Source organism: Meiothermus sp. Pnk-1 (assembly GCF_003226535.1).
Lineage (GTDB): Bacteria > Deinococcota > Deinococci > Deinococcales > Thermaceae > Allomeiothermus.
Window position 1 is genome coordinate 165,256 of the sequence record NZ_QKOB01000003.1, and the last position, 225,691, is coordinate 390,946.

General features: G+C 64.1%; 212 protein-coding genes and 1 riboswitch (2 of these 213 running past the window's edge). Of the genes, 97 read left to right on the top strand and 115 right to left on the bottom strand.

Annotated features, from left to right (window positions below):
- The 24 genes from DNA98_RS05615 to ruvC form a co-directional block, all read left to right on the top strand.
- A protein-coding gene (locus DNA98_RS05615) for a Mu-like prophage major head subunit gpT family protein (RefSeq protein WP_129865615.1) crosses the window boundary here: on the top strand, window positions 1–737 show its 3' portion. Its footprint begins 178 nt before the window's first position; the window shows 737 of its 915 coding nt (coding positions 179–915); its start codon lies off the left edge, out of view; the stop codon is at window positions 735–737.
- Window positions 738–766: 29 nt separating this feature from the next.
- A complete protein-coding gene (locus DNA98_RS05620; RefSeq protein WP_110527444.1) occupies window positions 767–1,231 on the top strand; it encodes a gp436 family protein in 465 nt (154 codons plus the stop codon).
- Entirely contained in the window at window positions 1,231–1,743 is a 513-nt protein-coding gene (locus tag DNA98_RS05625) for a phage virion morphogenesis protein (protein ID WP_110527447.1), read from the top strand. The genes DNA98_RS05620 and DNA98_RS05625 overlap by 1 nt, the downstream gene beginning before the upstream one ends.
- A complete protein-coding gene (locus tag DNA98_RS05630) occupies window positions 1,740–2,246 on the top strand; it encodes a hypothetical protein (protein WP_110527450.1) in 507 nt (168 codons plus the stop codon). Before DNA98_RS05625 ends, DNA98_RS05630 begins: the two co-directional genes overlap by 4 nt.
- The gene (locus DNA98_RS05635; RefSeq protein ID WP_110527453.1) at window positions 2,236–2,439 is read left to right on the top strand and encodes a hypothetical protein; all 204 of its coding nucleotides are present in this window, start codon (window positions 2,236–2,238) and stop codon (window positions 2,437–2,439) included. Before DNA98_RS05630 ends, DNA98_RS05635 begins: the two co-directional genes overlap by 11 nt.
- The gene (locus tag DNA98_RS05640; RefSeq protein WP_110527456.1) at window positions 2,439–3,857 is read left to right on the top strand and encodes a DUF2586 family protein; all 1,419 of its coding nucleotides are present in this window, start codon (window positions 2,439–2,441) and stop codon (window positions 3,855–3,857) included. Before DNA98_RS05635 ends, DNA98_RS05640 begins: the two co-directional genes overlap by 1 nt.
- Before the next feature lie 8 nt (window positions 3,858–3,865).
- A complete protein-coding gene (locus tag DNA98_RS05645; protein WP_110527459.1) occupies window positions 3,866–4,297 on the top strand; it encodes a hypothetical protein in 432 nt (143 codons plus the stop codon).
- 13 nt (window positions 4,298–4,310) lie between these two features.
- Window positions 4,311–4,565, top strand: coding sequence for a hypothetical protein (locus DNA98_RS05650; RefSeq protein ID WP_110527462.1), 255 nt, complete (start codon window positions 4,311–4,313; stop codon window positions 4,563–4,565).
- A 1,311-nt stretch (window positions 4,566–5,876) separates the two neighbouring features.
- Entirely contained in the window at window positions 5,877–6,311 is a 435-nt protein-coding gene (mraZ, locus tag DNA98_RS05655) for a division/cell wall cluster transcriptional repressor MraZ (RefSeq protein WP_110527465.1), read from the top strand.
- 3 nt (window positions 6,312–6,314) lie between these two features.
- Window positions 6,315–7,199 carry a 16S rRNA (cytosine(1402)-N(4))-methyltransferase RsmH gene (gene rsmH, locus DNA98_RS05660; protein ID WP_110527468.1) on the top strand — a complete coding sequence of 295 codons (885 nt, stop codon included), beginning with the start codon at window positions 6,315–6,317 and terminating at the stop codon, window positions 7,197–7,199.
- Window positions 7,196–7,474, top strand: a complete 279-nt coding sequence (locus tag DNA98_RS05665; protein ID WP_174719993.1) for a hypothetical protein — start codon at window positions 7,196–7,198, stop codon at window positions 7,472–7,474. Before rsmH ends, DNA98_RS05665 begins: the two co-directional genes overlap by 4 nt.
- Window positions 7,471–8,838 carry a penicillin-binding protein 2 gene (locus tag DNA98_RS05670; protein WP_110527471.1) on the top strand — a complete coding sequence of 456 codons (1,368 nt, stop codon included), beginning with the start codon at window positions 7,471–7,473 and terminating at the stop codon, window positions 8,836–8,838. Before DNA98_RS05665 ends, DNA98_RS05670 begins: the two co-directional genes overlap by 4 nt.
- A 22-nt stretch (window positions 8,839–8,860) precedes the next feature.
- Complete coding sequence (murF, locus tag DNA98_RS05675; protein WP_174719992.1) at window positions 8,861–10,138, top strand: UDP-N-acetylmuramoyl-tripeptide--D-alanyl-D-alanine ligase; 1,278 nt, start codon at window positions 8,861–8,863, stop codon at window positions 10,136–10,138.
- Window positions 10,139–10,178: 40 nt separating this feature from the next.
- On the top strand, window positions 10,179–10,946 hold the full coding sequence (locus tag DNA98_RS05680) for a hypothetical protein (RefSeq protein WP_110527478.1): 768 nt from the start codon (window positions 10,179–10,181) through the stop codon (window positions 10,944–10,946).
- Window positions 10,943–11,812: a phospho-N-acetylmuramoyl-pentapeptide-transferase gene (locus DNA98_RS05685; protein ID WP_110527481.1), complete on the top strand. Its 870-nt coding sequence runs from the start codon at window positions 10,943–10,945 to the stop codon at window positions 11,810–11,812. The genes DNA98_RS05680 and DNA98_RS05685 overlap by 4 nt, the downstream gene beginning before the upstream one ends.
- On the top strand, window positions 11,809–13,080 hold the full coding sequence (murD, locus tag DNA98_RS05690) for a UDP-N-acetylmuramoyl-L-alanine--D-glutamate ligase (RefSeq protein WP_110527484.1): 1,272 nt from the start codon (window positions 11,809–11,811) through the stop codon (window positions 13,078–13,080). The genes DNA98_RS05685 and murD overlap by 4 nt, the downstream gene beginning before the upstream one ends.
- Window positions 13,077–14,141 (top strand): FtsW/RodA/SpoVE family cell cycle protein, encoded by a 1,065-nt coding sequence (locus DNA98_RS05695; RefSeq protein WP_110527487.1) that lies wholly within the window; start codon window positions 13,077–13,079, stop codon window positions 14,139–14,141. Before murD ends, DNA98_RS05695 begins: the two co-directional genes overlap by 4 nt.
- Window positions 14,138–15,211, top strand: coding sequence for a glycosyltransferase (locus DNA98_RS05700; protein ID WP_110527490.1), 1,074 nt, complete (start codon window positions 14,138–14,140; stop codon window positions 15,209–15,211). Before DNA98_RS05695 ends, DNA98_RS05700 begins: the two co-directional genes overlap by 4 nt.
- Window positions 15,208–16,590 carry a UDP-N-acetylmuramate--L-alanine ligase gene (gene murC / locus DNA98_RS05705; protein WP_255418279.1) on the top strand — a complete coding sequence of 461 codons (1,383 nt, stop codon included), beginning with the start codon at window positions 15,208–15,210 and terminating at the stop codon, window positions 16,588–16,590. Before DNA98_RS05700 ends, murC begins: the two co-directional genes overlap by 4 nt.
- Before the next feature lie 30 nt (window positions 16,591–16,620).
- Window positions 16,621–17,445: a UDP-N-acetylmuramate dehydrogenase gene (locus tag DNA98_RS05710; RefSeq protein ID WP_110527493.1), complete on the top strand. Its 825-nt coding sequence runs from the start codon at window positions 16,621–16,623 to the stop codon at window positions 17,443–17,445.
- Between the two features lie 44 nt (window positions 17,446–17,489).
- The gene (locus tag DNA98_RS05715) at window positions 17,490–18,119 is read left to right on the top strand and encodes a cell division protein FtsQ/DivIB (protein WP_110527496.1); all 630 of its coding nucleotides are present in this window, start codon (window positions 17,490–17,492) and stop codon (window positions 18,117–18,119) included.
- Entirely contained in the window at window positions 18,116–19,360 is a 1,245-nt protein-coding gene (gene ftsA / locus DNA98_RS05720) for a cell division protein FtsA (RefSeq protein ID WP_110528290.1), read from the top strand. The genes DNA98_RS05715 and ftsA overlap by 4 nt, the downstream gene beginning before the upstream one ends.
- Before the next feature lie 18 nt (window positions 19,361–19,378).
- A complete protein-coding gene (ftsZ, locus tag DNA98_RS05725; protein WP_110527499.1) occupies window positions 19,379–20,443 on the top strand; it encodes a cell division protein FtsZ in 1,065 nt (354 codons plus the stop codon).
- 56 nt (window positions 20,444–20,499) lie between these two features.
- Window positions 20,500–20,991, top strand: coding sequence for a crossover junction endodeoxyribonuclease RuvC (ruvC, locus tag DNA98_RS05730; protein ID WP_110528292.1), 492 nt, complete (start codon window positions 20,500–20,502; stop codon window positions 20,989–20,991).
- 100 nt (window positions 20,992–21,091) lie between these two features.
- Here ruvC and lpdA read toward each other — a convergent pair whose 3' ends face one another.
- The 4 genes from lpdA to DNA98_RS05750 form a co-directional block, all read right to left on the bottom strand.
- Window positions 21,092–22,471 carry a dihydrolipoyl dehydrogenase gene (gene lpdA / locus DNA98_RS05735; RefSeq protein ID WP_110527502.1) on the bottom strand — a complete coding sequence of 460 codons (1,380 nt, stop codon included), beginning with the start codon at window positions 22,469–22,471 and terminating at the stop codon, window positions 21,092–21,094.
- A 42-nt stretch (window positions 22,472–22,513) separates the two neighbouring features.
- Window positions 22,514–23,758, bottom strand: coding sequence for a 2-oxoglutarate dehydrogenase complex dihydrolipoyllysine-residue succinyltransferase (gene odhB / locus DNA98_RS05740; RefSeq protein WP_110527505.1), 1,245 nt, complete (start codon window positions 23,756–23,758; stop codon window positions 22,514–22,516).
- 130 nt (window positions 23,759–23,888) lie between these two features.
- Entirely contained in the window at window positions 23,889–26,627 is a 2,739-nt protein-coding gene (locus DNA98_RS05745; RefSeq protein WP_110527508.1) for a 2-oxoglutarate dehydrogenase E1 component, read from the bottom strand.
- A 55-nt stretch (window positions 26,628–26,682) separates the two neighbouring features.
- On the bottom strand, window positions 26,683–26,979 hold the full coding sequence (locus DNA98_RS05750; RefSeq protein ID WP_110527511.1) for a 4a-hydroxytetrahydrobiopterin dehydratase: 297 nt from the start codon (window positions 26,977–26,979) through the stop codon (window positions 26,683–26,685).
- Window positions 26,980–27,133: 154 nt separating this feature from the next.
- Between DNA98_RS05750 and rplM the strand changes: the two genes are divergently transcribed.
- Both rplM and rpsI read left to right on the top strand, forming a co-directional pair.
- A complete protein-coding gene (gene rplM / locus DNA98_RS05755; protein WP_110527514.1) occupies window positions 27,134–27,562 on the top strand; it encodes a 50S ribosomal protein L13 in 429 nt (142 codons plus the stop codon).
- Complete coding sequence (rpsI, locus tag DNA98_RS05760; protein WP_110527517.1) at window positions 27,562–27,951, top strand: 30S ribosomal protein S9; 390 nt, start codon at window positions 27,562–27,564, stop codon at window positions 27,949–27,951. The genes rplM and rpsI overlap by 1 nt, the downstream gene beginning before the upstream one ends.
- 60 nt (window positions 27,952–28,011) lie before the next feature.
- On the opposite strand, the gene DNA98_RS05765 is transcribed toward rpsI, so the two are convergent.
- Together DNA98_RS05765 and DNA98_RS05770 are read right to left on the bottom strand one after the other, a co-directional pair.
- Window positions 28,012–28,734 carry a hypothetical protein gene (locus DNA98_RS05765; RefSeq protein ID WP_110527520.1) on the bottom strand — a complete coding sequence of 241 codons (723 nt, stop codon included), beginning with the start codon at window positions 28,732–28,734 and terminating at the stop codon, window positions 28,012–28,014.
- 151 nt (window positions 28,735–28,885) lie between these two features.
- Entirely contained in the window at window positions 28,886–31,045 is a 2,160-nt protein-coding gene (locus DNA98_RS05770) for an ATP-dependent helicase (RefSeq protein WP_110527523.1), read from the bottom strand.
- Window positions 31,046–31,168: 123 nt separating this feature from the next.
- Here DNA98_RS05770 and DNA98_RS05775 point away from each other — a divergent pair, with 123 nt between their 5' ends.
- Genes DNA98_RS05775 through DNA98_RS05795 form a run of 5 tightly spaced genes read left to right on the top strand, consistent with a single transcriptional unit; the run spans window position 31,169 to window position 35,271 of the window.
- Window positions 31,169–32,560 carry a phosphoglucomutase/phosphomannomutase family protein gene (locus tag DNA98_RS05775; protein WP_110527526.1) on the top strand — a complete coding sequence of 464 codons (1,392 nt, stop codon included), beginning with the start codon at window positions 31,169–31,171 and terminating at the stop codon, window positions 32,558–32,560.
- Between the two features lie 11 nt (window positions 32,561–32,571).
- The gene (locus tag DNA98_RS05780) at window positions 32,572–32,853 is read left to right on the top strand and encodes a hypothetical protein (RefSeq protein WP_110527529.1); all 282 of its coding nucleotides are present in this window, start codon (window positions 32,572–32,574) and stop codon (window positions 32,851–32,853) included.
- Between the two features lie 18 nt (window positions 32,854–32,871).
- On the top strand, window positions 32,872–33,657 hold the full coding sequence (locus tag DNA98_RS05785) for a nitroreductase family protein (protein ID WP_110527532.1): 786 nt from the start codon (window positions 32,872–32,874) through the stop codon (window positions 33,655–33,657).
- Entirely contained in the window at window positions 33,650–34,753 is a 1,104-nt protein-coding gene (locus DNA98_RS05790) for a type III polyketide synthase (protein WP_110527535.1), read from the top strand. Before DNA98_RS05785 ends, DNA98_RS05790 begins: the two co-directional genes overlap by 8 nt.
- Window positions 34,750–35,271, top strand: a complete 522-nt coding sequence (locus DNA98_RS05795; protein WP_174719991.1) for an isoprenylcysteine carboxyl methyltransferase family protein — start codon at window positions 34,750–34,752, stop codon at window positions 35,269–35,271. Before DNA98_RS05790 ends, DNA98_RS05795 begins: the two co-directional genes overlap by 4 nt.
- Here DNA98_RS05795 and DNA98_RS05800 read toward each other — a convergent pair.
- The 3 genes from DNA98_RS05800 to DNA98_RS05810 all read right to left on the bottom strand — a co-directional run bounded on the left by DNA98_RS05800 (window position 35,253) and on the right by DNA98_RS05810 (window position 37,819).
- Window positions 35,253–36,278 (bottom strand): lipocalin family protein, encoded by a 1,026-nt coding sequence (locus DNA98_RS05800; protein WP_110527541.1) that lies wholly within the window; start codon window positions 36,276–36,278, stop codon window positions 35,253–35,255. The genes DNA98_RS05795 and DNA98_RS05800 overlap by 19 nt on opposite strands.
- Before the next feature lie 330 nt (window positions 36,279–36,608).
- A complete protein-coding gene (locus DNA98_RS05805) occupies window positions 36,609–37,151 on the bottom strand; it encodes a phosphoribosyltransferase family protein (protein WP_110527543.1) in 543 nt (180 codons plus the stop codon).
- A 131-nt stretch (window positions 37,152–37,282) separates the two neighbouring features.
- Window positions 37,283–37,819 carry a phosphoribosyltransferase family protein gene (locus DNA98_RS05810; protein ID WP_110527546.1) on the bottom strand — a complete coding sequence of 179 codons (537 nt, stop codon included), beginning with the start codon at window positions 37,817–37,819 and terminating at the stop codon, window positions 37,283–37,285.
- A 157-nt stretch (window positions 37,820–37,976) separates the two neighbouring features.
- On the opposite strand from DNA98_RS05810, the gene DNA98_RS05815 reads away from it, so the two are divergent.
- Together DNA98_RS05815 and DNA98_RS05820 are read left to right on the top strand one after the other, a co-directional pair.
- Entirely contained in the window at window positions 37,977–38,405 is a 429-nt protein-coding gene (locus DNA98_RS05815) for a bifunctional nuclease family protein (RefSeq protein WP_110528295.1), read from the top strand.
- A 21-nt stretch (window positions 38,406–38,426) separates the two neighbouring features.
- The gene (locus DNA98_RS05820; protein ID WP_110527549.1) at window positions 38,427–39,182 is read left to right on the top strand and encodes a metallophosphoesterase; all 756 of its coding nucleotides are present in this window, start codon (window positions 38,427–38,429) and stop codon (window positions 39,180–39,182) included.
- 26 nt (window positions 39,183–39,208) lie between these two features.
- On the opposite strand, the gene DNA98_RS05825 is transcribed toward DNA98_RS05820, so the two are convergent.
- Window positions 39,209–40,573: a MiaB/RimO family radical SAM methylthiotransferase gene (locus DNA98_RS05825; protein WP_233493105.1), complete on the bottom strand. Its 1,365-nt coding sequence runs from the start codon at window positions 40,571–40,573 to the stop codon at window positions 39,209–39,211.
- Between the two features lie 6 nt (window positions 40,574–40,579).
- Between DNA98_RS05825 and DNA98_RS05830 the strand changes: the two genes are divergently transcribed.
- Window positions 40,580–41,494, top strand: a complete 915-nt coding sequence (locus tag DNA98_RS05830; protein ID WP_110527552.1) for a threonine/serine dehydratase — start codon at window positions 40,580–40,582, stop codon at window positions 41,492–41,494.
- Window positions 41,495–41,513: 19 nt separating this feature from the next.
- Here the strand turns inward: DNA98_RS05830 and DNA98_RS05835 are convergent, their stop codons facing one another.
- Window positions 41,514–42,029, bottom strand: coding sequence for a DinB family protein (locus tag DNA98_RS05835; protein ID WP_110527555.1), 516 nt, complete (start codon window positions 42,027–42,029; stop codon window positions 41,514–41,516).
- A 42-nt stretch (window positions 42,030–42,071) separates the two neighbouring features.
- Between DNA98_RS05835 and DNA98_RS05840 the strand changes: the two genes are divergently transcribed.
- Entirely contained in the window at window positions 42,072–43,175 is a 1,104-nt protein-coding gene (locus DNA98_RS05840) for a DUF418 domain-containing protein (RefSeq protein ID WP_110527558.1), read from the top strand.
- 12 nt (window positions 43,176–43,187) lie between these two features.
- Here the strand turns inward: DNA98_RS05840 and carA are convergent, their stop codons facing one another.
- The 6 genes from carA to DNA98_RS05870 all read right to left on the bottom strand — a co-directional run bounded on the left by carA (window position 43,188) and on the right by DNA98_RS05870 (window position 49,255).
- The gene (gene carA, locus DNA98_RS05845) at window positions 43,188–44,354 is read right to left on the bottom strand and encodes a glutamine-hydrolyzing carbamoyl-phosphate synthase small subunit (RefSeq protein WP_110528302.1); all 1,167 of its coding nucleotides are present in this window, start codon (window positions 44,352–44,354) and stop codon (window positions 43,188–43,190) included.
- A 96-nt stretch (window positions 44,355–44,450) separates the two neighbouring features.
- Window positions 44,451–45,569 carry a type II toxin-antitoxin system HicB family antitoxin gene (locus DNA98_RS05850; RefSeq protein WP_110527561.1) on the bottom strand — a complete coding sequence of 373 codons (1,119 nt, stop codon included), beginning with the start codon at window positions 45,567–45,569 and terminating at the stop codon, window positions 44,451–44,453.
- 32 nt (window positions 45,570–45,601) lie between these two features.
- Window positions 45,602–46,150 (bottom strand): N-acetyltransferase, encoded by a 549-nt coding sequence (locus tag DNA98_RS05855; protein WP_110527564.1) that lies wholly within the window; start codon window positions 46,148–46,150, stop codon window positions 45,602–45,604.
- A gap of 13 nt (window positions 46,151–46,163) precedes the next feature.
- Complete coding sequence (gene argH / locus DNA98_RS05860; RefSeq protein ID WP_110527567.1) at window positions 46,164–47,558, bottom strand: argininosuccinate lyase; 1,395 nt, start codon at window positions 47,556–47,558, stop codon at window positions 46,164–46,166.
- Complete coding sequence (locus tag DNA98_RS05865; RefSeq protein ID WP_110527570.1) at window positions 47,555–48,037, bottom strand: GNAT family N-acetyltransferase; 483 nt, start codon at window positions 48,035–48,037, stop codon at window positions 47,555–47,557. Before DNA98_RS05865 ends, argH begins: the two co-directional genes overlap by 4 nt.
- Window positions 48,038–48,061: 24 nt before the next feature.
- Window positions 48,062–49,255 (bottom strand): argininosuccinate synthase, encoded by a 1,194-nt coding sequence (locus tag DNA98_RS05870; protein ID WP_110527573.1) that lies wholly within the window; start codon window positions 49,253–49,255, stop codon window positions 48,062–48,064.
- 179 nt (window positions 49,256–49,434) lie between these two features.
- Between DNA98_RS05870 and DNA98_RS05875 the strand changes: the two genes are divergently transcribed.
- Window positions 49,435–49,986, top strand: a complete 552-nt coding sequence (locus DNA98_RS05875) for a glycerol-3-phosphate acyltransferase (RefSeq protein WP_110527576.1) — start codon at window positions 49,435–49,437, stop codon at window positions 49,984–49,986.
- A gap of 16 nt (window positions 49,987–50,002) precedes the next feature.
- On the opposite strand, the gene DNA98_RS05880 is transcribed toward DNA98_RS05875, so the two are convergent.
- The 3 genes from DNA98_RS05880 to DNA98_RS05890 form a co-directional block, all read right to left on the bottom strand.
- The gene (locus tag DNA98_RS05880) at window positions 50,003–51,058 is read right to left on the bottom strand and encodes a diguanylate cyclase (RefSeq protein ID WP_158531611.1); all 1,056 of its coding nucleotides are present in this window, start codon (window positions 51,056–51,058) and stop codon (window positions 50,003–50,005) included.
- Window positions 51,059–51,126: 68 nt separating this feature from the next.
- Window positions 51,127–52,371 (bottom strand): histidinol dehydrogenase, encoded by a 1,245-nt coding sequence (hisD, locus tag DNA98_RS05885; RefSeq protein WP_110527582.1) that lies wholly within the window; start codon window positions 52,369–52,371, stop codon window positions 51,127–51,129.
- A gap of 45 nt (window positions 52,372–52,416) precedes the next feature.
- Window positions 52,417–53,085, bottom strand: coding sequence for a DUF3108 domain-containing protein (locus tag DNA98_RS05890; RefSeq protein WP_110527585.1), 669 nt, complete (start codon window positions 53,083–53,085; stop codon window positions 52,417–52,419).
- Between the two features lie 126 nt (window positions 53,086–53,211).
- Between DNA98_RS05890 and DNA98_RS05895 the strand changes: the two genes are divergently transcribed.
- The 11 genes from DNA98_RS05895 to DNA98_RS05945 all read left to right on the top strand — a co-directional run bounded on the left by DNA98_RS05895 (window position 53,212) and on the right by DNA98_RS05945 (window position 66,308).
- On the top strand, window positions 53,212–57,291 hold the full coding sequence (locus tag DNA98_RS05895; protein WP_110527588.1) for a DUF4900 domain-containing protein: 4,080 nt from the start codon (window positions 53,212–53,214) through the stop codon (window positions 57,289–57,291).
- A gap of 2 nt (window positions 57,292–57,293) precedes the next feature.
- Window positions 57,294–57,752, top strand: coding sequence for a GspH/FimT family pseudopilin (locus tag DNA98_RS05900; protein WP_110527591.1), 459 nt, complete (start codon window positions 57,294–57,296; stop codon window positions 57,750–57,752).
- Window positions 57,749–58,195, top strand: a complete 447-nt coding sequence (locus DNA98_RS05905) for a prepilin-type N-terminal cleavage/methylation domain-containing protein (protein WP_110527594.1) — start codon at window positions 57,749–57,751, stop codon at window positions 58,193–58,195. The genes DNA98_RS05900 and DNA98_RS05905 overlap by 4 nt, the downstream gene beginning before the upstream one ends.
- A gap of 7 nt (window positions 58,196–58,202) precedes the next feature.
- Window positions 58,203–58,988, top strand: coding sequence for a PilW family protein (locus tag DNA98_RS05910; RefSeq protein WP_158531612.1), 786 nt, complete (start codon window positions 58,203–58,205; stop codon window positions 58,986–58,988).
- A gap of 12 nt (window positions 58,989–59,000) precedes the next feature.
- A complete protein-coding gene (gene lepA / locus DNA98_RS05915; protein WP_110527600.1) occupies window positions 59,001–60,815 on the top strand; it encodes a translation elongation factor 4 in 1,815 nt (604 codons plus the stop codon).
- Between the two features lie 57 nt (window positions 60,816–60,872).
- Window positions 60,873–61,862: a sensor histidine kinase KdpD gene (locus DNA98_RS05920; protein ID WP_165363921.1), complete on the top strand. Its 990-nt coding sequence runs from the start codon at window positions 60,873–60,875 to the stop codon at window positions 61,860–61,862.
- Between the two features lie 8 nt (window positions 61,863–61,870).
- Complete coding sequence (locus tag DNA98_RS05925) at window positions 61,871–62,449, top strand: response regulator transcription factor (RefSeq protein WP_110527605.1); 579 nt, start codon at window positions 61,871–61,873, stop codon at window positions 62,447–62,449.
- A 24-nt stretch (window positions 62,450–62,473) separates the two neighbouring features.
- Window positions 62,474–62,803 carry a cyclic-di-AMP receptor gene (locus tag DNA98_RS05930; protein ID WP_110527608.1) on the top strand — a complete coding sequence of 110 codons (330 nt, stop codon included), beginning with the start codon at window positions 62,474–62,476 and terminating at the stop codon, window positions 62,801–62,803.
- 86 nt (window positions 62,804–62,889) lie between these two features.
- Window positions 62,890–63,786: a DsbA family protein gene (locus DNA98_RS05935; RefSeq protein ID WP_110527611.1), complete on the top strand. Its 897-nt coding sequence runs from the start codon at window positions 62,890–62,892 to the stop codon at window positions 63,784–63,786.
- Between the two features lie 47 nt (window positions 63,787–63,833).
- Window positions 63,834–64,607, top strand: a complete 774-nt coding sequence (locus tag DNA98_RS05940) for a tRNA (adenine-N1)-methyltransferase (RefSeq protein WP_110527614.1) — start codon at window positions 63,834–63,836, stop codon at window positions 64,605–64,607.
- Between the two features lie 162 nt (window positions 64,608–64,769).
- Window positions 64,770–66,308 (top strand): NFACT family protein, encoded by a 1,539-nt coding sequence (locus DNA98_RS05945; protein WP_110527616.1) that lies wholly within the window; start codon window positions 64,770–64,772, stop codon window positions 66,306–66,308.
- Window positions 66,309–66,315: 7 nt separating this feature from the next.
- Here the strand turns inward: DNA98_RS05945 and DNA98_RS05950 are convergent, their stop codons facing one another.
- The 12 genes from DNA98_RS05950 to DNA98_RS06005 all read right to left on the bottom strand — a co-directional run bounded on the left by DNA98_RS05950 (window position 66,316) and on the right by DNA98_RS06005 (window position 79,088).
- Window positions 66,316–67,137 (bottom strand): carbohydrate ABC transporter permease, encoded by an 822-nt coding sequence (locus DNA98_RS05950; protein ID WP_110527619.1) that lies wholly within the window; start codon window positions 67,135–67,137, stop codon window positions 66,316–66,318.
- Window positions 67,134–68,258, bottom strand: a complete 1,125-nt coding sequence (locus DNA98_RS05955) for a carbohydrate ABC transporter permease (protein ID WP_110527622.1) — start codon at window positions 68,256–68,258, stop codon at window positions 67,134–67,136. The genes DNA98_RS05950 and DNA98_RS05955 overlap by 4 nt, the downstream gene beginning before the upstream one ends.
- Before the next feature lie 78 nt (window positions 68,259–68,336).
- Complete coding sequence (locus DNA98_RS05960; protein ID WP_110527625.1) at window positions 68,337–69,584, bottom strand: ABC transporter substrate-binding protein; 1,248 nt, start codon at window positions 69,582–69,584, stop codon at window positions 68,337–68,339.
- Window positions 69,585–69,598: 14 nt separating this feature from the next.
- Window positions 69,599–70,801, bottom strand: coding sequence for an ROK family transcriptional regulator (locus tag DNA98_RS05965; RefSeq protein WP_110527628.1), 1,203 nt, complete (start codon window positions 70,799–70,801; stop codon window positions 69,599–69,601).
- Between the two features lie 150 nt (window positions 70,802–70,951).
- On the bottom strand, window positions 70,952–71,416 hold the full coding sequence (gene dtd / locus DNA98_RS05970) for a D-aminoacyl-tRNA deacylase (RefSeq protein ID WP_110527631.1): 465 nt from the start codon (window positions 71,414–71,416) through the stop codon (window positions 70,952–70,954).
- A gap of 26 nt (window positions 71,417–71,442) precedes the next feature.
- A complete protein-coding gene (locus DNA98_RS05975) occupies window positions 71,443–72,279 on the bottom strand; it encodes a DegV family protein (protein WP_110527634.1) in 837 nt (278 codons plus the stop codon).
- On the bottom strand, window positions 72,276–73,115 hold the full coding sequence (locus DNA98_RS05980; protein ID WP_110527637.1) for a DegV family protein: 840 nt from the start codon (window positions 73,113–73,115) through the stop codon (window positions 72,276–72,278). Before DNA98_RS05980 ends, DNA98_RS05975 begins: the two co-directional genes overlap by 4 nt.
- A gap of 91 nt (window positions 73,116–73,206) precedes the next feature.
- Window positions 73,207–73,839: a response regulator gene (locus DNA98_RS05985; protein ID WP_233493135.1), complete on the bottom strand. Its 633-nt coding sequence runs from the start codon at window positions 73,837–73,839 to the stop codon at window positions 73,207–73,209.
- Window positions 73,809–75,140 carry a sensor histidine kinase gene (locus tag DNA98_RS17635; RefSeq protein ID WP_129865613.1) on the bottom strand — a complete coding sequence of 444 codons (1,332 nt, stop codon included), beginning with the start codon at window positions 75,138–75,140 and terminating at the stop codon, window positions 73,809–73,811. The genes DNA98_RS05985 and DNA98_RS17635 overlap by 31 nt, the downstream gene beginning before the upstream one ends.
- Before the next feature lie 18 nt (window positions 75,141–75,158).
- Entirely contained in the window at window positions 75,159–76,253 is a 1,095-nt protein-coding gene (locus DNA98_RS05995) for an ABC transporter ATP-binding protein (protein WP_233493107.1), read from the bottom strand.
- Between the two features lie 47 nt (window positions 76,254–76,300).
- The gene (locus tag DNA98_RS06000) at window positions 76,301–77,998 is read right to left on the bottom strand and encodes an iron ABC transporter permease (protein WP_110527646.1); all 1,698 of its coding nucleotides are present in this window, start codon (window positions 77,996–77,998) and stop codon (window positions 76,301–76,303) included.
- 10 nt (window positions 77,999–78,008) lie between these two features.
- Window positions 78,009–79,088 (bottom strand): ABC transporter substrate-binding protein, encoded by a 1,080-nt coding sequence (locus tag DNA98_RS06005; protein WP_110527649.1) that lies wholly within the window; start codon window positions 79,086–79,088, stop codon window positions 78,009–78,011.
- A 146-nt stretch (window positions 79,089–79,234) separates the two neighbouring features.
- Between DNA98_RS06005 and serA the strand changes: the two genes are divergently transcribed.
- Window positions 79,235–80,800, top strand: a complete 1,566-nt coding sequence (serA, locus tag DNA98_RS06010; protein ID WP_110527651.1) for a phosphoglycerate dehydrogenase — start codon at window positions 79,235–79,237, stop codon at window positions 80,798–80,800.
- Between the two features lie 24 nt (window positions 80,801–80,824).
- Window positions 80,825–81,892, top strand: a complete 1,068-nt coding sequence (locus tag DNA98_RS06015; RefSeq protein WP_110527654.1) for an alanine--glyoxylate aminotransferase family protein — start codon at window positions 80,825–80,827, stop codon at window positions 81,890–81,892.
- Between the two features lie 24 nt (window positions 81,893–81,916).
- On the opposite strand, the gene mqnP is transcribed toward DNA98_RS06015, so the two are convergent.
- Window positions 81,917–82,768 (bottom strand): menaquinone biosynthesis prenyltransferase MqnP, encoded by an 852-nt coding sequence (gene mqnP / locus DNA98_RS06020; protein ID WP_110527658.1) that lies wholly within the window; start codon window positions 82,766–82,768, stop codon window positions 81,917–81,919.
- Between the two features lie 101 nt (window positions 82,769–82,869).
- Between mqnP and DNA98_RS06025 the strand changes: the two genes are divergently transcribed.
- The 8 genes from DNA98_RS06025 (at window position 82,870) to galK (ending at window position 92,248) form a co-directional block, all read left to right on the top strand.
- Window positions 82,870–83,646, top strand: a complete 777-nt coding sequence (locus tag DNA98_RS06025; RefSeq protein ID WP_110527661.1) for a DeoR/GlpR family DNA-binding transcription regulator — start codon at window positions 82,870–82,872, stop codon at window positions 83,644–83,646.
- Between the two features lie 172 nt (window positions 83,647–83,818).
- A complete protein-coding gene (locus DNA98_RS06030; protein WP_110527664.1) occupies window positions 83,819–85,087 on the top strand; it encodes an ABC transporter substrate-binding protein in 1,269 nt (422 codons plus the stop codon).
- A 73-nt stretch (window positions 85,088–85,160) separates the two neighbouring features.
- On the top strand, window positions 85,161–86,117 hold the full coding sequence (locus DNA98_RS06035; RefSeq protein ID WP_110527667.1) for a carbohydrate ABC transporter permease: 957 nt from the start codon (window positions 85,161–85,163) through the stop codon (window positions 86,115–86,117).
- A complete protein-coding gene (locus tag DNA98_RS06040; protein ID WP_110527670.1) occupies window positions 86,114–86,983 on the top strand; it encodes a carbohydrate ABC transporter permease in 870 nt (289 codons plus the stop codon). The genes DNA98_RS06035 and DNA98_RS06040 overlap by 4 nt, the downstream gene beginning before the upstream one ends.
- Window positions 86,984–87,126: 143 nt before the next feature.
- Window positions 87,127–89,064, top strand: a complete 1,938-nt coding sequence (locus DNA98_RS06045; protein ID WP_110527673.1) for a beta-galactosidase — start codon at window positions 87,127–87,129, stop codon at window positions 89,062–89,064.
- Window positions 89,065–89,104: 40 nt separating this feature from the next.
- Complete coding sequence (gene galT, locus DNA98_RS06050; RefSeq protein WP_110527676.1) at window positions 89,105–90,148, top strand: galactose-1-phosphate uridylyltransferase; 1,044 nt, start codon at window positions 89,105–89,107, stop codon at window positions 90,146–90,148.
- Between the two features lie 31 nt (window positions 90,149–90,179).
- Window positions 90,180–91,190, top strand: coding sequence for a Xaa-Pro peptidase family protein (locus tag DNA98_RS06055; RefSeq protein ID WP_110527679.1), 1,011 nt, complete (start codon window positions 90,180–90,182; stop codon window positions 91,188–91,190).
- Between the two features lie 8 nt (window positions 91,191–91,198).
- A complete protein-coding gene (gene galK / locus DNA98_RS06060) occupies window positions 91,199–92,248 on the top strand; it encodes a galactokinase (RefSeq protein WP_110527682.1) in 1,050 nt (349 codons plus the stop codon).
- Here galK and hslO read toward each other — a convergent pair.
- Window positions 92,245–93,279 (bottom strand): Hsp33 family molecular chaperone HslO, encoded by a 1,035-nt coding sequence (gene hslO, locus DNA98_RS06065; RefSeq protein ID WP_110527685.1) that lies wholly within the window; start codon window positions 93,277–93,279, stop codon window positions 92,245–92,247. The genes galK and hslO overlap by 4 nt on opposite strands.
- Before the next feature lie 229 nt (window positions 93,280–93,508).
- Here hslO and gabT point away from each other — a divergent pair, with 229 nt between their 5' ends.
- The 10 genes from gabT (at window position 93,509) to DNA98_RS06115 (ending at window position 105,826) form a co-directional block, all read left to right on the top strand.
- Complete coding sequence (gabT, locus tag DNA98_RS06070) at window positions 93,509–94,801, top strand: 4-aminobutyrate--2-oxoglutarate transaminase (RefSeq protein WP_110527688.1); 1,293 nt, start codon at window positions 93,509–93,511, stop codon at window positions 94,799–94,801.
- 55 nt (window positions 94,802–94,856) lie between these two features.
- Entirely contained in the window at window positions 94,857–95,924 is a 1,068-nt protein-coding gene (locus tag DNA98_RS06075) for an ABC transporter ATP-binding protein (protein WP_110527691.1), read from the top strand.
- Window positions 95,925–96,002: 78 nt separating this feature from the next.
- Window positions 96,003–96,908: an ABC transporter permease gene (locus DNA98_RS06080; protein WP_110527695.1), complete on the top strand. Its 906-nt coding sequence runs from the start codon at window positions 96,003–96,005 to the stop codon at window positions 96,906–96,908.
- A 121-nt stretch (window positions 96,909–97,029) separates the two neighbouring features.
- Window positions 97,030–97,824 (top strand): ABC transporter permease, encoded by a 795-nt coding sequence (locus DNA98_RS06085; protein ID WP_110527698.1) that lies wholly within the window; start codon window positions 97,030–97,032, stop codon window positions 97,822–97,824.
- A 59-nt stretch (window positions 97,825–97,883) separates the two neighbouring features.
- The gene (locus DNA98_RS06090) at window positions 97,884–98,876 is read left to right on the top strand and encodes a spermidine/putrescine ABC transporter substrate-binding protein (RefSeq protein WP_110528308.1); all 993 of its coding nucleotides are present in this window, start codon (window positions 97,884–97,886) and stop codon (window positions 98,874–98,876) included.
- 178 nt (window positions 98,877–99,054) lie between these two features.
- Complete coding sequence (locus DNA98_RS06095; RefSeq protein WP_110527701.1) at window positions 99,055–100,407, top strand: aspartate aminotransferase family protein; 1,353 nt, start codon at window positions 99,055–99,057, stop codon at window positions 100,405–100,407.
- 147 nt (window positions 100,408–100,554) lie between these two features.
- A complete protein-coding gene (locus DNA98_RS06100; RefSeq protein WP_110527704.1) occupies window positions 100,555–101,211 on the top strand; it encodes a GNAT family N-acetyltransferase in 657 nt (218 codons plus the stop codon).
- A gap of 114 nt (window positions 101,212–101,325) precedes the next feature.
- Complete coding sequence (locus tag DNA98_RS06105; protein ID WP_174719990.1) at window positions 101,326–102,858, top strand: amidohydrolase; 1,533 nt, start codon at window positions 101,326–101,328, stop codon at window positions 102,856–102,858.
- Window positions 102,859–102,961: 103 nt separating this feature from the next.
- Window positions 102,962–104,320, top strand: coding sequence for an aspartate aminotransferase family protein (locus DNA98_RS06110; protein WP_110528314.1), 1,359 nt, complete (start codon window positions 102,962–102,964; stop codon window positions 104,318–104,320).
- 126 nt (window positions 104,321–104,446) lie between these two features.
- The gene (locus DNA98_RS06115) at window positions 104,447–105,826 is read left to right on the top strand and encodes an FAD-binding oxidoreductase (RefSeq protein ID WP_110527707.1); all 1,380 of its coding nucleotides are present in this window, start codon (window positions 104,447–104,449) and stop codon (window positions 105,824–105,826) included.
- 5 nt (window positions 105,827–105,831) lie between these two features.
- Here DNA98_RS06115 and DNA98_RS06120 read toward each other — a convergent pair whose 3' ends face one another.
- From DNA98_RS06120 to DNA98_RS06145, 6 genes are all read right to left on the bottom strand, one after another.
- Entirely contained in the window at window positions 105,832–107,277 is a 1,446-nt protein-coding gene (locus tag DNA98_RS06120) for a gamma-aminobutyraldehyde dehydrogenase (protein WP_110527709.1), read from the bottom strand.
- Between the two features lie 46 nt (window positions 107,278–107,323).
- Window positions 107,324–108,085, bottom strand: a complete 762-nt coding sequence (locus DNA98_RS06125) for an ABC transporter permease (RefSeq protein WP_165363915.1) — start codon at window positions 108,083–108,085, stop codon at window positions 107,324–107,326.
- Between the two features lie 101 nt (window positions 108,086–108,186).
- Complete coding sequence (locus DNA98_RS06130) at window positions 108,187–109,113, bottom strand: ABC transporter permease (RefSeq protein WP_110527715.1); 927 nt, start codon at window positions 109,111–109,113, stop codon at window positions 108,187–108,189.
- 25 nt (window positions 109,114–109,138) lie between these two features.
- On the bottom strand, window positions 109,139–110,152 hold the full coding sequence (locus DNA98_RS06135) for an ABC transporter ATP-binding protein (RefSeq protein ID WP_110528317.1): 1,014 nt from the start codon (window positions 110,150–110,152) through the stop codon (window positions 109,139–109,141).
- A gap of 61 nt (window positions 110,153–110,213) precedes the next feature.
- Window positions 110,214–111,374, bottom strand: a complete 1,161-nt coding sequence (locus DNA98_RS06140) for an ABC transporter substrate-binding protein (protein WP_110527718.1) — start codon at window positions 111,372–111,374, stop codon at window positions 110,214–110,216.
- A 156-nt stretch (window positions 111,375–111,530) separates the two neighbouring features.
- Entirely contained in the window at window positions 111,531–112,451 is a 921-nt protein-coding gene (locus DNA98_RS06145; protein WP_110527720.1) for a LysR family transcriptional regulator, read from the bottom strand.
- Window positions 112,452–112,593: 142 nt separating this feature from the next.
- Here DNA98_RS06145 and DNA98_RS06150 point away from each other — a divergent pair, with 142 nt between their 5' ends.
- Window positions 112,594–112,875, top strand: a complete 282-nt coding sequence (locus DNA98_RS06150) for a DUF427 domain-containing protein (protein WP_110527723.1) — start codon at window positions 112,594–112,596, stop codon at window positions 112,873–112,875.
- A 57-nt stretch (window positions 112,876–112,932) separates the two neighbouring features.
- Entirely contained in the window at window positions 112,933–113,343 is a 411-nt protein-coding gene (locus DNA98_RS06155) for a DUF3197 domain-containing protein (protein ID WP_110527726.1), read from the top strand.
- Window positions 113,344–113,487: 144 nt separating this feature from the next.
- On the opposite strand, the gene DNA98_RS06160 is transcribed toward DNA98_RS06155, so the two are convergent.
- Genes DNA98_RS06160 through DNA98_RS06170 form a run of 3 tightly spaced genes read right to left on the bottom strand, consistent with a single transcriptional unit; the run spans window position 113,488 to window position 117,856 of the window.
- Complete coding sequence (locus tag DNA98_RS06160; protein WP_110527729.1) at window positions 113,488–113,817, bottom strand: metal-sulfur cluster assembly factor; 330 nt, start codon at window positions 113,815–113,817, stop codon at window positions 113,488–113,490.
- Between the two features lie 40 nt (window positions 113,818–113,857).
- The gene (locus DNA98_RS06165; RefSeq protein WP_110527732.1) at window positions 113,858–116,512 is read right to left on the bottom strand and encodes a PD40 domain-containing protein; all 2,655 of its coding nucleotides are present in this window, start codon (window positions 116,510–116,512) and stop codon (window positions 113,858–113,860) included.
- Between the two features lie 18 nt (window positions 116,513–116,530).
- The gene (locus DNA98_RS06170) at window positions 116,531–117,856 is read right to left on the bottom strand and encodes an N-acetylmuramoyl-L-alanine amidase (protein ID WP_110527735.1); all 1,326 of its coding nucleotides are present in this window, start codon (window positions 117,854–117,856) and stop codon (window positions 116,531–116,533) included.
- Between the two features lie 133 nt (window positions 117,857–117,989).
- On the opposite strand from DNA98_RS06170, the gene DNA98_RS06175 reads away from it, so the two are divergent.
- On the top strand, window positions 117,990–118,559 hold the full coding sequence (locus tag DNA98_RS06175) for a hypothetical protein (RefSeq protein WP_110527738.1): 570 nt from the start codon (window positions 117,990–117,992) through the stop codon (window positions 118,557–118,559).
- A gap of 84 nt (window positions 118,560–118,643) precedes the next feature.
- Here the strand turns inward: DNA98_RS06175 and DNA98_RS06180 are convergent, their stop codons facing one another.
- From DNA98_RS06180 to DNA98_RS06190, 3 genes are all read right to left on the bottom strand, one after another.
- Entirely contained in the window at window positions 118,644–119,021 is a 378-nt protein-coding gene (locus DNA98_RS06180; RefSeq protein WP_110527741.1) for a lysozyme inhibitor LprI family protein, read from the bottom strand.
- 224 nt (window positions 119,022–119,245) lie between these two features.
- Complete coding sequence (locus DNA98_RS06185; RefSeq protein WP_110527744.1) at window positions 119,246–120,187, bottom strand: VWA domain-containing protein; 942 nt, start codon at window positions 120,185–120,187, stop codon at window positions 119,246–119,248.
- A gap of 77 nt (window positions 120,188–120,264) precedes the next feature.
- Window positions 120,265–122,304 (bottom strand): (Fe-S)-binding protein, encoded by a 2,040-nt coding sequence (locus DNA98_RS06190; protein WP_110527746.1) that lies wholly within the window; start codon window positions 122,302–122,304, stop codon window positions 120,265–120,267.
- A 224-nt stretch (window positions 122,305–122,528) separates the two neighbouring features.
- Here DNA98_RS06190 and DNA98_RS06195 point away from each other — a divergent pair, with 224 nt between their 5' ends.
- Window positions 122,529–122,771: a hypothetical protein gene (locus DNA98_RS06195; RefSeq protein ID WP_110527749.1), complete on the top strand. Its 243-nt coding sequence runs from the start codon at window positions 122,529–122,531 to the stop codon at window positions 122,769–122,771.
- A 23-nt stretch (window positions 122,772–122,794) separates the two neighbouring features.
- On the opposite strand, the gene DNA98_RS06200 is transcribed toward DNA98_RS06195, so the two are convergent.
- The 13 genes from DNA98_RS06200 to DNA98_RS06265 form a co-directional block, all read right to left on the bottom strand.
- Complete coding sequence (locus tag DNA98_RS06200; protein WP_110527752.1) at window positions 122,795–123,268, bottom strand: CAP domain-containing protein; 474 nt, start codon at window positions 123,266–123,268, stop codon at window positions 122,795–122,797.
- A 113-nt stretch (window positions 123,269–123,381) separates the two neighbouring features.
- Window positions 123,382–123,831 (bottom strand): divergent PAP2 family protein, encoded by a 450-nt coding sequence (locus DNA98_RS06205; RefSeq protein ID WP_013158832.1) that lies wholly within the window; start codon window positions 123,829–123,831, stop codon window positions 123,382–123,384.
- A 126-nt stretch (window positions 123,832–123,957) separates the two neighbouring features.
- Entirely contained in the window at window positions 123,958–124,809 is an 852-nt protein-coding gene (locus DNA98_RS06210) for a bifunctional methylenetetrahydrofolate dehydrogenase/methenyltetrahydrofolate cyclohydrolase (protein ID WP_110527755.1), read from the bottom strand.
- Window positions 124,810–124,874: 65 nt separating this feature from the next.
- Window positions 124,875–125,345: a transcription antitermination factor NusB gene (gene nusB, locus DNA98_RS06215; RefSeq protein ID WP_110528320.1), complete on the bottom strand. Its 471-nt coding sequence runs from the start codon at window positions 125,343–125,345 to the stop codon at window positions 124,875–124,877.
- Between the two features lie 116 nt (window positions 125,346–125,461).
- Window positions 125,462–125,797: an Asp23/Gls24 family envelope stress response protein gene (locus tag DNA98_RS06220; protein WP_110527758.1), complete on the bottom strand. Its 336-nt coding sequence runs from the start codon at window positions 125,795–125,797 to the stop codon at window positions 125,462–125,464.
- Between the two features lie 29 nt (window positions 125,798–125,826).
- On the bottom strand, window positions 125,827–126,897 hold the full coding sequence (locus tag DNA98_RS06225; RefSeq protein ID WP_110527761.1) for a branched-chain amino acid ABC transporter permease: 1,071 nt from the start codon (window positions 126,895–126,897) through the stop codon (window positions 125,827–125,829).
- Between the two features lie 115 nt (window positions 126,898–127,012).
- Window positions 127,013–128,923 (bottom strand): AMP-binding protein, encoded by a 1,911-nt coding sequence (locus DNA98_RS06230; protein WP_110527764.1) that lies wholly within the window; start codon window positions 128,921–128,923, stop codon window positions 127,013–127,015.
- Window positions 128,924–128,977: 54 nt separating this feature from the next.
- The gene (locus DNA98_RS06235) at window positions 128,978–129,730 is read right to left on the bottom strand and encodes an ABC transporter ATP-binding protein (RefSeq protein ID WP_110528323.1); all 753 of its coding nucleotides are present in this window, start codon (window positions 129,728–129,730) and stop codon (window positions 128,978–128,980) included.
- A 61-nt stretch (window positions 129,731–129,791) separates the two neighbouring features.
- Entirely contained in the window at window positions 129,792–130,577 is a 786-nt protein-coding gene (locus tag DNA98_RS06240; protein WP_110527767.1) for an ABC transporter ATP-binding protein, read from the bottom strand.
- A gap of 10 nt (window positions 130,578–130,587) precedes the next feature.
- Entirely contained in the window at window positions 130,588–131,502 is a 915-nt protein-coding gene (locus DNA98_RS06245) for a branched-chain amino acid ABC transporter permease (protein ID WP_110527770.1), read from the bottom strand.
- Between the two features lie 24 nt (window positions 131,503–131,526).
- A complete protein-coding gene (locus tag DNA98_RS06250) occupies window positions 131,527–132,720 on the bottom strand; it encodes an ABC transporter substrate-binding protein (RefSeq protein ID WP_110528326.1) in 1,194 nt (397 codons plus the stop codon).
- A 665-nt stretch (window positions 132,721–133,385) separates the two neighbouring features.
- The gene (locus tag DNA98_RS06260; RefSeq protein WP_110528329.1) at window positions 133,386–136,166 is read right to left on the bottom strand and encodes a tetratricopeptide repeat protein; all 2,781 of its coding nucleotides are present in this window, start codon (window positions 136,164–136,166) and stop codon (window positions 133,386–133,388) included.
- A gap of 171 nt (window positions 136,167–136,337) precedes the next feature.
- Window positions 136,338–137,315, bottom strand: a complete 978-nt coding sequence (locus DNA98_RS06265) for a deoxyhypusine synthase family protein (protein ID WP_110527776.1) — start codon at window positions 137,313–137,315, stop codon at window positions 136,338–136,340.
- A gap of 342 nt (window positions 137,316–137,657) precedes the next feature.
- Between DNA98_RS06265 and DNA98_RS06270 the strand changes: the two genes are divergently transcribed.
- Entirely contained in the window at window positions 137,658–138,788 is a 1,131-nt protein-coding gene (locus tag DNA98_RS06270; RefSeq protein ID WP_110528331.1) for a BMP family protein, read from the top strand.
- Window positions 138,789–138,869: 81 nt separating this feature from the next.
- Window positions 138,870–140,414 carry an ABC transporter ATP-binding protein gene (locus DNA98_RS06275; RefSeq protein ID WP_110527778.1) on the top strand — a complete coding sequence of 515 codons (1,545 nt, stop codon included), beginning with the start codon at window positions 138,870–138,872 and terminating at the stop codon, window positions 140,412–140,414.
- Window positions 140,415–140,790: 376 nt separating this feature from the next.
- On the opposite strand, the gene DNA98_RS06280 is transcribed toward DNA98_RS06275, so the two are convergent.
- Complete coding sequence (locus tag DNA98_RS06280; protein ID WP_110527780.1) at window positions 140,791–142,041, bottom strand: LCP family protein; 1,251 nt, start codon at window positions 142,039–142,041, stop codon at window positions 140,791–140,793.
- A gap of 76 nt (window positions 142,042–142,117) precedes the next feature.
- Entirely contained in the window at window positions 142,118–142,957 is an 840-nt protein-coding gene (gene pheA, locus DNA98_RS06285) for a prephenate dehydratase (protein WP_110528334.1), read from the bottom strand.
- Between the two features lie 97 nt (window positions 142,958–143,054).
- Here pheA and DNA98_RS06290 point away from each other — a divergent pair, with 97 nt between their 5' ends.
- From DNA98_RS06290 to DNA98_RS06310, 5 genes are all read left to right on the top strand, one after another.
- Complete coding sequence (locus DNA98_RS06290; RefSeq protein WP_158531613.1) at window positions 143,055–143,951, top strand: response regulator; 897 nt, start codon at window positions 143,055–143,057, stop codon at window positions 143,949–143,951.
- 35 nt (window positions 143,952–143,986) lie between these two features.
- Window positions 143,987–145,015, top strand: a complete 1,029-nt coding sequence (locus DNA98_RS06295; protein WP_370444433.1) for a lipid II:glycine glycyltransferase FemX — start codon at window positions 143,987–143,989, stop codon at window positions 145,013–145,015.
- A gap of 160 nt (window positions 145,016–145,175) precedes the next feature.
- Window positions 145,176–145,748 carry a hypothetical protein gene (locus DNA98_RS06300; protein ID WP_110527789.1) on the top strand — a complete coding sequence of 191 codons (573 nt, stop codon included), beginning with the start codon at window positions 145,176–145,178 and terminating at the stop codon, window positions 145,746–145,748.
- A 1-nt stretch (window position 145,749) separates the two neighbouring features.
- Window positions 145,750–146,640 carry an LptA/OstA family protein gene (locus tag DNA98_RS06305; RefSeq protein ID WP_110527792.1) on the top strand — a complete coding sequence of 297 codons (891 nt, stop codon included), beginning with the start codon at window positions 145,750–145,752 and terminating at the stop codon, window positions 146,638–146,640.
- Window positions 146,641–146,650: 10 nt separating this feature from the next.
- Window positions 146,651–147,649, top strand: coding sequence for a hypothetical protein (locus tag DNA98_RS06310; protein ID WP_110527795.1), 999 nt, complete (start codon window positions 146,651–146,653; stop codon window positions 147,647–147,649).
- Window positions 147,650–147,670: 21 nt separating this feature from the next.
- Here DNA98_RS06310 and DNA98_RS06315 read toward each other — a convergent pair whose 3' ends face one another.
- The 12 genes from DNA98_RS06315 to DNA98_RS06370 form a co-directional block, all read right to left on the bottom strand.
- Window positions 147,671–148,300, bottom strand: coding sequence for a CBS and ACT domain-containing protein (locus DNA98_RS06315; RefSeq protein WP_110527798.1), 630 nt, complete (start codon window positions 148,298–148,300; stop codon window positions 147,671–147,673).
- A gap of 162 nt (window positions 148,301–148,462) precedes the next feature.
- A complete protein-coding gene (locus DNA98_RS06320; protein ID WP_110527801.1) occupies window positions 148,463–149,548 on the bottom strand; it encodes an ABC transporter substrate-binding protein in 1,086 nt (361 codons plus the stop codon).
- Window positions 149,549–149,605: 57 nt separating this feature from the next.
- Entirely contained in the window at window positions 149,606–150,598 is a 993-nt protein-coding gene (locus DNA98_RS06325; RefSeq protein ID WP_110527804.1) for an ABC transporter permease, read from the bottom strand.
- The gene (locus DNA98_RS06330) at window positions 150,586–151,449 is read right to left on the bottom strand and encodes an ABC transporter permease (RefSeq protein WP_110527807.1); all 864 of its coding nucleotides are present in this window, start codon (window positions 151,447–151,449) and stop codon (window positions 150,586–150,588) included. Before DNA98_RS06330 ends, DNA98_RS06325 begins: the two co-directional genes overlap by 13 nt.
- A 6-nt stretch (window positions 151,450–151,455) precedes the next feature.
- Window positions 151,456–152,439: an ABC transporter substrate-binding protein gene (locus tag DNA98_RS06335; RefSeq protein WP_110527810.1), complete on the bottom strand. Its 984-nt coding sequence runs from the start codon at window positions 152,437–152,439 to the stop codon at window positions 151,456–151,458.
- Between the two features lie 34 nt (window positions 152,440–152,473).
- A complete protein-coding gene (locus DNA98_RS06340; protein WP_110527813.1) occupies window positions 152,474–153,277 on the bottom strand; it encodes an ABC transporter permease in 804 nt (267 codons plus the stop codon).
- Between the two features lie 3 nt (window positions 153,278–153,280).
- Window positions 153,281–154,558, bottom strand: coding sequence for a cytosine deaminase (locus DNA98_RS06345; RefSeq protein WP_110527816.1), 1,278 nt, complete (start codon window positions 154,556–154,558; stop codon window positions 153,281–153,283).
- 11 nt (window positions 154,559–154,569) lie between these two features.
- Window positions 154,570–155,385, bottom strand: coding sequence for an ABC transporter ATP-binding protein (locus DNA98_RS06350; protein WP_233493110.1), 816 nt, complete (start codon window positions 155,383–155,385; stop codon window positions 154,570–154,572).
- A 7-nt stretch (window positions 155,386–155,392) separates the two neighbouring features.
- A complete protein-coding gene (gene hydA, locus DNA98_RS06355; protein WP_110527822.1) occupies window positions 155,393–156,772 on the bottom strand; it encodes a dihydropyrimidinase in 1,380 nt (459 codons plus the stop codon).
- Between the two features lie 12 nt (window positions 156,773–156,784).
- Window positions 156,785–157,360, bottom strand: coding sequence for a Uma2 family endonuclease (locus tag DNA98_RS06360; protein WP_110527825.1), 576 nt, complete (start codon window positions 157,358–157,360; stop codon window positions 156,785–156,787).
- Between the two features lie 9 nt (window positions 157,361–157,369).
- Window positions 157,370–158,755, bottom strand: coding sequence for an NAD-dependent dihydropyrimidine dehydrogenase subunit PreA (gene preA, locus DNA98_RS06365; protein WP_110527827.1), 1,386 nt, complete (start codon window positions 158,753–158,755; stop codon window positions 157,370–157,372).
- A 55-nt stretch (window positions 158,756–158,810) separates the two neighbouring features.
- On the bottom strand, window positions 158,811–160,148 hold the full coding sequence (locus DNA98_RS06370; RefSeq protein WP_174720017.1) for an NAD(P)-dependent oxidoreductase: 1,338 nt from the start codon (window positions 160,146–160,148) through the stop codon (window positions 158,811–158,813).
- A gap of 739 nt (window positions 160,149–160,887) precedes the next feature.
- On the opposite strand from DNA98_RS06370, the gene lon reads away from it, so the two are divergent.
- Window positions 160,888–163,269 (top strand): endopeptidase La, encoded by a 2,382-nt coding sequence (gene lon / locus DNA98_RS06375; protein ID WP_110527830.1) that lies wholly within the window; start codon window positions 160,888–160,890, stop codon window positions 163,267–163,269.
- A gap of 136 nt (window positions 163,270–163,405) precedes the next feature.
- On the opposite strand, the gene DNA98_RS06380 is transcribed toward lon, so the two are convergent.
- From DNA98_RS06380 to DNA98_RS06400, 5 genes are all read right to left on the bottom strand, one after another.
- Window positions 163,406–163,615, bottom strand: a complete 210-nt coding sequence (locus DNA98_RS06380; RefSeq protein ID WP_110527833.1) for a heavy-metal-associated domain-containing protein — start codon at window positions 163,613–163,615, stop codon at window positions 163,406–163,408.
- 39 nt (window positions 163,616–163,654) lie between these two features.
- On the bottom strand, window positions 163,655–164,107 hold the full coding sequence (locus DNA98_RS06385; RefSeq protein WP_110527836.1) for a DUF1999 domain-containing protein: 453 nt from the start codon (window positions 164,105–164,107) through the stop codon (window positions 163,655–163,657).
- Between the two features lie 9 nt (window positions 164,108–164,116).
- Entirely contained in the window at window positions 164,117–165,523 is a 1,407-nt protein-coding gene (locus DNA98_RS06390) for a VWA domain-containing protein (protein WP_110527839.1), read from the bottom strand.
- 14 nt (window positions 165,524–165,537) lie between these two features.
- Entirely contained in the window at window positions 165,538–166,971 is a 1,434-nt protein-coding gene (locus DNA98_RS06395; protein ID WP_110527843.1) for a hypothetical protein, read from the bottom strand.
- A gap of 66 nt (window positions 166,972–167,037) precedes the next feature.
- A complete protein-coding gene (locus DNA98_RS06400; RefSeq protein ID WP_110527846.1) occupies window positions 167,038–169,014 on the bottom strand; it encodes a translation factor GTPase family protein in 1,977 nt (658 codons plus the stop codon).
- 131 nt (window positions 169,015–169,145) lie between these two features.
- Here DNA98_RS06400 and DNA98_RS06405 point away from each other — a divergent pair, with 131 nt between their 5' ends.
- Both DNA98_RS06405 and DNA98_RS06410 read left to right on the top strand, forming a co-directional pair.
- Window positions 169,146–169,865: a DUF2461 domain-containing protein gene (locus DNA98_RS06405; RefSeq protein WP_110527848.1), complete on the top strand. Its 720-nt coding sequence runs from the start codon at window positions 169,146–169,148 to the stop codon at window positions 169,863–169,865.
- A gap of 82 nt (window positions 169,866–169,947) precedes the next feature.
- A complete protein-coding gene (locus DNA98_RS06410) occupies window positions 169,948–170,334 on the top strand; it encodes a Mov34/MPN/PAD-1 family protein (protein WP_110527851.1) in 387 nt (128 codons plus the stop codon).
- Window positions 170,335–170,612: 278 nt separating this feature from the next.
- On the opposite strand, the gene DNA98_RS06415 is transcribed toward DNA98_RS06410, so the two are convergent.
- Together DNA98_RS06415 and coaE are read right to left on the bottom strand one after the other, a co-directional pair.
- Window positions 170,613–171,407 (bottom strand): helical backbone metal receptor, encoded by a 795-nt coding sequence (locus tag DNA98_RS06415; protein ID WP_110527854.1) that lies wholly within the window; start codon window positions 171,405–171,407, stop codon window positions 170,613–170,615.
- Window positions 171,408–171,440: 33 nt separating this feature from the next.
- Window positions 171,441–172,064 (bottom strand): dephospho-CoA kinase, encoded by a 624-nt coding sequence (gene coaE, locus DNA98_RS06420; RefSeq protein ID WP_110527856.1) that lies wholly within the window; start codon window positions 172,062–172,064, stop codon window positions 171,441–171,443.
- Here coaE and DNA98_RS06425 point away from each other — a divergent pair.
- Complete coding sequence (locus DNA98_RS06425) at window positions 172,038–173,336, top strand: CCA tRNA nucleotidyltransferase (RefSeq protein WP_165363979.1); 1,299 nt, start codon at window positions 172,038–172,040, stop codon at window positions 173,334–173,336. The genes coaE and DNA98_RS06425 overlap by 27 nt on opposite strands.
- 107 nt (window positions 173,337–173,443) lie before the next feature.
- Complete coding sequence (locus DNA98_RS06430; RefSeq protein WP_110527859.1) at window positions 173,444–174,733, top strand: sorbosone dehydrogenase family protein; 1,290 nt, start codon at window positions 173,444–173,446, stop codon at window positions 174,731–174,733.
- 51 nt (window positions 174,734–174,784) lie between these two features.
- Here DNA98_RS06430 and rnr read toward each other — a convergent pair whose 3' ends face one another.
- The 4 genes from rnr to DNA98_RS06450 form a co-directional block, all read right to left on the bottom strand.
- Window positions 174,785–177,244: a ribonuclease R gene (rnr, locus tag DNA98_RS06435; protein ID WP_110527862.1), complete on the bottom strand. Its 2,460-nt coding sequence runs from the start codon at window positions 177,242–177,244 to the stop codon at window positions 174,785–174,787.
- Window positions 177,245–177,484: 240 nt separating this feature from the next.
- Complete coding sequence (locus DNA98_RS06440; RefSeq protein ID WP_110527865.1) at window positions 177,485–178,720, bottom strand: aspartate aminotransferase family protein; 1,236 nt, start codon at window positions 178,718–178,720, stop codon at window positions 177,485–177,487.
- Window positions 178,721–178,961: 241 nt separating this feature from the next.
- Window positions 178,962–180,788, bottom strand: coding sequence for a PKD domain-containing protein (locus DNA98_RS06445; RefSeq protein ID WP_110527868.1), 1,827 nt, complete (start codon window positions 180,786–180,788; stop codon window positions 178,962–178,964).
- A gap of 27 nt (window positions 180,789–180,815) precedes the next feature.
- Window positions 180,816–181,274: a carbon monoxide dehydrogenase subunit G gene (locus DNA98_RS06450; RefSeq protein ID WP_110527871.1), complete on the bottom strand. Its 459-nt coding sequence runs from the start codon at window positions 181,272–181,274 to the stop codon at window positions 180,816–180,818.
- A 218-nt stretch (window positions 181,275–181,492) separates the two neighbouring features.
- Between DNA98_RS06450 and DNA98_RS06455 the strand changes: the two genes are divergently transcribed.
- The 6 genes from DNA98_RS06455 (at window position 181,493) to DNA98_RS06480 (ending at window position 187,946) form a co-directional block, all read left to right on the top strand.
- Window positions 181,493–182,737, top strand: coding sequence for a polysaccharide deacetylase family protein (locus DNA98_RS06455; RefSeq protein ID WP_199489360.1), 1,245 nt, complete (start codon window positions 181,493–181,495; stop codon window positions 182,735–182,737).
- A gap of 79 nt (window positions 182,738–182,816) precedes the next feature.
- Window positions 182,817–183,968 (top strand): acyltransferase family protein, encoded by a 1,152-nt coding sequence (locus DNA98_RS06460; RefSeq protein WP_110527877.1) that lies wholly within the window; start codon window positions 182,817–182,819, stop codon window positions 183,966–183,968.
- Window positions 183,969–184,041: 73 nt separating this feature from the next.
- A complete protein-coding gene (locus tag DNA98_RS06465; protein ID WP_110527880.1) occupies window positions 184,042–184,269 on the top strand; it encodes a hypothetical protein in 228 nt (75 codons plus the stop codon).
- 94 nt (window positions 184,270–184,363) lie between these two features.
- Entirely contained in the window at window positions 184,364–185,023 is a 660-nt protein-coding gene (locus DNA98_RS06470) for a response regulator transcription factor (protein WP_110527883.1), read from the top strand.
- Window positions 185,024–185,170: 147 nt separating this feature from the next.
- Window positions 185,171–186,412: a HAMP domain-containing sensor histidine kinase gene (locus DNA98_RS06475; protein ID WP_110527886.1), complete on the top strand. Its 1,242-nt coding sequence runs from the start codon at window positions 185,171–185,173 to the stop codon at window positions 186,410–186,412.
- Window positions 186,413–186,467: 55 nt separating this feature from the next.
- Window positions 186,468–187,946, top strand: a complete 1,479-nt coding sequence (locus tag DNA98_RS06480; protein WP_174720016.1) for an ABC transporter permease subunit — start codon at window positions 186,468–186,470, stop codon at window positions 187,944–187,946.
- 81 nt (window positions 187,947–188,027) lie between these two features.
- Here DNA98_RS06480 and DNA98_RS06485 read toward each other — a convergent pair whose 3' ends face one another.
- Complete coding sequence (locus DNA98_RS06485) at window positions 188,028–188,498, bottom strand: SWIM zinc finger domain-containing protein (protein ID WP_233493112.1); 471 nt, start codon at window positions 188,496–188,498, stop codon at window positions 188,028–188,030.
- A 37-nt stretch (window positions 188,499–188,535) separates the two neighbouring features.
- A riboswitch (FMN riboswitch) is annotated at window positions 188,536–188,669 on the top strand.
- Window positions 188,670–188,815: 146 nt separating this feature from the next.
- On the opposite strand from DNA98_RS06485, the gene DNA98_RS06490 reads away from it, so the two are divergent.
- Window positions 188,816–189,781: an ABC transporter substrate-binding protein gene (locus tag DNA98_RS06490; RefSeq protein ID WP_110527892.1), complete on the top strand. Its 966-nt coding sequence runs from the start codon at window positions 188,816–188,818 to the stop codon at window positions 189,779–189,781.
- On the opposite strand, the gene DNA98_RS06495 is transcribed toward DNA98_RS06490, so the two are convergent.
- A complete protein-coding gene (locus DNA98_RS06495; protein WP_110527895.1) occupies window positions 189,778–190,731 on the bottom strand; it encodes a PIG-L deacetylase family protein in 954 nt (317 codons plus the stop codon). The two genes, DNA98_RS06490 and DNA98_RS06495, sit on opposite strands and share 4 nt — an antisense overlap.
- Window positions 190,732–190,789: 58 nt before the next feature.
- Here DNA98_RS06495 and DNA98_RS06500 point away from each other — a divergent pair, with 58 nt between their 5' ends.
- Entirely contained in the window at window positions 190,790–191,437 is a 648-nt protein-coding gene (locus DNA98_RS06500; RefSeq protein WP_233493114.1) for a GNAT family N-acetyltransferase, read from the top strand.
- Between the two features lie 47 nt (window positions 191,438–191,484).
- On the opposite strand, the gene DNA98_RS06505 is transcribed toward DNA98_RS06500, so the two are convergent.
- The 6 genes from DNA98_RS06505 to glgC all read right to left on the bottom strand — a co-directional run bounded on the left by DNA98_RS06505 (window position 191,485) and on the right by glgC (window position 197,473).
- Entirely contained in the window at window positions 191,485–192,192 is a 708-nt protein-coding gene (locus DNA98_RS06505) for a tetratricopeptide repeat protein (protein WP_110527901.1), read from the bottom strand.
- The gene (locus DNA98_RS06510; protein ID WP_110527903.1) at window positions 192,185–193,531 is read right to left on the bottom strand and encodes a glycogen synthase; all 1,347 of its coding nucleotides are present in this window, start codon (window positions 193,529–193,531) and stop codon (window positions 192,185–192,187) included. The genes DNA98_RS06505 and DNA98_RS06510 overlap by 8 nt, the downstream gene beginning before the upstream one ends.
- A gap of 77 nt (window positions 193,532–193,608) precedes the next feature.
- Entirely contained in the window at window positions 193,609–194,760 is a 1,152-nt protein-coding gene (locus tag DNA98_RS06515; RefSeq protein ID WP_110527906.1) for a branched-chain amino acid ABC transporter substrate-binding protein, read from the bottom strand.
- Between the two features lie 131 nt (window positions 194,761–194,891).
- A complete protein-coding gene (locus DNA98_RS06520) occupies window positions 194,892–195,323 on the bottom strand; it encodes a gamma-glutamylcyclotransferase (RefSeq protein WP_110527909.1) in 432 nt (143 codons plus the stop codon).
- A 53-nt stretch (window positions 195,324–195,376) separates the two neighbouring features.
- On the bottom strand, window positions 195,377–196,066 hold the full coding sequence (locus DNA98_RS06525) for a SagB/ThcOx family dehydrogenase (protein ID WP_110527912.1): 690 nt from the start codon (window positions 196,064–196,066) through the stop codon (window positions 195,377–195,379).
- A gap of 165 nt (window positions 196,067–196,231) precedes the next feature.
- The gene (glgC, locus tag DNA98_RS06530; RefSeq protein WP_110527915.1) at window positions 196,232–197,473 is read right to left on the bottom strand and encodes a glucose-1-phosphate adenylyltransferase; all 1,242 of its coding nucleotides are present in this window, start codon (window positions 197,471–197,473) and stop codon (window positions 196,232–196,234) included.
- A 232-nt stretch (window positions 197,474–197,705) separates the two neighbouring features.
- Between glgC and DNA98_RS06535 the strand changes: the two genes are divergently transcribed.
- On the top strand, window positions 197,706–199,895 hold the full coding sequence (locus DNA98_RS06535; protein WP_110527918.1) for an AAA family ATPase: 2,190 nt from the start codon (window positions 197,706–197,708) through the stop codon (window positions 199,893–199,895).
- A 28-nt stretch (window positions 199,896–199,923) separates the two neighbouring features.
- Complete coding sequence (locus tag DNA98_RS06540; RefSeq protein WP_110527920.1) at window positions 199,924–200,847, top strand: aldo/keto reductase; 924 nt, start codon at window positions 199,924–199,926, stop codon at window positions 200,845–200,847.
- 89 nt (window positions 200,848–200,936) lie between these two features.
- Here the strand turns inward: DNA98_RS06540 and DNA98_RS06545 are convergent, their stop codons facing one another.
- The 16 genes from DNA98_RS06545 to DNA98_RS06620 all read right to left on the bottom strand — a co-directional run bounded on the left by DNA98_RS06545 (window position 200,937) and on the right by DNA98_RS06620 (window position 215,654).
- Entirely contained in the window at window positions 200,937–202,145 is a 1,209-nt protein-coding gene (locus DNA98_RS06545) for an ABC transporter permease (RefSeq protein WP_110527923.1), read from the bottom strand.
- The gene (locus tag DNA98_RS06550) at window positions 202,142–202,843 is read right to left on the bottom strand and encodes an ABC transporter ATP-binding protein (protein ID WP_110527926.1); all 702 of its coding nucleotides are present in this window, start codon (window positions 202,841–202,843) and stop codon (window positions 202,142–202,144) included. Before DNA98_RS06550 ends, DNA98_RS06545 begins: the two co-directional genes overlap by 4 nt.
- Window positions 202,844–202,853: 10 nt before the next feature.
- Window positions 202,854–204,083 (bottom strand): efflux RND transporter periplasmic adaptor subunit, encoded by a 1,230-nt coding sequence (locus DNA98_RS06555; protein WP_110527929.1) that lies wholly within the window; start codon window positions 204,081–204,083, stop codon window positions 202,854–202,856.
- Window positions 204,083–205,045, bottom strand: coding sequence for a TolC family protein (locus DNA98_RS06560; protein WP_110527932.1), 963 nt, complete (start codon window positions 205,043–205,045; stop codon window positions 204,083–204,085). The genes DNA98_RS06555 and DNA98_RS06560 overlap by 1 nt, the downstream gene beginning before the upstream one ends.
- Window positions 205,046–205,086: 41 nt before the next feature.
- Window positions 205,087–206,331 carry a TolC family protein gene (locus tag DNA98_RS06565; RefSeq protein WP_158531614.1) on the bottom strand — a complete coding sequence of 415 codons (1,245 nt, stop codon included), beginning with the start codon at window positions 206,329–206,331 and terminating at the stop codon, window positions 205,087–205,089.
- A complete protein-coding gene (locus DNA98_RS06570) occupies window positions 206,328–206,927 on the bottom strand; it encodes a YIP1 family protein (RefSeq protein WP_110527938.1) in 600 nt (199 codons plus the stop codon). The genes DNA98_RS06565 and DNA98_RS06570 overlap by 4 nt, the downstream gene beginning before the upstream one ends.
- Before the next feature lie 233 nt (window positions 206,928–207,160).
- Entirely contained in the window at window positions 207,161–207,640 is a 480-nt protein-coding gene (locus tag DNA98_RS06575) for a hypothetical protein (protein WP_110527941.1), read from the bottom strand.
- Window positions 207,637–208,398: a hypothetical protein gene (locus tag DNA98_RS06580; protein ID WP_110527944.1), complete on the bottom strand. Its 762-nt coding sequence runs from the start codon at window positions 208,396–208,398 to the stop codon at window positions 207,637–207,639. Before DNA98_RS06580 ends, DNA98_RS06575 begins: the two co-directional genes overlap by 4 nt.
- A complete protein-coding gene (locus DNA98_RS06585; RefSeq protein WP_174720015.1) occupies window positions 208,395–209,087 on the bottom strand; it encodes an ABC transporter ATP-binding protein in 693 nt (230 codons plus the stop codon). The genes DNA98_RS06580 and DNA98_RS06585 overlap by 4 nt, the downstream gene beginning before the upstream one ends.
- Window positions 209,077–209,448 carry a GntR family transcriptional regulator gene (locus DNA98_RS06590; RefSeq protein ID WP_233493116.1) on the bottom strand — a complete coding sequence of 124 codons (372 nt, stop codon included), beginning with the start codon at window positions 209,446–209,448 and terminating at the stop codon, window positions 209,077–209,079. The genes DNA98_RS06585 and DNA98_RS06590 overlap by 11 nt, the downstream gene beginning before the upstream one ends.
- Before the next feature lie 4 nt (window positions 209,449–209,452).
- Window positions 209,453–210,187 carry a hypothetical protein gene (locus tag DNA98_RS06595; RefSeq protein ID WP_110527947.1) on the bottom strand — a complete coding sequence of 245 codons (735 nt, stop codon included), beginning with the start codon at window positions 210,185–210,187 and terminating at the stop codon, window positions 209,453–209,455.
- On the bottom strand, window positions 210,184–211,116 hold the full coding sequence (locus DNA98_RS06600; protein ID WP_199489361.1) for an ABC transporter ATP-binding protein: 933 nt from the start codon (window positions 211,114–211,116) through the stop codon (window positions 210,184–210,186). Before DNA98_RS06600 ends, DNA98_RS06595 begins: the two co-directional genes overlap by 4 nt.
- 224 nt (window positions 211,117–211,340) lie before the next feature.
- Window positions 211,341–213,692 (bottom strand): penicillin acylase family protein, encoded by a 2,352-nt coding sequence (locus tag DNA98_RS06605; protein ID WP_110527950.1) that lies wholly within the window; start codon window positions 213,690–213,692, stop codon window positions 211,341–211,343.
- A 148-nt stretch (window positions 213,693–213,840) separates the two neighbouring features.
- Window positions 213,841–214,800, bottom strand: coding sequence for an aldo/keto reductase family protein (locus tag DNA98_RS06610; protein ID WP_110527953.1), 960 nt, complete (start codon window positions 214,798–214,800; stop codon window positions 213,841–213,843).
- 62 nt (window positions 214,801–214,862) lie between these two features.
- Complete coding sequence (locus DNA98_RS06615; protein ID WP_110527956.1) at window positions 214,863–215,093, bottom strand: CDGSH iron-sulfur domain-containing protein; 231 nt, start codon at window positions 215,091–215,093, stop codon at window positions 214,863–214,865.
- Window positions 215,094–215,102: 9 nt separating this feature from the next.
- Complete coding sequence (locus DNA98_RS06620) at window positions 215,103–215,654, bottom strand: AbrB family transcriptional regulator (protein WP_255418280.1); 552 nt, start codon at window positions 215,652–215,654, stop codon at window positions 215,103–215,105.
- Window positions 215,655–215,662: 8 nt separating this feature from the next.
- On the opposite strand from DNA98_RS06620, the gene DNA98_RS06625 reads away from it, so the two are divergent.
- Window positions 215,663–216,070, top strand: a complete 408-nt coding sequence (locus tag DNA98_RS06625) for a VOC family protein (RefSeq protein WP_110527962.1) — start codon at window positions 215,663–215,665, stop codon at window positions 216,068–216,070.
- Between the two features lie 507 nt (window positions 216,071–216,577).
- Here DNA98_RS06625 and DNA98_RS06630 read toward each other — a convergent pair.
- The 7 genes from DNA98_RS06630 to DNA98_RS06660 all read right to left on the bottom strand — a co-directional run bounded on the left by DNA98_RS06630 (window position 216,578) and on the right by DNA98_RS06660 (window position 223,414).
- Entirely contained in the window at window positions 216,578–217,288 is a 711-nt protein-coding gene (locus tag DNA98_RS06630; RefSeq protein WP_110527967.1) for a thioredoxin domain-containing protein, read from the bottom strand.
- A 55-nt stretch (window positions 217,289–217,343) separates the two neighbouring features.
- A complete protein-coding gene (gene speE, locus DNA98_RS06635; RefSeq protein WP_110527970.1) occupies window positions 217,344–218,288 on the bottom strand; it encodes a polyamine aminopropyltransferase in 945 nt (314 codons plus the stop codon).
- A 59-nt stretch (window positions 218,289–218,347) separates the two neighbouring features.
- Window positions 218,348–218,740: an S-adenosylmethionine decarboxylase family protein gene (locus DNA98_RS06640; RefSeq protein WP_110527973.1), complete on the bottom strand. Its 393-nt coding sequence runs from the start codon at window positions 218,738–218,740 to the stop codon at window positions 218,348–218,350.
- Between the two features lie 48 nt (window positions 218,741–218,788).
- A complete protein-coding gene (locus DNA98_RS06645; RefSeq protein ID WP_174720028.1) occupies window positions 218,789–219,247 on the bottom strand; it encodes a hypothetical protein in 459 nt (152 codons plus the stop codon).
- Window positions 219,248–219,416: 169 nt separating this feature from the next.
- A complete protein-coding gene (locus DNA98_RS06650) occupies window positions 219,417–222,221 on the bottom strand; it encodes a DNA translocase FtsK (protein WP_110527976.1) in 2,805 nt (934 codons plus the stop codon).
- A 102-nt stretch (window positions 222,222–222,323) separates the two neighbouring features.
- Complete coding sequence (locus DNA98_RS06655) at window positions 222,324–222,821, bottom strand: OmpH family outer membrane protein (protein ID WP_110527979.1); 498 nt, start codon at window positions 222,819–222,821, stop codon at window positions 222,324–222,326.
- A gap of 104 nt (window positions 222,822–222,925) precedes the next feature.
- Complete coding sequence (locus DNA98_RS06660) at window positions 222,926–223,414, bottom strand: OmpH family outer membrane protein (protein WP_110527982.1); 489 nt, start codon at window positions 223,412–223,414, stop codon at window positions 222,926–222,928.
- A gap of 189 nt (window positions 223,415–223,603) precedes the next feature.
- Here DNA98_RS06660 and DNA98_RS06665 point away from each other — a divergent pair, with 189 nt between their 5' ends.
- The 3 genes from DNA98_RS06665 to DNA98_RS06675 all read left to right on the top strand — a co-directional run.
- Entirely contained in the window at window positions 223,604–224,047 is a 444-nt protein-coding gene (locus DNA98_RS06665) for a hypothetical protein (RefSeq protein WP_110527985.1), read from the top strand.
- Between the two features lie 292 nt (window positions 224,048–224,339).
- A complete protein-coding gene (locus DNA98_RS06670) occupies window positions 224,340–225,581 on the top strand; it encodes a Zn-dependent hydrolase (RefSeq protein ID WP_110527988.1) in 1,242 nt (413 codons plus the stop codon).
- A 68-nt stretch (window positions 225,582–225,649) separates the two neighbouring features.
- A protein-coding gene (locus tag DNA98_RS06675) for a WD40 repeat domain-containing protein (RefSeq protein WP_158531615.1) crosses the window boundary here: on the top strand, window positions 225,650–225,691 show its 5' end (the start). 1,143 nt of this gene lie beyond the right edge of the window; the window shows 42 of its 1,185 coding nt (coding positions 1–42); it begins with the start codon at window positions 225,650–225,652; its stop codon lies beyond the right edge, outside the window.

The window sequence follows — 225,691 nt, forward strand, 5'->3', positions numbered from 1 at the left end:
GCGACCGGGTCATCCACAACATCTCCGAGGCCGAATACACCATCCGCAACAAGCAGTTCGAACTGACCGTGGGCGTCAAGCGCTCTCACATCGAGGACGATAACCTCGGGGTATATCGACCCATGTTCGAGGCCCTGGGAGCTCAGGTGGCCTACAGCCCCGACGAGCTGGTCTTCGGCCTGCTGCCCGCTGGCTTCAGCGAGAAGTGCTGGGACGGGAAAACCTTCTTCGCCACCGATCACCCGGTCAAGAAGGGCGTCACTTTCTCCAACAAGGGCACCAAGAAGCTCAGCGCCGCCAACTTCGAGGCCGCCCTGGCCCAAATGCAGAGCCTCAAGAACGCCGCCGGGCAGCCCCTGCGGGTGTTCATGGGGGAAGGAGATATGGCCCCTTTGCTGGTGGTGGGACCCACCAACCGGGCCACAGCGCTGGGCATCGTCGGCGTACAGCAGCTCGCCAATGGGGCCGATAACCCCAACTACCGGGCCGCGCGGGTGTTGGTGCTACCCGAGCTGACCGGGCCCTACGCCGATATGTGGTTCCTCGCCGACACCACCAAACCGGTCAAGCCCCTGATCTTCCAGCGCCGCAAGGAGCCCGAGTTCGTAGCCCTGGACAACCCGGAGGATCCCAACGTCTTCCACAAGGACGAGTACCTCTACGGCTACGACGACCGGAAGGCCGCGGGCTATGGGTTCCCCCAGCTCATGTACGGCTCGACCGGCGAGGAGGCCTAGCAGCCAGCAGTCAGAGCTTCGGGGGCAGCGTGGGCGCGTACATTACCCGCAATGACATCGGCAACGCCATCGCCGAGGACGTGCTGAAGTACCTGGTGGACGACGAGCGCCAGGGGGCCATCACGCCCGCGGGCGAGGAGCGCATCGAGCAACGTATTCAGGATGCCGAATCCGAGGTGAACTCCTATCTCGCCCAGCGCTACACGCTGCCCCTACCCGAGGTGCCCCCGGTCCTGAAGGCCCGCACCCTGGACATCGCGGTCTACCGCCTGTTCTTGCGCCGCGGCATCCGGCCCGGCAGCGCCGACGAGAGCGTGATCGATCAGTATCGGCTGGCGGTGTCCTGGCTCAAGGACGTGGCGACCGGCAAGGCCTCGCTCACCTTCGCCAACGGGCTCCAGGGCTCCGACGGCGCCAAGGTGGACGGAGGGTCCAAGCCCCGCATCACGGCGCAACCCCGGCGCTTCAGCCGGGACAGCCTGGAGGACTTCTGATGGGCGTGCGCATCAGCGGTGACCTCGAGGGCCTCGAGCGCCGGCTGCGCAGCATGCGCGACCTCTCCCTACGCCCCGCAGCCCGCAAGATCGGCGAGGCGCTGGTCTCCAGTAGTATCCGTCGCTTCAACGAGCAGAAGGCCCCCGACGGCACCCCCTGGCAGCCCCTGGCCGCCTCCACCATCGCCCCACGCAAGCGGGACTTCACTCGCTCTGGACGGTTACGCAAGAGCGCCGAGCGTCGGCTAGTGAATCGCAAGATCTTGATCCAAACCGCACGGCTGCGCAATTCCATCGCATTCACGGTCAACGGCACCACGGTCGCGGTAGGGACCAACGTGGTCTATGCCGCCACCCACCAGTTCGGGGCCAAAGCCGGGGCCTTCGGCCGGACCTCCAGAGGCCAGGCCATCCCCTTCGGCGACATCCCGGCGCGGCCCTTCCTGGGAATCTCCCGGGAGGACCAGGTTGAGATCGAGCGCATCCTCAAGGGGGGGCTGGACACGCTATGACCTTCGAGATCGCCCGCCAGCACCTCATCAATGCCCTGCGGCACGCTGGCCTGCCCGAACGCTACATCCTGCAGACGCAGGTCCCTGACCAGGAGTACCCCAGCGGCGTGGCGGCCTACCTCTACCCCGTTTCGGGCCGGATGACCCGCGACGGCAGCCGCGTCCGCGCCGACCAGGATCCCACCATACGGCGGCTGTGGGAGGGGAGCGGAAATCTGCGCCTGACGCTCTTCGCCCGAGACCAGGCCGAGCTCGCTCAGCTTCTACAGGGCATCCTAGAGTTCCTATACGACAACACCCTGACTCACCCGAACGGACAGCCGCTGGAGTTCCCAAGCGGCCCGGTTGGGATTTCGTACGTCGACAACGAGGGCATCCTGGTGTCCCAGAACGCGGTCATTTTGGACTTCCCGTTTGAGCTGGCGATTTTCCGTGAGCACGGCTGGGTCCCGATCGAGATCCAGATCGAAGCAGAGATCGAAGGAGGAGCAGATGGCGAGTGAAGAGAAAGGCGGCGAGAAGCCCCTGAACCCCACCATCGAAGAGCACGCCAAAACGCTGGGCACCCCGGCCTGGGCGCTGGCGGGCGTGAAGGTGCGCGAACGGTGGGCCGAGGGCCAGCGGGTCACCGAAGCGGCCTTCAGGGCCGCAGTCGAGCGCTTCCTCAAAGGCCCCACCGACGGGAGGGTTGAGTAATGGCACGTCTACCGGGCGTATATCCAGAAATCCAGGACGGCGGGCTTGGCATCGTCGCACCCGCAGGTGACGGGCAGCGGGTAATTGTGGGGGTATCCAGCGCGGGGCCCGTGAACCAGGTCGTCGCCGTGTCCGACCTCGGCGACGTGCCGAGCAAGCTGGGCACCGGCCCGCTGGCCCGCGCGGTGGCCGATCAGCTCGCCTTCGGCGGCGGTCAGGTCTACGCGGTGCGCGGCAGCGCGGACGTGGCGGGCGTGGTCACCCCCGACGCGGCGAACCCCACCACCCCGGCCGTCACCATCACCGGCAACCCGCTTGACGCCTACGAGCTGGTGGTGACCATCACCAAGGCCGGAGCTATCGGCACCAGCGCCTTCACCTACAGCCTGGACGGCGGAGACACGGTGTCGGCGCAGATCGCTACCGCCGCCACCTATACCATTCCGGGTACGGGCTTGACGCTCAACTGCGCCGTGGGCAACTATGTACTGGACTCGGTATACAAGTTCAACGCCACCGCCCCCAAGCTCTCGGTAAGTAGCGCCCAGGCCGCGATTCGGGCCGCCCTCAACACCAACCTGCTCTATGAGTACATCCAGCTCGCCCAGCCCTCCGACGCAGCCACGTGGGCCGCGCTGGACGCTCTGGCGGTCGAAGCGGCCAACAACTTCCGCTACATCTTCTTCCTGGCCGAAACCGTGCCTCCGGACGCGGCTACCGACGTGGACACCTGGGTCAACGCTCGCCTGGCCGAGATGGCTAGCTTCAGCTCCAAGCACGTGGCGGTCGTGGCCGCCTACGGCGAGGTGGTCGACACCCTCACCGGGCGCATCGAGGTACAGAGCCTGGCTGCACGTATCGGGGCCCGCCTAAGTGCTAGCCCGGTACACGTCAAGGCCTCCTGGGTACGGCCTGGGCCGCTGCCTGGTGTAGTGGAGATCGCCCCTTTCGTTATCAGCGGCACGGTTAAGTCCACCACGTTCACCAATGCTCACGCCCTGGCCCTAGAGCAGGCCGGCTTCACCACGGTCTACAAACTCGAGGGCCTTTCCGGGGTGTTCGTGGTGGAGGACCGGATGGCCGCCGCGCCCACCTCCGACTTCAAGGTCATCGCCAACCGGCGGGTGGTCAACAAGGCGGTCCAGCAGGTGCGGCAGGCCCTCCTGCCCTACGTACAGCAGGACCAGGACCCCACGGCGGCCAGCGCCACACTGAAGGCGATGGAGGCCGACGCCCAGCAGTCGCTGAACGCCATGATCGCGCGCGGCGAGGCGGTGAGGGCTACGGTGGTGATCCCGCCCGGCCAGGATATCCTCGCCACCTCGCAGATCACCATCCGCGTGCGCATCGTGCCCAAGGGCTACTCGAGGGAGATCATCCTCGATCTCGGGCTCGAGAATCCCTTCAAAACCGCTTGAGGTAAGTCATGGTTAACGGACGCTACTACGACTGGGAGCACATCACCATCAAGCTCAAGGGTGGGACCCTGGTAGACGTCGATTCTATCGAGTACAGCGACGAGCAAAAGCTCAACCGCAAGTACGGGAAGGGCCGCAAGACTCGTGGCTATACCCTGGGTAACAAGCAGGGTTCGGGCAAGCTCTCGCTGATGCGTGAAGAGTACGAGCGCCTGATCCAGGATGCCGATGTCAAGGCCAAAGGCCTGTACGGTATCGACCCGGTGAACATCATCGTCTCGTTCGATAAGGGGGACGGCGTGGTCAGCACCGATACCCTTGAGGCCGTCAAGTTCACCAAGCGTAGCTTCTCCGGCATCGAACAGGACACCGAGGGCCCTACGGTAGAGTTGGAGTTCGAGATCCTCGGCGACATCATCACCGACGGCGTACCTGCCTAAGCTAAGGAGCCACATGGAGAAAGCCTTCTACACCTTTGAGCACGAGGGCGTAAGCTATCGTTTCAGCCGCCCATCTGCCCAACAGATCGACGCAACCATCGCAAGGGCCCGCAAGAGCCCCACAGAGGCGGCTGCCAGCTTCACCCGGGCAATCATCGACCGCGACCAGCGGGAGGCATGGGATGCTCTGCTAGCCGAATATCCCGGGTTCGCCCAACGCGTCACCGAGGGCGTGCTCGAAAAGCTGGGTTTTCCGATCGGGGGCTAGCGACGCGGCTGGCGGAACCCCTCAGCCCGTTGCAGCAGTATGCCGCCCTCATCCGCCACTGGCTCCACGAACCTCCTTCTCCTGACCTCGACGTTTTCATAGAGCAGACCCGCCAAGCGCTCTGGCTAGAACGCCGCTACTATCCCCCCACCAAGCCCCAGCCCGGCCCCACCTGAGGGGCCGGTTCCTATTTCGCAGTTACCCACAGCCAGCCACACTATGGTCTGGTCTAGGAAGAATAGCCCCACCCGAGAACGTTCAGGACAAAGATTAAGGTCGGGTTCTCATAATCCAACTTGGAAACCAGGATGGACAACTTCTACTGAGTTTAGAAAGTGAGGTTTGTCGCGCAGCAGAAAAAGAAAACTCGATCAGGGCGGTAGAAATCCAGCTTGGACACCTCAGCGCCAGCTTGGACATCGTGTGTGTAAATTTGAAAAATGTTTTTCATTCAATCCTTCGGCAAGAAATTCGAAGCTTAAGGCAAAAATCCAACTTGGACATCCCAGTCAACCAGCTTGGACATTCGAGGGGATTTGGAGGCCCAGGCTGGATTATGAGAGCGCCCCAGCTTGGACATCCGGACTGGGGCCAGCGGCAGGCCCTACAGGCTCGCCACCACATGCCATACGCGCGATCAGGGCGGAGATAGACAGTTTTATCCGCAACGTCAGCCCCGTTCTCAGAATCCTCATACAAGCCCACTTCTGACAAATAGCGTGAATCAAATTGACAAATAGCGCGACCCAGAATGGACAATTCTGACAAATAGCATGACCCACCCTCATCATCGAAAAGGCCGCGCTCAGTTCCACCCGAACACAGCCTTTTTACGCTTGCCGCCGCGCTTCACACCACTTGATTCCAGCTCGTTCTACTTAATACGGCTACTGACCAATACCGTAGAGCATTACACATACCGCCTTGGACGGCGTTAGTCATATCGCATCTCGCCTGCGCCAATATTAAAACAGTATTAAGCCCCAAGTGTTAATCCGCAGAAATAGCGGACTCAGAAGCAAATCGGGCAGCGAGGTAGATCAAGGCTACCACTGACAAACAGCTTGACCCGCCCCTATCCCTAAGGCGGTCTTTTTGCCCTCACCACCTCATGCCCCCCAAATCCAGCCCCCTACCGCCGAGCGTTACGCTTTGGCCTGGTGGTAGGGTAGTGGGATAGAAGTGGGAGCAAGTGGTAAAACGTGGTACAACCGTGGTAACCTGAGGTACAGAACAACCCTTCGGGTGGGAAAGTGCTCAGATAAAGACACAACCTCCCTTCAGAACGCAGTTTTTAGGCCCGGGTGAGAGATGCCGTTTGGTGAATACCAATACAGCCTTGACGACAAAGGAAGGGTTGTAATCCCTCAAGCCTTTCGTAACTTCGTGGAGGACGGTGTGGTGATCACCCGCGGGCTCGAGGGCTGCTTGTACATGTTCCCCCTCTTAACCTGGTCCAACATCGAGAAGCAACTCTTAAACCTTCCCCTCACCGATATGGAAGCCCAAAAATTCGTGCGCTTTTTCTACTCGGGAGCTTACAAAACCCAGATGGACAGCGCCTCGCGGGTGATGATCCCTCCCCCTTTGCGCAAGTTCGCGGCGATGGAGGAATCCAACGATGTGGTAGTAGCCGGGGCGCCCACCCGGCTCGAGCTGTGGAGCGAGGCGAGGTGGTGGGAGAGCATCAATAAGGTCCTGGAAAATCCCCCGGCCCCCGAAGCCCTCAAAACGTTGGTTGGTTGATTTATGGACAAACCCCTCTTCCATAGCCCCGTCCTTTACCACGAAGCCCTGGAATACCTGAACGTGAAACCCGGGGGGCTCTATGTGGACGCAACCTTGGGCGGAGGCGGCCATACCCAGGGCATCTTGCAACGGGGAGGCCGGGTAGTGGGGTTCGATCAAGATCCTGCCGCCATCGAAAGGGCTCGGAATTTCCTGCTTCCAGGTCTATCTCCGGAACAACTCACGTTGGTAGAGGCCAATTTCCGTTACCTTCAAGCCGAGCTCCAATCTTGTGGCGTTCGGCAGGTGGACGGGGTACTCGCCGACTTAGGGGTCTCGAGCTTCCACTTCGATGATCCCAAGCGCGGCTTCAGCTATCGCTTAGAAGGCCCCCTCGATATGCGTATGGCCAAGGAGGGCCGAACCGCCGCTGAGGTGGTCAACGAGCTCGAGGTGGAGGAGCTCGCCCGCATCCTGCGCGAGCTGGGAGAGGAGTCCAAGGCCTGGCGCATCGCCCGCTGCATCGAGGAAGCCCGCCGAAAAAAACCCATCCAGACCACCACCGAACTCGCTGAGATCGTGCGGCGGGCTACGGGCTTCCGGGGAGCCGGTCACCCTGCCCGTAAGACCTTTCAGGCCTTGCGTATCTACGTGAACGATGAGCTAGGGGCCCTGCGAGAGCTGCTCCAGGCCGCCGTGAACGTGCTGGCGCCCCAGGGGCGGCTAGTCGTGATCAGCTTTCACTCCCTTGAAGACCGCATCGTCAAGCATTTTCTGCGCAACGAACCGCGCTTGCGGGTGCTTACCAAGAAGCCGCTCGAGCCTAGCGAGGAAGAAGCCCTCAAGAACCCTCGAGCCCGTAGCGCCAAGCTGCGCGCCGCCGAACGGCTTAGGGAGGCCGCATGAACTGGACCCCGGCCATGCGGGTGGGCTTGCGCTGGGCGTTCGTCTACCTAGGATTGCTGGCTTTGTTACTGGCCATCGGGCATTGGAACCAGGCGCAACGCCTGGGATTAGAAACCCTCGAACAGCGCGAACAGGCCTTAAAAACCCAAGAGACCCGGCTGCTGCTGCAGCGCTATGCGCGGATGTCCCCCCTGGAACTGCGCAAGTGGGCCGAAGAAAACGGCTACATACCGATGAGCTTGGGACAGTGGATCAAGCAAGGGGGTAAGCCATGAGTCAAGCCAGTCTGAACCGCGTCTGGGTAGTGCTGTTTGGCAGCCTCCTCTATCTTGGCCTGATGGGCCTGGGGCTCTACCAGCTAGTGCAGCAATCCCCCCGGCTTACCTTCCGACCTCCGGCCCAGGAGGCCCAAGGCGGATTGCGGGGGCGCTTGTTAGCCTCGGATGGCACACCGCTGGCTATAACCCCCGAACAGGGCCAGCGTTTCTACCCTTTGGGGGTGTCGGCTGCCCAGGTGCTGGGCTACGGTGAGCGCGGCAGCCTGCGAGGCTTGGAGGGGCTCGAGCGCGACCTTGAACCCACCCTCTCGCAAGGTCTGGACGTGCAGCTCACCCTCGATCCGGTGATCCAATCTCTGGCCGAGCGAGCCCTGTGGCAGGGTCTCGAGGCCTCGGGGGCGGAGTGGGGCTCGGCCCTGGTGATGGAGACCAAAACCGGCAAACTCCTGGCGGTGGCCAACGGTCCGGCCTTCGACCCCTCGGCCCCCCGGCGCGACCCCAGCCAAGACCTCTCCTGGCGCAATCACGCTTTCCGGGTGGCGCTCGAGCCCGGCTCGACCATCAAGGCCCTCACCGCCGCCACCCTTCTGAACGAGGGTGCAGCTTCCCTCGATACCCAGGTCGAAGCCCCCATGAGCCGCCGGATCGGCGGTTGGACCATCAACGATGTGGTACCGCACCCCAAGGTGCTGACCCTCCAGGAAGTGCTCAAATATTCCTCCAATGTGGGAATCAGCACCTTAGCCAAGCGGATCAACCCTGCGGTGCTCGAGCGTTACTTCACCGCTTTGCACTTCAACGACCCCGAGCCGATGGCCATCGCCAAGGTGGCAGCCCCTCGGATGCGCCCGGCGAGCGCTTGGAGCGAGGTCGAGTACGCCAATCACACCTTTGGGCAAGGCTTCCTCATCACCCCTCTTCACCTCACCGCTGCCTATAACGCGTTAGCCAACGACGGAGATTACGTCCCCCCCACCCTCTTCGAACCGACGAGCAAGCCGGTTCCCGAGCCGGTATTCCGGCCCGAGGTGGCCCGCCGCCTTCGCAGCGCGCTGGCCCAGGTGGTGGTCAAAGAAGCCCAGCTGCCGGGATACCAACTGGGCGGTAAGACCGGCACTGCCCAGGTGGTGGTCAATGGGCGCTACTCCAACGAGATCTTTACCGCCCTCTTCGCCGGATTCCTCCCTGCCCAAGAACCCAGGGCCACGGTGGTGGTAGTGGTCTACTACCCCAAGGGTGGACGCATCCACGGGGCTTGGGTCGCCGCCCCGATTTTCCGCCAAATCGCCGCAGGGCTCTTTGCCTACTGGGGAGTACCTCCGGCAGAGACCACCAAACCCGGTACACTGGATTCTCGGTGAGGGTTTTGTGCATGATGTGTATATGACGCCAGTTAGGGAAGTAACACCGGAATGGGTAGCGCAGGTCACCCAGGGAACCGTGCACCCACCGGTGAGGCCCGCCCTAGACCTGACCTGGGATTCACGAACGGTCAGGCCGGGATCGGCCTTTATAGCCCTGCCGGGGGCCAGGGTCCACGGGCGGGAGTTCGCCCAAGCCGCCCTCCAGGCGGGAGCTGCCTTCGTGCTCACCGACCAGGCCCACCCCGGGGCGGTCCAGGTGGTAGACCCTGCGCGGGCTCTGCTCGAGCTGGGCCACGCCCTGCGCCAGGAGTTCAGCGGGGTGGTGGTAGGGGTAGGCGGCAGCTCAGGCAAGACCACCACCAAAGAAGCCATCGCCCAAGGGCTGGACTGGCCCAAGCCGGAGGGAAACCTCAACAACGCCCCGGGACTGGCGCAGTTTTTCTTCCGCCTCGACCCTCGCTCCGCGGGGGCGGTGGTCGAGCTGGGCATCGATCGTCTGGGCGAGATGGGCGAGCTATGCTACTTGGCCCAGCCCCAGCTGGGCGTGCTCACCGCCTTGGGAGCTGAACACCTGGAAGGGCTAGGAACGTTGGAAAACGTGCTTCGCGAAGAGTCCAGGCTTTTGGCCTCGAGCCACGTTCGCTTGGCCAGCACCCAGGCAGCCGAGTTGGTCAGCCTGCCCGGCCTCAAAACCTACGGGATCGAGGCCGGAGATTTCCAAGCCACGGACCTCGAGCTGAGCCTAGATTCCACCCGGTTCCGCTTCAACGGGCGGCGGGTGCATCTCCCCTATCCGGGCTTTGGCCCCTTGCTCGGCGCGCTGGCTGCGCTGGCGGTAGCGGAGTTGGTGGGGGTGGCGCTCGAGCCGGTGATCGAGCGCCTCTCCCGGTTGAAGCTTCCCCATGGGCGCATGGAGCGCCAGGAGAAGCACGGCCTGACCTTCCTCAATGACGCCTACAACGCCAACCCTCTATCGCTACGGGCGGGGCTGGAGTTCCTGCGCCACCTCCCGGGCCGGAAGTGGCTGGTGTTGGGGGAGATGCGTGAACTGGGGGAGGAGAGCCTGGCCTACCACCTCGAGGCCGCCCGCTTGGCCACCTCGGTAAGCCCAGACGTGGTGTTCGTGGGGAAATTCGCCGCAGCCCAAGCCGCAGAGGCCGGGGGCGTGGGGCTGGAAACCTTAGAGGAGGCTAAAGCCTACCTTAAAGCCTACGTTCAGGCCGGGGATCTGGTCTACCTGAAGGCCTCGCGTTCCATCGGGCTCGAGCGGCTCCTGGAGGGTTGGGATGCGCAGTGACTCTCAGACCCTCCAAACCGGGCTAGAGCAAACTCGGAACATGCATCCGCGCAAAGCCTTCTTGGCCATGGGGGTGGCCGCGACCCTAGCGGCCTGCGCCCCGCACTCCGGGGCCGCCTCTAAAGAGCCAACCCTGCTGATCGCGGGGGGGGTAGTTGAGGGCCGCTGGGTACGCCTGGGGAGCCAGCAGTTCGCCCTACCCGCAGCACCCGTCTTGGCCGCAGCGGACGGCGAGACGGTCTATGCAGCCTATCCTTTCCAGCTTTTGGTCTACCAAAGCGGCCTCCTCAAAGAGAGCCTCCCTTTGCCCGGCGTGCCGAAGTTCATGCAGGTACGTCCTAAGGTGGTGCTGGGCGGGGACTTTGGCCTCTTTACTCCGGAAGGTGGCCGTTTTGCCCTTACCGCCAGCGATGCGATCCACACAAGCAGGGGCCTGTATTGGGTGGACGGGAAAGCGCTTTACGCCGGATATCGCAAGATCGCCGACGGAAGTTTCGACAAGATCGTAGGTGACGAAGATTATGTAGTCGCCCTGACCAAGCGCGAAGCCTACCGCTGGCCGGAGGGGGTGTGGTTCCCGCTCCCGGCGGAACCAAGCGCTGTCGCCCTGGCGGACGACTTGTATCTGCTGACCCCGGAGGGTATCTATCAGCTAAGCCGTAGCGGGCTCATCCTTCGCTTTTTGGCCGGAGCCTTTACCGACCTGGCCGCTGACGCCCAAGGGGTGTATGCCCTGCGAGATGGGCAACTCCTTCGGCTTTCCTTCGATCTTCAGCTCGCCTCATCAAACAGTAAAGGAGTTCGATGAGCATCGCCGCCGCCCTAGTTCTCTCTTGGTTCTTGGTAGGCCTGTGGATAGGCCTGATGCGCTCGTTGAAGTTGGGCAAATCGGTACGTCTGGATGGCCCGCAAGCTCACCTCAGCAAATCTGGCACCCCGAGCATGGGCGGGGTGGCGTTTTTGCTGGGGGCCGCCGTGGTGTATTTCCTGGCGGGCGGGGATCGCTATGCCGGGCTTTGGCTGCTGGGATTGGGCTTCGCCCTGCTGGGTCTGGCCGACGACCTAGCCGGGATGCTGAAGCGCCCGCTCAGGGCCAGGGAAAAGCTAGGGTTGCAGTTTCTGATGGCGCTGGTCTTCGCGCTATGGGCCGAGCGCCAACTCGCCGCGCCCTACCTGGGGCAAGCCCTCGATATCGTCATCATCACCCTGACCATCGTAGCAGCGGCCAACGCCTTCAATTTCACCGATGGGGTGGACGGGCTTCTCAGCAGCGTTACCCTGGTGCTGCTTTTGCCTTTTGCCGGGCTAGCCCTGGCCCAAAGCCTCATCGGAGCGCTTTTGGGTTTCCTCTGGCACAACTCGCCCAGGGCTAAAGTCTTCATGGGCGACACCGGCAGCCAGGCCTTGGGGGTGCTGGTCGCGGGGCTTTTCATCCTGCAGGGGAAGCTGTGGTTTTTGCCGCTAGCGGCCCTTATCCCTGTGCTCGAGGTGCTTTCGGTGGTGATCCAAGTGACCTACTTCCGCCGCACCGGGCGGCGCCTTTTTCGGATGAGCCCGATCCATCACCATTTCGAGCTCGCCGGGTGGGAGGAGAGCAAGGTGGTCTTCCGCTTTACCGTGGTCACCGCACTCTGCACGGCGCTTGCGGTAGGGCTCTGGGGAGGGCTGAGATGAGGAGGGCCGAACGCCTGGTCTTCGGGCTAGGCCGCAGCGGGATGGGGGTGCTGCGCTTCCTGGCCCGCCACCGGATGGAGGCCCACTGCTTTGACGAGAACCCCAAGGAAGCCGAATACCTGGCGGCGGCCGAACTGGGGTTTGCTTTCAACGACGACCCCAAGCCCGGGGAGTACCAACAGGTCATCGCTGCCCCCGGGGTACCGCTGGATCACCCTCGGCTTTTGCGGTTGCGGCAAGGAGGGGCTGAGGTCATCGGGGAGGCCGAACTCGCATACCGCATGGTGAGCACCCCCATCGTAGGCATCACCGGAACGGCGGGCAAGGGCACTGCTACCGTCGCAACGGCCCACTTTCTGCGGGCGCTGGGGTTCAAAGCGCTCGAGGGGGGCAACCTGGACCCGCCCCTGCTGGACATCATCGAAGAGGCCGAGGTGGCGGTGGCCGAGCTCTCCAGCTTCCAGCTCGAGCGCGTCGTACACTTCCGCCCACGGGTGGCGGTGCTCTTGAACCTGGGGGTGGACCACCTGGACCGGCACCACACCCTGGAGGCCTATCACGCCGCCAAGCTCAACCTAATTCGCAACCTCACCCCCCAGGATGCCCTGGTCTATAACGCCGAGGACCGCAAGATCGCCCAAGCCGTCCAGGCTTCCCCGGCCCAAAAGTACCCCTTTCATCCGGGGGCGGATCCGCGGCAGACCAACCTGCGCGCCGCCCGGGAAGCGGCCCGGGCCTATGCCCGCATAGCCGGGAGAGCCGTGGATGAGCTGGTCTTGGACGAGGCCGAAACGACGGCCCCCAGGCTTCCGGGCCGCTTCGACGCCTTCGCCCGTAAAGGACAGGTGGTCTTTATCGACGATTCCATCGCCACCCGCTACGACGCGGTGAAGGCGGCTTTGCAAGCTGCGCCAGCCCCTATCGCTTGGATCCTGGGGGGGCGGGACAAGGGAGCCCCTACCACAGGGCTCGAGCGCATCGTAGCGGAGCGAGTTCGGGTGGTTTTGGCCATTGGCGAAGATGGCCCCCGGATGGCCCAAGCCTTCCGGGAGTGCGCCGAGGTGGTGGAGATTCAAGCGCCCACCGGCGAGGCCACCTTGCGCAAAGCGGTAGAGGAAGGGCTCTCGAGGCTGTCAGAGGGCAGTATCCTCCTGGCCCCGATGGGCACTTCCTTCGACCAGTTCAAGGACTACAAGGAGCGCTCGCAGGTGTTTCGCCGGGTGGCCTTCGAGCTAGGGGCAACGGCGTGGGAAGGGGGTAGACCATAGACCCTATTTTGCTCACCGCCCAGCTCCTGCTGATGGGCTTCTCCCTCCTCGGGGTGGGGGTGGCCGAGCCAAGCCTGCAGGGTTCCCACCTCATCCGGCTGGGCGTGGCGCTGCTGGTGACGCTGGTGACCTGCTGGCTCTCCCCTGGCTTCCTGACCCGCCAGGCTCGAGTGCTCTATCTGGTGGCGCTGGGGCTCCTGGTCGCGGTGCTACTCATGGGCGAAGGGCCAGCCGGAGTGCGCCGGTGGTTCGACCTTCGCCTTTTCAACTTTCAACCCTCCGAGCTGATGAAAGTAGCGATGGTGATCTATCTGGCCGCTTTTTTCCACCAACGCGGCACCGATTACCCGATCTTGGGACCGGTGCTGGCGGTGGGCCTGGCGGCAGGTTTGATCATCATCGAACCGGATTTTGACACCGGGCTGTTCATCCTGGCCCTGGCGGCTTTTATGCTCATCGTGATCGGGGTTCCCTGGCGCAGGCTGCTGGCCATCGGGGCCTCGGCCAGCCTCATCGCCATGACCATGCTGGGCTTTTACCTAGATCGCTTCAGCTATGTGCGCGAACGTTTCGAGGGCTGGGTGGCCACCCTCAGCGGAAAAGCCGACGTAACCGGTGCCGCCTACCAAATCACCCAAGCCCAGAAGGTGATCGTAGGGGCAGGACCCTTAGGGCACGGGCCAGGGGCAGCACTCCCACACCTCCCCGAGGGGCATAACGATATGGTACTGGCCTCGGTGATCTGGGCCGGAGGTTGGTTCGCCGGGCTGATGGTGCTGTTGGCTTTTGGGTTGATCTTCGCCCGAGGGATGCAAATTGCTGCCCGCACCCAGGGGGCCAACAGCGTGATGGCTTTGGGGCTTACCGCCTACCTCACCCTGCAAGCGGCCAACAACGTCGGGGTGGTGATGGGGTTTTTGCCGGTAAGCGGTAGCGCGCTGCCGCTGGTCAGCTACGGGGGTAGCTCGATGCTCGTGGCCGGGCTGGCCCTGGGGCTGTTGCATGCCCTTTCTAGGCAGGCCTTACACAACCATCCGCCCTCCAAGGAGGCAAGAGCATGATCTTAGTCACCGGCGGTGGCACCGGAGGTCACTTCTACCCCGGCTTGGCCGCTGCCCGCGCCCTAAAGGCGCTCGGCCAGGAGGTGACCTATGTGGGGGCGGTGGGCGGGCTCGAGGAGAGGGTGTTACCGAACTCTGGGTTCTCCTACCGGCTCATCCCGGCAGGAAAGCTCTCGCGGGAAGCCTTGCGGCCCAAAGAAGGCTTTAAGGTGCTCAGGGGCTTGTGGGAAGCGGGAAAGCTCCTGCGGGAACTGCAACCTCAGGCGGTCCTCTCGACGGTGGGTTACGCGGGCTTTCCCCTGGCTTTCGCCGCCCAGCGAATGGGAATACCCACCGTGATCCACGAGCAAAACGCCCGGCTGGGGCTTTCTGCGCGGTGGCTGGCGGCGGGCGCCCGGGCCATCGGGCTTGCGGTGCCGATGGAACTCCATCGCCCCTGGCAGGCCAAGGCCCAGGTGGTGGGCCTTCCCGTGCGGGAGGAGAGGCATGACCCCCGGGCAGCCAAAATCGCGCTGGGGCTCGAGCCAGAAAAACCCCTGATCCTCGTTTTAGGGGGCAGTCAAGGCAGCCTGGAGCTTAACCAGAATCTCCCCCAGCGCCTGAGGCCGCTTTTGGGCGAGTATCAGGTGCTTCACCAAAGCGGCCCTCGCTGGGAGTCGCTGATGCAAGAGCGCTGCGGGGACTGGCGCGGCTATACCGTGCGCGGCTACCTCGACACCGCTTTGGCCTTCTCCGCCGCCGAGCTGGCCATCACCCGGGCGGGAGCTGCCACCCTGGCCGAAGCCGCCTATCACCGTGTTCCTCTATTAGCCGTGCCCCTTCCTGCCGCGCTGGACGGAGGGGCTCAGCTGGCCAACGCCCGCTTTTACGCCAGGCGGGGGGCAGCGTATATGCTGGAGCAGGGTTGGGAGGGCTTCCAAGCCAGCCTGGCTCCCCTGCTCGAGCCCTCGGTGCGGCAAACGCTGCGTGATACAATCGCCCAGTTGTCGCCTGAGGGAGCCGCTTTTCGGCTAGCCCGGATGGTGCTGGAGGTCAGTTTGCACAAAAACGCTCGGGAGGTCACAGGGTGAAGCGAAGTTCGCCAAAAGCGCCCCACTACCATTTCATCGGCATCGGGGGCATCTCCATGAGCGGCCTGGCGGCCATCCTTTTGCAAGAAGGCTTCCAGGTCTCCGGTTGCGATACCCAGATGAGCGACCTGACCGACGGGCTCAAAAAACAGGGGGCTATCATCTACCAGGGTCACCATCCGACCCACCTAGAGGGGGTGGATCGGGTAGTCGCCACCACCGCCATCCCTGAGCACGAGCCCGAGTTGATGGAGGCCCGGCGGCGCAACATCCCCACGCTGCGGCGGGTTCAGCTGCTGGGAGAAATCCTCTCCCAGGGCTATTCGCTGGGGGTGACCGGCAGCCACGGCAAGACCACCACCAGCGCGATGCTGGCCTCGATCTTCCTCGAGGCCGGGACCGACCCCACAGTGGTGCTGGGGGCTAAGCTGCCTTCGATGGGGGGAAGCGCTCGCCACGGTAAAGGCAGATACCGCATCGCCGAGGTGGACGAGTCCGACCCCTGGTTCTCCCACCTAGCCCTGGACGTAGCAGTGGTGCTGAATCTTGAACCCGACCACGTAGGTACCCCTACCGAACAGCGGCCCAACTACCACCCCGATTTCTCCTCGCTACAAGAAGCGGTGCGGCGTTTCGCCCGCAACGCCCGGCGGCTGGTATACAACGCCGAGTGGCCGGGGCTGGAAGGGCTACTCCTTCACCCGAACCGGGTGAGCTTCGGGCTCGAGCGGGGCCACTGCCATGCCCGCAACCTCGGCCTCTTCCCCATGGCCAGCCGTTTCGAAGTGGTGTGGAATAACGAGCCCCTGGGGGTGGTGGAGCTCAGGGTACCGGGTTTGCACAACGTGGTGGATGCCCTTGCGGCCACGGCGGTGGCCCTGGTCGAGGGACTCCCCTTCTCCGCCGTCCAAAAAGCCCTGGCCGCTTTCCGCGGAGCCCACCGCCGCTTTGAGCGGTTGGGAGAGGTTCGCGGGGCTTGGCTGGTGGATGACTATGCCCACAACCCTACCAAGGTACGCTCGGCGCTGGAGGCCGCCAAAGGCACTGGGCGGTGGGTGCGGGCGGTGTTCCAGCCCCACCGCTACCTGCGCACAGCCCAGCTTTGGGCCGAGCTCGCCGAGGCGTTAAGCCTGGCCGACGAGGCGTTGGTGCTGGAAGTTTACTCGGCGGGTGAGCCACCCATTCCCGGCGTCAGCGGGCGAATGATTGCCGAAAGGCTGATCGAAAAAGGACACAACGCCAAGTTTATGGGTTGGAACGAGGCGCTGGATTATCTGCAAAACAACATCAAGGATGGCGACCTGGTACTGACCATCGGCGCAGGAGACGTGTGGAGGCTCGGGCATGAGCTGCTCGAGCGCGCCAAGGAGCGAGCATGACGGGGGGCCAAGCCCCGGGGAGGCCAGCCGATGAAGGTTGAACGGGTGTTCCTCAAAAACCATACCACCTTGGGGGTGGGGGGACCCGCCGAGCTGTGGACGGTAGAGACCCTGGAGGACTTGCCCAAGGCCACCGAAGCCCCCTACCGCATCCTAGGAAACGGTTCCAATCTTTTGGTCGCGGACGCTGGGGTGCCCGAGCGGGTGATCCGGCTTGGGGGCATCTTCAAGGAGTGGAGCTTTGAGGGTTGGGTAGGGGCGGGGGTAATGGTCCCGACCCTTCTACTAAACAGCGCCCGGGCCGGGCTTTCCGGGCTCGAGGGGCTTTATGGTGTTCCTGCGCAGGTCGGAGGAGCGGTCAAGATGAACGCCGGAACCCGTTTCGGCGAGATGGCCGAGGCTTTGGACACCGTAGAGATTTTTCACGATGGTGCCTTCCACCGGTACCGCCCTGAGGAGTTGGGGTTTCGCTACCGTCACTCTGAGTTGCCACCAGGGGGGATCGTGACGCGGGTCAAACTCAAGCTCAAAGAGCTGGGCAAAGAGGCCGTACGGGCCAAGATCGCTCAGGTGGACGCCGCCCGCAAGGGTCAACCCAAGCGGAAAAGCGCCGGGTGCGCCTTTAAGAACCCCCCCGGCGACTCGGCAGGGCGCCTCATCGACCAGCGAGGGCTCAAAGGGATGAGCGTCGGTAAAGCAATGATCAGCCACGAGCACGGCAACTTCATCGTGAACCTGGGCGGGGCCACCGCCCAGGAGGTGTACGCATTGTTGCGGCGGGTGCAGGCGGTGCTCCCGCTGGAAGTCGAATGGGAGATCTGGGGTGAGCTGGAACCCCAGGAGGTCATCCGGTGAAGCTCGAGGCACGGCCTTCCCGATTAAGTGGGAGAGGATAGCCGATGATCGTTCGCCTGTTGCTGATCGTCTTGGGCTTGGCTACGTTGGGGGTAGCCAGCCGGGTACTTCTACCCACCGAGGAGGTCGTGGTGGTCGGAAACCACCACCTCTCCGCCGCCGAGGTTCGCAAGCGTACTGGCCTCGAGCCCGGCACCCCTTGGCTGTGGGCCTGGCCTTACAAACTGAAAGGGCTGGAGGGGGACCCTTGGGTCAAGCAAGCGCGTTTGGAGCGCCCCAAAGCGGGCAAGCTGCGAATCGTGCTGGAAGAACGTCAGCCCATCGCCACCTTAGTGCGCGGAGAACAGCGTCAAGGGCTCGCCGCCGACGGCACTTTCTTGCCCAAAGCCGCGCTGATCAAGCCGGTGCTCGAAGGCGTAGGGGTGGTCCCAGTAAGGGATCTCCTGGTACTGATCAAAACCTTTCCCAAAGTGCAAAAGATAAGCTTCAATCCGGCCGGATATAGCTTAGAGTGGGAAGGTGTGCGGGTCTGGGGGCCCAATATCATGGAGTTGCAAAGGTGGGCGCAAGGGGGCAAAATGGGCGCTAGCATCAAAACGGTGACGAGCGCTAAGACGGTAGCAAGTGCCATGACGGTCAACGTTTATTCGTGGGGGGTGAGCCAGCGCCGATGAGCATTGTGGTAGGACTGGACGTTGGAACCACCAAAGTCTGCACGGTGATTGGCGAACTCTCGTCCGATGGTATTCTCGACATCATTGGCGAAGGCACCGTTCCGTCGCAGGGGCTCAAGCGGGGCGTGGTGGTCAACCTCGAGCGCACCTCCGAAGCCATTCGACAGAGCCTTTTCCAAGCGGAGCGGGTGGCTGGGGTCAAGGCCGAACGGGTCTATGTGGGGGTAGCCGGGACCCACGTCAAGAGCGTGACCAGCCACGGTCTGGCCGCGATCCGGCGGGGCCAGAGCATCTCCGCTGCCGACGTGGAGCGGGCCATCGAGCAAGCCAAGGCCTACCCTTTCGAGGGGGATTACGAGCTAATCCACGCCCTGCCACTCGACTACCGGGTGGACGGGCAGGAAGGCATCAAAGACCCCATCGGGATGGCTGGGGTGCGGCTCGAGGTGGATGTACACCTGGTGGCCAGCGGGCGCGGCCCGCTGGCCAACCTGCGCAAAGCGGTGGAGGACAGCGGGGTGGAACTGGCCGGGCTGGCCTTGCAGTCCTACGCCTCAGGCCTAGCCGTGCTGGCCCCCGAGGAGATGTCCATGACGGTGATGCTGGTGGACATCGGCGGGGGCACCACCGACGTGGCGGTGTTCAAGGGGGGCCGCCTCTCGCACTCGGCCGTGATCCCTCTAGGCGGCGACCACGTCACCCACGACATCACCCAACTGCTCAAGATTCCCTTCGAGGAAGCGGAGCGGGTCAAGAAAAAGTATGGCGCAGCCCTGCCCGAGCTGGCCGACCCCGAGCTGGTGCTGGAGATCAACCAAGAAGGCGGGGTAGTGCCGGTGCCCGAGCTGGCCCGCATCATCCGTCCAAGGCTGCGCGAGATTTTGCATATGGCCCGCTCGAGCGTGGACGAGGCTTTGGGCCCCCTCGAGATCAGCGTGGGTAAGGTGATCCTCACCGGAGGAACCGGACTTATGCGGGGAGTGGAGGAGTTAGCCCGCAAGCAGTTCAACCTGCCGGTGCGGCTAGGCCGCCCAATGGGGGTGAGCGGTTTGGTAGATGTGGTAGCTTCGCCCACCCACGCCACCGCGGTGGGGCTGGTGCGCTACGCAGCCTCGCGTGAAGTCAGCCATCCGCTGAGCAAAAGCAGCCCCCGCGCCCCCAAGCCCAGCCGCAGCGAGGAAGCTGGTAGTGGTAGTGGGCTGTGGGAGCGGATCAAAGGCATGTTCAAGGACTTCTTTTAAGGCAAAGGAGCTATTCGCATGGACGGAGCCGTCATTAAGGTCATCGGGCTGGGTGGAGCCGGCAACAACGCCGTCAATCGCATGATCGAGTCGGGGCTTTCCGGCGTGGAGTTCATCGCCGCCAACACCGACGCGCAGGTCTTGGCGAAGAGCCTGGCCGACATCCGGGTGCAGCTCGGCGACAAGCTCACCCGGGGCCTGGGGGCTGGGGCCAATCCGGAGATCGGGGAGAAGGCCGCGCTCGAGGCGCAAGACCTCATCGCCGAGCACTTGGACGGCGCCGACCTGGTGTTCATCACCGCCGGGATGGGGGGTGGCACCGGGACCGGGAGCGCCCCTGTCGTGGCCGAGGTGGCCAAAAATCTGGGCGCCCTTACCGTGGGCGTGGTGACCCGGCCCTTCTCCTTCGAGGGCCCCAAGCGCTCGCGGGCCGCCGACGAAGGGATCAAGAAGCTGCGCGAACGGGTGGACGCGATGGTAGCGGTCTCTAACGACCGCCTCCTCAGCGCCGTCGACAAGAAGGTCGCGCTCAAGGATGCTTTTCTGATCGCCGACCGGGTACTCTACCACGGGGTCAAGGGCATCACCGATGTGATCAATCTGCCCGGTCTGATCAACGTGGACTTTGCCGACGTGCGGACGTTGCTCGAGAACGCCGGACCGGTGCTGATGGGGATCGGCGCAGGGCGGGGCGAGAACAAAGTCGAAGAAGCCGCGCGCACCGCCACCCAAAGCCCCTTGTTAGATCGCTCCATCGAGGGGGCCCGCCGCCTGCTCCTGAACGTGGTAGGCTCGGAAGACCTCTCGCTGATGGAAGCGGCCGCGGTGGTCGAGCATATTCGTGAGGCTACCGGCAACGAGGACGTGGACATCCTCTATGGGGTGACCTACGACGAGCGAGCCCAGGACGAGTTGCGCGTGATCCTGATCGCCGCTGGCTTTGGGGATAGCGGGGTGATCGCCAAGCCTGCTGGAACCCGTCTGGTAGATTTTCCTACCAGCGGCGTGGACCTCACCAACTTCGAGATTCCGGCCTTTATCCGCTATGGCGACGGGGATTACCCTCCCAAGCGGGGCAACTAAGCCAAGCGGAACCGAGCCCCCCAAACACCGGAGCCCGGAAACCGGTGCTCGACTTTATGACTGTCCTCGGCGTCGATCCCGGCATCACCAATATGGGGCTAGGCGTGGTGGAGCAGGTAGGGAAGACCCACAAGCTACTCCATACCCGGCTCATCAAAACCGACCGCAGTGACCCGGCGCCCGCGCGGGTAGGGGAAATTTTTCAGAACCTGCGCATCGTCATCGCGGAGTTCCGCCCGCAGGCCATCGCCGTAGAAGAACAGTTTTTCTACCGCCAAAACGAACTTTCCTACAAGGTGGGCTGGGCCATGGGAGCGGTCTTCGTGGCCGCCAACGAGTGGGGGCTCGAGGTCTACGGTTACGGGCCTATGAAGGTCAAACAGGCCCTGGTCGGTTACGGGCACGCCGAGAAAGAGCAGGTGGCCTTCATGGTGCGGGCCATCTTGGGGCTCAAGGAGAACCCCAAACCCACCCACGTAGCCGACGCATTGGCCATTGCCCTGACCCATCTGTTTTACGTGGGCCGGGGCGGGGGAAACCGCATTTAGTACAAGACCCCGCCCCAAGCCTCTCAAGCCGCGGCTGCGCGGGGCACCCGGCCGGCCCTTGAGGCTCGCGGGGTATACGACGTGACCCTAGGTGCCGTTGTCAGATGTGTAGGGGTTTATCCCAAGCGGCCAGGGCCGCCTCCTTCACCGCTTCGGCCAGGGTGGGGTGGGCGTGGGAAGCCCGGCCAATGTCCTCGGCGGAAGCCTTGAAGGCCATCGCTACCGCGGCCTCGGCGATCAGGTCGCCGGCGTGCGGCCCAATGATGTGCACCCCTAACACCCGGTCGGTTTCGGCGTGGGCCAGCACCTTGACGAAGCCTTCGGTATCGTTGATGGCTCGAGCCCGCCCGTTGGCCGAGAAGGGGAAGCTGCCCTTTTTGAAGGGGATGCCCTCGGCGCTGAGCTCCTCTTCGCTCTTGCCCACCGAGGCGATCTCGGGGTGGGTATAGACCACGTTGGGGATAGAGGTATAGTCTACGTGGCCATACCCGGTGGCGATATACTCGGCGACCGCCACCCCCTCCTCCTGGGCTTTGTGGGCCAGCATCGGCCCCACCACCACATCCCCGATGGCGTAGATATTAGGGATTTGGGTTTGCCAGTGAGCGTTGATGGGAATACGGCCCCGCTCGAGGCTAATCCCCACGCTCTCGAGTCCTAGCCCGTCGGTGTTGGGAACCCGGCTCGCGGCAAGCAGCACTTTATCGGCCACAAAACTTTCCCCACCTTCCACCTCGACCACGCCCTGACCGTCCTTGACGTAAGCCCGGGTCACCTTCATGCCGGTGCGGATGTCGAGGCCCTGCTTCTTAAAGATGCGCTCGGCAGCTTTGGAAAGCTCCCCGTCCATCCCCCCCAGGATGCGCGGGAGGTACTCGAGCACCGTCACCTTAGCCCCCAACCGACTCCATACCGATCCCAGCTCGAGGCCGATCACCCCGCCCCCGATCACCAGCAAGCTTTGCGGGACCCGGTCAAAAGCTATGGCCTGGTCGGAGGTCACGATGGTTTGGTAGTCCACCTCCACTCCGGGCAGCAGGGCGGGCTTGGAGCCGGTAGCGAGGATGATGTAGGTGGCCTCGAGCTCCACCCTTCCTTCGGGCCCTTCCACCAGCACCCGGTTTGGCCCGACAATCCGCCCGTGGCCCAGGTAACGGGTGACCTTGTTCTTCTTGAACAAGAAGCTCACCCCGTCGGTGTTGGCTTTTACTACCTTGTCCTTGTGGGCCATCATCGCCGCCAGGTCGAGCTGCACTTCGCCCAGCTTGACCCCGACCAACTTGCCCTCCTTGGCGGCATAGAACTTCTCTGAAGCCTCCAAGAGCGCTTTGCTAGGGATGCAGCCTACCCGCAGACAGGTTCCCCCCAAAGCCTGCTCCCGTTCCACACAGGCCACATCCAGCCCGAGTTGGGCCGCGCGGATGGCGGCGGCGTACCCTCCCGGTCCTGCCCCGATCACGACGACTTGATGTGTTGGCATATGTTTGCTCCGCGAACGTCACACCTCATCCGCTGCCTACGACTACACTTCTAGCGCCAGGCGTACGGGATTCTCGATCAATTCCTTGATCCGCTTGAGGAAGGTGACCGCCTCCCGCCCGTCCACGATGCGGTGGTCGTAGCTCATGGCCAGGTTCATCATCGGGCGGATCACGATCTGGCCGCCACGCACCACCGGGCGCTCATTGATGGCGTGCATCCCTAAAATGCCCACCTGGGGTGGGTTGAGAATGGGGGTGGAGTTCAAGGAGCCGTAGATCCCCCCGTTGGTGATGGTGAAGGTCCCGCCCATCAGCTCCTCCGGCTTGATCCGCTTGGTCTTGACCCGCTCGGCCATGTCGGCGATCTCGGCCTCGATCTGGGCCATGCTCTTCTTGTCGGCATCGCGCACGATCACCACCACCAGCCCTTCGCCCCCGCCCACCGCGATCCCGATGTCGTAGTAGCGGTGGTAGACGATGTTATTGCCCTGAATCTCGGCGTTGAGCTGGGGAATCTCCTGCAAAGCCTGGACCGCCGCCTTGACAAAAAAGCTCATGAAGCCGAGCTTGACCCCGTATTTTTTCTGGAAAGCCTCCCCGTACTCCTTGCGCAGCTCCATCACCGCTCCCATGTCGGCCTCGTTGAAGGTGGTGAGCATGGCGGTGTTCTGCTTGGCCGCCAACAAGCGCTCGGCGATACGGCGGCGGATGGGGGTCATCGGCACCACCTCGTCGCGGCGCTCCCCAGCCGGTGGGGCAATTATGGGAGCAGGAGCTGCGGAGGGCTGCGCCGGTTGTGGAGTCGGAGCAGGGGCGGCTTGTGCGGCCCGCTGAACATCTTCCTTGAGGATTCTCCCGCCGGGGCCAGAAGGCTCGACTTGCGCAGGGGTAAGGCCGGTCTGGGCCATCAACCGCTCAGCAGCGGGCATGGTACGGGGCTCCGCCACCGCTGCCCCGGAAGCCGGGGCCTTGACCGGGCTGCTGGGCTCAGTTCTGCCGGCTACAGCTTGCGCAGAGGGCGAAGAACCCACCGCGGCCTCCTCCGCACCCTTGGCCTCGAGCAGGGCCACCGTCTCCCCCACCGCCGCGATCTCCCCGGCTTTTTTGAGGATCTTGCCCAACACCCCGTCTACCGGGCTAGGCAGCTCTAAGGTCGCTTTGTCGGTGACGAGCTCTACCAACGCCTCGTCGCGCCGGATGGGGTCACCCTCTTGCTTAAGCCATTGGCCAATCTCCACTTCCACGATAGACTCCCCCACCGCGGGGACTTTGAGTTCGGTCGCCATAATCCTCCCTTCACTGAGAAACCCGAAACTGGGGGCCAGCGGCCCCCATAAACTCCCTAAACTTTACCGTAGGTTTGCCTGTTCTCATCCCGTCCAAGGCTCAATCTGGATCCGCCCCGTCCATGCGCATCTATCCCTTGGCCGCGCGCGGGGCCTCCTCCGCCAGGGCCAACGCTTCGCGTACCAAGGCCTCTTGCTCGCGCTTGTGAACTTTAGAAGAGCCCACCGCCGGGCTCGAGGACTCGTCGCGGGCGATGCCGTAGAAGGGATGGCCGTAGATGCTCACCCCGAAGCGGGCCCGCAAGAACCACCACGCCCCCTGGTTAGCGGCTTCCTCTTGCACCCAGTAGACCGGGATGTCCTTGGGGTAGACCTCGAGCGCCGCTTGCAGCTCGGCCTCGGGGAGGGGGTAGAACTGCTCGAGGCGCACGATAGCCACATCCTCACGCCCAGCCGCCTTGCGGGCCGCCACCAGGTCATAGTAGACCTTACCCGCGCACAACAAGATCCGACCCACCTTCTTGGGCTTCCCTACCTTGTCGGGGATGACCCGCTGGAAGCGCCCCTCGGCCAACTCGCTCATGGGCGAGACCACCTCGGGGTTGCGCAACAAGCTCTTGGGGGTCATCACGATGAGGGGTTTGCGCCAAGGGCGCTTGACCTGGCGGCGCAGCAGGTGGAAGTACTGCGCCGGGGTGCTGGGGTAGGTCACCTGCATGTTGTCGGTGGCGCAGAGTTGCAGGAAGCGCTCGAGCCGGGCCGAGGAGTGCTCTGGGCCGCCGCCCTCGAGGCCGTGCGGCAAGAGCATGACCAGCCCGCTGAGGCGGCCCCACTTAGCCTCGGCGCTGGCGATGAACTGGTCGATGATAACCTGGGCAGTGTTGACAAAATCGCCGTACTGCGCCTCCCACAGCACCAAGGCCTCGGGGTAGTCGAGGCTGTAACCGTACTCGAAGCCCAGCACCCCTGCCTCGGAGAGCGCGGAGTTATAGAGTTCAACCGGGGCCTGCCCCTCCACCAAATGGTTGAGGCCCAGGTAGCGGGCGGCCGTCTCGGTGTCGGTGAACCCGGCGTGGCGCTGGGTGAAGGTTCCGCGCACCACATCCTGGCCGCTCATGCGGACGCGGTGGCCCTCCGCGGCTAAGGAGCCGAAGGCCAGGGCCTCCGCCGCCGCCCAATCCAGGGGGCGTTTTAGCTCCGCCATCTCCCTGCGCGCCTCGAGGAAGCGCGACAGTTTGGGGTGGAGGTGGAACCCTTCAGGCAGGCGGGTCAAGGCCATCATCAAGCCTTGCAAGCGTTCCAAGGGAACCCTGGTATCGGCCTCGGGCACGTCGCTGTCCGCACCGCCTACATATCCTTTCCAGATTCCCCCTCCGGCATGGGGGCGCACCGGGTGGGGCTCGCGCTTGATTCGGTCAAAAGCCGCCTCGAGCTTGCCGTTGTAGGACTTGGTCATCTGATCGAGCTCGGCTTGGTTGACCAGCCCGGCCGCCTCGAGCGTCTTGAAGTAAGTCTTGTACGCCTGGGGCTTCTGGGCGATCAACGCATACATTCCTGGCTGGGTGAAGGCCGGCTCGTCGGTCTCGTTGTGCCCTTTGCGGCGGTAGCCCACCAAATCTATGAACACGTCCCGTCCAAAGGTCGCGCGGAACTCCATGGCCAGCACCACCACCCCATACACCGCGTCGGGGTCTTCGGCGTTGACGTGGAAGATGGGCGACTCCAGCATCTTGGCCACCTCGGTGGAGTAGCGGCCAGCGGTGTATTCGCGGGGCTCGGTGGTGAAGCCCAGCTGGTTGTTGACGATCACATGCAAAGCCCCGCCCACGGTGTAGGCCGGGATGCCGGAGATGTTGAGGCTCTCCTGAACGATCCCCTCCCCGATAAACGCGGCGTCGCCGTGCAGGGCGATGAGCAGGCCCTTCTTGCGCTCGCGGTCACCGAAGCGATCCTGCTTAGCCCTCAAGCGGCCCATCGCCACCGGGGTCACGAACTCGAGGTGGGAGGGGTTGAAGTTGAGCGAGAGGTGAACCTTGCCATGAGGGGTATCCACATCGCTGGAGTATCCCAGGTGGTACTTCACGTCCCCGGCATAGCCTTCCGGGAAGACCTCCTCGAACTCGAGGAATACCTCCTCCACCGGCTTCTTGGTCACGTTGACCAGCACGTTGAGGCGCCCCCGGTGGGCCATCGCCATCACCGCCTCGCTGACCCCGTACCGGGCTCCTTCTTCGATGGCGGTATCGAGAAGGGGAATCAGGGCCTCGTTGCCCTCGAGGGAGAAGGTCTTGGCCCCTAAATACTTCTTGGCCAAGAACTCCTCCCACAACGAGGCTTGCATCAGGCGCTCGAGGATGCGTTTACGGGTGGGGGCATCGGGTTGCGGAAGCCCGGCCTCGATTTTGGCCTCGAGCCAACGGCGGATCTCAGGGCTTTCGATGTGGGCGGTCTCGAGGCCGACACTGCCGCAGTAAGCGACCTGGAGTTTGGCGATAGCCTCGCGCAGGGTCGGGGCGGGGAAGAGTCCCGGGGGTAGGGGCCGGTCCAGGTCGGCCTGGCTCAGCCCGTGGTAGCTGGGCTCGAGGTCCGCCGGAGCCGGACGGGGGCGGCCCAAAGGGTCAATCCGGGCCGCCAGGTGACCCCGTTCACGGTAGGCATTCACCAGCCGCTCGACCCGCAGCACGAACTCGGCCAGCTCCGTAGGTAAGACGCTGGCCGAGGAGGAAGCTATGGGGGTTTGGGGTTCTGCTAGGGCGAGCTGGGAAAAATAACTGCGCCACTCCTGTGACAGCGACGAAGGGTTGCGTTGATACTCTTGGTAAAGGGCCTCCAAAAAGGCCAGGCTTCCACTATCCACGGCGTGCTCCATATCCTTTTAGCTAGCTTACCCCGAAAAGGCTCAAGGTGGTACAACGTCTGAGCGCCTAGACCTTGAACGGGGTGTAAATCTCCTCCAGCGCCCTCGCCGCCTCGAGGTCTTTGGAAGTCACCCCGCCCTGAGAGTGGGTCACGTAGGCCACCCGAACCTCCTTCCAGGCGATGGTCAGGGCATCGGGGTGGTGATCGGTTTTCTCGGCCAAGAGCGTAACCCGAAAGGCGAAGGCCGCCCCGTCGGCGTACGAGGCAAAGGGGTAGGTCTTCTCGATGCGCCCCTCTACCAGCCTCCAACCGGGCAAAACCGAGAGGGCCTGCTGAATTTGCGCCTGAGTGAGTGCGCCCATAGACGAACCCTCCTCCAGGGTAGTCTAGTTGGCTTAGCGCTGAACATTGTGCTATACTCCGCGATGGCGCTTTTGACGGGGTGACCCCCGATCCCTCCGGCAAAAGCAAATCTGGAACGCTCCTGATGGTAGGCGGGAGCGCTCGGAGGCAACAGTGTTCAAGACCTTTGTACCAAAACAGGTCGAGCCTAAGTGGGTGCTGGTAGACGCGGAAGGGCAAACCGTAGGCCGGCTCGCCACCCAGATCGCCCGAATTCTACGGGGCAAGCACAAGCCAGACTGGACGCCCAACATGGCGACCGGCGACTTTGTGGTGGTGATCAATGCCGCTAAGGCCCGCTTTACCGGGAATAAGCTCCAGAGCAAGGTCTATACCCGTTACACCGGGTATCAGGGTGGGCTCAAGAAGACCTCGGCGGGCGAGATGTTGGCCAAGCACCCCGAGCGGGTCATCGAGCACGCCGTCAAAGGGATGCTCCCTAAAGGCCCTCTGGGTTACAAGATCTTCTCGCGCCTGAAGGTATACGCTGGACCGACCCATCCGCACCAGGCTCAACATCCGCAGAAGCTGGAGGTTAAGTAATGGCCGAGCAATTCTACGGAACTGGGCGGCGCAAGACCAGCGTGGCCCGCGTTTTCCTGCGTCCAGGCAGCGGCAAGGTGACCGTCAACGGGATGGAATTCCAGGACTATTTCGGCGGCTTGATCAAGGCTGTAGCGGCCCTCGAGCCCTTGCGTACGGTGGACGCCCTGAACCGCTTCGACGCCACCATCACCGTAGAGGGGGGCGGCAAAGCCGGCCAAGTAGACGCCATCAAGCTGGGCCTAGCCCGGGCCCTGGTGCGCTACAACAGCGACCTGCGGGCCAAGCTCAAGCCCCTGGGCTTCCTCACCCGTGACGCCCGCGAGGTCGAGCGCAAAAAGTACGGCAAGCACAAAGCCCGTCGTGCGCCCCAGTTCAGCAAGCGTTGATCCCTCCCTTTCCTACCCCCCTCGAGCTCGAGGGGGGTTTTTCATCCGCCCTGGCTCGGCTCACCCGAACGCCTCGGGAGGTAGTCCATGCCCCAATGCATCCGCTACCGCCGAGAGGAAAAACCGCGGCAGTTCGTCCGGACCCAGGTATTGCCCCACGTGTTTGAGGGCTTCCTTGGGCGGATCCACCAGGGCCAAGAGGGTGTGGTAGGGCTGAAGGGCCGCGATGGGTAAGCTGCCCCCGCCGTAGAGGATCACGTCCACATGCCGAGCCAGCGCCTCAACCCGCTCCGGCACAGTGGTATGACCGCGCTGCGAATGGGGGAGCTTGCCCAAGAAGCTATCTCCCTCGGCAAAACTCGAGCTCACGGCCGAGACCTGCTTGATCCCCCGTAGCCCCCCGATCAACTCGGGCCGCAGCTTGCCCATCCACAGCAAGGTGGATCCCATCGCATAGCGCATGAGGAGGTTGCCCAAAGCGATGGGCTCGAGGTAGTAGCCGCGCAGCCCCTTGCGCTCGGGGATGACCAAGTCCACCCGCCCTGCCCCCCTGGCCTCGGGCTCGAGGGCCTCTACCAGTTCAAAGGCTCGAGTCTGGAAATCGGGAGCCTCCAGCAGCGCCGCCTCAAACCCCAAAGGAACGAGCCCAGCCAAAGCGGCGGGGAGAAGCCCTGCGGGCTGGGCGGCGTGGATTTTGAGGGGTAGACGGTGGGACAGCGCAGCCTTGAGCAACAGCGGATAGTAACGGCTATCTCCTTGATGCAAGACGGCAAGCAGGCTCATGGGCGAGGTTTAGCTTATAACAGCCCGACAATCTATTTACACCCCTGTCGCTCGCCTGGCGGCGAGTTCAGAAGCTTCTTCCCAGGTGCCCGCATGAGCGTGGAGGGTTCTGCTATCCCCGCCCTTCCGCTTCTGGCCATAGAGGGAGTCCTCACTCGAGCTTCTCCAGCCCAGCGAACTTCACCGCCAGCTTCTTGAGCCCCACGCTGGGGAAGTGCACCGTCACCTCGCCGCCTAAAGCCGCCACCACCGTCCCGTTGCCAAAGCGGGGATGTCTGACCTTCTCACCGCCTTTAAAATCCTCGGAGAGCTTGGGACGAGCGGAGGTCGTCCCCCGGCCCACCACAGGAAGCTTGGCCTCTCGAGCGAACTCCCCAAAGGGGTTGATTTCAACCAGCAACCCCTCGGGAATATCGTCGAGAAAACGGCTAGGCCGGGTGGATTCGCGCTTGCCGTAGATCTCGCGCTCCTCGGCATAGGAGAGGTACAGCCGCTCCTGGGCACGGGTGATGCCCACGTAGAACAACCGGCGTTCCTCTTCTAAGTCCTCCAGCCGGTTCAGGCTGTTGCGGTGGGGCAGGAGGTTTTCCTCCACCCCCACCAAGAAAACGACGGGGAACTCGAGGCCTTTGGCGTTGTGCAAGGTCATCAGGGTGACTTCCTCGGCCTTTTCCCGTGGAGGCTCGAGCTTGCCGTCTTGTACGCGCCTGGCCGGCTCTTCTGCCGAAGCGGTGAGGGCGACGGTGTCGAGGAACTCAGCCAGGCTACCCCCAACCTCGGCCTCCCAATCGCGGGCCGCCCGCAACAGCTCGTCGAGGTTGGCTAGGCGGTCTTCGGCGTCGGGCTCATCCTTGATGAAGTTCTTGTAGTCGGTGGCGTCCAGCACCCGCTGGATAAACTCCGCCGGACCGGCCTCAAAGGCCGCCTCGGCCAGCTCGTCCACCAGCTCGACGAAAGCCCCCACCTGCTGTGGCCTGGAGAGGATTTGTTCGGCGTGGCGGAAGGCCTCAAGGGCCGGTAGGCCGCGCTGCTGGGCATACTCGAGCAGCCTCGCCACCGTGCTGGCCCCGATCCCCCGGGCCGGTACGTTCACGATCCGGCGCAGGCTGATCGAGTCCAGGGGGTTCACCGCCAGTCGGGCGTAGGCCAGGATGTCTTTGACCTCGCGCCGCTCGAAGAAGCCCACCGCTCCCACCAGCCGAGCCGGGATCTGGGCGCGTCGCAGGTGCTCTTCCAAAAGCCGCGACTGGGCGTTGGTACGGTAGAGGACGGCGATCTGTCCGAAGTTACCCAACCGGGCGATCTCGCGCGCTACAAAAGCCGCCTCCTCGCGGGCGTTGGGGGCCCGGAAGAGTCCCACCGGGTCCCCTCCACCCTTCACCGGGCGCAGGGTTTTCTCCAGCCGCAGGGCATTCTTCTCGATCACCGCGTTGGCCAAGCTGAGGATGGCACGGGTGGAGCGGTAGTTCTCCTCGAGCCGGTAGACCTTGGCTCCAGGGTAGTCCTTGGTGAAGTCCAGGATGTTGTTGATGTCGGCGTTGCGAAAGCCGTAGATGCTTTGGTCGGGATCCCCGACGACCATCAAGTTGGGATTTTCCCCGGCCAGGAGCCGGGTGAACCTGTACTGCACGGGGTTGGTGTCCTGGTACTCGTCCACGTGGATGAAGCGGGCCCGCTGTCGAACCTTGTGCAGCACCTCCGGGTGTTGCTCGAACAGCTCGATGGCCAACAGCAGCAGGTCGTTGAAATCCACCGCCCCTTGGGTCCGCAGCCCTTGCTGGTAACGCCGGTAGACCTGGGCAGCGTCCTCGCGCGGGATTCCGGCCACGTAATCGGGGGCCTCGCGCAAGAACTCGGACAGCCCGCCCAGGCGGTTCTTGATCCGGTCCAGCACCGCCCGTACCGCGCCAGGCTTAGCCTCGAGCCCCAACTCCTTCAGGATCTCCTTGAGCAAGGTGCTCTGGTCGTCGTCGTCGTACACCACAAACCCCGGCTTGAGCCCGACCCATTCCCCATACACCCGCAGGATGCGCAGGGCTGCCGAGTGGAAGGTCGAAACCCACAGATCATGGGCCGCCCTACCCACCATCTTGCCGAGGCGCTCTTTCATCTCCCCGGCGGCCTTGTTGGTGAAGGTCACAGCCAGGATCTCCCCGGCGTAGACCCGGTGCTCACGCAACAGGTAGGCGATGCGATGGACTACGGTGCGGGTTTTGCCCGATCCAGCCCCCGCCACCACCAGGGCCGGGCCTTCAAAGTGCTGGACCGCCGCTTGCTGGGCTTCGTTCAAGGAGGAGAGGAGGTCCGACATAGAACCTCCGAAGTCTATCACCTCGGCTCGGTGTGGAACGTAGCGATGAACCCCAGCGGAGCGTGTTACACAGGCCGCTGTCGCCCACAACCGCAGCGCCAGTTCAGCTAAACTGTTACGAGTATGGCAACTATCCGCTTCGGCACCGACGGCTGGCGCGACGTGATCGCCGACAACTTCACCTTCGAGAACGTAGCAAAGGTGGCCCAGGCGTATGCCAGCCACCTGCTCGAGCAAGGGGGGAAAAAGGTAGCGGTGGGCTATGACACCCGCTTCATGGCCGAGAAGTTCGCCCGCAAGGCCGCGGAGGTGCTGGCTGCAAACGGCCTCGAGGTCCACCTGTCCAAAAGCTATCTGCCCACCCCGGCGCTTTCTTATGCCGTCAAGCACCTCGAGGCCGACGGCGGGGTGATGCTCACCGCCAGCCACAACCCCCCAGAGTACCAAGGCTTCAAGATCAAAGGGGCTTACGGGGGGAGCGCCACCCCAACCCTGGTGGCCGAGGTGGAGCAAAAGCTGGGAACGGAGCCCAAACCCTTCGATCCCTCCCGGCATAGGCTGCACACCTTCGATATCCGCAAGCCCTATTACGACCACCTGATGGGCCTGCTCGAGGTGGAGGCCCTGCGCACCTACGAGGGGGTGCTCTACCACGACAGCATGGGTGGAGCGGGGGCCGGGTGGCTTTCGGGCTTTGTCAAGCACGCCAAATTAAGGCTCGAGCTGCGCGAAATCCACGGGGTTCCCCACCCCCTCTTCTACGGGGTCAACCCCGAGCCGATCCCCGCCAACCAGCAGGTGGTGATGACCGTGCTGCGCGCCGAGGAAGGGCTTACCTTCGCCGCCGTGACCGACGGGGACGCCGATCGAATCGGGGCGGTGCTGGCCGGGGGGCAAAACTTCAACTCGCACCAGATCCTTGCCGTGCTCATCAAGCATCTCGTCCGCAAGGGGCTGCGGGGACGGGTGGTCAAGACCTTCTCCGTGAGCCGGGTGGTGGAGCGGCTGGCAGGAAAGCTTGGGCTCGAGGTCGTCACCACCCCCATCGGCTTCAAGTACATCACCGAGGAAATGCTCCGAGGGGGCGTGTTGATCGGCGGGGAGGAGTCCGGGGGGATTGGGGTGAGCGGGCACATCCCCGAGCGGGACGCGATCTACAATGCCCTGCTCCTGCTCGAGGCGATGGTGAAGAGCGGCAAGAGCCTGGGGGAACAGTTTGCCGAAATCGAGGCCGAAGTGGGCTTCCGGCACCACTACGACCGGCTGGACCTGCGCCTGCCCTCGATGGACCACATTCGCGCTGCCGTGGAGAAGGTTTCTACACCCCAACCCATCGCCGAGCAGGAGGTGGTGGGGGTGGAGACCCTGGACGGGGTCAAGTGGAATTTCGCGAATGGCGGCTGGCTTCTCTTCCGGGCCTCGGGCACCGAGCCGGTGCTGCGCATCTACTGTGAAATGCCCTCGCCGGAACTGGTCCAATCCGCCTTGGCGCAAGCCCAGCAGCTGGTGGAATGAGGCCCTGACCCATGTCGCCGGTCTTCGCCTTAGGGTTCGGACTTTACCTGCTCAACCTGGGGGTGGGGCTGGCGGCGCAGCTACGGCTGGCGCGCTTCGGAGTCTGGCACCACTGGCTCTATTTCGCGGTTTTCTTGAGCGCGGCGGCGGCTTTGTTCTTCACCCGCCAGGCGGGGTTGATCCTCACCGTGGCCTCTCTGGCGGCCTTCCCCTGGGCCCGGCCCCGCAGCTGGATACACCCCACACTGGGGGCGCTGGGGCTCGTGGGATACTTACTCAGCCTCAACCCCTAACTTAGGAAAGGTGAAACGATGGAGTTCCTCGAGGTCATCCGCAAGCGCAAGACCACCAACGGCCCCTTCCTGGACAAGCCGGTCTCGAGGGAGCACCAACACCTCCTGATGGAGGCCGCCTCGCGCGCCCCCAGCCACTTCAACTCCCAACCCTGGCGTTTCGTGCTCATCGAAGATAAAGCCCTCATCGCCCGCATCGCCGAGCTGGGGGGCAGCTCGATGGAGCGCCTCATCGCCGAGGGACGCTTCTTCGAGCGCTACCGCCCCTACTTCCGCTTCAGCGAGAAGGAGATGGAAGAGCGGCGCGACGGCATCCTGATCGACCAACTGCCGGGGCCCTTGCGGCCTTTTACCCGCCAGGTCATGAGCCCCGGCGCGCTGGGGCTCATGAGGCGGCTGGGTGTGCCGCGCATGCTGGGGGAGGACAACCGCAAGCTCATCGCGGGCTCTCCCCTGCTGCTGGCGGCCCTCTTGGACAAGCAGGAGTACCGCCCCGGCGAGCTTTCGGGCTTTTACAGCGTATTGGGGCTGGGCATGGCCATCGAGAACATCTGGCTCACCACCGTCGAGCTGGGCATGGGCATCCAGTTCGTGAGCACCCCCATGGAGATCCCCGAAGCCTGGGAGGAGATCCGGCGGCTGCTGGAGGTGCCGGAGGGGCTCGAGCTCATGGCGGTGTACCGGCTGGGCTACCTGCCCCCCGAGAGGCCCCGCCCCCGCATCGACTGGAAGTCGGATCACCGCAAGCGCATCTCGCAGTACGTGTTCCGCGACTCTTGCCGAACCCCCGAGCGCGATGATTGAGGATCCCCAAATCCTCCCAGCGGGTAAATCCTGTTCACAAGCCCGAATCCTCGGGGTGGGAACGGCCTTGCCCCCTTATGCCCTCGGCCAGGCCCAAGCACAGGAGCTGGCGCGCGGGCTGTTCTGCGAGCTGCCCCAGGTAGAGCGGCTCATCGGGGTCTTCGCAAACACCGGGATCGCCCAGCGCTACTTGGCCCGCCCCCCCGAGTGGTACACCCGCGAACACTCCTTTCCGGAGAAAAACCGCGCCTGGTTCGAAGCCGCCCTGGAACTCTCCCTCGAGGCCAGCCGCAAGGCGCTTCTAGCCGCTGGAAAAACCCCCCAGGAGGTAGCCGGGGTGGTGTTCGTGAGCACCACCGGGATCGCCACCCCCAGCCCAGAGGCTTACCTTGTCCAAGCACTCGGCATCCCCCCTTCCGCGATACGTCTGCCGCTATGGGGGCTAGGCTGCGCAGGGGGGGCGGCCGGCCTGGCCCGTTCTGCCGATCTCGCCCGGCTCCATCCAGGGCGGGTATTTTTGCTGGTCACGGTGGAGCTGTGCAGCCTGACCTTTATCCCCGGCGACCGCAGCAAAAGCAACCTCGTCGCCACCAGCCTGTTCGCGGATGGGGCAGCGGCGGTGGTATTAGGGGCGGAGGGGATAGCCGATGCTTCAAGTACGCGCTTTCCTAGCGTCCTAGGCGGTTTTACCCGCCTTTTGCCCGACAGCTACGAGGTGATGGGCTGGGATCTTCATCCCCAGGGGCTCCAGGTGCGCTTTGCCCGGAGCATCCCTACCCTGGTGCAGCGGCAGTTGCCCCGGTTGGTCAGGGAGGGGCTCGAGGCATACGGCTTTCTCCCCGAAGAAATCGACCTGCACGTCCTCCACCCAGGCGGGGCCAAGGTACTGGCGGCCTACCAGGAAGCCCTAGGCTCGAGCCCGGAGAGCCTAGCCGCGGCCTGGGAGGTGCTGCGCGAGTACGGCAACATGTCCAGCCCCACGGTGCTCTTCGTGCTCGAGCGCCTCATGGGTGGCCCACGGAAAGCCGGAGAAATGGGCCTGCTGCTGGCCCTGGGGCCGGGGTTCGCCCTCGAGGGGGTCCTCCTGCGTTGGTGAGCTGGCCGATCTATCTCGCCCTTTTATTGGTCGCCGCCCAGCGGCTTTGGGAGCTCCGGCTAGCTCGGCGAAACCTGGCCTGGGCGCTCGAGCGGGGGGCCCGGGAGTACGGGCGGGAGCATTACCCGCTTTTCTTCCTGCTGCACATCGGCTGGATGCTGGGGTGGTTTTTCGAGGGATTGGCGCGGGGGGGTCTCGCCCCGGCCTGGGGGTTCTGGCTGGCGCTCTTCATCCTGGCCCAGTTCCTGCGTTACTGGGCCATCGCCAGCCTGGGGCCCTATTGGAACACCCGCATCCTGGTGATCCCCGGGGCGAAGCGGGTCAGAACTGGCCCCTACCGCTTTCTCCGGCACCCCAACTACCTGGCGGTAGGGCTCGAGCTCTTCGCCCTACCGCTGGTCTTCGGGGCCTGGGTGAGCGCGCTCGTCGCCACGCTGCTCAACGCTGGGCTTTTGCTGGGGATTCGTATCCCCGCAGAGGAGCGGGCGTTGCGCGAAGCCTATGGTTCGGAAAAATAAGGGCCTGCTACGAACTCGCCCATACCCTTGGCCGTCACCGCCTGACCCTGCCAGGTCCCCGCTCCGGAGACCGGGCCTTCCCAGTAGGCCACCTGGCTCGAGGCCGCCAGGAGCTCTTGGTCCTTACGTAGCGGGTCCAAGCTCAGGCTAAAGCCCTCCCCCTCGACGCTCCACGAGAGGGTGTAAGTTCGCCCGCTGGGCGAGGTCCAGGCTTCGCGGGGGGTCATGCGCAAGTTTTTGAGCTCGCCCACCTGCCCATCCGGGCCGATCCAGCTCCCCGCGAGCTGCACCACCGCCCCAGAAGCGTTTTTCACCCGGTAAAGCATGACCTCGGTACCGTTGGACAACTGCAAGCCGAACCAATCCCAGGTGGCCGAGCGGCCCGCGAGTTGGCCGCCCCACTGGTGGTCCATCCAGGCCTCACCGCGCAAGGTTCGGCCCTGGTAGGTACCCTCAAGGGCCAGGCGGGTATAGGAGACGTAGTACATCCGCCCGGTCTCCTCGGTGCCGGAGTAGCCCGGAGGGTGGGCCACCGGGGGTTTGCGCGGGGTGAGCCGCAGGTCAAGCCCTGCCCCCACCAGCCGAAAGGCTTCCCCCTCTTGCCAGAGCTTCCAGCTATCGGAGCCCCCCCTTTCCGGGGGCATCTCGAGGTATAGCGGCGGATAGCGCACGGTAGCGTCTCCTCGCGGGACATCCGAGCGCTCGACAAACGCTTTCCCATCCGCGCGCAAATCGGTCACGGCGATGTGGGCCACGTGAAAAGGGCCGGGGTTCAAAGCTCCCAGGAGGGTGCTGGCAACCTCCGGACGGAGCTGGGTATAGGCTTTGAAGAAGGCCCAGTGAAAAGCCCACCCCTCCTCCGGCAAGTAGGCCGATACATACCACCACTCAAGCGGAGCAGCTTGCGGTCCCCAGGTGTGGGGAGAGGGAGGGCGGTCGGGGTCCACCGGGGAAAGCCTCGGAGCACAGGCCCCCAGCAACAACGCCAAAAGGAGGAGGCTTCGCATGCCCCCACGATATCTGCGACACCCTCAGTCAAATGTTGCTTGGGAGGATGTCGTACGCTATACGCCAAACGCAAGACGCGGCTTACGTCGTACGTCGTACGCCATACGCAATACGCAAAACGCCAGACGCTAAACGCGGGGGAAAAAATCGGGACGGCGTACCGCCGTACACCTAGAGGTAGATTCCCTTTGGGACGGGCTACGCCCGTACACCTAGGGGACGATCCCCTTCGTATGACGTGTGACGTACGACGTACGACGTTTGACGTACGACGTCTAAGTCTGCACAAATCAAGTTACCCGGCCACTAGATACCGCAAAATGGCTGGTTTATGTGGTTTGCAAAATGGGCAAGTCGCCCAGGGTAGTGACCGGGATTTTAGTGGGACCACTCCCCTGGCGGAACGCGGCGAGCCGCGCCACTACCTTGGCGCCAGCCCGCTCGGCCACCCGCTCGAGGGCCAACATGGTTCCCCCCGAAGAGACCACATCCGAGACCAGCGCCACTTTTTGCCCAAGAAGTTTCTCGGCCATCCGGCGATCCAGCCACAACACCTCACCCACCCCCAGGGTCAGCGACTCTACCTCCTGGATGATGGGGTCTTCCATGTAGGGACGGCGCTTTTTGCGCACCACAACGTAAGGTTTGCCCAACCGCTCGGCCAGGGCGTGCGCCAGCACGATGGGGGAGGTTTCACTGGTGAGCAAGACCTCAGTCTCAGCGGGTACATGGGCTAAGAGCGCATCGGCGGCAGCGTTGACAAACTCCACGTCGCCTAGCAGTTCTACTAACGGGATACGGGTGCCCGGCAGGGGTTCGATGAGGGGCACATGACGGGTGAACTTACCGATAGTGATGGGATAAGTTTCCATTTGACCTCCGAAGATCTCTCCGGTTCTTGGGGCCGACATCTACCTAGCACCCCCGCGGCGGGGGGCGATCGCTTTAGACTACCCAAACGCCTCGAGTCTACCTCTTCGCCGTGATGAGCTACAAGGCCTGGCTATTCTGGCTCAAAAAGCGGCAGGTGCCCCAGCGCGATCACGTCCTCGCGGGGGGTACCCTCAGTGAAGACCGCCATCACTGCGACCATCTTCCCCCCCACATCCTCTATGAGCTCACGCAATCCCTTGAGGGTGCTGCCGGTAGAGACCACATCGTCCACCACCGCCACCTTCTTACCTTTGATGAGAGCTACATCAGCCCCATCGATCACCAACAGCTGGGGTTTACCGGTGGTGATAGAGATGACCGTGCGGGAGACCGGGTTGATCATGTAAGGTTTCTCGGTTTTGCGAGCCACCACGTAGGGCTTCTTGACAATTCGAGAGAGCGCATGAGCGAGCGGAACCGCTTTGACCTCTGGAGTCACCAGGGTCTCCACCTCGCTAGGCAAACGCTTGGCCAGCTCAGCCGCCACTGCCTCGACCAGTTCGGTATCGCCCAGGAGATTGAGCAAGGCTACCGCCACCCCTGGTCCTACCTGGACCACAGGCAACTCGCGCCGCACCCCCCCGATAGAGATCGGATAAGTCCTCACGCCCCACAGTCTTACACATTTTTTACCTAAGGGGGAAGGCTCCCGCGGGCAGAATTTCCAGCCCACCCTCGGAGGTTGCCGTGGGGTACTTACACCAGCAACGGCAGAGGCATAAACTAAAGGCATGCCCCCTACTGAGCGCTCTACCTCCGGCAGCATGATTCCGGCCGAGGTCGAAACTCTAGGGCTCGACCCCACCACCGGCAACGTGGTGGTGTTGCTCAAGACCCAAACCGGGGCCTTTTTGCCCATCGTGATCGGCCCCCTCGAGGCCCAGCACATCATGGTGCACCTCCAAGGCGAAACCCCTAGCCGTCCCCTTACCCCTGACCTGTTCCTCTCTGTGCTCGATATCTTGGGGGTCCGGCTGGTGCGGGTGGAGGTGGTTGAACTCAAGGACGGGGTGTTTTTCGGGCGGCTGGTCTTGGAGCAGCGGGGGCTCGAGTACGAAGTGGACGCCCGTCCCTCGGACTGCCTAGGGCTGGCCATTCGTGCCCAAGCCCCCATCCTGGTCGCCGAATCGGTATTGAACGATGCCGGGGTGGACGAATCTAGCCTTCGCTCAGGGGAGAATCCGCAAGCTTAGGAAAACTGGTACAACTAGGCCATGCCCTTGCGCGTTCTGTGGTTCTTGGCCATATTACTCGAGCTGGCTTTTGCCCAGCGGATCGGGGTGATCGGAGATTGGGGGGCGGAGAGCCCACACCGCCTCCAAATCGCCCAAGCCCTGCATCAGAAGGGACCGCTCGAGGCCCTGCTCACTTTGGGAGATAACTTCTACCCTCGGGGTGAGCCGGTCCAGCGCTTCGTGGACGAGCTGCCCCGGGTCAAGATTTATCCCGCCTTCGGCAATCACGACGTGCCCGCGCTCGAGCAACAGCTAAGGCTGTTCGGGGTCGGACAACCTTACTACACGGTTCAGCTGGGCCAGGCGGAGATCTTCATCGTCTACTCCGAAGCGTTTACCCCACAGCAGCGGGCCTGGCTCGAGCGTGCCCTCCAAACCTCCCAGGCCCCCTGGAAGGTGGTGGCCCTACACCGCCCCCTGTATTCTTCGGGCTTCCACGGGGGGAGCCGCAGCCTGCGGCAGAGCCTCGAGCCTTTATTGGTGCGCTATGGGGTCCAGTTGGTACTGGCGGGACACGACCACGACTACGAGCGGCTCGAGGCCAGGGGCATCGTCCACCTGGTCGCAGGCGGGGGTGGGGCTTATCTGCGGGGTTTCCGCAGCGCTGTCCCCGAAAGCAAGGTGCGCCGGGTAAGCGCAAACTTTTTAGTGCTCGAGGCTACCTCCAACAAGCTCACCGTCACGGCATATGGCCAAAGCGGCGAGGTGCTAGATCGGGTAGAACTCGGCAAGTGAACTCCCGGCGGCCAGGGTGGGAGACCTTAGGCCATCGGCAACAGCACGCGCCGGGGTTCTTCCTTTACGGCCTCCACCGGCCCGATGAGGGTGTAGCCCTCGATGCGCTCGACCCGCACCCACACCGTCTGGCCCTGTTTGGAAGCGGGGCCGTCGGCCAGGACCTCGTAGTAGTCGGGGGTATGGCCCACCCACTGCCCCCCGCGGCGGGACTCGAGCAGCACCTCCACCCGGCGGCCGAGCTTGGGGGCGATGCGCTGGGCGGCGAGCTCTTGGGCCAGGGCGATGATCTCGTGGGTGCGCCGCTTGCGAATTTCGATAGGCACCTGGGGCAGGGAGGCGGCGCGGGTCTTGGGACGGGGGGTGTAGGTGAAGGCGTGGACCCGGCTGGGGCGCAGCTCGCGCAGGAACTCGAGCGTCTGCTGATGTTCCTCTTCGGTCTCGGTGGGCAACCCCGCGATGACGTCGGTGGTGAGGGCGAATCCGGGGATCAGCTCGTAGGCCCGCAGGACCAGCTCGCGGTAGTAGTCCTTGTCGTAGCGGCGGCCCATCAGCTTGAGCAGCCGCTGGGAACCCGTCTGCAGGCTCAGGTGCAGGTGGGGTCGCACCTGAGGGGCATAGCGGGCGATGGTGCGCAGCAGGGTCTCGTCGGTGTCCTCGGGCTCGATGGAACTCAGGCGCACCTTGGCCCCCATCCGGGCCAGCTCCTCCACCAGCCCGGCGATCCCCTGGGGGTGGCCTTTGTACGAACCCAGCCGCACCCCGGTCAGCACGATCTCCTGCACTCCGGCCTCGAGCAGACCCCGCGCCTCGCTCAGCGCGTCTTGGCTGTCCCGGTGGCGCTCGCGCCCGCGCAGGCGGGGAATGATGCAGTAGGCACAGCCCGCGTTGCAGCCGTCTTGCACCTTGACGAACGAGCGCACCCAGTTGTTGAGCAGGCCGCGCTCCCCGGCCCCCCAGAACTCGTTGGGCGGGGTGGTGAGGGGGTCGGCGGGCAGGCCGAAGTGCTCGAGGATCACCCTGGGCAGCTCGGCCTTGCGGGCGTTGGGCACCACCGCGTCGGCGCCCAGCTCGGCCAGAGCCTCGGGGGCCAGCTCGGCGTAGCAACCGGTGACCACGATGAAGGCCTGGGGGTTGGCCCGCCGTGCCCGGCGCACCTCCTTGCGGGCGTCGGCCTCGGCAGTGGTGGTCACGGCGCAGGTGTTGATCACCACCAAGTCGGCCCCCTCCTCCAGCCGCACCACCTGGGGCTCGAGGGCCCGCAACAACCCTACCAGGGCATCCGACTCAACCTGGTTGACCTTGCACCCCAAGGTCCTGACCGCTAGGCGTACAGGAGAAAGCGCTGCCATCCCAACCATCCACTCTACCCGCCGAAGATCGAATAGCATAGGCCCATGCTCTCCCTCGAGATCATCCGCCAAGCCGCGGCGCGCATCGCGGCCTACACCCACCGCACTCCGGTGCTTACCTCCTCGAGCCTGGATCAACTCTTCGGCAAGCGGCTCTTCCTCAAAGCTGAGCACCTGCAAAAGACCGGCAGCTTCAAGGCCCGCGGCGCGGTGAACGCGGCCTTGCAGCTCGAGCGCCCCCGCGGCCTCTTGGCGGTCTCCTCGGGCAACCACGCCCAAGCCGTGGCCTATGCAGCGCGCATCCTGGGGGTCCCGGCCCTCATCGTGATGCCGGAGGATGCCTCTCCGCTAAAAAAAGCCGCCACCCGGGCTTACGGGGCCGAGGTCTATGACCGTGGGGTGACGGTGGAAAACCGCGAAGAGGTGGCCCGGAAGCTCACCCTCGAGAGCGGCTACAGCTTCATCCATCCCTTCAACGACCCCAGGGTGATGGCCGGACAGGGGACCATCGGTCTCGAGCTCGCCGCGCAGGTCCCCGAGTTAGAGGCGGTGCTGGTGGCGGTGGGCGGGGGCGGGATGATCTCGGGGGTGGCCGCTGCGGTGAAGGCACTGGCCCCCCAAGTCCGGGTGGTTGGGGTGGAGCCGGCGGTCGCCAACGACGCCCAGCGAAGCCTGGCAGCCGGGCGGCGGATCGCGCTCGAGCGGGCTCCTCAGACCGTCGCGGATGGGGTGCGTACCCTTTGCGTGGGCGAGTATCCGTGGGAAGTAATTCGCGAACAGGTGGACGAGATCGTGAGCGTGCCCGAAGAAGCCATCCTCGAGGCCCAACGCCTGCTAATGAGCCGCACCAAACAGGTAGTAGAGCCCACCGGGGCGCTGCCGCTAGCCCCTGTGCTGATCGGTCACCCCCTACCCGAACGGCTGGGAATCGTGGTGTGTGGGGGAAACTGGATGCCCTAAGCACCCCGTGGGAAGCGCTTTAGGTACGGGTCGCGTCCCATAGCTTACGGGTGGTGATGATCTGGCCCGCGTGGTGCTGGGCGTGGTTGCCGATATGATCGAAGATATACATGGCCGGCACCGGAGGGTTACTGCCCCAGGCCCGGGGGGCCTCGAGGTCGGCCTCGCGCAGGGCGGAGAGCCCCTCCCAGACCCGCTGCATGTTGGTCCGAAACTCTTCTAGCACAGTTTCGGGGGGCTCGTGGGTAGGGCGCAGCTGCTCGGGGGGTAGCTTTTGGAAAGGATCGGGGATCTCCTCTCCCCGGCCTCGGTACAAGAGCCGCACCGAGGCGATGCCGATGTGCCGTACCAACCCGCCCACCGGGTTGGTATTCGGCCCGGGGACCCACCAAAACCCCGCAGGCCCTAAGTCGGCAGCCCACTTGTCCACAATCTCTAAGACCTCCTCGAGGTTGCGTAGCCATAACGAAACCACGGGCAAAACACCCGCGATATCCCCGCGCAGAAAGGGCGGAAGGGGTACAGGAGGTTGCATGGCCCCTATTCTAAAACCCTCTCGCCGGATCATAATCAGCAAGTGGTCACCCCTGCTCGAGAGAGAGACGCCTTCCTCGACGCCCTGCGGGGTTTTGCCCTATTCGGCATCCTGGCGGTGAACCTGGAAGCCTTCGCCGATCCCTTTTACTCGGTCGCGCACAGCGGCGAACCCATGAGCGACCTAGGCCGGGCGATCATCACCTTCTTCTATAGCGGTAAGTTTTACACCATCTTCGCCACGCTGTTCGGCCTTGGCCTGGCCTGGCAGGCCTCGCGGCTGCGGGCCCGGGGGCTAGACCCCAAGCCAGTGCTGCGGCGTAGGCTGCTCTGGCTGCTGGGGGCTGGAGCCGTCCACGGCACCCTGCTCTTCAGCGGCGACATCCTGGGCACCTACGCGGTGCTGGGCCTCTTCGCCCTGCGCTATCACCCGGCCGTCGCCACGAAAGCGCACCACGAGCGCTCCCACCTCCTGCGCACCGGCCTCGCCTACTACACCGTTGGGATAGCCTTGCTGGCCGGGCTCAGCTTCTGGTTTGGACCCGGTGGAGTCAGCCCGGATGCCGCCATCTACGCCGGCGGCAGCTTCGCCGAGGTAAGTCGGGCACGGCTATGGGACTGGCTGTGGAACACCGGCTCGAGCATCGTGTTGGGCTTCGAGCTCGTAGGGCTGATGCTCTTTGGCTTTTACCTTTTCGAGCACTGGCAGCGTTTTTCCGCGGCCACCCTGCGCCGGGGTATCCTGCTGGGGCTCGTGCTGGGCATCCCGGTGAACGCATATGACGTTTGGGTGAAGCCCAGCTACCTCGAGCCCCTGCGCGGCCTGGGCGGATTGGCCTTCGCCCTCGTCTATGCCTGCCTGATCCGGTTGTACTGGGATCGCCTATGCTGGCTTCACCTCTTGCAATACGCCGGAAGGATGCCGCTCACCAATTACCTGATGCAGTCCTTGGTGATGAGCACGGTGTTTTACGGCTACGGCCTGGGGCTTTATGGGCAGGTGAGCCCGCTGTTATTTCCGCTGATCGCAGCGGGGTTCGTGGCGTTACAGGTGAGCTTTAGCCGGGTCTGGCTCGAACGCTTCCCCCAGGGGCCAGTGGAGTGGCTGTGGCGGAAGTACACGTACGCCGGGGTGAAACCGGATTAGCAGACGAAAAGGTCAGACCCCCAGCTTATCCGCCCGCTGCTTCTCCACCGGCACTCCGGTCACGCCGTGGAAAGCCTCCACCTCCTCGAGGAAGCGCCGGAAGAGGTAGACCGAGTCGTGCGGGCCGGGGCTGGCCTCGGGGTGGTACTGTACGCTGAAGACCGGGTAGCGCAGGTGGGCCATGCCCTCGAGGGTGCCATCGTTGAGGTTGATGTGGGTGGGGCGGAACTCACGCAACGAGTCGATGTCCACCGCGTAGCCGTGGTTCTGGCTGGTGATCTCGACCTTGCCGGTGAGCAGGTTCTTGACCGGGTGGTTAGCCCCCCGGTGGCCGAACTTCATCTTGAAGGTGCGCCCCCCCGCGGCCAGGGCCAGCATCTGGTGGCCCAGGCAAATCCCAAAGGTAGGCAAGAGGCCCATCAGCTTCCAGAGGGTGTCGTGGGCGTAGCGGGGCATGGAGGGATCGCCGGGTCCGTTGGAGACAAAAAGGCCCTGGGGCTCGAGGGCCATGATCTGCGCCGGGGTGGTCTTACCCGGCACTACGATGGGCTCAAAGCCGAGTTCGGCCATGTACTTGACCTGGGAGAGCTTGATGCCGAAGTCCATCACCACGATGCGCCGCCCGGTCTTGAGGGTGGGGTAGGCGTAGGGCAGCGGGGTGGAGACCTCGGGGGTCATGTCGCGCCCATCGATATCGGTCCAGGAGCGAGCTTCGGCCTGCAGGGCCTTGAAGTCCGCCTCGCTGAAGCGGTAGCCCTCCCCCCCCAGCGCTGAGGCGTGGGCGATCACCCCTTTGAGCACCCCACCCTCGCGGATCTTGCGCACCAGGGCGCGGGTATCGATGCCCTCGAGCCCGACTACCCCGTAGAACTCCATAAACTCAGCCAGGCTCTGCTGCGCCCGGGGGCCCGCTGCGTAGGGGCTGAACTCTTTGGCCACGAAACCCCGCACCCAGGGGCGGTTTGATTCCATGTCGAAGACGTTGACCCCGTAGTTGCCCTGATGAGGATAGGTCATCACCACGATCTGCCCGTTGTAGCTGGGGTCGGTAAGGGTCTCTTGGTAACCGGTCTGGGCGGTGTTGAACACCACCTCCCCCACCGCCTTACCCCGGTGCCCGAAAGCGTAACCGTGGTAGACGGTGCCGTCTTCTAAGACCAAAACTGCGCGCTCTTTCATCCCAAACCCCATATTATGCGACATGTTTGCATTTCTATTCGCGTGGCCTGATCCCGCAGCGACCGCCGAGCGGCCAATCCCGGCTCGGCGGGCCGCTCAAAGCAGCAGTTTCTCGGCCTCGCCCTCCAGGGTACGCTCGTTGACGAAGGTAAAGCCCCACTGGTGGTGCAGCTCATCCAAAACCGCCTCGGGAATGCCCAGTAGCACGTACATCACCTGCTTGGCCGGGATGCGCAGGTCCTGGGCGATGCGCTGGTGGCGCTCGAGGGCCTCGTCGTAGCCACCGGTCTTGCATTCCACCAGCAGGAAACGGTTCGGGGTGCGCACCAGCAGATCCACCTCGAAGCGGTCTCCATTGGGGTAGATGAGGCTGGGGTTGGCCAGCAGATCGTGGGGGATGTTGCGCCGCCTGAGGGAAAGCTGGATGACCTGTTTGGCGTAGCGCTCGAGCCAGCCTCCGGTGACGAAACCCTGCACCCTCCCTTCCATGCTGAGCCGCCCATAGATGCGCCGCTGCTTGGAGCTATAGGTATAACTCTTGAGCAACCCCGCCTCCTTGAGCAGGGTGCAGAGCTGGGTTACCGTCCCGATATCGTTCTGGCTGGCCGAGGCCAAGGAGTACTGAAACTCACCGCTGCCCTTGGCCGCGGCCGACTTGATCTTCTCGTAGAAGCCGCTAACCGCGGCAAAGCGTTCGCCGATAAATCCGCTGATGCGCTCGAGGGCCTTTTCTTCTGCTTCGCTGTTCCCGTTGCGGCTGAGCTGGAGCTGTAGCCCAAGCTCGTTGACATACTCAGAGACTCGGGTGGAAGGGCGTTTGGGCTCTTGTCGGGGCGGCTGGGGTTGAGCGGGAGCGCGGTCTGCCCCTTCTGCGCGCCCCCCTCGCCGCAGGGCGCGTACCTCCTCGAGGATGCTCCTGACGGTCTTCAAGATGACCTGCTCGGTGGGGTTGGTGCTGGGATGGGTGGTGAGGGCGAGCTCTTGCAAAGCGGCCCCGGCAGGACCCAGCTCGGGTACGGCTTGGTGCGAAAGCAAGCTCTTGGCCAGCCACAGCTCGAGCTCTTCGCTCAGCCGCTCGCGGCACTCCTCAAACGAGCGGCCCCGCACCAGCAGACCGCTGATTTCGGGAACGGTACCCTCGAGGTAGCCCCCCTCGCCAGGACGGTACTGAGCAGACTTGAGGGCCAAGGCCAGGTAATCGGTAAGCAAACCCATGTCGTGTTGAGTTTACTCCCTTTAGCCCGAGCTTAGGGATGCCCCTTCCGGTAAGCCTGCTCCGGGTCGAGCACCTTGGTCACCCCAATCTCGCGGCAATTGTCGTAGAAAGGACAGCGGTTGCATTCACTCCAGACCTTGGGCGGCAGCTTCTCCCGGGTGGTGACGTGGTAGCCCAGGCCGGTGAAGAACTTGACCTGCAGCGTCCAGGCGAAGATCTGGGGCAAGCCCAGGTCTTTGGCCTCGCGCTCGGCGGCCAAGGCCAGCCAGCGCCCCAGGCCCTGCCCCTGGCGCTCGGGGTGGACCGCCAGGCCGCGCACCTCGGCGATATCGTGCCAGAGGATGTGCAGCGCCCCCGAGCCCACGATGTGCCCGTCCTCGTCCTCGAGCACGAAGAAGTCGCGCAGGTTCTCGTAGAGGTGGTCGTGGCTGCGCACGAGCATCAGGCCGCGCTCGGCCCAGTACTTGATGAGGGTGTAGATCGGCTCGACGTCCTTCATCCTGGCCTTGCGCAGTTCGACATTGGCATCCCAGCGCACCACTGGGAGCCGGGTGGTTCCCACTTCGATCAGGGTGCTCATCCCTTGCCTCCCATTACAGTCCAACCTCGCGTTTGGCGACCTCGATGGCTTCTCGGACCCGCTCCGGCGCGGTCGCGCCGTAGGAGCGTCGTCGGTGGATGGCGGTCTCGAGCCGGGTGAGCTCGAGGGCCTCCGCGCCGAAGAGGGGATGGAAGGACTGAAGCTCGGCGAGCTCGAGGTCGCGCAGCTCCTTGCCCGCCTCGGCGCAGTGGCGCACGATGCGCCCCACCACGTGGTGGGCCTCGCGGAAGGGCAGCCCCTGTTGCGCGAGGTAGTCGGCCAGTTCGGTCGCCAGCGAGAAACCCGACTCCGCCGCTTTGGCCATGGGTTCGGGCTTCCACACCAGCCCCGGCAGCATGGCGGCCATCAGCTTGAGCGAGGCCCGGTAGGTGTCGCAGGCGTCGAAGAGGGGCTCTTTGTCCTCCTGCAAGTCCTTGTTGTAAGCCAGCGGCAGACCCTTGACCACCGTGGCCAGGGTGACGAAGCCGCCCAGCACCCGCCCGGCCTTACCCCGGATCAGCTCGGCGACGTCGGCGTTCTTCTTCTGGGGCATGATGGAGGAGCCCGTGCTGAAGGCATCGGGGAGCACCGCGAAGCCGAACTCGAAGGAGGTGTAGAGCACCAGCTCCTCGGCCAAGCGCGAGAGGGTGAGCTGGCCGATGGCCAAAGCCGAGAGGGCCTCGAGGGCGAAGTCGCGGCTGGCCACCGCGTCGAGGGAGTTGCGCATGGGCCGGGCGAAACCCAGCGCCCGGGCGGTGTAGTGGCGGTCGATGGGGAAGCCGGTCCCGGCCAGGGCCGCCGCGCCCAGCGGGGACTCGTTGAGGCGCTTTAGGGCGTCTTGAATGCGCCCGGCGTCGCGGGAGAACATCTCGTAGTAGGCCAAAAACCAGTGCGACAACAGCACCGGCATGGCCCGCTGGAGGTGGGTGTAGCCGGGGAGGATGAGGGGGGGCTCGAGGTAGCGCTCGGCCTGCTGCACCAGCACCCGGCGCAAAGCCTCGAGTTCGCCCAGGATTGCCTCGAGTTCGCCCCGCAGCCACAGGCGCAGGTCGGTGGCAACCTGGTCGTTGCGGCTACGGGCGGTGTGCAGCTTGCCCCCCACCGGGCCCACCAGCTCGCTCAGGCGGGCCTCGATGTTCATGTGCACGTCCTCGAGTTCCTCCCGCCAGACGAAGCGGCCCTCCTCGATCTCCCGGCGCACCTCCAAGAGCCCCCGCCGCAGGGTCTCGGCCTCCTCGGCGCTGAGGATGCCCTGCTTGGCCAGCATGGCCGCGTGGGCCAGCGAGCCTTCGATGTCTACCAAAGCCAGCCGCTGGTCGAAGGTCCAGGAGGCGTTGAACGCTTGGGCCAGCCGGTCGGGGGCCTCGGCAAAGCGCCCGCCCCAGGTGCGTTGGGTCTCTTGACTCACGGGTGTACCTCGAGATTTTTATGCAACACGAACGGCGGCGGGGTGAGCGGGTTTGCCGCACTGTAAACCAGTTGTGGGTTCAACGTGTAGCCGAGCGAACCATACCACTCGACGAGGCGGTATTGGTCGTGCCGGACAGCCAGACGCAGTTCTTCGAGGCCGAGGGCTCGAGCCTCTTCTTCCAATACTTCCATCAACTTTGGTCCCCAGCCTTGCCTGCGGTGCTCCGCAAGTACGCCCAGCCTCTTGATCTCCCCTACCCCCCGCTCGGACGGGTGGGGAACCAGGCGCACCGTAGCGATGATCTTCCCATCCTGCTCAACCACCCAGCCGTAGCCTCTCTCGAGGTCGGCCCGTACCTTCTCGGACGTCTCCCGGTGGCCGCTCGAGTCGGGCGCGACCTTTCCCGCCCAGGCCGCCCGGATCATCGCGGCGATGGCTTCAGAATCCTCGAGTTGGGCCATGCGGATCTGGGTCATCTAGCAATCCCCGCCCCCGGTTTCCTAATCCTTCGGCTGGGCCTTGGCCCGCACCCGCAAGCGCAGCGCGTTGAGCTTGATGAAGCCCCCGGCGTCGGCCTGGTCATAGCCGCCCTGCTCGTCGAAAGAGACCAGGCTCTTGTCGTAGAGCGAAAGGGGCGAACGGCGCCCGGCCAGGATGATGTTGCCCTTGTAGAGCTTGAAGCGCACCGTGCCGGTGACGGTGCGGGAGACGTGGTCGAAGTAGGCCTGCAGCGCCTCGCGCTCGGGCGCGAACCAAAAGCCGTTGTAGACCAGTTCGGCGTACTTGATGGCCAGTTGGTCGCGCTGGTGCAGCACCTCGCGGTCGAGGGTGAGGCTCTCCACCGCCCGCCGAGCGTGGTAGAGCAGCGTACCGCCGGGGGTCTCGTAGACGCCGCGCGACTTCATGCCCACGAAGCGGTTTTCCACCAGGTCTACCCGGCCGATGCCGTGCCGCCCGCCGATGGCGTTGAGCCGGGAGAGCAGCTCGGCCGGGCTCAGGCGCTCGCCGTTGACCGCCACCGGGTCGCCGCCCTCGAACTGAATTTCGACCAGTTCAGGCTCGTTGGGGGCTTCCCAGGGGTCTTTGGTGAGGCGGAACATGCCCGCCGGAGGCTCGGCCCAGGGATCCTCGAGCACTCCCCCCTCGTAGGAGATGTGCAGCAGGTTGGCGTCCATGGAATACGGCTTCTCCAGCGTCACCGGGACCGGGATACCGTGCGTGGCTGCATACTCAATCATCTGGGGCCGGCCCACGAAATCCCACTCCCGCCAGGGGGCGATCACCCGGATGGAGGGCTCGAGGGCGTAGGCGGTGAGCTCGAAGCGCACCTGGTCGTTGCCCTTGCCGGTCGCGCCGTGGGCGATGGCTTCAGCGCCCTCCTCCTTGGCGATGCGCACCAGGTGCTTGGCGATGAGGGGCCGGGCGATGGAGGTGCCCAGCAGGTAATAGCCCTCGTAGAGCCCGCCGGAGCGGAACATGGGAAAGACGAAGTCCCGCACGAACTCCTCGCGCAGGTCCAGGGCATAGGCTTTGCTGGCCCCGGTCCTGAGCGCCTTGAGCCGGGCCTCCTCGACCTCCTCGCCCTGCCCGATGTCGGCGGTGAAGCAGATGACTTCCGCGTTGTAGTTTTCGATAAGCCACTTCAAGATGATGCTGGTATCCAGCCCGCCCGAATACGCCAGTACGATCTTCACGCCTTTTCCTCCCGTACAGACTTTGGGCGGGGACTTGCCCCGCCCGTCTTTTCATCCACCTCGGCAATCGTCCCCTTGCGCCCAATAGCGCTTCTCCTGGTAGTGGGGTCGTCGCCCGAACATGCTGCATAAGTATACGCACACTCGGGCGGGGGGTCAAGGGGCATTAGGCTAGAAGCATGGGTTTACTATACGCTGCGCTGGCCGGTTACTTTTTCGGGAGCCTTCCCTTCGCCTACTGGTTTGGGATTTTGCAGCACAAAAACCTGCTCGAGGAGGGCTCAGGCAACGTCGGGACCACCAACGCCTGGCGGGTGCTGGGGCCAGTCCCTGGCGCAATGGTGCTCGTACTAGATGTGTGCAAGGGCATCCTAGCGGTGGCGCTCGGAGAGTTTCTGGCCAAAGACGCCACCGGAGGGCTACTGGCCGGGGCTCTTGCGGTATGGGGGCACTGCTACTCGATCTGGTTACTGGGCAAAGGGGGAAAAGGCATCGCCACCGGGGTGGGGGTGTTGTTCGCGGTTCAACCCGTGATCCTGCTGATCGCGCTGGGGCTATTCCTGGCCTGTGCCTTCTTGACCCGAAACCGCTACCGCGCAGCCAGCCTAGCCGCGTTGACCCTGCCGGTGCTGAGCGTGGCGGTCGTACCCATCACAGCCTACCTGTGGTTTGGCTTCGGGGTGGGGATCCCGGTAGCCATCAAAAACCTGCCGGACTGGAACCGAGTTTAGCGCGCTGCGTATTCGGTCAAGCTTCTCGTGGAGGACTCAAGACCGCCCGGTTGCGCCCCTGGCGCTTGGCCGCGTATAAAGCCTCGTCGGCGCGGCGCAGCAAATCCAGCCGGGATTCCCCCGGCTGATGCACTGCCACCCCCAGGCTCACCGTCACCGTCCCGACCTCAAGGAAGGGCTGGGCGGCCAGCCGAGTCCGCAAGCGCTCGACCAGCCCTAGGGCCTGCTGGATATCGGCAGCCTCAAGGATCAGCAAAAACTCCTCCCCGCCCCAACGACCCACCACGTCCCTTTCGCGCAGCGCATCGCGCAGACGCGCTCCCACCTCGATCAAGATTTCATCGCCTATCAGGTGCCCGAAGCGGTCGTTGATAGATTTGAAGTGGTCCACGTCCACCAGCACTACCGCGAAAGGCTGCGGGATGGTCAAGCGGTCCTCGAGGGCCTGAACAGCGCCCAAGCGGTTGAGCAACCCGGTCAGGCCGTCGGTGTGGGCCAGCAGATGCAGCTCTCGGGCGCGCTGGTGGGCCTGGGCCAGCTGGTCTTTGGCGTTGGAAAAGACGTACAGCAAAGCCGCCATCGCGCTTATACGGGTGATATCCCGCAACCAGCCGAGGAATTCGCCGCGGTGTAGCCCTTGCAGCAGGTCCGGGACGAGCCGGGCCGCTCCCACCAGGGCAGCCAGCACCACCAGCAGCACGCTATAGCGCAGCCCGGTCCCCGAGTCGAAGGTCAGGTAAAAGAGGATCATCAGGAAAGCGAAGACCCAGACCGTGGCCTCGAGCTCATTCCAGACCGCCGAGAGGTGGCGAACAAAAGCGAAGTAATAGGCATATTTGCCCAAGAACATCAAACCGGTTCCCAGAATGGTTTGCCGCTCGATATAGGCCACCGGGAATCGCCGGGTGAGCAAAGCCCATAGCCAAAACAAGGCGGCGACAAAAAAAAGCGGATAGGTCCAGCGCACGAAGGGATCTTGGCCTCGTTGAAAAGCCCAAATTATCGGTAGCGAGGCGGCCCCGACCAGCAGCCCCGCCGTGTAGACTCGGTACCTGAGCCGCTCGTCGCTCACAAGCTGGCTCCCACTCCGCATTCCCACGGGCTGATCCGGCGCCACATTTGCGCACCCGCTGCCAGCCCTTACCCGCGCCGACGGTCGAGGGCCCGGGCGTGGGCCTCGAGCCCCTCTTCCCGCGCCAACCGGGCCCCCAGCAGGGCCAGCCGGGCCGCGGCCTGGGAGGAGAGCCCCACCACCGGGATCACCTTGAGGAAATCCCGCACCGCCAGCCCCCCGCCGAAGCGGGCGGTGCCCGCGGTGGGCATCACGTGGCTGGGTCCGGCGATATAGTCGCCCAGCGCCTCGCAGGAATGCTCGCCAAGGAATACCCCTCCGGCGTTTTGTACCCTTCCCAGCCAGCGGGTGGGGTCTTCCACCGAGAGGCAGAGGTGCTCGGGGGCGTAGAGGTTGGCCAGCTCGAGCGCCTCCTCCAAGCTCCCCACCTCCACCAACCCGCTTCTCTCGAGGGCCTGGCGGGCGATCTCGGCCCGGGGGAGGGTGGCGAGCTGGCTGTGGAGTTCGGCTTCGACCCGGGCCAGTAGGTCAGGATCGGGTGAGAGCAGCCAGGCTTCGGAGTCGGGGCCGTGTTCGGCCTGGGCCAAGAGGTCGGCGGCCAGCAGCCGGGCATCCGCTGAGGCGTCGGCTACGATCAGGGTTTCGGTGGGACCGGGCAGGGCCTCGATCCCCACCGCCCCGTAGACCTCCCGCTTGGCCAGGATCACGTAGCGGTTGCCTGGCCCGACGATCTTGTCCACCCGCGGAACCCGCTCGGTGCCGTAGGCCAAAGCCGCGATGGCCTGGGCGCCGCCCATGGCAAAAAGCCGGTCGGCCCCCGCCACCCAGGCCGCCGCCAGGATGGCCGGATGCACTTTAGGGGGGCTCGCCACCACCACCTCGCCAACCCCGGCCACCCGCGCCACCCCCGCCGCCATCAGCACCGAGGAGATAAGGGGGGCGCTCCCGCCGGGGACGTACACCCCCACCCGCTCGAGCGGGCGCACCAGCTGGCCTAATAGACCCTCAGGGCTAGCCTCCAAGAAGCCACCGCGGGGTTCATGGGCGTAAAACGCCTCGATCCGCTCGCGCGAGGTCTCGAGGGCGTCCCGCAGCTCACCGCTCAGGTCCTCGTAGGCCTCCCGCCAGGAGCGCTTGGGAATCTCCTCGGCAGGGAAACCATCCAAGCGCTCGCTCCAGCGGTCCAAGGCCGCATCCCCCTCGGTCTCGACTTCCCGGAGAATCTGCCGGACCCGCGCGAGCGCTGCCTCGTCCTCGAGAAAAGGTTTTCTGCGGGCGAATCGCCCGCGTACCTGGTCAGAGCGATAGATCATCTCAATGCTCCTGTTCCTGTCTGGGATAACCGCTTGCCCTCCCGCTCAGCGCCGCCTACGCCTGCGCTGACGCCGGCGAGGCTCTTCTTGGTTTTCCGGTTGGGATGGACGCTCCCGCTGCACCTGGAGGAGCTGGGCCTCGAAGACGTGGTCGCCGACCTTCTGCGTCATCCGCACCGGGTAGCCGTCCGCATCGTAGTACAGGAGGCTCAGCCCCGGACGCAGGCGAAACACCCGGGCGGAGGTCTGGCCCCAAGGAAGCTCGAGGGTCTGGTCCGCCAGCCGCTCTACGTAGACCCGCCCCCCCACCATGCCGTAGCGCCGCACCTCCCCAGGAGCGATCTCGAGACGCGCCACCGCCAGGATCAGCGAGAGGGGGTCGTGCAGTTCGCTCACGTAGGGGATCGCCAGGTCCTCCTTGCCCTGGCTGACCACCACCAAGCCCTCATCCCGTAAAAACTGGACCTCCATCACCCGCGCCTCGCGCCCTTCGACCCGCTCGCGGTAGCGGCGGGGGTAGCCGGTGGGGTCCAGCTCGCTCTCCCAGCGCTGGCGGGTATGGGGCTCGCCGAAACGGGCCGAGGGCAGTTCGACCGTGGCCTCGAGGATGAGCCGCGAACCCGAGCGCAGCGGCTCGAGGGTGAGCCGCTGTTCCCCGGCGGCCTGCCCGGCGAAGCGCAGGCTGTAGCGCAGCGTCTGGGGAATGACTACCATGCGGTATGATTTTACCCTACGCCAGCCGCAGCGGCCCGCTCCCCCCAACCGGGGGTATCGCGGTAACGGGGACCCGGCTAAGCTCGAAGGTAGGGCAAGCGAACACCCAAGGGGGATCGTCTGGGTATGAAGAGCAACAAAGGGATCGCGCTAGTGGTAGCACTCCTCGCGGGAGCGCTTTTGCTTACGGTGGTTCTCGCGGTGGTAGCGAATCTCTCTCTTTCCACGCGCCGCGTTACCGGCGATCAAGGACCTATCCTGCAGGCCAAGTACGCCGCTGAATCCGGCTTGGCCTTTGCCAGCAAGCGGGCTGAGACCATGCTAGACCAGACCGGGTTTTTAGTCCAGTACCTGAAATTGCCCGCCGGGGCCAATCTCAACCAGTACGCGGCCAACTTCTGCAACACCACCACCGGAAGCCCTGGCTTCACCAACCCTTACGCCCAACCCCTCAGCGTCCAAAACGTGACCGTGTGCACGGTACAAGCCAACGGTACCGTACCTGAAGGCGACCGTTGGAGCATCTTCAGCGATAACATCTCCGACGCGGCCTACACCGCCTGGAACACCAAATACCCCACCCGGCCCATCGACAAAAGCACCTTCTGGACCACCCTGTTCCGCGCAACTACGCAACAACAAGTGCTCAGCGACGCAAGCGGGGTAAAGTCGGTATATCAGATCCCCCAAGGCATCTTGGAGCCTGTGCAGGTTACTGCCTACAGGCAAGGGGGTAGCTGGGTTTTCCGCTTTGAGATCCAGCCCCAAACCGTCCGTTCAGTCGGGTTGCTCCTTAACAGCACAGGCCAGCGCCTAGCCCAGCAGGTTCTCGAGCGCCAGTACGGCAACCGCTTGGCCTTGGTGCTCCTGCCCCCCAGCTTCGCCCAGTTCGCCCAGTTCACCGACTTCAACGCCACCGGTATAGGCACCGGCAGTGAGCGGGTGTGGTTCTACGATAGCCACCTCTACGGCGGCCCCGTACACACCAACGACATCTTGGCTTTCGGCGGCGGAAGTCCCTGGTTCGGCGGGCGGGTGAGCAGCGCAGGCTGTGTGCGCTCGAGCGCCACCGATCCATGCAGCAGCAAGGACCCAAACAAGGTTTACGTAAACCCCAGCGCCCCCACCAAGACGGACGTCGCCTCGGCCTTCCCGGCCTATGCCAAGCCCCAGTTCGCCAACGACCCCAACAGCCAGACCAACCCGCCAGCCAAAGACGTCAACTGGAATGCCGACTACATCCCCTTGCCCACCACGGACGTAGCGCAGAAAACCGCCGCACAAAACGGGGGCATCTACATCGACGCCGGGGAGACCGCCTCGACAGCCCCCGGCGGCCCCTACGGCAACCTCAACCGCCTGAAGCTCTGGGCGGCCAAGGATGCCAACGGCACCCCCCTGGATGCCTCCGACTGGGACGCGGCCAACGAGCGCTGGAAGATCGACAAAAACGACACCCGTTACCAGTTCATCGAGGCCAGCATGGACTACCGGGGCTTCGGGCGCTGCGAGGATCCCATCCAGAGCATCAGCCTCTCCCCCTCCTCGGTGAACGCCCCGACTGCTAGCCCGGCCACGGTGACGGTCAACATCAGCCGCAACCCCAACTGGAGCGGCCCGGTCTACGTGGACGCGGGCAGCACTATACCGTCGGGAGCCACCATCGGCGGGCTGAACCAGAGCTATAGCGGAAACGGCACCCTGACGGTCAGCCTGCCCGCGGGCTTCAGCGGGGGCAGTGTGCAGATCCGGGCCCAGGCCAAAAGCGGCGCGGGCTCCCCGCCCGTGCAAGGGGATACCGGATACTATACAGCCGACCTAACCTTAAACGCGGCCCCCCAGCCCTACTACAACTTGAACACCGCCTCAGTAACGGTCTGCAAAGGGATGAGCGCCACCGTTAATATCAGCATTTCACGGCAAAACGGGCACAACCTCCCCGTAACCCTGAGCTTCACCAACCTGCCCAGCGGCATCAGCATCAGCCCGGCCAACCCCACCATCCCTGCAGGCTCCAGCAGCGTTGCCGTCACGGTGAGCGCCGGCGCTACGGCCAGCAACGGAACAGCGAAGATCAACGCCTTCGACTCCAATGGCACCCCTCCCAGCAACGGGAACTCCAAGAACTTGACCATCACCGTGCGGGATAAATTCGCCCCCAGGGCAAACAACGTCAGCATCAACAAGCCCACCGTCGGCACCAACTCCGGCAGCACCACGGTAAACCTCAACCGCTGCCCCGGCTACGATAACCCCATCGACATCACCTTCTCCGGGGTGCCGACCGGGGTGACGCTAAACCCTGCATCGGTCAACGACACCACGGCGGGTAGCGTAGGTATAAGCGTTATCGTGAGCACCTTGGCCACCCCCGGCACCTACACCGTCACCGGCACCGCTACGAGCAACGATGGAACCAGGCAAACCTTCACCTTCCGAATTACCATCAACGGCCCCAGCTATACCCTCTCTGCCCCCGACCTGACCGTCCTTCGCGGGGCCAACGCCAACCTCACGGTGAGCATCAGCCGTAGCAATGGCCATAACCTGCCCATCGGCCTGAGCTTCTCCGGCCTGCCCAGCGGGGTCTCCATCACCCCGCCTACCGCAGCGAACATCACCGGGAACTCGGCCTCGTTCAGCCTGAGCGTTTCGAACAGCGCCACCCCCGGTACCTATACCCTCACGGTAAACGGGGTGGACACCGCCGGGCTCACCGCCTCGGATACTTTCAAGCTCACCATCCCCGCACCCGATTTCGCCCTCAGCCTCAGCCGGAGCCAGGTAGACCTCATCCGCGGAGGCAGCCCGGTGACTCTCAACGTCAGCGTCACGCCGAGCAATGGCTTTAGCGGTTCGGTCAACCTCAGCTTTAGCGGCCTACCCAACGGCGTCACGGTGAGCCCAGCGAGCGCCAGCGTCAACACCAGCGGCACCTCCACCTTCAGCCTCTCCGCCAGCAGTTCCGCGACCCTCACCTCCGGCGTCACCGTCACCGTCACCGGTACCGGCGGCGGCCTGACCCGCAGCCAAACCTTCACCCTCACCGTAAGCGGCAGCGGCGGCCTGGGATGGCACCCGCGCCTTTGGCAGACGGCGGCTTTGGGGTTGGGCTGGCTAACCCCCTTCACCACCTTCGCCCTCCCCTACCCAGCCCTGCCCAACGTGAGCGTCCCTCCGCCCAAGTGCGCCGCCGGGAAGTTTGTGAACCCCAACTACAGCTTCACCCAAAATGCCGGGGCCAAGGTCACCTACCGCATCGACAAGGACGGCAACATGAGCGTGCGGCTGGTGATCAGCTTCGATGACTCGCTCCGCAGCGGCACGGGCGGCACCATCACCGCCGACTCGGGCTGGGTACAAGCGGGCAAGTTCAACGGGGTGCTCTACGTAGACAATCAGGAGCCGGGCTGGGACCTGGCCGTTGACGAGCTCACCGGACCCGACCGCATCAGCGGTCTACGGGACAAAAACGGGAACCTCATCCCCACCACCGATCCCCGCTCGGCCCCTCCGGCCATCGCCCGCTTCCAGCAGATCACCATCGCCGCGCAGAAGACCATCGCCATCAGCGGGGACCTCAAGTACGAGGACCCTCCCTGCGCCGGAGCCCCCACCAAGAATCCCGATGGCAGCGTAACCCCGGCGGCGTGCGGCAACCGGGAGAAAATGATCGATCCCAATAGCCCGGACTACAAGGCCAATATCCTGGGTCTCTACTCCCAAGACGGAGATATCCGCATCAACGCCGGCGGAACCGATCCTTACGGCCACCCGGTAGTCGGGACCAATGCGCCCAAGAATGTCGAAGTACACGGGGTGCTGATGACCTCGAGCGGGCGCATCTACGCCAACTTCAACCGCTTCTATAACAGCCCCGATGGCAACCCGGAGCTGGGTGACTTCCGGCTCTTGGGCGGCACCATCAGCAAGTTCTACGGCGAGGTAGGCCGCGACACCAACGGCGACGCCAAGCCCGACCAGGGCTTTGGACGGCGCTACACCTACGACGTCCGCACGCAGGACAGCGGGATGACCCCCCCGGCTTTCCCAACCTTCGATAAAGGCGTTCCTCCCAAGGTCCAACTCTGGGACCAAGCCCTGAACTCGAGCAAACCCATAGCCGAAGGTGGGCTCAACGGACAATACTCTCCCCGCTCGCTCAAACCCGTTCCCGGCTTTACCCGTTCGGCCAAGGATCAGTAGACATGCGCAGCAAGGGTTTCTCCCTCCTCGAGCTCTTGGTGGTCCTATTCATCCTGGGGCTTCTGGGAGCGCTAGGCTTCATCACCTTGCGGGAGAGCATCAACCGCGGCCAGGTCCGGGAGGTAGCCACCCGCCTCGCGGCGGACCTGGCCCAGGCCCGCAGCTCAGCCCAGCGCTACGCGCGGCCATCGCGACTCGAGCTGGCGCCCGACGGCAAAGGCTATACCCTCACCCTGCGCCAGGGGGCAGCGGATCAGCTGGTCCAGACCTACACCACCCCTCCAGGCATCACCCTGGAGGCCGTGGGCTCCACCCCCACCCAAATCACCTACGATGCGCCCCTGGGGGAGGTCACCACCAATAGCGCGGCGGCCTTCGCGGCTACGGTAAAATCAAACCGGACTACGTACTCTAGGGTGGTACGCGCCATTGGGGTCACCGGCAAGGTGGTGGTGCGATGAGGCAGCAGGGCTTAACCTTGGTCGAGGTATTGGTAGCCATCGCCATCTTCGCGGCGATCTTGGCGGTGGTGGTGCCCCTGGTCGGCTTCTTTCGCTTGAACAGCCAGAGCACCCGCACCCTCAACGCCACCACGCTAGCCCAAAATCTCGTGGAGGAGGTGCGGGGGTTCTGGCAAGATCCCGACCACTACAACAAAACCTGCTACGAGCCGGCATCGCCGCTACCCAGCCAGGTGAGCTTGCGAGCCTACGCGCTGGATGCGACCGGAGGCAATCCCTCTCCCCTCACCGTGAACTATAGCTGTGCCAGCGCTACCCCTGATGCCGCTTACGTCTCCCTCAAGAGAATGGAGGTAGTGGTCCAAGACCCCCGCAATGCCACCAAGGTTCTGGCCCGCGTCACCGTGGATGTGCCCAACCCCACCCCCCCGCCCATCAACTGAGGCCCGTATGCGAAGCAAAGGCTTTACCCTGTTCGAGCTCTTGGTGGCCATGGTCCTGGTGGGCCTGATCTTTGCCGCTTTTCTCCAGGTATTTACCGGCACCCTCAACCAGTCCACCCTCACCAGCGCCCGCTCCGACCTGCTCAAAGAAGGCCAGATCGCCGTGCAGGTGATAGCTTCGAAGCTACAGGAGGCCTGCTACGTCTACCCTAACGGCGCGACCCTACGTATGGCCGATAGCGGCTACAGCACGCAAAACCTGCGTGGGGGTTACGACTGGACGGTGGGGAGTGACCCGATTCTGGCGATGCTCCTTCCGCCCGATCCCAACAGCGCCAATCCAGACTCCTATCGTTTCTTCGCCTACTACCCGCTGCTGCGCGGTTTTTATAACAGCAACGCCGGGACCAGCCTGCAGCTGGAGAGCGACCCCGCCAACGACAACGTCTGGGTACTGATGGAGTACCGTCGCAACCTGGACCCAAGCATCACCCCCGGCGACTTCGCCAATCCACCCGGCAGCCCCGCGCCGTGCGCCACCTTGGCCCAGGGACTGACCAACGCCGACCTCCAAGGGGGCACCGCCCGCATACTGGTAGATTACGTAAGCCCCCAGAACGACCTCTTCAGCCCCAACGACAACCCCGCCGACCCCAGCGACACCCCTACCGCGGCCACGCTAAACCTGCGGATGCAGCGCAGCCTCCAGGGGAAAAACCTGAGCGTAGCCGGGGGAGGGAGCGGCCTTAGCGTACGGGTGTTTCCTCGCAACCTGGGCGTCCTCGCCCCCTAGTACAATCAAAGGGTGCAGGAACGCATACGCAATTTCTCCATCATTGCCCACGTAGACCACGGCAAGTCCACGCTCGCCGATCGCATCCTCCAGATGACCCATGCGGTCAGCGTGCGCGAGATGCGCGAGCAGTTTCTGGATTCCCTCGAGCTCGAGCGCGAGCGCGGCATCACCATCAAAGCCAGCGCGGTGCGCCTGTTTTACGAAGCCAAGGACGGCCAGACCTACACCTTCAACCTCATCGACACCCCCGGCCACGTGGACTTCGGCTACGAGGTGAGCCGGGCCCTGGCCGCCGTGGAGGGGGTGCTGCTGGTGGTGGACGCCTCCCAGGGGGTCGAGGCCCAGACCATCGCCAACTTCTACCTGGCCCTCGAGCACGAGCACACCATCATCCCGGTGGTGAACAAGATCGACTTGCCCTCGGCCCGGCCCGAGGAAGTCGCCCTCGAGATCGAAGAGGTGCTGGGCCTACCCGCCGAGGAGGTGGTGTTTGCCTCAGGCAAGACCGGCCAAGGCGTGGAGGAGATCCTCGAGGCCATCGTGAGGCGCATTCCAGCCCCACGGGGCAAACCCAGCGATCCGCTCAAGGCGCTCATCTTCGACTCCATCTTCGACGCTTACCAGGGGGTGATCCCCTACGTGCGGGTCTTCGAGGGGACGGTCACCCACGGGGACAAGATCCGCGTCTGGTCTACCGGAAAAGAGTTCGAGGTGGACAAGGTGGGGATCTTCCGGCCCGGCGCGCTCGAGCCCGTTACCCGGCTGGGCCCTGGCGAGGTGGGCTGGATCACCGCCAACATCCGCGAGATCGGCGAGGCCCAGGTGGGCGACACCATCACCCTGGCCGACCACCCCACCGATGGCCCCTACCCCGGCTTCAAACCGGCCAAGCCGGTGGTCTTCGCCGGGATGTACCCGGTGGACACCCAGGACTACAACCGCCTCCGCGACGCCCTGGAGAAGCTCAAGCTCAACGACGCCGCGCTCTCCTTCGAGCCGGAGACCTCAGAGGCGCTGGGCTTTGGCTTTCGCTGCGGGTTTTTAGGCCTGCTGCACGCCGAGATCGTGCAGGAGAGGCTCGAGCGGGAGTTCAACCTCAACCTGATCTCCACCGCCCCCAGCGTGATCTACCGGGTCCTCACCACCAGCGGAGAGGTGTTCGAGGTGCATAACCCTTCGATGCTCCCCGACCCCGCCACCATCGCGGCGCTGGAGGAACCCTACGTCAGGCTCAGCGTGTACACCCCCGAGGAGTACGTCGGGCCGATCATGCAGCTATTGCAAGAGAAGCGCGGGCGGATGGACCATATGAACTATCTGGGCACCGGCGAGCGCGGCAAGCGGGTGGAGCTGGTGTACCAAGTGCCCTTTGGGGAGATCCTCTACGACTTCCACGACCGGCTCAAGAGCCTCTCGCGCGGGTATGCTTCGATGGACTACGAGCAGGCCGGTTACCAAGAAGGCGACTTGGTCAAGGTGCAGATTCTGGTCAACGAGGAGCCGGTAGACGCCCTGGCGTTCATCGCCCATCGGGATAAGGCCTACTCCCTCGCCCGCAGCATGGTGGACAAGCTGGCCGAGGTCATCCCCCGCCAGCAGTTCGCGGTGCCCGTGCAGGCCGCCATCGGTGGGAAGATCATCGCCCGGGCCACGGTGAAAGCCCTGCGCAAAGACGTGCTGGCCAAGTGCTATGGCGGCGATGTGAGCCGCAAAAAGAAACTGTTGGAGAAGCAGAAGGAGGGCAAGAAGCGGCTCAAGGCCATCGGCAGCGTGGAGGTGCCGCAGGAGGCCTTCTTGGCGGTGCTCTCAGCGGGGAAGGAGTGAGTACGCTATGCGTCGTACGCCATCTCTTTACGACGTATGACGCTCGACGCCAGGGCCATGTCGCTCAAATACCGCATCGCCCTCTCCATCGCTACGCTCTCTTTTGTCCCAAACATCGTCGTGTTGGCAGGGTTTCTGCTCAGCATCCGAGGGCAGAACCCCGAGATCTGGCTACCGCTGCTGCTATGGGCCCCCTTCTTGGCCCTGGGCTCGGCGGGGGTGGGGTATCTGGTGGCTACGGTCTTGATGCGCCCGGTGGACGAACTGACCCGTTCGCTGGCTTACCTGCGCAGCACCGAGCGCGTTCTGGCCGAACTCACCCTCCCCCGCCCCAAGGAACGCCCCCCCAAGGAGATCGCCGAGCTGCGGGAGGGATTCGAGGAGTTGCTCGAGCACCTGCGCCAGGTGATGGAAGGGCGCGAGGCGGTCTTCGCCACCCTGGCCCACGACCTCAAGACCCCGCTGTTGGCCGCCATCCGGGCCCTCGAGTACCTCGAGGATGCCGACTCCATCGGCCCCCTTCGGCGCAAGGAGGTCATCCGCGACCTGTGGAAGGAGCTCTCGCGGAGCTACTGGCTGGTGGAAAACCTGCTCACCGCCAGCCGCCTCGAGACCCAAAAACCCAACCCCGAGATGCTCAACCTGCGGGCCATGCTGGAAGATTTGCGCCTGCGTTTCGCCGGCTCGGCAAAAGAGGCCGGGATCAGCCTGGAGACAGCCGGGGCGGGGCAGGCCCGGGTGGACCGTCACCTGCTCGAGCGGGCCCTTACCAACCTAATCACCAACGCGCTGCGCCACGCCAAAAGCCGGGTGGCGCTGCGGGCCGGGGACGGCTGGGTGGAGGTCGAGGACGACGGACCGGGGCTGCCGGATAGCCTCGAGCGCCTTTCTCAGCCCTTCCGCAGCCAGCGGTTGCGCGGGGTGCGGGCGGGCTCGGCGGGGTTGGGGATGTACGTGGCCCGGCGGGTCGCGGAGGTCCACGGGGGCAAGCTCGAGCACCTTAAGGGTCAGTTGGGTGGGGCCTGTCTACGGCTACGGCTAAACTGAAAGTGGGAATGAGGCTCCTAATCGCCGACGACCATCCCCTGTTTCGCCTCGGGCTGCGGGCGGCCCTCGAGCGCGAGGGGTTTGTGGTCGTGGGGGAGGCCGGCGACGGGGAGGAAACGGTAAAGCTGGGCTTGAAGCTTCGCCCCGAGGCCATCCTGCTCGACATCAAGATGCCCAAGCGGGACGGAATCTCCACCTGCCGGGCTTTGCGCGAGGGGGGCTACGCCGGGCTCATCGCCATGGTCACCACCTTTCACGAACCCGCCTTGGTCCATCAAGCGGCCACTGCCGGGGCTGACGCTTATTGGTCGAAGGAGATGCCCCCCGACGAGCTGGCTCAGCGCCTAGGGCAGCTGCAAAAAGGGCTCGAGCCCCGCCTCCGCCCTCCTCCCCTACCGGAGCTGACCCCCAGGGAAAAGAGCGTGCTGCGCCTGCTGGCGCAGGGGCTCTCCACCAAGGAGATGGCCCAAGAGCTGGGGCTTTCCCCGGACACGGTGAAGGATCACCTCGAGCGCCTGTACGGGAAGCTCACCGCCCGCAACCGAGTAGAGGCCCTAGAGCGAGCCAGGGGATTGGGTTTTCTCTAGAGGCCGGGTGCTATAATCCAGGCCATGAAGCTGTTAATCACCATCGTGCAGGACGCGGACGCGCCGGGTTTGATCAAAGCCCTGACCGAGCGCGGCTTCCAAAGCACCAAGCTGGCTTCCACCGGGGGGTTCCTGCGCGAGGGCAGCACCACCCTCTTGATCGGGGTGGAAGACTCCCAGGTCGAGGCGGTCAAGGAGGTGATCCGGGAAAAATGCCGCACCAGAACAAGGCTCATCACCCCTGGTGTCCCCATGGCCGAGGCCCCCGATCCCTTTCTGGCCCAGCCGGTAGAGGTAAGGGTAGGCGGGGCGGTGGTGTTTATCCTCAACGTCGAGGAGTTCATGAAAGTGTAGCGGCCCTAACGCCCGATCCACTCCCTTTAGCGACGTGAGGGCCGCAGGGGCACTGAGCGCGTACGGATTGTTGTAAGTTAGTAGGTATGAAACTTGGGTGCGGCTTACTGGCCGCTTTTTTGTTAGGCAGCGCTACGGCACAGATCAGCTTCCCCCAGGAGAGCCTAACCAAAGCTTTGGGGGTGAATAGCCAAGCCCGAAGCTTCACCTATAACCGGGGAACGGTTCAGCTCGAGCTGCTAGACGGGCTGGTTTACAAGGTGAGCTACCGGGGCCCCGCTACCGACTACCTGGGGGCTGGGCGGGTGCTGGCCGCGGGGATCGGGGAGCCCAAGATGGCCGAGGCCTTCCTGGGCTTCATGCGGCAAAACGCCGAGGGGCTGCGCGGCAAGGGGCCGCAGAGGATCGGGGTGGGGGATGGCTTTAGCTTCACCCTAACCCTGGCGGCCGACCTGAGCTTTACCCTGGCCCCGGTGGAGATCAAGGATTTCGGGCCAGACCGGCACATCTTAGGCCAGGGTGGGGTGATGATCCGGGAGTTCTCTGACTTCCAGTGCCCCTACTGCAAACAGTTTGCGCTGCAGGTCAAGCCGGAGCTCGAGAAGCGCTACATCAACCCCGGCCTGGCCCGCTTCAGCTTCCGGCACTTCCCCCTCACCCAGATCCACCCCCAGGCCATGCCGGCCGCTCTGGCCGCCGAATGCGCTGCCCAGCAGGGCAAATTCTTCGAGTACCACGATGCCCTCTTCGAAAAGGGCATCAACGTCTCGGCCCGGGCCCAGGAACTCAAGCTGGACGAGCTCAAGCTGCTGCGCTGTACCCAAGACCCAGCCACCCGGCAGATCATCGAATCCGACCTTGCGATGGGCAGCCGGGTGGGGGTAAACGGGACGCCCACGGTGTTCGTAGGTCCTTTTCGCCTGCCCAACGCCTATGACCTCGAGGCCTACGGGCGCTACATCAAGATGGCCAACGCCCTGTGAAGGGTAGGCCCCTTGACCCTGGCGGGGGGAGGCTCGACAATTCTTGCGTGCGCTACGGCGACTGGGTGCTGATACAAGACCGCCGAGGCCGGAAATACCTGTTCCGGCTCAAGGAAGGCCAGAGCTTTGATCACCACCGAGGCTCGTTGAGGCACGAGGAGATCCTGAGGGCCGGGTATGGCTCGAGGATCACCCTGGAGAACGGGGAACCCTTCAGCGTTCACCGTCCCACGCTCGAGGACTACGCCCTGCATATGCCCCGCGAGGCCACCCCCACCTACCCCAAAGACGCCGCGATGATCGCCTTCCTGCTCGACTTGGCTCCGGGGATGCAGGTACTCGAGGCGGGCTCAGGCTCAGGGGGGCTCACCCTGTTTTTGGCCCGCGCCGTAGGCCCTGGGGGGCGGGTCTGGAGCTACGAGAGCCGAGAGCGCCACCAGGAACGGGCCAAGCGGAACCTGGAGGCTTATGAAACTTGGGGAAACGTACACTTCGTATTGGGGGATCTGCGCGAGGCCAAGCTCGAGCCCCAATCCCTAGACGGGGTAGCCCTGGACCTGATGGAGCCCTGGGCGGTGCTGGGCAATGTGGTGCCGGCCCTCAAAGCGGATCGCTCGGTGGTGGCGTATCTGCCCAACCTCACCCAGGTGGTGGCGCTGTTGGAGGAAATCAAGCGGGTGGGCTGGCCCTTACGGCACGAAAGGACGCTCGAGGTCATCCTGCGCAGTTGGGATGTGCGTCCGCCCATCGCCCACCCGAATTTTCAGCAGGTGGGGCACACCGCGTTTTTAGTGCAGCTTAGGCGGATTGGGAAGGCGTAGGAAACCCGGGTTCCTTCCCATGGGCCCCCAACCGCGCCCAGCGCTTATCTCCGTCGGCAAGCCGATGGATTGCTCGAGCCCCTCGAGATGGCCTTTATCGAAGCCCTCCTCTCAGGGCATTTCTGCTAGGCTGGGCTTCCGGCGTTTAGCGTTCAACGTTTTATGGAAGGTCTCCTCATCCACGCTATCCTGCGCGACCTAAAGCCGCGCCTCCCGGCACAGAGCCTAGGCTGGGTCTTTCCCGACGAGGGCACAGCGGCGCTGCTCCTTGCGGGCATCGGCAACTTGGTCCTGCGCTACCGACCGCCCAACCCGATCCTCACCCTGGAGCCGGGAGAACTCGAAGGGGAGCCTAAAACCCCCTTTCAGCGGATGCTCGCCACGCGGGCCAAAGGAAGATTGCTCGAGGCCCAGCAGGTCAAGCTTGACCGAGTGGTACAGCTCTTTTTCGAAGGGGAGCACGGTTTCGTGGACACCCCCCCCACCCGGCTCCTCTTCGAGCTCACCGGGCGGAACGCGAACCTGATTCTGACTGACCCCGAAGGGCGAATTCTGGGCTTAGACCGCAACGTGACCCATGAGGTCAACCGCTTTCGCGAACTGCGACCCGGCCTGCCCTACACCCCTCCCCCGCCCTACCACAAGCTCGACCCCCGCAGCGCAACCCAAGCGGACCTGCGCGTCTTGCTGGGGCAGAAACTCGCCCAGGCCGTGCAGAAAAACCTCGATGGCATCGGGAAAGAGCTGGCACAAGAGCTGGCCCGGCGAGCAGGCCTGACCCCCGAGACCCTCCTGGCGGAAGCTCACCTGCCTGCCCTATACCAGGCCCTGCAAAGCCTGATCGCGCGGCCCAAGGAGCGCACCGCACTCTCGGAAGAGCTCCGCGCCTCCTGGGAACGAGAGGAGACCGAAGCCCTGCGGAAGCCCCTCCGCGAGGCCCTGCTGAGGCGGAAAAAGACCCTCGAGGCCCGGCTGGAGGACTGCCAAAAAGCCCTGGCCCGCTTGGATGAGGCCGCCAAGTTACGCGCCTGGGGCGATCTGCTCTTGGCCTACGGCAAGCAGCTGAAATCCAGCGCGAGCGAGGCCGTCCTCGCCGATTTCCAGGGGCAGGAAGTGAAGATCCCCCTCGAGCCTGGCCTCTCCCCTGCGCAAAATGCGCAGAAGTACTATGCGCGGGCCAAGCGGCTCGAGGCCAACGCCCTCCGGGCGCTGGAGCTCGAGCCCAAATTGCAGCAGCAGTTGGCTGAGCTCGAGGCTGAGCTCGAGGCCATCGAGAAAGCGGGCCGATCAGAACTGGTGAGGCTCGAGCGCACCCGCCAGGAGCGCCCCTCCCAGGTCGGGCTGCGGTTTCAGTCCCCCTCGGGCTTCACGGTGTGGGTAGGTCGAAGCTCCAAGGAAAACGAATTCCTGACCCGCACCGCGCACTCGCAAGACCTGTGGTTTCACGTCCAGGGCCTCCCCGGATCGCACGTCATCCTGCGCACCGCAGGCCAGAACGCCCCCCTACCAGACCTCCTCTTCGCCGCCCAGCTCGCCGCCTTCTACTCCAAGGCCAAGGGCGACAAGAACGTACCGGTGGATTACACTGCCAAGAAAAACGTCTGGCGCCCCCGCAAGGCCGCCGCTGGGCAGGTGCTCTACACCGGAGCCAAAACCCTCTTCGTGGATGCGAAGCTGCCGGAGGGAGCTACCGAGGGCTGAGCCGAACTCAGCCCTTGACCGATCCCGCCAGCAAACCGCGGATAAAGTACCGCCCCAAAAAGATGTACACCAATAGCGTCGGCAACGCAGCCAAAAGTGCCCCGGCCATGGGCAGGTTCCACTTCACCGCCTCGCCCCCCGCGAGCTGGGCCAGCGCTACGGTGATGGGTTGGTTGGCGGGGCTACTGACCAACGTCACCGCGAAGAGAAACTCGTTCCAGATCTGGGTGAACTGCCAGATGATCACCACCACGAACCCCGGCAGCGAAAGCGGAAAGACCACCTTGCCGTAGATGCCGAAAAACCCGGCCCCGTCAATGCGACTGGCCTCGATGAGTTCGTCGGGGATCTCGGCGTAGTAGTTGCGGAAGATCAGCGTGGTGATGGGCAGGCCATAGACCACGTGCACCAGGATCAGCCCCCACAGGCTCCCGCCCAGCCCGATCTCGCGCACGAACTGAAACAGCGGGATGAGCACCGCCTGGTAGGGGATGAACATGCCAAAAAGCATCAACGGGAAGATGACGTTGGCCCCAGGAAACTTCCACTTGGAGAGCACGTAACCGTTAATCGAGCCCAGCAAAGCCGAGAGGAGGGTAGCGATAACGGTCAGAAAGAAGGAGTTTTGCAGCTTGGGCAAGAATGCGTTCCAAGCCTGGGCAAAGCTCTCCCAGTACCACCGCTGAGGCAGTTGCCAGGTGGACTGCAAGGTGATGGCGGAGGGCTCCTTGAGCGCGGTGACCACTACCAGGTATACCGGCAATAGAAAGAAGAGCGTAGCGATCAGAAGCAGCACGTATTGCAGGATGCGCCCGAGGGTAAGGTTCATCGCCGCACCTCGCTTCTGAGTTGGCTGTACAGGTAAGGCACGATCACCAAGGCCACCAAGATCAGCAAGATGGTGCCGATGGCAGCCCCTTTGGCGATCTGGTTGGCGCGGAAGGTAGTGAGGTACATCAGTAGGGCAGGCACATCGGTAGGGGCGTTGTCGGCCCCGGCCATGGCGAAGATGAGGTCGAAGATCTTGAGCGAGATGTGCCCCAGGATGATCATCGCCGAGAGGGTGATGGGGGCCAGCATGGGAAAGATGATGTGCCGGTACAGCTGCCACTCGGTAGCCCCGTCCACCCGGGCCGCCTCGCGCAGTTCCTCAGGGATGCCGCGCAGTCCGGCCAGGTAGAGGGCCATGGTATACCCCGACATCTGCCATACTGCGGCCAGGATGATGCCGATAAAGGCCAGGTTGAAGCCGTGGGGTTCGTCATAGGGAAGCAGCTGTAGCCGATCCCCGATAACCAAAACCCACAATAACAGCAACCCGGCAGACCCCGCCGCTATCCAACCCCGCCGTCGCTGCCCCCCGCGGAAAGCTGTGAGCCCGATCCACATCAGCACCGCAGAGACCACCAGCGCGGTATAGAGAGGAAGGTCGTTCCAGCTGAACTGCCAGACCTGCTCTCGGCTGGTAAGCCAAGCAAACCCCCCTTTAGGTAACCCCACCACGGTCGGCAATTGGTTCACCCCGCCCGCCGGCTGAAGCATCCAGCGCCAGATAGTGCCGGTGACGATGAACGAAAGCGACATCGGGAACAAAAAGACAGTGCGGAAAAACCCCTCTCCAGCAGGCCCCCGGTCCAGGATCATGGCCAGGCCAAGCCCCAAGGCCAGACAACCCAGGATGAAAAAAAGGGTGAAAAAAATGGTGTTGACCAGATCCTGCCGAAAGCGCGAGTCTACCAGCCCGGTGAAGAGCTCACGGTAGTTCTCGAGGCCAATAAATCGGATCTGCGGATTGGCCGAAAGCGCTTGGGACGGATCCTTACCCCAGTCGGTAAGCGAGGTGTAGACGGTCTGACCGATAAATCCATAGACAAAGACAGCGATCAAAATGACCGAAGGCAACAAAACCAGCACGCTATAGAGGGAGTCCTTGTTTTTCAACCAACGCATTCGTGCTCCTTGAGTGGAGGGCTGCCCTAAACCACCCAGAGAAAATAGGGGCAGGCTCGAGCCTGCCCCCGACAAAGCCTAGCGACCGATACCGACTTGGGTGGCAATAGCCTGGGCCGCGTTGGCAGCAGCCTGGGCGTTCTTGCTGTTGAGGTAGATTTCCATCACGGTGCCGAACTGGCTCATGAAAGACTCAGGGGCCACTGCACCGTGGACCAGCGATCCCACGATCTTGTTGGTCTTCCAGTCTTTCATCGCTGACTGCGAGTAGGGGCTGTACTTGCTGGGGTCGGAGTCGGTGCGGGCGGCGATGGAGCCCTTGAGCGGGTTGAAGGTGTCCTGGCCTTCCTTGGAGCCCAAGAGCTTGAGCCAGTTGATCACGTTGGTGCGGTTTTTGACCCCTTTAGGGAGCCCGAAGGAGTCGGAGAGCATCATGAATACGCCGCTGGTGCCGGGGCTGGGAGCCCAGCCGAAGCCGGTCCCGGGCTCGAGCTTCTTGGTGGTGGTCATGTACCCGGCGGCCCAGTCACCCATGATGTTGAAGGCCGAGGTGCCCTCGATCACCCGGTCCACCGCCTGTTGCCAAGAAAGGCCAGCAGCGTCTTTGTTGGCGCAGTCCAGCACTTTACCGAAGGTATTCCAGACGTTGATCATCTTGGGGTCGGTGAACTTGAGCTGGCCACGCCACAGCCGGGCCCAGTCATCGGGCCCGAGGATACCCAGCGCCACCGATTCCCACAGATGCTGCTGGGTCCAGTTCTCACCCAGCGCCAACGGCGCCTCGAGGCCTTTGCCCTTGAGGGTCTGGCAGGTAGCCAGGAACTCGGCCCAGGTTTTGGGCGGGGTCACCCCCCACTCTTTGAGCTTGGCCGGGTTGTACCACATCACGTTGGAGCGGTGGATGTTCACCGGCACGCTCCAGATCCCGCCCTTGTAGGAAAGCAGGTCAAGGAGGCCCTTGGGGAACTTGGTGGTCCAGCCCTCCTGGCGGAACAAGCTGCTGAGGTCCTCCATGCGGTCGGCCACCACCCAGGTGCCGATCAGCTCCTGGCCAGCGTGGACCTGGAAGCTATCCGGCGGGTCGCCCCCCAACATTCGGGTCTTAAGCACCGCCCGAGCATTCACCCCGGAACCGCCGGTCACGGTAGCGTTGATCACCTCCACGCCGGGATAGCGCTTCTTGTAAAGGTCGATCAGGGCTTGCAGAGCCGGCCCCTCGTCGCCGGCCCACCAGGAGAAGATCTCCAGCTTGCCGCTGCCCTGGGCCAAGGACGCAACTCCTAAGCCCAACGCAGCCACGGCCAACCATCGTTTGAGTGAACGCATCTCGAATCCTCCTTTTACCGCATTGCAACAGGGGAGGCGGGGCGTTCCCGCAACCCCCCGGATGCCAAAAACGAGTGCAGCACCAAAGCTGCCGCCCCCATCGCCGGGGCCAGATGACCGAAGCGGCTAGGCTGAACCTCGAGCCGTTGGTGCTCACGTAAAAAGGCGTGTGCCTCGAGGGCCTGGCGCAAGGGCCGCTCCAGGAAAGCCCAGGCCTCGGCTCCGGCCCCCCCTAGCACCACCCGCTCGGGGTCGTAGGCCACCGCCAGGTTGGCGATCAACCTGCCCAAGGCCCGCCCCAACTCCGCAAGGGCTTCCAGGGCCAAGCGCTGAGCACCTTGAGCCAGCTTCAAGACTTGCCAAAAATCCTCGGCCTTTCCTCCCAGAGCCCGGTAGTGCTCGAGCATGGCCCGCAAGCTCACCTCGGTCTCGAGGCACCCCAAGCGCCCACAGCGGCAGCGCGTCCGGCTTCTACCCAGCCAATGACCCACCTCACCAAAGGCCCCGTTCGCCCCACGCAGCACCGTCCCTGCATGCACCAACCCCACTCCCAGCCCGGTCCCCAGCATCAAGTAGGCCAGCTGGCCCTGCCAGGGGGTGAAAAACACCTCCCCCGCAGCCGAGCTGTTGGCGTCGTTCTCGATGTAGATGGGGAAAGAAAACCGAGCCTGCAACATCTCGGCTACGCTAAAGTCGCGCCAACCCAGGTTAGGGGCGTAGCGTAGCCACCCTCGAGCATCTACCACCCCAGGCAGGGCTAACCCCAGGCCCAAGGCCTCCGGATGCCGTCGCAGGCCCTCTCGGATGACCTGGATGAGGCCCTCGAGGCGCTCCGACAAAGGAGTTTGGGGGTCAGCGCTCCACTCTTCGCGCAAGAGAATGGCCCCGGTCCAATCCACCGCCAGCACCACCGAGTTCTCCACCCCCAGTTCAGCCCCCAAAGCCACGGCCCCTAGAGGCTTGAGGGTCACCCCTAAGCCAGGTCGCCCCAGCAGGGGTTTATCCCGGCCCTCTCCCTGCTGGGGAGTGAGCTCGACGGCTACCAACCCTTCGCCCAGCAGTTGATCCATCAGCGAGGAGATGGTGCTCTTGGTGAGGCCCAGGCGCCGCGCCAGCTCCGCTCGAGTGAGCGACCTCGAGGCCTTGAGGGCTTCCAGGATCGCCCTGCGGTTGATCCGCTTCATCTCTAGGGGGTCGCCTTTGCGGCTCGGGGACATCAGAACTGGGCCTCCAATAGTAAGTTTTCCGAACGAACTGAATCTACCCTACCCCGCCGTGGGTGTCAAGCGGGTCTTCCCTAGCCGGGGTGAAGGCCATACGCCTGGGTATGGCGCATGACCCGCGCCGAGGGCTTCGACAGGGCCATCTCAAGCACGATTAGGGCGATGGCGATCTTGTGAATCCAGCAGGATCGTCACGGGTCCGTCGTTGATTAAGTGCACCTGCATCTGGGCCTGGAAAACCCCGGTCTCGACGTGGATCCCTTCGCGCAGCAGGAAGTCTATACACTGGCTGTACAGCCGCTTTCCCTCATCGGGGGAGGCGGCTTCGATAAAGCTAGGGCGGTTACCCTTGCGGGTGTCGGCGTAGAGGGTGAACTGGCTCACCACCAACACCCCCCCACCTACCTCGGCCAAGGACAGGTTCATCCGGCCCTGGGGGTCGGGAAAGACCCGCAAGGCGGCGATCTTGCGGGCCAGATAGGCGGCGTCCTCCGGGGTGTCGCCGCGCCGGACCCCCAGCAGCACCAAGAACCCCCGCTCGATCTGACCGACCACTCGACCGTCCACGAGAACCCGAGCTTCTGCCACCCGCTGAACGACAGCACGCATAAAAAGCTAGCAACCCGCCCTACAGGTCATCTGCCACATCTCGGCGCGCCAAAAATCGCTACCGTGCCCGGCCCGGTGTGGGCCGAGACCGCCGCCCCCGCGTCGCGCTCGCCGTCGTAGGCCAAACCCTCCCAGCAGAGCAGCCGGCGCAGGTCCTCAAGCCCCTTGGCGTTGCTGGAGTGGGCCAGGGTGAAGCGGGCCCCTTGGGGGAAGGCCTGGTGGAAGCGCTCGGCCAAAATCGCCAAGCCACGGTGGAAACCCCGCACCCGGTCAATGGGATGGACCACCCCACCTCTGACCTCGAGCACCGGCAGGATCTTGAGCAACTTTCCCACCAGGCTCTGGAGGCCGCTGACGCGCCCGCTGCGGTGGAGGTAAGTAAGGGTCTCGGGGAGCACGTAACCGCGTACTCGGTCGCGGAGAGGGGCGATGGCCGCCTCGAGCTGTTCGATGGGTACCCCTTCCCTGAGCTTTTTGCGAGCCTCCTCCAGCACGTAACCGAGCCCCGCATTTAGGCTCAACGAATCCAAAACCTGGACCCGCCCGGCGAATTTTTCCGCCACCCGCCTGGCGGTGGCAACCGTGCCGGAAAGCTTGCCCGACACATGCACCGAGACCACCCGCTCGAAGCGGTGAAGTAGTTCTTCGTACTTGGCCTCGAAGTCGGCGGGGGCCACCTGGCTGGTGCTCACGGTTTGGCCCGCCAGTTGAGCCTCGGTGACCTGCTGGGGGGTGATCTCGAAGTAATCGCGGTAGCTCTTTCCCTGTATCACCACTTGTTGGGGAAGCAAGTGGATTTCCCGCTCGAGGGCTTCTTGGGGCGAAAGTCCCAGCGTGGAGTCGGCGACGAAGGCTGTGCTCATAGGCTGTAGGCGTAAAACCCGTACACCCCCGGCCCGGTATGGGTGGAGATGACCCCCCCCACCTCGCTGGTAGCCCGCACCTCCACCGGCAGCCCGGAAGCGGCCACCTCCCGCTTGAAGGCATCCACCGCCTGGGGATCGGCGTTGTAGAGGTAGTAGACGCGGATCTTCTGCCGACCGGCGCCCCAGGTCTTGAAAGCCTCCACCATCTCCGCGAGGGCTTTTTTCTCTCCCCGGGCCCGTCCGGCGGCCTCGACCCGCCCCTCCTTGAGGGTCAGGATCGGCTTGATCCCCAAGAGGCTGCCCAGAAAAGCCTGGGCTCCGCCGATGCGCCCGTTCTTTTTGAGGTATTCCAGCGTAGCCAGGGTGAAGCGCACGATGTTGTCGGCGCGGATGCGCTCGAGCTCCACCAGTACTTGGCTCAGGTCGGCTCCCTGGGCGAGCATCTCGTGGGCTCGCTCAACCATCATCCCAATGCCCATGCTGGCCGCTAGGGAGTCAAAGACTACGATCCTGCCGGGAAAGTCTTGAGCCGCTAGAATGGCCGACTGAAGGGTACCGGAAAGCTTGGAGGAGATGTGGATGGAAAGTACCTGGTCGGCTTTCTGTAAAGCCCGCTCGTAAGCTACCTTGAAGTCGCTAGGGGAGGGTTGGGAGGAGGAGGGCAGGGCCGCCCCCGCGCTCACCCCCCGGAAGATGTCATCAGGTTTGACCTCGAGCCAGTCCTTGAGCACCTTCCCCTGGAAGTTGACGTAGAGCGGCACCACCTCCACACCCATTTCCTGGGCGCGCGTTTGTAGGTCAGAGGTCGAGTCGGTGACTAAAGCTATGCGCATGATGGCCTCCAGAGTCCCTGAGCTTTTCCTATGGCGAAAGTATACACCGATCAAACTGTAAGCCTGCGCCACAAGGGGTGGCCATTCCCCCTCAGAGCCGGTAGCGCTTCGACGGTCGCCCTGGCCGTCCGTAGCCCCCTTCTATCCGGACCATCCCCTCTTTATAAAAAGACTCCAAGTAGCGCCAGGCGGTAACCCGGGAAAGCCCTAAGGCCTCAGCTACCTCTTCAGCGGTAACAGCCGCCGGATTGCTGCGGAGAAAGCGGAGGATCCTTTCCCTAGTCTCCGGGTCCAGCCCTTTGGAAAAACGCCTGCGGGCAAGCAGACGGTCCAGATCGGCTTGAGAAACCTCCCTCTTCAAGGCTAAAGCCCGAAAAGCCCGGTAACGGCTTAGGGCCTCTTTGAACCGCGCCTGGCCAAATGGCTTCACCAGGTAGTCCATGGCCCCGCCCAAAAGGGCTCGCTCCACGGTGGGTACGTCCTTGGCCGCGGTGATGACGACGGTGTACACCCCGACAAGGGCAGGCAGAAGATCCAGACCATGCCCATCGGGAAGGTAAAGGTCTAAAAGAACAAGCTCCGGCGTAACCTCCAAGGCCACAAGGGCCTCCGCCAAACTCCCCGCTACCTCTACCGAAAAACCCTCCGCCTCTAAAAGGGCTCTGTGAAGAAGCGCTACCCGCCGATCGTCCTCTACAACGAGGGCCCGGGAAACTGGATCCAGAAAACTGTCCACCCCTCCCTCCTATGGTAGCCGAGTTCCCCGCCTAAAACCCGCACCTGGGCTTGGGCTAATGCCAGGCCATAACCCCGGCCCGCGCCCCGGCCACTCGCCCCCGGAAGAAAAAGGCTCTTTTGCCCCTCTGGCAGGCCCAATCCATTGTCCCAAACCTCTACCCTCAACCCCTCCTCTTCGGCAAACCTCAACCGTACCTCTCCCAGCGGGGTAGTACACGCTGCCTCCAAGGCGTTTTCCAAGAGGTGGCCTACCGCGCTGGCCAGGGTCGCCCCCCAGGGGGTGTAGCGGGCAGGAAGCCTCCCCTCCAAGCGCAAGACCACACCCCGCTCCCGGGCCCGGCGGAGCTTCCCCAGAATCAAGGCTGCCACCAGAGGCACCTCCACCCCGCGCAGCAGAGAGTCCATTTCCGCCTCGGCAGCAAACTCCCCCTGAACAAGCCGCAGGGCCTCTTCCAGATGCCCAAGCTCTAAAAGCCCTCCCACCGCGTGAAGCAAGTTTTGGAACTCGTGCGCTTGGGCTCTGAGGAGTTCTAGGTGACGGCGGCTTTGGGTAAGATCCTCAGCCAGACGAAGCAGCTCGGCCTGCTCTTGAAAAACCGCCACCCTATAGCCCCCCACTGCCAGGAGGCGCACTCGAGCCGGACGGCCGGTAGGGAGGGGAAGCAGAGCCTCTTCTTCCCTAAAGCCCCTGAGGGCGGGCCAGAGCCGGCCCAGAGGGAGGGGGGTAAGGGCTCCGGCGGGAAGGCCCAAGAGAGCGAGGCCTTTGGGGTTCAAAAGTACCACTTCCTCTTCCCTCAGAACCGCCACTCCCTCTTCCAAAGCTTGAAAAGCGGCTTCTAAGGCCAGAAGCCGTCGCCTTGCCTCCTTCAATGGGGCCCCCAGCAGCCGCCGGGCCACGCCTTCCCCCCGAGTCCAGGCCCAAAGGGAAGCCAACAGGGCGAGGAAAAAAGGCCAAAGAGGAGAGGGCAGGAAGAAGGGGAGCGCCCGCACCGCCTCGAGGGCCTCCCCCTGCCAGGGCCGTACCGCCCAGGCCCTAAGGCCTGTTAGGCTCACCTCCACCCCTGTCTCCTTCTCGCCCAGGAGAGGAGCTGCAACCTGGGGCGTTGGCGTGGGGCGTACCCCGAGGCGGAGTAGGGCTTGGGGGTCGGGGAGGCGGGCCGCTGCCTCCACCAGGGCCTCTACCTCTCCCCGGGCCAAGGTCACCAGATGCTGGTTGGCTTCAAGGACAAGCCAGGTCCAAACCCCTAAGGCCAGGAGAACCCAAGGAAGCAAGAACGCCCGGAGCATAGGCCGCATTATGCGGCTTCAGCTTGGGTAGGCCAACGCTGCTTCCGGGTCTAGGGCCAGGCGGAGGCGAAGCTCACCCAGGGGATAGGGGCTTAGGAAGCGGAGAAGGGCCTCTCCCACCCGCACCCAGTGCTCGTAGTGGCTGCCCAGGTAGAGGCTATGGGCGAGTTCACCTTCCAAGACGTTCACCTCTCCGGGACCCGCAGGCCTCAAGGCCTCAGGGCGGAGGACCAGCTTGGCGAGCCGCCCCGGGGTGAGGGTCCCCATAGCCCGGGCCCGGAAGGGGAAACCCGCAAGCTCCAACCGGGCTAGCCCCTCCTCGAGGCCCACCACCAGCGCTTCCACCACGTTGGGATTGCCTAGGAAGTCAGCCACGAAGAGGGTTTTAGGATTCCGGTAGAGCTCTTCTGGGGTGTCTATCTGCTCGATCCTCCCCTCATGCAGCAGAGCGATCCGATCGGCCAGGGCCATGGCCTCCGCCTGATCGTGGGTGACGAAGAGAGCGGCCTTTCCCGTGGCCTTTAAGGCCTCCCGGAGCCACACCCGAGCCTGATCGCGCAGCTTGGCGTCCAGGTTGGAAAGGGGTTCGTCCAAAAGGAGGAGCTTGGGGTCGTAGGCCAAGGCCCGGGCCAGGGAGACCCGCTGCTGCTGCCCCCCGGAGAGAGCCCCGGGGTAGCGGCGCTCGAGGCCGGTGAGACCGAGCCGATCCAGAAGGGCAAGTACCCGCTCCCGCACCTCAGGCTCCGGCACCCGCCGGAGCCTGAGGCCGTAGGCCACGTTCTCGTAGACTGTGCGGTGGGGCCAGAGGGCGTAGGACTGGAAGACCAGACCCAGGTTCCGCCGCTCCGGAGGGAGGAAGACCCCCCTGGCCCCCTCAAAGAAAAGCTCTTCTCCTAGGGCGATCCTACCCCCGCTGGGCTTTACGAGACCGGCCACCGCCCGCAAGAGGGTGGTCTTCCCCGAGCCCGAAGGCCCCAGGAGGGCCACGATCTCCCCCGGGATCACGGTGAGGTTCACGCCCTTGAGGATCAGGTTCTCCCCCAGGCGCACCTCGAGGGCCTCCGTCACCAAATGGTCCCCGGCTACCTTTCCCTTCCCTTGCCCGCGCTCCACGCGTTGATGCTCCGTGTGCCCTGACCTCATCGTATATTCCATTCCTCTCAAAGCCCTTGGGGCCGTACCCCAAGCCGATTAGCCAAAAGAAAGACCCCGCTCACAATGAGAACCTGTAGCGTAGCCAAGGCGGCGATCACGTCCACCGCCCCTGTCCCCCAGAGGGCCACGATCTGGGCCCCCAGAACCTCGGTCCCGGCAGTAAGGAGGTAAACCCCGGTAGAGTACTCCCGCACGAACTGGATGAAGAGAAGGAACCAGGCGGTGAGAATTCCTCCCCGCAAAAGGGGTAAGGTGCCCTGGAGGAAAGCTCTCACCGGCGAGGCCCCGGCGATGCGGGCTGCCTCCTCCACCTCCCGCCCCACCTGGAGCAGCGCGGCCGTGAGGAGCCGCACCCCGTAGGGCATCCAGACCACAATGTAGGCCAGGATGAGGGCGAAAAGGGTGCTGCGCCAGGGAGCCATGGGTTTGACAAAGAGGAAAATCCAGAGGAAGGCCAGGCCCATAACGAGCCCCGGCACCGCCCGGGGTAGCCCTGCGAGGTAGTCCAAGACCCGGCCCCAAGCTCCACCCCGCTGAATCCCCAGGGCGATAAGAAGGTAAAAGGCAAGGGCCAAAACCCCTCCCAGCGTCGCCACTACCAGGGTGTTGGTCACCGCCCGGCTCAGGTTAGGGAGTTTGAAAACCTCCACGTAGTGCCCCAGGGTAAAGACCTCTCGCAGGTCCACCCCAGGACCCCAGCTTGCGACCAGGCTGCGGAACACCACCCCCAGCACCGGGAAGACCACAGCTATCAAAAGGTAAAGGGCTAAAACCGCCGCCCATATATACCGCAAGCGGCCCAGAGGCAGTCGCTCCGTCCGGTACCCCCGCGCCCCGATGGCCACGTACCGCCCTTCCATCCGGCCCAGCAGATAGCGTTGCAGAAGGACCAGGGCAAAGGCGAGGGCTACCACGACCACCCCTACTGCCGCCATGAGGTGGTAGGCCGAGGTGCCGGTGATGGCGGTGAGGCGGTAAAGGTAGGTGGTGATCACCATGATCCCCTTGGCATCGCCCAACACCAGGGGCAACCCAAAAAGCTCAAAACCCAGAAGGAGCATCAGGACACCGCTATAGACGAGGGCCGGACGCACCAAAGGAAGCGTCACCGAGAGGGCCACCCGAAAGGGCCTGGCCCCCGCCACCCGGGCCGCCTCCTCGAGGGAGGCATCCACGTTCTGGATGGTGCTCGCTACATAGAGGTAGACGTAGGGCACGTGGGTGAGGCCAGCGATGACGGCGATGGCGGGAAGCGTGTAGATGGTCCAGGGAACCCGGCCCAGGAAGGTCTCCACCCAGCCGGAAACGAACCCCGAGGGCCCAAAAGCCACGATGAAGCCTATCCCCAAGATGATGGGAGAGATGAAGATGGGAGCGAGGAGCAGCAGCTCAAAGGGCCGGGCGAAGGGGAGATCGGTCTTGGTGACGAGAAAAGCGAAGAGGCTCCCCAGAGGCACGGCGATGAGGATCATCCCCAGTCCGATGAGGAAGGAGTTCTTCAGGGCCTCCAGGAAGTAGGGGTCGTGGAGGATGAAGCGGTAGGCCTCGAGGGCCAATCGCTTCAAGGGAGCGAAGAAGGGAGCGGTGAGGAGGCTCTGGTAAAAGAGAATGCCCAAGGGGGCGAGTACCAGGAGTCCTATTCCCCCCACGAAGAGGGGAAGGACCCAGGGAGCAGCGGAAGGCAGGCTACGGCGAAGGAGCATCCCCTCTCCCCTACTGCCCCCTTATGGCCTGGCGCCAGAAGGTGAGGAAACGCACCCGCTCCGCAGGGTCTAGGTTCTTGAGTATCTCCTTGGAAACGGGGATGGCGTAGACCTTGTCTTTTCCGCCCACCGCCTTGTAGAGGGCCTGGGGCGTGGCCTCCCCCACCACCGTCTCCCTGCGGGCGAAGATCAGGGCGGTGTAGGCCATGAGGTTCTGCCCCCTCAAGGAGAGGAGGTAGTCCAAAAAGAGTTTGGCCGCGTTAGGGTGGGCCGCCTTCTTGTTGATGAAGGCCACCCGCTGGATGGCTACGGAGCCATCGGTGAGGTAGGCAATCCCTAAATCCTTTACCGTTCGCTGGCGAAGAAGGGCATAAGAGCCGAAGAAGCCATAGGCCAGGTAGTGCTCCCCCGAGATCACCTTCTCAAAAGCCGCTCCCGTAGAGGAGTAGAGGGCCGCCTGGGCCCGCCCGAAAGCCCGGATCAGGTTCTGGAAGGCGGGGAACTGGTCGTAGTCGGCCTTGAGGATGGTGAAGCCCACGGCGCTCCGCTCGGGATCCCAGGTGGCCACCCGCCCCCGCATCCTGGCCTCCTGAAGAAGCCTGGCGAGACCTTCCCTTGTGGTGGGCACCTCCTCAGGCTTGAGGAAGCGCTTGTTGTAGACCACCACCGCGGGCTCCAGGGTGGTGCCGTAGGCCAGGTTCTCCAGTCGGGCGTTAGCCGGCCAGTTCTTGGCCTCGGGGGCGTCGTAGGGAAGGGCGTACCCCTCGCTGGCTAGCTTCACCTGGAGCTCCATGGCGCTGGACCAGAGGAGGTCGGCGCTTTGGGCTCCGGCAGCGGTTTCGCTTACAAAGCGGTCGTAGATGGCTTGCGTCCCTAGGTCGTTGTACTCAATTTGGATGGAAGGGTATAAGCGCCGGAAGTCATCCAACAGCACCTGGGCACTGGCCTGATCGGTGGAGGAATATATGACGAGCTTGCCTTCCTTGTTCGCCGCTTCCACCAGTTGGGGATCTGAACTCGGCCTGGTTTGTTGCTGAGCAAGAGCCAGCAAACCGGCGAAAGCCAAAAACCAAACGGCTCTTTTTTTCACAGAAACCTCCTCTCTTTGTGTGCAAGGGGCAATATAAAAAAACTCCTTCGGCCAGACAAGTTTTGTTCGTTATGTTCCCGGTTGTGACGCTTGGTGCAAAGTATACCTTTGCATTCGCAGGATGGGGATGTTAGTGTCTTGGGCATATGTGGCAGGTGCTCGTGACGGATGAAATGCGGCTTGGGGAGGTCAAAAACCCCGAGCTTCGGCTGGACTACCGCCCCAACATGCCCCGCGAGGAGATTCTGCGGGTCATCGGCAAGTACGACGCGATCATCACCCGTAGCCGTACTCAGGTGGACGCCGAGCTGCTCGAGGCCGGAACCCGCCTAAAGGTGGTAGGGCGCGGCGGGGTGGGCGTGGACAATGTGGACCTCGAGGCCGCCTCGAGGCGGGGCATTCTGGTAGTCAACGTGCCCGAGGCCAACACCCGTTCCGCCGCCGAGCTAGCCTGGGCTTTGCTGCTGGCCGCGGCACGGGGTGTGGTCGAATCGGACCGCAAAATCCGCGAGGGCAAGTGGGACCGTAAGTACCTGGGCCTCGAGCTGGACCGAAAAACCCTGGGCATCGTAGGGCTGGGGCGGATCGGCGGGCAGGTGGCCCGTTTCGCCAAGGCCTTCGACATGCGGGTGCTGGCCTACGACCCTTACATCCCGCGCACGCGGGCCGAAACCCTGGGGGTCGAACTCCTCGACGACCTGGCGGACATGCTGCGCCAGTCGAACTTCCTCACCGTTCATACCCCCCTCACCGAGGAGACCCGAGGGATGATCGGGCGACGCGAGCTGTACCTGCTACCCAAGGGGGCGGTGGTGGTGAACGCGGCGCGGGGCGGCATCATCGACGAGAAAGCGCTGCTCGAGGTGCTCGAGGAAGGCCACCTCTTCGGGGCGGGTCTTGACGTGTTCGTGGAGGAACCGCCAGGGGCCGAGCACCCGCTGGTGCACCATCCCAAGGTGACCCACACCGCTCACCTGGGGGCCAACACCGTGGAGGCCCAAGACCGGGTGGGAGAAGCCGTGCTCGAGCGGGTCATTGAAACCCTGCGGGGCAACCTGGCCCACGCCCTCAACACCGGCTTCGACCCCGAAGGCTTACAGGCCCTAAAGGGGTGGCTGCCGCTGGGTGAGGCTTTGGGTAAGCTGCTGGCCCAGATCACCGCAGGACGCCCCCAGGCCGTAGAGGCAAGTTTTTACGGACAGTTCGAGAAAAACCCCGAGCCAGTGGCCTCCGCGGTAGCCAAAGGCCTCCTCAGCCGGGTGCTGGGAGCGGGGGATGTGAATTTGGTCTCGGCCAAGCCTCTGCTCAAGGAGCGCGGCATCGAGCTCATCACCCGCCATTCCGAACAGGCCCAGGACTACCGCCAGGTGCTCGAGGTACGCCTCGAGACCGACCGGGAGACCCGCCGGGTGCGGGGCACGGTGATGGGCGGCAGGCCTCGCCTGGTGGGGGTGGACGATTACCGGCTGGAGGTCGTCCCTGAAGGCTTCATGCTGATCTGCACCAACCGCGACCAGCCCGGGGTGGTGGGCAAGGTCGGCACCCTGTTAGGTGAGAGCGGGGTCAACATCGCTGGGATGCAGCTCGGGCGGGACGCACCGGGCGGGAAAGCCCTCTTCGTGCTGACCATTGACGAGCGCCCCAACGATGAGGTCCTGGACGCGCTGCGCGGCCTGGACGTGCTCGAGCGCGTCGAGTTAGCCGAGCTGTGACCAGTGAAGGGTAAACTTTCGGATATGTCGGTATACCGAAACCGCCTCCTCACCCCAGGCCCGGTCGAACTCCACCCCAAAGCCCTCGAGGCCCTCGCCCGACCACAACTCCACCATCGCACCGACGAGGCCCGAGCGCTCTTCCACGCCGCCCGGGAGGGCCTCCGGCAGGCTTGGAACACCGAAGGCGAAGTGCTCCTCCTCACCGGCTCGGGCACCCTCGCCATGGAAGCGCTGGTGCTCAACCTCTTCGCCCCCGGCCAGCGGGTCTGGGTACCGGTGCATGGAAAGTTTTCCGAGCGCTGGGCAGAGATCGCCGAAAGTCTGGGGCTCGTGGTGGTGCGGCAGGATCTGGAGTGGGGCCGGGTGGTGAAGCCCGAGATGGTCGAGGGGTTGTCCGGTCCCTTCCACGGGACCTTGCTCACCCACTCGGAATCTTCCACAGGAGCCCAGAACGACGTCCGGGCGCTGGCCCAGGCCTTCAAGTCCCGCTTCCCGGATTCGCTGGTGGTGGCCGATATGGTCACGAGCCTGCTCATTTCGCCGGTGGCGCTCGAGGCCTGGGGGATTGACGCCGCCGCTTCGGGCTCGCAGAAGGGGACCATGTGCCCGCCGGGGCTGGGCTATGCCGCGCTCTCGCCCAGGGCGCTCGAGCGCCTCAACCCCAGGGGCTACTACATGAACCTGGCGAAGGAGCGCAAAGCGCAAGCCGAGGGAGAGTCGGCCTGGACCCCGGCCATCAACCTGGTAGCGGCGGTGGCGGGGGTGCTGGGGGAAGTGCTGCCGGGGCTCGAGGCGCACCTCCACCTCAAGGCCCGGCAGACCGAGTTGCTCTACGGGGCCGGGGAGTCGGTCGGGCTCAGGGTCGTCCCGGAAGTCAAAAGCCCAGCTGCCGCCTGCTTTTACTTGCCCGAAGGGGTCAAGTATGCCCAGGTAAAAGAGGCCTTCGCCCAGCGCGGGGCCACCATCATCGGCGGGCAAGGCGTGCTCAAGGGGAAGATCTTCCGAATTTCGCTGATGGGATACTCCGACATCTACGACGCCTACGCGGTAGCCGAGCTGATGAAAGACGCGGTTCGGTCATTGGGCTAGGCCCAAGCCCTGGCCGACGAGGGTTCACAGCCAGGTCTCGAGCGCGATGATGACCAGCATCCCGATGCTCACCACCACGTTGGCCTGGAAAAAGGCTTGGTCCACCTTGGAAAGGTCATCGGGCTTCACCAGGTGGTGCTCATACCATAGCACCGCTCCCACAAAGACCATCCCCAGGAAGTAGATCTCGCCTGCCCCGGTCAGAATCCCGGTCAGCACGAAGAACAACCAAGTTCCCAGATGGGTATAGCGGGCGATCTTGAGCGCTTGGGCGATGCCAAACTTGGCCGGGATGCTGTAAATGTGGTTCTCCCGGTCAAACTGAGCGTCCTGGGTGGCGTAGAGGATATCGAACCCCGCCAGCCACAGCGCCACCCCGGCCCACAGGGCGAAGGTCGCGGGCTCAAAGGAGCCGGTAACGGCGATCCAACCACCCGCCGAGGCTGCGCCGATGGTGAGGCCAAGCCAGTAGTGGCAAAGCCAGGTGAAGCGCTTGGTATAGCTGTAGCCGACCAAAAAGAACACCGCCACCGGCAGGAGCCTGGCGGTAAGGGGGTTGAGGTTGAAGGCCGCCAAGGCCAGGCAGAGAAGGCCCAGCACCGAGAGGGTGATCACCTCCGCCGGCTTGACCACCCCCCTGGGCAGGTGCCGCTGGGCGGTGCGCGGATTCCGCGCGTCGATGCGCCAGTCGATGAGCCGGTTGAGGGCCATCGCCGCGGTACGGGCCCCCACCATCGCCACCGTGACCCAAAGGAAGATCTGCAAACCGGGCCACCCCGGCTTGGCCAACAGCATTCCTCCGTAGGCGAAGGGCAGGGCGAACAGGGTGTGCTCGAAGCGGACTAGCTCGAGGTATGTGCGAAGGCGCGCGGTCATGGCTGAGCTCTAGTTTACGGGGTGCGCCGTAAGCGATACCGCATCCGCGTACGATCCCCCACGGTTGGCAAATTTACTCGGCTTTCGTATTCTTTCGCTAGATGCCTTCCCTCGAGGCCACCCTGCGCCACCAAGCCATCCTCGAGCACCTACGCCAAGAAGGGCAGGTGCGGGTTGCTGAGCTTGCCCAACGTTTTGCGGTCTCGGCCGTTACGATCCGCGCCGACCTCGAGCACCTCGAGCGACAGGGGGCGCTCCGGCGCACCCGGGGGGGCGCGGTCCCGGCCCAGCAGCGGCGGTTCGAACTCCCGCTCGAGGCCAGCCGCCAGGTCCACGCCCGCGAGAAGGAGCGGATCGGACGCTACGCGGCGGGGCTGGTCCGCGACGGAGAGACCATCATCCTGGACGTGGGCAGTACCACCACCGAGCTGGCTCGAGCGCTGCCGCCCGGCTTGCGCAACGTAGTGGTGGTCACCAGCGCGCTCAACATTGCCCTGCTGCTGGAGTCGCATCCCGGCATCACCGTGGTGGTGACGGGCGGAACCCTGCGCCCCCTGCAGCACTCGCTGGTCAACCCCTACGGCACCGTGCTGCTCCGGGAGATCAACGCCGACAAGGCCTTTATCGGCTGTAACGGGGTCCATCCCGAGAAAGGCTTCACCAATACCAACCTGCAAGAGGCCGAGGTCAAGCGGGCCATGATCGAAGCAGCCCGTGAAACGGTAGTCCTCGCCGACCATTCCAAGATCATGCAGGTGGCCACCGCCCGGATTGCCCCACTCGGGGCGGCCCGGCTCCTGGTGACCAGCCCGAAAGCTCGGCCTGAAGACTTGGAGGCCCTGCGCAAGGTTGGGCTCGAGATCGCGCTGAGCACGTGATCCCTCCGGCTTTTGCGAAAGCTTTCAAAAGCCCGCAAAACTATTGACAAGCTCTCGAAAGTTTAGGTAAACTCTCCCCGCAGCCGCAGTTGGGTAGCCTGAGCCTGTAGCTTCTAGGCTCGCGTTTGCTTATGGCAAGGGCTGCTCAGGGGTAGCGCTGTGGAGGTATTCGATGAAGCGAAGGATGTGGTTGATCGCAGCTTTGGGTGCACTCTTGTTGACCGTGGGCTTGACCCAAAGCAACCTCACCGGCAAACTGGTCTACAACTCCAACCAGTCCGACCCCGTACCGCGCAAGTTCGACTCCATGGTGGTGGAGCTGTTCAAAAAGCGCAACCCCAACCTCCAGATGGAGTTCAACACCGTAGACCACGAGACCTTCCAAAACGTCTCCATCCGCACCTACCTGGCCTCCGACAACCCGCCCGACGTGCTCACCTGGTTCGCCGGGAACCGCATGCGGGCCTTCAGCAGCCGGGGCCTGGCCGCCGACATCACCGATGTGTGGAAGGCCAACAACTGGGAGAAGGTCTACCCCAAAGGCTTCCAGGCCCTCTCCAAGGACGCCAGCGGCAAGTACGTCTTCGTGCCGGTGAGCTACTACTGGTGGGCGGTGTACTACCGCAAGGACATCTTCGCCAAGCTGGGCCTTAAGGAGCCCAAGACCTGGGACGAATTCCTGGCGGTGTGCAAAAAGCTCAAAGACGCAGGCTATGTCCCCATCGCCAACGCCGCCAAAGAGACCTGGCCCCAGGGCGGCTGGTTCGACTTCCTGGACATGCGGGTCAACGGCCCCGCTTTCCACAAAGACCTCACCGACGGCAAGATCCCCTACACCGACGCCCGGGTGAAGAAGGTCTTCAGCTACTGGCGCCAGCTCGTCGATAACAAGTACCTGCTCGAGAACCCCGCCGCCTACACCTGGCAGGATGCCGCCAACCTGATGATCCAGGGCAAGGCCGCCATGTACCTGATGGGCGACTTCCTGCGCGACCAGTACCCCGACGACCGCGAGGCCGCCGAGCTGGACTTCTTCCGCTTCCCCATCATCGATCCCAAGGTGCCTATCGGCGAAGAGGCCCCCACCGACGGCTACTTCATCCCCGCCAAGGCCAAGAACCTGGCCAACGCCAAGGCCTTCTTGAGCTTCCTGGGCTCCAAGGAGGTGGCCGAGTTGGCCGCCAAGGAAGTAGGACGCCTGCCGGTGCGCAGCGATGTGGACGTCAAGACCCTCTTCAAGGACAAGCCCCACATCCAAAAGGGCATCGCCCTCCTGGCCGAGGCCGACGACATCTTGCAGTTCTACGACCGCGACACGGTGCCGGAGATGGCCCGCATCGGGATGGATGGCTTCGTGAAGTTCCTCAGCAACCCCGACCAGGCCGACGCCATCCTGGCCGACCTCGAGAACCAACGCAAGCGCATCTTCAGCCAACAGTAAGCTCTTCCAATAGGGCTGGGGTCCCCTCGAGACGCCTCGAGGGGGCTTTGGCTCGGAGAGCAAGGAGGCAATCGTGCAAATCACACCCCGGCTCCGCCGGAACCCGAGGAGAGCCGCGAGCTTCTACCAGGCCAGGTGGCTGGTGGTGTTCTTGGGGCTCCCGCTGCTGTTGTACTCGGTGTGGGTGATCTACCCTTTCGTCCGCACCTTCACCCTGGCCTTCACCAACTACGACGGGCTTTCCCCGGCCCAGTGGGTCGGCTGGCAGAACTTCCGGGAGATGTTCCAGACCGAGGCCTTCCGGCTGGCCCTGTGGCACAACCTGATCTGGATCCTGATCTTCATCACCGTGCCCACCTCCGCCGGGCTGGGCTTAGCGATGGTGCTCAACCAGGGGGTGCGCTTTGACCGTTTCCTGAAGATCGCCTACTACCTGCCGCTGGTGCTGGCCCCGGTGGTCACGGCGATGGTCTGGGGCTGGATCTACCATCCCCAGCAGGGGCTGGTCAACACCGTGATCGCCGGGTTTTTGGGCCTCCTCAAGGCCGTGGGGTTCGACGTAAACCCCGAGGAGGCCCGCAGCATCGGCTGGCTGGGCGACCCAAAGCTGGCCCTGATCTCGGTGATCGCCGCGGCGGTGTGGCGGCAGGTGGGGTACGTGATGGTGCTCTACCTGGCGGGGCTCAAGACCCTCGACGCGGAGGTGCTCGAGGCCGCCCGGGTAGACGGGGCTGAGGGGTTCAGCCTCTTCCGCCACATCATCTTCCCCATGTTGGCCCCGGTGACCACGGTGGTGGTGGTGATCTCCATCGTGGATAGCCTGCGCAGCTTCGACCTGGTCAATGTCATGACCGACGGGGGCCCCTTCAACAGCTCCGAGGTTTTGGCCAACTACATGGTCAAGACCGCTTTCCACGACTACCGACAGGGCTACGCCGCAGCGGTGGCGGTGATCCTCTTTCTGATCACCTTCGTGTTCACGCTGGTCTACCTGCGTCAGGTGATGGCGCAGGAGGAGAGAAACCGATGAGCGCTGCCACTGCCACCCAACCCCACACCCGTACCCGTAAGCTGCGCCGGGGCCCGAACCCCTGGGTGCTGGCCGTGGTCTGGTTTTTTGCCCTTTTATGGCTGGTGCCCTTCGTAGGGGCCATCATCACCAGCTTCCGCACCTTCGACGACCTCAACACCCGTGGGTTCTGGAGCGTGCCGCAAGAGATCACCGTAAATAATTACGTGCGGGCCTGGGGGCAGGCCGGGGTCAGCAAGTACCTGCTCAACAGCTTCAAAATCACCCTCCCGGCCCTGGCCATCTGCGTGCTGTTCGCCTCGATGTGCGCCTACGGGCTGGTGCGCTTCCGCTTCCGCCTGGCTATGCCGATCTACGTGATGTTCGTGGCCGGGCTGATGCTGCCCTTCCAGGTGCTGCTCTTGCCGGTGTTCTTCCTGGCCAACAAACTGCACCTCTACGACACGCTGTGGGCGCTGATCCTCTTCCACGCGGCCTTCCAGCTCGGCTTCTGCACCTTTGTCTTGCGCAACTTCATGAAGACCATCCCCTTCTCGCTCTTCGAGAGTGCGCTGATAGACGGAGCCAGCGAGTGGACCATCTTCCGCCGCATCGCCCTGCCCCTGCTGCTGCCGGGGCTGGCGGCCTTGGCCACCCTCGAGTTCACCTGGATCTTCAACGATTACCTGTGGGCCATCGTGCTGCTGCAGAGCGATGAGTTCAAACCCATCACCACCGGCCTGGCCAACCTGCGCGGGCAGTACGTCAGCGACTGGCCTTTGATGGTAGCGGGCAGCCTGATCGCCACGGTGCCCACCCTGGTGGTCTTCTTCGGCCTCCAGCGCTACTTCATCGATGGGCTGACGGTGGGGGCGACCAAGGGCTAGATACCCCGCGCAACATGACTGAGTGCACTGGCGACTTGATTTTTATTGTGCTGACCTCATGTCGTACGCAAAACGCAAGACGCTAAACGCGGTGGATCATCCCCTCTAGCGTAAATCTTGTCACCCAAACCAAAACCCCGACTATGCTTGGAGTCTGCTACTACCCCGAACACTGGCCCCGCGAGCGCTGGGCCGAGGATGCCCGCAGAATGCGGGAGCTGGGCCTGTCCTACGTGCGCATCGGCGAGTTTAGCTGGAGCCGCCTCGAGCCCCGTGAGGGGCGGCTCGAGTTCGAGTGGCTCGACGAGGCCATCGAGACCCTGGGCCGTGAGGGGCTCAAGGTGGTGCTGGGCACCCCCACCGCCACCCCCCCTAAGTGGCTCGTCGACAAGCACCCCGACATCCTGGCCTACGACCTCCAGGGCCGGGTGCGCAAGTTTGGCTCGAGGCGCCACTACAGCTTCTCCAGCCGCAGCTACCTCGAGCACTCCCGCCGCATCGTGACGGCTATGGCCCAGCGCTACGGCACCCACCCCGCGGTGGCGGGCTGGCAGACCGACAACGAGTACGGCTGCCACGACACCACCCGCAGCTACGGCCCCGAGGACCTGCGGGCCTTCCGAGAGTGGCTGAGGGCCAGGTACGGCTCGATCGAAGCGCTGAACGCGGCCTGGGGCAACGTCTTCTGGAGCATGGAGTACCAGGGCTTCGAGGAGGTCGAGCTGCCCAACCTCACCGTCACCGAGGCCAACCCCTCCCACTGGCTCGACTTCTACCGCTTCTGCTCCGACCAGGTCGCGGCCTACAACCGCATGCAGGTCGAGATCCTGCGCCAGTACTCGCCAGGGCGCTTCATCGCCCACAACTTCATGGGCTACACCCCCGACTTCGACCACTTCAAGCTGGCCGAGGATCTCGACGTGGCAGGCTGGGACAACTACCCGCTGGGCTTTACCGACGTGGAGGTGCTGCCGGTGAGCCAGGAGGACAAGCTGCGCTACGCCCGCACCGGCCACCCCGACATGGCCGCCTTTCACCACGACCTCTACCGGGGCGTCAAGGGGCGCTGGTGGGTGATGGAGCAGCAGCCGGGACCGGTCAACTGGGCGGCCCACAACCCCTCCCCCGCCCCCGGCATGGTGCGGCTGTGGACCTGGGAAGCCTTCGCCCACGGGGCCGAGGTGGTGAGCTACTTCCGCTGGCGGCAGTTCCCCCAGGCCCAGGAGCAGTTCCACGCCGGGCTCAACCGCCCCGACTTCCAGCCCGACGTGGGCTATTTCGAAGCGCAGCAGGTAGCGCGGGAGCTGGGGACGCTCGAGCTCCCCCCCACCCGCCAAGCCCCGGTGGCCCTGGTCTTCGACTACGAGGCCGACTGGGTCTGCCGCATTCAGCCCCAGGGCCAGGAGTTCAGCTACCGCGACCTGACCTGGAGCTTCTACCAGGCGCTGCGCTCCCTCGGCCTGGACGTGGACTTCGTGAGGCCGGGAGGGAACCTCGAGGGCTACCGGCTGGTGGTGGTGCCCAGCCTGCCCATTCTGCGCGAGGAGGCGCTGCGGGCCCTGCGCTCTGCCCAGGCTCCCGTCGTCCTGGGGCCGCGCACCGGCTCCAAGAGCGAATCGCTCTCCATCCCCCCCGAGCTACCCCCAGGACCGCTGCAAGCGCTGCTGCCCCTCAAGGTGGTGCGGGTCGAATCGCTACGGCCGGGTGTGGACTTCGAGGTGGAGTGGGAAGGGGGGCGCTACCGCTCGTCCATCTGGCGCGAGTGGGTAGAATCCGATCTCACGCCCGCTGCCAGTTTTGGCGACCACCGAGGAGCCCTCTGGCGACAAAACCACCTGCACTACCTGGCCTTCTGGCCTACGGTGACGTTTTTGCGGGCGTATTTAGGAGATCTGGCCCGCGCCCAGGGCCTGCCTACCCTCTCCCTCCCGGAAAGCTTGAGGTTGCGACGGCGGGGCCACCTGACCTTCGCCTTCAACTATAGCCCCCACGAACAGCAGGCCCCGTCTCCTCCACAGGCCCACTTCGTCCTGGGCGGCCGCGCGATTCCGCCCTACGGGGTGAGCGTTTGGGAGGAATGAGAAAGTTTTGGTAAGCTATCGAAAGCACGGGGAGATCCTCATGCATAAACGCGCGTTCAAAAAAGCCGATGGCCGGGTGATGTTCCTCTACGGCAACGCACCCCATACCCTACCCCCGTTGGAGGAGATGGAGCCAGCCCCTGTTCCGCACCCGCACCTGCGCTGGCACCCCCTGCGGCAGGAGTGGGTGGTGTATGCCGCCCACCGGCAAAACCGGACTTTTCTCCCTCCGCCCGAGTACGACCCGCTCTCCCCGACCAAACCCGGCGGTTTCCCCACCGAGATCCCCTTCGAGACCTTCGAGATCGCGGTCTTCCCCAACCGCTTCCCCTCGCTCACCCCGCACCCAGGCCCACCCCCTGGGGAGATCCCGGTACCCGTAGCCCCGGCCCAGGGCGAGTGCGAGGTGGTGGTCTATACCCCCGAGCAGACCGGGAGCCTGGCCACGCTCTCGCAAGAACGCCGCGAGCTGTTGGTACGGGTGTGGGCCGACCGCTACCGCGAGCTGTTGGCGCGGGAGGAGGTGCGCTTCGTGATGCCCTTTGAAAACCGGGGTGAGGCTGTTGGGGTCACGCTGCACCATCCCCACGGGCAGATCTACGCCTACCCCTTCGTCCCGCCGGTCATAGAAAAGGAGGTCCATAGCTTCCGCGAAGGCCCGGTGCTGGTCTCGCTGCTGAACCACGCCGCACCCTACGTGGTCTGCCAAGACGAATACACCCTCGCCATCGTCCCGCCCTTTGCCCGCTACCCCTACGAGGTGCTCGTCTATCCCAAACGCTTCCACCCTGGCCCCTGGAGCTTCAGCGATGCCGAGTTCGCCAGCTTTGGCCAAGTTCTGGGCGAGGTGGTGGCGAAGTACGATCGGCTCTTCGCCCGCCCAATGCCCTACATCATGCTCCTGCACGCTGCGCCCAAGGGGGAGGAGGCCACCTTCCACTTTCACGTCGAGTTCTACGCCGCGCTGCGCACCCGCGATAAGCTCAAATACCTAGCCGGGACCGAAGTGGGGGCCGGGACTTTCGCGGTGGACGCCCTCCCGGAACAGACCGCTAAGGCGCTACGGGAAGTCAAAGCCTGGTAGAGCGGCGGCCTTTACACCTACACTGGTCAACATGAACACAACAGCGCTGAAAAAACTCCGAACCTGGATGGACCAGCACGGCTTCGAGCGCTTCTTCGTGCAACACCCGGAGAACTTCGCCTGGCTCAGCGGGGGCGGGGACAACACCGTGGTGGTGAACCGTCCAGTGGCCTGGCTCGAGGTCCCCGGCGGAGCCGATGCCCCGGTTAAGCTCCATACTTCCCACATCGAGGCGCGGCGGTTGGCCGAAGAGGAGGTGCCAGGGCTCGAGGTCATCCCGCATCCCTGGTACAACCCACCCCATCTACCTAGCCCCAACGACTCCGAGCACGACCTCACCCTGCTGCGGCTGGTGTTAGGCCCCGAGGAGCAAGAGCGCTACCGGGCTTTAGGCCAGGACGCGGCAAGAGCAATCGGAGAAGTGATGCGAGACGCCGAACCGGAATGGACCGAAACCGAACTCGCCGGGGCAGTCGCAAGCGCCCTCTATGCCTACGGCATTCAGCCAGTAGTGCTGTTGGCGGCAGGCGAGGAGCGCATCTTCAGCTACCGCCATCCGCTGCCCAAGAACCGGCCCCTCGGCCGGTTAGCAATGGCCGTGCTGTGCGGACGGCGTGCAGGGTTGATCGCCAACGTCACCCGGGTCAAGACCTGGGGACACCGCCAGGCGCGGGCGCTCATGGATCGCGTTTTGCAGGTGGAGGCGGCCGCTCTTAGCTGCACGGCGCCCGGCAAAACCTTGGCGGAAGTTTTCCTCGCTTTGCAGCAAGCCTATACCGACATCGGACACCCCGAAGCCCTCGAAGAACACCACCAGGGTGGGCTTACCGGTTATAAGCCGCGCGAGATGCTGGCCACCCCGAGCAACCTGACCGTCCTCGAGCCCGCCATGGCCGTAGCCTGGAACCCCAGCCTGAGGGGGGCCAAGGTAGAGGACACCTTTTTGATCGGTGAGAATGGCCTGGAGAACCTCACCTTAGACCCCCGCTGGCCCACGGTCGAGGTGGAGGGGCGGTCAAGGCCCGGCCTGCTGGAAGGATAGGCAAGCCTATGGATTTCAAAGACCGCTTCGGCACCCCCCCGGAGGCCAGCGCCCAGGCCCCGGGCCGGGTCAACCTGCTGGGTGAACACACCGACTATAACGACGGCTTCGTCCTCCCTACCCCGCTGCCCTACTTCACCTATGTCGAGGTGGGAGCGCTCGAGGGCCGTATCGAAGGCTACGCCGAGAACTTCGGCGAAACTCGTTCTCGCTCCCTGGAGGAGGGCAGACAAGGAGACTGGCTCGACTACCTGGCGGGGTGCGTCTGGGTGCTGCATAAGGCAGGCCACCGGATCCCCGGTGGGCGCTTCTACGTGCGCAGCGAAGTACCGATGGGGGCTGGTCTTTCCAGCTCGGCCGCGCTCGAGGTCGCCACCCTGCGGGCTCTCCGGGCGCTGTATCGGCTTCCCCTCGACGACAAGCAGATCGCCCGGCTAGCCCAACAGGCCGAAGCCGAATACGTGGGGGTACGGGTAGGGATCATGGACCAGATGGCGAGTTCGCTGGGCCAGCCGGGAGAGGCGTTATTCCTGGATACCCGCACCCTCGCCCACCAATTGGTGCCGCTCCCCAGGGGGTACAAAGTGGCGGTGGTGGACTCCGCCGTACCCCGCCGCCTGGCCGAGGCCGGGTACAACGAACGTCGCTCCCAGTGCGAGGAGGCTGCCCGCCTCTTAGGGGTGAAAGCCCTGCGCGATGTGGGGCTGGACCGGATGGACCAAATCGAGGCCCTGCCCCCCCCGCTCGACCGTCGCGCCCGCCATGTCGTTACCGAGAACACCCGGGTGCTCGAGGGGGTCAGAGCGCTCGAGCAGGGAGACATCGAACGCTTGGGCGAACTTATGCTGGCCTCGCACCGTTCGCTGCGCGATGATTATGAAGTCTCGATTCCCGAGCTTGACCAGCTGGTAGAGCTGGCTATGCAAAACGGTGCCGTTGGGGCGCGGCTCACTGGGGCAGGTTTCGGTGGGGCCATCGTCGCCCTGGTGCCGGAGCAAGAATACGAGCGCTTCAAAGCCGGGGTGACCCGTGGCTATCCCCAAGCCCGCTTTGTTTAGGCCCGGGGGCCCTCGTCCCGCCGAACCCTCCGGCCACAGGTACAGGTTTCACCGTCGTGGTGCACCTCGAGGCCCGCAGCGGTCTGGAAGTACCACAGCGTTCCGCAGTCTGGACAGCGCACCTCACCGCCGGTAGAGGGCTCGGCCAACGAACGGATTTCCTCGGGGGTGATCCAGTAGCGCTGGTTGCACCAATGACACACCGCCTCCGCCCCGCCGTCCTTGGTGATCATCTCTTCGCGCTCGCCGCGATCAAAAAAGATCAGCGCCTCGCGAGCTTTCTGTTGGCTACAGGTACACCGAAATTGGAGCGGGATGTAGTTGCCCTCAAAGCCCAACGCCCTCAGGTCGGTACGGGTGTAGTCTAGCCCCTTGAGCAGGATTTCCACGGTACGCTCCATGCCGTGCTCAGCCAAAAGCGGGGTGATCCCGCCCAGCCGTCTCAGGTTGGCCTCGAGCGCGTCGATTACTGCCTGCGAAGCTTCCGGCATCACCTGGACGATCACTCCACCCGCCACCTGCACGCGGCCATCCCCGTGTACCCGTACCCCTAAGAGCACCGCCGAGGGCACCTGTTCGGACTGCCAGAGATAGTGCGCTAGGTCTTCGGCGATCTCACCGGAGACGAGCTCGGTGGCGGAGTCGTAGATTTCGCCGTTGGACAGGGCTCGGCTTACCCGCAGCTGCCCCTTCCCGACCAGGGCACCCACGTTGAGCTTGCCGTCGCGGCGTAGAGGAAGCTCAGCCCGAGGGTTTTTGGCGTAGGCCCGCACCGTACCATCCGGCCCAGCGTCCACGATCAACCCCCCCAGCGGTCCGTCCCCATCGAAGCGCAGGTCCACCCGCTCGCGCGGGGTCTTGGAAAGCAGAAAAGCCAGCAACAACCCGCCCGTCATCGCACGGCCCAGCGCGGCGGTGGCGGTAGCGGAAAGGCCATGGCGCTGCCGGGCCTCTTCGGTAATATCGGTGGTGTCGGCGGCCAGGACGCGCAAACTTCCCGCTGCGGCAAGGCCGTGAATCAACCGTCCCATTACTTAATCGATTGTAGTCAGAAGCGGAGGGAGAATGGGGTACCAAGGCAGGATTAGGGGCCCCGTAGGGTACGCCCGGATAGCTATCGGTTATTTAGATACCTCACCCTGCACAATTCCAATTGTCAGACCTCCATCTCAAGCTTTAGGCTTGAAGCGTTCTTCTGTAGGTATCGGTTAGGGGGTAGCCGTAAACGCTATTTCCAACGTTGCCGCGGAAAGGGGAGCCATGCCAACCACCGAATCGCGCAATCAGGCCTTGTTGGAGTTGCGACAAAAGGTCGTCCCACGCGGGGTCTCCCAGGTCCACCCTGTCGTGGCGGAGCGGGCGCTAGGAGGAAAAATCTGGGACGTGGACGGGCGGGAATATCTGGACTGGATCGGTGGGATCGGGGTGCTGAACGTGGGGCACAACCACCCGCGGGTGGTGGCGGCGGTCAAGGCCCAGCTCGAGCGCTTCAGCCACACCTGCTTTCAGGTCACGGCCTACGAGGGCTATATCCGGCTGGCGGAAAAACTCTGCCAAAGCGCCCCCGGTGATGCCGAGAAAAAAGCCTTTTTCGTGACCACCGGGGCCGAGGCCACCGAGAACGCCATCAAAATCGCCCGAGCCTACACGGGGCGACCTGCGGTAATCGCCTTCCGGCACAGCTTCCACGGGCGCACCCTGATGGGCCTGACCCTCACCGGCAAATCCCAGCCCTATCGCCAGAACTTCGGCCCCTTCGCCCCCGAGGTCTACCATGCGCCTTATCCTTACGAATACCGAGGAGTAGATACCCAAACCGCCCTCGAGGCGCTGCAAGAACTCTTCGACACCGAGGTCTCGCCGGAGCGGGTAGCAGCCCTCATCATCGAGCCGCAGCTAGGCGAGGGGGGCTTCGTCCCCGCCCCAGCGGCGTTTTTGCGCTCGCTGCGGGCCCTCACCCAACAACACGGCATCGTCTTGATCGACGACGAGATCCAAAGCGGCATCGGGCGCACCGGCAAGTTCTGGGCCATCGAGCACGCGGGGGTCGAACCCGACCTGATCACCTTCGCCAAGAGCATCGGCGGGGGGCTGCCCATCGCCGGGGTGCTGGGCAAGGCCGAGATCATGGACGCGCCCCTGCCCGGCGGGCTGGGCGGCACTTTCGCCGGGAACCCCTTAGCCTGCGCGGCGGGGCTGGCGGTGCTCGAGGTCTTCGAGGAGGAGCAGCTCCTGGAGCGGGGCCAGCGGCTGGGCGAGATCCTGCACGAGGGCTTCGGCAAACTTCAACGCCGCTTCCCTCAGATCGGCGACGTGCGCGGCCTGGGGCCGATGGTCGCCATGGAGCTCGTCAAGGACCGCCAAAGCAAAGCCCCCGACCCCGCCCTCACCACCCGGGTCTTCGATGCGGCCCGCGAGCGCGGACTGCTCCTGATGAAGGCTGGGATGTACTCCAACGTGATCCGCTGTCTGGTCCCGCTGGTGGTGAGCGAGGCCGAGGTGCGCAAGGGTCTGGAGATCCTCGAGCACAGCCTCGAGGCGGCGACCGCATGAGGTTGCGGTTGCCACAAGCCGCCAGCCGTGGATGCGGTGATAAGGAGCTAATCTAATGGCTGTGTCTATACCCGCGAACCTCCAGGATCAGGCGGCCACCGGGAGCTTATCGGTGCGGGAGGTGGTCAAGCGCTTCGGGGAAGTGGCCGCGCTGCGTGGGGTGAGCCTGGAGATCCAAAAGGGTGAGTTCTTCACCCTGCTGGGGCCTTCCGGGTGCGGCAAGACCACCCTGCTCAGGATCATCGCGGGTTTTGAGCTGCCTGACGAAGGAAAGGTCTGGCTGAACGGGGCAGAGATCTCCGCCTGGCCGGCCAACCGCCGCCCCATCAACACAGTTTTTCAGAGCTACGCCCTGTTCCCCCATCTCAACGTCTTCGAGAACGTGGCCTTCGGCCTCAAGAGCCGCCGTTTCCCCAAGGCCGAGGTCGAGCGGCGGGTGGAGTACGCCTTGGGGCTATTGCAGATCGAAGCGTTGGCCAACCGTTACCCGCATCAACTCTCCGGCGGCCAGAAGCAGCGGGTGGCCATGGCCCGGGCCTTGGTCAACGAACCCGAGGTGCTGCTGTTGGACGAGCCGATGAGCGCCCTCGACGCCAAGCTGCGCGCCGAGGTGCAGGTGGGCTTGCGCCGCCTGCAGCGTTCGCTGGGTACCACCTTCATCCTGGTCACCCACGACCAAGACGAGGCCATGACGGTCTCCGACCGCGTCGCGGTGATGCGCGAGGGGCAGGTGGTGCAAGTGGGAAGCCCCGAGGAAGTCTACGCCGAGCCCAAAACCCGCTTCGTGGCCGAGTTTTTAGGAACCGCCAACCTGATCCCGGCCAAGAAGAGCGGCAGCGGGGCGGAAACCCCTTTGGGACCCCTCCAGGTAGCGCGCCCGCTGCCCTGGAGCGAGGGAACTTTGGCCATCCGCCCCGAGCGAGTGCAGATCTGCCCCACCCCGCCGCCCCTCAACGGGGTGGCGGCGCGGGTGCGCGACGTAGTCTACCGGGGGTCGCACCAAGAGGTCTGGCTCGAGCCCGGGAACTTACGGGTGCGCACCGCGCCTTACCCTCCGCTCTCCCCTGGCCAAGAGGTATGGGCCGGACTGCCACCCGAGGGGCTGGTGGTACTGGATGATTGAGGCTAAACGCAAGACGCAAACCGCAAAGCGCCTGGGAAGCGGCTGCGCTTTACATCCAGCACCTTGTCGGAGGTATGCATGAACCGCCTTCTGGTCTGGTACGGCGAACTCGGCACGGCGGGCTCGATTCTCCGGCGGGGGTTGATGTTCCTGCTGCCGGCTTTGCTGTGGTTGCTGGTTTTCCTGATCCTGCCGGGCCTAGCCCTGGTAGCGGTGGCCTTTGCCGAGCGGGGGAGTTTCGGGGAGATCCTCTGGAACTTCAGCCTGGAAAACCTCTCTAGGCTCCTCGGCTACGGCATCTTTGGCTGGAGCCCGGACAACCTGATCATCCTGGCCCGCACCGTCTGGGTGGCCTTCATAACCACCCTGATCTCGGTACTGCTGGCCTACCCGCTGGCCTTCTTCATCGCCAGCCGCAAGCTCCACCAGCGCTACGTGTGGCTGGCGTTGGTCATCATCCCTTTCTGGACCAACCTGGTCATCCGCACCTACGCCTGGCAGCTCCTGTTCGCCCCGCAGCTGCCCTTCGCCCAAATCGCCGCCGCCCTCCACCTGATCGAGCCAGGGACCGCGCTCAATCCCAGCTCCTTCGCGGTGTACGTGGGCATGGTCTCGGCCTTCCTGCCCTTTGTGGTGCTTCCCTTGTACTCCTCGGTCGAGCGGTTGGACTGGAGTTTGGTGGAAGCCGCCCAGGACCTTTACGGCAGCCGCAGCCGGGTGTTCTTCCAGGCCATCCTGCCGCAAACCCTGCCGGGCCTCACGGTGGGGGTCATCCTCACCTTCATCCCGGCCATGGGCATGTTCGTGGTGCCCGACCTGTTGGGCGGGGCCAAGTACCTGCTGGTGGGGAACCTCATTCAGCAGCAGTTCTTTTCCAGCCGTGACTGGCCCTTCGGGGCCGCTCTCAGCCTGGGATTGGTGTTGCTGACCCTCATCGCCCTGCAAATCTACCGGCGCAGCGGAAAGGAGGTGGATCTGGTATGACGCTGAACGCTGAACGCAAGACGCTAAACGCGGGTTATGCGTCGTACGTCGTACGTCCTACGCCAGACGCAAAGCGCAAGAGGCAAGACGCCTTGGCCCTCGGCACAGCCGGAGGCTCTTTATGAGCCGCCTTCCCCCCGCCTTAGGCATCACCGCCGTCTTGACGCTGGCCTTTTTGTACTTGCCCATGCTGGCGGTGGCGGTGTTCTCGGTGAACACCACCCGCTACGGGCTCGAGTGGGGCGGTTTTAGCTGGAAGTGGTACGTAGGGCTCTTCCAAAACGACCAGATCCTCGAGGCCGCGCGCAACACGCTGGTGCTGGCGGTGGCCTCAACCCTGATCGCCACCGTGCTGGGCACCATGCTGGCCATCGCCCTCGAGCGCTACCCCTGGACCCGGCGGGCGCGGACCTTTCTCGACAACCTGCTCTACTTGCCGGTGGTCACCCCAGACATCATCCTGGCGGCAGCCCTGGTGGTGGCGTTCAGCTTTTTGCGGCTGATCTCCGGGATTTTCGAGCTGGGGATGGTCTCGATGATCATCGGGCACGTCACCTTCCAGATCGCCTTCGTGGCGCTGGTGGTGCAAAGCCGCTTGCGCAGCCTGGGCCGCGACCTGGACGAGGCGGCCCGGGACCTCTACGCCAATTACAGCTACTACCTGCGCCGGGTGCTCTTACCCCTTCTGGCCCCAGGGATCGTGGCCGGGGCCATGCTGGCCTTTACCCTCTCCCTCGATGACTTCGTGATCAGCTTCTTCACCGCCGGGCCGACCTCGCAGACCCTCCCGCTGTTCATCTACGCCTCGGTACGGCGAGGGGTCACGCCGGAGATTCACGCGCTCTCGACCCTCATCTTCCTGGTGACGGTGCTTTTGGTGCTCCTGTCGGAACGGCTGAGCCGCCGGGCCGCTTGAATCCACCCTTGACGGAGGTAACTGTGCAGCGAACCCTGATCCTGCTAGCCCTGGCTTTGATGTCTTTGGCCTTCGCCCAAAACAAGGAACTGCGGCTATTTATCTGGTCGGAGTACATAGACCCCAAGCTCCTGGAGGAATTCACCCAGCAGACTGGCATCAAGGTGCGGGTAGACCTCTACGAATCCAACGAGGACATGCTGGCCAAGCTGCAAGCCGGAGGGGTGAGCCAGTACGACGTGATCGTGCCCGGCGATTACATCATCCCCACCCTGATCCAGCTCAAGCTGATCCAACCTTTCGACAAGAGCAAGCTCCCCAACTTGAAGAACCTCGACCCCAAATTCGCCAACCCCCCGTACGACCCCGGCAACCGCTACAGCGCGGCCTACCAGTGGGGGATGTCGGGGATCATGTACCGCAAGGACCGGGTCCCAACCCCCAAAAGCTGGGGCGTGATCCTGGGGCCGGGCGGGAGCGGGCCCTTCGTGCTGATGGACTCGATCCGGGAGATGATGGGCGGCGCCTTACGCTATTTGGGGTACAGCATCAACAGCAAAGACCCCAAGCAAGTACAAGCCGCCGGTAAAGTGCTGCTCGAGGCGAAAAAGAGCAGCCGCTTCCTGGGTTTTGAAGGCGGCGTGGGGGCCAAGAACCGCCTGGTGGCGGGAACCGCGACCTACGCGGTGGTCTACAACGGCGATGCCATCAAGGCTGCCGCGGAAAACGACAAGGTGGGCTTCGTGGTGCCGCAGGAGGGCGCGGCCCTCTTTGTGGACAACCTGGCCATCCCCGCTAAAGCCCCCAACCCCGAGGCGGCCCACAAATTCATCAACTTCATCCTCGACCCCAAGATCGGGGCCCGGCTCTCCAACTTCAACCGCTACGCCACCCCCAACAAAGCCGCCCTACCCTATATCAACCCCGCCGACCGCAAAAACCCCGCCATCTACCCCGACGCCAAGGTGATGGAGAAGCTCGAGTTCGTCCTGGACCTGGGCAAAGATACCCGCCTATACGACGAGGTGTGGACCGCGGTCAAGAGCCGCTAGGGGCGATATGGACGTCCAAAAGGCTTGCATTCCTCCGCCGTAAACCTTGGGGCTCACCTTGCTTGATTCCCTGTACTGATGCTCCATGGTGGATCATCCTCTGGTGAGGCCGTTCCAGAGCCAGGCCATTAGATGACCAGGCTGTGCCCACTGCTTGGCATAAAAAGACGGAGGAAGCATGCCCTACATCAACCTGAAAACCCCCATCCCTGGCCCCAAAAGCCAGGAGCTCAACGCCAGGCGCGCCGCTGCGGTGACCAGCGCCCTGGCCCAGGCCAACCCTATCGCGGTCAAGAAAGCCCACGGCTCGCTGGTGGAAGACGCCGACGGCAACACCCTGATTGACCTCGCCGGCGGCATCGGCATGATGGCGGTGGGACACACCCCACAGGCGGTGGTGGAGGCCATCAAAGCCCAGGCCGACGAACTATTGCACATCTGCTCCATCGTGGCCAACTACGAGCCCTATGTGGCCCTCTGCGAAGCCCTCAACCGCCTCACCCCCGGCGACTTCCCCAAGAAGACCCTGCTCAGCAGCGGCGGGGCCGAGGCGGTGGAGAACGCGGTCAAGTTCGCCCGGCGCTACACCGGGCGCTCCGGGATCCTCGTCTTCGAGGGGGCCTATCACGGGCGCAGCAACCTGACCATGGCCATGACCAGCAAGTGGGGATTGTTCAAGAAGGGCTTCGGCCCCTTCGCCTCCGAGGTCTACCGGCTGCCCCTGCCCAACCTCTACCGCACCCCCCAGGGCATGACCCCCCAGGAGTACGTGGAGTGGAGCTGCTGGAACCTCGAGAACGCCCTCACCGCCCACATCGACCCCAGCGCCCTGGCGGCCATCGTGATCGAGCCGGTGCTGGGAGAGGGCGGCTTCATCCCGGTGCCCCACGAGTTTTTGCGCAAGATCCGCGAGGTCTGCGACCAAACCGGCGCGGTGATGATCGCCGACGAGATCCAGTCGGGCTCGGGCCGCACCGGCAAGCTGTGGGCCATCGAGCACTCCGGCGTCGTCCCCGACCTGATCATCTCGGCCAAGAGCCTGGGCGCGGGCATGCCCATCAGCGCGGTCACGGGCCGGGCGGAGATCCTGGACAGCCCGCACGTAGGCGGGGTGGGCAGCACCTACGGGGGCAACCCCCTGGCCTGCGTGGCGGCCTTGAAGGCCCTCGAGATCCTCCAGTCCCCCGGCTTCCTCGAGCGCGCCCAACACATCGAGCGCATCGTCCGGGAGACCTTTGAGCCCATACAGTCGGAGGTCGTGGCGCTGGGTGACGTGCGCGGGGTAGGGGCGATGATGGCCCTCGAGTTCGTCAAGGATAAAGCCAGCAAGGAGCCCTGGTCGGACTTCACTATGAACACCATCAAGGCGGCCAACCAGAACGGGGTCATCTTGATCCGGGCCGGGCTCTACACCAACTGCATCCGCTTTCTGCCCGCCCTGGACATTCCCGAAGATATGCTTCGGGAAGCCTTGGAGGTCGTGGCGAACGCTATCCGCACCACCCACCAAGCGATGGCGGCGACGGCGTGAGGAGGCAAAATGCCAAACGCCAGGCGCAATACGCTGGCCACCCCCAACGCCGAAGCCGGAACTCCTCAACAACCCTGCGGTCTGGCCCACCGATGAACAGATGTTGGACGCAAATCAAGAGCCGCTAAAGGTTATGGTCTAGGTGCGATGAACGTGATCCTGCAAAGCCATGACCAGCGCTTCGCGGTGGTACACAGCGAACCCTGGATGGCCCCCCACCTCGAGGCCATCCAGGCCGCCTCCTTCCCCGACCTCGCCCCCCACGAGCGCATGCGGGCCGAGCACTACCTCTCGCAGATGCGCATCTTCCCCGAGGGGCAGCACGCGGTGCTCGAGGTGGCCACGGGGCGGGTGGTGGCCTGCTCCACCGACCTGCGCGCCAAGGTGGACTTCGCCCACTTCGCCCACAAGTACCTCGAGGCCGTGGGCGGCAACTACCTCACCACCCACGACCCCCAGGGCGACTGGCTCTACGGCGCCGACATCGGCGTACACCCCGAGTTCCGCGGCCACGGCCTCTCCACGCTGCTCTACACCGCCCGCCACCGGCTCATCCGCCGCCTGGGGCTCAGGGGCCACGTGGCCGGGGCCATGCCCAAGGGCTACGGGGCCTACCGCGAGCAGATGCCCATCGAGCAGTACGTGCAGCGCGTGGTGCGGGGCGAGCTCTTCGACCCGGTGCTCTCGATCCAGCTCAGGCGGGGTTACGCGGTGTGGGGCATTATCCCGGACTACCTCGAGGACGCCAGTTGCGCGAATTACGGGGTGTTCATCGTGTGGCGGAACCCGGAGGTGGGTTTGTGAACGCAAAACGCAAGACGCTAAACGCAAAACGCGGGGCGTACGTCGTACGCCAAACGCCAGACGCCAAACGCCTTCACCTTAGCCCTCGACCCTCGACGCAACCGGAGGTTGCCCGTGAAAGCTGACACCCTGATCCATGGGGGCACCATCCTCAACCCTGGCCCCGCGCCCGGCGAGCTCGAGGGGCTCGAGGCCCTCGCGCTGCGCGAGGGGCGCGTCCTGGCGGCGGGGCGGATGAGCGAGCTCGAGCCCCTCCTCTCCCCCACCACGCGGCGGGTGGACCTCGAGGGCCAGACCCTGCTGCCCGGCTTCAACGACGCGCACGTGCACGTGTGGAAGGTGGGGCAACTGCGCACCACCCTGCTCGACCTGCGGGGCGTGGAGAGCTTGGAGGCATTTTATGCGGCGGTCCGGGAGCGGGCCAGGACCCTGCGCCCCGGCGAGTGGCTGTGGGGGCGCGGCTGGAACGAGGCCCGCCTGGGCGGCTGGCCCGACCGCTCGACCCTCGATGCCATCGCCCCACGCAACCCGGTGCTGCTGACGCGCACCTGCGCCCACATCCACGCCGTGAACACCCCAGCCCTACAGGCGGCGGGGGTCACCCCCGAGACCCACGTGCCGGGCGGGGAGATCGACTTCGGACGCGGCCTCCTCTACGAGACGGCCTACGGGCTGGTGTTCAAGGCCATGCCCGCGCCCACCCAGGCCGACTACGAGCGCTGGGTGCTGGCGGGGCTGGAGCACCTGAAGTCGCTGGGCATCACCAGCGCCACCGACCCCGCCGTGGACCCACCGCTCTACGCGGCCTACCGCGCCCTGGACGCCGCCGGAAAGCTGCCCATCCGGGTCAACCTGCTCTACATCCGCCGCCCGGACGGGGGCAGCGAGACCTTCCCCCTGCCCGAAAAGCACCGCTCCGACTTCCTGCGCTGCGACTCGGTGAAGTTCTTCGCCGACGGGGGGCTTTCGGGGGCCACCGCTGCAGTGAGCGTTCCCTACCGCAACACCCAAGGCCCTAACCAGGGCGTGCTCCGCTTCGAGACCGAAGAACTCTACGCGCTGGCCCTCGAGGCCCACCGCCAGGGCTTCCGCATCGGCACCCACGCCATCGGGGACCGGGCGCTGGACCAGGTTTTGGAGGTGTACGGGCGGCTTTACCGGGACTCTCCCGGACCCCGGCACCGCATCGAGCACTTCGGGCTGGCGGGGGAGGAACACCTCGAGCTCGCCCGGCGGCTCGGCGTGATCGTCGTGCCCCAGCCGGTGTTCCTCCACGAGCTGCGCGCCAACTTCCTCAAGTACCTGCCCGAGGCCATGCGCTGCCGCTGCTACAACCTGCGGGCTATGTTCGCCGCAGGGCTTACCGTGGCGTTTTCCAGTGACGGCCCCGTGGTTCGGCAAGTTGACCCACTCACAGGCCTCCGCGCGGCGCTCAAAGAGCCCCTCTGTGCGGGGAACGAGGTGAGCCTCGAGCAATCCCTCTGGGCCTACACGATGGGCGGGGCCATCGCCCAAGGCGACCAGGGAAACCGAGGGAGCTTGGAGGAGGGCAAGTGGGCCGATTTGGTGATCCTGGAGGGTGACTTAGCGAAGATCGAAAGCCTCTCGGTTCACCGAGCCACGGTCGGGGGGGAGGATTTGGGCTAAACGCAAAACGCAATGGATCAAACTCGCCGTGCTACCAGACCGCTTAGGATAGCCCATGCCCGCCTGGGCTGGAAATCGAGCAAATCCCTGTGAGGAACCCATCATGACCCATCCGGTTCAGATTGACCGCGACCGCGTGAAAGCCCTAATGCAGAGCGAGCAGAAGCGCTTCGCCGAGCATCACCCGCGCTCCTTCGAACTCTACCAACGGGCCAAAAACTCCCTGCTGGCCGGGGTCCCCATGCACTGGATGACCCGCTGGCCCGGCGGCTTCCCGCTCTTCGTGGCCGAGGCCAGAGGGGCCACCTTCCGCGACGTGGACGGGCTGGAGTACGTCGACCTCTGCCTGGGCGACACCGGGGCCATGACCGGGCACTCCCCGCCCGCCGTGCTGCCCAAGATCACCGAGCAGCTCGCCAAGGGTATCACCACCATGCTGCCCAGCGAGAACGCCTTCTGGGTGGCCGAGGAGTTGCAGCGCCGCTTCGGCCTGAAGTACTGGCAGTTCGCCCTCAGCGCCACCGACGCCAACCGCTTCGCGCTGCGGCTGGCCCGCGCCGTCACCGCTCGCCCCAAGGTGCTGGTGTTCAACGGCTGCTACCACGGCACCGTAGACGAGGCCTACGTGAGCCTGGTGGGCGGCGAGGCCCGGAGCCGCCCCGGCAACATCGGGCCGCAGGTCGACCCTACCCTCACCTCCAAGGTGGTGGAGTGGAACGACGTGGAGGCCCTCGAGGCCGCCCTAGCCCCCGGTGACGTGGCCGCGGTGCTGGCCGAGCCGGTGATGACCAACGTGGGCATCGTGCACCCCGAGCCGGGCTACCATCAGGCCCTGCGCGAGCTGACCCGCAAATATGGCACCCTGCTGATCCTCGACGAGACCCACACCCTCTCGGCGGGACCGGGGGGCTACACCCGCAAGCACGGCCTCGAGCCCGACCTGCTCACCGTGGGCAAGCCGCTGGCGAGCGGCATCCCCGCCGCCGCGTACGGCTTCACCGAGGAACTCGGGCGCAAGGCGCACGCGGTCATCCAGCCCCCCTACGCCGACACCGGCGGCATCGGCGGCACCCTGGCCGCCAACGCGCTCTCGCTGGCGGCGATGCGGGCCACCCTCGAGCACGTCCTCACCGAGGAGGCCTACGAGCGCATGATCGCGCTGGCCGAGCGGCTGGAGTGGGGCGTGAAGGGCGTGATCGCCAAGCACAAGCTCCCCTGGCACGTCACCCGCGTGGGCTGCCGCGTCGAGTACCTCTTCCGCCCCAACCCCGCCAAGAACGGCTCCGAGGCCCTGGCCGGCCAGGACCCCGACCTCGACCCCTTCATCCACCTCTACATGCTCAACCGCGGCGTCCTGCTCACCCCCTTCCACAACATGGCGCTGATGTCCCCGGCGACGCTCGAGGAGCACGTGGACCGGCATACGGAGGTGTTCACGCAAGCGGTGAAGGAGTTGTTGTAGGAGCAGGGGGCGTCTTGCGTTTTGCGTATTGCGTAGGACATACGACGTACAACCCCCCAGCGTTCGGCATGCGATGTACGACCATCGCGCCAAGCGCCTGCCGCAGACTGTATACTGTATACACTTATGTCCAACCTCGAGGCCGAAGTGGTCGTCTGCGGAGCCGGGATCGCCGGGATCGCCGTGGCTTACGAACTGGCGGTGAAGCGCGGGGTGAAGGGCGTGGTGCTGCTCGAGCAGGACGCTCCCCTCTCGCTCACCAGCGACAAGTCCACCGAGGGCTATCGCAACTGGTGGCCCGGGCCCGACGGGGCCATGATCGCCCTGATGAACCGCAGCATCGAGCGGCTCGAGCAGATCGCCGGGGAGAGCGGCGACCGCATCGGGCTGAACCGGCGGGGCTACCTCTACGCTACCGCCGAGGCGGACGAGATTCCGCGGCTGGCCGAAGCTGCGGAGAATGCTGCGCGGATGGGAGCGGGGCCGCTGCGCCTCCACGACGGGAAGGGGGAAAGCTACGTCCCTGCACCCGCTCACGGCTTCGAGGGACCGCCGGATGGGGCCGACCTCATCACCAACAAAGCCCTGATCCGGCGGCACTTCCCCTACCTGGCCGAGGACACCGTAGCCGTGCTGCACGCCCGGCGGGCTGGGTGGTTCTCGGCGCAGCAGTTAGGGATGTGGATGCTCGAGCAGGCCCGCGCCCACGGGGTGCGGCTGGTGCGGGGCCGGGTGACGGGGGTCCAGACCGCGGCAGGACGGGTGAGCGCGGTGGAGGCGCGGCGCGAGGATGGCTCGGCCTTCACCGTCCGGACCCCCTGCTTCGTCAACGCGGCGGGGCCCATGCAGAAGGCCGTGGGGCAGATGCTGGGGGTGGAGATCCCCGTCTTCGCCGAGCTTCACCTGAAGATGAGCTTTGCCGAGCACCTGGGCGTGGTGCCCCGCGAGGCCCCCCTGCTGGTCTGGATGGACGAGGTGCGGCTGCCCTGGAGCCCGGAAGAACGGGAGGTGCTGGCCGAGGAGCCCTCGACGCGCTGGCTGCTCGAGCCCTTCCCCCCTGGCGTCCACTGCCGCCCCGACGGGCACGGCGAGAGCCACACCCTGATCGTGCTGTACAACTACCACCTCGAGCCGCTCGAGCCCCGCTTCCCCCTTCCTGCCGACCCCCACTACGCCGACATCGCCCTACGGGGCATGTCGGTGATGGTGCCGGGGCTGCGGCGCTACTTCGACAAGGCCCCCAAGCCCTACATCGACGGGGGCTACTACGTCAAGACCCGCGAGAACCGCCCGCTGATCGGACCGCTGAGGGTGCAGGGGGCCTACGTCGTGGGGGCGCTCTCCGGCTTTGGCGTGATGGCGGCCTGCGCGGCGGGCGAGCTGCTGGCGGCGCACATCCTGGGCGACCGGCTGCCCGAGTACGCCCCGGCCTTCGCGCTCGAGCGCTATCAGAACCCCGAGTACCGGAGGAGGCTCGAGGCCTTCGGCGACGGAGCGCAACTATAAAACGATCAGTGCTTCACCATGACGTGCCGTACCACGGTGTAGTCCTCGAGCGCGTAGATGCTCATGTCCTTGCCGTAACCGGAAGCTTTGAGCCCGCCGTGGGGCATCTCGTTGACCAGCATGAAGTGGGTGTTGATCCAGGTGCAACCGTACTGGAGGCGGCTGGCGATGCGCATAGCCTTGCCTACGTCCTGGGTCCAGACCGAGCTGGCCAGGCCGTAGTCGGAGTCGTTGGCCCAGGCGATGGCCTGTTCGGCGTCCTTGAAGCGGGTCACCGAGACCACCGGCCCAAAGACCTCCCGCCGCACGATCTCGTCTTCCTGGAGGGCTCCAGCAATCACGGTGGGCTCGTAGAAAAACCCTTTGCCCTCCCGCGAGTGTCCGCCCGCGGTGATCTCGATGTGGGGCTGCATCCTAGCCCGCTCGACAAAGCTCGCCACCCGGCTGCGCTGGCGCTCGGTGATGAGGGGTCCCATCTCCACCCCCTCTTCGTTCTGCGCGCCGACCTTGATGCTCTTCACCGCATCGGAGAGCTCGGCGACAAATTTGTCGTAGATCTTGGCCCCGGCGTAGACCCGGCAGGCCGCGGTGCAGTCCTGGCCCGCGTTGTAGTAGCCAAACACGCGGATGCCCTGCACGGCGGCCTCGAGGTCGGCATCGTCCATCACGATCACCGGAGCCTTGCCGCCCAGCTCGAGGTGGGTACGCTTGAGGCTTTGCGAGGCCGCCTCGAGCACCCGCTTGCCGGTCGCCACGTCACCGGTAAGCGAGATCATCCGCACCTGGGGCTGGTGGATGAGGACCGAGCCCACCGTCTCCCCTACCCCCGTGATCACATTAACCACCCCGGGAGGGAAAAGCTCGGCCAACAGCTCGGCCAACCGTAGGGTAGTGAGGGGGGTCTGCTCGGAGGGTTTGATCACGCTGGTGTTGCCCGCCGCCAGCACCGGGGCCAGCTTCCAAGCGGCCATCATCAGGGGGTAGTTCCAAGGAGCAATGGAGGCCACCACCCCGATAGGGTCGCGCCGGATGAAGGAAGTGTGGCCTGACAGGTACTCCCCCGCCACCGCTCCGGTCATCGCGCGGGCGGCCCCGGCAAAAAAGCGGAAGCAGTCTGCGATGGCCGGAATCTCGTCGTTGAGGACGGCCTGGTAGGGCTTACCGCAGTTGAGCGACTCCAGCCGGGCGAACTCCTCGGCCCTCTCCTCGATCTTGTCGGCGAGCTTAAGCAGAAGCAACGCGCGGTCTTTAGGCGTAGTCTGCGACCAGGGCTCAAATGCCCGGTCGGCAGCCGCCACCGCCGCCTTGACCTGCTCGAGGGAAGCCTCGGGAACCCGCGCTAGCACCTCGCCGGTGGCGGGGTTGAGCACTTCGAAGGGAGTACTCTCCCCGGCTACAAATTCTCCACCGATGAGCATTTTGGTCTGTCCGATTAGAGGTTTGGTTGCCATTGGTCGCTCCTTTCCTACCTATCGCCCATCGCTTTTGATGGCCCTCTCAGGTGGTCTTGCCTCCCCCGTGTAAATCGTCGGTATCTCGCGTCAACCACTGCGCCAGCACGATGGGCAAAAAGGTGATAAGCATGACGAAAAGCGCCACCACGTTGGTGATGGGGCGCTCGCGAGGACGGAAGAGCTCGCTCAGGAACCAGATGGGTAGGGTCTTTTGGTCGGCAGCGGTGAAGGTGGTGACGATCACCTCATCGAAGGAGAGGGCAAAGGAGAGCATCCCACCCGCCAGGAGCGCCGTGGCGATGCTCGGCAACACCACAAAGCGCCAGGTCTTGAAGTAATCCGCACCCAGGTCCATCGAGGCCTCCACCTGCGAGTAGCCAGTGCGGCGGAAACGGGCCACCACGTTGTTGTACACGGTGACGATGCAGAAGGTGGCGTGCCCGACGACGATGGTCCAGAAGCCGGGCTCTATGGCCAGCCGCTTGAAGGTGGTGAGCAGAGCGATCCCGGTGAGGATACCCGGCAGGGCGATCGGCAGGATCAAGAGGGCTGCGATGAGGTCCTTGCCCAGGAACTGGAAACGGTACATAGCCGCCGCCACCATGGTTCCCAGGACAAGGGCGATCAGTGTGGCCACCGCTGCCACCTGTAGCGAGAGGGAGAGGGCAGCCCACATATCCGAGCGGGCGAAGGCCTTGGCAAACCAGGCCACGGTGAGCCCCGGCGGGGGGAACTGGTAGGTGCGGTCCTCGGTGGTGAACGCGTAGAGCACGATGATGAGGATCGGCAGGTGCAAAAATGCCATTCCCCCGTAAAAAGCGAGGCGAAGCGCAAGGGAAGGTTTACCTGGCACAGCGCCCCTCCACCCGGCTGGCCTTCAGCGCTTGACCTTCAACGCATGTTCGGTCACAAAGCATCGAAGGCCCCCAATCTGCGCATGAAGATCAGGTAAAGGGCGATGATCCCTATCGGCACCACCGAGAAAGCCGCCGCCAGCGGGAGGTTTCCAGCGGTGCCTTGCTGGATGTAGACCATCTGCCCGATAAAGAAACCTGGCTGCCCCACCACCTGCGGGATGATGTAATCGCCCAGGGTGAGGGAAAAGGTGAAGATCGAGCCCGCCGCCACACCGGGAATGGCCAAGGGCCAGATCACCTTCCAGAAGGTTTGGCGCGGTTTGGCACCGAGGTCAGCGGAGGCTTGGATGAGGGATCTGGGAACGCGCTCGAGACTGGCGATCACCGGCAGGATCATGTAGGGCAGCCAGACGTAAACGAACACCGTCGCCATGCCGAGGTAGCTCGAGGAGAGGCTCGAGCCCCCGATCACCGGGATATTGAGGATCGCTTCCAACAGCCCACCCAATCCCAGAAGGTTGAACAACCAGCTCACTACCCCTTCCTGCGCCAGAATCAGCCGCCCCGCGTAGACCTTGACCAAGTAGCTCGACCAAAGCGGCAGGAGCACCATCAAGTACCAAAACGTCCTGCTTGCGCCGCGGGTATAAAAAGCGATGTAATAGGCGATGGGAAAACCGATCAACGCGCAAAGCAGCGTGACCGCCAGGGCCATCAGGGTTGTGCGGAGCACCACATCGATGTTGGCCGGAGAAGAGAATAGCTGCTTGAACGCGGTAAGCGAGAAGCGGTACTCGACCTGTCCGGTGAAATCGTTGAGCGAATAGAAGCTGTACAGCAGCAGGTTGAACAGCGAACCCAGGTAGATGATACCCATCCACAGCAACGGTGGGGTCAACAACAACAAGAGCAAAAAACTCGGGCGCAAGTAGAACAGGTCGGAGATGCGCCGGCGCAGGGGCTTGGTGGCTACCACCGTCCACCTCCCGAGGGGCGAGGCATCACCGGGGGACCTCCTCGCCCCGTCGTATGACTTCGAGGGGCCGTAGGCTACTCGGATCCCAGCTCAGGGTCACCAGGCTCCCGATGTCCAAGCCCACTTCGCCCGAGGGGGCGATAGCGGTGAGTCGTTGCCCCTCTACCCGCACCTCGTAGCGGGTCTGCGCCCCCAGGTAGTGAATATCCAACAACTCCCCCACCAACCGGTTGGGCCCTCTTTCGCTACCGGGTTGGATACGGATGCGCTCGGGGCGGAGGGCGTATTTGCCCTCGAGCCCGATCTGGCGGCCCTCGAGCACGTTGGCGCTGCCCACGAAGCGGGCCACGAACTCGGTCTTGGGGTACTCGTAGAGCCGGCGCGGGGTATCGAGTTGCTCAATACGCCCTTGGTTGAACACGGCCACCCGGTCGCTCATGGAAAGGGCCTCGCCCTGGTCGTGGGTGACGTAGACGAAGGTGATTCCTAGCTGGCGCTGGAGGGCTTTGAGTTCGATCTGCATCTCCTCGCGCAGCTTCAGGTCTAAAGCTCCCAGCGGCTCATCCAGCAAAAGTAGCTTGGGTCGGTTGATCAGCGCCCGGGCCAAAGCTACCCGCTGCCGCTGCCCGCCCGAGAGTTGGCCAGGGCGACGGTCTCCCAAACCGGCAAGCTTAACCAGCTCGAGCATCTCCTCGGCCCGCCGGTAGCGCTCGGCCCGGCCCACCCCCCGCACCATCAAGGCGTAGGCCACGTTGTCCCGCACGTTCATGTGGGGAAAGAGCGCGTAGTCTTGAAAGACCGTGTTGACGTCGCGGGCATAGGGGGGGAGTTTGCTGGCGTCCTGCCCGAACAGGACGATCTGCCCACGCGTAGGGGTCTCGAACCCCCCGATCAGGCGCAAGCAGGTGGTCTTGCCCGAACCGGAAGGCCCCAGCATGGAGAAGAACTCCCCTGTGTAGATCTCCAGGCTCACGTCGTCCACCGCTCGCACCGAACCAAAGTGACAGGAGAGGTGATGGAGTTCGACAGCGTTAGACACGGGATCAACCTCGGGTGCGGGAAACAGCGGCAAAGCAGCCACCAACCGGCCCTTTCTCCCGCTATCTTCCCCCTTGGATCGCCACGTAATCCGAAACCCATCGGCTATACGGAACGCACTTCCCGCCTTGGCTTTTACAAGAGGCGATGGGGGTCTTCCAGAAGTAGATCTTGTCGAAGTCCTGGTAGCCATTGGCTTTGCAACCTTCCGCCCCCAAGAGCTTGCTGGCCGTACAGCCCTGCGGGACTACCGGGTTCGAGCCGAACCAGGCCGCCACATCGCCTTGTACCTTGGGGTTGAGGCTCCACTCGAGCCACTTGTAGGCGCAGTTAGGGTTCTTGGCGTCGGCGTGCATCATGGTGGTATCGGCCCAGCCGGTAGCCCCCTCCTTGGGAACCACGCTATCGATGGGTTGCTTGTTGGCCTTGAGGGTGTTCACCTGGAAGGGCCAGGTCGGTGCGGCCACCACGCCTTCGTTGGTAAAGTCCTGCACCTGGGCGTTGGCGTCGTTCCAGTAGCGCTGCACCAAGGCGCGCTGCTGGCGCAGCAGCTTCAGGGCCTCTTGATACTGGGCCTCGGTGAGTTCATAGGGGTCTTTGATGCCCAGCTCGGGCTTGGTCTTCATCAGGTAAAGCGCCGCGTCGGCGATGTAGATGGGGCCGTAGTAGGCCTGAATGCGGCCTTTGTTGGACTTGCCGTCGGGCAAGGTCATCTCCTCGAAGACCACCTTCCAGCTATCCGGAGGGGTGGGAAAAACCTTGGTGTTGTAGGCCAGCACGTTCAGACCGAACTGGTAAGGTACCCCGTAACGCACCCCGTTTACCGTGTACCAAGGCGCATTGACCAACCGCTTGTCCAGGTTCTTGGTGCTAGGGATGAGGTTCCAATTGATGGGCTGGACCTTGTTGCCGTAGACGAGCCGCAAGGAGGCATCCCCCGAGGCGGTCACCAGGTCGTAGCCGCCCTGGTTCATCAGGGCTACCATCTCGTCGGAGGAGCCCGCCACCTTAACATTCACCTTGCAGCCGGTGGCTTTTTCAAAGGGGGTGACCCAGTCGTAGGCTTTGTCGCTCGAGCCGTTTTCGATATACCCAGCCCAGGCGATGATGTTGAGCTTGCCCTCGGTTTTGCCCAATGACTGCTTGGCCCGGTTGGCTGGAAGCTGGGCCATCGAAACGCTAGCCATGAGTACCAAACCCCACACCCACCATCGTCTTTGCATGCGTTCCCTCCTTTGTTCTGGGCTAAATGGCGACACCCCGCCCTTAGCCACGCCGAATACGGGTTGTCGTACTGTGGCCAAGAATATCCAGCCTATAGCGGCCCTACAAGCCAGTCCAGGGAATGGGAGATATCGGAAAAAGAGATATTGAAAGGTTCAGAACCTAAACAGCGCGTCTTGATCCTGTATCCTGGCGTGTTCCGCCACAATGACCAAGAATTGCCGAGCCGTCTCGGAGAGGGCACTGCCCCGGCGCCATGCCACCCCGATCTCGAGCCTGGGCAACTCCTCCAGCAAAGGCCGCGACTCGAGCCTATCCCCTTCCAAGCTCCAAGGACGGTACATCAGGTTGGGCAGCACCGCTACCCCAATTCCCACCGCCACCAAGCTGCGCATGGCCTCGATGGAATCGGTGCGCACGGCGATCTTGGGAAAGCGGCTTAGGCGGTATATCTGCTGGGTGACTTCCTCGAGCTCGTCGTTTTTGAGGGCCAAAAAGCGCTCAGGGTGAAGCTCCTCGAGCCGGATCGCCTCTTTTTGGGCTAAGGGATGGTTGGCCGCCAACCAGACCCGCCACGGCGAGCGCAAGAGGGTGCGGGTCTCGAGGGCCTGTTTGTCCACATTCGAGACGTCCATCACCGCCACGTCGAGCTCGCCACCGATGAGCAGATGCTCTATATAGCCCCGCCGATCCTCGACGATCGAAACCTCCACCCCGGGAAAAACCCGCTCGAAGCGGTCCAACAGGTAGGGCAGATAGTAGGCTGTGACCAGGCTGGTAACCCCTAAGTTGAGCTTGCCGGTCACGGTATCGGGCCGCTCACGGATGGCCTGCTCAGCGTTGCGCAAGGTGGCCAGCACCTCATGGGCGTGGCGCAAGAACTGGTGCCCAGCGTGGGTCAGCACCATACCGCGCGCATGCCGGGTGAAGAGTTCGGCGCCCAGGGTGTCCTCGAGCTTCTTGATGGCCTCGGTGACCACCGACTGGGTGACGTTGAGGGAGGTAAGGGCCCTGGAGATCGAACCCGATTCGGCCACCGCGATGAAGTACACCAACTGTTTGAGCGATATCTGCATATCCAGGACTTCCTATCGGTATTACCGAAAGCTATTATCCCCCAAAAGCTTGCCATTGACTTCCTGCGGCAGGCTGCCCTTGGAGTGTATCCGTAAGCCAAGCTACTCTAGGTCTCGATGATCTAAAGTACCCTACCACCGCATGAAAGCCATCTGGAACGGGCAGGTCATCGCGGAGAGCGACCAGACCATCGTAGTCGAAGGCAATCACTACTTTCCTCCCGAGAGCGTACGGCAGGAGTTCTTGCAGGACTCGCCCACCCACACCACCTGCCCCTGGAAAGGCACAGCGAGTTACTACAACTTGGTGGTAGACGGGCAGATCAACAAGGACGCAGCCTGGTACTACCCCACGCCCAAGGACGCCGCGAAGCAGATCAAGGGGTACATTGCGTTCTGGCGAGGGGTGCAAGTAATCCCGTAACTGGCCAGACGCCCCATCTCCGCCTTTTGCCTCGCCCCTACCCCGTAAAATACCGTTATGGAAGTGATTGGCCTTCGCGGTGCACCCCAACATACCCTCGAGGCCCTCCAGGAGGCCTTGAAAGGCGCGCGCTTTCCCGAACTCATCGTCACCTTCGTGACCGACTGGCAGGATCAGCGGAACAAGGCCCGCTACGCGGTATTCGTGCGCAGCAGTAAACATTCGCTGCTCACCATGGACGCTTTCGGCCCAGCCTTCGGCCCCGAGGGGGATCAAGCCCTAAGCGAACTGGTGCACTGGCTAGAAGAAAAGGGAGTACATAAGTGGTACGAGTCGGTGGTACCTCCTTCGGAATACGCCGCCCTATTCGAGACCGACCCTGACGAGGTGCACCGCCAACTGGTGGCTAACGCTAACCCCAGCGACCCCGCACTGTATACCCATAGGGGCTACACCAGCCGGATGTGACGGCAACGGTAATACTGGGGAGCGCACCCCGCGGAGAGACCCCGGCTAGCCTCAGGTGAGGTCCGGCGAAACCTCGCCCACGGGCCCGGTCACAGGCGATCCGCCGACACAAAGCACGCGGGCCACCTTGGAGAAGCGCCCCGCTCAGACGTTGAAACCAAACATCCGCATCTGCCGCTTACCGTCCTCGGTCATCCTGGCGGGTGTCCAGGGTGGAGACCAGACGAACTCCACGTTCACGGAGTTCACCCCAGCCAGCCGCATTACCGCGATCTCCGCATCGGCCTTGACGATATCCTGGGCCGGACAGCCGATGGCGGTGAGGGTCATGGTGATCTCTACCTCTCCGTTTTCCTTGACCTCCACGTCGTAGACCAAGCCCAAGTCCACCACGTTGACGGGAATCTCCGGGTCCTTGACTACCTTGAGGGCTTCCAGTACCTGTTCCTTGGTGGGCAAAACCGCTTCGCTCATCCTCGTATCCTACCGGAATTCGCCCTGGCTAGGGAGGGGCTTAGTAGGGTAGCGGGGCAGCCAGAGCCGCATACAGCTTAGGGGCCATCTCCCCAGGGGAGTAGGCGATGCCCCCCACCAATCCAACCTGAACCCCGGACACGCTGAGCGAGGCCCCTAGCTCTACGCCAAAACCGTAGCGGAAACCCTGCTGGGTCCAGCCCGCATCGGTAAAGAGCCCCATCCAGGTATCGTCCACGAAACCTACGATGGGTAGCCTCCGCTCGATGGGCACCAATGGGAAGTCCCACTGCAGTGAGCCCACTACACCCAGCGGTCCTGTCAGCTCACCTGCATCCAAGCCGCGCAGCGCAAAGCGGCCGTAAGGCCCTCCCAGGGTGATCTGGTCAGCGGCCAGGGGCGCCTTGCTGTACCCCCCGGCCAGGCGCAGGTTGATCCGCTGCCCTCCAGGGGAGGTCCAGCGCAGGCTGCCGGAGCACTCCGCCTCGAGCCCACCCCAGCCTCCTATCCCCTCGCGAAAGTATCCGCCACCTTGCAGATCCAACCGCATCGCCGTCCGCAGTTCCTCCCGCCGCCAGGAAAAGTTGGTGGTGTAGGCGGCCTCGAGGGCATGCTTGGTCGGCAAGGTAGGGGAACGGGCATCGCGGGCATAGCGCAGGTCCAAACCAAAGCGGCTGAACTCCAGGCGCTGAAGGTTGTAGGGTCCATTGCCCTCGAGCTGCAATGAGATATCCGGCGGGAACTGACGGTTGGTGTAGCGAAGGTCGTACACCGGCCAACCCTGGGCGGCATTCCACCCCGCAATCACCACGTAGCCATGCTGCCCGACAGGATCAGCTCCCTGCAGGTAAACTCCGGCCCCACCGGCTACCGGATAAGGCAGCCAGAAATGGGGGGCCAGCAGGGCGAGGGCGTCGTACGGCCGTGCCGGAAGGGATTTTGGCGCAAGCTCCGCGGCCACCGGTTCCCTGGGGCGTTCGATCGGCTCCCAGGTAGAAGGGTCGTAGGGCATGCGGTAGAGGTCGTAGCCCCTCGAAGCGTAGCCGACAAATAGCAAGCTCGCCCCTTGCACCACCGGGAAGAAGGCCCCGGTGAGCACGTTGCTGACCTGGAAAAAGCGTCCATCGCCAAGCCGATAGGCGTAAAGGTTGTAGACCCGGCCCGGGTCAGAGCTGAAAAGAATGTACTGGCCATCGGGGCTCCAGCTCGGGTCGGAATCTTGGTAGCGGTCTTGAGTAAGCCGGGTGAGCTCGAGGGAGTCCAAACTGAGCAAATAGAGGTCCTGAAACCCATCCTCGGTTTGCAGCGCCAGGGCCAGGGTTTTCCCGTCAGGCGAGACGGCCAGCGAATGGACGGAGGCCCCGAGGGGGAACCCGGGCGAGGTGGGATGGGCGAAATCCAGCACCTGCTCCCCACCCCCTAGCCCAGGCCGCAAGACCTCGAGCCGAGCCGAACCATCAGGGTTGTTGGCCGCGTAGAAGATGCGCCCATCCGGGGCGTAGCTGGCCGCGTAGGCGCGCTCGCCCTGGGTTAGCCGGGTCTCATGGCCCGATCCCAGGTCGTAGCGGAAGAGGTCCCGCTGCCCCGAAGCCAGAAGCTTGCTGTAGACCAACGAGTTGCCCTCGGGCGACCAGGTGGGTGAAGCCACCGTCCCATCCGAAATCAGCTCGCGATCCTCCCCGGCCAAAAGGCGCAATCCCGCCCGCTCCGGGCTCGAGTGAACGTACGCGATCCCACCGGGACCCACCGCGGGAAAGCCCGCGTAATATCCCCGGTGAGTGAGGGGCTGAGCCTCACTCACCCCAGTCTCCCCTCGCTTCGCTCGGCGAAAATACGCCTCGCGGATCGCTGCGATTTCCTGGGCGAACTGCTGGGAAAGCCAGCCGGTAAAATCGTCATACAGAGCGTCCAAACCCTTGCCGGTCACCGCGTATAAGGCCGCTTCCAGGTCACCGCCCGCGCTCAGGCCATCGGAGAGCTGGCGCAGGGTCTTTGGACCATAGGTAGCCTCGAGGTAGTAGAGAAACCAGGAGGTGTAGTTGTAAACCAGCAGCCCTGGAGCGGGCCAGGACCGGCGGGAGTAGACCTGGGTGGTCTGGTCGAGAGGGGGAAACTCACCGTCCAGCACCATCTGCCGCAGCATCATCCGGGTTCGGGCATCGTTGAGGCGGGACTCGCCCTGGGTTTTGAACTTCTCGTACACCGCCAAGCCCTCGATGAAGGACTGGGGCTTGGCCGCGTTGGGAGCCACGATCCGGCCAAAGGTGCGGCGGAGGGTGGCGAAAGGCCCGCGGGCTTGGGTCAGATCCACCATATGCACCAGCTCGTGGAAGATGACCATGCGCAGCCAGCCCAAGCGCATGTTGAAATCGTCTGAGCCGCGGGCACGCGCGGTGTAGATGACCAATCGGTTCCCTACCGGATCGGCGAAGCCGTTAGAAAAATCGGGGCCTTCTTCGATCACCACATCGAGCTTGGGCGGGGCCTCGCCAAACTGCTCGAGGAGGGTGGCGTAAGCCTCTTCAGCGATTGCGGCGGCCCGCCCGGCCAACGCCTCGAGGCCTTGTGGGAAATGAAGGCGAAAGTGCAAGGTCTCGAGCGTCATCCAGCCCTGGCGAGGGTCAGGGCCTTCGGTTTGGGCTAGGCCAAAAGCCAGCAGCGCCAGGCTCAGGATCAGGCGGAATCCCCACCTCATGAGCACGAGTCTATCCCTCTACTGCCCTGGGTAATCGTTCTCCAGGTACTCCAGCACTCCCCGCGCGATTCCATAGGCTAAGCGCTCGAGGTAGTCGGGGTTGCGCAGGTTGACCCCTTCGATGGGGTGGGTGACATAACCAACCTCCACCAGAATTGAAGGAACCGGGGCGAATTTGTTGACGTAGAAGTCGGCTACCCGCACCCCGCGGCCCGTAGCGGTGCTCGAGCTGAGCAGATACGACATCACCTTGACGGCAAGCCCTTGCGAGAGAGAAACGCGCTGGCTGGCGCTGATCGTGGGAAGCAGGGCTGGCAGGGTGGACGGGGGGGAAATGGGGGCAATTCCTTCAGTAGCCTCCCCCACGACAGCGGAGTCAAACCCATCGGACATCACGCCTGCATTGGGTGGGGCTTGGGCCGGCGGGGGGGCAGCGGCAGGTGACGTGCTTTCCGCAGGAGAAGCCGAAGCAATCGGAAGCGGGGGCGTAGCGACGACCGGGGCGACCGCCCCAGGGTCGGTAGGCGGGACCGCCCGGGCGATCTGGGAAACGTCGGGCCAGAGTGGGGCAGCCAAGGGGTAAAGAGGCTTCGCCGCGGGGCCGAAGTAGTAGACCTCGAGCCCGCACCACTCCTCGGCCTTGGCGGGTGGAGCGGCGTTGGCGTGGATCGAGACGTAGAGGGTTTGGCCCTTGGCCAACGCCAGCCGCGCGGCCAAGTCGGTGCGCTTGTCGGCGGAGAGCGCCCTGTCCTCGCTACGGGTCAGGGTCACCCCTACGCCCGCGGCCTGCAAATAGTCCGCCACCCGCTTGGCTATCTGGAGGGTCACCTCTTTCTCGACGACATAGCCTATGGCCCCGGGATCAGGGCCGCCATGCCCCGGATCCAAAACTACCCCGAAACGCTTGCCGCTGGCCTTGACGAAGCGGAAAGGAGGAAGGGCCTCCAGCGGAATCAACCCCACAAAAGCCCCTGAGAGATCCAGCACCAGCCGCTGCCCATCCCCGCCGAGGGCGGGCAACCGCGAGAGCCTGTACCCCCAGCCCGGCCCCACCCCCTGTGGGGTGAGCAAGGTCAGCACGGCATCAGAGCCTTTTTGCTCCAGAGCATATCCGGTGAGTTCGGGCAAACCGATCTGGGCGATGGCCGGGATCACCGCCTGCCCCGGCAGGGTAATGCGCAGGGCCGGGCCCAAAGGCTCGAGGGTATAGGTCACCCCCGGCGGGAGGTCGAGCACCACACGGGTATAGCCGGGATGGTGGCCAACCCGGGGGGTGAGGAGCTCCCCCCAGGCCACCCCTCCCATCACCAAGCTCCATATCGCCGCTCGTAAACAACGCCTCATGGCAACGGGGGCAGTTTACCCATTCCCCGGGCCCGCTCAGGTGAATTTAGCGCCGCTGCAATTTAATGCTGCGCCGTCGAGGCGTGAACCCTCACAGCAGTTCTAACGCGCAGCGAGTAGATTGGAGCTCGCCATGTATGCCCTCGCCGCCCTCCACCTCGAGCTGGCCCAGGAGTTCCTCGCCAAGCTCCTCACCCAGCAGTTGTCCACGCTGGATATCCCCCTCGAGATTCCTTGGCTACACATCCCGCTGGGTCGCTTGCAGGGCGGCGAGGTCAAGGCGGGCCGTTTGGAGCCGGGTTCGTGCCAGCTCGAGGTGACTTTCGCCAGCGGGCCATCCGCCGAGGTGCGGCTAAGGCTCCTCGAGTTTTGCCCCGATACCCAAACCCTAGACCTGGAACTTGAGGAATTTCGCCTCTCGGGCTTCGCCGGGGCCGGGCTCGCCAGGCTGGCCAGGCGTAAGCTGCTGGAGGTCACCGCGTCGCGGGCTAACGCCCAGCTTCCCGGCTTGGTCACGCTGGGAAAGGGGATGCGGTGGCAGCTCCACTTCGGGCCGCTCTGGCGCAAGGTCTTGCGCGACTCACAACTCCGCCAAACAATCGAGAGCCGGCTGGGGCTGAAAGCCGATCTGAGCTTGCGGGCTCGGGCGGTGCACCTCGAGGAAGGAAAAGCGGTGCTCGAGCTAGAGGGCCAGCTCTCTTGATTGTTGGGGTATTGCGCGGTCTTAATGCCGCAAGACGCGGGAGATTATCCTTTCCTAGCGTAAAGCTGGTCATCAAACCACCAGTCAACGCAACCGGCTATTCACGCAACCGGTGCTGTTGCACTCGCGGATACGCGCTTTAAGAAAATCGGTGCGCTGGGTGGTCATCCTGAGGGCGCAGTCCAGGTTGACGAGTCGGGCATCACCGGCAACCTCGGTGCATCTCTGATTGCGCTGGCGGATCCAGGCCAGTTGCGAGGTGCGCAGGATACTCCGTCCCTCGGCATCGAGCTTACCCACCAGCTGCTTGTACACTTTGTTGAGGTCCTTATCGGCCTGCTGGTAAAGCTGAATGGCGCAGTAGACGTAATCGAAGTCGGTACCAGGGTTGTCGCAACCTGCGGCTTTGCCCAGGCCAAAGCCCGTCATCGCCAGCAATGCCAAGGCCATAAGTTTGCGCATACGGGACCTCTGCCTTCGATTGTAGCAGTCAAGCGCCCAAGCCTCCGGGAAATGCGCGACGAGATCATGGGCTTTCCCTAGGTCGAACTCGCCAAGCCCGCGTTCATCTTCGGTTGGCGGTTCGAGATTCGCCTTGGGAGTTAGGTGGGCGCGCGAGACCCCCGACGCTCGGTTGGCTAAAGCAAAACTCGAGGCTCGAGCGACCAGGCGGCGATTGAGACGCGCTACACCACCTGCCGCCGCAGGCTCGAGGTCAGCAAGCTCGAGGCCAACAGTAAGCCCGCAAGCAAGGCAAAAAGCCCGCTCACTTCGGTGCGCTCAGGCTTCCAACCCACCGTCCGGCCCAGGTTGCGGTAAGCCGCCTGTAGCTTTTGGGCGGACTCGGCAGCGTAGTATCTACCGCCGGTGATCTCGGCGATGGCGCGCAAGGTTTCTTCATCGAAGGCCATAAAGTTGAATTGGAAATCGTTTTGGCTTTGATCCAGGCGGCGGCCCAAACCGATGGTATGGACGGTCACGCCCATCTCCTTGGCTTTCTGCGCGGCCTCCAGCGGGTCCGAGCCCCGGTTGCTGCGCCCGTCGGAGAGCAACACCACCGTGGAAGGGCCCCTGAGCCGACCCGTTTCGTCTTTAGGAAAAGCCTTCAGGCTCTCTAGCAAGCCGTCTCCGATCGCGGTTCCTCGGGCCATCTGGAGAAAGTCAATCTGGTCTAAGACCCGCTGGTGGTCGGCGGTGAGAGGAACCTCGAGCGTGGCATACCCGGCAAAGCTCACTAGCCCTACCTTGGCCCCCTTCGGCAGGGAGCGCACGAAAGTCTGGGCGGCCTTTTTGGCCGCGGTGAAACGATCGGGATAGATGTCCTCAGCCTGCATGGAACGGCTGATGTCCATGGCGAGCATCACCCCCACCCGCTCGTCGGGCTGAGGAATCATAGCGTGGGGCCGAGCTAGGGCAAGCAGGCCCAGGGTGAGGGCAAAAAAGTACAGCCCGGCGCTCAGGTGGCGTCTCCAGGGCGGGGTAGCCGGCACGAGCCGGATAAGCCGTCCCAGATGGGGGTAAAGGGCATAAGCCCGAGCCCCCTCCACCGCTATCCTGCGCCGGTACTGCCATATCAGGACAGGCAGCAGCAACAACAGCCACAGCAGGTGAGGAAACTGAAACCCCATGGCCCACCCCAGGCGGTGAGAGAAGAGCTTATTGCAGTCTACCCCTCGAATTTGTAGGTTTCGTGAAGCTCCGGACCTCAATCGCTGGCCGGCCCCAGGGCCTCTCGGTGGCTGCGCAAATCCCGCGCTACCAGCTCGGCCACATCCAATACCTGCATTCCTTCACCCTCCGGCTCCTGCGCGGTCTCCACGTTCATCATCGCCATGCAGAAGGGACAGCCAGTGGCGATGGTAGCGGCCCCGGTCTTTTTGAGTTCCCGGTAACGGTTGCTCGAGACCCGCTCGGCCCCGGGTTCCTCCTCCTTCCAAAACTGGCCTCCACCGGCTCCGCAGCAGAAGGAGTTCTTACCGTGGCGGGGGGGCTCGGCAAGCTCGAGGCCCAGGGCTTGGATGACGGCGCGGGGCTCCTGGAGAATGCCGTTGTGGCGGCCCAAGTAGCACGGATCGTGAAAGGTGACCTTGCCATCCGAAAAACCCACCGCGATCTTCTTCTGGGAAACCAGCTCGGCGATGAAGTCGGTGTGGTGCCGCACGGTGTAGTCGCCGCCAAAATCCTTGTATTCGTTGGCGAGGGTGTGAAAACAGTGCGGGCAGGTGGTGACGATGGTCTTGGGTTTGGCCTCCATCGCGGCATTGAGCGTAGCCACGTTTTCCTCGGCTAGCTGCGCGAAGAGGTACTCGTTGCCAGAGCGCCGGGCGGCGTCGCCGGTGCACTTCTCCCGCTTGCCCAGGATGGCCCAGGACACGCCGCTGGCCTGGAGGATCTCGGCCATGCTGCGGGCGATCTTCTGGGCGCGGGGGTCGTAGCTGGGAGCGCAGCCCACCCAGTAGAGCACCTCAGCCTCGGGGTTTTGCTCGATGGTAGGGACCTCAAAGGGCAAGCCCTCGGTCCAGGCGGTGCGCTTGTCTTGGGATAGGTTCCAGGGGTTGCCGTTGCGCTCCATGCCCCGGAAGGCCTGCCCGAGCTGGGCGGGGAACTCGCCCTGCATCATCACCCGCTCGCGGCGAATATCCACGATGTGCAGCATCTGCTCGTTGCCCACCGGGCAGACCTCGATGCAGGCGTTGCAGGTGGTACAAGCCCAGATGGACTCTTCGTTGGTGGCAAACTCCAATAGCGGGCGGGGGCTCTCCTTCCCGGCGGCGAACATCGGCAAGATCTCGTTGAGTTCGTAACGCTCAGAGATCAGCATGGCCGCCGGGGAGAGGGCCTTGCCGGTGGTGTAGGCCGGACAGACTTCCTGGCAACGGTTGCACTGGATGCACGCGTACGCATCGAGGAGGCGCGGCCAGGAGAAGTCCTCCAGCTTGGCCACCCCCAAGCCGGTCTCTTCGGCTCGCTCGAAGTCCAGCGGCAGCAAGGCGCCAGGCTTTTCCTTTTTGAAAGCAAGGTTGATGGGGGCTAGGAAGAGGTGGATGTGCTTGCTGCGGGCGAAGTAGGGCAGGAACACCAGGATCGAACCCAGCGCCCCCCACCAGAAGAAGTGCTCTAGGAAGGCAATCTCCTCAAGGGTGAGGAAGCTCAGCCATCCGCCCACCGCCGAAGCCACCGGTTGGAAGGGGTCGGGACCCAAATCGGCAGCCTGGGCGGATTTGTGTAGGAGCCTCGAGCCTACGTGAAAAAGGATGAAGCTGCCTACGATCAATGAATCGCGGCGGATACCCGCGGGGGCTTTTTCGTGCAGGGGGGTTTTGGGATTCCAGGTGAAGTCAGCGGGGCGGACCACAAAGCGGCGCAACAAAAGCCCCGCTATCCCCAGCAAAATCAGCGCGGTGAGGATATCCCCCACAAGGTTGACTCCGTTCCAAAATCCTCCCCGCAATACCACCGGGAAGTAGCCCTCGAGCGCATCGAGGAAGTTGACCAGCAAGTAAAAGACAAAGCCGTAGAACACAAAAGCGTGCAAAAGCGAGACCCAGGGCCGCTTCTTGAACACCGTCTGCTGGGTCAGGGCGATCCACAATCCCTTGCCTAGCCGCGCGGCCAGGTGGTCAAAACGGTCCTCCGGCCTCCCTCTGGCGATGGCCCGGTAGACCCGGTAGAAGGCCATTCCCCCCACATAGAAGGCGGCTACAGCAAAGACCAGAAAGAGGATTTTTTCGCTCAAGCTCAGCATTGACTCCCCCAAGGCGGGCAAAATCTTGTACTGGGTATAAGCATATAGGTTTTGCCGCTTTGCTTCAAGCCAAAACTCCCGTTGGGGCTATTGTCCGGCGAGAGCCCCGGCAAAGCAAGGGCACGCTTGGCCCTGCACCGATGTCCCACGTACGCAAGACGCTAAACGCGGTGGATCGGGCCAATCATGCTGCAGGCAGCGCCCGGTTACAATGCAAGCTTAGGATGAACCCCTATACCCTCGCCTGGATACTGCTGCTTTTGTTTGGTCTAATCAACTTGGGCATGGCCTGGTCTTTCCTACGCCCCCGCAACCGCCTAAACCTGATGTGGCTCCCAGGTGGGGCGGTCGCCCTGAGCTACCTGCTGTTCGCCCTCTTCCCCGGGGCCCTTACCCTGCTGGCCTTCCCAATCCTGCAAACCCTGGCCTTTCAGGCCTTGCTCAGGCTGACCACCAGCCACAAATAACGTGTGCTCCGGGGTTTGCTGGCTCAGCGCGGCTGAGCCAGCACCACCGCCCAAGCCCCGCCCAATCTCGAGAACCCTACCCCTAGTTCCCGGTAGTAGGGGTTCATGATGGCCCGGCAGTGCACCGGCGAGCGCAGCCACCAGCTCACTGCCCTACGCGGATCTTTGCCGTAGCCCTTGAAGATGATCTCCGACAGGCGCAAGTAGCGGTAGCCGACCTGGATCACCCGGGCTCGAGGCCCCTGCCCTTGGTAGTAGTGGGACAAGAACCGCTTCTGCCCCATGTTGTTGGCGTGATTCTGCGCGGCGATGGCCAGGGTGCCGCTATAGCTGAGGGCCGGGAGGCGAAGGCCGCCTCCACCCCCCACACAACGCACCCCCTGCGCCCGAGCCTGGTTGATCAGGGCCAGCATCTGCCCCTCCAGCCCCTGGCGCTGGGCCAAAGCCGGACTCAGGCATAAACCTAGCCAGACCCAACAAAAAAAGAGATGTCTCATGGCCCCTCAGAATGTAGGAATACTAACCACCCAGCCCCGACCGAATCAAGCAGGGGGGCTTAATCTACCCCTCGCCACGGTCGGCAAAACCCACCTCCCGGGTGGGGTTCGTATCAGACGACCAGGAAGCTGATCCAAGCGAACATGGCCCCGATGATGGCCCCCACTGCGACCTCCAGGTAGGTATGTCCCAGCAGTTCCTTTAGGGGCTCGGGTTTGGGGCCTTGCTTGCGAAGTTCTTGAAGTTCTTCGACCAGATCGTTGAGGAGCTGAGCGTGCATGCCGGCGGCCCGGCGGATACCGGTGGCGTCGTACATCACGATGAAAGCCAGCACCGCCGCGATAGCAAAGTAAGCGCTCCCCCAGCCCTCGGTGATCCCCACCCCGGTGGCCAAGGCCGAGACGGTAGCGGCGTGCGAGGAGGGCATCCCCCCCGTCTCTACAAAGCGTTCCCACTGCCACTCACGCTCGACGGCATAGTAGATAAGCAGCTTCAACACTTGGGCGATAAAGCTCGCCAGGACCGCCGTCCACAAGACTTGATTGGAGAGGAGTTCAGCCATAAGCGGGCGCAGATACCCTTAGATTTTACCTGGCAAAGTAAGGTATCTCCCGCTCGAGGTCTGCTTGACCCGAGTACAGACAAACCCGCCGGGGCCGACCCGGCAATACCGCAACAACCAAAGCCCTTACCGCGTTCCTCTACGGCGCATCGCTGCCTTGACGGTGTTGGCGAGCAACATCGCCACGGTCATGGGACCGACCCCACCCGGAACCGGGGTGAGGGCCGAGGCCACCTCTGCCACCCCAGGGGCGCAGTCGCCCACCAGGATATCCCGGCCCGCCTCGTTCTGCCCCACCCGGTTCACGCTCACGTCCACCACCACCGCGCCGGGCCGCACCATCTCGGGGGTGATGAACCCGGCCCGCCCCACCGCCGTCACCAGGATCTCGGCCCGGCGGATGACCGAGGGGAGGTCTTGAGTCTTGGAGTGGGCCAACGTCACGGTGGCATTCTCGCGCAGCATCATCGCCGCTAGCGGCTTTCCTACCAGGTTTGAGCGGTTGACGATCACCACCTCTTTCCCTCCCACGGAAATCCCGTAGTACCGCAACAGACGCATAATCCCTGCTGGGGTACAGGACTCGAGCCCCTCCAGACCCATCCACAGCCGACCGGCATTGGTGGGGGTAAGGCCGTCTACGTCCTTATCGGGGTCAATCGTCTCGAGCACCCGGTTGAAGTTCACGTGTTCAGGGGTCGGGGACTGCACCAGGATGCCGTCCACTGCGGGATCGGCGTTGAGTCGGCGGATGTGCTCGAGCAGGGCTTCTTGGCTCATGCTCTCGGGGAACACGTCCACCTGGCTGCTGAGGCCTAGTTTCTTGGCCTGCCGGTCCTTGAGCCGTACATAGGAGACCGAAGCCGGATCCTCACCCAGCCGCACCACCCGCAGGTGCGGCACATAGGGTAGCTTTGCCAACTGAGCGCGCAGCTCGGCGTATACCGCCTCGGCTACCGGGGGTCCTGCAAGTTCCATAGCTCTCCTCGTTTTATCGACCGCGCCGAGGGATCCCGGAACAACCCTCGTACGATTCCGAACAACTATTTCTCCTTCTCCACCGCCTGAATCTCTCCGCTTTCGATCCGTTTGAGCAAGCGGCCCAGCACCCCGTTGACGAAGCGGCCCGAATCCTCACCGCCATAGCGCTTGGCGATCTTGACCGCCACCTCGATGAGAGGAGCGTACGGGGTGGGCTCAAAGAGCATCTCGTAGGCCGCCAGGCGCAGTACCGCCAGGTCGGTCTTGGCCATCTGCCCAAAGCTCCAGCCCTGGATGGTGCTGCCCAGCACCTTATCAACCTCGGCCTCGCGATGCTGGTAGCCCTCGAGCAATCTTCGCGCGAACTCGAGCCCTCCCTGGTCAAGGAGGTCGTCGTAACCTTCTGTGGAGGAGTTACCCTCCTCGAGTTCTTGGCTCTGGCTGACGTGCTCCCAGGCTTCCTCCAGGCTTACCCCACCTACGGCGTGCTCGAAGAGCACTTTAAACGCGAGCTCACGGGCTTTACGACGCATGCTGGCCACCCCTCGATACGCTCGGCGAAACGACGCCACCCACCATGCCCAACGCCAACCGCCGAACGCCAAGCGCCTTTCCCAAGCATCTAGCCATTTCCACCGGGCGTATTGCGTTATGCAGCATTGGGCTCCTTGTACTCCACCGCCACCACGGTCACGTTCACCGCCCGAACTTTGAGCCCGGTGCTCACGGTAAGGGTTTCAGCGATGCAACGCTGGGCTTCTTTAGCCAGGTCGGGGATGGGCTTGCCGTAATCCACGCAGACCACCACATCCACCGTCAGGTTCTCTCCCTCCCGCTCTACCCGTACTGCCTTGGCCCGTCGCCCGGGGATTAGATCGCCTACGCTACGGGTTCCAGGCTGCGCCAGCCGAATGCCCTCTTGGCCCTCGAGGGCCAGGGTAACCAGGCCGACCAATGCGTTCTCGCTCAAATCGTAATCCACCATGAGCCCAGTCTACCGCGTGAAGGGAGGGATCAATAAGGAAGCGGCCACGTGCGAAAGTAATCCCGGATACGGCCCCACAGGCCAACCAGGCCGCGGGGCTCGAGGATCAGAAAGGCCAGGATCAGCACCCCGAAAGCCACGCTGCGCCAGGCGGAGAGCTGAGCCACATACTGGGGCCCAAAAGCCCCGGCGATTACGCTCAAAATCTCCGGGATCAGCACCACGAAGAAAGCCCCCAACACCGCTCCCAGCACGGTCCCTGCCCCACCCACGATGACGATGGCCAGGTACTGGATGCTAAAGGCCAGCGTGAAGTTCTCCGGCGCCACCGTCCCGATCAGGTGCATGAGAATCCCGCCCGCTACGCCTGCGTAAAAAGCCGAGAGCGCGAAAGCGGTGAGCTTGGCCCGCACCAGATCCACCCCGGAGAGCTGGGCCGACAGATCGTTGTCGCGCACCGCGAACCAAGCCCGGCCCGCGCGGGTCGAGAGCAACCGCTTGGCATAGAAAAACAGCGGGAGCGCAAAGAGCAGGCCCAGGTAAAAAGCTACCCGGTCATCGGTGAGGGGCAGTCCCAGGAAACGGTTGTCGGCGGGCAGGGTACGCCCGGCCACCCCGCCGGTAAAACCCTTCCACTGGCGAAAGATATAGTCCGCCAGCGACTGGAAGGCCAGCGTTCCGATAGCCAGGTAAACCCCTTTGATCCGCAGCGAGGGAATCCCCAGCACCACCCCGATCAAAGCCGCCACCACTCCCCCCATCAGGATGCCGCAAGGGGCCAGGTCTCCGCTGAGGTGGCTCGAGACATAAGCCCCCACCCCCACAAAGGCCGCCTGCCCCAAGGAGATCTGCCCCGCCCCACCCACCAACAGATGCAGCCCCAGCCCGGCCAAGGCCGCGATGAGGATCTGCGTCAGGACGAACAACGGGTACTGCGGCAAAAGCAGGGGCAGCAGCAGCACCCCCACCAACAAGAGCACTAACCCAAAGCGACCCTGAGGAGTATTGGCGTAGGCTTCATCCTGGCGGTAGGTCTCCCGCACCGTACGCGAGAAGCGGCGGCTGAAAGCGTCGGTGAGGGTTTGACTCAGGCGATACACGGAAAGCCTCCAACGCCGGGAGGGGAGGCGTTCGCCACAGCCGAGCCACCAGCCATGGGCCACTGGCCGTTTTTGACGTTCGACGTGCGGCGTAGCCCGCAGGACCGTTCAACGTTCATGCTCCCACCTTTGGGCTCGAGGGAAACGAAACCCCTACATCGGCGATATAGACCAAAGCCTCCAGCGTGCCCTGCCCCTCGAGGTAGCGGATGGGCAGGGAGAGCTGCACCGACCTCGAGCCGTCGTATAAAGCCTCGAGCAGCGCCCTGTAACGGCTTTCCACCACTCCCCGTTTGACCTTGCGGGTGCGGGTGACCTCCTCGTCGTCGGCGTGGAGTTCCTTGGGCAAAATGGCGAAGCGGCGCACCCGAAGCGCCTCGGGTAGGCTCTCGCAGGCCATGGCGATCTCCTTGGCGATGAGCCCGTAGACCGCCTCGCTCGCGGTGAGGCTTTGGTAGGTGGAGAAGGCGAGACCGCGCTTCCTGGCCCAGTTTTGGGTATTCTCCGGGTCAAGCTCGACCAGCGCGGTGACGAAGGGCTTGCCGTGCCCAATGACGACAGCTTCGCGGATATAGGGGGAGTACTTGAGGCGGTTCTCGAGGAACTGGGGGGCAAAGCGCGTACCGTCGGCAAGCGCCCCTACCTCTTTCAAGCGGCCCAGCAACACCAGATGCCCCCGTTCGTTGAAGAACCCCGCATCCCCGGTGCGGAACCAGCCGTCTTCGGTGAAGCTCTCCCGGGTGGCGGTCTCGTTCTTGAAGTAGCCGGCGAAGACTTGCTTCCCCCTGACCTGGATCTCCCCCTCGGGGCTGATGCGGACCTGGGTATTTCGCAAGGGCTTGCCTACCGTCTCGGGCGGGGCGTCGCCGGGGAGGTGGCCACAGCTGGTGGCGGCGGTCTCGGACTGGCCGTAAACCTGGCGGATATCCACCCCCAGCGCTCGGAAGAAGGTGAAGACCTCCGGCCCCAGAGGAGCCCCACCCGTCACCGCGACGCGACAGGCTGCCAAGCCCATACGGGCCCGCAAGGGCCGGGCCACCAGAGGGTAGGCGAGGGCACGCGCCAGGTCTAACCCCAAGCCCACCGGTTCACGGCGGAACTCCCGCTGGGCGGCCTCGAGCAGTACCCCTATGCCCCAGCGGTACACCGCTTTCTTGACCCGGTCGGCATCCTCCATGCGGCTGCGGATGAGGGCGGCCATGTCCTCCCAAAGCCTTGCCGGAGCCAGGTAGAAGTCGGGTTGAACCTCCTTGATATCTTCCCGTACGGTGATGGCATCCTCAGGGAAGTGCAGCACCAGCCCGTCTACCACCCCGCGCACTACGGTGAGCATCTGCTCGCCAATCCAGGGCAACGGGAGATAGGAGAACACCCACTCCTTGCCGGTGAGCTGGAGCACCTCGCCTACCGCCTCGAGCCCGGCGATGAGCTGGGCGTGGGTGAGCATGGCCAGCTTGCTGCGGGCGGTGGTGCCGGAGGTAGGAGCCAAAAGGGCGAGGGTGTCCGGTCGGACCCGCTCTAAAGCCGCCTCTACGGCTTGCCGGGCCGTTGGGGCCTGCCCGACCTCGAGGGCTCTGGAAAACGGCAGGATTTTCTCTCCCCAGTACTTGCTCATGCCGGCTTCTTCCCACACCAACACGAAGCGCAGCTTGTCCAGGTGGGGCAGCACCTTGTCGAGCTGCTCCTCGTCGGAGAGCACGATCCCCTGCGCCTCGGAAAACTCCAGGAAGTACCCCACTTCCTCGGGCATGGCGTCGGCGTAGATGCCCATCGGCATGGCTCCCAGGGCTTGCGCTGCGAGTTCGGCGGCCACCCATTCCGGCGCGTTCTGACCCAAGATGGCGAGCACCCCGCCCGGCTCGAGGCCCAAGCGGCGAAGCCCTCCGGCCAACCGCTGCACCTCTTCCCACAACCCCGACCAGGAAGTGGTCTCCCACACCCCGTAGCGCTTGACCCGCAGGGCCGGAGCCCTCGGCTTTGTGCGAGCCTGGTGACGAAGAGCAGCGATAAGGGTGTCCTTACCCATCTCCCCTCCCTTCGATCCCTAGGCCAACCCTTGGATGTTTAGCGGCCAGCGGTCTCACGCGCTCCTCCCCAGATAGGCCTCGGCCACGCGCGGATCTTCCCGCACGCCGGAGGGTTCCCCCTGGTAGAGAACCTCCCCGTACGACATCACCAGCACCCGGGTAGAGAGTTCGAGCACCGCCCTCAGGTCATGCTCTACCAGCATCAGCGTCACCCCCCACTCGCGCCGGGCGTCGAGCAAAAAGCGGGCCAAGTCCTGCTTCTCCTCCAGCGAGAGACCAGCCATCGGCTCATCGAGGAGCAGGAGTTTGGGCCGACCGGCCAAGGCCCGGGCTACCTCCACCCGCTTTTGCAAGCCATAGGGTAGGGCTCCGGCAAGTGCGTGGCGATAGGGAGAGAGGCGTAGGTAATCGAGGACTTCCTCCGCCCAACGGCGAATCTTCCACTCGGTGGGGGCCTTGGGCAGGAGATCGGTGTAAGCCCCCGCCGCCAGCTCGGCTCCCAACTTGACGTTGTCCAGGACAGTCATGCCGCGGAACAGCTCGAGGTTTTGAAACGTCCGGCCCAGCCCCTTGCGCACCCGATCCTGCGGGCTCTGTCCGGCTAGTTCCTCCCCTAAGAACACCACCTGACCACGCTGCGGCCTGTATAGACCGGAGAGCACGTTGAGCAAGCTGGTCTTTCCCGCTCCGTTGGGGCCGATCACCGCGAAGAGGTCACCTGCGGAAACCGTGAAACTCACCCCGGCCAGCGCCCTCACCCCGCGAAAAGAAAGGTGAAGGTCTTTGGCCTCCAAGACTCGGCTCATGTAGACCTCCTGACCCCAACCGATCGCCAACGGCCCGCTCTATAGTCGGCGTTTGGCCACGCTACACCCATCGCTTCCTCCTGCGGTAGCGCTTGGCTTCGGCAAAACCACCGGTGGCCCCCGCACCCAGGTAGAACTCCATCACATCAGCATCGGCCTGAGCCTCCTGGGCCGTGCCCTCGAAGACCACCCGGCCCTGCTCCATCACGTAGACCCGCTCGACGATTTGAAACGCAGCGCGGGCGTTCTGTTCGACCAGCACCAGGGTGAGGCCCTTATCGCGGCGGAGTTCGTCCAAGACCCGCATGACCTCCTCGACGAGTTTGGGCGAGAGGCCCAGGCTGGGTTCGTCCACCACCAGGATCTTGGGCTCGGTGAGCAGGGCCATCCCCAAAAGGAGCATCTGCTGTTCACCGCCCGAGAGGTATCCGGCCTGCTCGCCACAACGTTCATAGATGCGAGGGAAGCGGCTGAAGATCTCGTCGGTGATCTCTTTTTGGCGAGCCGGGCTCAGCCTGTGCGCGGCGGCGCGGAGGTTCTCTAGCACCGTCAGGTAGCGAAACACCGGGCGGCCCTCGAGGATCGCGGTAAGGCCCAAAGAGGCCACCCTGAGCGCGGGGGCACGGCTGGTGTCGTGCGGACCGATTGCAATCTTGCCATCCAGCACCCGCCCGTCGTACTGCGGCAGCAGTCCAGCCACCGCGCGCACCAAGGTACTCTTCCCGGCCCCGTTGGGGCCGAGCAAAGCTACGGCCTCCCCCGAACCCGCCCGCAGCGACACCCCTTGTAAGGCCAGGATCACCCCGCGGTAGACGACCTTGAGGTTCTCGACGTGAAGTTCGGCCATCGCTAAAGCCTCACACCCGCTCGATGCGCCGCTGCCCGAAGAGGCCGTAAGGCCGTAGCAGCAGCACCAACAGCACGATCAAAAAGGGAATGGCTTGGCTGATGCCGGGCAGGAGGGCCTCGAGGTACAGCTGGGAAAAAGCTTCGATCACCCCGATTATAAGCCCTGCCATCACCGCCCCCGCTACCGAGTCAAAACCGCCCAGAATCGCCACCGGAAACACCACCAACCCCAAGAGGATCAGATGATGACCCGGCCCACCACCCCCTGCCGCCCCGGCTAGGAAGGCTCCGCCGATGGCCGCCATCATCGCCGAGATACCCCAGGCGACAGCCACCACCCGAGGGGCGTTGATGCCCAGGGCCAGCGCAGCGGTTTCGCTCTCCGAGACCGCCCGCAAGAGAACCCCGTAACGGGTGTACTTGAGCATGGCGACGAGAGAGATCGCCAAGGGCAGGGCCAGGATCAAGCTCCACACCGCCTTGGACGAAAGAAACACCCCACCCACCTCAAAGGCCAGGTTAGGTAGCTCCTTGGGCAGTTGCGAAATGTCCGCCGCCCCCATGGCCTTTTGATCTGGCCCCCAGACGATGAGTGCGGTTCCGTCCAGGGTTGCCGCCAGGCCGATGGTGGCCATGACCACCGCGACCACGTTGCGCCCCAGCAGAGGCCGCACAAACCCCCGCTCGACCAACACGCCAAATACAAACGCCAGCGGCAAAGCCAACAGCATCGCCAGCAGCACCGGCAGGACGAGCGAGAGGGTGTAAGTCAGGTAAGCCCCGATAAGCAAAAACTCGCTGATGGCGAAATTGGTGACGCTGGTGGCACGATACACCAACACAAACCCGGCAGCGATCACCGCGTACAGTGCCCCGTTGGCCAGGCCGTTGACGAGGGTTTGCAAATTGAGGGCTAAGTCCATGTCCTGGGTGCGCCGTCCCGCCGACTAAACCTTTGAACCGTCCACCCAATCGGTGATGGCGTCAAAGCGGGCATCTTTGACGTTGGCGCGGTAGAGCTTGGTAAACGGCAGGCGATGGTTGACCCAGTTCAGGTTACGGAACTGGCCAAACGCGTTGTAGTCGCTCATGTTCTCTAGCGTCTCGATCATGCCTGGACGGGTGAGCTTACCGGCCTGGGCAGCCCGGCGCATAGCCTCGGCAATGACGTCCATGGCCGCCCAAGAACCCATGTAGTAGGTGGGGCGGTAGCTGAGGTCACGGCCTTTGGAGCGGCGCAGCGCGCGAATTTGCTCCACGGCAGGGATCAGCGTGTCGTAGTAGTAGGCGTTGTGGTAGGTCACAATGAAGCCATCGGCAGCCGCCCCAGCCCGCTGCATCAGGGCCAATTCGGCAGAGTAGTAGGTACCCATGAAGGTGGCGCGCACCCCTTGTTCGCGGGCAGCCCGCACCAACAGGGGCTCTACGGTCAGTACGTACCCCTGGAGGATGACGAAATCCGGCTGGGCCTGGCGCAGCTTGGTAACGATGGGGGTGGCGTCCGAGATGGCCAGGGGGGTTACTTCCTCACCCACGATCTGGTAGCCTCGCTTGGCAGCTTGGTCCTTGATGAACTGGATGTTGTCCCGCCCGAACTCGGAGTTGGAGTAGACCAAAAAAATCTTGGCTCCCCGGCCACGAACGCGCTGCACTTGTTGCAGCAAAGCCCCGGCCATGTCGTTGTAGGTGGGGCCGAAGACGAAGATGGTGGGGTAGGTTTTGGGGTCAGCCAGTTCGTTGGCGAAAGAGGTAGCGGTATAGGGCAGTTGCAGCCGGGTGATCTCCGGGGCCAAGGCCTTGGACAGCCCGGTAGAATCTCCATAGACGAACAGCAGTTCGTCCGGCCGCTCCCGCTGCACGATACGGTTGAATGCCGCAGTCCCTCGCGCCACGTCGTAGCCGTCGTCCTCCACGATCAGCTCGAGCTTCCGCCCCCCGATTCCCCCGCTGTCGTTGATGCGGTCAGTCTGGTCGCGGAAGGCATCGAGCCCCGCGTTCCCCGCGAAAGCGAAGGCTCCGGTAAGCGGAAGGATCGCAGCCAGCTTAACCGGGCGCGACTGGGCCAGCCCGATCATGTAAGGGCTGAACACGGTAGACGCTGCCAGACCGGCCTTCAACACCTGACGACGGTTGACCTTCATCTCGGCCTCCTCAAAAAGCAAAATGTTGTATGCCTCCACTTTACCGGTTTTTGCTCCCGTTGCAACCTAGGGGCGGCTAATCCACCGCGTCTTGCGTACGACTATGCGTGGTAAGGTTGGCAAAGGGGCCGCGGGTGCTGCGGCTCGAGGGCGAACCCGGTGTATCTAGGTTTGGTAACTTGATTTGTGCTGACTCAGACGTCGTACGTCGAACGTCATACGTCGTACGAAGGGGATTGGTCCCCTAGGTGTACGAGCTTTGCTCGTCCCGATAGGGAATCGTCCCTTGGGTGTACGGCGGTACGCCGTCCCGATAGGGAATCTACCTCTGGGTGTACCGGCCCTGCCGGTCCCGACAGGGGATCGTCCCCCGGGTGCACGGAGCTTGCTCCGTCCCGTAGGGAATCTACCCCCGGGTGTACGGCGGCACGCCGTCCCGATAGGGAATCTATCCCCGCGTTTAGCGTAAGACGTACGACGTAAGCCGCGTTTAGCGTTTTGCGTACGACGTACGACGTATGACCTAAGTCGCGTATGGCGTACGACGTAGGACGTATGCCAACCTCACCCCAGCCCTCCCCTGCTAGGGGAGGGAGCACCTCGCGTTTAGCGTAAGACGTACAGCGTACGACGTACGACGCAAATCGCGTTTATCGCATGAGGTATCAGTCCCCCGAACTGCTCTTGAGCGCCCGTTTAAAGATCTGCGGGGCAAAATCCGCTACCGCACGGAGGAAACCGGTGATGCCCCGAGCCCGCCCGGGGGTGATGTAGACCGGCACCCCCCGATGTTCAGCCTCGAGCCTTACCGGCTCGGAGACATCGTGGCCGACGTAGCTGGAAATGATCATCAACCCGTGGGCCCGCTCCACCCGGTTTTGGATGCGGCGGATCGCCTCTCGCCCCGAACTGTTGGCGTCGGCGTCAAACCAGTCCAAGCGCAACCCCTGGGCCTCCAGGAAGGGCACCATCCGGCTCCTGAGCTGGGTGTGCCCCCCTACCACGATGAGGTACTCGCCGTGAAACTTGGGCAGCCCCTCGTGCAGCAATCCTTGCGGGGTAAGGCCCTCGAGGGTGTCCGTGCTGCCGTCTAGCTGAGCGAGGGCCGCCGAAGTAGCCTTGAGCTCCTCTAGGTATAGCGCCAGCTCAGGGTCGGTGGGGTTTAAAAACAGCAGGTTACGTAGGATCTCCCGCGCAAGCTCGAGGTCTTTTTCCGCATAGTAGGCCACCTCGAGGGCTTTGCGCCAGACCTCTGCGGCTTTCTTGTAGGCCCCGCTACGCTCGAAGTGTTCGGCCAGATCGAACATCACCTCTAGAGCACCAGGGCGGTGGCGGAGTTCGTCCTCAAGCAGCTGGCGGGCTTCCTCAAGCCGCCCCCGGGCATACAGTGCCGCCAGGTATTCCCCCCGTACCTTCTCGGCTTCCTCGCTCTGGCGGAAGCTGCGGGAGAGCCGGTAAGCGAGGGCCAGCTGCTCCAGCGCAGGATGCGGGGTATGGGCCAGGGCGGAGGTCAGCAGGCGAAAAGCCTCCCAGGGGCCCTCGAGCTCCTCCACCAGGGCCAACACGCCCTCGAGCTGATCCTGCACCGCTTCCAGCCCAGCGTCGCGCACCCGGCCCAAGAATTCCCGGGCCAGCACCGGTTCGCCCGCGGCCAGCGCCTCCTGCGCCATCTGGTAGAGCACCGGAAGCGGGTAGGCCCTGAGGGCGTGGGCCCGTTTGTGATCCCCCAACACTTCCAGCATGGGGTAGCCGAGGGCCCGCTTGGTTAGGGCCAGGTAGTGGTAGGCCAATCCGGCAGACTCCCCCCGGCCCTCGCGGGCCGCGCGCTCGAGGTGTTGCAGGGCCTCCGGAAAGCGCTCCTCGCGGTAGCGGAGAAGCCCTAAGGCCAGCAAAGCCATGGCGTCCTCGGCTCTGGCTACCGCATCGGTGAGGTAAGGCTCGACCGCTTTGAGTTCGATCAGCAGGACGTCCTCCAGCCCTTCTGGCCCCCGCACCCGGAGTTGGGTCAAGGCCAACCCCAGGGCCCCCGCCGCTTCCCCTTGATCGTAGAGGCGGCGGGCATAGCGCTCGGCGCGGGCCCACAACCCTTGCTGCAACGCAGCCTGCAAGCCCAAAAACAAGAGCCCGCGGGTCAGCAGCTCGGGCGAGAGGTCCTCGACAAATTCCACCCGACGGCTGACCTCGCTCCAGTCCCCCTCGCGCCCAAAGCGGAAGGCCCGCTCCTCCAAGCGCTCGAGCGCGGCTTTGATGGGCAAGCGCGCCTCCGCCAGCCCCGACTCATACAGCTGACGCAGGGCATCCGAGAGCCGACCCAAGCCCAGGTAGACCCGGCCCAGGGCCAACCGGTAGCGCCCGCCTCGGCTGCTGAGGGCCTCCAGGCGGGGCAAGGCCCGCTGGTACTCCCCCATCTCCACCCAGCACAGTACCCGCAAGTCCTCGGCTTCCTCGCAAGCGGCCTGCTCGAGCGTCCCCTCGGCCTCCTCGAAGCGGGAGAGGGCCATCAAGGCCCGGCCCCGCAAGTAGGCCAGGCGCCCCTCCGCGTCCGGCGGGACCTGAGCCAGCACCGCGGCGTAATCCCCCTGCTCGAGCAAAGCCCATACCTCCTCCACCGAGGCCGTGGCTTTATCCTCCACCCGCGGCGCTTCGGCCTCCTGCGCCTTGACCGGGGGCTCGAGCCGCAGTTCCTCGGGCATCCGGCCCAGCACCAGCACATACTCACCCTCGCCCACCCGGCGCACGTCGCTAAACCCCAACCGGATCAGGGCCTCGCCTACCGCCTCGAAGTTCTTGCCCAAGAAGGGGCCGTGCCCGTAGATCAGCAGCCCGCCGGGGCGCAACAGCCCGGCGAGCGGCATGAAGCGCTGAGGAATCTCGAAGTGGCGGTAGAACTCCTCGGTCTCGAGCCGGGCCGGGAGGTCCCCCAGGTATCCCTCAGGCAATACCGAGAGCATCAGGGCGGCGTCTACCGGCGGGATCCCCTCCAGCGCTTCACCATACCACCCTTGGTGCCACTCGATCCCCTGGGTACGGGCCTTGCCCACCGCCACCGCCTCCTCGACCCCCTCGAGGGCATGCCACTCGAGTTCGGGGCGCTTTTGCGCCAAAAGGTTGACCAGAAAACCGGTAAACGCCCCGATTTCCAGAACTCTACCCCGCTCGGGCAGCAGGGCCGGGAGTCGCTGAAGGTAAAACTCCAAGTAGGGAAGGTGCAGCGCGTACACCAACCCCTCCAGACGCTCCCGGGGGTGCGCCAGTAGCTCGCCGTAAAATCTTCGCACCGCCTCTAAGCCGCCGCCGCTAAGGTATCGCTTCCAAGCCTGCAACACCGGCTTGCGCCGGGCGGGGCTGCCAATCCGCTTGGCTAGCTCGCTCTCGAAGCGCCCGGGTGAGATTGGCCCATCCAGGTTGAAGTGCTGTTTGAGGTAGCGCCTGGCCTCGCCCTCCATCTCCCCTCCCGCGACCTGCTCCAAGTGTACCAAGTGGGCAGAACCCACCTGCCGAATTTCCACCACGGGCTGCGGTAACCCGTTGGCGGCGTAAGCCGTGGGGTTCCAAGCGCCGCTTCGGGCTGGGGGCCGTACTGGGCACAAAACAGCGGGACGGGCATCCGCAGCGGCTCACTCCCCCAAGATCAGGGCAAACATCAGCGGAGCCACGATAGAGGCATCGGATTCAATGATGTACTTGGGCGTATCCACCGCCAACTTTCCCCAAGTGATCTTCTCGTTCGGCACCGCTCCCGAGTATGACCCGTAGCTGGTGGTGGAGTCAGAGATCTGGCAGAAATATCCCCACATCGGGATATCGGGGCGGCGCATGTCCTGGTGGAGCATCGGCACCACGCAGATGGGGAAGTCCCCAGCGATGCCCCCGCCGATCTGGAAGAAGCCGATGGAATGACGCCGCGAGGTCTCCACATACCAATCGGCCAACATCATCATGTACTCGATGCCGGTGCGGACGGTATGGACGTTTTTGATCTCCCCCGCCAGGCAGTGCCCAGCGTACATGTTGCCGGTGGTGGAGTCTTCCCAACCGGGAACCACGATGGGCAGATTTTTCTCCGCAGCGGCGACCATCCACGAATCCTTGGGGTCAATCTGGTAGTAGGGCTCGAGCCTTCCCGAACGGATAATCCGGTAGAGGAACTCGTGGGGGAAGTAACGCTCCCCCGCCTGATCAGCCCGGGTCCATTCCTCGATCAAAGCACCCTCCAAACGTCGCATGGCCTCCATCTCCGGGATACAGGTGTCGGTAACCCGGTTCATGTGGCGCTCGAGCAGGGCTTGCTCGTCCTGCGGGGTGAGGTCGCGCCAGTGGGGTACGCGCTCATAGTGGTCGTGGGCCACCAGGTTGAACAGGTCTTCCTCGAGGTTAGCCCCCGTACAGGAAATGGCCTGCACCTTGTCCTGGCGAATCATCTCCGCCAAGCTGATCCCCAGCTCGGCGGTGCTCATGGCTCCGGCCAGGGTGATCATCATCACCCCCCCCGAATCGAGGTGTTGGCGATACGCTTCGGCGGCTTCTACCAACGTCGCCGCGTTAAAGTGCCGGAAGTGGTGCTTGAGGAACCGACTCACTGCTCCACGAGACATGAAAACCCCCTTGGGTCGTTTTCCCGGCCACAGCCGGGCTCAGTCTTCGCGGGGTGGGCGAACCTTCCGGACTCCCCCCTTCGGCAGCAGGGTATACCCGCCACCTAGCGTCCGCCTGAGAGTTTACCGAATCCAGGAAGGAAATCAATAAGTACATCACGGGGCGGTGGCTGTTTGGTCTCGCGTCGCACCAGACCGCTGGAGTACGTGCAAAACGAAAAAACGTTTCGATACTATGTGAAAACCTCAGAGGGCTCTCACCCCTGGGGGCTACCTGTACCCCAGAAGGGCCTATATAATCCCTTTGGCGTGAGCCATTGCAACAACTTACGGAGGAGCCAGATGAAGAAACCCTTTGCACTCGGCCTTGCTCTGAGCGCGGCGCTGGGCCTGGCTTTGGCCCAAAACACCGTGCGGGTAGGCATTGCTTTTGACGCAGGCGGGAAGAACGACCGCAGCTTCAACCAGTCGGCCTGGGAGGGCGCCCAGCGTGCCCAAAAAGATTTCAAGATCGGCCTTTTCGACTTCGAACCGGCTGACCCTTCGCAGGTCGGGCAGGGCATTCGCCGCTTTGCCGAAGAGGGTTTTAACCTGGTGATCGGGGTGGGCTTCGCCAACAACCCGGCCATCACCGAAAACGCCAAGAACTTCAAAGACGTCAACTTCGCGGTGATCGACGACGTACCCGGCGAGGGCAAACTGCCCAATGCGGTGGGGCTGGTCTTCCGCGAGCAAGAAGGCAGCTTCCTGGTCGGCTATATCGCCGGTAAGCTCTCGCAGACGGGAGTGGTAGGCTTCATCGGCGGGATGGATATCCCCCTGATCCACAAGTTTGAAGTCGGCTACAAGGCCGGGGCCGAGTACGCCTTCAAAGAAGACGGGGTGCAGGGTAAGGTGTTGGTAGGCTACGTGGGCAACACCCCTGCCGCCTGGAACGACCCTGCCAAGGCCAAGGAGATCGCCACCTCGCAAGTCGGTCAAGGTGCGGACATCATCTACTCCGCCGCGGGGGCTTCGGGTTTGGGCTCGATTGACTACATCAAGCAGAAGAAGTGCATCAAGGCCAGCGAGCTCCCCTCTGGGGTGAAGTTCATCCGTAACCCCTTCGCCAACGTGCCCCGTTACGCGGCCTACAACCAAAACTGCACCGCCAACGACCGTCCGCTTTTCTTCATCGGCGTGGACGCCAACCAAAACTACCTGGGCGATACCGACAACAACCCCGCTACGCTCAACCACGGGCTCACCTCCATGCTCAAGCGGGTGGACGTGGCTACCTATGAGGTGATCAAGAGCGTGGTCCAGAAAAACTTCAAAGGTGGGGTGCGGGAGTTCGGCCTGAACAACAACGGCGTGGGCTATGCCTTCGACCAGTACAACCGGGCGCTGATTCCGGCTGGCGTGATCACCAAGCTGGATGCCATCCGCAAAGACATCGTCGCCGGCAAGATCAAAGTTCCCAGCGAACGCTAGAGCTAACCGTAGGGGAGGGTGGGTTTTGGCCCGCCCTCTCGTTTTGTTAGGGGTCTTCCTCGGGGCGTTTAGAATTAGGGCATGAGCGATCCGGTATCCGGCCCGATCCCATCTCCGAAAAACCCTACTGCCCTCGAGCTCAAAGGCATCACCAAACGTTACCCGCTGGTGCTCGCCAACGACCGCATCAGCCTCGACCTGCGCTGGGGTGAGGTGCTCGCCATCGTGGGGGAGAACGGCGCGGGTAAAAGCACCCTGATGAAGATCGTCTACGGGCTGGTCAAGCCGGATGCAGGGGAAATCTGGATCGACGGCGAAAAGGTAGATGCGAAAGGACCTTCCGACGCAATAGCGCGGGGTGTGGGGATGGTCCACCAGCACTTCATGCTGGTAGACCCCTTCACCGTGCTGGAGAACGTGATCCTGGGCTCGGAGCCCGGCACGAAGGGGCAGATCAACCTAACCCAGGCCCGGGCACAGGTATCGGCGCTGTTGCAAGAGCTCGAGTTCGAGCTCGAGCTCGATGCCAAGGTCGAAGACCTGCCGGTAGGCCTCCAGCAGCGGGTGGAGATCCTCAAGGCCATCTACCGCCACGCCAAGATCCTCATCCTCGACGAGCCCACCGCCGTGCTCACCCCCCAGGAGGCCGAGGACCTGTTTCGCTTTCTGCGCAAATTCGTCGCAGGGGGTGGAGCAGTGATCTTTATCAGCCACAAGCTAGGGGAGGTGATCCAGGTTTCAGACCGGGTCACGGTGATCCGCGATGGCCGGGTGGTGGGCACCGTTAACACCAAAGACACCACCGTCCGTGAGCTGGCCCGGATGATGGTGGGTCGAGAAGTGATCCTCACCGTGAACAAAAAAGAAGCCACCCCTAAAGAGGTGGTGCTCGAGGCCAAAGATTTGGTAGTGGACTCCAAAAACCCCAAACACAGCATCAAGAACATCGGCTTCCAGGTGAGGGCCGGGGAGATCGTGGGTATCGCCGGGGTGGAGGGAAACGGCCAAAGTGAGCTGGTCGAGGCCATCACTGGGCTCAGGCCCTACAAAGGCACCGTCCTCTATGGCGGCACGCCCCTTCCTCCCAAGGCCCGGGTGGTGCGGGAATGGGGGCTCTCCCACATCCCCGAGGACCGTAACGCACGGGGATTGGTGCTTGATTTCTCAACCCGAGAGAACCTGATCTTGGGCGACCACTACCGCAAACCCTACGCCGGTTTCCTGGGGTTCATCGACGAGGCAGCGGTGGAAGAGCACGCCGAGGCAGTGGTGGAAGCTTTTGACGTGCGGCCCCGCAGCACCGCGCTCGAGGCTCGCCGCTACTCGGGGGGGAACGCCCAGAAGATCATCGTGGGTCGGGAGCTTTCCCGCAAGCCCAAAGTCCTCATCGCCGCCCAGCCTACCCGGGGAGTGGATATCGGGGCGATCGAGTTCATCCACGAAAACATCGTGGCGGCCCGCGATCAAGGGATGGGGGTACTGTTAGTCTCGGCAGATTTGAACGAGGTCCTATCCTTGGCCGATCGTATCCTGGTGATGTACGAGGGCCGGATTATGGGCGAACTCACCCCCAAGGAGGCTACCGAGGAGAAACTGGGGCTCCTGATGGCAGGAATTACGTCTTAGCGCGCAGGTCATTTGTTGACGTCGTGGGTCGTACGCTATACGCAAAACGCCAGACGCTAAAAAAAAAGGGACGGCGTACCGCCGTACACCCGAGGGACCAATCCCCTTCGTACGACGTACGACGTACGACGTATGACGTATGACGTACGACGTATGATGTGGGACGTACTACCAGCAGGGTAGGACTGGGGTATGGTTACCCTCGGCGGGCCATACGCCCCGCGCCAGGTTGGAAGCGTACAGCCCGGATAAGCCCCCTCCAGCAGGATCCGTGTCGCAGCCGGGATTTCGCGCGCCCCTGATGGAACGCCTTGGGCGGGATGGTCATGCGTCCTAGTACGTACTTCTCCCTACGAGGGGTGACCGGGCTTCGGTATTACTGGTTTGCCCAGCGCTCGAGCATCGCCGCGCTCAAGTCGTTGCCTACCAGCAACACCACATCTCCCCCCACCGGGTAATCGGGGTTTTTCTCGAGTTTCGGGATATGTAAAAGCTGCTGGATGGTTCTGGCTTGGGGCTCGAGGGCCGCCTGCTTATAGATCAAGGTGGAAGTTTCCTGGCGTTCGCGGGCGGTATCGGCGCGCTGGATGCTGAACCCCTGCTGCCGCAGCAAACCTGCCGTCGCCCGTGCCACCCCGCCCCTATCGCTGGCGTTCAAAACGCTGACTTCCACCAATCGATTCCCCGCCGTGGGGTCCCCTTTGATAAGCCAATCCACCAAGGCTTGCGCTTTTTCACGGTCGAGGTAGTAGAGGTAAACCCCACCATAGGTTCCGCCGGTGCCTGGCAAGGTAGCGGTGCGCAGGTTGTTCAGGCTTTGGCGCCCCATCCGGGCGGCGATGGCCATCATCTGGGGCCGCGAGAGGTCGGTTTCGATCTCGCCCAGGGCCACGTTGACGATCTGGTCCAGGCGCAACAGGTTGCTCGGTTGCAAGGCTTGTTCGGCCATTGCCCGCAACAACTGTTGCTGGCGCTCGGTGCGGCGAATGTCACCTTCTTCCTTGCTGGGTGGGGCGCCTTGGTTGGACTTTCGGAAGCGCACGAAGCCTACCGCTTGTTCTCCGTTGATGAACTGCCGCCCTTTGGGTAGATCGATGTGCAGGTGGCCCCAGCTATCGTCGTAGCGCATGGCGTCGATGGTTTCAACCCAAACCCCACCCAGAGCATCCACGATGTGCTTGACCGCGGTATCCTTGAGTATCACGTAGTGGTCGATGTGGACACCGAAGGTGCGCTCGAGGGTCTGTTTCAACAGCTCGACCCCCCCACGGGCAAACGTGCCGTTGATTTTACCCTCGATGCCGTCCGTAGCCTGCACATAGGTGTCGCGCGGCACCGATACTGCCGCGGCACTGCCACTTTGCAGATCCAGCGAGAGCAGCATGATGGTGTCGGAGCGGGCGTTTTTACTGTAGGCAATGTCTTGTCGGGTGTAGTTATAGTCCTTGCCCACGATCAGCACGTTGACCCGGTTGCGGGGGAAAAACCCCTCGGGATCGCGCACCACCCTGATCAGCTCAGCGGGAGGGGCTCCCCCCGAAACCGCGTGCAACAATCGATAAGCCCACGCTGCCCCGGCCAGGACGGCTAGCAGCATTAGCCCCAGAAACACTCTGCTGAGACGCATGATCCTTGAATCGGCCCGAAGCCGATCTCCGAGCTCCCACTATAGGGCGGTTGGGTGAGGAAATCTTGGGAAAGCTTTATTTCGACAACAACCCCCAGCTCGAGACCGCCGGGTACGAACCCAGCACCTTGACGAAGGAAGCCCGGCGTAAAAGAGCTAGAAGCGCTTGCGAGGGGCCGGGGTCTTCGGCGTGGCCTTCGAAATCCACATAGAAAATGGGGCTAAAGGGCTTGTCGGGGTCGCGACGGGGGCGCGATTCGAGCTTGACCAAGTTGATCCCTTGGTCGGCGAAAGCTTGCAACGCGGCCAGCAGCTCGCCGGGGCGGTGGCGGGTGGTGAAGACCACCGAAGTTTTGTAAGGGCCTTCCCGGCGCGGCTCATCATGGCGGGAGAGCACAAAAAAGCGCGTGTAGTTCCCGGTGAAGTCCTGGATACCCTCCATCAGCACTTGGAGCCCATAACGCTCGGCAGCCCGACGCGAGGCGATGGCAGCCATGCCCGGTTCGGGATGCTCGGCCAGCTCACGGGCCGCCCCAGCCGTATCGTAGACCGGGATTCCCTCGAGCTTGTAGCGGGCGATGAACCCGTCGCACTGGGCCAGACCCTGGGGATGGCTCTTGACCTTGCGGATGGACTCGAGGGTCGTGCCCTTGGGAGCCAGCAAGCAGTGTTCGACCTTCAGCACGATCTCACCGATCACGTGCAGGTCGGTCTCGAGGAGCAGGTCGTAGGTCTGGTTGATGATCCCGGCGGTGGTGTTTTCCACCGGGACTACCCCGTACTCGACCTCACCGGCGGTCACTGCGGAAAAGACCTGGTGAAAGGTGGGTAGGCCCACCGGAATGGCCTCGGGGAAGGTCTTGAGCAAAGCCTCTTCGCTGAAAGCTCCCTCGGTGCCCTGAAACGCCACGCGCATCATGGGCTTTAGTATAGGGTTTGCGGTCGGGGAAAGCACCGGGCTGATTTTTGGATTTCAACCCCCAGGCACCGGAGTCCGTGGCATCATAGAGGGGATGGCACAGGTCCTTGTGGTAGACGATGATCCCAGCCTCCGACACCTGCTGGACGTGCTGCTTTCGGCCACCGGGCACCAGATCGTGGAGGCGGGCTCGGCCGCGGAGGCGCTCAAGTTCCTCCGTGAGCACACGCCCGATTTGATCATCGTGGATGTGGCCTTGCCGGATCTAGACGGGATCAGCCTGGTCAACCGCGTTAAGAACGTGGTGCGGCTGAAGGCAGTGCCGGTAGTGGTCATCAGCGGGGGTTCGCCCGACCTCGAGAACCACGCCAAGTTCGTAGGGGCCGAGGCCTTTCTGAAGAAACCGGTAACCAACAAGGCCCTGCGGGAGACGGTGGGGGCCATTCTCTCCCAGCGAGGGGTGGTGCTGCCGGGGAAATCGGTGCTGACCACCTTGGAAGATGCCACCCCTCAGTTGCGCGATAGCCTTCCCGAGGAGGAGCGCTTCCGCGAACTCTGGTGCCACCGCAAAAGCCGCGAAGCCCTGCTGCGCTCGCTAAAGAACAAAGGGTGGGGCGAAGAACAGCTCGAACGGCTGCGCGAATGGTCGGGCGCTGGGGACCGGGTAGACCTCTTCGATTTGATTGGCCACTTAGGCTACGGCTGGCCTCTCTTGAAGCGCTCCGAGCGGGCCACAGCCTGCATGCATGGCCTTTGGGATCACCCCCACGCCGATGTTTGCTACTATCTCCTGCACGTATATACCCAAAAGGGGCTCGAGGCCATGCAGCCTTTGGACATCCTCGACACCCCAGAGGCCAAAGAGCGAGGCTTGGGCGGCTCGGACAAGGTCTTGGCCAAGGTCGGAGGGCTCAAGGCGTACGTGCGGCTGCTGGACGACCTCGAGGAGCAACTGTACAGCGTTTCTCCGACGCCCCCCGACGCGACTTGATCAGCCAGACCGCCCGGCCTGGTATGTTGGTGGGCGTGTTGCGTTTAGAAATCATCACCGACCCCACCCGCTGGAACTTGATGGTGGCTTCCCTGCCCATCACCAGCGCGTTGCAGTCGTGGGGTTGGGGCGAGGTAAAAAAGCTCTCCGGCTGGAAGGCGGAGCGGGTGGCGGTCTATGAGGGGGAACGGCTAATCGCGGCGGCCCAACTCCTACGCAAGGGCTACGCCGGGCCGCTCTCGATGCTCTATGCCCCGCGAGGTCCGGCTTTGGCCGACCTCTCCGACCTACCCCGCGTGGCCGAGGCGCTGAAAGCCCGGGCAGAGCGGGCGGTGTACCTCAAGCTCGAGCCCGAAACCGGCCAACCTGCTACCGAAGCCACTCCCCGCTGGCCGGGCTTGATCCAGGAAGAGACCATACAACCCGAATACTCCATCTGGCTCGATCTCACCGCCGGCCCCGAAACGCTGCTCGCCCGCATGAGCAGCATGCATAAGCGCAACACCAAGCTGGCCGAGAAGCGGGTGGCAACCCGCATCGAGGGAGCGGAGGCGTTCGAGGAGTTTTGGAGGCTCTTCGTCGAAACCAACCGGCGGGCCAAACTGATGCAGCACTCCGAAGACTACTACCGCACCGTTTTGCAGCAGATGAACCAGCCCGAGGGGAAAGCCTTTATCTCGATCTCGCGGCAAGGGGGCAAAGCCTTGGCAGCAGGGTTATTCGTGGCTTTCGCCGGGCGGGTAGACTACCTCTACGGCGGATCCACCCGGGAACACCCTGAGGCCAAGGCCCCCAACGGGATGCACTGGGGGGCTATCCGCTGGGGCATCGAGCACGGCTACCGCATCTACGACCTGTGGGGAATCTCGGCCAACTCTCAGGGCTCGCACGCAGCAGGGATCGACCGCTTCAAAGAAGGCTTTGGTGGGGTACGGGTGCGCTTTCCGGCATATGACCTTCCCCTCTCCCCGCTGTATGATCCGGTGAAAAAAGCCTTGCGCCTGCGCAAAGACCTGCGCAACTGGCGAGCTCGAGGGAGCACTCGCGACGTGTTGGGAGGCTAAATTATTTGCACCCGGTGAAGCGAAGCTTAGCTCGAGGCAAGGGGAAATCTGTGCAACGCCCCTCCTCCAGAAGCCAGAAATCGCGTCGTCTAGCCTTCGGCAGCGGGCAGCTGGCCTTGCTTCACTCTTCTAAGTACCCCTCCGGCTACGGTGAAGGACGATGGTTCGCTACGCGCTGATCGTGCTGGGAGTGGTGCTGGGTTTGTCGGTGTTCTTCGCCACCCGACCCGTACCTAAACCCCCCATCCCCCCTCAGGGCGTGCACCTCGAAAACGTCTCGCTGACCCTCTACCCCGAACAAGACCCCCAGGCCAAGTGGCGCTTCCGGGCCAAAGAGGTGGTGCAAGACCCGGGCAGCCGCGAGTCGAAGGTAACCGGGCTCGAGGAAGCCGCCCGCTATGTGGGGAACCGCCTCGACCTGCGGCTTTCTGCCCCCGAGGTCACGATCGACCGCAACGACAACCTGCGGGCTCCTTACGCCACGGTAGAGATTCTCAAGGGGTGCCTCAAGGTGGAGCTGGGTGAACCCGGAGGTCCCCCCGTCAGCATTGATCAACGCTCAGGCTTCGCCGCTCCTAGGGTGCGGATCTCCTCGCCAACCTATAGTGCCAGCGGGGTCAATTTCACCAGCGACTTCGCCATCGAGCAGATCCGCTGGGGAGACCCGGCTTGGAAGTTCTACGACTATCCCCCGGGGCAAACCCCGCCCTGCACGATTAAAGATGGAGGCTAACATGAAACGAATCGCTACCCTTTCGCTGCTTTGCTTGACGCTCGTCACCGCCCAAAGCAACAACGTGCGCATCATCACCATCGACAGCCCCAACGGGGGTACGGTCTCGGGCAACCCGCGCACCGGCCCTCTCACTTTTGAGAATCCCAAACCCGGCGGAGTAGTGGGCAGGGTCAAGGACCTACAGATCACCTCTTCAAAAGCCATCCTCGAGGCCCCTCCGGGCAAAACCCTGGACGAGTCCAAGGGCGAGCGCACCGCTACCTTTCAGGACAACATCACCGTCAAACGCGACCGTATGACCGCCACCGGCCCCAAGCTGGTCTACAGCGAAAAGACCGGCCAGGGCGTGCTGGAAGGCCCAGCCAGGATGCGCCAGGAACCCAAGGACAAAGACGCCGACCCGGTGGAGGTCACCGCCAACAAGATGACCTTTGACGTGGACACCGACATCTCCACCAGCGAGGGCAATGTCTCGCTCAAGAACGGCCGCCAGGAGGGCAAGTCCGACACCGTCTACTACGAGGAGAAGCGGGGTCTGGCGGTCTTCACCGACAAGGACCAAGTAGCCCTCGTCCGCCACCGCAGCGATGGCGACCTGATCATCCGGGCCAAGGAGGTCCGTAGCCTCACCGAGGACAAGCGGCTTATCGCTACCGGTGGAGTCACCCTGGTTGACGGCAATATCACCACCACCGGAGCCAGCCTGTCGTACGACGACAAGACCGGGATTGCGTTTATCACCGGCAATGCCCGCAGCGAAAACAAGAAAGAAGGGTTGGTCATTACCGGGCCCACCCTGCAACACAACGTAAACAAGCACATCGTGGTCAACTACACCAAGCCCTACCAGCTGCCCGCCGCCGATTTCAAACGAACGGGTGAAAAGTGACCGCAAAGCGATGAAACGGCTGTGGATTATCCTGCTGGCCCTGTTGTTAGGGGCCAGCATTCTTGCTCAGGAAAGCGCCGCCCGCACCGCCGAGATCATCCGCAAGAAGAACAATAAAAAGGTGGTCGCGCAGGTCAGGAGCAGCGAGGGGGTCTTTTACATCGATTACGGTGATATCGCCACCGGCAGGATCAAAACTGTGAGCGAAACCCTGCTCACCTTGGAAGACGGCAGAACCTACTGGCTGGATAAAGAAAGCCGCCTGCTAAGGAACCGGAGCCCAATCCCTCGCGACGAACTCAAGCCAGGAGCTTGGGTGGAGGTGGCCTACAACAAGGACAACACCGACGAGGAGAATCACCCCTACGGGATGCGGTTGTTGCTCTTGGACAAAGCGCCCGAGGCCAAAGCCGATGAGGGGAAGTCCTACGCCCGCATCGTGCTATCGGACCGGCCTCCCAACCGGGTCTCGGTCCGGTTCGGCGAAGACGCCACCGCCTATGGGCCGCTCGCGCTGGTGGAGAAGGGAGTACAGGAGTTTGTGCGGCTGTCCGACGGCAGCGCATCGGTAGATGAGAACACCCTGGCGCTTTCCCTCTCGAGCCGGTCCACGCCTGATAGCGTAGAGGTCGACCAAGGCAAGAGCAAGGCCTTTGGCAGCGCTCTTGAGTACGACAACGAGTCCGGCCAGGCTACCCTGACCGGGCCGATCCGGCTCGAGCGCCAGGGGGAAAAACCCCTCACCGGCGAGTCTAAGACCCTTACCTACGACGTGGACGAGGAAACCTTGCTGCTCCAGGGAGACCTCAAGCTGGTACAGGGCGACCGCACCACCACCGCCCAGTCGGCCATCGTGCGCGAGAAGGAAGGGCTAGCTTTTCTCTTCGGAAATCCGGTCAAAAGCGTAAGCAAGGACGGCACCGTGCAGGGCAAAAAGGTCCGCTATACCCTCGAGCGCGGGGACATCATGGTGCTCGAGGGCGTAAGTGGCGAATTCCAGGATCAGTAGGGATTTGGAGGCGCTAAAAAGCTACCCCCTCACGTCCAGCACGTTCTCCCCTGCCGCCCGAAGCCGGTCGGCCACCCCTGCGGTACCCTCCCCAGTAACGCGCAGAACCATACGTTGCTTGCCGCCTTCGTGGGCTACAGTGGCCACCGACACGATATTGCTTGGAGGAACTGCCCCAGCAGCTTTGGCGAGGGCCCCGGGCACATCGGGAATCTCTAAGGTAATCCGCACCCCTCCCGAACGCAGCCCCAGCACCTCGGTAAACGCCCGCAGCACGTCGGTGACGGTGATCATCCCTACCAGTTGACCTCCCTCCATCACCGGCAGCCCTCCCACCTTGTGCTCTTGCATGAGCAAAGCAGCGTCCTCGAGCGGCTGGTCAGCCTCGATGGTGATCACCGGCTTGGCCATCACTTCGTGGACGGTGAGCTTGGCTAGCAGGTAGTTCAGCTCCCACACCGAGAGCGTGGTGGCCTTGGAGGGCATCGCGTCCTTGAGGTCTTTATCGGTCACGATTCCCACCAGGTTTTGCCCATCCATCACCGGTAGGCGTCGGAAAGAGCGTTCCTTGAGCAATTTGAGGGCATCCAGCACGGGAGTATCGGGACTGACCGATACCGGGTTAGGCGTCATCCAGTCACGCACGAGCATATCAAACCCTCCTGTGGGGCGGCCTGGGCTGGGGCCATTTTGGCCCCACGGGTCCGCTCGATTCATTCTATATAGTCTTCGGTGGAACTTTGTCCCAGGGGATGCTACCCAAACCACAAGGCCGACCCGTCGTCGGGGTCGGCCTTGCACTGGGTCTACGCCTTACTTATAATCGGCGGCCTTCTTACCCGTGGCCCGCTCCCAGGGACCGTAGTCCACGGTCTGGCGCGGTGGGTCCTTGGTGAGGATGCCCTGCTCCTTGAGCAACCTGACCGAGGCCTGATAGTCAGCCGGGACTAAGAACCCAGCCCAGCCCTTGGTGGTGGCCCCGGCGTTGTAGAGCTTGGCGATCTCGGCCATCTGCCAAGTCTGGTGGCTCTTGGCGTCGGCGCGGGTGCCACTGCCCTTGCAGGTGTTGCCGCAGAATGGTAACACGTATTTCTCTACGGTTTCGGCCTGGTTTTTCACCGCCCAGTCCCAGCCCTTGAGGCTGGCCCGGATCAGCCGGGCTGCCACCTCGCGGCCCGAGAGCCCGGAGTTCTTGAAGTTGGGGGTATTGAGCACCCGTTCGGTGGTGAAGATGTTGTCCTCGAGCAGGTTGATGCCGTAGTCGGCCAACTTGAACACGTCCACCTTGGTCTCGTCGTAGCCCAGCCCGGCGATCTGGTCGACCTCGTTATAGGTCATGGCCGAGACCAACTGCACCCGACCCGGAAACACCAACGCTGGGTCAAAGGGGTAGGAGACTGCGATTACATCCGGATTGCTAACTTTAGCGTCGAGAGAGCTGGTCAGGCCGCACTTGCGGAAGAGGGCCACCGCCGGGTATTCGTTCCCTGAAGGCCACACCCCCACGCTCTTGCCCTTCATATCCTTACACAGATCCTTGATCCCGGTGGACTTAAGGGCCACCAGCGTGAAGCCCGAACGCTGGAACATCTGGGCGATGAGGACTACGGGAATGCCCTTCTCCCGAGCGGTAAGCAAGTCGGCAATCCACGTGGTACCGAAATCCGCCGCTCCCGACTGCACCACCTGGATGGGCGATTGATCTCCCACGGGCAGCAGGGTCACATCCAAGCCTTCTTCTCTAAAAAAGCCACGCTCCTTGGCCACGAAGTACCCGGCAAACTGCGCCTGCGGGAACCACTTGAGCTGAAGGTTGACCTTGATCAGGTTTTGCTGGGCCATCCCCAGCGACGCCAGCCCCATGACCAAAACCGCCAGTACAACCGTCCACTTTCTCATCCTCTGACCTCCTGTATGCCCTTGAACCATGCCCAGCTAGCCTGAGTCTTCCGAGTTTCACCCCTCCCTGAACGAGACGTGCCAAGCGGTGAGCCGGCGCTCGAGCCAGGCCACCAGGCCGTACCAGGCGATGCCGATGACCGAGGCCACGATGATGGCCGACCACACGATGTCGAAGCCGAAGCGCCCGGCCTCGATCTGGATGCGGAAGCCCAGCCCCTGCCCCCCCGCGCCGAAGAACTCGCCCACGATGGAGCCGATCATGGCCAGGGTGGTGCCCAGCTTGAGGGCGTTGAAGACGAAGGGCAGGGCGTTGGGGATGCGCAAGAAGCGGTACTGCTGGGCCTCGCCCGCCGCGTAGGAGCGCATGAGCTCGAGGGAAAGCGGGCTGACCTCGGTGAGGCCGCGGAAGGTATTGACCACGACAGGAAAGAACACCGTGATGGCGACGATGGCGGCCTTGGAGGGCCACTCCAGCCCCATCATCTTCACCAGCACCGGGGCCAGCGCCACGATGGGAATGCTCGAGAAAGCGGTGGCGTAGGGCAAGAAGCCGCGCTCGAGGAAGACGAAGCGACTCACCAGCAGCGCGGTCGCCACACCCAAGCCGCAGCCGACGAGGTAGCCGGTGAAGGCCTCGAGCACTACCGTCTGGTAGGCGTCTTGCAACAGCACGTCGCGCGTGGCCCACAGCGTGGCCAAGACCCGCGTGGGGGTGGGGATCAGGCCCGCGGGCACCTGGTAGGCTCGCAGCAGGGCCTCGACCGTCAAGAGCACCAGGGCCAGGGTGAGCCCAGCCGGGATGAAGCCGACGAGCGGACCGGTGTGGACGGCGGCGAGGAAGTTGGCCACCCGGGCCACCCCGTAAGCCGCCGCCGCGAAACCCGCCAGGATCAGCCATTTCTGGCCCGCCCCCGCGAGGTCGCTGCGGTTCCACCAGCTCCAGATGAACAAGGCCAGCAGGGCAAAGCCCAGCCCCACCGCCGCGACACCGAGCCAGGGCAGGGGGCGGGCCGCGGGCGAGGGGCGCCTCACCTTCAGCGCTTCCATGGCGTCACCACCCGCTCGAGCCACCCCACCAGCGCCACCAACAGAATGCCCAGCGCCGCCGAGGCGATCATGATGACCCAGGTCGCCACCACGTCAGAAGCACGGGAGTTCTCCGCGAGCATCTTGCCGATGCCCTGAAAGCTGATGGTGGAAATCTCCGCCACGATGGCCCCGATCAAAGCGGCGGCCATGGCCACCTTGAAGGCGGTGAAGAGGTAGGGAATGGAAGCCGGAAAACGCAACTTGAGGTAGGTCTGCCAGCCACTGGCGTTGTAGGTCTTCATCAGGTCGAGCGAGAGGGGGTCGGGGCTCTTGAGGCCCTTGGCCACGCCAATGGTGATGGGGAAAAAGGCGATGTAGGCGGCGATGATGGCCTTGGGGATCCAGCCCTGCACCCCATACTGGCCCAACAGCACCACCAGCATGGGCGCAATGGCGATGATGGGCACGGTCTGTGAGGCCACGATCCAGGGCAAGAGCGAGCGCTCGAAGGCCCTCGAGGCCACGAGCCCGATGGCGAAGAAAAAGCCCACCGCCGCCGCCAGCAAGAGACCCACCAGGGTCTCGAGCGTGGTCACCGCCGCGTTGAGGGGAATGGCGTTGGGCGAATTGAGCGGGAAGAGCAGGTTGGCAAAGCCCTTCCATAGCTGCTGCGGCGAGGGCAGCACGGGGCTGCGCAGTTGGGTAGCGCACTCCAGGGCTGAGCCGCACGGCAGCGCCGCGCCGCTGTCGAGCGCCCGCTGGGCCACTGGGAGGTTAGCGACGAGCATCAGCGGGTAGTACAGCGCCGCGATGACCAGGGCCACCACCAGCATGGGAACGAGGTTGGGCGAGCGCAGACGGGCGAGCATAGGGTTTTATTTCACCCCGCTCGGGATGGCGTTGACGAAGCCGGCGAGGGAGGCGCTGCTGAGCAGGCCGGCGGCCTGGAGTTGCTGGGCCATCTTCTGCAGCTTGGCGGTGTTGACGTAGCCGAGCCCGTTCTTCTGGGTGTCGGGCGTGACCATGATCTTACTGATCTGCTCGAGGCCTGCGAGCTCGAAGGGGATGTCGAGGTTGGGGTTGTACTTGGCGAGAATTTTGCCAGCCTCCTCAGGGTTGTCCAGCGCGTAGCGGAAGCCCTTGTAGCGGGCCTGCACGAACTTCCTGACCTCGCCCGGGTACTTCTTGAGCACGTCCTCGGTGGTGAAGAGCACGTTCTCCGGCCAGTCCACGCCGAAGTCCTTGTAGCTGTAGACGTAGTACTTCTCCTTCGCCTGTTTCTCGGCCACCATGACCTCGTTGTAGATCATGGCCGAGGCGAAGGGGTACTGCTTGGCGAGCCAGCCACCCAACGTGGCGGGGTCACCCTGCTGGTTGACGACTTGAATCTGCTTCTCCCAGCCCTTGCCCAACACGGCCTTGATGGGCTTGTCGTAGCCGATCCAGGTCGCAAAGGTGCCCTTGATGTCGGCGGGCTTGGCGATGGGCTGCCAGGAGAGGATACGCATGGCCGATTCCTGGAAGTCGGCGGCCACGATCACCAAGGGCAGCTTCTGCTTCTGACGGGCCTCGAGCAGGTTGTAGGGGTAGTCGATGCCCAGCACCAGCTTGCCCGCTTTGGCCTCGGCCATCACCCGGTCGATGGGCGAGAGCCCGGGGCCGCCCGACACCACCGTCACGTCCAGGCCCGCCTCCTTGTAGAAGCCCTTGTCCACGGCCACAGGGTCGCCGATGGACTCGGCGTGGATGAACCACGACTCGATGATGGTGGCCTTGGTCAGGTTGCCCTGGGCCGTGCCCCAAAGCCCCCCCGCCAGTAGCCCCGATGCCAGCACCGCGAATGCCGCCGTCTTCCTCATGCCGACCTCCTCCTGAATAAGCCCATAAGCCGCTTCAACCCTTCCGGGTCATTTCGAGGTGCCATCCCACGAAGCGCCGCTCGAGCGCCGTGAGCACCCCCAGCAAGAGCCAGCCCACCACCGTGCAGAACACCGCCGCCAGGAAGACCCGCGCCGTGTTGCCCACGTAGCGCGAGTCGAGGATCATGAACCCCAAACCCTGAAAAGCCCCGAACAGCTCGCCCACGATGGCCCCGTTCACCGCCGCCATGGCCGCCCCCTTGAGGCTGGTGAAGATGATGGGCAGCGCGAAGGGCAGCTTCAGGTAGCGCACCCGCTGCACGAAGCTCGCGCTGTAGGAGGTGAGCAGCTCCTCCTTGGTCGCGTCGGTGGAGACCATCCCCTTGTGCACGAAGTAGACCAAGGCGAAGAAGGCGTACAGCGCCGCGATCACCACCTTCGAGCCGATGCCGTTGACCCCCAGCCACACCACCACCAGGCTCGCCAACGCCACGAAGGGGATGGAGTTGAGCGTGGAGACGGCGCGGAAGATGAAGTCCTCGAGCCACTCCGGCAGCACGATCAAGAGCAGCGCGGCCAAGTGCGCGACCAAAGCACCCAGCAGGAAGCCCAGCACGATCTCCTGGGCGGTGATCCAGGCATGCCCCAGCACCAGGGCGGGGGTCTTGAGGAACTCCTCGAGGATGCGCGAGGGAGCGGGCAGGAGGAAGGGCGAGTTGTACAGCCGCGCCCCTACTTCCCACAGGCTCAGGGCCACCACGGCGAACACCAGCCAGCGCACGCCCTCGTTCTTCCACAGAGGGGGAGCGTTGCGGGGGGGATGTACGACCCTGGCCATGCCTCACCTCAGGAACCGGACCGCCTCGCCCTGCACGTAGGAAACCTCGGGCCGGGTCTCAGCTACGATCTTGCCGCGCTTGAGCACATAGCGGCGCATGGGCAGGGTGCGGATGGCGTCGTCCTCGGTAGGCACCGGCCAGACCACCAGGTCGGCGGGGTTACCCACCGCGACGGCGTGCCCCTCCAGGCCCTCCCCGCCCCGCACCAGCCGGCCCTGCCAGATGGCGGCGGGACGAGAGGTAAGCATGGGAAAGAGCTGCGCCCGATCTTCTTGGCCGGACATCAACCCCAGGTGCAGCAGCACGAAGGCGGTGTGCAGGGGGTCGCCCTTGCCCATGGGGTACCAGGGGTCCATCACCGAGTCGTGCCCGGCGGCCACGTTGACCCCCGCCGCCAGCAGCTCCTTGACCCGCGTGAGGCCGCGCCGGATGGGGTAGTGATCGAATCTCCCCTGCAGCACGGCGTTGTCGGGCGGGTTACAGATGACGTGCAGCCCGGCCCGCCGCACGTTGCCGATGATCTTGTCGGCGTAGGCGTTGTTGTAGGAGTGCATGGCGGTGGTGTGCGAGGCCGCCACCCGGCCCGACAGCCTCAGGCGCAGCGTCTCGGCGGCCATGGTCTCGAGGAAGCGGGAGTGGTCGTCGTCGGTCTCGTCGCAGTGGATGTCCACGGGCAAGCCGGTCTCGTGGGCCAGGGAGAGCGCGAACTTCACGTTCTGCACGCCGTACTCGCGGGTGATCTCGTAGTGTGGGATCCCCCCGATCACATCGGCGCCGAGCTCGACGGCTTTTCTGACCAGCTCATCGCCCCCTTCGAAGGAGAACATGCCTTGCTGCGGAAAGGCCACGATCTGGATGTCGATGAGTTCCCCCACCTCGGCCTTGATCTCGAGCAGGGCCTTGAGCGCGGTGAGGCTGGGGTCGCATACGTCGACGTGGGTGCGGATGTGGGTGACGCCGTGGGCCACGAACCACGGCAGGGCCTTGAGCACCCGCGCGCGCACGTCCTCGCGGCTGAGTCGCCCCACCCGCTCCGCCCAGATGGCGATGCCCTCCCACAGCGAGCCCGAGCGGTTGGGCCGGGGGTCGCCCTCGGTGAGGATGGCGTCGAGGTGGATGTGGATCTCATAGAAGCTGGGGCTCACCAGGTTGCCCTCCGCCGAGATCTCCTCGCCTCCGCGCAGCCCCGGTTCGATGGCGGCGATGCGCCCACCCTCGAGGCCGATGTCCACCCGCCCCTCACGACCGGTGAGGCGTGCGTCCTTGATAACCAGCTCCATAGGTTTCGTCTCTACTCCTGCACCTCGAAGCCGTGCCCTTTGCGCAAGGCCTCGCGCACCTGGGTGGCGATCTCGAAGAAGCGGGTGGTCTCGCGGGTCTCGAAGCTGCGCGGTTGGGGCAGGTCCACCGGGATCACGGTCTCGATCTTGCCGGGGCGCGGGGTCATGACCACGATGCGCGTGGAGAGGAAGACCGCCTCGGGGATGGAGTGGGTGACGAAGATGACGGTCTTGCCGGTCTCGCGCCACAGCCGCAAAAGCTCGAGGTTGAGGTTCTCCCGCGTGATCTCGTCGAGGGCGCCGAAGGGCTCGTCCATGAACAAAAGCTGCGGGTCAAAGGCCAGCGCGCGGGCGATGGAAACCCGCTGCTGCATCCCGCCCGAGAGCTGCCAGGGGTAGTGGCGGGCGAACTTCTCCAGCCCCACCAGCGCCAGCATCCGCTCGGCGCGGGGTTTGTGCTCGGCCTTGGGCACACCCATCACCTCCAGCGGCAGCATCACGTTCTGCAGCACGGTGCGCCACTCCATGAGGGTGGGGGCTTGGAAAACGTAGCCGTAGGCTCGGGCTTTGCGCGCCTCCTCCGGGGTTTTGCCGCCGATGCGGATGCTGCCGGAGGTAGGCTGGATGAGGTCGGCCAGAAGCCGAAGGAGGGTGGTCTTGCCACAGCCGGAGGGCCCGATGAGCGAGATGAACTCGCCCTGGGCGACCTCGAGGCTCGCGTTTTGCAAGGCCACGGTGCCGGTGGGGAACACCATCGAGACCTCCTTCACCGACACCAGGCTGGCGGCGCTGGGGGTTGGGTGGGGGGTGGGCTGGGATTGGGTCACAGGCACCTCAGAAGTACATCGGCTCGCGCCGCAACAGCTTGCCGCGCCCCTTCTCGCCCACGAACTGGCCGTCGCGCACCTGCACCTTGCCCCGCACGGTCACCACGCTGGGCCGCCCGTCGATCTCGAAGCCCTCGAAGCCGTTGTAATCGTTGTTGACATGCTGGGTCTGGGCCGAGATGACCCCCCGGTAGTGGGGATCGTAGACCACCAGGTCGGCGTCTGCGCCCACGGCAATCGTGCCCTTGCGCGGGAAGAGCCCGAAGAGCTTGGCGGCCTTGGTGCTGGCGGCGTCCACGAAGCGGTGGAGGTCGAGGTGGCCCCGGCTCACCCCGTAGGTGTAGAGCAGGTTCACCCGGTCCTCGATGGCCGGGATGCCGTTGGGGATCTTGGTGAAGTCCCCCTCGCCCAGCCGCTTCTGTTCGGTGTCGAAGGGGCAGTGGTCGGTGCCCACGGTATCGATGAAACCCTGGGCCAAGGCGTCCCACAAGGCCTTCTGGTTGCGCTTGTCGCGCAGGGGTGGCGACATGATGAACTTCATGGCCTCTACCCCGCCCCGCTCGGCATAGGTCTTGTCGAGCAAAAAGTGGGGGATCACGCTCTCGATGTAGATGGGCACGCCGCGCGCCTTGGCGGCCATGGCCGCGTCCAGGGCGGGCTTGCAGGAGAGGTGCACCACGTAGCCGGTGGCGCCGGTGGTCTCGAGGAAGGTCGCGAAGCGGCTGGTCCCCTCGGCCTCCACCGCCTCCGGGCGGCTGGGCTCGTGCCACTCGGGGCCGGTCTTGCCCTCGGCCAGCAGGCTCTGCTGCAAGCGCCCTACCAGCTCGGCGTTCTCGCAGTGCGCCGTGACGATGACGCCCAGCTCCTTAGCCAGCTTCATGGTCTGGTACATCTCCCCGTCGTCCACGCCGAAGAAGTTCTTGTACGACAGGAAGATCTTGAAGCTGGTGATCCCGTCTTTGACGATCTCGCGCAGCTCGCCTTCGGTCTTGTCGTCGAACTTGGTCACCGCCATGTGGAAGGTGTAGTCGCAAGCGCTGTTCCCCTCGGCCTTGCTCTTCCACAGGTGGTAGCCCTCGAGCGCATCGTCGCCCCGGTTAGGGCAGCACATCTCGATGTAGGTGGTCGTACCCCCGATGAGCGCGGCGATGCTGCCGGTTTCGTGGGTGTCCTTGGCAAAAGTGGCCATGAAGGGCAGGTAGATGTGCACGTGGGGGTCGATAAAGCCGGGAAAGACGTACTTGCCCGTCGCGTCGATGACCTCGGTGCCAGGGGGGGCCTCGAGGTTTTGCCCGATGCGGGTGATGGTTTCATCTTCGACGTAGATATCGGCCTTGTAGCGCGAATCCGCGGTGACGATCTCGCCGTTTTTGATCAGGAGTCCCATATCCACCTCGCTCTACTCGAAAACACCACGGTAAATCTGCGGCAACGTGAGGCTACCGCCTAAGCAGGGCAAGGGAATCTCGCCGTCTCCGGTCAGGTCCCGCTCCTGCCAACGCCCCTCGGAATCCCGCCAGCAGTGCCGGACGAAGAGGCTGTCCTGGTCAACCATCAGGTAGGTACGCAGGCTGGGGATGCGGGTGTACTCGAGCCGTTTCTCCCGCAGGTCGATGCTCAGGGTCGAAGGGGAAAGCACCTCGACCAGGATGCAGGGCTCGGTTTCGTAGTATTCGTTGGGCAGGGGTTTGTCGCATACCACCATCACGTCCGGGTAGTAGAAGGCCTGTTCGGTGTCGTAGCCCCCCTCCTTGCCCACCCGAAGTTTCATGCCTTCCAGGTAAACCCGGCACGACCGGTCCTGGGCCATCTGCCAGCACAGGGCATGGATGTTCCCCGCGATGCGGTTGTGGCGGCTGCTCCCACCCGCCATCGCGTACACCTGGCCCCCCACATACTCTCGGCGTACGGGGGAGGACGGTTCGCTGCTGAGGTATTCCGCGACGCTCATGGGCTTGAGAACGGGCTTGATCATGACCCAAGTCTAGTGGATCTCAATCCCCACCTCTTTGCGGTAGCGCTCCATGGCCTCCCAGTCGGTGCCCACCTCGGGCCGCTCGCGGGTGAGCTGGTCCCAGGTGATGCTCGCGCGCCCCGAAGGCAGCTCGACCATCTCGATGCAGCCCTCCACCGGGCAGACGTTGTGACACAGCCGACAGCCCACGCAGTCCTCTTCGCGCACCACCGGTTGCGGGCGGGTGGAGATGGCCTCGTGCTTGCCGTTCGAGCGCACGTCATAGCGGTAAGGCGGCACCACCTTCCCGCTCGAGTCCACCAGGTCGATGCACTGGTGGGCGGTGTCGTTGCAGGCCACGTAGCAGAGGTTGCACTTGATGCACTTGTCGGGATCGATGCGGGCGACGGCGCGGAAGGAAAGGTCGAAGTCCTTGAAGTCGGAGATGCGCCAGAGGCTCTTGCCCACCACCTCGTCCACCGTCTTGAAGCCCTTGGCGTCCATCCAGGCCGAAAGCCCGTCGCACAGATCCTCGATGATGCGGTAGCCGTAGTGCATGACCGCGGTGCAGACTTGCAGGCTGCTGGCCCCTAACAGTAGAAACTCCGCCGCGTCACGCCAGGTGGAGATGCCGCCCATGCCGCTGATGGGGATGCCGCTCTGGGCTACTTCGGGCGTGGTGGCTACTTGCGAGAGCAGATGCAGGGCGATGGGCTTGACCGCCGGCCCGGCGTAGCCCCCGTGCCCGCCCTTGCCGCCGATATTGGGGGTGATCTCGAGCGTGTCCAGATCCACCCCGATGATCGAGTTGATGGTGTTGATCAGGCTGATGGCCTGGGCCCCTCCGGCCACGGCGGCCTTGGCCGGGTAGGAGATGTTGGTGATGTTAGGGGTGAGCTTGACGATGACCGGGATTTTCGCCACCGAGGTCACCCAACTCGTGATCTGCTCGCAGTACTCGGGCACCTGGCCCACCGCGCTGCCCATGCCGCGCTCGCTCATGCCGTGGGGGCAGCCGTAGTTGAGCTCGATGCCGTCGGCGCCGGTGTCCTCGATCCGCATCACGATCTCGCGCCAGGCCTCGGGCGTGGATTCGACCATGGCCGAGACGATCACCGCGCGGTCGGGCCAGTGGCGCTTGACGTCGCGGATCTCCCGCAGGTTGACCTCTAAAGGACGGTCGGAGATCAGCTCGACGTTGTTGATGGCCAGCATCTTCTGGGAGCCGTAGTGCCAGGCTCCATAGCGGTTGGACACGTTGAGCACGGGAGCCCCGATGGTCTTCCACACCGCCCCGCCCCAGCCCGCCTCGAAGGCCTTGTGGATCTGGGCCCCCGAGTTGGTCGGCGGGGCCGAGGCCAGCCAGAAGGGATTGGGGGACTTGATGCCCGCGAAATGGATGCGAAGGTCAGCCATAGGTGCTCCTTTCGGTCGCGTCTTAGGTCCTACGTCGTACGCCTCGTGCCTGTCGCTAGTCGTCCGCCGCCGCGCGGAGCGGCAGCAGCTTGCGGTGGATGGCGAAGGCCGCCAGCTTACCGTCCTCCACGGCCATCACCGTCGAGGCCGAGCCCTTCGCCCGCACGCAGTCACCGCCCGCGTACACGCCGGGGAGGCTGGTCTCGAGGTCGTCATTCACCTTGATGTAGCCCCGCTCGGTCGCCAGCCCCAGCATCTGGGCCAGGGTGGGCTTCTCCTGCCCGATGGCCTTGACCACCTGGTCGCAGGGCAGCACGAACTCCGAACCGGGTACGGGCACCGGTGCAGGACGACCCGAGGCGTCGGGCGCGCCCAGTTCCATCCGCACGCACTCGAGCCCCCTCACCTTCCCACCCTCCACCATCACCCGCACCGGCTGGGTGAGGAAGCGGAACTCGATGCCCTCCTTCTTGGCGAACTCGTACTCGTGGGGGTAAGCGGTCATCTCGGCGTCGGTGCGGCGGTAGACCATGGTCACGCGAAGGGCGCCCAGCCGCTTGGCGATGGTGGCACAGTCGATGGCGGTGTTGCCCGCGCCGATGACCACCACCTCCCGGCCTATCTCGAGGCCCTGGGGGTCCAGCTTGCTTTGCTCGATGTAGCTGAGGCCATCGAGGATGTGCTCCTCCCCGGGGATGCCCATAGCGGGGACCGCCCCCAGGCCCACGCCCAGGAAGACGGCGTCGTACTCCCGGCGAAGCTCCTCGAAGGAGAGGTTCTTCCCCAGCTCCATCCCGGTCCTTACCTCCACCCCCAACCGCCTGACCATCTCCACCTCGGCCAGCGCGACCTCCACCGGCTCGCGCAGCCGGATGATGCCGTAGGTGCTAAGACCCCCAGGCAGTTCGCGTTTTTCAAATACCGTGACGCTGTGGCCCAGCTTGGCCAGCTCGCCTGCACAGGTCAGCCCGGCGGGCCCCGCCCCGATCACCGCCACCTTCTTGCCGGTAGGGGGGCCGGGCTTGAACACGTCGATGCCCCGTTCGTAGACGTAGTCGGTGGCGTAGCGCTGCAAGCGCCCGATCATGATGGGCCGCTCCTCGGCATTCAGCACACAGGCGCCCTCACACAGCTCCTGCACCGGGCAGACCCGGGCGCAGGTGGCCCCCATCAGGTTGGCCTCGAGGATGGTGCGGGCCGCGCCCACCACGTTCCCGCTGGCAATCTTCTTGATGAACTTGGGGATGTCGATGTGGGTGGGGCAGGCGTGGGTACAGGGCGCGTCGTAGCAGTAGAGGCAGCGGTTGGCTTCCACGGCTGCCTCGTGGTCGGTGAGCGGCGGGTAGTACTCCGCCAACACCTCCTCGGGCCGAATGATCGAACGATGGTCCACGGTGGGCCTCCTTAAGAGCAGACTGTGCGACTACGCCCTATAGCGTAGTTCCCCCCTCGAGCCCGTATCAACGGACACAGTGTCCAAAAACGCTTTCCACTTATCCATACTCCCAAAAGCAAACCTTTTCAAGGGACAACGGCCTCGAATGCGAAGGTTCGAGCCCTCACGGGAGCCGACTTAACCCTTGTGGCTGGTTTGGTCTGGGGCTTAGGGGTGGCCCAGGATGACCTCGAGCCTGCGCTGGCAGCCCAGCGTTGATATATTATGCAAATTTACGGTAATTAATTCAATACCCCGAGGCGGGGTTGCTGATGCAAAATATTCTTTAATACACACAAGGAGCTCATATGATACGCTTCTGGCGGACAGGGAAAGCGTTGCAAGATCATACTGTTACGCCGGTAACTTGACGCTCGCCGGTCGCAAGGCGCGGTGGCGCATCTGAAAAGCCGGCCAATGGGGTTGCCGCTACCTAGCGGGCAAAAGCCCCTTGTTTCCGCGCCAAAAGTCCTACAATACGGATATGAACAAGCTCCGCTCGAGGCATCGAGGGCGCCAAAGATGAGATGGGCCAATGTTGAGTGAAGTGTGCTCAACTGATTTGAAGTGTGATGTGTAACCCTATATCTATATATCCGGGCAGTACAATTCGCTTACATCGTCGGCGAGCCGCCGCGCCCGACGATTCCGCACCCACCTTCGGGCCGGAAGCCTCGGCGGACAACGGAGGAGAAGAATGCGTTTAGAACTGCCGGTCATACCGTTGCGAAACACCGTCATCCTACCTCACATCACCACTGCGGTAGATGTGGGTCGCGCCAAGTCCAAACGCGCGGTCGAGGAGGCTACGGGTGCCGACCGGCTACTGTTTTTGGTGGCCCAGCGTGACCCTGAAGTGGATGATCCCACCGCCGATGACCTCTTTACCTGGGGGGTAATGGCGGTAGTCAAACAGGCTATGCGCCTGCCCGATGGAACCTTGCAGGTGATGGTTGAGGCCAAAAACCGGGTTGAATTGCTGGACTACGTGGCTGGGCCATACCTGCGAGCCCGGGGCGAGGTCCATATCGAGGCCCCCATAGAAAACACCTCTACCGCTCGGGTACTGGTGGATGAACTCAAGGACGCCTTCGAACGCTACGTCTCAGGGCATAAATCGCTCCGGCTGGACCGCTATCAGATCGACGCCCTCAAAGCCACCTCGGATCCGGCGGTGCTGGCCGATACCATCACTTACTACGCCACCTGGACGGTGGCAGAAAAGCAGGACGTCCTCGAGATCCTTGACCTCGAGGAGCGCCTAAAGAAAGTGCTCTCGATGCTCCTGCGCGACCTCGAGCGCTTCGACATGGACAAGCGTGTAGCTGCCCGGGTCAAGGAGCAGATGGACCAGAACCAGCGCGAGTACTATCTGCGCGAGCAGATGAAGGCCATCCAGAAGGAGCTGGGTGGCGAGGATGGGCTGAGCGATCTCGAGAATCTGCGGGAGAAGATCGAGCAGGCGGGAATGCCCGAAGCGGTTAAAAGCAAAGCCCTCAAGGAGCTGGACCGGCTCGAGCGGATGCAGCAGGGCAGCCCTGAGGCCACCGTGGCCCGCACCTACTTAGACTGGCTGGTCGAAGTTCCCTGGAACAAAGCCGACGACGAGGTGCTGGATATCGGTCATACCCGGGCTATCCTCGACGAGGACCACTATGGGCTCAGGGACGTCAAGGAGCGCATCCTGGAGTACTTGGCGGTGCGCCAGATGACCCAGGGGCTCGACGTGCGCAACAAAGCCCCCACCCTGGTCTTGGTTGGGCCGCCCGGGGTGGGTAAGACCTCGCTGGGGCGCAGCATCGCCCGGAGCATGAACCGCAAGTTCCACCGCATCTCCCTGGGCGGTGTGCGCGACGAGGCCGAGATTCGCGGCCACCGTCGGACCTACATCGGCGCGCTACCCGGCAAGATCATCCAGGCCATGAAGCAAGTCGGGGTAATCAACCCGGTGATCCTCCTCGACGAGATCGACAAGATGAGCGCCGACTGGCGCGGCGACCCCGCCAGCGCCATGCTCGAAGTGCTGGACCCCGAGCAAAACAACACCTTCACCGACCACTACCTGGATGTGCCCTACGACCTCTCCCGGGTTTTCTTCATCACCACCGCCAATACGCTCCAGAGCATCCCCCGGCCCCTTCTGGACCGCATGGAAGTCATCGAGATCCCCGGCTACACCAACCTCGAAAAGGCGAGGATCGCCCGCGGCTACCTGTGGCCCAAGCAGGTCAGGGAAGCCGGGATGGAGGGCAAGCTAGAAGTCACCGATGCGGCCATCAACCGGGTAGTGGATGAGTACACCCGCGAGGCCGGGGTGCGCAACCTCGAGCGTGAACTCGGCAAAATCGCCCGCAAGGCCACGAAGAACTACCTGGAAAACAAATGGGAGGGCCTCAAGACGGTAGACGCTCCGGAGGTTCCCAGCTACCTGGGCGTGCCCAAGTTCCGCCCCGACCGCGCCGAGAAGGTGGCCCAAATCGGAACCGCCCAGGGCTTGGCCTGGACCCCTGTAGGCGGCTCGCTCTTGACCATCGAGGCCGCCGTCGTCCCCGGGAGCGGCAAGGTGAACCTCACCGGCAGCCTGGGGGATGTGATGAAGGAATCGGCCCAGGCCGCCCTCACCTACCTGCGGGCCCACGCCCAGGAGTGGGGACTCCCCGAGGACTTCCATACCAAGTATGACCTGCACGTCCACGTGCCGGAGGGGGCCACGCCCAAAGACGGTCCCAGCGCGGGCATCACCATAGCCACGGCCATTGCCAGCGCCATCACTCGCCGCCCGGCCCGCATGGACATCGCCATGACCGGGGAGATCACCATCCGGGGTAAGGTGCTCCCCATCGGGGGGGTCAAGGAAAAACTCTTGGCGGCTCACCAGGCGGGGATTTACAACATCATCTTGCCCAAAGATAACCAGCCCTATCTCCAGGAAATCCCTGAGGAAGTGCTGAAGGGGCTCGAGGTCACCTTGGTAGAGGACGTGAGCGAGGTGCTCAAGATCATGTTGGCCGCCGAACCGGTACCCGCCCCCACCCCCACTCCGCCTGCCGATCGCCCGCAGCCCGGGGCCGGAGCCTAATATCCATAGCCAAGGGACGCCCGGCTGGGCGTCCCTTGGTGAACGCCTCGGATAGGGGCGTGCAGCAAAGCGTATTCTCCTGGCAGAGTCCGAAGCTGGATAAAGCGTCTCCTGCGCCCAGAGCGGTGGAGGGCGATTATAGCATCCCGGCCAAGAACCCCTGCTCGCGCACGGTGCGGATCAGGTCCATCACGGTGAGCCGGTGGGCGTCGTATTCCACCTCGATTTGGCCAAGGCTGGTGGCGACGGCTTTGCCTACGCCCTCGAGCTTGCTCAGGGCAAGGACGATCCTTTCCATTTGTTCTTTCTGCTCTACCCCGCGAACACCGATCAGCACCCGGTTCATCCCGATACCACCTCGCGCCCAAAGCTTTACCAACAGCGCCTATTCTAAGACACCCCGCACCTCTTGACGCTGCCCTCGGCTCCCCAGTACCCGTACCGCCAGGACCTTCGGCCCCAACACGAAGGAGTGAGCCTCGAGGGCCGACTTTAGCTCGCCGTGTGCGGGGTCTAGGTGCAGCGCCACCTCGTAGACCCCGGCGTCGTAGGCCGACTTGATCACCGCCCCCAGAAGACCCTGGTAGACCTCCTGGGCATCGGCCAGGATGCGGGTCAGAAGCACCGTCACCTGGTCTCCTTGCCACAGGGCTTGCCCCAGAGCAAATCCCACGATTCGCCCCTGCTCCAGCGCCACAAACGAATGTCCGCTTCGGCTAAAAAACCGCAAGGCGGCGGGGGTACAGCGGTACATATGGGGGGGTTGCTCGCCTAGTGTAGCCCTTTCGTAGGCCTCGAGCCCGGCGAAGTCAGCTTCGGTAAAGTCGCGGAAAACCATAACCCCATGCTAAACGCTAACCGTTGGCAAACGGGCAGACGTCGCCCTCGAACCACGCTGGAACCACAAGTATTCGGCGGCCAGAAGAAGGGCCGCCAGTAGGGCCAACCAGGGGCTCAGCTCGAGCACAAAACTCGGCGGGAGGGAACGGCTTGGAGCGGGGCGGGGGAGCAAGGTCTCCTGTGAGCGCAGCAGGCCTTGGCGGGCTTCGCCGCGTGGAGCGATCAGGTTGTATAGCAGCACCGGGAAGGCCGGTAGGTCGCGCAGGGCGGCAATGGGGGGTAGGTAAACTCCGTTCGGGTTGTACCAGCCCAGGATTTCCCCGTTTTCCCCGATGAGCAAAGGCCGCCAGCCCTGCGGAGCCTGGGGGGGAACCGGAAGCCGAAAGCCCACCAACTCCACCCCCCTCAGGTAAGGCAGGGTGCGCTCGAGGTCCAGCACGGTAGCCTCCGCCTGGGCCTGGCGGGCGAAGTACACGGTGAAGGTAGGGGGCGTCTCCTTAGGGGTGCCGATTTCGAAGCGAAGCTCGGGATTGGCCGGTGCCCTCACCGTACCGAGCAGGGCCAGCAGGCGCTCGAGGGCCGGGGCCGCTTCCGAGAGGGCCACCCGTACCGCCCGGCGGTTGAAGGAGGCCTGGTTGTCGAGGGTAAGGGCGTCGTTGGCGGAAACTTGAGCCTGGACGCTGAGGGAAGGCGGCTCGAGCGTAGCGTACCCCCCGGCGGGAATCTTGAGCGCGTATGGCCGTCCGTTCACCACCACCTGGCCCTCCCACGGCCCTGGCCCGCTGTTGGCGAAGGCCACAAAGCCCGGCCCGATGGCGGTGATACCGACGTTCTGACCGTTTCCCCCTACGTTCAGGTAGCCTTCCGCCCCCGGGTCGGGGCTATCCGAGGCCACCAGGACCGGCGCCCCGGGCAAAAGTCGGCGGCCCAGGGCGATCGCCGCCGGAAGATCGGCCTCTGGGTCGCCAGGGGCAATCTTCGCCAGCGCATCCAAGAGGGTGCGCCCCGGGGCTGGGCCGAAGGCTTGAGGGCGTTCCCCAGCCCGGATCAGGAGGGCCCGCGGGCTCGAGGCCAGCCGCGTGCGCAGTTGCCGCTTGGCACTTTCCAAGCGGCTTGGGGCGAGGTCGGTGGCGGCCATCGAGGCGGAGGCATCGAGCACGATCACCAGCGGTCCGGGCCGCTCGAGCCGAAGTTGAGGGCGCGCCAGGGCCAGCACCATACAACTCGCAGCAAACAGCAAAAGCCATAGGCGCAGGTCCAGCTGACGGCGGGATCGGCCCTGACGCCTGGCTTTCTGCCATAGCCACAGCCCCGCTACCTTGCGCTCGGGTGGGCGGCGGCGGCGGTAGAGCCAGTACACCAACCCCAGTACCACCGGCAGGGCCAACAAAACGAGGGGGGACAAGAAAGCCATCTACCTGGTGGGGTTCACCATCTGACGTTGGACAACGAGCGGCTGATGAGGGTGTTGCCCTCTACGGTGGCGTAGTTGATTCCATCGCCGAAGCGCTTGAGCACGCTTACCATGAAGTCTCCCATCCGCCTGCTCAGTTCGCGGGTGCGGCGGGCCTGGTTGGCGCTCCCGGCGGGCAGAAGGGTGCTCTGCAGCAGGCTCTCGATGCTGGGGATCTGGGCAGCGGCATCGCTAAAACCGTAGCTGACCGCGCGCGCAGGGATGGCCTGACGGGACTGCTGGAAGCGAGGGTTTTCCTTCCAGGCGGGGTTGCTCAAGCCCTCGAGGGCAGCCTTGCTGGTGGCCAGGATCAACCGGTCGGCATCGAAGCGGTAGTACAAGCGCCCCAGCAGACCGACCTCTACCGCTTTGAAATCGCCCTCCTTGCCCACCACCTTAAACCCGCCCTTGCCCTCGGGGGTGGCGAAGGCGGCGAAGTTTTGTAGTAAGCCCAGCAAGTTCGCCTCGGCCGTGGGAGGGTCCAGCACCTCTACAAACAGCAGCATATCCCCCAACTGGGCCAGAGCATCGCTGCGAACGCCTTGTTGGCCGGTAGGGGCGTTGAAGGTCACCTGGGCTACCCGCTTGCCAAAGGCGGAAAGGTCGAGGTTGAGGCTCGAGTTCAGGTCGCGGGATAGCGCGTTCAAATAGCGGCCCAAGGCCGGGATGTCCACCACGCCGGTGCTAGCGGCAACGCCTTGGGGGAAGTCGCCCAGCTCCCAGGGCTGATCCTTGGGTAAGGCGATGGCGGTGAGCTGGGGATCTACCCCGGGGACGAACTCCAAGCGGGTTTCCTGGCTTATGCCTTGGGGGGTTAGCTTCAGCGAGAAGGTGAATCGCTTCACCGCCGAGAGGGTGAGACCTATGCGGGGGGGGAGCTCGAGCTGGTTGGCGAAGCCCTTGGGCAGCTCCGCCCAAAACGCGAGATCCCCGCCTACCGGGGCCTTGAGCCCGCGCTGGTTGCGGATAAAGCGCTCAAAGGCAGCGGACGAGGCCACGAGGGCCAGGTCTCTGCTCAAGCCGGTCACCATCCCATCTTGGGTATCTACCTGCCACCCACCGCGGTTTTGGGGCTTGCGCAATCCCTTGCGCAGGCTTTGTAGAGCTTGAGGGGTGGGCTTGGCGATGACGAAAAAGTCTCCACTGGGATAAAAAGCTGCCGCAGCACCGCGGCTCAAGAGCCCCAGCAATTCGGGGTCGACGGCTTCTTCGCGCATCGCGCGGCGCAACTCGGCCTCGAGCCCGCTCTTGGCCCAGTCCTGGGCGATCCCGCGCAGGCGGGGGTGTTGGGAGAGGTCGCCGAGGGTAAACCCAGCAACGGCCCCCGGAGGGACCAAACTCACCAGGTTTTGGCCGAGGGCCGGGGAAATCAACAGCGCGAGAACGAGCCCAATGCGGAGTAGATTCATGACCTCCTCAGTGTACCTGGCGGCCTGCACGCTGTGGGTGATGGGCGAGCGGGGGTTGCGGTGACTTCAAGCCGTCTGCTGCCGCTGGGCGATGACCTTTTGGGCCAGGTGGGGTGGAACCTCGGCATAGTGAGAGAACTCCAGGCTATACGCCCCGGTGCCCTGGGTCATGCCGGATAACACCCGGCTGTACTCGAGCAGTTCCGCCAACGGAACCTCTGCTTGTACCACCGTTAGCGCCCCGTCTTGATCCATCCCCAGTACCCGGCCCCGGCGGCCTTGGAGGTCTGAGATCACATCCCCTACCCGGTCTTGGGTCACAAACACCTTGAGGTTGTACACCGGCTCCAACAGCACCGGTTGGGCTTGGGGAGCGACGTTTTTGAACGCCAACGACCCGGCGGTTTGGAAGGCCATGTCCGAGGAGTCCACGTCGTGATAGGAGCCGTGGTAGACGATGGCCTTGAAACCGATCACCGGGAACCCGGCCAGCACCCCCTGCTTGGCGGCCTCGCGGATGCCCGCCTCGATGGCCTCTTGGTATTTGGTGGGGATCACCCCGCCGGTGATCCGCCACTCGAAGGCGTACTCGGGGGCGGGCTCGAGCCGCAACCAGACATCGCCGTACTGCCCGTGGCCTCCGGTTTGTTTCTTGTGTTTACCTTGGCCCTCGGCCACCTTGCGGATGGTCTCGCGGTAGGGGATCTTGGGCAGCTTGAGCTGGACCTTCACCCCGTAGTCGGCCAGGCGTTCCCTGGCGGTCTCGAGGTGCAGGTCGCCGTGACCCCACAAGAGCATCTCGCCGGTTTCCGGGTTGCGCTCGACCTTGAGGCTAGGGTCTTCCTCCAGGAGCTTGTGCAAAGCCTCTCCCAGCTTGGCTTCGTCGCCCTTGTTTTCCAAATACAGGGCCATCATCACGTTGGGGTCAGGGAGCCGGGCGAAGGGAACCTCGTCTGACTCCGGGCGGTTCCCGCTCCAGAGGATCATCCCCCGATGCAAAGACTCGGCCTTAGGGATAGCCAGGATGGTCCCGGCGGGGGCCTCGGGGAGTTCCACCAGGTCCTTGCCTTTGGCGGTGTAGAGGTGGCCCAGCTTGACGGCCCCGCCCTCCGATTGCAAGGTGTCCCCAGGCTTTAGGGTTCCCCGGTAGATCCGCACAAACGCCACATGGCCGATGAAGGGATCCACCTGTACCTTGAAGACCTTGCCCAGGCAAGGACCCTCTCCGAAGCGCTCGCCAGGAGAAGGCAGGGCTTCCAGAAACAGCTGCAAGAGCAAGTCCAGCCCGATCATGGCTCCAGAAGAGCCGATGGCCACCGGGTACACCAGCCCCTTGCGCACCGCCTCGTGGAAAGCCTGGGAAAGCCCCTCCTCGTCTACCTCTTCGCCGCCTAGGTATTTTTCCAATAACCCCTCGTCGGTCTCGATGATGGCCTCGCGGGCTTCGTTGCGGTATTTCTCGATCCCCGCTTTTTGATCTTCGGGGACCGGGATCTCCTCGGGCTTGCCGCCGGTGTAGCGGTAAGCCCTCCCGCGCAGCACATCCACCAGCCCCACCCACTTTCCTCCTTCATAGATCGGCAGGTGCGCCGGGAGGATATGCCCCAAGGTGGAGCGCAAGTCCTCGAGCAGGGCGAAGAAATCCCCCCCTTTCTCAAGCTTTGTCACCACCACCATGCGGGCTAGCCCGAGCCGTTCGGCTACCGTCCAGGCCCGCTCGGTGCCAATTTGCACTCCAGATTCTGCCGAGACCGCCACCACCGCGGCGTCCGCGGCCTCTAGCGCACCGCGGATCTCCCCCACGAAATCGGCATAACCCGGAGCGTCCAGCAGATAAATTTTGTGCCCCTGGTACTCCAGGGGCAGCACACCGGTGCGCACCGATACCCCGTGGGTTTTTTCCTCCGGGGTATAGTCCGAGGTGGTGCTGCCCTCTTCGACCTTGCCCATGCGGTCCTTACCCCCGGTGTAGACCAACAAGGCTTCACCGAGGGTAGTTTTACCGCTGCCGCTATGCCCGACTAGGGCTAGGGTGCGCATCATGCTTAGACCTCCTTTGTGGGTACAGTATAGCCCACAACACCGGGAGCATCAGTCCCTATCCGGGAAGGGTGCCGGTCCTCGCTGGGAGCCTACCCCTGATCCGGCGGAGCTAGGGGGAGTAAGATTACGCTATGAAAAGAACGGCGGCCAGCGGTTCCGCAACTACCTATTTCACCCCGGAGCTTTTTCGCTTCCTCCTCGAGCTGCGCTACAACAACCATCGCGCTTGGTTTCAAGCCAACAAACCCCGCTACGAGGAGCACGTCCGGCAGCCTTTTCTTCGCTTTATCGAGGACTTCGCCCCCTGTTTGAAGCGCATCAACCCAGCCTTTACCGCCGAGGCCAGGAGCCTTTTTCGCATCCATCGCGATACCCGCTTCAGCTACGACAAAACTCCCTACAAAACCCACGCCGCAGCCCAGTTTCGCCATATCCTAGGCCGGGACGTTCACGCGCCGGGGTTTTACTTGCACCTCGAGCCCGATAACTGCTTCATCGCCGGGGGGATCTGGCTACCCGAGCCCGAGCCCACCTTGCGCATTCGCCAGGCGATCGCCCGCTGGGACCCCCGCTGGATGGCCTTCAAACAGGAAGGCCCGCCGCTGTTCCAAGAAGACAAGCTCAAGCGCGCCCCCAAGGGCTTTGATCCCCATCATCCGCTGATCGAGGAGCTCAAGCTCAAGAGCTTCATCGCCGGGGTAGCGTTCCGCGAGGAGGAGGTCTGCTCGCCGAATTTTCTAGACCAAGTCGGCCAGGCTTGCCAGCGCCTCAACCCGTTGGTGGACTTCTTGTGCGACGTGCTCAAGCTCCCCACCGCCGAAGCGATCGAAGCCCCCCGAGGAATGTCTTAGGGAGGGTTGATCCACCGCGTTGGGCGTACGGCGCGGGACATCAGGGCAGGAACTTGGCGTTGGGCGGCGTAAACTAAACCCAATGCTCTGCATCCCCAAAGACCTCTTGGCGTCCACCTGGCGACACCTTCGGGCGGAGTTCCCCCGCGAGGGGGTAGGGCTTTGGGCGGGCCGTCTGGGTTTGGTCACGCGGGTTATTCCGTTGCCGAATGTGGATCCCAAGCCTCACCAAGGCTACGAGGCCGATCCGGCAACACTGTTGCGGACGCTCCAAGGGCTCGAGGCAGCAGGTCTGGAGCTTCTGGCCATCTACCACTCACACCCCACCGGCCCAGCCCGCCCCAGCCTCACCGATACAGCGAAAGCCTACTGGCGGGTTCCCTACGTAATCTTCGCCCTCGAGTCAAGCGAGGTGCGGGCGTATCGCTTGCCGGAAGAGGAAGAAGTGAGGGTGGAAGTTGAGGACTGAGGCAACCCTCACGGCGTAGGCCGAACGCAAGACGCGACTTAGGTCATACGTCGTACGTCATACGCAATACGCAAAACGCCAGACGCTAAACGCGGGGGAAAAAAGGTAGATTCCCTATCGGGACGGAGCAAGCTCCGTGCACCCGGAGGTAGATTCCCTTCGGGACCGGCGGAGCCGGTACACCTAGAGGTAGATTCCCTTTGGGACGGGCTACGCCCGTACACCTAGAGGACGATCCTCTTTTGTGACGTTTGACGTGGGATGGCTATACCGGAGCGCTAGATTTCCAGCCGCTCGATCTGGCGCTCGAGGGCTTCTAGGTAGTCAAAAAACCTTGGTCCGTAGTGCGCCAACTGATCCCCCTCGGTCATGACGAGCGGAACCTCCCACCCTCGCTCGCGCATCAGCGCTTCGACCCGCTCCTTGGCCCGGCTGCGCCCCGGCTTGGGCTCGTAGATTATCAGCTGCGGGTGTAGAGGGGGTACCTCTTCCAGATCCGGGGTGAAGTAGCTCGAGGGGTGTTGGGCGTACACGTTGACCAGGCCCAGGTGCCGCAGTGCCTCATTGACGTAGCTTCCCCGCCCCACCGTGACCGGCCCTCCCAGGTCAAACTCGAGGTAGACCCTCAAGGGGGGCAAAAGCCCATAAAGCCGCTGGTAGCGCTCGGCGAGCCGTGCCGACAGGCTCGAGGCCCGCTCCCCTACCCCCAGCAGATCCCCCAGCAGGATCAGGTTCTCGAGGATTCCGTAAGGGCTCTGCGGCAGCGGTACCGGGAAAACCGGAACCCCCGAGCGGTGCAGTTCGTGGAGCAAATCCCGCTGGACTCCGGTGCTGATGAGGACTAAGTCGGGTTGTAGATCGCGCAACAACTCCCAGCGGACTCGGGTATAGCTCGAGACCACCGGCAGCGCCAGGGTCTCGGCGGGGCGGTAGCAGAAGGCGCTGCGACCCACCACCCGCTCCCCTAACCCCAGGGCAAACAGGGCGTCGGTGGCGTTGGGGGCTAGCGAGACGATGCGGCGGGGCTCATCGGGCAGCTCGAGGGGGCCGAGCCAGTCATGTACGAGCTTCATGTGCGTCTACCGTCCGATGTCGAGGGCCAAAAGTCAAGAGGGAGCCCACCCTTTGCGGTGGAGGCTTTCGTACCAGTTTCTTACGCGCTCGCGCAAGGTTTGTAAATCGGCGTCATTCCAAATTACCCAGGTGGCGCGACGGATCTTCTCCTCCTGGGGAAGCTGGTTGGCGTCTCGGGCCCGCACCTCTTCGGGGCTCAGGCCGCTGCGGGCCATGACCCGCCGCAGGCGAAGTTCGTAAGGGGCCGCTACCACCAATACCCCAGCGAAATCCCCCGCTCGCCCGGTCTCAAAAAGCAGGGGTATGTCGTGAACCACCACCCAGTTCCCCGCTTCCAGGGCTTGTTGGGTCTCCTCGGCCATGCGGCGGCGCACGTAAGGGTGGACCAGGGCCTCGAGCCTGCCCTTGGCCTCCGGGTCGGCGAAGACCCTCTGGCCAAGCCTGCGGCGGTCTAGAAATCCCTCCGCACAAGCCTCGGGAAACGCCGCGCAAATCTCCCCCTTCAGCGCTTCGGCAGCCTCTCGGGCGTAGAGGTCGGCATCGAGCACCGTCGCACCCAGTTCGCGCAGCAGGGCCGACACCGTGCTCTTCCCGCTACCGATGCTGCCGGTGAGGCCGATAATGAGAGGATGCTGGTGGCTATCCGCAGGGTTCATCTGCCTCCCGTTCCCTTTCCCGCTCAAGGATACCTTGTCGGCGGGGCGGTGCGGGATCTGTTGCTGGGAAAGCGACCCAAAGACCTCGATTTCGCGGTGCCGGAGCCGGAACAAGCCGCCCGGGATCTGGCCCAGCAGCTCCACGGCAACGTCTTTCCGCTGGATGAAGGGCGCGGGCTGTGGCGGGTCGTCGCCCAGGGCCAGACCTACGACTATGCCCCCATATCCCGCGGGCTCGAGGTGGACCTGCTCCGCCGGGACTTTACCCTCAACGCGCTGGCGGTGAACGAACAGGGCTTGGTGCTGGGGCTACCCATAGCCCGGTACGACCTCGAGCACCGCCTGCTGCGGGCTGTGCGCAAGGCCAACCTGTGGGAGGATCCGCTCCGCTCGCTGCGGGCAGTGCGCCTTTCGCTTACGGCTGGCCTGCGGCTCGAGCCTCAGAGCGAGGGGTGGATCCGCCAACACGCCCGGTATCTCAAGGAGAGCGGCCAGCTCCCAACTTGGGAGCGGGTAGGCGAAGAGCTAAACCAAATCCTTCAACATCCTGCTGCAGCGGTGGGGTTTCTCCGCCTCGAGCGGGTGGGGTTGCTGGAGGTGTATCTGCCCGAGCTGGCTCTAGGCAGCGGGGTAGAGCAGCGCGGAGCCCATCACCTGGACGTATGGCGGCACTCGCTGGAGGTGCTGGCCCAGCTGATCTTGTTGCAGCCCCAGGCCGACCTTGCGTTGCGCTGGGCCGCCCTGCTGCACGATGTCGCCAAGCCACAGACCCGTCAGTGGAACCCTGCTAAGGGGCGCTACACCTTTTACGGTCACGACGTGCTAGGGGCCGAGCAAGCCCGGCAGATCCTGAACCGGCTGCGCCAGCCCAGCGAGCGAGCTAGCGAGGTCGCCCGGCTGGTCAGCCTGCATATGCAACACCCTCCGCAGGGAGAGCGCGAACTGCGCCGCTTCCTCCATCGCCGCCGCAAGGCCCTACCCGAGTTGATCTGGCTACAGATGGCGGATATGGCCGCGATCTTAGGCTACCGGGAGCGGGTGGGGCAACTCGCGGAGCGGCTCCAGGCTATCCAGTCCCTCGCCGAAAGCGCTCCTTCCTCCAAAGCGCTCCTGGACGGGCGGGAGGTGATGCGGCTGCTCGGGCTCGAGCCTGGCCCCAAGGTGGGCCAGGCCATCGCGGCTTTGCTCGAAGCCCAAGCCATAGGCGAGGTACAAAGCCGCGCCGAGGCCGCATCGTTTTTGCGCGATGCTTTCGCTGAGGATAGGGGCTGAATGTCTTATCTGCGCAAGTTTGAAGCGTACAGCGTGGGGTGGAATGCTAAAATTTTTAATCTTCCGCTCCTTGAGCCGGGGGGCACTTCGCGGTAAAAGGGATTCATATGGGAAACCGATTCCGCCGGGCCAACCTAAGCAGCCTGTTGACCGTTTTATTGCTAGCTTGCACTTCCAGTGCCCAACCGATCCCACAAGGGCCGCCCGATGAGGCCTCGAGGCGGATCAGCTTGCCCAAAGGCTTCCAGATCCGCATCTTCGCCGACAAACTAGCCGGCACCCCCCGCTTCATGGCGGTGGGACCGGACGGGAACCTTTACCTCTCGCTGATGTCGGGGGGTAAGGTGGCCCGCCTACCCGACGCCGACAAAGACGGCAAGGCCGACAAGGTGGAGAACCTGCCCTTCGACTTCAACCAGCCGCACGGGCTCGAGTTCCGCCGGGAGGGCGACGACTGGTGGCTTTACGTGGCCCAGGTGGACAAGGTCGAGCGGCTCAAGTTCAACCCCGGAGGGAGCTTCACCAACCGCCAAAAGCTGCTAGACCTGCCGATGCCCGCCGGCCACAGCAGCCGCACCGTGCACTTCGGGCCCGACGGCATGATGTACGTGGCGCTGGGCTCGGTGACCAACAAGGGTGACGAGCCCGACCCTCGCTTTGCCGCCATCCTGCGCTACAAGGTCGAGCCCAATGGCCGCGTAAGCATCCCCGCCGATAACCCCTTCGCCGCCGACCCCAACCCCGCCCGGCGCCCGATCTGGGCTGAGGGGCTGCGCAACAGCGTGGACTTTCTTTGGACCCCCGAAGGAAAGCTCTGGGCCAGTACCCACGGCAGCGATAACGTCAGGCTCCACCCCGGCGACCCGCCCGATAACCAGCCCTACGAGGAGATGATCAACCAGATCGAGCGGGGAAAGCACTACGGCTGGCCTTACTGCATCGCCTCGGTGCTGGGGGCCAATCTGCCCCCGCAGAAACCGGAGATCCCTGACCCCACCACCCAGGCCAGCAACCCGCAGAACTTCGACTGTACGAAAGCCATACCGGCCCTCTTCACCCTCCCCGCCCATAGCGCCCCGCTGGGGATGGAATGGGGAGGGAAGTTTACCAACTTTCCCAAGGAATACCAAAACGGCGTCTTTATCGCCCTCTCCGGCTCCTGGAACACCGACCTCCCGGCCAACTACCGCGACTGTAAAATCGAGCGGATCATCGTCGAGAATGGCCTGCCGGTGCGCTCGGAGACCTTTGCCAACGGCTGGCGGCAGAGCGGCCAAAAGTGTGGCAATGCCTGGGGCCGCCCCACCGACCTCGTAGCCGCCCCCGACGGCAGCATGTTCGTCTCCGACGGGCACGGGGGGCGGGTCTACCGCATCGTCTACACCGGGAATCCATAGGCGAAACCGGCGTCTCTTAAGGCCCCCAGCCCGGGCTGGGGGCCGTTCCCTTTACCGCCAGCGATTCCGACGGCGGCGCGAAGTTTTACCCTGCCGCTCTCCCGGATTGCCGCTTTGGGGCTGAGGCTTCCGGGACGATCGGGCTTCATGCCTGGGCTGGCCGCCCCTACCTCCCGCGTGGCGGTTCTGGGGTGGGGTTTCGTCCTCGGTCTTTTGCCATTCGCCAAAATACATCCGGCTCATCGTGACTTTGGGGCCGCGGTCGCGGCGCTCCCGACCCTCCGGAGGGCCGACCATGCGGCGTTTTTTCGTACCTTCCATATTCTTCTCCTTCGTACGGCTCGAGGCCGTTGTAGCAGGGCGCAGCTCAGCGAACTCGGCGGGAACCAGCTCGATCTGCCGGGTGGGCAGGTCCACCCTTTGAATCATCACCTCCAACGGATCGCCGATGCGGATGCGCCGCTTGGTGCGGGTGCCGACCAGCGAGAGGGTATCCTCCACGTACTCGTAGTGGTCGTCGAGGAGGCTCGAGGGCCGTATCATCCCCTCCACCCCGTTTTCGAGCGCCACAAACACCCCAAAGCCGGTCACCCCCGAGACCACTCCGGCAAAATGCTCGCCCCGGTGAAGCTCGGCCCAGCGGCACTGGTAGTACTTGGCGAGGTCGCGCTCGGCAGCTTCAGCCGAGCGCTCACGGCTCGAGGTGTGCTCGGCCATGCGGGGGAAGACCTCGCGCCAGCGCTCCACCTTCTCCGGGGTGAGCCTGCGCCGCATCAGGGTCTTGAGCACCCGGTGCACTACCAAGTCGGGGTAGCGGCGGATGGGGCTGGTGAAGTGCAGGTAGTGCTCGGCGGCCAGGCCGAAGTGGCCCAGGTTCTCGTGGGCGTAGCGGGCCAGCTTCAACGAGCGCAGCAGCAACGTCGAGACCACCGGTGCCTCGGGCTTGCCCTCGGCCTGCTTGAGGATGGCCTGCATGGCCTTGGGGCTGGGCTCCATCCCCGGCAACTCGTACCCCAGCTTGGAGAGTTGCGCGGCCAGCTTGGCGTAGGCCATCTCGGTGGGGTCTTCGTGGACCCGGTAGAGGGCCGGTAGCCCCTTATCCGAGAGGTGCTTGGCCACGATCCGGTTCGCTAGCAACATCAGTTCTTCGATGAGGCTGCGGGCGTCGGGCTCGGTCTGGGGAATCAGGTGGATCTCCCCCGCCTCGCCGATGTCCACCTTGACCTCGGTGAAGTGGAAGTCCAGGGCTCCTGCGGCCACCCGCTTGGTCTTGAGCTTGCGGGTCAGCTCGAGGAGGAGGGCCAGGTCGGGCTCGAGCCATTTGAACTCCTCGGGCATTCCTCTACCCTCCGCGAAGGCTTGCACCTGGGGGTAGGTAAGCCGGGCCTTGGAGCGAATGACCCCCTCCCGGAAGCTGTGCCTCAGGACCCGCCCGCCGTCGGTGATTTCTACCAGCACCGAGAGCACCAGCCGGTCCTGGCCCGGTACCAAGGAGCACACCCCGTTAGAGAGCTTCTCCGGGAGCATCGGCAGCACCCGACCCGGCAGGTAGACGCTGGTGCCTCGCTCGTAGGCTTCCTTGTCCAAGGCGCTCCCCTCCCGGACGTAGTGGGAGACATCCGCGATGTGCACCCCGATGCGGTAGCGGTTTCCCTCCAAGCGCTCCACGTGGATGGCGTCGTCAAAGTCTTTAGCGTCAACGCCGTCGATGGTAAAGACATCCTGGGAGCGGAAATCGGCGCGGCGGGCGAGCTCCTCGGGGGGGATGGACTCGGGAATAGCCTCGGCTTCTGCCAGGGTTTCCGGGTCAAACTCCGACTTGAGGTCGTGGTTGACGATCACCGCGCGGGTCTCGCTACCGGGGTCGTCGGCTAGCCCCAGGTATTCGAGGAAGGTCCCGTAGACCTCGCCCCCTCGCCCTTCTGGGTAGTGCAGTTGCACGGCGATTCGCGCGCCTTGCTCGAGGCCGGCCAGCCCTTCGGGCTCGAGCTTGACCTTGCCCGGCAGCCGGGGGTCGTCGGGAAGCACCCAGGCGTAGCCCCGGCGGAACTCGAGCCGGCCGGTGAGCTTGCGGCGCGAGCGCTCGAGCACCTGGGCCACCCTACCCCATGGCCGCCGATCCCGGCCCGGCGGCTGGGGGTAGGCCAGCACCTGGTCACCGTGCCAGGCGCCGCCCAAGAACTCTTTGGGGATGTAGAGGTCGCGCTGCTCGGGAGAGGGCAGCCGGGCCTGGTCAGGAGCTAGCGCATCGGGGATGACGAAGCCAAAGCCCGCCGGGTGCACCTGGAGGCGGCCCACAAAGCCTCCGTTCCTCCGTTTTTGCCCAGCCGGTTTAGCCTCGGGTAAGGCATATAGCCCCCGGCGAGGCTCGATCAGCCTACCCTCCTTTACCAACTCGGCTAGGGCCGACTTGACTTCTTGGCGCTCGAGGCGGAGCATCCGCTGCACCTCGCGCAGGCTGTAGGTCTTGGCTGGGTTCTTGCGCAAATACTCGAGGATACGTTCGGTCATTCAACTCCAAGGCAAAGACGACCTTGCTACTGCACCCGGGGACCAGCAGTTCGCTTCCCTACCCCGTGACTAAAACCCATGGTCCTAGATGGAGACGGATCTGTCTAGTACTGAACTCCCATTTATCCACCCCACCGGCTATTCGCGCACTTCCCCTGGTACGAGGTGTTTCCGGAGCCCGAGCGGCGTGGATCCAGTGCGCAGTGGCGCGGGGGCTGCGCCCGCCGGGGCATCGGCCCACTAAAGAACCCCTTCGAGCGTCGCCTTGGTCGCCTCGAGGCTTTGCTCGAGCGCCTCTACACAGGTGTCAATGTGTTCTTTCTCGACGATCAGCGGAGGCTCGAGGCGGACTACCTTGGGGTTATTGAGGCCAAAGGCGGTAAGGACGCCGCGCGAGGCCAGCTCGGAAACCACCAAGGCCCCGATATCGGCATCGGTGAACTCGAGGCCCACCATCAACCCCCGCCCGCGCACCTCCTCGATGAACTCAGGGTACGCGGAGTGCAGCCCGGAGAGCTTGCTCATGAGGTAGCGGCCCATCTCCTGAGCCCGAAGGGGCAGATCTAGCTCTTGCGTGACCTCGATAGCCGCCAATGCCGCCGCCGCGGCCAGGGGGTTCCCGCCGAAGGTGGAGGAGTGAATGAGGGGCTCTTTCTTGTAGATTTCGCCGATCTCCGGGCGCATGACGGTGGCGGAGATGGGCATCACCCCGCCCCCTAAAGCCTTGGCGCTGGTCAGGATGTCTGGCTCGACCCCCTCCCACTCCACCGCCCACATCTTGCCGGTGCGGCCCAAGCCGGTCTGTATTTCATCGGCGATGAGCAAGACCCCGTGCTTGCGGGCGATGGCCTGTACCTCGCACAAGTAGCCCTGCATGGGCACCCGGATGCCCCCCTCGCCCTGGATGGGCTCGAGGATGATCGCTGCGGTCTCGGGGGTGATGGCCTGGGCCACCGCCTCCGCGTCGCCAAAGGGAACCACCGTCACCCCGGGAACCAAGGGGCGTGCCGGATCCTGATAGTGCGGCTTGGGAGTGACCGAGAGGGCCCCCAGGGTCTTGCCGTGATAGGCGTTTTGGGTGGTGATGAACCCGGTCTTGCCGGTCGCCATCCGGGCGAACTTCAGGGCCGCCTCCACCGCCTCGGTACCGGAGTTCCCAAAAAAGCTCATGGAGAGCGAGCCGGGGGTGATCTCGGCCAGCTTTTCGGCCAGCCGGGCGGTGGGCTCGGAGACCAAGACCCGCACCGACATCGGCATGCGCTCGAGCTGGCGCTTCACCGCCTCCACCACCCGAGGGTGGCGGTGGCCTAGCGACAAGGTCCCATACAGCCCCAAAAAGTCCAGGTAGCGCTTGCCCTCGGTATCCCAGACGTACACTCCCTCGGCGTGGGACTCGACCTTGTCCAACCCGGTAAAGCGGAGCAGCCCGGCCAGGCCGGGGTTGACATGCCTTTCAAAAGCGGCGAACGCGTCCATGCCCTCCAGTCTACCGCCGATCGGAGGGCGGCGAGGGTTCGCAGGGCTCCTTGGGCGCGTCCCCAAATCAACCCGAAAGGCTAGGCTGCCGGGAAAGCGACATGGCGCACGATGTCGAAGGGGAGTGAGAATGGCTGGAAGCGGCCAAAGGGCCCCGTTGACCGACCAGCGAGCCCCGGCATCCCATGCTTGTTGGCCCCCTCTATCTGGCCCGAAGCGATCACCTCTGGCGCCACCTTGCTCAGGGCCGCTTGGCTACGGATCCAGCGTCGGGCAGCAGCGGTTTGTAAAACACCAGGTTCACCGGCAAAAACGAACCCGCAGCCGGGACGAACTCGAGTTCCATCCGTGGGCTCAGAAAAGGCCCATCCAGGTTGCGATAGAAAATCATCGGCAGGTCGCCGCGCAGCAACACTCCGCTTTGCGGCAACGCCACGTAAACCCCGTTGACCCGTATGGCCCCGCTATACATTCCGCCTCGGGGCGCGAAGGCCCCTACCGTCCCGGCGGCATTCTCCACGCGGATGAGGTAGGTCACCCCGTAGTTGCCCGACAAGCGGTAGGCATTGCCGCTTATGGCGTCGCGGCCTTCCAACGCGGGGTCGAGCAGGTTATCGCCTAGCACCAGCCGGCGGGCGGCGCCTGGCTCGAGCCCGGAGAGGTCCAGCCGCAGGCGGCGCACCGCGCCGAGAAATGTGCCCCGGGCATGAACGCCGTCAGGGGCCAGAACCGGCAAAGCCCGCAGGGCATCCAGGGTCGCGGGAGCGCTAAGGTTACTGAAGCTCGAGAACAAAGGCTCCTCGAGCAAGTAAAAGCTCAACTGCACGGCCCCGGTAGCCTCCAAATCGAGTTTGAAGGAAAGCCCTTCCCCCGGAGCCAGTTGGGAGGAAATGTACAGCGGCACCGCCTGACCGGCCTCGAGCACAAACTGCCCGACAGGCTTTGAGGTGAGAAAATCGAGCAGGCTCACCTGGCCCAATAGGGCTACCACCGAGGTCGAGGCGATGCTCCCTTGGCGCAGCAGGCGTACCGTCTGGGGGGAGTTGCCCATATTGGCGGCGACCAAAAGCAACCGGGCTGGCACCCCCAGGCCGTTGGTGTGGTAGGCCATTAGCCGGGCTAAACCCTGGACGGTATCCTCATAGAGCAGCCCCGAGGTAGACACCTTCTCCGGCGAGTTGCTCAACAGCAGCGGGATCGGGTCGTCCTGGCGCTCGGGGGTGAGGACCGGATAGCTCACCACCGAGGCGTCCGGGAAGGTGCGGCCCACCGGGAAATACCGCAGGGCGTAGTCGCGAGGGCTCAGATAGGGCTGGTCGAGCACCTGAATCTGCACGCTGTAGGGCTGGCTGGTCCGGCCCGCGGAGTTGGAGACGGTGAGGGTGAGGGTTTTGGGACCTGGGGTGAAATAGGCCTCCTCGCGCCCGCTCCAGCGGGCATAGATCGGAAGTCCGTCGGGGTCGTAGGAGTAATCGGTGATCTGCACCGGTTCGCCCAATCGGTATTCCAGCTTATCGGTGGCGAAGCGGGCCACCGGCAAGCGCGGGGTGTCGGCCAGGGAGGGGCAGTAGGTGAGGCTCACCAAGCGCTGGGTGGGGTCGAAGCTGACGCGTAACCCCAAAGCGGCCTCGAGCGAGCGGGCCGCCACGTAGAGCACCCCCCCTTCCAGTGCACCCACCTCCTTGAGTTCGAGCTGCTTTCCCTTCAGGCGGGCCAGTTTGAGGCTGGGATAGACCTCGAGCTCTCCTAGCCGCACCCCATCGGATCCGCCCACGGCCTCCAGCGGCAGTTCAAGCAGCCGGGCTAACTCGCGCAAGGGAAGCATCGCCCGCCCCTCCATCAGTCGGGCGGGGGCTAAAACGGCGCTGGGGCTCCCGTTGATAAAAACCGTGCCGGACTCGAGCGGCCAAACAAGCTGGCGGGCTGCTAGATGAACGCCCGCCGAGGAAGCGCTGCTCAGGGCCAACGTAAAAGCCAAAAGTAGAAAAAGTTGCAAAAGTCGTCTCAGGCCCACGGGCTCGAGCATAGCAAAACCGAGCGCCTCGAGCATCCCATCCGCCGCGCCCAACCGTGGGGACCTCCGCTCAGGGTGGGTCTATGCGGTCCGCGAGGCCCTCTCCACTGCTGTTTTGACGTTAGCAAACGTCTGGCCGATGAGCTTCTGGGCCTGGGCATCCAGCACCCGCCCACCCACCGCCGCTATCGGGCCCCGCATCACAGCTTCGCCGCTCCAATCGAGCACGGTGTTGCCCCCCTCCTCCTTGAGGCGGGCGCTGGCCAAGAGGTCTACCACGCTGCCCAAGCCCCCGCCGCTGATTTTTACCCCCATGCGATGATCGGCTGGGTCAGGCTGGAGCTCGATCTTGAACTTGAAGTTGCCCCGCACCGGACCAACCCCTACCCGCACCGTCACGTCCAGGTGGGTAGGATCATGCACCTCCACCGACTGCACGTCGGGTAAACAGGAGGCGACCTTGTGGGGGTCGTTGATAAAAGCCCAGACTTGGTCCAGGGGCAGGGGAATGGTCTCTTGGCCGGTATAAGTCAGTCTCATCTCCGCACCTCTATTTCACAGGTTACGACAACCGACACCGGCGCTCGAGGCGGCGAGCCCCCGGAGCGCCTGCTCTTCGAAAAACCCCAGGCCCCTGAAGATGTTGATATACAGGCTTCAGCTTGGCTTCACCTTATCCCCAAAACTGGGTGGGGTGAACCTTAACGGCGGCACTTGAAGCTGCCGGGGTTGTCCCATCGGCTAGAATGAAGACCTCGATGCGCCTGACCCTTATCTCGCTGTGGTGTTGGTTGACCCTCGCGTCTGCTGGTCCCTCGGCTCCCTTGCCCGACATCCTACCGGCGATACCCGGTGAAACCCAGCCCACTGCCCCCGGAACCCGGCCCGCCCAAGCGCTGCCGCAGCTCGAGCTCACCCCTCCCATCCCCGAGGTGCAAAAGGTCGAGTACGCCTCTAACGGCTTCATCGAGGTAGCCCACGCCTTGGTGCTAATGAGCGACACCCAGCCGGCGTTGATGCTGCGCAAAGCCCAGCAGGTAGTAGCCCAGGTATTCCTTACCCGATCTAGCCTCTCCGAGGTGGATATTTCCCTGTACCGGCGGGACGAGTACGCCGGGTTCGGCGGCCCCCTGCCGCGCCTGACGGCCTCGGTGCCGCGGGCCCGGCTAGACGCTTTCGAGCGCCTTACCCCGGCCAACCTAAAGAACTACGATCGCCTTTGGCTCAACCCCCGCGACCAGATCTATGGGCCTTTCCGCACCCCCACCGATGAGCTCGAGAGCAGCCTACAGTTTCAAGGTTCATCCGTACAGCTCAAAGCCCAGCGCCTGGAGCAGGCTGCGGCCGCGCTCCAGGGTGGGGTGGTAGGGAACCGCCTCTATCACGGCAACCCCGCTCTGGCCTTGGCCGCCCTCACCTTCGACGATGCCCCCCATCCGCTGTATGCTCCGCTGCTTTTAGACACCTTGCGGCGGGCTGGGGTCAAGGCCACCTTCTTCTGTATTGGGCGCAATGCCCTGGCTTACCCCTACTTTGTGCGGGATATGGTCCGGGATGGCCATGAGATCGGCAACCATACCTTTCACCATGTCCGCCTCAACACCCTAGATAAGTCCATGGTGCTCCAGGAAATCCAGGCGGCCAACCAGGTGCTCGAGCGCATCACGGGGCGTCCGATACATTATTTTCGCCCTCCCGGCGGGCGTTTTTCGCCTACGGTGCTCGAGGCGGTACGCGAGCTGAACATGACCATAGTTTTCTGGACCGACGACCCCGGCGACTTCCAAAATCTGCCCAGCGCCACCCTCGAAAACCGCCTGGAGCGCAAATTACGCCAGGGGGGGATCGTCTTGCTGCACGACAACGTACTCTCGAGCATCGAGATCCTGCCGGATTTCCTGCGCCTCGCTGAGCGGCGGGGCATCCGACTGGGCACGGTGGAGGAGCTGGTCCAAAGCCACCTGAGCAAAACCCCCGCCGAGGGTTTAGCCAACCGCAAATAGTGTTCGGGCTAACCTTGGCTTTCCCCCGCCGGGTTCACACTCCATTCATCGCCCGAGCTTTAGCTACGGGGACTGGAGTATGGCAGTCGTGCGGGATAACCCACCAGGCGAGGGCCAGCAAGCCAACATCTCGATTCCCTTGAGCAAAACCGCTGGACGTTTGCGATCGTTGGACGTGTTCCGTGGCCTCACCATCCTGCTGATGCTGTTGGTGAACAACGTCGCGCTCGACGCTAAAACCCCGTACTTGCTCACCCATGCCCCCTGGAACGGCGGGGTCTATCTGGCGGATTTGGTCTTCCCCTGGTTCTTGCTGGCGATGGGGGTGGCCATTCCCTTTGCCGCCGCGAGCTTCCGTAAAAAGAGGCTTCCGGGCTGGCGCTACGACCTCAAAGTCATCCAGCGGAGCACCTTGCTCTTTGGGTTAGGCCTGCTGATCGTGAGCAGCATCGCCCGGCACCCCGTGTTTGCCCTGGACGTGCTCCAACTCATCGCCCTGGCTTATTTGGTGGCGGCTTTGTTGTATGACCTTCCCGCCCATCGCCGGGCGATGATCGCAGGGTTTTTCTTGGTGGCCTACTGGGCCGCCATCCGTTACCTGCCGGTACCAGGGGTAGGACGGGCCATTTTCGAGGAAGACCAAAACCTGATCCTTCACTTCAACAACACCTTTTTAAACGCCGTCAACCTGCGGGGGTTGCTCTCGGCGATTCCCACTTCGGCGTTGGTGCTGCTGGGCAGCCTGGTCGGGGACTTGTTTCGCCTCGAGCTTCCCCCGTTGCGCCGCTCGGCCTGGCTTCTGCTCACCGGCTTCGGCTTCACCGCTTTGGGGATGCTGTGGAACCTCAGCCTGCCCTACAACAAAACCTTCTGGACTCCCTCCTACATCCTGCTCACGGCGGGCCTAGGCACGGTCTTGCTAGGAGCCTTTCACTACCTCGTGGATGCTCGAGGCCTGGGGTTACCGCGCGCGAGGTGGGGTTGGGCTTTCCCTCTTATGGTGTTGGGCTCAAACCCCCTCTTCGCCTACGTGGTACCGATTTTGGTCAAGGTCTGGCTGCTGCAAGGGATCGAGGTGAACGGGGTCTCGATCCAGCAAAATATCCTTAACTTCTGGCGGCGCCTAGCCGGAAGTTACGGCGGGGGCTGGCTGTACACGCTCAGCTACATCGCCTGCTGGTGGCTGGTGCTGTGGGTGCTGTACCGGCGGAGGATATTCCTGCGGGTGTGAGCCCAGCCGCCTATGGCCGACGCTTCATGTCGGGTTCACCACCTCCTCCTACCCTTGGCCTTGGAGGTAGTAGATGAAAAAAGCACTCTGGCTCGTCTTGGCAGCCCTCCCTCTGGCCTTCGCCGCAGCCCCCGCCCCCAGCAAGGGCTCTACGCAGAGCAAGCCCGCCGTGACCCAAGTGGTCAAGAAGGGCCTCAAGAAAACCGTCCACAAGGTGAAGCGGCGGAAGGTTGTACGCCACGTCAGGCACGTCACCAAAAAGGCCAGCCCCCACAAGGTCAAGCCGGTCAAAAAACCCTAATCCTTACCTCCGCAACCCCGCTCTCCTCTTGCAGGCCCCGGCTCCTTCAGGCCGGGGTCAAATCGTCAACAAAAACCCTTAGGCTAAAGGAGAAATGCGTGTGCTGTTGGTAGAAGACGATCCAAGCCTGGGCCAGACCTTGCAGGAAAGCCTGGCGGCGCAGGGATTCAAGCCACGCCTGGCCACCTCGGCGGAGGCCGCCTGGGAAGCCCTGTGGCAGGAAGCGGTAGACCTTGTCGTGCTAGACGTCATGCTTCCGGAAGGTGAGGAGGCCGGGTTTGAGCTGGCGCGGGGGTTGCGTGAGGCGGGGTTTCGTCAGCCCATCCTGTTCCTCACCGCCCGCGAGGCCTTGCCGGATCGGGTGCGGGGCCTCGAGGTGGGCGACGACTACCTGGCCAAGCCCTTCGCCCTGGCCGAGCTGGTGGCCCGCCTACGGGCTTTGGCCCGGCGCGGCGAGGTGCGGCCCAAGGTAGTCCAGGTTGGGCCGCTCGAGGTCGCCCTGGAGCGGCGGGAGGTGCGCTACCGGGGGCAGATGGTCCGGCTCACCGCCAAGGAGTACCAGGTGCTCGAGCTGTTTGTAATCAACCCCGGGCGGATCTTCACCCGTGAGGAGGTGCTCGAGCGGGTCTGGGGCCCGGGGTTCGAGTCCGATTCCAACCTCATCGACGTGTACATCAAAAACCTGCGCAAAAAGCTCTATGATCACGTCATCGAGACCGTACGAGGGCTGGGGTACCGCTTCGCTGAGGCGTAGTTTCGCCGAGCGAAGCGAGGGGTGGCGTAGTTTCGCCGAGCGAGACGCTTCTTTCGCCGCCGGTAGGCGGGGTAGCGAGACGCTTGTTTCGGCGCAAGCCGTGGGGTGGCGTAGTTTCGCCGAGCGGGCCGGGGGGTTCGATCCTTCATGACCCTCCGCGTCCGACTGGCCCTCATCACCTCCGGGCTCACCCTGTTGGGGCTCGTCCTGGGGCTTTCCATTACCTACGAGGGGCTCGAGCGCAGCCGCCTGGCCGACCTCGACCAGGAGCTCAAGCTACAGGCCGAGCTGATCCTGGAAAAAGGCCTAGCCAGCCCGCAGCACCAAATTCCCTCAGAGATCGAGGACGAACTCCTTCAGGAGAGCGGGCTGAGTTCGGCCCAACTGTACCGAGGCCGGCAGAAGATCTGGGAGGGGGGTGCGGTGCAGCTAGACCAACCCCTTGACGCCTCCCGCCTGGGCCGAAGCGGGATCTCCGAATCCCAGGGTTGGCGGGTCTACACCCTCAGCCGACAGGGCCTCAGCGTGCAGGTGGGGCAGCCCCTGCTGCCCTTGCGCGAGACCCTCACCCGCTACGTGGAGGTGGCGGTTCCGCTGGCCGTGCTGCTGGCCCTGCTTTCAGGCGGGTTGGCCTTCGCTGCGGTGGGGCTGGCGGTACGTCCGCTCGAGCGCCTTACCCAGGCCGCTCGAGGCTTCGGCAGCGGCGGCGAGGTCCCGCCCATCCAGGGCAAGGACGAGGCCGCCACGCTGGCCAAGGCTTTTGCCGGATTGCTGGGCGACCTGAGGGCACAGCGCGAGTGGGAGCAGCGCTTTCTGGCCTATGCCGCCCACGAGCTGCGCACCCCGCTCTCGGCGTTTAGGGCCAGCCTGGAGGCAGCCCGTATCCGGGGGCGGCTCGAGGCCGAGCAGCTCTTTCGGCTACACCGCGAAGCCCTGCGGCTCGAGACCCTAGCCCAGAACCTGCTGGCCCTCTCGCGCGCCGAAGCGGGCGAAGTGCGCGGACAACCCCTAGACCTGGCCGACCTGGTCTCGGAAGCCTTCGACCGCTTCCAGCCGCTTGCCCTCGAGCGCAGGCTCGAGCTGGACCTCGAGGCGGATTCGGCCCCCACCCATGCCGATCCTCAGCTTTTGGAACAGGCCCTCAATAACCTGGTGGCCAATGCCCTGCGCTACACCCCTTCGGGCAGGGTCACGCTGAAAAGCGGCCAGGAAGACGGGCAGGCTTACCTCGAGGTAGCGGACACCGGCCCCGGCTTCCCTATCCACGCTGCGGAGGGCCTGGGTCTGCGGGTGGTGCGGGCGGTGGTAGCGGCCCACCACGGGAGGGCCGAGTTCGAGAGCAGGCAGGGGGCGAGGGTACGGTTGTGGTTTCCCAGCCTGCGGCTCTAATCTTTCGTAACCTGCCCCCGAAAGGCGGGGCCACCCCGTGAGGTAAAGTATCGCTGTGATCGAATCTTCTCCTCTCCCGGTGCAAGTGCCCACCAGCGACGTCGCCATCCGGCTGGAGGGGGTTAGGGTGCGCTTTGACGGCCAGGAGGTGCTCAAGGGGGTTGACCTGGAGGTCAGGAAGGGGGAATTCATCGCCATCATCGGGCCCTCGGGTGGGGGCAAGAGCACCCTGCTGCGGGTGATTGCCGGGTTGCAGAAAGCCCAGGGATCGGTCAGCGTGGTGGGACAACCCGCGATGGTCTTCCAGGACTACCGCCTGCTCCCCTGGCGCACCGTGGAGGGGAATATCCGTCTGCCCATCGAGCTCACCGGGCGGGGTAAGGTCGAGACCTACCTGGGGATGCGTAAGGTGAAGCACCTGTATCCCCACCAGCTCTCGGGCGGAATGAAGGCCCGCGTGGCCATCGCCCGCGCGCTGGCGCAAGACGCCGAGGTGCTGCTGATGGACGAGCCTTTCGCGGCCCTCGACGCCTTGGTGCGTGAGCGCTTCAACCTGGAGCTCAAAAGCCTGCACGCCCGCACCGGCAAGACCATCGTCTTCGTCACCCACTCCATCCGCGAGGCGGTGTACCTAGCCGACCGGGTGGTGGTGCTCAAGGACGGGCGGGTTGACACCGTGCTGGACACCTCCGGCGAGGGACGTCTTACCGCTTTCACCGATGGGCTCGAGGCCCTCCTGCGCGAGCGGCTGGGCATCGCCGACTCCACCCACGTCGAACCTCCGCCCAAACCCCTGCGCCCCCCCTGGGAACTCCTCGGGACGCTGGGCCTGGCCGGGCTCTTGCTCCTGAGCTGGGCCTGGCTCTCGGCCCGCATTCCTCTCTTCTTCCCCTCGCCCTTTGCGGTGTGGCAGGCCGCGGTGCACAACGCTCCCCAACTGGCCCAAAGCGCCTTGGCCACGCTCCAGGTCGCCTTGCTGGGGGTGCTGTGCGCGCTGGGGATCGGCACCCCTATCGGTTACCTGATGGGGCGCATCCGAGCCCTCGAGCGGCTCCTCTCGCCTTTTATCGTGGCGTTACAGGCCATCCCCACGGTGATCGTGGCCCCCCTCCTGGTGATCTGGTTCGGCTTCAGCCTCGAGGCCAAGCTCATCACCACCACCCTCATCTCGATCTTCCCGGTGATGGTCTCGACCATGGTCGGGGTGCGGGAGGTAGACCGGATCTACCGCGAGGTGTTTCAGACCATCGGGGCCAGCCCCTGGGGGGTGTTTACCAAGCTCGAGGTGCCCGGCGCGCTGCCGGTGGTGCTGGGAGGGCTACGCCTTACGGTCTCGCTGGCCCTGATCGGCGCGGTGGTCGCCGACTTCACCTTCCAAGGCCAGGGCCTGGGGGCTTTCGCCAACACCGAGCGGCTTTCCTTCCGCTATGCGAGCGCCTTCGCTGCGGTAGGGGTCAACGTGGTCCTGGGCATCGCGCTGTACGGGTTGGTGACGCTGCTGGAGTACTGGGTGTTGCGCTACCGCAGGCGGTGATAGCCGAACGCGGGTCCTACGCCGAAGGCAAGACGCCCCGGAGCCTCGAGCTGATAGCTGACCGCCCCGCACACTGCGCCCCTACTCGGCTCGCTGCAGCAAATTGTAGGCGAACTCTTCCATCAGCTCCGGGCGCTGTTCGGCTAGTTCCCAGAGAAGCTCTAGCAAATCCTCATCGGGAAGCTCTTGCAGGGCCAACTGCCCGGGGTCTGTAGTCTTTTTCCGCTTGCGCTTGGCCTGGAAGAGTTCGGGGGCTTCCTGGATCGCGTAGGCCACCGCCACCACGTGCTTGCACACCGGACCCCAAGCATAGGGGCAGGTACAGCCCCAGTCCTGCTTCTTTAGGTCGATCCAGGTGCGGTAGGGGTAGGGCGCGCTGCCCTGCACGCGGGCGCTGTAGCGCTGGCCCTGCCGGGTGCCCTCGAGCACCCTCCCTTGGCCGAACAGGGCGTAGCCCCGCTCCTGCACCTCGAGGGTCGCCAATGCTACGATCTCCCCTGGGTCAAACCCGGCCAATGCCCCTCCATCATAGCCAGGCCACTTTTCATCCACCAAGGGGTGTGGTTAAACTGTCTGCGGGTCGCCAGACCCATTCCTTCAGGGCGGAGTGCAAGTCTCCACCGGCGGTACAGCCCGCGAAGCCTGGAAATCTGTACCACATCCAGGCCCGATTCGGTGAAACTCCGAAGCCGACCGTGACAGTCGGGATGGGAGAAGGAGTGAAGCTCGGGTCACCTGGCTCGAGCGCAAGGCATGTCCAATACCTCATAACCCACCCCCTACAGCGCATGGCTCACGGCAGCGTCGGTCGGTTCGTGCCCGACCGGGTTCCGCTTTGGGTTGCACGGCTGAGGTGAGGTTTGCTCGAGATGAAACAGTGGGTCTTCCTGGTCTTGGCATTGGTCTTTTCGTTGGCGCAGGCCGAAAAGGTGCGGGTGGGGTTGGGCTATGTGCCCGACGTGCAGTTCGCCCCCTTTTACGCGGGGGTGGTAGAGGGCATTTATGCCAAGCGGGGCCTCGAGGTCGAGTTCCAGCACGGCTTTGCCAGCGAACTCTACCCCCTGCTCGCCCAGGGCAAGCTGGACTTCGTGGTCGCCGACGCCGAGGACGTGATCGCGCTGCGGGCGCAGGGCCTCCCGCTGAAATACGTCATGGCGCTGTACCAGTCGGTGCCCAACGCCCTGTTCTCGCTGGCCGAGAAGAACATCCGGTCGGTGCGCGACCTCAAGGGCAAGACCATCGGCATGCCGGGGATGTTCGGGGTCTCGCTGACCTCGCTCCAGGCCATCCTGCGGGCAGCCGGGCTCAAAGAGTCCGACGTCAAGATCGTCACCATCGGCTTCACCCAGGCCGAGGCCATCGTGCAGGGGCGGGTGGACGTGGCCATGGGCTTCATCAATAACGAGCCGGTCTTCCTGCAGCGCCAGGGGGTCAAGCTCAACGTGATCCCCGCCGGCCCCTACAACCGCTCGCCGGGCAACGGGGTCATCAGCACCGACAAGGTGCTCGAGAACGCCGACCTCGCCCGCCGCTTCCTCGGCGCCTCGCAGGAGGCGGTGGCCTTCACCCTCGCCCACCCGCGCCAAGCTTTTGAAGACGCCAAGAAATACGTACAGAACCTTGACGAGGCGCGCTACGCGGTGCTCATGGCCTCCATTCGGCTGTACGAGTCCCCCTACACCCGCCAGCATGGGCTGGGCTTTTCCAACCCCCAAGGCTGGATCAGCAGCTATACCCTGCTGAAGCAAACCGGGCGGGTCAAGACCGAGCTGCCGGTGACGGCCTTCTACACCAACGAGTTTCTCACCCCCAAGGTGCAGGCCCATTTACCCTAGGGCAGCGGGGTGGGAGAGTATAGCTCGTTTTTCCGCACAAAGGCCAGCATAAAACGCGAGAGCAACTCCATCTGACTGCCGTGGGCGCGGGTGGCCTCGAGCTTGGTCTGCTCCTCCTCTGAGTCTAGGTCCAGCCGCTCCCACGGCAGCCCCCGGCCTCGGGGTGGGGGCTCGAGCGGCAGGGCCGGGTGCAGCCCCTTGGGCAAAGGCCACTCCAGCCCCCCGTGGACGATCCAGTAGCGCAGCCGCTCCAGCTCACCCCGCCGCCCCAGTACCCGGATGGCTACCTCGCCGACCGCGCGGTGATCGGGGTGGGCGTCTTTGGGGCTAGGGGCCAGGACCAGGGTCGGCCTCACCGCATTTAGCACCTGCTCGAAGTCGTACTCGAGGTTTTGCCCGGTGTAGGCCGCACCAGGAGATAGGGCTTGGGCATAGGGCACCGCGTCCACGCCGGTAAGCCGCGAGCGATAGCGCCGAGAGGGGTGGGCGACCATCTGCCCTAGCCCCCGGTCGGGGTAGCCCAGAAAGTACAGGTTGGCCTCGGGAATCCCCAGGATTCCGGCGGCTTTGCGCGCCTCGAGGATGCGGCGGTTGCCCAGCTCGAGCGAGGCTCGCCCCCGGGGCCGCAGGGTGCGCTCGGTTAGGGTCGCGGCCCACTCGAAGCCGTCCCCGCTGGTAAACCAGACCACATAGACCTGGCCGCCCGCCCGGAGCACCTGCTGGATGGCTCCCGCACAGCACAGCGTCTCGTCATCGGGGTGGGGCGAGAGCACCAGCAAGCGCTCCTGACCGAAGGAGAGGGTAGGGAGGCGGGCCACCTGGGGCATGTACCACAGCCGGTAGCCCACCGCGACGAGACCCGGCGCGTTGATCGCGAGGAATAGAACGGCCACCGCGGCTAGGGCCAGATAGCGTTTTTTGAAGCGACGAGGGGCAACCGATAGACGCATCTATCCCATGATCTCGCAAAATCGCCCGGCGAGTAAGGCCCGGTATCATGGAAAAGCCGTGGCCACACCCCGCCGATCGCTCACCATCCGCCCGGCGCGGCCCAGCGACCTCGAGGCCCTGGGCCAAATCGCCTATGCGACCGGGTTTTTCGGCGACTCGGCAGCGGTCTATTTCCCCAGCCCGCCCCTCTTTCGCGACCTGTGGATCAAGCCCTATCTGAACGGGGTCGGGGCCTGCAATTTCGTGGCCGAGCTCGAGGGAGAAATCGTCGGCTATATCGTCGGCGCCCCCGATGAACGGGCTTACCAACGGTACTTTCTGCGATCAGCTTGGGAAATCCTGAGGAAAATCCTCAGCGGAGGGTACCCTGGCTTGCTCAAAAGCGCCCTCTACCTGCTCCGTGCCGCCCGCTACGGCAGCCGCCAGGCCCCTATCGAGCGCTACCCGGCCCACCTGCACATCAACCTGCTCCCGCAGGCGCGGGGGTTGGGAGCGGGGCAGAAGTTGTTGGAGGCCCACCTGGACTGCCTGAGGGCTCGGGGCATCGCTGGGGTTCAGCTTTCCACTACCCAGGAGAACCAGGCGGCTTTGGGGCTTTATCGAAAGCTCGGCTTCGAAGTCTACATCCAGTGGCAAAGCCCCCTGTGGAAACCCTGGCTGGGGCGGGAGGCCGTCCATCTAGTCATGGTCAAGGACCTGTCGTAAAAAGGCCCGACTGTCGTGCGCTGTACGCGGGTAAACCTTGTTACCCCTCAGTGCCTAAGCAAGAACCACACCACCACGATCACAATCAGCCAAACCCACCAGCGCTGGCCCAGGTTCCCTAGGGGCCGAGGGGCCTGAGGGGAGGAACGGCTGGGGCTTGCGCCTCCCCCCAAAAACATCAACCGCTGCGCTCGCTTGATGTGGTAGACCGATTTATCCAGCTGACCCTTCTTACGGTAAGCCGCTCCCAGATTGTGGTGAGCGTGCGCGTAGTCCTCGCGCTGTTTGAGAACCTCCTGGTAAATGCGGATCGCCTCGTCTACCTGCCCGGCCTCGAGCGCCAGATTCCCCAGGTTGGTCCTGGCCCGGTAATGGCCCGCATCGCGGCGCAAAGCCTCCTCGAAAGCAGCCCTGGCTCCGGCTCGATCCTCCGCGCGGATCCGCAACACCCCCAGCACCGCCCAAGCCTCCGCGCCCAGGTGGGGATCATCGGTATAGGGTTGGATCAGGGCGGGGTCGTCCCCTTCGAAGGCCTCGAGCGCCCGCCGCACCTCCTCTAGGTCAAGGTAGGGGGTCAGCCCATCCGCCTCTCGCCCGAGGATCTTCCGCGCCTGGGCGTACTGCTTTTCCCGCAAGGCGTCGCGCAGCTCCAGCAAAGCCTCGAAGCTGGCCACCTCCTGGGCGCTTCCCTCGCCCGCCCGCAACCGCAGACGGGCTTCCTCGTAACGTCCGGCTTTCAACAACTCCTCAACCATGAGCCACCAGGCTACGGTACAGCTCGAGGTACTCCGCGGCGGGTTTCTCCCAAGAGAAATCCTGCCGCATCCCGTTCAAGGCCACCTGTTTACGGTCAGGATGCTTGAGGAACTCGCTCACCCCCCACCACACCCCCCCGGCGTCCATGCTCTCGAAGAGAAAGCCCGTCTCCCAGTGCCGCACGGTGTCGATCAGCCCCCCCACCGCCCGGGCGATGGGCGGGGTACCGTAGCGCATGGCGATCATCTGGGCCAGGCCGCAGGGTTCGAAGCGGGAGGGCATAAGGAATCCGTCACACCCAGCGTAGATGCGGTGGGCCAGGGGCTCGTTATAGCCCTGCACGTAAGTGATACGGCCTGGATGGTGGTCGGCCACCCAGGCAAAGCTGCGCTCGAGGTCGGGATCTCCGCTCCCTAGCACCACGAGGTTTACCCCCAGCTCCATCAACCCCGCCACCGCCTCGAGGATCAGGTCTATGCCCTTTTGGTAGGCAAAGCGCGAAACTACTCCAAGGGTGGGACGGTCTTCCAGGCCGAACTCTGCCAGCAGCTCGGCGCGGGTGCGGTACTTGCCCGAGAGGTCCTCCGCCGAGTAGCGATGCTTTAGGTAACGGTCGGTGGCCGGGTTCCAGTACTCGGTATCGAGCCCGTTGAGGATACCCCGTAGCTTCCACCCCAGCCCGCGCAGCACCCCGTCCAGGCTCTCCCCCCCCTCCGGGGTGGTGATCTCCCAGGCGTAGCGGGGGGAGACGGTGGTTACGGCATCCGCGTTCACGATGCCGCACTTCATCAGGTTGATACCGCCACGGTGCTCGAAGCCTCCACCATAGTAGGTCTCACCAGGAAGGCCGGTCCAGGCATAGAAGTCCTGCGGGTTCCAGGTACCCTGGTAGGCCAGGTTGTGGATGGTATAGACGGTACGGCCCGAAAACCAGCCGAGGTTGCGCAAGAGCGGGAGCAGCGCGGCCTGCCAGTCATGGCAGTGCACCAGATCAAAATCCCTGACCAGTTCGGCCACCGCCATCTGAAAGCGTACAAAGCGACGAAAATCGTCGTCGTAACCGTAGGGCCTGTCGCGGGCAAAGTCCGGTAGGCCCACCAGCACGTAACGTATCCCGCCGTGCTCCAAGTGGCCGATCCCAAACTGCTCGCGCCCCCCCGCGAAGTGAAAATGGCCCTCACCCACGTAGTAGCCGTTAATACCCCAGTACCAGGGGATGAAGAGCGTCACCTCGAGCCCACGCTTCTTCAGGGCCTGCGGCAAGCTGCCTACCACATCGGCCAACCCGCCCACCTTGGCGAAGGGGAAGGCTTCGGAGGCCACAAAAGCTACACGCATGAGTACCCTTGCCTAGTATTGCACGCTTTGGAGAAAAACCTCCGCACCTTGCCGAAGTGCGGAGGGGAAATCGAGGGCTACTTGGCCGCGCCAACGGCAACCGACTTGAGGACAACTCCGGGGAAGGTCCCGTCTTTGAGCTGGATGATGAAGTAACGCGCCAAAGTACGGTCCCCCTTGGCGTCGAAGGCGATCTCGCCGGTGGCCCCGTTGAGCTTGACCTTGCTTATGGCCTGCACCACCTGCTCGCGGCTGGGCTTCTGCCCGCCATTGGCCCGGATGGCAGCCTCGAGCCCGGCGATAATCACCTGCGCCGAATCATAGCCGAAGAGCGCGAAGGGCTCGGGTTCCTTGCCGAACTTAGCCTTGTAGGCCTCCACGAAGGGCTTGGCGCTGGGATATTGGCTAGCCGGTCCGGCGGGCGAGGTGTAGTAGATCCCCTTGGTGGCCGCCCCGGCCAGGCGGACGAACTCGGAGTTGTCGAAGCCGTCCGGCCCCATAAACAGCGCCGTCACCCCGCGCTGGCGCATCTGGGTGAGCAAGGGTGCAGCCCGGTCGTGGTAGCCACCGAAGTAGACCAAGTCCGGTTTGGCCGCCTGCATCTGCGCCACCAGGGGCTGGAAGTTGACCTTCTCTTCCGTACCCACTACCGCGATCACCTGGGCCCCCAGCGCCTTGGCCCGCTCCGCAAAAGCCTGGGCCACCCCCTGGCCGTAGGCCCCTTTGTCGTGAACTACGAAAACCCGCTTGACCCCGAGGGTCTTGACTGCGTACTCTGCCCCCGCAGGCCCCTGCACGTCGTCGCGCCCGTAGACCCGGAAGACGTTTTTGAGGCCGCGCTCGGTGAGGGTAGGGTTGGAGGCTACCGGGACCACCATGGCCAGATTCCCCTCCTTAAAGGCCACTGAGGCCGGAATGGCCGTCCCCGAGGTCAGCGGCCCCACCACCCCCAGCACATCGGGGTCATTGATGAGCCGGCGGGCCACCGCCACCGAGGTATCGGGGTTAGCCTGGTCATCCTGAACGGAGAGCTCGAGCTTGAAACCCAGCTTGGCGAAGCGCGCCTGGGCTTGCTCTACTGCGATCTGGGCCCCGTTCTTGGCGGGTTCTCCGTAAGGGGCCAGCTCCCCCGAGAGGGGGGAGACGAAGCCGATCTTGAGGGTGGTTTGGGCCAGCGCTGATCCCAACAACGCCATCCCCGTCACCAGCAATGCCTTGCTTTTGTTCATGTGGATTCCTCCTTGGGTCCGCCAGGTTGGGGAGAAGCCCCTTGCCCTCAACCTATAAACCCTTCTGGCGCGGTGATCAAACCGTGCTTTTCCAAGATGCCGGAAGTTACCCGCAGCAGCCACGGATGAGGTTACGTTTTAAGGGTCCTTTCCGCCCATACCTCGCCCCTCAGGGGGATCCCCCGGGCACTCTGGATGGCCTCGAGGCTGGGATACACGTAGACCCATACCCAGATCGCCCCCGATTGGGTACGGGCAACGGCGGGGATGCGCCGGTATTCTTGCCCCTCATCCTCGAGCGCATCGAGCACGGTGAGGGCGAACTCGAGATCCTGGAAGCGCTGCACCTCGCCCTGCACCCGGCCTTCCCCCGGGACGATGGCCGGGTAGCCGTAGGGCCGGGGCCCCTGCTGAGGGATGTGAAAGAGTCGAAAACCCTCGAGCCAGCCCGGCTCTGAGCACAACCAACCCGCCCGTTGGGCGAGCTCGAAGTTGCGCTCCCCCCGCTTGAGGGTCCCGTAGGCGAAGACCGCAGCAGGCACAGCATCATCGGGCACAGACATGGGCTCAAGCTTACCGCTGAGCGCCTCCCGTTTCCAGCTATCTGCACCCTAGGCTAGCGCCCCAGGAGCAGCACCACCACCGGGTACTCGCCCTCGGGCAAGGCTAGGAGCTTACGCACTTGTTCGTCATAAAAGGTCTCGGCAGGGTAGGCCATCAGGCCCAGCGAGGTGGCCGCCAACATCACCAGGCTCACCGCGTAGCCGGGCTCGAGGAGGCCGTACTTGTACCCGCGCAACCCAAACACCGCCTCGCTGCGCTCGGGAACCGCCGTGAACACTAGCAAGGCGGCGGAGTTCTCCACGGCTTCCAGATCCATCAGGGCCATGCGCCAAGCCTGCATCTCCACCTTGGTGGAGAGTTGCTCGAGCTGGTGCTGTTTGGCCGCGTAGTGGTAGGTGCCGGGAAAGGTATCTTGCAAGCGGTGGGCCACCACGTAAACCTCGAGCGGGTAAGCGTTCCCCGCCGAGGGGTAGCCACGCCCCCCTCGCCGCATGGCCAGCGGGAAAAGGGCCTGGGAGAGCTCGGCTTGGGTGATGCTAGCCCCTACCCGAGGCTGGGTCGGGACCAAGCGCGAGAGCACCCGCCACACCGGGGGCCCGCCGTCCTTGGCAGGTTCGGGAAGCTCCACCGACTCAAGCGGGTTGGCGTACACCTTGGCCGCCGGAACCCGCTTTCCCGGCAGATTATCTCCGGGGAAGAGGCGGGTGAGGCGATAGAACAGCTTGCCAGGGTGCTTATCCATAAGTAGAGCCAAACGCCGACGGCCGATAGCTGGACGGAGAAGATTCTAACCGAAGTCGGGCATCGGTGTTAGACAAGTTAAGAAAAGGAGGCGCCGACCGCAAAGCGCGGTGGAGCGGGCCAAGCGGGTTACCAGACCGCTCGGCGATCCGACGGGAGCGCCCCGCTAAAAACGATAGCTCTTGGGCACCACCACCACCCCCGAAGGGGTCACGATGAAGCCTCGGGCGCGGTCGGCCTCGAGGTCAAAGCCGATTTCGGTATGGGGAGGAATCCGCACGTTTTTGTCCACGATCACGTTCTTGAGTTTGGCGTAGCGGCCCACCTCGACATGATCGAACAGCACCGAGCGCTCTACCAGGGCGTAGGAATTGACCCGTACCCGGCGGAAGAGTACCGAGGAGCGCACCGTCCCACCCGAGATGATCACCCCGCCCGCCAGAAGGCTGTTGAAAGCCTGGCCGACGCGGTTCCCAGCCTCATGGACAAATTTGGCGGGAGGGCTGTTGTAGTTGGCCGCCCGCAGGGGCCACTCCTCGTTGTACAGGTCGAACTCCGGGGTGACGGCGACCAAGTCCATGCTGGCCTCAAAGTAAGCATCCAGGGTCCCCACGTCGCGCCAGTAGGTGTTGGGGCCACTCTGCCCGGGGATGGGGTTGCGCTTGAAGTCGTAGACCTGGATGCGGTACCCCTCTTTGAGCGCCCGGGGAATCACGTCCTTGCCGAAGTCGTGGGAGGAGTTGTTGTCGCGGGCGTCGTGCTCGAGGAGTTCCACCAAGGCCTCGGTGCGGAAGAGGTAGTTGCCCATCGAGACGAGGGCCATATCCGGGCGACCGGGGATAGGCTTGGGCTCCTTGGGTTTCTCCTCGAAATCGAGCAGCCGCCACTGGTCATCCACCTGGAGTACCCCAAAGCGGCTAGCCTCGGCCACCGGCACCGAATAGGCGGCGATGGTGATGTCGGCCCGGTTGTCGAGGTGGTAGTCGAGCATGTGGGCCACGTTCATCTTGAAGATATGGTCGCCACCGAAAACAGCCACCGTCTCCGGGCGGTTGTTGAAGATGAGGTGCAGGTTCTGGTAGATAGCATCGGCCGTGCCGCGGTACCAGGCCGCTCCTAGCTCCTCGTAGCGGTACATCTGGGCCGGGACCAGCAGCACGAAGTGGTCGTCCAAAAAAGCCCCAAAGCGCCAGTTGCGCTGGATGTGCTCGGTGAGCGATTGGGCCTTGAACTGGGTCAGCACGTAGATGGCATAGATGCGCGAGTTGATGAAGTTGTTGAGTACGAAGTCAATGATGCGATAGCGCGCTCCAAAAGGCACGGCGGGCTTGGCGCGTTTGGCGGTGAGGGGGTACAGACGGCTACCCTGGCCCCCTGCGAGGATCATCCCTAGCACTTTCAAGCTCATAGTCACTCCTTAGAAGCCTCAGCCAGCGGTGCGAAGTCAACCTACGGCAAACCCTAACGGTGCAGACACCCACGGGCCAATACCTGGGGCTGGTTTGTACCTCCAGCATACCCAAAGAATGCCCAAACTTGCAGATTGCGATCATGCCCGGTCCACGCTCCCGGCGTCGGCCTACCCACCGGATACCTCCTCGGCTCGAGGGCCTCCAGGGCCATGGGGTAATTTAGAGAACGTGCGACTCTCTTACGACCTCCTTGAGTGGCGTACCTTTCCCCAAGACCCCGAAGCCTCCCTCCCGGAGGGTTCAAGCGAGAGCTTTTACGGCCAGGAACGGGCCAGAGAAGCCTTGGAGGCCGCTTTGCGCACCGGTGGGCACGGCTATTTGGTGGGGCCGCCTGGGCTGGGGAAAAAAGCCGCCCTGTTCGACTTCCTCAAGCATCACCCCCCCCGCACCCCGCCCCCCGATCAGCTCTACTTGCCGCTTTCCCCCTCGTTGGTCCTAGGTGTCCTTCTCCCGGCAGGGCAGGGTTGGGAGTTGCAGCGGGCGGCCTCGAGCTTTCTGGCCGAGCGCCAGTTGATCCAGGGCTACTTGGAGCAGATGCCTTTCTTGCAGGAAAAGTACCAGCTCGAGGCCCAGTTCAACGCCCAGCAGCGCGCTTTGCTGGAGAAGCTGGCCGAGGAAGCCAAGGCCCAGGGGTTCACCCTCGAGCGAACCGAGGAGGGGCTCCGGCTCTCCGGCCCCCAAGAGCCCTCGCCCGATCTCAAGGCGCGGCTGGAAGAGACCGTACTGGCCCTGATGAGCCTGGCCCACCGGGGTCGCGAGGCTTTGGGGCGGCTGCGCTACGAATGGGCGGCGCAGTACCTCGAGCCTCGGCTGCGCACCCTCTGCGAGCGCTACCCCACCGCCCGGCCCTACTGGGAAGCCCTCCACCGCCAGCTTTTGGCCTGGAGCGAGGCGGGAGAATACCCCCAGGACGTAACCCCCTGGCAGGCCCACCTGCTGCTGGGTGCCGCCTCGCAAAGCCCCCCGCCCGTGATCTATGAGCCCCTGCCAACCCCGGCTAGGCTCTGCGGGCGGCTCGAGTACCGCTCGGTGGAGGGAGGGCTTTTCACCCACGTCGGGCTGATCCGGCCCGGGGCGCTGCACAAGGCCCAAGGCGGGTTCTTGGTGCTTGACGCCATCCAGGTATGGCAGCAGGGAAGCTGGCCCTACCTCAAGCGGGCGCTCAAGAACGGCGAGATCGAGCTCTTCGGCGAGGAGGGCAACCCTAAGGTGCAAAGCCTGGAGGTCCTCCCCATGCCCCTACAGACCCAGGTCTTCCTGGTGGGAACCCCCGAGGTCTTCCATCTGCTGGAACACGACGAGGATTTCGCCGAGCTGTTTCGCTTCCGGGCAGAGTTCTCCCCGGTGCTCGAGGCCAACCCCCAGGCCCTGCGCTTTTTGGGAAACTTTGTCCAAAGCCACGGCTACCCCTTGCGCCAAGGGGCTCTGGCTGCCCTGTACGACCACGCCCGGCGCAGCGTGGAACACCGCCAGCTGCTGGACGCCAGGCTGGGGGAACTCCTCGCCCTAGCGCGGGAGGCCAGGGCCTTGGCCCCAACCCCCCTGACCCGGGAGGCGGTGCTGCAAGCCATCCGCCTGCACGAGGCGCGCTCGGCGCTAAGCGAAGAACACTTCTTGCGCGAAGTGCAGGAGGGGACCTGGAGCTTTCAGCTTCAGGGCAGGGCCTTGGGCCAGGTGAACGGCTTGGTGATCCTCGAGGCCGACCCTCCCTGGGGGCGCCCGGTGCGGATCACCGCCCGGGCCTCCGCCGGGCGGGAGGGGGTGGTCTCCATCGACCGCGAAGCTGGCCTCACCGGGCAGGTCTTTCACAAGGCGGCGCTTACCCTCGAGGGCTATCTACGCGGCCATTACGCCGAGGTGGGTTCGCTGGCGGTGACGGCGAGCGTGGTCTTCGAGCAGAACTATGGCCACATCGAGGGGGACTCGGCGGGGCTGGCTGAGCTGCTGGCGATCCTCTCGGCCATCGGGGGCTTCCCCCTGCGGCAAGACCTGGCCGTCACCGGTGCGGTGGATCAGCTGGGAAACGTGCTGGCGGTGGGTGGGGTTACCCCCAAGGTGGAGGGTTTCTACCGTATCTGCAAGGCAGTAGGGCTCACCGGAAGCCAGGGGGTGGTGTTGCCAAAATCCAATCTGGTCAACCTGACCCTCTCGGAAGAGGTGTTGCAGGCCGTAAAAGCCGGGCAGTTCCACCTCTACGCGGTGAGCCAAGTGGACGAGGCGTTGGAGCTCTTCACCGGGCTCAAAAAGGGGTTTAGGGGCGCCCACGAGCGGGTGCGGGCGGCGCTCGAGGAGTTCCAAAAGCTCGAGGAAGGCCAGGAAGAAGCCGATACCCCAGACCGTAAGCCCTTCTGCGGTTGAGGGCGAACTCAGGCGGTAAGGTTGAACCATGACCCCACCCCAGCCCCTCACCCAATTCAAGGGCCTCCCTCCCGTCCCCCCGCTGGGCCTGGGCACCTGGCAGTGGGGGGATACCTGGGTATGGGGCTACGGCAAGGGCTACCGGGAGGCAGACATCCAGGCTGCGTTTCGGGCCAGCCTGGAAGGCGGCGTCCGGCTGGTGGACACCGCCGAGGTATACGGGCTAGGCCGCGCCGAGCAAATGCTGGGGCGGCTGCTCAAAACCAGCCACGCCCGTCCTTTGGTGGTCTCTAAGTTCTTCCCCTTCCCTTGGCGCTTGCAACGTAAATCCTTGATCCGCGCCCTGAAGAACAGCCTCAAACGCTTACAGCTATCCCAACTCGACCTCTACCTGCAACACTGGCCCTGGCCTCCCCTACCCCCCGAGGCGTGGGCAGAAGCGCTGGCCGAAGCTTACGAACTGGGCCTGACCAAAGCCGTAGGGGTATCGAATTTCAACCCCCAGCAGCTCGAGCGCAGCCTCACCGTTTTGAGCAAACACAACGTCCCGCTGGCGGCCAACCAGGTGGAATACCACCTGCTCGAGCGTACCCCCGAGAAAAGCGGGCTCAAAGCGCTGATGGAGCGCGAAGGTATCGTGCTGATGGCCTATAGCCCGCTGGCCATGGGCTGGCTGACCGGGAAGTACCGCCCCGAGTACCCCCCCAAAGGCGGCTACCGAGGACGCTACAAAAACCGCCCGCAGCTCCCGGCGCTGCTGGAAATCCTCCAGCAGATCGCCGCGTCCAAGAACGCTACCCCGGCCCAAGTCGCCCTGCGCTGGTGCATAGAGAAAGGCGCCTTGCCCATCCCAGGGGCCAAGAACGCCCAGCAAGCTAAGGCCAACACAGGAGCATTACAGCTCACCTTGCACCCCGAAGAGCTGGCCCGGCTTGACGCAGCGAGCGCCTAATGTGAACCTCCCCGAAAAGTGCGTGCCCCCCTGGAAGGCGCTTCGCAGCACAACCCATCGAGAGGATTGCTCAGACGGGTACCCAGGCGCTATTCGAACCGCAGCGCCTCGATGGGGTCCAAAGCTGCCGCCCGGGCGGCGGGCCACACCCCGAAGAAAAGCCCTACCAATGCGCTCACCGTGAGGGCCAGGAGCACCGTCAGGGGGCTCAGGACGAACACCCCGAAAAAGGGCACCAAGGCCGAGATCAAGGCCAACAAGCCCACCGCCAGCAGCACCCCCAATATCCCCCCCAGCAAGGTGAGCACCACCGCCTCGATCAGGAACTGCTGCCGGATGAGCGCAGCGGTCGCCCCCAGCGCTTTGCGCAACCCGATCTCGCGGGTGCGCTCGGTTACCGAGACCAACATGATGTTCATGATCCCGATCCCCCCCACCAGGAGCGACAGACCGGCGATGGCCCCCAACAGGGCCTGCAGGATCAGGGTGATGTTGCGCAGGGTGTTTTGGAAGCTTTCGGTGGATTCGACGGAGAACTTGCCCTTGCCGTAGCGGGCCTCGAGGATACGGCGCACCTGGCTTTGCACTTGCGCGGCGTCGGCTTCCTTATCCAGCGCCAGCAGCACGGCGTCGTAGTTGCCCCGGCGGAAGTTGCCGCTAGACCAAAGGTAGGCAATGGGAGCGTACACCACGGAGACGGATCCCAACCCCCCAAAGATCCCCGCCGGGGGCTCGAGCACCCCCACCACGGTGAGGTCGGCCCGGCGGCCATCGGAAAAGAAGAGCCGTACGGTCTGCCCGATGGGGTCGCGGCCAGGGAACAAATCCTTAGCTGCTCGGTCCGAAAGCACGGCCAAGGGCAAGCCGCCTTTGGCCTCAGAGGCGCTGAAATAGCGTCCCCGGGCGATCTTGGTGGTAGGGTCGAGGCTGGGGAGATCGCCGGGCGTGCCCTGGAGCTGCAGCGAGCGCCGATCCCCCGGTTTAGGCTCGTACTGAACGCTTCCGAAAAGCTGAGGGATGACCTTTGCTGGAAGGGCTTGCAGGCTCTGGAGGTCCTCGTCGCGGAGGGTGACGCTGCCGAAGCCGACCCCGCTATTGAAGTTTGGCTGGATGAAGATGCTGCGTCCGGCCAGCCCCTCGATGTCGCGGGTGATCCCGGCGGAGGCCATCTGGCCCAGGCTCACCATGGTGGTAACCGCGAACACTCCGATCACAATACCCAATAGGGCTAAAAAGCTCCGCAGCCGGTTTCCCGAGAGCGCCTCGAAGGCCATGCGAAAGTTCTCCAGGGGGTTCATGCCACCTCCCCTGTTGCTCCCACGATCAAGCCATCGCGCAAGCGGATGATGCGCTGGGCCCGAGCCCCCACATCCGGCTCGTGGGTGACCATGATGACGGTTTTGCCCTCCTGGTGAAGGGTGTCGAAGAGGGCCAGAATCTCCTCCGAAGACTTTGAGTCGAGGTTGCCGGTGGGCTCGTCGGCCAGCAGGATATCCGGCTCCTGGACCAGCGCCCGGGCAATCGCTACCCGCTGCTTCTGCCCCCCGGAAAGCTCTGCGGGGCGGTGGTCGAGGCGGGCCCCTAAGCCCACCGCCTCGAGCGCCGCTCGGGCCCGCTGCAACCGCTCAGCCAGCCCCACCCCCCGGTACACCAGGGGTAGGGCTACGTTGTGCAAAGCGGTCAGCTTGGGCAGCAGGAAAAACGCCTGGAACACGAATCCGATGCGCTGGTTACGCACCTTGGCCAGCTCCACTTCGCTTAAGCCGGAGGTCTCAACTCCGCTGAGCTTATAGCTGCCGGAAGTGGGCGAGTCCAGGAGGCCGATCAGGTGCATCAGGGTAGACTTCCCCGAACCAGAAGGCCCCATGATGGCTACATACTCGCCCTGCTCGATGGAGAGGTCCACCCCCCGTAGGGCCTGTACCTCGACGGCCCGGGCCCCTCCGCCCGAGCGGTAGACCTTGGTGATGCCCCGCATCTCTACGACCGCAGGCATGAGCTGTACCTCACGATCCTTGAGCCCTCGAGGCCGGAGGGTTATACCGCACCCGCGCTCCGTCCTTGAGGGTTTGCGGCGGGAGGCTCACCACCAGCGCGCCCGGCGAGACCCCCTCCACCGCAGCCTGGGTGAGGTTGCGCGCGCGCACCGTGACGGGCCGTCGCTGCACCGTCTGGGTCTTGGGATCCACCAGCCAGACGAAGCTCCGGTCTCCCTCTTCTACCAGCGTCTCAAGAGGGATCAAGGTGGCCTGGGGCAGGCTGAGCACGATGACCCGAGCCGTACCGGTGAAGCCCGGCTTGACCGCCTGCGCCCCCTCAGTAAAGCGCAGAAACACCGGCAGCACCGCGCTGCCCCCCTGCCCCTGCACCTCGGCGACGCTGGAGAGGCGCTCAACCTTGGCCACGAGGGGCTGGCCGGGCAGGGCGTCGAGCTCCACGCGGGCGGGCATCCCCGGCCTGACCTCGAGGGCTTGCGCCTCGGGTAGCCGCACCCGCACCCGCATCGAACCATCCCGGACGATGCGAATCCCACCCGCGGGGGCGCTGGCTGAGGCCCCCGAGAGGGATTGGCTGGACTCTCCCGCCTTGATTCCCACCTCGGTGACGATCCCGGCCACCGGAGCGCGCAGCTGGGCCTCGGCGATGGCGCGCTGGAGGGATTGGATCTGGGCTTGCTGGGCCTCGAGCTGAGCTTGCAGATCGCGCTGGGCGGCCTTGGCCTGAGCGAGGGCGCTCTCCAGTTGGCCCTCGAGCTGGGCTACCTGGCGGCTTTGGTTGTCCACCTCGATCCGCGAGGCCGCCCCGGCAGCGAAGAGTCGCCGGGTGAGGGCGAGCTGCTCCCGGGCCCCCTCCAGCTGACGCCGAAGGTTTTCCCGGGTGGCCTCCGCCTCGGCTCGGCTGGCCTGTAGCCGGGCTTGCAGGGCGAAGAGCTGAGCCTGGGCGGCGGCGAGGTCCCCGCGTTCGCGCGAGATCTCGAGCTCGGCAAGGACCTGGCCGGCCTGAACCGCCTCTCCTTCCCGTACCCCCACTCGGGCTACCCGCCCGCTCCGGCTGAAGTTCAGGGTATAGGTCTCGGCTTCTACCAGGGCGCTCCCCGAGACTTCTCGGGCGAAGCGGCCTTGGGTGACTTCCCTCACCGTCACCGGGGTACCCGGGTCGGGGCGCGGGCGCAGCAGCCCAAACAGGGTCAGGCCGAGCGAGAGCAGGATGATCAGGGGCAATGCCCAGCGCCGCATCAGTTGCCTCCTCCCAACGAGGCCACAACCACCCCTTGCCTAGCCTTCCATAGCTCGCCGGCGGCGGAGGCATAGGCCGATTGGGCCTCGAGCAGGTTGATCTCGCTTTGCAAAAAGTCCAGCCGGGAGATAACCCCCGCCTGCAGCCGGGTACGGGCCGCCGCCAACGCCTGTTGCGCTTGGGTCAGGTCGCGCTGGGCTAAGCCATACGCCCGCTGGGCTGCCATATAGCGGTCCTGCGCGGCATCGAAGGCCTGGCGCAGGGTGCGCTCGAGGTCGGCTAGCGCCGTCCGAGCTGCCTCCAAGCTGCGCTCTCTGGCCGCTAGCTCCAAAGGTGGGGTGTCCGGGCCCGAGGCCAGCGCGACCGCGCGTTCAGCCTCCCGCACTGCGTTCTGGGCGTGCAACCGGGCCGCACTTCCCTCCCAGCCCAGCCCTTGCGGCAACGCGGGGGCCTCGGGAAGCGACCGCAGCTCCACCCCAGGGAGGCGGGCCTGGGCCAGGGCCAGGGCGTTGCGGGCGCGGGCCACCTCCGAGGCGGCGCGGCTTTGCGCGGCCTCTGCCGCGGTGAGGTCAGCCTGGGAGATGGCCCCGGCTTGGCGGCGCAGGCGGGCCGCTTCGAGCCGCAGGTTGGCCTGCTCCAGGCGTTTTTGCGCAAGCTCGAGGGCCGCCTGGGCCTCGAGCGCAGCGGTGTAATTCTCGATCACGGCGTTTTCGGCCCCGGCTTGTGCAGCAGCGAGCCGAGCCCGGGCCAGCGCCAGGTTCTCCTGAGCGCGGGTCACCGCCAGCGGCGGGGCGTCGGGGTCGGCCTGCTGTTTGCGCAGTTCGTCCTGGGCAGCGCTGAGGCCCCGCTGGGCCTCGAGCAGCTTGGCGTCTCGAGCCGCTAAGGTTGGGATCACCTCAGGAAGCGGCTGGGCCAGGCTGGCGCTAGAGAAGGCCAGCCCAAGGAGCAAAAAACCTAGCACAAGGCGGGGTGTTCTAGTTCGGCTCACGAACATCGCTTCTCTCATGGAGTAACCTCCCAATCGGCTCCGGCCAGATCCAAGTACCCTCCTACCGCTTCGATATACGCCCGCCAGGCGGCGGCCAAGCGCCCCTCGGCGTCGGCCTCCTGGGCTTGGGCCTCGAGTACCTCCAAAGGGCTGGCCGCCCCGTTTTGGGCTCGGGTTTCGGCCAGGGCGCGCTTGCGCCGGGCCAGGGCCAGACGTTGCTCTGCAAGCCCCAACGTCTCCTGGGCGGTGCGCGTATTCTGCCGAGCCTGCGTCAGTTGCCGAGCGAGGTCATTTTCCAAGGCGCTGAGCCGTACCGCCGCAGCGGTGCGTTCGGCCTCGAGGCCCCGCAGGTCGGCGGTGCGAGATGGGTCTAGGGCGATCACCGCGCTCAGGGTGAACCTCCACTCGCCGAGGCCGGGGATGGGAGTGCCGGGCGGAAGGCCGGGCAGCTCAGTAGGGGCTGTCACCTGGAGATTTGCCCCGGGCCAACCGAGCCCCTGGGCGGTGAGCCCCAACCCTACGGTGGCCTCCTGGCCCAAGAATTGCCCGCGCAGGCTCACCTGGGGGGAAAGGGCCCGCCTGGCCTCGGCAACTCGGGCCTCGGCCAGCTGCAAAGCCAGCGCCGCGTCGCGGTAGCCAGGGGTGCTCTGCGGGGCGGTTTCGGGGAGGGTAAAACCAAGCACCACGGCAGCTGCATTTCCTCCGAAGCCCAAAGCCGACACCTCAGCCTGGGCGCCCTGCAGGCCGTTCTGGGCTTGGCGAACCGCGACCGCCAGCTCGGAGTGGGCAAGGCGAGCCTCTTCCCGGTCGGCGCTGCTCACCGCCCCCAGAGCTGCTTTTCGCTCGATCTCGGCCAGGCGTTGCCGAGCGGCTTCCGCGCGCAAGGCAGTGGCTTTCGCGGTGGCCTCGGCCTCCCACAGCCGGGCGTGGGCTAGCAAGGCCCGCTGGATGCCGCTGCGCCGGATCCCCTGAAGCTGGGTGCGCGCCGCCTCGAGCTCCCTCAAGGCCTGCACACCCTGAGAGCCCGCCACCTGGTAGGTAAGGGTGAGGCCATAGCTCCACTCGCCCGCGCTCCAGAGCTGGCGACCTGCGTTCACGCTGCCGGAAAGCCCCAGCCGCAAGGCCTCGAGCCGGGCTTGGGCCGCCTCCACCCGTTCCTGCGCCGGAGCCAGCTCAGGGCTTCGGTAACCCAGGGCTTCCTGGGGGGAGAAGGCCAGGGCAGGGACCAGCAGGACCCCCGCGGCCAGCAACCGCCTCACCAACTCAACCTCCAAAGCAGGGCTCCCAGAGAAATCCCCGCAGCGCCCAGGGTTCCGACGAGGGTCCTTTGGGGCGCCAGCACCCGCAGGGCCGCGTAGATCAACCCTATACCCCAAATGCCTCCGATCACGCTTACCCCCTGGGCGATCCAGGTAAAAGGAGCTCCCCGCACCAGCGCCGCGTACTGCTTGGCCCATTCCTGCAGGGCTTCGGCTTCGCCCAGGCTAGGGGGGGCTCCCAGGTTGCCGGTGATGGGGAACAGCGCCGCAACCGGCAGCAACATCAGCCCCACCACCACCCCCGGCAGGCTGGCCCAGCCGGCCACCTCCCAGGCCCTGGACTCCGCCCCCGCCAGTACCCGCAGGATCAGCCCGTATACCCCCCACGTCACCACGCCAAAGACAATCCCGCCAAGTATCGCGAACACGAGCGGGGAGCCGAAGCCGGGGCTAGGGAGCAATCGGTTGGCCAACACGCCAGCTAAGTTGGTCAGCACGCTCGCCAGCACCGCGACCAGCAAAGGAGCGAACAAAGCCGGTTGGCTATCTTTCAGGCGCTCAAAGAAGGCTCGAGGTGCGATCAGTAAGTCTCCCATCCATTCCTCCTTCAACTCGTCAAAAGCGCTCTAATCCCAGTCCACCCGTCAGCAACCTTAGCGTCGAACTAAGGCCACCCTACCCGAGGTGTTTGTTGCGCCGACCGTAGCGCTCCCCCAAGGAAAGGTGGAGAGTACGTGCTCCCCTGGAAGGCGCTTCGCAGCACAACCCATCGAGAGGATTTCTCATACGTCGTACGGCAGCAGACCCCTGGGGCCGCCGGGCTAGCGCCTCAGTGGCAGCTTGCCCCCGCTCCCACCCGGAAGTTCACCCGCTCGGCCCGCGTGAAGTCGAAGACGGCCGCATCCTCGAGCGTCCCGCTCGTACACCCCGGCGTGAGCGCCTGGCCATCCCGCAGCACCCGGCCCGACCGGAAGGCAAGGGCGTAAGGTTGGGGCCGCTCTACGCTCAGCGTGTAACTCCCGCTCAAAAACCGAGCGGTAAGCCGCCAGCGCCCATCTTGCACCCCGCCAGCGCAGGAGATGCAGAACGAACGGCGGCTCTCCACCCGCACGCCATTCCACGTTCCCTCCCCTGGATTCTCCCCCAGGCTCTCCCAGAAGGCCGAGCGGTTACCCAGGGGGTCAGGAAAGGCCACCAGCAGCAAGGCCCCCACCGTCACGGCCCTGGCGGTCTTGCTCTGGGTGCCACGCCACAACGCCACGGCGGCCGCGGCCAGCAAAGCCCACCATACAATCGTCCAGATGCTCATGCTTCCACCTCGTCCCAGATCCGCCCGGCCAGCACGATCCCCAGGGCCGTGAGCAGCAGCGCATACAGCAAAGGTTCGCCGGGAAGCCCCGCCACCGGCGCCTCGGCGAGCAAGTCCACCCCCTGGAAACGCACCGCCGGGAAGGGCCACACCGGCAAGAACGCATATGCGGTGCGGGCCGAAAGCTCGAAAAACCAGCCCAGAAGGGCAACGATCCCCAAAACGAGGGCGGCCCCTGACAGCCAACCCAGCCGCGAGAGCCCATAGGCCCAGGTGAGGGTTTGCCCCAACAGGGCCAGGGCCAGCAGGGGCAGGCCAAGGATCACCCCGTAGAGGGCCAACCCCAGCACCCCCGGCAAGCTGAGCTCGAGCCCAAACCCCCGCGTACCCCACCAGAACAACCCGGCCAGCGCCTCGGCAAAGACCAGCAACACCGCCCCCGCGAAGAGGAAACGGGCCAGCTGGTGGATGAGGCCCGGCGGGACGCTCAACAGCAGCCAGCTCTCGACCCGGCCAGCCCGTCCCAAGGCAGCCAAAAGCAACAAGAAGCCCGCGAAAGCCGCCGTGATAAACACCGCGAACTGTCCGGCGAACAGCCCGCCCACGCTATCGAGGGGCTGCCCCATCGCCTCCTGACGCACCCGGAGCGCCACCACCAGCGAAAGCAGCAGGATGCCCCCCAGCAGCATCAGCCAGCCGAGTTGCTTGCGCAGCTCGAGCCAGAGCAGGGTGGGCAGCGGATTCACCCGAGCCTTCATGCCAACACCTCCTTGAATGCCTCCACCACGCTCTTGCCCTGCGCGCGCAGGTCTTCGGCCTGGGCGTCGAGGACCAGTTTTCCTTCCTTGAGGAACACCGCCCGGTCGAACATCCCCTCGGCCTCGGCGACCTCGTGGGTGGAGAGGACTACCGTGGCCTCCTCCCGCCACTCCTGCACCAAAGCCCGCAGGATGCGGTCGCGGGAGATGAGGTCTATTCCGGCCAAGGGTTCATCCAGTAGGTAAAGCTTGGCCTCCCGGGCTAGGGCCAAGGCCAGCCGCAGCCGCCCCTGCTGCCCCTTGGAGAGGGCCTTGATCGGCCTCGCAGGAACCTCCAAAAAAGCCAGCAGCTCCCTGTAGCGCCCCGGGCGAAAATCCGGGTAGAGCCCTCGCATCATCCGCTCCCCGTCGGCGGGGGTGAGCCAGGGATACAGCCCGTCGGACTCGGAGAGGAAGGCGATATGGGCCCGGGCCTGGCGAGGCCGCTGGCCGAGTACCTCCACCCGTCCGGCGGTCGGGACCAAGAGCCCGGCCAAAAGCTTCAGGGCAGTGGTCTTCCCCGCCCCGTTCAGACCCAATAGCCCCACCGCCTGGCCCTGAGGGAGCTCGAGGGAAAGCCCGTGCAGCCCTTCACGGCCCCCATAGCGCTTGGTGACCCCCTCGAACCTAGCCAACACCTCACTCGCCATCGCTCACCTCCGAGAGGGCCCTCTTGGCGTCTTCCGCCGAGAGGCCGATGGCCCGCACCTCATGTAAAAACCGCTCCGCTGCCTCGCGCAAAAGGCGCAGCCGCATCCCCTCGACCTTGACGTCCTTGCGGATAAAGGTACCCAAGCCCCGCCGGGTCTCGGTGACCCCGGCGATCTCGAGCTGGCTGAAGGCGTGAATAACCGTATTGGGATTGACCTTGAGTTCGGCGGCCAGTTCACGCGCCGAGGGAAGCTTGTCCCCTGGTTTCATCTTTCCGCTGGCTAGCATGCGTTCCACCCCCCGTACGATCTGGGCGTAGATAGGCCCGGCCTCGGCATCGATATCCCACACATCGCTCACCCCCTCACCCTCCTAGATCCTGGCGCTTTAGGACCATCCCGGCCAGGGCCAAAAAGCCCAGCGTATACAGCAGCACCCCGCCCAGTTCGGCGTTGAGGCCCGGGTTTGCCAACCAGGCTTTGCCCAGTGCGGCAGGGAGGTACTGGCCGATGTGGGGCCAGAGCTGGTTGATAGATGCCTCCAGCACCAGCGCGAAGCCCAGCACCCCACCCAAAGTCGCCGCCACCGAGCGGGCCGCTACCGCCACGAAGAGGGCCAGGCTGAGGTAGGGCAGCGCGGTGAGGAAGAGCTGGAAAAAGTCCTCGAGCAGCCTTAGGCGGTTTCCCTGAAGCTGGGCCGGGAGGCCCCCGTGGTGGAGGCCAAAAACGATCGGGCCCAAGGCCAGAGGCATCGCCACCACCAGCGCCAGCGAGCCCAAGGAGCAGACCCAGCGGGCCAACAGCCAATCTAAGCGCTCCGTTCCCCTCGAGAACAACAGGGCCAGCGTACGCCAGCCGTACTCCTGGGCCGTCCAGGCCCCCAGGATGGCCGCCGCAAAAATCCCCAGGTTCTGCGCGGCCAACAGGCTAAGCTGGAGGAGGACCTGGGACTGGTGCACCAGGGGCTGGCCCCGCCCGTCAAGCTCGCGCAGCACGGAAGCCTGCATCAGCCCCACCAGCACCGCCGCAAACAGCAGGAGGAGCCAGGCCCCCCGCCGCCCGAAGGCCTTGCGGGCCTCCACCGCGAAAATTCCGCTCATCGCCTCCCTCCTTCTCGGGTCAGCTCGAGGAAAAGCTCCTCCAGGTCGCTCCGCAACGGCACCACCTCGCTCGGCACGAAGCCCGCCGCGACCAGCTGTCGCACGATTTCTTTGGCCTCTAGGCCAAAGACTTCCAGGTAATCCTCCACCACCTCGAGCCGCCTCGCCAGCCCAGAGAGGACCAGGGCGGCCTCCTCGGGGGCGTCCACTTTGACCCGCACCCCCTCCCCCTTCGACAACAGTTCCCGCACCGCGCCCTGGGCCACCAGGCGGCCTTTGTGAATCACCGCAATCCGGTCGCAGACCGCCTCGACTTCGTGCAGCAGGTGCGAGGAGAAGATGAGGGTGATGCCCGAGGCGGCCAGGCCCTTCATCAGCTCGCGGGTCTCCTTCATGCCCGTGGGGTCCATGCCGCTGGTGGGCTCGTCGAGGATCAGCAGCTCGGGCTCGCCCAAGAGGGCCATGGCGATGCCCAGCCGCTGTTTCATCCCGGTAGAGTAGGTCCCAACCAGGCGGCGGGCGGCTTTGCTCAGCCCGACTTGCTCGAGCACCTCGGCGATCCAGCCCGGACGGACCCCGCCCTGGAGCCGAGCCAGCAGCTCGAGGTGGGCCCTCCCCGAAAGGTGTGGGTAGAGGGCCGGAGCCCCCAGCAAGGCCCCCACCTTGCGCAGCGCGGCGGTCCGACCAGAGCTCACCCGCTGGCCCAGCACCTCGACCTCCCCGGCGGTGGGCCGGACTAACCCCAGGATCATGCCCAAGGTGGTGGTCTTCCCCGCCCCGTTGGGGCCTAAGAAGCCGAAGATCTCGCCCCGGTGGACCTCGAGGTCCACCCGCTCTACCGCACTCACGCTACCGAAGCGCTTGCTCAGGCCCCTCACCCGGAGCACCGGCGGCGGGCTGGTCTGGGTTTTTACTTCCAAGGCTCGCACCCTACATTCCTCCTACCTAGTGCACTAGCTATCTAATACACTAGGGCTACAGCGAGGCCCTGTCAAGTAGGGGCGTGGCGTAGTTTCGCCGAGCGAAGCGAGGGGTGGAGCCCCTCGCCCCTACCCGCCCGCGACAGGCTTACGTTTTTCCTACAGATTGCAGCGGTTGAATACCCACCCCCCGAGCAAACCACAGCAGCAAGACGGGGTCTGGCGGGGCAGCGCTACCGCAGCGGCTCGAGCCGCTGGCGGCTTTGCACTGGGTAGCCTTGGGTTTTCATGGCCAGATACTCGCCGTGCTGCCACAGGGGAAGCAGGTTAGCGAAATCGCCCGAGAGGGGCGAACCCGACTGGCCCATGGGGTGGATGTACAGCGAGCGCTCGAGGTCGGAGAAGTCCAGGATCTGCCGGTATGACGAGCCCACCGTCATGTGGAAGTTGGCCGGGTCGTAGGCTCCCCGGTTTACGGTGTAGCGGTCGCCGCCGTGGGGAACCGCCCGGTCCACAAACCGCCGCAGCGGGGCCACGTTGGTGAGCACCGGGTGTTCGAAGGTGGCCGGGTGCAGCTCCCCCCAGCGCGGCACCGGCTCCCCCAGGCGCTTTAGGGCCCGCTCGAGGGCCAAAGCCGCAAAGTCGGCGCAGCTTTCGGCGAAGGTGGTCTCGGGCTGGTCGCAGTTGGGATCCTCACCCCGCAAGGCCGAGAGGATATAGCGCGGCTCCTCCCAGAACTCCTGCCCCACTTCCCGCTTGGGCAAGCGGGTGAGTTCGGTGTACCAGGCTTCGAAGACCGAAGGCTCTTGCTGCTCAGGGCGGGTCACCCCATCCCAGGCTAGCAGCTTGGCCTTCCACTCTCCCGCCGCCTCGCTCAAGGGGGTGAGGCTTTCCAAGACCGGCTTGAAAGCGTCGAAGAGCAGGCTCTTTACGTCCTTCTGCATGGCGATCATGTCCTCTGGAGAGAGCTTGTCCTTGGCGAGGATCATCTGGCGGATCCGCTCGGCCCGGTAAGGCTCCTCCCACTCCAGGCTGATGGTGTGCGGATACCCTGGGGCGGTGACCTTGTTGTTGGCGGTGACGATAAACCCCTCTTTGGGGTTATACACTTGGGGCCATTCCTCCTGGGGCAGATATCCCTGCCAGTCCCAGTCTCCGTCGCCCGGAACCGGCATGAGGCCGGAGTGGCCTGGCCTGCGGATGGGAAACTTGCCCGGAGCCATATAGCCGATGTTACCGTCTACGTCAGCGTAGACAAAGTTCTGGCTAGGGGCGTTGTAATGGCTGAGGGCCGCTTTGAACTCCGCCCAGTTCTTGGCTTCGGCAAGGCCCAGGAAGGCTTCGATGGTTTTGTCCTCGGGGTCCAGGGCGGTCCAGCGCAAGGCCAAAGGCTTGCTCCCGGCGGACTTGACCACATCGCTAATCACCGGACCGTAGCGGCTTTCCCGCACGGCAATCCGCACCTCGGGCTGGCCCTTGACCTTGATGGTCTCGGTACGGGTCCGGAAGGGCTCGACCCTCCCCCGGTAGCGGTAACCCCCGCCGACCTCGTCCAGGATGTAGAGGTCTTGCACGTCGGCCCCGACGGTGGTCACACCCCAGCCGATGCGGTCGTTGCGCCCGATCACCACCGCGGGTAACCCGGGGAAGCTCGAGCCTATCGCGCGGTAGCCGGGAGCCTCGAGGTCCACCAAAAACCAGATCGAGGGCACCCCCAACCCCAGGTGCGGATCGTTGGCCAGCAGGGGCTTGCCGGTGGTGGTGCGCGAGCCGGAGATCACCCAGTTGTTGGAGGCGCGGGCTTTGTCATCCTCCGCCAGCACCAGGTTATCGGGTAGGGAGTGGGCTAGGGCGAGCAGGGCGCGCGCGGGCTTATCGTCCCCCGGGGCCGGGGGGGGCTGCTTGAGGTCTTCCGATTGCAACACGGTAGGGGCATCCTCGGGGTAGGGCGGACGAAGCTGGGCCATACGTTCCGGGCTCATCCCCTGGGCGGCCCAGGCGTAGCGCTGGAGTTCGCTGCGCCAGTTCCCTGAGAGGTCGTAGGCCATCATCTTGGCCCAGACCATCACGTCGGCGGGCTTCCAGGGCTCGGGGCGAAACCCCAAAAGGCGGAACTCGAGGGGCAGGGGCGGGTGGGTGGCGAGGTAGGCGTTGACCCCGGCCACGTACGCATCCACCACGGCCCTGGCCTGGGGCGAGATTCCCCGGTAGGCCTCCTCGGCGGCGCGGTAAAACCCCCAGGTGCGCAGGAACTTGTCCTGCTCCAAAGTAGCCTTCCCCAGCACCTCGGAAAGCCGCCCGGCCCCCACCCGCCGCTGAAACTCCATCTGCCATAGGCGTTCCTGGGCGTGCACTACCCCCAGCGCAAAAAACAGGTCGTGTCGGTTCTCGGCCTTGATGTGCACCACCCCGCGCGGCTCGCGCAACACCTCTACCGGGGCCGAGAGCCCCTCCAGAGCCAAGCGCCCGCCGTGCTGGGGCAGGGTGGCGCCGCGCAGCCAGACAAAGCCCACCACCCCTGCCACCACCAGCAAGCCGAGCAATATTCCAATAAAGCGTCCGAGACCACGCAAGAAGCGGCGCATCGAATCCTCCCGAGTTGCCTCGAGTATAAATCAGCCCCCCCGGCTAAGTCCGCCAAAGGAGGGCGATCCCCCACGTTTTGCGTACGAAGGGGAGTAGCGGCCCTTGGCGGTGCCGAGGCGTTAGCCAAGCGCTATAGGGACCAGCTCGTTAGCCGCGCGGCTCGCTAGGGTTGAGAATTTGCTCGATGCGCTCGACCACCTCCGGGCTCAGATCCACTCCGGCCGCTCCGAGGCTTTCCTGAAGCTGTTTGGGGCTGCTGGCTCCGGTGATCGCGCTGCTCACCCCCTTGTGCCGCAGCACCCAGGCCAGGGCCAACTGGGTCCGGGTCAGACCCAACTCTCCCGCCACCTCCCGCAGCGCCAGCACTTTCTGGCGGTTTTCCTCGGTCATGTAGCGGCTGGCGAACTGTGGGTAGCGCTCGAAGCGGCTTCCCTCGGGGATGCCTTGGTCGTAGCGGCCGGTGAGCATCCCTTGGGCCAGCGGGCTCCAGACCACCAGGCCCATCCCAGCCCGCTCAGCTTCGGGGAGGATCTCCTTCTCCACCCGCTCGCGGTAGAGCATGGAGTACTGCGGCTGCTCCACCACCGGGGGGTGGAAGCCGTGGGCCCGGGCGAAGCTCACCGCCTCGGCGATCCGCGCGGCAGGCCACTCCGAGGTACCCCAGTAGAGCACCCAGCCCCGGTCGATCAAGTTCGACATCGTAGGTACCAGTTCCTCCATGGGTACCTCGGGGTCGTAGCGGTGGCAGAAGTAGAGGTCGACGTAATCGGTTCCCATGCGTTTGAGGCTCTTGCCGATCGATTCCACCACGTGCTTGCGGGAGAGCCCCCGGTCGTTGACGTCGTCAGACATCGGCCAGAACACCTTGGTAGACATCACCAGGGTGTGGCGGGGAAAGTCTGCCAGGGCTCGGCTCATCAGCTCCTCGCCTTGGCCTTTGGCGTATACATCGGCGTTGTCGAAGAAGTTGACCCCGTTCTCGTAGGCCATGCGCACGATCTCGCGGATGGTCTGAAAGTCCTTCACCGCATCCCCGTAGGTGGTCCAAGCTCCTAGCGAGATCTCCGAGACCTTAACGCCCCACTGACCTAGTTTGCGATAGCGCATTGGCATAAAAACCTCCGCCGATAGCTTATCTTCGGATGGTCTGTAGCGTGGTGTGTTTCTGCTCAATCGCCAGCCAGCAAGGTCTGCTCGTCCAGCTCGATCACCGCTGCCGGGGCTACGAACCCGATGCGCTTATGGGTAGCGTCGCAAAAAGGTTTGTTGGACGACTGCCCACAGCGGCACAGGGAGACCCGGCTTTTTTCGCTGCCCTGCTCGAGCCCGCCCTGGCGGTAGGTGTAGCGGCCCCCGGTCTCGAGGACGATGGGTCCGTTTTCGCGAAATTCGATCCTCATACCCCAAGTCTAGGGCTTTAGGAGTCGCCCTAGTAGGGGCACCAACAAGTACGTCAGGAGGATCCGCACCGTGTGGAAAACCCCCACCAAAGCCGGCCTACCCCCCTCGGCTTGGGCCAGCACCCCCATCCCGGTGATCCCTCCTGGGGCTAGCCCGAATAAAGCAGTAACGAGGCCGATGCCGGTATACCGATCAAGGATCCACGCCAGGCCAGCCCCCAGGCCGATCAGCGCCAGGGCTGCCCCCACCGCCCAGGGTAGGGCCTGCCGGGCGATGTGCAGGAGTTCGCGGTTGAAGGCAAGTCCGATCAGGATCCCGGCGGCGAGCTGTACCAACAGGTCCATCCCGTCCGGTGTCGTAGCCTTAGCCGGGGCGAATAGCTGGTAGGCCGCGGTGCCGAGCATGGCCCCCACCACCGGGCCACCGGGCAAGTTCAGACGCCAGAAGACCAGCCCAAAGGTGATCCCACACAAACTAGCGGCGAGGAAAGCACTCATGCGAAGAGCATATAGCCGCTTCGGCGCCAGGGTGTTTGACGTCCGACCGCCGACCCTCGACAATACTTTGGATGTACCTGACCCGGCTCGCTTACGTCCACCTCAGGGTGCGGCAACTCGAGGCCGCTGTGACCTTTTACACCCGGTTTTTGGATTTGCAGCTCTCAGAACGCTTTGAGCAGACCGCGCTCTTGGTCTCCTCGGAAAACGACGCCCACTTTGAGCTGGCCCTCACCGAAGGGGAGCCCGGGGGGCCGGTGACCCTGGGCTTCGCGGTGGCCTCGGAGGAAGACTTTATGGCCGCCCGGCGCTTTATGGAGCTCGAGGGAATACGACACACCCTCGAGGATCGCGGCATCGCCCACGTGCTCATCCTGCAGGACCCCGACGGCAACCCCGTGGAGATCTTCCTCGACCGGCGGAAGTCGGGGGGAGCCGCCTTCTGGCGCGGGGAATCGAAAGCGATAGCATGGGGGTAACCAATCCCTTATGGCATTTACCGGCGTCGTACGCTGTACGTCTTACGCAATACGCAAAACGCCAGACGCTAAACGCGGGGGACGATCCCCTATCGGGACCGGCAGAGCCGGTACACCCGGAGGTAGATTCCCTTCGGGACAGCCTATGGCTGTACACCCAGAGGTAGATTCCCTACCCCGCCTACCGGCGGCGAAGGAGACGCTTCTTTCGCCGAGCGAAGCGAGACGCTTGTTTCGGCGCAAGCCGTGGGGTGACGCTTCTTTCGCCGAGCGAAGTGAGACGCTTGTTTCGGCGTAAGCCGTGGGGTGGCGTCTCGGGACGGAGTACCGCCGTACACCTAGGGGACGATCCCCTATCGGGACGGAGCAAGCTCCGTACACCCGAGGGACCGATCCCCTTCGTATGACGTACGACGTAGGACGTTCAACCTGGGACGTACCACAGCAGGGAAAAGTTGGGGTGGTACGCTGCACGTCGTAGGCAAACCCACTGGCTTTGGGTTCTAGCTAAGGCTGTTTAGGTGCCGGGGTGCTTTCCCCGCTCTGCGAGGGAGCGCTGGTCTTGCCTGCCAGGGCATTCTCGATGCGTTCTTTCCATGTCTCGTAAGGCACGTAGCCATCGGCGTAAAGCTGGCCATTGACATAGAAAGTGGGGGTGCCGCGCAGGGCAAGTTGGGTGGTGAGGTCACGATCGGCCAGCACCCCAGCCCGCTTGGACCCCGAGCGCAAGCAGTCGGCAAAAGGCCCTGAGGGGATGCCCAACTGGTTGGCCAAGTCAACGAAGAATTGATCTAGTGCGGCTCCGCTCAACCCACCCCATAGCTGTTGGGCGCGGAACAGCACCTCGTGATACTCCCTGTAGCGCTGAGCATCGGCGGCGCAAGCGGCGGCCTCCCCTGCCCGGATCACGTTGTCCTGGCCGGTGAAAGGGAAGTCGCGGAAGATATAGCGCACCTTGCCGGTGTCCACATAGTCTCGGAAGATCTCTGGCACGTTGCGCAGGGCGTGGTCAGCGCAATGGGGGCAGAGGTAGTTAGAGAAGTCCACGATGGTGACTTTGGCGCTTGGGGAACCGAAGACGAAGCGGGCTCCAGCCGCAGGATCGGCGGCAGCGGGTTTGGGGCGTAAGAACACAAAGAGCACGATCGCGAGGACCACGGCGATCCCCGCGACGATGATAAACAGCCCGCGCTGAGGGTTCTGGTTAGCCTTCTGCATCACCGTATTCTACCGAGATTTCTGAGAAAAGAAATTGGTTGTTGGCTAGCCGAGTTCAAGGGCGGTAGGGAGCTTGGCGGGCTTCGCCCTCTTCCGTCAGGTAGAACGGTGAGGCGTCGGTGGAAACCATATTCTCCTGCTGGATAGCCTCGAGCAGATCCTTGGGCAGCACAAACATGGCCTCGATGAAGGAGGCGTTGAGGTGGCGCAGCCCTAGCCCGCGCTCGCGGATGCGGGTTTCCAAGATTCCTTCGGAAAAAGCGGCTGGATCGAAAGCGTCAGAGGCCAGAATAAAACCAAAATTGAGGAAGAAGCCAGGGATGTAATTATGGTAGCTGCGGGTGTGACGGAACACCTCACGCACGGTGCGGTGGATGACGGGGTGTTGCTGGTGGTGGGTCAGGAGCAGCATCCCAGCTTGCATGGCGACTACTCCGCCGGGGTTGAGCCGCCGTTTTACCAGCTCGTAAAACTCCACCGTGAAGAGCAGCCGGGCCGGGTTGTCCTCGCCGACAGGGTCATTGAGATCGATGAGGATCACGTCGTAGGTCTCGGGGTGGGCCTCGAGCCAGCCCCGGGCGTCCTGGGTGATCACTGTGGCCCGAGGGTCGTCAAAAGCTCCCTGGTGCCACTCTGGCAACAGGGTCTTGGCCATCTCCACCAGCTCCTGGTCGATGTCGCACATCACCGCGCGCTCGACGGTCTTGTGCTTTAAGACCTCGCGCAGGGTGGCTCCCTCGCCGCCTCCGACGATAAAAACGCTCTTGGGCTCGGGGTGGGCCAGCATCGCCGGGTGTACCAGGGTTTCGTGATAGATATACTCGTCTTTCTCCGTAGACTGTACGTCTTTATCGAGCACCAGGACCTTGCCAAAAGCCCCGGTCTCGAAGATGAAGTAATCCTGAAAGCGGGTTCGCCCCGAAGCCAGCACTTTGTTCATGCGTCGGGAGATAGCCTCAAAGGGAGTGACCTGCTCGAGGTAGTACATTCCGTATTCCATACGCTGCCTCCTGAAAGGTCAGTCGAGCTTGCCTAAAGACCCTCACCCCAGGGTTACCGCTAGGCTTGTTGTCCCTCTTGCGGGTGATGCCGTTTGATCTCGCGCTCGGTGGGGCGCCAATACTCGAACGAAGACTCCTCCCGCGCCCCGAAGGCCCGAGCCAGCCCTCGTAAGACACTTTCGGGGTTCACCCCGGATTGGTAGAAATACAAATCCAACGCTGCCGAGGCGTCGTCCTCGGGCCAGGTATGGATCATGACTGCGGCTACAGGGCTTACCACGGCTGCCGAGAGTCCCTGGGGGTAGAACTTGTACACCACTCCATGCACCGAGGCGGTGGGTGCCCCCAGCTTGACCACCGCGTCCTTGAGAACGGCCTCGACCAGGCGTGGATTTTCTAACACCTCGAGGTTACAGCCATAGATCTCGGCTACCCAGCGGCCTCCAGGCATGCCCTGGGGTATATTTTGCTCGGGGACACCTTCGCCTGCCACAAGCCGTCATCTTACCACAGGACGAGTAGAGGAGGAGCCTGGCCACAGCAGCCCCACCAGGACGAAGCTGCACGCTGCCATCAGGGCGCTTACCCCATCGAGCGGGGCGGTGTCGCCCTGTAACCATCCCAGAGGGGTGAGGAAGGGGAGCCCCAGGCTGCGGGTCAACAGGAAAAGGGCTAGAATCCCGCTGTTGAGCCATACGCCGCTTCGGTACACCCGTGGTACCGCGGGGTTTCGCTCGGCCATCAGACCCAGATCGATCAGAATCAGAAAAAAGGCGAAAGCGATCTGTAAAGCCATGCCCAGGAAGAACAGCTGGGCATAAAGAGCTTGCGCGGAAAAAGGATCGAGTGGCCCCAAAGCCCCGCACAGCCCGCCACCCAGCGGGGTCTTGGCCCAGCCTAAGAGCTGGAGCAGGAAGGGCAGGAAGGAAAGCCCGATGATCCAGTGTCTCGCCCGCATAGGTACATGCTGCGGGATATCTGGGCCCGATGCAAGGGACTTTAATCCGGGTATGCTCGGCATCTTACGCCCTACGGCGTACACGAAACGCCATGCGTCGAACGTCAGAGGCGCGGGGAGCTCGCTTCGAAGAGTACCTGTTGCCGAAGCCCTAAACACCCCCGATGGGCTAACTGGCGTCCCGCCCGAAGTACTCGCCCAGCTGATCCCTGGTGATCAGTACCTCCCGCGGCTTGGAACCCTGGTGGGGGCCGACGATCCCCATGGCCTCGAGGGCATCCACCAACTTCCCTGCGCGAGCGTGCCCCACCGACAGCCGCCGTTGCAGGCGGCTCACCGAGGCATACCCCTCTTCGATCACGATCTCGGCAGCTTTCTTGAGCAGGGGATCGCCAAAGTCCACCTCGCCCGAGGGGCCCCCGCCGTCAGAGCCCAGGTGAGGTGGCCCGTCAAAGTCCGAGCCGTAGCGCTCCCCGAAGGAGTCTTCGAAGCTTTGTGCGCGCAGGAAGTCGGCGATGCGGTGCACCTCGCCTTCGGAGAGGAAGGGCCCTTGCAGACGCACCGGCTTGGGCAACCCCGGCTGGTGGAAGAGCATGTCCCCCTGGCCTACCAGCCGCTCGGCGCCCACCGTATCGAGGATGGTGCGGCTGTCGAAGCCTGAGGAGACCGCGAAGGCCATCCGGGCGGGGATGTTGACCTTGATCAAGGAGGTCAGGATGTCCACCGAGGGGCGCTGGGTGGCCAGGATCAGGTGCATCCCGGTGGCCCGGGCCATCTGGGCCAGGCGCAAGATGGCCTGCTCGACCTCCTTGGGAGCGGTGATCATCAGGTCGGCGAGCTCGTCGATGACGATGACGAGGTAGGGAAGGGCGGGCTCACCTATGGCCTTCATCTTCTCGTTGAACTGCTCGAGGTTGCGCGCCCCCACCTGGCTCATCATCTTGTAGCGCCGCTCCATGTGGGCCACCGCCCCCAACAGCACCCCAGCGGCGTCGGCGGGGTTGGTCACTACGGGGCGGATGAGGTGGGGGATGCCCTCGTAGGGGGTGAGCTCGACCATCTTGGGGTCGATCATCAAGAAGCGCAGCTCGGTGGGTAAGAACTTGAACAGCAGGCTACTGATGAGGGTGTTGATCGCCACCGATTTGCCTGAGCCGGTGGAGCCGGCGATGAGGAGGTGGGGCATCTTGGCCAGGTCGCGCACCCAGATCTCGCCGTCGATGCTCTTGCCCAGCACCAGGGGCAAGCGTTCTCGGCTGCGGGCGAAGTTGGCGTGGCTTATGGCCTCGCTGTAGCGCACCAGCTCGCGTTCGGCGTTGGGCACCTCGAGGCCGATGACGCTTTTGCCGGGGATGGGGGCCTCGATGCGCACCGATCCGGCGGCCAGGGCCCGGGCCAGGTCGTTGGCCAGGTTGGCCACCCGGCTAATCTTCTCGCCGGGGGCAGGCTCGAGCTCGAAGCGGGTGACGGTGGGCCCGCGCGACCAAGCCACTACCCGGGCCTCGATGCCAAAGCTCTTGAGCGTAGCGTCTATGGTGTCGGCCACTCGGCGGGTGGCGGCCTCGAGGGCTTTGGGGTCGTATTTAGGCGGCTCGGGCGGGTCCAGCAACTTGACGTCGGGAAGGGTGAGGGCAGTGGAGGCGGGTTGGGGCGAACCCCGCATGGGGAGGGATTTGCTCGTTTTGGGGGCCAGGGCTGGTTTTACTGGCTGTGTTACCGGCTCTTGCAAAGGGTCTGGGAAGACGATGTCGAGGTCGAGCGGGGAGTCGCCTTCCAGGAGGTTTTGGGGCCCAGGCTCAGGGGGCTTCTTAGGAGCTTCCACCCAGGCGGGGGGCGAGGCGGTGAGGCCCCCCGCCAAGAGGATGCGCAACCCGCCGGGATGGGCCTCCTCGGGGGTACCCTCCAGCCACTCTACCCAGCGTAACCAGGCATCGGTGCGCTCCTCTAGCTCGGGGATCAACCCGTCGAGTTCAGCCCATTGCTCCAGGCGTGCCCGGTGACGCTCCCAAGCAGAAAAAAGCGTTTGTACCTCGAGCTGGCCGCCCAGGGATTTCCCAGCCACCTCGGCGGCTTTGTTCAGGCTGAGGGCCTTTTGCCTCAGGGCAGAGGTTTCCAGCTTGAGGGCTGCTCGGCGCTCCTCCAGCGCCTTGGCTAGCTCTCCGCTCCCGCTCACCGGAGCGGCTAGGGCTTGGGTCAGCCCTTCCAGCCGGGGAAGCAGCGGTCGGGGCTCGGCGTTGATCTGGGCGATGAGTTCTTGGGCCCGCTCGCTCAGGAAGCCCTCCAGCGTGCTCCGATACCCGGCTAGGGTATCCGCGTCGCGGGGGGCCTTGAGGAAGGTTACGAGGTCGCGCTCGAGGGCAGCGATGGCCTTGTGGTCGGGATAGCGCTCGCGGAGGAGGCGGGCCTGCCGCAGTAAGCGGGTGGCCTGTCGGGATAGCCGGTAGGCGCGCCAGACCCGACCTCCGGCCTGGCCACCGCGTCGGATACCCATCGCTACGAGCTTACCAGGGGTCTGGCGCAGCATCAGATCCACCACCCCCGTCAGCAGCAGCAGCGGTACCAATAGCCCCGCCGCCCCCAGGTGTTGGCGTAGCCATTCCAGCGTGACCCGGCCCAGCTCGCCGCCCAAGCCGGGCTTAAGCGCGGTGAAGAGCGGGGTAGTTACCAGCGCCCCCAACAGGACCAGCCCTGCCCAGAAGAAGAAGGTCCGCACCGGCTTGCCCAGCACGGCCAGCAAACCCCAACCCACCAAGATAGGGGGGAGCAAGTACGACGCCACCCCAACATGGCCATAGAGCAAGTGGCGCACCCAGGCCCCCAGATCACCCACCAAAGCGGCGGGGGCGTACAGATAAAACCCCAGAAAAACGGCCAAGCCGAAGAGGAATAGGGCCAGCGCCTCGAGGTCGCGATGGCGGCTGGTGGGGTCAGCTTCACCCCGCCTGTCTTTGGCTTTGGGCTTCGGCTTAGCCATCGGCTAAATTCTAGCATGCAGTATGTTGTGGGTCATACACATAGATAGTAGTGTGTGTATTTGGCCCGGCGCGCCCGAGGAGGGCAAGCCGCCCGCTTCAGTTCACTTGATGGCCTTGACGGCCTTGATGACCCCGTCGGTCACGTCGAGGGAGTCGTCGCCGTAGAGCACCAGCCCGCTGCTCGCCGCCACCTGCCGGTTCAGGATGATCCCGAAGCCTTGGGCTTTGGCAAATCTGGCGATTTCCGCGTCTATTTGCTTGGTGATGGGCTCGAGGGCTTTGGCCTGACGCTCGGCCCACTTCTGGCTAGCCTGCTGGTAGGCGTTGCGCAGGGTCTGGAAGTTCTGCTGTTCCTTGGCGGTGGCGCTCCCGGCCTGGATCTTTGGCTGCAATGCCTTGAGCTGGTCCTCCAGGGGTCTTAGCTCTTTTTGGGCCTGTTCGATCACGGCCTGGATCTCTTTGTAGCGAGGGTGGGCTTGCACCACCTTTTGCGAATCCATGAACCCCACCTTGAGCACCGGTTGATGCTGGGCTACCAGGGGGGAGGCGACCAGCACAAAACCGAGCCAAACGGGGACGAAGCGCAAGAATCCTTTCATGGGGGCACTTTAGCGAGCTCCGCTTAAGGGCCGGTGAGAGGTTGGTCTGCTCCACGAAAAACGGCGGCGGAACTAGGCCCGCGCCGTTTTGGAAAGTAAAGTTTTTATTTGAGCGCGTTGATGATCTCGTCGGTCACGTCGAGGGAGTCGTCGCCGTAGAGCACCAGCCCGCTGCTGGAGGCTACCCGCCGGTCCAAGATGATCCCAAAACCTTGGGCGCGGGCGAACTTGTCGATTTGTACGTCAATTTCTTTGGTGATGGGCTCGAGGGCTTTGGCTCGGCGCTCGTTCCATTTCTGGCTGGCTTGCTGGTAGGCGTTGCGCAGGGTCTGGAAGTCCTGCTGTTCCTTGGCGGTGGCGGTCCCGGCCTGGATCTTTTGCTGCAGCGGGACGAGCTGATCGGTGAGGGGTTTGAGCTCCTTGTTGGCTTGATCGAGCACGGCCTGGACTTCCTTGTAGCGTGGATGGGCCTGAATGACCTTTTCCGAGTCAAGGAAGCCGACCCGCAGCACCGGGCGGTTTTGGGCGACCAAGGGGGTTGCAGCGATCATGACGCCGAGAAGGATGGGGATAAACCATGCCAAACGTTTCATCACCGACACTGTATATGCCCTGCCTTAGCGAAGCGTGAGAGGGCGTCGCTGGCGGTTGGGCTGTCTTGAAAGTTCTATGAGAGCAAGGCCAACCAAGGTCTACTTGGCCTTATGGCCCGGGCTCGGATAGACTAGGCCCGCGGTGGCTGGGAAAGCTGCTGCCCAGCTAAGATGCAGGAGGAATACGTCATGAAGAGAATCTGGCTTTTCTTGGTCTTGCTAGCCCTCATTGCTCCTAGCGCGTTGGCGCAGCGAGCTTTTCAGTTTAGGATATCGGTCCCTGCGCCGACGCTGGGCTTGGGGCTCGAGGCTGATCTGCAGCGCAATTTGGTGGCGCAGCTTTACGGGGACATCGTGCTGCGCAGTAACGTAGGCTTTCTATTGGGAGGAAACCTCCTCTTCAAGCCGGATCTGGGCCAGTTTGACCGGGACCTGCGGGGGATCAGCCCGTACGTAGGGGGAGGGCTTGGCGCGCTGCTCTCGAGCGGCGGGGTGGACTTCGGGATCAACCTCGACTTGGGGATCGAGTTCGCCATAGACCGTAGTACGGGGATTTTTATAGGAGGCGAAAACCTCTTCTCTTTCAACGGCGGCTCCTACGGGCGGCTCATCTTCGGGGCCTCGTTCCGCTAAAACGAGCTCCCCGCACATTCTGCGTTCGACATGCGGCGTATGGCGTGGGACGTGAGGTCAGCCCAGGGTTCCAACGATCAAGTCGCCGGCATACGAGCTCGGGTTTGAGGTGGTTGTCGTGTTCGTAGGGCGGCCTCGAGGCCGCCCTCGGCTTTGGGGCCCCTGGCATTTTTGCCCATGCCGGGTGTAGAACTTTGGTGAGTCCCTGAGGGTCTGGCTCGAGTGGAATGGGCGGTGGTGGGTCGGCTCCGCTCAGGCTTCGAGCGCTCCAGGGGGATACGGAGGTATACGCATGAGTCTGAACCCACAGCGCACCATCGCCGAACTCAAGGAACTCCGCGCCCTCACCAGCGACGAGAACGGGGCCCAGCGGGTAGCCTGGACGGATACTTGGCTCAAGGCGCGGGAGTGGTTCAGGTCAAAGCTCGAGGGGTTGCCGGTAGAGTTCCATCAGGATGCCGCCGGGAACAACTGGGTCACGCTAAGGGGGGAGAGCGAGCAGGCTCTCTTGATGGGTGGCCACCTCGACAGCGTGCCGAACGGCGGCTGGCTAGACGGCTGCCTCAATGTGCTGGCCGCGCTCGAGGTCCTGCGCCGCATCGCCGAGGAGTACGGGGGTAGACCCCCCGTCACCGTGCGCCTGGTGGACTGGGCCGACGAGGAGGGGGCCCGCTTTGGGCGCAGCCTTTTGGGTTCGTCAGCCTTCGCCGGCACCCACACCATCGAGGCCGACCGGGGCCGCACCGACCGCGAGGGGGTGCGGCTCGAGGATGCCCTGAGGCGCTGCGGCGTGGAGATCGACCGCTTTCCCGAAGCGGCCCAGGAGCAAAAGAACGCAGCGGCCTACCTCGAGCTGCACATCGAACAGGGGCCGGTGCTGGAGAGATTGGGGCTGCCCCTAGGGGTGGTGCTGGGGACCAAAGGGGTCGAGCGCCACCAGATCACCTTCTACGGCCAGGAAGCGCACTCCGGCTCCACCCCCATGACCGCGCGGAAGGACGCGCTGGCGGCGGCGGCCAAGCTGGCCTTGGAGATCCGCCCCATCGCCATGAAACACCCCGATGCAGTCTGTACCATGGGCTCGGTCAAGACCTATCCCGGTATCGTCACGGCGGTGGTGGGGCGCTGCGAGTGCACCCTCGACCAGCGCGACCTCGACGCGAACGTCCTGGCCCAGATGCTGGCCGAGGCTCGCGAGGCCAGCGAGCGCTTTGCCAAAGAGGAAAACTGCACCGTGGAGTGGAGCCGTATCTGGAACATCGAACCCATCCCCTTCCATCCGCACCTCATCGAGCTTTGCGACGAGGCCATCCGCGAAGTGGCGGGCGTCTCCCACCGGCTACCCTCCGGGCCGCTGCACGATGCGGCGGAGGTGGCCCGCGCAGGGATTCCCACGGTGATGATGTTCGTCCAGTCCCTCTACGGGATCAGCCACAACAAGATCGAGGACACCAAGGAGGAGCACCTCGAGCTCGCCGTGCGGGCCTTCGACCGGCTGGCCAGTAAGACGATGCAATGGATGTTGAACGGCTAGGACGCGCCGCATACATCCTACGGTGCATATGCACCGCGGAAACCCGGATCGCTTGGCAGACTAGGGGTATGAGCAGGCGTTACCTATGGGCGGCGCTTCTGTGGGGTTTT

What these genes read in the sequence shown, in the direction of transcription:
- DNA98_RS06320 (WP_110527801.1), bottom strand. Translation starts at nt 149,548, where the DNA reads ATGAGAAAGTGGACGGTTGTACTGGCGGTTTTGGTCATGGGGCTGGCG.
- DNA98_RS05715 (WP_110527496.1), top strand. Translation starts at nt 17,490, where the DNA reads ATGATCGTTCGCCTGTTGCTGATCGTCTTGGGCTTGGCTACGTTGGGG.
- DNA98_RS06425 (WP_165363979.1), top strand. Translation starts at nt 172,038, where the DNA reads ATGCTGGTGGCTATCCGCAGGGTTCATCTGCCTCCCGTTCCCTTTCCC.
- speE (WP_110527970.1), bottom strand. Translation starts at nt 218,288, where the DNA reads ATGGAATACGGAATGTACTACCTCGAGCAGGTCACTCCCTTTGAGGCT.
- DNA98_RS06645 (WP_174720028.1), bottom strand. Translation starts at nt 219,247, where the DNA reads ATGCGGGCGAGACACTGGATCATCGGGCTTTCCTTCCTGCCCTTCCTG.
- DNA98_RS06180 (WP_110527741.1), bottom strand. Translation starts at nt 119,021, where the DNA reads ATGCGCAAACTTATGGCCTTGGCATTGCTGGCGATGACGGGCTTTGGC.
- DNA98_RS06460 (WP_110527877.1), top strand. Translation starts at nt 182,817, where the DNA reads ATGGCAGTCGTGCGGGATAACCCACCAGGCGAGGGCCAGCAAGCCAAC.
- DNA98_RS06490 (WP_110527892.1), top strand. Translation starts at nt 188,816, where the DNA reads ATGAAACAGTGGGTCTTCCTGGTCTTGGCATTGGTCTTTTCGTTGGCG.
- ftsA (WP_110528290.1), top strand. Translation starts at nt 18,116, where the DNA reads ATGAGCATTGTGGTAGGACTGGACGTTGGAACCACCAAAGTCTGCACG.
- DNA98_RS06605 (WP_110527950.1), bottom strand. Translation starts at nt 213,692, where the DNA reads ATGCGCCGCTTCTTGCGTGGTCTCGGACGCTTTATTGGAATATTGCTC.
- DNA98_RS06455 (WP_199489360.1), top strand. Translation starts at nt 181,493, where the DNA reads ATGCGCCTGACCCTTATCTCGCTGTGGTGTTGGTTGACCCTCGCGTCT.
- DNA98_RS06260 (WP_110528329.1), bottom strand. Translation starts at nt 136,166, where the DNA reads ATGGAGGGCGAGGCCAGGCGCTACCTCAAACAGCACTTCAACCTGGAT.
- DNA98_RS05945 (WP_110527616.1), top strand. Translation starts at nt 64,770, where the DNA reads ATGGAAGGTCTCCTCATCCACGCTATCCTGCGCGACCTAAAGCCGCGC.
- dtd (WP_110527631.1), bottom strand. Translation starts at nt 71,416, where the DNA reads ATGCGTGCTGTCGTTCAGCGGGTGGCAGAAGCTCGGGTTCTCGTGGAC.
- DNA98_RS05685 (WP_110527481.1), top strand. Translation starts at nt 10,943, where the DNA reads ATGAGCATCGCCGCCGCCCTAGTTCTCTCTTGGTTCTTGGTAGGCCTG.
- DNA98_RS06385 (WP_110527836.1), bottom strand. Translation starts at nt 164,107, where the DNA reads ATGGTTTTCCGCGACTTTACCGAAGCTGACTTCGCCGGGCTCGAGGCC.
- DNA98_RS05830 (WP_110527552.1), top strand. Translation starts at nt 40,580, where the DNA reads ATGCTCTCCCTCGAGATCATCCGCCAAGCCGCGGCGCGCATCGCGGCC.
- DNA98_RS06160 (WP_110527729.1), bottom strand. Translation starts at nt 113,817, where the DNA reads ATGAGCGAAGCGGTTTTGCCCACCAAGGAACAGGTACTGGAAGCCCTC.
- DNA98_RS06550 (WP_110527926.1), bottom strand. Translation starts at nt 202,843, where the DNA reads ATGCCTGCGGTCGTAGAGATGCGGGGCATCACCAAGGTCTACCGCTCG.
- DNA98_RS06125 (WP_165363915.1), bottom strand. Translation starts at nt 108,085, where the DNA reads ATGGCATTTTTGCACCTGCCGATCCTCATCATCGTGCTCTACGCGTTC.
- DNA98_RS06330 (WP_110527807.1), bottom strand. Translation starts at nt 151,449, where the DNA reads ATGCTCGCCCGTCTGCGCTCGCCCAACCTCGTTCCCATGCTGGTGGTG.
- DNA98_RS06025 (WP_110527661.1), top strand. Translation starts at nt 82,870, where the DNA reads ATGCCTTCCCTCGAGGCCACCCTGCGCCACCAAGCCATCCTCGAGCAC.
- DNA98_RS05670 (WP_110527471.1), top strand. Translation starts at nt 7,471, where the DNA reads ATGAGTCAAGCCAGTCTGAACCGCGTCTGGGTAGTGCTGTTTGGCAGC.
- DNA98_RS06345 (WP_110527816.1), bottom strand. Translation starts at nt 154,558, where the DNA reads ATGGAGCTGGTTATCAAGGACGCACGCCTCACCGGTCGTGAGGGGCGG.
- DNA98_RS06640 (WP_110527973.1), bottom strand. Translation starts at nt 218,740, where the DNA reads ATGCCTGGAGGCCGCTGGGTAGCCGAGATCTATGGCTGTAACCTCGAG.
- DNA98_RS06220 (WP_110527758.1), bottom strand. Translation starts at nt 125,797, where the DNA reads ATGGTGGATTACGATTTGAGCGAGAACGCATTGGTCGGCCTGGTTACC.
- DNA98_RS05855 (WP_110527564.1), bottom strand. Translation starts at nt 46,150, where the DNA reads ATGAGCACCCTGATCGAAGTGGGAACCACCCGGCTCCCAGTGGTGCGC.
- lon (WP_110527830.1), top strand. Translation starts at nt 160,888, where the DNA reads ATGCGTTTAGAACTGCCGGTCATACCGTTGCGAAACACCGTCATCCTA.
- DNA98_RS06155 (WP_110527726.1), top strand. Translation starts at nt 112,933, where the DNA reads ATGGAAGTGATTGGCCTTCGCGGTGCACCCCAACATACCCTCGAGGCC.
- DNA98_RS06655 (WP_110527979.1), bottom strand. Translation starts at nt 222,821, where the DNA reads ATGAAAGGATTCTTGCGCTTCGTCCCCGTTTGGCTCGGTTTTGTGCTG.
- gabT (WP_110527688.1), top strand. Translation starts at nt 93,509, where the DNA reads ATGCCAACCACCGAATCGCGCAATCAGGCCTTGTTGGAGTTGCGACAA.
- DNA98_RS05790 (WP_110527535.1), top strand. Translation starts at nt 33,650, where the DNA reads ATGATTGAGGATCCCCAAATCCTCCCAGCGGGTAAATCCTGTTCACAA.
- DNA98_RS06555 (WP_110527929.1), bottom strand. Translation starts at nt 204,083, where the DNA reads ATGCGGCGCTGGGCATTGCCCCTGATCATCCTGCTCTCGCTCGGCCTG.
- DNA98_RS05895 (WP_110527588.1), top strand. Translation starts at nt 53,212, where the DNA reads ATGAAGAGCAACAAAGGGATCGCGCTAGTGGTAGCACTCCTCGCGGGA.
- DNA98_RS06150 (WP_110527723.1), top strand. Translation starts at nt 112,594, where the DNA reads ATGAAAGCCATCTGGAACGGGCAGGTCATCGCGGAGAGCGACCAGACC.
- DNA98_RS06205 (WP_013158832.1), bottom strand. Translation starts at nt 123,831, where the DNA reads ATGGCTGAACTCCTCTCCAATCAAGTCTTGTGGACGGCGGTCCTGGCG.
- DNA98_RS05645 (WP_110527459.1), top strand. Translation starts at nt 3,866, where the DNA reads ATGGTTAACGGACGCTACTACGACTGGGAGCACATCACCATCAAGCTC.
- DNA98_RS06395 (WP_110527843.1), bottom strand. Translation starts at nt 166,971, where the DNA reads ATGAATCTACTCCGCATTGGGCTCGTTCTCGCGCTGTTGATTTCCCCG.
- DNA98_RS06495 (WP_110527895.1), bottom strand. Translation starts at nt 190,731, where the DNA reads ATGCGTCTATCGGTTGCCCCTCGTCGCTTCAAAAAACGCTATCTGGCC.
- DNA98_RS06475 (WP_110527886.1), top strand. Translation starts at nt 185,171, where the DNA reads ATGACCCTCCGCGTCCGACTGGCCCTCATCACCTCCGGGCTCACCCTG.
- DNA98_RS06335 (WP_110527810.1), bottom strand. Translation starts at nt 152,439, where the DNA reads ATGAGGAAGACGGCGGCATTCGCGGTGCTGGCATCGGGGCTACTGGCG.
- DNA98_RS05900 (WP_110527591.1), top strand. Translation starts at nt 57,294, where the DNA reads ATGCGCAGCAAGGGTTTCTCCCTCCTCGAGCTCTTGGTGGTCCTATTC.
- DNA98_RS06310 (WP_110527795.1), top strand. Translation starts at nt 146,651, where the DNA reads ATGAAACGGCTGTGGATTATCCTGCTGGCCCTGTTGTTAGGGGCCAGC.
- DNA98_RS06250 (WP_110528326.1), bottom strand. Translation starts at nt 132,720, where the DNA reads ATGAAGGTCAACCGTCGTCAGGTGTTGAAGGCCGGTCTGGCAGCGTCT.
- murD (WP_110527484.1), top strand. Translation starts at nt 11,809, where the DNA reads ATGAGGAGGGCCGAACGCCTGGTCTTCGGGCTAGGCCGCAGCGGGATG.
- DNA98_RS06630 (WP_110527967.1), bottom strand. Translation starts at nt 217,288, where the DNA reads ATGCAGAAGGCTAACCAGAACCCTCAGCGCGGGCTGTTTATCATCGTC.
- nusB (WP_110528320.1), bottom strand. Translation starts at nt 125,345, where the DNA reads ATGCGTCGTAAAGCCCGTGAGCTCGCGTTTAAAGTGCTCTTCGAGCAC.
- DNA98_RS06505 (WP_110527901.1), bottom strand. Translation starts at nt 192,192, where the DNA reads ATGGTTGAGGAGTTGTTGAAAGCCGGACGTTACGAGGAAGCCCGTCTG.
- murF (WP_174719992.1), top strand. Translation starts at nt 8,861, where the DNA reads ATGACGCCAGTTAGGGAAGTAACACCGGAATGGGTAGCGCAGGTCACC.
- DNA98_RS06660 (WP_110527982.1), bottom strand. Translation starts at nt 223,414, where the DNA reads ATGAAACGTTTGGCATGGTTTATCCCCATCCTTCTCGGCGTCATGATC.
- DNA98_RS05800 (WP_110527541.1), bottom strand. Translation starts at nt 36,278, where the DNA reads ATGCGAAGCCTCCTCCTTTTGGCGTTGTTGCTGGGGGCCTGTGCTCCG.
- hisD (WP_110527582.1), bottom strand. Translation starts at nt 52,371, where the DNA reads ATGATCTATCGCTCTGACCAGGTACGCGGGCGATTCGCCCGCAGAAAA.
- DNA98_RS06275 (WP_110527778.1), top strand. Translation starts at nt 138,870, where the DNA reads ATGAGCGATCCGGTATCCGGCCCGATCCCATCTCCGAAAAACCCTACT.
- DNA98_RS05950 (WP_110527619.1), bottom strand. Translation starts at nt 67,137, where the DNA reads ATGAACCTTACCCTCGGGCGCATCCTGCAATACGTGCTGCTTCTGATC.
- odhB (WP_110527505.1), bottom strand. Translation starts at nt 23,758, where the DNA reads ATGGCGACCGAACTCAAAGTCCCCGCGGTGGGGGAGTCTATCGTGGAA.
- DNA98_RS06055 (WP_110527679.1), top strand. Translation starts at nt 90,180, where the DNA reads ATGAACACAACAGCGCTGAAAAAACTCCGAACCTGGATGGACCAGCAC.
- DNA98_RS05925 (WP_110527605.1), top strand. Translation starts at nt 61,871, where the DNA reads ATGAGGCTCCTAATCGCCGACGACCATCCCCTGTTTCGCCTCGGGCTG.
- DNA98_RS06340 (WP_110527813.1), bottom strand. Translation starts at nt 153,277, where the DNA reads ATGGCCAGGGTCGTACATCCCCCCCGCAACGCTCCCCCTCTGTGGAAG.
- DNA98_RS05960 (WP_110527625.1), bottom strand. Translation starts at nt 69,584, where the DNA reads ATGCGTTCACTCAAACGATGGTTGGCCGTGGCTGCGTTGGGCTTAGGA.
- DNA98_RS06245 (WP_110527770.1), bottom strand. Translation starts at nt 131,502, where the DNA reads ATGGACTTAGCCCTCAATTTGCAAACCCTCGTCAACGGCCTGGCCAAC.
- DNA98_RS06520 (WP_110527909.1), bottom strand. Translation starts at nt 195,323, where the DNA reads ATGTCTGTGCCCGATGATGCTGTGCCTGCTGCGGTCTTCGCCTACGGG.
- rsmH (WP_110527468.1), top strand. Translation starts at nt 6,315, where the DNA reads ATGGACAAACCCCTCTTCCATAGCCCCGTCCTTTACCACGAAGCCCTG.
- DNA98_RS06665 (WP_110527985.1), top strand. Translation starts at nt 223,604, where the DNA reads ATGAAGAGAATCTGGCTTTTCTTGGTCTTGCTAGCCCTCATTGCTCCT.
- DNA98_RS05865 (WP_110527570.1), bottom strand. Translation starts at nt 48,037, where the DNA reads ATGACCCAGATCCGCATGGCCCAACTCGAGGATTCTGAAGCCATCGCC.
- DNA98_RS06170 (WP_110527735.1), bottom strand. Translation starts at nt 117,856, where the DNA reads ATGAGGCGTTGTTTACGAGCGGCGATATGGAGCTTGGTGATGGGAGGG.
- DNA98_RS06040 (WP_110527670.1), top strand. Translation starts at nt 86,114, where the DNA reads ATGAGCGCTGCCACTGCCACCCAACCCCACACCCGTACCCGTAAGCTG.
- DNA98_RS17635 (WP_129865613.1), bottom strand. Translation starts at nt 75,140, where the DNA reads ATGCTCCGGGCGTTCTTGCTTCCTTGGGTTCTCCTGGCCTTAGGGGTT.
- DNA98_RS06625 (WP_110527962.1), top strand. Translation starts at nt 215,663, where the DNA reads ATGTACCTGACCCGGCTCGCTTACGTCCACCTCAGGGTGCGGCAACTC.
- DNA98_RS05905 (WP_110527594.1), top strand. Translation starts at nt 57,749, where the DNA reads ATGAGGCAGCAGGGCTTAACCTTGGTCGAGGTATTGGTAGCCATCGCC.
- DNA98_RS06140 (WP_110527718.1), bottom strand. Translation starts at nt 111,374, where the DNA reads ATGCAAAGACGATGGTGGGTGTGGGGTTTGGTACTCATGGCTAGCGTT.
- DNA98_RS06280 (WP_110527780.1), bottom strand. Translation starts at nt 142,041, where the DNA reads ATGCGTCTCAGCAGAGTGTTTCTGGGGCTAATGCTGCTAGCCGTCCTG.
- DNA98_RS05710 (WP_110527493.1), top strand. Translation starts at nt 16,621, where the DNA reads ATGAAGGTTGAACGGGTGTTCCTCAAAAACCATACCACCTTGGGGGTG.
- DNA98_RS05825 (WP_233493105.1), bottom strand. Translation starts at nt 40,573, where the DNA reads ATGCTATTCGATCTTCGGCGGGTAGAGTGGATGGTTGGGATGGCAGCG.
- DNA98_RS06670 (WP_110527988.1), top strand. Translation starts at nt 224,340, where the DNA reads ATGAGTCTGAACCCACAGCGCACCATCGCCGAACTCAAGGAACTCCGC.
- DNA98_RS06165 (WP_110527732.1), bottom strand. Translation starts at nt 116,512, where the DNA reads ATGAGGTGGGGATTCCGCCTGATCCTGAGCCTGGCGCTGCTGGCTTTT.
- DNA98_RS05850 (WP_110527561.1), bottom strand. Translation starts at nt 45,569, where the DNA reads ATGGGTTTGCTTACCGATTACCTGGCCTTGGCCCTCAAGTCTGCTCAG.
- DNA98_RS06080 (WP_110527695.1), top strand. Translation starts at nt 96,003, where the DNA reads ATGAACCGCCTTCTGGTCTGGTACGGCGAACTCGGCACGGCGGGCTCG.
- DNA98_RS06515 (WP_110527906.1), bottom strand. Translation starts at nt 194,760, where the DNA reads ATGAACAAAAGCAAGGCATTGCTGGTGACGGGGATGGCGTTGTTGGGA.
- DNA98_RS06615 (WP_110527956.1), bottom strand. Translation starts at nt 215,093, where the DNA reads ATGAGGATCGAATTTCGCGAAAACGGACCCATCGTCCTCGAGACCGGG.
- DNA98_RS06090 (WP_110528308.1), top strand. Translation starts at nt 97,884, where the DNA reads ATGTCTTTGGCCTTCGCCCAAAACAAGGAACTGCGGCTATTTATCTGG.
- ftsZ (WP_110527499.1), top strand. Translation starts at nt 19,379, where the DNA reads ATGGACGGAGCCGTCATTAAGGTCATCGGGCTGGGTGGAGCCGGCAAC.
- DNA98_RS05700 (WP_110527490.1), top strand. Translation starts at nt 14,138, where the DNA reads ATGATCTTAGTCACCGGCGGTGGCACCGGAGGTCACTTCTACCCCGGC.
- DNA98_RS06325 (WP_110527804.1), bottom strand. Translation starts at nt 150,598, where the DNA reads ATGGAAGCGCTGAAGGTGAGGCGCCCCTCGCCCGCGGCCCGCCCCCTG.
- DNA98_RS06525 (WP_110527912.1), bottom strand. Translation starts at nt 196,066, where the DNA reads ATGGATAAGCACCCTGGCAAGCTGTTCTATCGCCTCACCCGCCTCTTC.
- DNA98_RS06390 (WP_110527839.1), bottom strand. Translation starts at nt 165,523, where the DNA reads ATGGCTTTCTTGTCCCCCCTCGTTTTGTTGGCCCTGCCGGTGGTACTG.
- DNA98_RS06510 (WP_110527903.1), bottom strand. Translation starts at nt 193,531, where the DNA reads ATGCGTGTAGCTTTTGTGGCCTCCGAAGCCTTCCCCTTCGCCAAGGTG.
- DNA98_RS06185 (WP_110527744.1), bottom strand. Translation starts at nt 120,187, where the DNA reads ATGGGGTTTCAGTTTCCTCACCTGCTGTGGCTGTTGTTGCTGCTGCCT.
- hslO (WP_110527685.1), bottom strand. Translation starts at nt 93,279, where the DNA reads ATGGGACGGTTGATTCACGGCCTTGCCGCAGCGGGAAGTTTGCGCGTC.
- DNA98_RS06465 (WP_110527880.1), top strand. Translation starts at nt 184,042, where the DNA reads ATGAAAAAAGCACTCTGGCTCGTCTTGGCAGCCCTCCCTCTGGCCTTC.
- DNA98_RS06545 (WP_110527923.1), bottom strand. Translation starts at nt 202,145, where the DNA reads ATGAACCCCCTGGAGAACTTTCGCATGGCCTTCGAGGCGCTCTCGGGA.
- DNA98_RS06570 (WP_110527938.1), bottom strand. Translation starts at nt 206,927, where the DNA reads ATGGGAGACTTACTGATCGCACCTCGAGCCTTCTTTGAGCGCCTGAAA.
- DNA98_RS06470 (WP_110527883.1), top strand. Translation starts at nt 184,364, where the DNA reads ATGCGTGTGCTGTTGGTAGAAGACGATCCAAGCCTGGGCCAGACCTTG.
- hydA (WP_110527822.1), bottom strand. Translation starts at nt 156,772, where the DNA reads ATGGGACTCCTGATCAAAAACGGCGAGATCGTCACCGCGGATTCGCGC.
- DNA98_RS06650 (WP_110527976.1), bottom strand. Translation starts at nt 222,221, where the DNA reads ATGGCTAAGCCGAAGCCCAAAGCCAAAGACAGGCGGGGTGAAGCTGAC.
- coaE (WP_110527856.1), bottom strand. Translation starts at nt 172,064, where the DNA reads ATGAACCCTGCGGATAGCCACCAGCATCCTCTCATTATCGGCCTCACC.
- DNA98_RS05910 (WP_158531612.1), top strand. Translation starts at nt 58,203, where the DNA reads ATGCGAAGCAAAGGCTTTACCCTGTTCGAGCTCTTGGTGGCCATGGTC.
- DNA98_RS06405 (WP_110527848.1), top strand. Translation starts at nt 169,146, where the DNA reads ATGAAAAGAACGGCGGCCAGCGGTTCCGCAACTACCTATTTCACCCCG.
- DNA98_RS06270 (WP_110528331.1), top strand. Translation starts at nt 137,658, where the DNA reads ATGAAGAAACCCTTTGCACTCGGCCTTGCTCTGAGCGCGGCGCTGGGC.
- DNA98_RS06200 (WP_110527752.1), bottom strand. Translation starts at nt 123,268, where the DNA reads ATGAGACATCTCTTTTTTTGTTGGGTCTGGCTAGGTTTATGCCTGAGT.
- DNA98_RS05815 (WP_110528295.1), top strand. Translation starts at nt 37,977, where the DNA reads ATGATTCCGGCCGAGGTCGAAACTCTAGGGCTCGACCCCACCACCGGC.
- DNA98_RS06575 (WP_110527941.1), bottom strand. Translation starts at nt 207,640, where the DNA reads ATGAGCATCTGGACGATTGTATGGTGGGCTTTGCTGGCCGCGGCCGCC.
- DNA98_RS05640 (WP_110527456.1), top strand. Translation starts at nt 2,439, where the DNA reads ATGGCACGTCTACCGGGCGTATATCCAGAAATCCAGGACGGCGGGCTT.
- DNA98_RS06145 (WP_110527720.1), bottom strand. Translation starts at nt 112,451, where the DNA reads ATGCAGATATCGCTCAAACAGTTGGTGTACTTCATCGCGGTGGCCGAA.
- DNA98_RS06095 (WP_110527701.1), top strand. Translation starts at nt 99,055, where the DNA reads ATGCCCTACATCAACCTGAAAACCCCCATCCCTGGCCCCAAAAGCCAG.
- DNA98_RS06265 (WP_110527776.1), bottom strand. Translation starts at nt 137,315, where the DNA reads ATGTCTCGTGGAGCAGTGAGTCGGTTCCTCAAGCACCACTTCCGGCAC.
- DNA98_RS05820 (WP_110527549.1), top strand. Translation starts at nt 38,427, where the DNA reads ATGCCCTTGCGCGTTCTGTGGTTCTTGGCCATATTACTCGAGCTGGCT.
- DNA98_RS06440 (WP_110527865.1), bottom strand. Translation starts at nt 178,720, where the DNA reads ATGGACGCGTTCGCCGCTTTTGAAAGGCATGTCAACCCCGGCCTGGCC.
- pheA (WP_110528334.1), bottom strand. Translation starts at nt 142,957, where the DNA reads ATGCGCGTGGCGTTTCAGGGCACCGAGGGAGCTTTCAGCGAAGAGGCT.
- DNA98_RS06380 (WP_110527833.1), bottom strand. Translation starts at nt 163,615, where the DNA reads ATGAACCGGGTGCTGATCGGTGTTCGCGGGGTAGAGCAGAAAGAACAA.
- DNA98_RS05665 (WP_174719993.1), top strand. Translation starts at nt 7,196, where the DNA reads ATGAACTGGACCCCGGCCATGCGGGTGGGCTTGCGCTGGGCGTTCGTC.
- DNA98_RS05630 (WP_110527450.1), top strand. Translation starts at nt 1,740, where the DNA reads ATGACCTTCGAGATCGCCCGCCAGCACCTCATCAATGCCCTGCGGCAC.
- DNA98_RS05680 (WP_110527478.1), top strand. Translation starts at nt 10,179, where the DNA reads ATGCATCCGCGCAAAGCCTTCTTGGCCATGGGGGTGGCCGCGACCCTA.
- DNA98_RS06210 (WP_110527755.1), bottom strand. Translation starts at nt 124,809, where the DNA reads ATGGAACTTGCAGGACCCCCGGTAGCCGAGGCGGTATACGCCGAGCTG.
- mqnP (WP_110527658.1), bottom strand. Translation starts at nt 82,768, where the DNA reads ATGACCGCGCGCCTTCGCACATACCTCGAGCTAGTCCGCTTCGAGCAC.
- DNA98_RS06230 (WP_110527764.1), bottom strand. Translation starts at nt 128,923, where the DNA reads ATGGGTAAGGACACCCTTATCGCTGCTCTTCGTCACCAGGCTCGCACA.
- DNA98_RS05625 (WP_110527447.1), top strand. Translation starts at nt 1,231, where the DNA reads ATGGGCGTGCGCATCAGCGGTGACCTCGAGGGCCTCGAGCGCCGGCTG.
- DNA98_RS05780 (WP_110527529.1), top strand. Translation starts at nt 32,572, where the DNA reads ATGTCGCCGGTCTTCGCCTTAGGGTTCGGACTTTACCTGCTCAACCTG.
- DNA98_RS06110 (WP_110528314.1), top strand. Translation starts at nt 102,962, where the DNA reads ATGACCCATCCGGTTCAGATTGACCGCGACCGCGTGAAAGCCCTAATG.
- galT (WP_110527676.1), top strand. Translation starts at nt 89,105, where the DNA reads ATGCATAAACGCGCGTTCAAAAAAGCCGATGGCCGGGTGATGTTCCTC.
- mraZ (WP_110527465.1), top strand. Translation starts at nt 5,877, where the DNA reads ATGCCGTTTGGTGAATACCAATACAGCCTTGACGACAAAGGAAGGGTT.
- DNA98_RS06430 (WP_110527859.1), top strand. Translation starts at nt 173,444, where the DNA reads ATGGGAAACCGATTCCGCCGGGCCAACCTAAGCAGCCTGTTGACCGTT.
- DNA98_RS05835 (WP_110527555.1), bottom strand. Translation starts at nt 42,029, where the DNA reads ATGCAACCTCCTGTACCCCTTCCGCCCTTTCTGCGCGGGGATATCGCG.
- DNA98_RS05765 (WP_110527520.1), bottom strand. Translation starts at nt 28,734, where the DNA reads ATGAGCCTGCTTGCCGTCTTGCATCAAGGAGATAGCCGTTACTATCCG.
- DNA98_RS06360 (WP_110527825.1), bottom strand. Translation starts at nt 157,360, where the DNA reads ATGATCAAGCCCGTTCTCAAGCCCATGAGCGTCGCGGAATACCTCAGC.
- carA (WP_110528302.1), bottom strand. Translation starts at nt 44,354, where the DNA reads ATGAAAGAGCGCGCAGTTTTGGTCTTAGAAGACGGCACCGTCTACCAC.
- DNA98_RS06595 (WP_110527947.1), bottom strand. Translation starts at nt 210,187, where the DNA reads ATGAGCGGAATTTTCGCGGTGGAGGCCCGCAAGGCCTTCGGGCGGCGG.
- DNA98_RS06415 (WP_110527854.1), bottom strand. Translation starts at nt 171,407, where the DNA reads ATGAAGCTCGTACATGACTGGCTCGGCCCCCTCGAGCTGCCCGATGAG.
- DNA98_RS06290 (WP_158531613.1), top strand. Translation starts at nt 143,055, where the DNA reads ATGGCACAGGTCCTTGTGGTAGACGATGATCCCAGCCTCCGACACCTG.
- DNA98_RS05745 (WP_110527508.1), bottom strand. Translation starts at nt 26,627, where the DNA reads ATGGAGCACGCCGTGGATAGTGGAAGCCTGGCCTTTTTGGAGGCCCTT.
- DNA98_RS06075 (WP_110527691.1), top strand. Translation starts at nt 94,857, where the DNA reads ATGGCTGTGTCTATACCCGCGAACCTCCAGGATCAGGCGGCCACCGGG.
- DNA98_RS06085 (WP_110527698.1), top strand. Translation starts at nt 97,030, where the DNA reads ATGAGCCGCCTTCCCCCCGCCTTAGGCATCACCGCCGTCTTGACGCTG.
- DNA98_RS05930 (WP_110527608.1), top strand. Translation starts at nt 62,474, where the DNA reads ATGAAGCTGTTAATCACCATCGTGCAGGACGCGGACGCGCCGGGTTTG.
- lpdA (WP_110527502.1), bottom strand. Translation starts at nt 22,471, where the DNA reads ATGCCAACACATCAAGTCGTCGTGATCGGGGCAGGACCGGGAGGGTAC.
- DNA98_RS06540 (WP_110527920.1), top strand. Translation starts at nt 199,924, where the DNA reads ATGACCCCACCCCAGCCCCTCACCCAATTCAAGGGCCTCCCTCCCGTC.
- DNA98_RS06195 (WP_110527749.1), top strand. Translation starts at nt 122,529, where the DNA reads ATGAACCCCTATACCCTCGCCTGGATACTGCTGCTTTTGTTTGGTCTA.
- DNA98_RS05650 (WP_110527462.1), top strand. Translation starts at nt 4,311, where the DNA reads ATGGAGAAAGCCTTCTACACCTTTGAGCACGAGGGCGTAAGCTATCGT.
- DNA98_RS05775 (WP_110527526.1), top strand. Translation starts at nt 31,169, where the DNA reads ATGGCAACTATCCGCTTCGGCACCGACGGCTGGCGCGACGTGATCGCC.
- DNA98_RS05805 (WP_110527543.1), bottom strand. Translation starts at nt 37,151, where the DNA reads ATGGAAACTTATCCCATCACTATCGGTAAGTTCACCCGTCATGTGCCC.
- DNA98_RS06450 (WP_110527871.1), bottom strand. Translation starts at nt 181,274, where the DNA reads ATGAGACTGACTTATACCGGCCAAGAGACCATTCCCCTGCCCCTGGAC.
- DNA98_RS06045 (WP_110527673.1), top strand. Translation starts at nt 87,127, where the DNA reads ATGCTTGGAGTCTGCTACTACCCCGAACACTGGCCCCGCGAGCGCTGG.
- DNA98_RS05875 (WP_110527576.1), top strand. Translation starts at nt 49,435, where the DNA reads ATGGGTTTACTATACGCTGCGCTGGCCGGTTACTTTTTCGGGAGCCTT.
- DNA98_RS06315 (WP_110527798.1), bottom strand. Translation starts at nt 148,300, where the DNA reads ATGCTCGTGCGTGACTGGATGACGCCTAACCCGGTATCGGTCAGTCCC.
- DNA98_RS06120 (WP_110527709.1), bottom strand. Translation starts at nt 107,277, where the DNA reads ATGGCAACCAAACCTCTAATCGGACAGACCAAAATGCTCATCGGTGGA.
- DNA98_RS06000 (WP_110527646.1), bottom strand. Translation starts at nt 77,998, where the DNA reads ATGCTCCTTCGCCGTAGCCTGCCTTCCGCTGCTCCCTGGGTCCTTCCC.
- DNA98_RS05975 (WP_110527634.1), bottom strand. Translation starts at nt 72,279, where the DNA reads ATGAGCACAGCCTTCGTCGCCGACTCCACGCTGGGACTTTCGCCCCAA.
- DNA98_RS06235 (WP_110528323.1), bottom strand. Translation starts at nt 129,730, where the DNA reads ATGAGCCGAGTCTTGGAGGCCAAAGACCTTCACCTTTCTTTTCGCGGG.
- rnr (WP_110527862.1), bottom strand. Translation starts at nt 177,244, where the DNA reads ATGACCGAACGTATCCTCGAGTATTTGCGCAAGAACCCAGCCAAGACC.
- DNA98_RS06580 (WP_110527944.1), bottom strand. Translation starts at nt 208,398, where the DNA reads ATGAAGGCTCGGGTGAATCCGCTGCCCACCCTGCTCTGGCTCGAGCTG.
- DNA98_RS06115 (WP_110527707.1), top strand. Translation starts at nt 104,447, where the DNA reads ATGTCCAACCTCGAGGCCGAAGTGGTCGTCTGCGGAGCCGGGATCGCC.
- DNA98_RS05770 (WP_110527523.1), bottom strand. Translation starts at nt 31,045, where the DNA reads ATGTCGGACCTCCTCTCCTCCTTGAACGAAGCCCAGCAAGCGGCGGTC.
- DNA98_RS06240 (WP_110527767.1), bottom strand. Translation starts at nt 130,577, where the DNA reads ATGGCCGAACTTCACGTCGAGAACCTCAAGGTCGTCTACCGCGGGGTG.
- DNA98_RS05965 (WP_110527628.1), bottom strand. Translation starts at nt 70,801, where the DNA reads ATGTCCCCGAGCCGCAAAGGCGACCCCCTAGAGATGAAGCGGATCAAC.
- DNA98_RS06100 (WP_110527704.1), top strand. Translation starts at nt 100,555, where the DNA reads ATGAACGTGATCCTGCAAAGCCATGACCAGCGCTTCGCGGTGGTACAC.
- DNA98_RS06400 (WP_110527846.1), bottom strand. Translation starts at nt 169,014, where the DNA reads ATGATGCGCACCCTAGCCCTAGTCGGGCATAGCGGCAGCGGTAAAACT.
- DNA98_RS05635 (WP_110527453.1), top strand. Translation starts at nt 2,236, where the DNA reads ATGGCGAGTGAAGAGAAAGGCGGCGAGAAGCCCCTGAACCCCACCATC.
- DNA98_RS05750 (WP_110527511.1), bottom strand. Translation starts at nt 26,979, where the DNA reads ATGGGCGCACTCACTCAGGCGCAAATTCAGCAGGCCCTCTCGGTTTTG.
- DNA98_RS06610 (WP_110527953.1), bottom strand. Translation starts at nt 214,800, where the DNA reads ATGCGCTATCGCAAACTAGGTCAGTGGGGCGTTAAGGTCTCGGAGATC.
- DNA98_RS05920 (WP_165363921.1), top strand. Translation starts at nt 60,873, where the DNA reads ATGTCGCTCAAATACCGCATCGCCCTCTCCATCGCTACGCTCTCTTTT.
- glgC (WP_110527915.1), bottom strand. Translation starts at nt 197,473, where the DNA reads ATGAGCTTGAAAGTGCTAGGGATGATCCTCGCAGGGGGCCAGGGTAGC.
- DNA98_RS05955 (WP_110527622.1), bottom strand. Translation starts at nt 68,258, where the DNA reads ATGCGTTGGTTGAAAAACAAGGACTCCCTCTATAGCGTGCTGGTTTTG.
- DNA98_RS06190 (WP_110527746.1), bottom strand. Translation starts at nt 122,304, where the DNA reads ATGCTGAGCTTGAGCGAAAAAATCCTCTTTCTGGTCTTTGCTGTAGCC.
- DNA98_RS06305 (WP_110527792.1), top strand. Translation starts at nt 145,750, where the DNA reads ATGAAACGAATCGCTACCCTTTCGCTGCTTTGCTTGACGCTCGTCACC.
- DNA98_RS05890 (WP_110527585.1), bottom strand. Translation starts at nt 53,085, where the DNA reads ATGGTAGTCATTCCCCAGACGCTGCGCTACAGCCTGCGCTTCGCCGGG.
- galK (WP_110527682.1), top strand. Translation starts at nt 91,199, where the DNA reads ATGGATTTCAAAGACCGCTTCGGCACCCCCCCGGAGGCCAGCGCCCAG.
- rpsI (WP_110527517.1), top strand. Translation starts at nt 27,562, where the DNA reads ATGGCCGAGCAATTCTACGGAACTGGGCGGCGCAAGACCAGCGTGGCC.
- DNA98_RS06300 (WP_110527789.1), top strand. Translation starts at nt 145,176, where the DNA reads ATGGTTCGCTACGCGCTGATCGTGCTGGGAGTGGTGCTGGGTTTGTCG.
- DNA98_RS05785 (WP_110527532.1), top strand. Translation starts at nt 32,872, where the DNA reads ATGGAGTTCCTCGAGGTCATCCGCAAGCGCAAGACCACCAACGGCCCC.
- DNA98_RS06585 (WP_174720015.1), bottom strand. Translation starts at nt 209,087, where the DNA reads ATGGCGAGTGAGGTGTTGGCTAGGTTCGAGGGGGTCACCAAGCGCTAT.
- serA (WP_110527651.1), top strand. Translation starts at nt 79,235, where the DNA reads ATGTGGCAGGTGCTCGTGACGGATGAAATGCGGCTTGGGGAGGTCAAA.
- DNA98_RS06410 (WP_110527851.1), top strand. Translation starts at nt 169,948, where the DNA reads ATGCTCTGCATCCCCAAAGACCTCTTGGCGTCCACCTGGCGACACCTT.
- DNA98_RS05935 (WP_110527611.1), top strand. Translation starts at nt 62,890, where the DNA reads ATGAAACTTGGGTGCGGCTTACTGGCCGCTTTTTTGTTAGGCAGCGCT.
- DNA98_RS06175 (WP_110527738.1), top strand. Translation starts at nt 117,990, where the DNA reads ATGTATGCCCTCGCCGCCCTCCACCTCGAGCTGGCCCAGGAGTTCCTC.
- DNA98_RS06030 (WP_110527664.1), top strand. Translation starts at nt 83,819, where the DNA reads ATGAAGCGAAGGATGTGGTTGATCGCAGCTTTGGGTGCACTCTTGTTG.
- DNA98_RS05980 (WP_110527637.1), bottom strand. Translation starts at nt 73,115, where the DNA reads ATGCGCATAGCTTTAGTCACCGACTCGACCTCTGACCTACAAACGCGC.
- DNA98_RS06015 (WP_110527654.1), top strand. Translation starts at nt 80,825, where the DNA reads ATGTCGGTATACCGAAACCGCCTCCTCACCCCAGGCCCGGTCGAACTC.
- ruvC (WP_110528292.1), top strand. Translation starts at nt 20,500, where the DNA reads ATGACTGTCCTCGGCGTCGATCCCGGCATCACCAATATGGGGCTAGGC.
- preA (WP_110527827.1), bottom strand. Translation starts at nt 158,755, where the DNA reads ATGGCTGACCTTCGCATCCATTTCGCGGGCATCAAGTCCCCCAATCCC.